186 protein-coding genes, 1 tRNA gene and 4 pseudogenes (1 of these 191 running past the window's edge) are annotated in these 230,686 nt (G+C 71.4%); 74 read left to right on the top strand and 117 right to left on the bottom strand.

Annotation, left to right across the window (positions count from 1 at the left end; genetic code table 11):
• Together FRAAL_RS20110 and FRAAL_RS20115 are read right to left on the bottom strand one after the other, a co-directional pair.
• Nucleotides 1-201 carry the beginning of an alpha/beta hydrolase family protein gene (locus tag FRAAL_RS20110; RefSeq protein ID WP_011605716.1) on the bottom strand. 453 nt of this gene lie to the left of the window's left edge, so 201 of the gene's 654 nt are visible here — the first part of the coding sequence; the start codon lies at nucleotides 199-201; the stop codon falls past the left edge of the window.
• 154 nt (nucleotides 202-355) lie between these two features.
• Nucleotides 356-1,402 (bottom strand): glycosyltransferase family 2 protein, encoded by a 1,047-nt coding sequence (locus tag FRAAL_RS20115; protein ID WP_041939540.1) that lies wholly within the window; start codon nucleotides 1,400-1,402, stop codon nucleotides 356-358.
• A gap of 626 nt (nucleotides 1,403-2,028) precedes the next feature.
• Between FRAAL_RS20115 and FRAAL_RS20120 the strand changes: the two genes are divergently transcribed.
• Nucleotides 2,029-2,766 (top strand): helix-turn-helix transcriptional regulator, encoded by a 738-nt coding sequence (locus FRAAL_RS20120; protein WP_041939541.1) that lies wholly within the window; start codon nucleotides 2,029-2,031, stop codon nucleotides 2,764-2,766.
• Between the two features lie 79 nt (nucleotides 2,767-2,845).
• Here FRAAL_RS20120 and FRAAL_RS20125 read toward each other — a convergent pair whose 3' ends face one another.
• Both FRAAL_RS20125 and FRAAL_RS20130 read right to left on the bottom strand, forming a co-directional pair.
• Complete coding sequence (locus FRAAL_RS20125; protein ID WP_011605720.1) at nucleotides 2,846-3,937, bottom strand: TerC family protein; 1,092 nt, start codon at nucleotides 3,935-3,937, stop codon at nucleotides 2,846-2,848.
• 290 nt (nucleotides 3,938-4,227) lie between these two features.
• A complete protein-coding gene (locus FRAAL_RS20130) occupies nucleotides 4,228-5,634 on the bottom strand; it encodes a hypothetical protein (RefSeq protein ID WP_011605721.1) in 1,407 nt (468 codons plus the stop codon).
• A 176-nt stretch (nucleotides 5,635-5,810) separates the two neighbouring features.
• Here FRAAL_RS20130 and FRAAL_RS20135 point away from each other — a divergent pair, with 176 nt between their 5' ends.
• Nucleotides 5,811-7,397, top strand: coding sequence for a PucR family transcriptional regulator (locus FRAAL_RS20135; RefSeq protein WP_011605723.1), 1,587 nt, complete (start codon nucleotides 5,811-5,813; stop codon nucleotides 7,395-7,397).
• A 52-nt stretch (nucleotides 7,398-7,449) separates the two neighbouring features.
• Entirely contained in the window at nucleotides 7,450-9,582 is a 2,133-nt protein-coding gene (gene uvrB, locus FRAAL_RS20140; protein WP_041939542.1) for an excinuclease ABC subunit UvrB, read from the top strand.
• Between the two features lie 29 nt (nucleotides 9,583-9,611).
• Here the strand turns inward: uvrB and coaE are convergent, their stop codons facing one another.
• Entirely contained in the window at nucleotides 9,612-10,244 is a 633-nt protein-coding gene (gene coaE, locus FRAAL_RS20145; protein ID WP_041939543.1) for a dephospho-CoA kinase, read from the bottom strand.
• Nucleotides 10,245-10,680: 436 nt separating this feature from the next.
• Here coaE and FRAAL_RS20150 point away from each other — a divergent pair, with 436 nt between their 5' ends.
• The 3 genes from FRAAL_RS20150 to FRAAL_RS20160 all read left to right on the top strand — a co-directional run bounded on the left by FRAAL_RS20150 (nucleotide 10,681) and on the right by FRAAL_RS20160 (nucleotide 13,255).
• Nucleotides 10,681-11,304 (top strand): hypothetical protein, encoded by a 624-nt coding sequence (locus FRAAL_RS20150; protein ID WP_011605726.1) that lies wholly within the window; start codon nucleotides 10,681-10,683, stop codon nucleotides 11,302-11,304.
• A gap of 147 nt (nucleotides 11,305-11,451) precedes the next feature.
• Nucleotides 11,452-12,558, top strand: coding sequence for a M4 family metallopeptidase (locus FRAAL_RS20155; RefSeq protein WP_011605727.1), 1,107 nt, complete (start codon nucleotides 11,452-11,454; stop codon nucleotides 12,556-12,558).
• A gap of 127 nt (nucleotides 12,559-12,685) precedes the next feature.
• Nucleotides 12,686-13,255 (top strand): hypothetical protein, encoded by a 570-nt coding sequence (locus FRAAL_RS20160; RefSeq protein WP_050997192.1) that lies wholly within the window; start codon nucleotides 12,686-12,688, stop codon nucleotides 13,253-13,255.
• A 56-nt stretch (nucleotides 13,256-13,311) separates the two neighbouring features.
• Here the strand turns inward: FRAAL_RS20160 and FRAAL_RS20165 are convergent, their stop codons facing one another.
• Together FRAAL_RS20165 and polA are read right to left on the bottom strand one after the other, a co-directional pair.
• Nucleotides 13,312-15,489: a putative bifunctional diguanylate cyclase/phosphodiesterase gene (locus FRAAL_RS20165; protein ID WP_041939544.1), complete on the bottom strand. Its 2,178-nt coding sequence runs from the start codon at nucleotides 15,487-15,489 to the stop codon at nucleotides 13,312-13,314.
• Nucleotides 15,490-15,839: 350 nt separating this feature from the next.
• Nucleotides 15,840-18,494: a DNA polymerase I gene (gene polA, locus FRAAL_RS20170; RefSeq protein WP_011605730.1), complete on the bottom strand. Its 2,655-nt coding sequence runs from the start codon at nucleotides 18,492-18,494 to the stop codon at nucleotides 15,840-15,842.
• A 682-nt stretch (nucleotides 18,495-19,176) separates the two neighbouring features.
• Here polA and FRAAL_RS30985 point away from each other — a divergent pair.
• A complete protein-coding gene (locus FRAAL_RS30985; RefSeq protein ID WP_095212876.1) occupies nucleotides 19,177-19,755 on the top strand; it encodes a PaaI family thioesterase in 579 nt (192 codons plus the stop codon).
• 492 nt (nucleotides 19,756-20,247) lie between these two features.
• Here FRAAL_RS30985 and FRAAL_RS20185 read toward each other — a convergent pair whose 3' ends face one another.
• From FRAAL_RS20185 to FRAAL_RS20195, 3 genes are all read right to left on the bottom strand, one after another.
• Nucleotides 20,248-21,420: a branched-chain amino acid ABC transporter substrate-binding protein gene (locus tag FRAAL_RS20185; RefSeq protein WP_011605732.1), complete on the bottom strand. Its 1,173-nt coding sequence runs from the start codon at nucleotides 21,418-21,420 to the stop codon at nucleotides 20,248-20,250.
• A 263-nt stretch (nucleotides 21,421-21,683) separates the two neighbouring features.
• Entirely contained in the window at nucleotides 21,684-23,390 is a 1,707-nt protein-coding gene (locus tag FRAAL_RS20190; RefSeq protein ID WP_011605734.1) for a branched-chain amino acid ABC transporter substrate-binding protein, read from the bottom strand.
• Nucleotides 23,391-23,670: 280 nt separating this feature from the next.
• Nucleotides 23,671-24,270, bottom strand: coding sequence for an ANTAR domain-containing response regulator (locus FRAAL_RS20195; protein ID WP_011605735.1), 600 nt, complete (start codon nucleotides 24,268-24,270; stop codon nucleotides 23,671-23,673).
• Nucleotides 24,271-24,494: 224 nt separating this feature from the next.
• Here FRAAL_RS20195 and FRAAL_RS20200 point away from each other — a divergent pair.
• Nucleotides 24,495-24,567: transfer RNA gene (locus tag FRAAL_RS20200), tRNA-Leu, on the top strand.
• 115 nt (nucleotides 24,568-24,682) lie between these two features.
• Here the strand turns inward: FRAAL_RS20200 and FRAAL_RS20205 are convergent.
• Nucleotides 24,683-26,593: a recombinase family protein gene (locus FRAAL_RS20205; protein ID WP_231861126.1), complete on the bottom strand. Its 1,911-nt coding sequence runs from the start codon at nucleotides 26,591-26,593 to the stop codon at nucleotides 24,683-24,685.
• Nucleotides 26,594-26,951: 358 nt separating this feature from the next.
• Here FRAAL_RS20205 and FRAAL_RS35125 point away from each other — a divergent pair.
• The 3 genes and pseudogenes from FRAAL_RS35125 to FRAAL_RS20210 all read left to right on the top strand — a co-directional run.
• A pseudogene (locus tag FRAAL_RS35125) lies at nucleotides 26,952-27,116 on the top strand (IS701 family transposase); the annotation flags it as partial.
• 856 nt (nucleotides 27,117-27,972) lie between these two features.
• Nucleotides 27,973-28,312, top strand: a pseudogene (locus tag FRAAL_RS36180) (DUF2000 family protein); the annotation flags it as partial.
• 1,330 nt (nucleotides 28,313-29,642) lie between these two features.
• Nucleotides 29,643-30,305, top strand: a complete 663-nt coding sequence (locus FRAAL_RS20210; protein WP_011605743.1) for an LmbU family transcriptional regulator — start codon at nucleotides 29,643-29,645, stop codon at nucleotides 30,303-30,305.
• 290 nt (nucleotides 30,306-30,595) lie between these two features.
• Here FRAAL_RS20210 and FRAAL_RS20215 read toward each other — a convergent pair whose 3' ends face one another.
• From FRAAL_RS20215 to FRAAL_RS34305, 4 genes are read right to left on the bottom strand one after another with little or no spacing between them, the layout of a single operon-like run.
• On the bottom strand, nucleotides 30,596-31,015 hold the full coding sequence (locus FRAAL_RS20215) for a DDE-type integrase/transposase/recombinase (RefSeq protein ID WP_083866858.1): 420 nt from the start codon (nucleotides 31,013-31,015) through the stop codon (nucleotides 30,596-30,598).
• 18 nt (nucleotides 31,016-31,033) lie between these two features.
• Nucleotides 31,034-32,023, bottom strand: a complete 990-nt coding sequence (locus tag FRAAL_RS34295) for a tyrosine-type recombinase/integrase (protein WP_011605745.1) — start codon at nucleotides 32,021-32,023, stop codon at nucleotides 31,034-31,036.
• Nucleotides 32,024-32,037: 14 nt separating this feature from the next.
• The gene (locus FRAAL_RS34300) at nucleotides 32,038-32,460 is read right to left on the bottom strand and encodes a hypothetical protein (protein ID WP_197537210.1); all 423 of its coding nucleotides are present in this window, start codon (nucleotides 32,458-32,460) and stop codon (nucleotides 32,038-32,040) included.
• Nucleotides 32,461-32,492: 32 nt separating this feature from the next.
• On the bottom strand, nucleotides 32,493-32,747 hold the full coding sequence (locus FRAAL_RS34305; protein WP_011605746.1) for a hypothetical protein: 255 nt from the start codon (nucleotides 32,745-32,747) through the stop codon (nucleotides 32,493-32,495).
• Between the two features lie 13 nt (nucleotides 32,748-32,760).
• Between FRAAL_RS34305 and FRAAL_RS20225 the strand changes: the two genes are divergently transcribed.
• Together FRAAL_RS20225 and FRAAL_RS20230 are read left to right on the top strand one after the other, a co-directional pair.
• Nucleotides 32,761-33,252, top strand: coding sequence for a transposase (locus tag FRAAL_RS20225; protein ID WP_162137482.1), 492 nt, complete (start codon nucleotides 32,761-32,763; stop codon nucleotides 33,250-33,252).
• A 405-nt stretch (nucleotides 33,253-33,657) separates the two neighbouring features.
• Entirely contained in the window at nucleotides 33,658-34,473 is an 816-nt protein-coding gene (locus FRAAL_RS20230; RefSeq protein WP_197537211.1) for an SDR family NAD(P)-dependent oxidoreductase, read from the top strand.
• Nucleotides 34,474-34,565: 92 nt separating this feature from the next.
• Here the strand turns inward: FRAAL_RS20230 and FRAAL_RS20235 are convergent, their stop codons facing one another.
• The 16 genes from FRAAL_RS20235 to FRAAL_RS20310 all read right to left on the bottom strand — a co-directional run bounded on the left by FRAAL_RS20235 (nucleotide 34,566) and on the right by FRAAL_RS20310 (nucleotide 50,775).
• On the bottom strand, nucleotides 34,566-36,071 hold the full coding sequence (locus FRAAL_RS20235; RefSeq protein ID WP_011605750.1) for an NAD(P)/FAD-dependent oxidoreductase: 1,506 nt from the start codon (nucleotides 36,069-36,071) through the stop codon (nucleotides 34,566-34,568).
• A 465-nt stretch (nucleotides 36,072-36,536) separates the two neighbouring features.
• The gene (locus tag FRAAL_RS20240; protein WP_197537212.1) at nucleotides 36,537-38,237 is read right to left on the bottom strand and encodes an FAD-binding oxidoreductase; all 1,701 of its coding nucleotides are present in this window, start codon (nucleotides 38,235-38,237) and stop codon (nucleotides 36,537-36,539) included.
• 474 nt (nucleotides 38,238-38,711) lie between these two features.
• On the bottom strand, nucleotides 38,712-39,215 hold the full coding sequence (locus FRAAL_RS20245; protein WP_011605753.1) for a cupin domain-containing protein: 504 nt from the start codon (nucleotides 39,213-39,215) through the stop codon (nucleotides 38,712-38,714).
• Nucleotides 39,208-39,813 (bottom strand): VOC family protein, encoded by a 606-nt coding sequence (locus FRAAL_RS20250; RefSeq protein ID WP_011605754.1) that lies wholly within the window; start codon nucleotides 39,811-39,813, stop codon nucleotides 39,208-39,210. Before FRAAL_RS20250 ends, FRAAL_RS20245 begins: the two co-directional genes overlap by 8 nt.
• The gene (locus FRAAL_RS20255) at nucleotides 39,810-41,249 is read right to left on the bottom strand and encodes a sedoheptulose 7-phosphate cyclase (protein ID WP_197537213.1); all 1,440 of its coding nucleotides are present in this window, start codon (nucleotides 41,247-41,249) and stop codon (nucleotides 39,810-39,812) included. Before FRAAL_RS20255 ends, FRAAL_RS20250 begins: the two co-directional genes overlap by 4 nt.
• Nucleotides 41,250-41,470: 221 nt before the next feature.
• Entirely contained in the window at nucleotides 41,471-42,733 is a 1,263-nt protein-coding gene (locus tag FRAAL_RS20260) for a DegT/DnrJ/EryC1/StrS family aminotransferase (RefSeq protein WP_011605756.1), read from the bottom strand.
• A gap of 26 nt (nucleotides 42,734-42,759) precedes the next feature.
• Nucleotides 42,760-43,971, bottom strand: a complete 1,212-nt coding sequence (locus FRAAL_RS20265) for a GMC oxidoreductase (protein ID WP_197537214.1) — start codon at nucleotides 43,969-43,971, stop codon at nucleotides 42,760-42,762.
• Between the two features lie 333 nt (nucleotides 43,972-44,304).
• The gene (locus FRAAL_RS20270) at nucleotides 44,305-44,685 is read right to left on the bottom strand and encodes a cupin domain-containing protein (RefSeq protein WP_231861128.1); all 381 of its coding nucleotides are present in this window, start codon (nucleotides 44,683-44,685) and stop codon (nucleotides 44,305-44,307) included.
• Between the two features lie 2 nt (nucleotides 44,686-44,687).
• Nucleotides 44,688-45,401: a cupin domain-containing protein gene (locus FRAAL_RS20275; protein WP_011605759.1), complete on the bottom strand. Its 714-nt coding sequence runs from the start codon at nucleotides 45,399-45,401 to the stop codon at nucleotides 44,688-44,690.
• A complete protein-coding gene (locus FRAAL_RS20280) occupies nucleotides 45,394-45,789 on the bottom strand; it encodes a cupin domain-containing protein (protein ID WP_157892161.1) in 396 nt (131 codons plus the stop codon). Before FRAAL_RS20280 ends, FRAAL_RS20275 begins: the two co-directional genes overlap by 8 nt.
• Nucleotides 45,790-45,805: 16 nt before the next feature.
• Nucleotides 45,806-46,111, bottom strand: a complete 306-nt coding sequence (locus FRAAL_RS34310; RefSeq protein WP_197537215.1) for a hypothetical protein — start codon at nucleotides 46,109-46,111, stop codon at nucleotides 45,806-45,808.
• Nucleotides 46,112-46,132: 21 nt separating this feature from the next.
• Nucleotides 46,133-46,525: a cupin domain-containing protein gene (locus FRAAL_RS34315; protein ID WP_197537216.1), complete on the bottom strand. Its 393-nt coding sequence runs from the start codon at nucleotides 46,523-46,525 to the stop codon at nucleotides 46,133-46,135.
• Between the two features lie 40 nt (nucleotides 46,526-46,565).
• Nucleotides 46,566-46,769 carry a phosphopantetheine-binding protein gene (locus FRAAL_RS20295; protein ID WP_231861129.1) on the bottom strand — a complete coding sequence of 68 codons (204 nt, stop codon included), beginning with the start codon at nucleotides 46,767-46,769 and terminating at the stop codon, nucleotides 46,566-46,568.
• Complete coding sequence (locus FRAAL_RS20300; RefSeq protein WP_011605764.1) at nucleotides 46,723-48,456, bottom strand: (2,3-dihydroxybenzoyl)adenylate synthase; 1,734 nt, start codon at nucleotides 48,454-48,456, stop codon at nucleotides 46,723-46,725. The genes FRAAL_RS20295 and FRAAL_RS20300 overlap by 47 nt, the downstream gene beginning before the upstream one ends.
• A gap of 1 nt (nucleotide 48,457) precedes the next feature.
• Entirely contained in the window at nucleotides 48,458-49,501 is a 1,044-nt protein-coding gene (locus FRAAL_RS20305) for a ketoacyl-ACP synthase III family protein (protein WP_011605765.1), read from the bottom strand.
• Nucleotides 49,498-50,775 (bottom strand): salicylate synthase, encoded by a 1,278-nt coding sequence (locus FRAAL_RS20310; RefSeq protein WP_197537217.1) that lies wholly within the window; start codon nucleotides 50,773-50,775, stop codon nucleotides 49,498-49,500. Before FRAAL_RS20310 ends, FRAAL_RS20305 begins: the two co-directional genes overlap by 4 nt.
• 675 nt (nucleotides 50,776-51,450) lie before the next feature.
• On the opposite strand from FRAAL_RS20310, the gene FRAAL_RS36420 reads away from it, so the two are divergent.
• Together FRAAL_RS36420 and FRAAL_RS36425 are read left to right on the top strand one after the other, a co-directional pair.
• The gene (locus tag FRAAL_RS36420) at nucleotides 51,451-51,831 is read left to right on the top strand and encodes a helix-turn-helix domain-containing protein (RefSeq protein WP_231861130.1); all 381 of its coding nucleotides are present in this window, start codon (nucleotides 51,451-51,453) and stop codon (nucleotides 51,829-51,831) included.
• A 62-nt stretch (nucleotides 51,832-51,893) separates the two neighbouring features.
• Nucleotides 51,894-52,499, top strand: a complete 606-nt coding sequence (locus FRAAL_RS36425; RefSeq protein WP_083866860.1) for a transposase — start codon at nucleotides 51,894-51,896, stop codon at nucleotides 52,497-52,499.
• Nucleotides 52,500-52,687: 188 nt separating this feature from the next.
• On the opposite strand, the pseudogene FRAAL_RS35135 reads toward FRAAL_RS36425, so the two are convergent.
• From FRAAL_RS35135 to FRAAL_RS20395, 16 genes and pseudogenes are all read right to left on the bottom strand, one after another.
• A pseudogene (locus FRAAL_RS35135) lies at nucleotides 52,688-52,783 on the bottom strand (HhH-GPD-type base excision DNA repair protein); the annotation flags it as partial.
• Nucleotides 52,784-53,231: 448 nt separating this feature from the next.
• A complete protein-coding gene (locus FRAAL_RS20330) occupies nucleotides 53,232-54,479 on the bottom strand; it encodes an ATP-grasp domain-containing protein (protein ID WP_041939548.1) in 1,248 nt (415 codons plus the stop codon).
• 37 nt (nucleotides 54,480-54,516) lie between these two features.
• The gene (locus FRAAL_RS20335) at nucleotides 54,517-55,935 is read right to left on the bottom strand and encodes a hypothetical protein (RefSeq protein WP_011605772.1); all 1,419 of its coding nucleotides are present in this window, start codon (nucleotides 55,933-55,935) and stop codon (nucleotides 54,517-54,519) included.
• Nucleotides 55,932-57,116: a succinyl-diaminopimelate desuccinylase gene (gene dapE, locus FRAAL_RS20340; RefSeq protein WP_011605773.1), complete on the bottom strand. Its 1,185-nt coding sequence runs from the start codon at nucleotides 57,114-57,116 to the stop codon at nucleotides 55,932-55,934. The genes FRAAL_RS20335 and dapE overlap by 4 nt, the downstream gene beginning before the upstream one ends.
• Before the next feature lie 70 nt (nucleotides 57,117-57,186).
• A complete protein-coding gene (locus FRAAL_RS20345; RefSeq protein ID WP_011605774.1) occupies nucleotides 57,187-58,533 on the bottom strand; it encodes an MFS transporter in 1,347 nt (448 codons plus the stop codon).
• Between the two features lie 125 nt (nucleotides 58,534-58,658).
• Nucleotides 58,659-59,372, bottom strand: coding sequence for an RraA family protein (locus FRAAL_RS20350; RefSeq protein ID WP_083866862.1), 714 nt, complete (start codon nucleotides 59,370-59,372; stop codon nucleotides 58,659-58,661).
• Complete coding sequence (locus FRAAL_RS33200; RefSeq protein ID WP_041939549.1) at nucleotides 59,369-60,769, bottom strand: hypothetical protein; 1,401 nt, start codon at nucleotides 60,767-60,769, stop codon at nucleotides 59,369-59,371. The genes FRAAL_RS20350 and FRAAL_RS33200 overlap by 4 nt, the downstream gene beginning before the upstream one ends.
• Nucleotides 60,763-61,791, bottom strand: a complete 1,029-nt coding sequence (locus FRAAL_RS20360) for an aminotransferase class IV (RefSeq protein ID WP_011605777.1) — start codon at nucleotides 61,789-61,791, stop codon at nucleotides 60,763-60,765. The genes FRAAL_RS33200 and FRAAL_RS20360 overlap by 7 nt, the downstream gene beginning before the upstream one ends.
• Entirely contained in the window at nucleotides 61,781-62,536 is a 756-nt protein-coding gene (locus FRAAL_RS20365) for an iron-containing redox enzyme family protein (protein WP_011605778.1), read from the bottom strand. Before FRAAL_RS20365 ends, FRAAL_RS20360 begins: the two co-directional genes overlap by 11 nt.
• A 60-nt stretch (nucleotides 62,537-62,596) precedes the next feature.
• A complete protein-coding gene (locus tag FRAAL_RS20370; protein WP_011605779.1) occupies nucleotides 62,597-63,319 on the bottom strand; it encodes a hydroxymethylglutaryl-CoA lyase-like TIM-barrel protein in 723 nt (240 codons plus the stop codon).
• Between the two features lie 802 nt (nucleotides 63,320-64,121).
• A complete protein-coding gene (tnpC, locus tag FRAAL_RS20375) occupies nucleotides 64,122-65,099 on the bottom strand; it encodes an IS66 family transposase (protein WP_011605782.1) in 978 nt (325 codons plus the stop codon).
• A gap of 283 nt (nucleotides 65,100-65,382) precedes the next feature.
• Nucleotides 65,383-65,547 (bottom strand): annotated as a pseudogene (locus FRAAL_RS35140) (DUF6444 domain-containing protein); the annotation flags it as partial.
• A 618-nt stretch (nucleotides 65,548-66,165) separates the two neighbouring features.
• Entirely contained in the window at nucleotides 66,166-66,609 is a 444-nt protein-coding gene (locus tag FRAAL_RS20380; protein ID WP_157892163.1) for a hypothetical protein, read from the bottom strand.
• A gap of 22 nt (nucleotides 66,610-66,631) precedes the next feature.
• Complete coding sequence (locus FRAAL_RS20385; protein WP_011605785.1) at nucleotides 66,632-67,165, bottom strand: hypothetical protein; 534 nt, start codon at nucleotides 67,163-67,165, stop codon at nucleotides 66,632-66,634.
• 691 nt (nucleotides 67,166-67,856) lie between these two features.
• Nucleotides 67,857-69,974: a serine/threonine-protein kinase gene (locus tag FRAAL_RS20390; RefSeq protein WP_050997196.1), complete on the bottom strand. Its 2,118-nt coding sequence runs from the start codon at nucleotides 69,972-69,974 to the stop codon at nucleotides 67,857-67,859.
• A gap of 261 nt (nucleotides 69,975-70,235) precedes the next feature.
• The gene (locus FRAAL_RS20395) at nucleotides 70,236-70,607 is read right to left on the bottom strand and encodes a hypothetical protein (protein ID WP_011605788.1); all 372 of its coding nucleotides are present in this window, start codon (nucleotides 70,605-70,607) and stop codon (nucleotides 70,236-70,238) included.
• A gap of 1,147 nt (nucleotides 70,608-71,754) precedes the next feature.
• Here FRAAL_RS20395 and FRAAL_RS20400 point away from each other — a divergent pair.
• Nucleotides 71,755-73,011, top strand: coding sequence for a baeRF2 domain-containing protein (locus FRAAL_RS20400; protein WP_041939552.1), 1,257 nt, complete (start codon nucleotides 71,755-71,757; stop codon nucleotides 73,009-73,011).
• An 89-nt stretch (nucleotides 73,012-73,100) separates the two neighbouring features.
• Here FRAAL_RS20400 and FRAAL_RS20405 read toward each other — a convergent pair whose 3' ends face one another.
• From FRAAL_RS20405 to FRAAL_RS20415, 3 genes are all read right to left on the bottom strand, one after another.
• Nucleotides 73,101-75,428, bottom strand: coding sequence for a CoA transferase (locus FRAAL_RS20405; RefSeq protein WP_041939553.1), 2,328 nt, complete (start codon nucleotides 75,426-75,428; stop codon nucleotides 73,101-73,103).
• Nucleotides 75,429-76,099: 671 nt separating this feature from the next.
• Complete coding sequence (locus tag FRAAL_RS35145) at nucleotides 76,100-76,267, bottom strand: hypothetical protein (protein ID WP_011605794.1); 168 nt, start codon at nucleotides 76,265-76,267, stop codon at nucleotides 76,100-76,102.
• Nucleotides 76,268-77,096: 829 nt separating this feature from the next.
• Nucleotides 77,097-77,849: a GntR family transcriptional regulator gene (locus FRAAL_RS20415; protein ID WP_011605796.1), complete on the bottom strand. Its 753-nt coding sequence runs from the start codon at nucleotides 77,847-77,849 to the stop codon at nucleotides 77,097-77,099.
• Nucleotides 77,850-78,271: 422 nt separating this feature from the next.
• Between FRAAL_RS20415 and trpB the strand changes: the two genes are divergently transcribed.
• Complete coding sequence (gene trpB, locus FRAAL_RS20420) at nucleotides 78,272-79,543, top strand: tryptophan synthase subunit beta (protein WP_157892164.1); 1,272 nt, start codon at nucleotides 78,272-78,274, stop codon at nucleotides 79,541-79,543.
• The gene (gene trpA, locus FRAAL_RS20425; protein ID WP_197537218.1) at nucleotides 79,540-80,397 is read left to right on the top strand and encodes a tryptophan synthase subunit alpha; all 858 of its coding nucleotides are present in this window, start codon (nucleotides 79,540-79,542) and stop codon (nucleotides 80,395-80,397) included. Before trpB ends, trpA begins: the two co-directional genes overlap by 4 nt.
• A gap of 106 nt (nucleotides 80,398-80,503) precedes the next feature.
• On the opposite strand, the gene carB is transcribed toward trpA, so the two are convergent.
• The 10 genes from carB to FRAAL_RS20475 form a co-directional block, all read right to left on the bottom strand.
• Nucleotides 80,504-83,809, bottom strand: a complete 3,306-nt coding sequence (gene carB, locus FRAAL_RS20430) for a carbamoyl-phosphate synthase large subunit (RefSeq protein WP_011605799.1) — start codon at nucleotides 83,807-83,809, stop codon at nucleotides 80,504-80,506.
• On the bottom strand, nucleotides 83,802-84,953 hold the full coding sequence (locus tag FRAAL_RS20435) for a carbamoyl phosphate synthase small subunit (RefSeq protein WP_011605800.1): 1,152 nt from the start codon (nucleotides 84,951-84,953) through the stop codon (nucleotides 83,802-83,804). The genes carB and FRAAL_RS20435 overlap by 8 nt, the downstream gene beginning before the upstream one ends.
• Nucleotides 84,950-86,215, bottom strand: a complete 1,266-nt coding sequence (locus tag FRAAL_RS20440; RefSeq protein WP_011605801.1) for an ATP-grasp domain-containing protein — start codon at nucleotides 86,213-86,215, stop codon at nucleotides 84,950-84,952. Before FRAAL_RS20440 ends, FRAAL_RS20435 begins: the two co-directional genes overlap by 4 nt.
• Nucleotides 86,212-86,502, bottom strand: a complete 291-nt coding sequence (locus tag FRAAL_RS20445) for a hypothetical protein (protein WP_041939555.1) — start codon at nucleotides 86,500-86,502, stop codon at nucleotides 86,212-86,214. Before FRAAL_RS20445 ends, FRAAL_RS20440 begins: the two co-directional genes overlap by 4 nt.
• Nucleotides 86,503-86,662: 160 nt before the next feature.
• Nucleotides 86,663-87,916, bottom strand: a complete 1,254-nt coding sequence (locus FRAAL_RS20450; protein ID WP_011605803.1) for an ATP-grasp domain-containing protein — start codon at nucleotides 87,914-87,916, stop codon at nucleotides 86,663-86,665.
• Nucleotides 87,917-88,033: 117 nt separating this feature from the next.
• Nucleotides 88,034-88,987 (bottom strand): TauD/TfdA family dioxygenase, encoded by a 954-nt coding sequence (locus tag FRAAL_RS20455; protein ID WP_011605804.1) that lies wholly within the window; start codon nucleotides 88,985-88,987, stop codon nucleotides 88,034-88,036.
• Nucleotides 88,988-89,275: 288 nt separating this feature from the next.
• Entirely contained in the window at nucleotides 89,276-91,123 is a 1,848-nt protein-coding gene (locus FRAAL_RS20460) for a carbamoyltransferase family protein (RefSeq protein ID WP_011605806.1), read from the bottom strand.
• 82 nt (nucleotides 91,124-91,205) lie between these two features.
• The gene (locus FRAAL_RS20465; protein WP_011605807.1) at nucleotides 91,206-93,491 is read right to left on the bottom strand and encodes an iron-containing redox enzyme family protein; all 2,286 of its coding nucleotides are present in this window, start codon (nucleotides 93,489-93,491) and stop codon (nucleotides 91,206-91,208) included.
• A 214-nt stretch (nucleotides 93,492-93,705) separates the two neighbouring features.
• Nucleotides 93,706-94,740, bottom strand: coding sequence for an SGNH/GDSL hydrolase family protein (locus tag FRAAL_RS20470; protein WP_041939556.1), 1,035 nt, complete (start codon nucleotides 94,738-94,740; stop codon nucleotides 93,706-93,708).
• 48 nt (nucleotides 94,741-94,788) lie between these two features.
• Nucleotides 94,789-95,523 carry an SDR family oxidoreductase gene (locus FRAAL_RS20475; protein WP_231861131.1) on the bottom strand — a complete coding sequence of 245 codons (735 nt, stop codon included), beginning with the start codon at nucleotides 95,521-95,523 and terminating at the stop codon, nucleotides 94,789-94,791.
• 719 nt (nucleotides 95,524-96,242) lie between these two features.
• On the opposite strand from FRAAL_RS20475, the gene FRAAL_RS33210 reads away from it, so the two are divergent.
• Nucleotides 96,243-96,497 carry a hypothetical protein gene (locus tag FRAAL_RS33210; protein ID WP_157734360.1) on the top strand — a complete coding sequence of 85 codons (255 nt, stop codon included), beginning with the start codon at nucleotides 96,243-96,245 and terminating at the stop codon, nucleotides 96,495-96,497.
• A gap of 237 nt (nucleotides 96,498-96,734) precedes the next feature.
• Here FRAAL_RS33210 and FRAAL_RS20480 read toward each other — a convergent pair whose 3' ends face one another.
• The 3 genes from FRAAL_RS20480 to FRAAL_RS20490 form a co-directional block, all read right to left on the bottom strand.
• Nucleotides 96,735-97,148 carry a hypothetical protein gene (locus FRAAL_RS20480; protein WP_011605815.1) on the bottom strand — a complete coding sequence of 138 codons (414 nt, stop codon included), beginning with the start codon at nucleotides 97,146-97,148 and terminating at the stop codon, nucleotides 96,735-96,737.
• A 216-nt stretch (nucleotides 97,149-97,364) separates the two neighbouring features.
• Nucleotides 97,365-98,012: a LysE family translocator gene (locus FRAAL_RS20485; RefSeq protein ID WP_011605817.1), complete on the bottom strand. Its 648-nt coding sequence runs from the start codon at nucleotides 98,010-98,012 to the stop codon at nucleotides 97,365-97,367.
• Nucleotides 98,013-98,021: 9 nt separating this feature from the next.
• Nucleotides 98,022-98,240, bottom strand: a complete 219-nt coding sequence (locus FRAAL_RS20490) for a hypothetical protein (RefSeq protein ID WP_011605818.1) — start codon at nucleotides 98,238-98,240, stop codon at nucleotides 98,022-98,024.
• 596 nt (nucleotides 98,241-98,836) lie between these two features.
• On the opposite strand from FRAAL_RS20490, the gene FRAAL_RS20495 reads away from it, so the two are divergent.
• From FRAAL_RS20495 to FRAAL_RS20520, 5 genes are all read left to right on the top strand, one after another.
• On the top strand, nucleotides 98,837-100,174 hold the full coding sequence (locus FRAAL_RS20495) for an aminotransferase-like domain-containing protein (RefSeq protein WP_011605819.1): 1,338 nt from the start codon (nucleotides 98,837-98,839) through the stop codon (nucleotides 100,172-100,174).
• 192 nt (nucleotides 100,175-100,366) lie between these two features.
• Nucleotides 100,367-100,627, top strand: coding sequence for a hypothetical protein (locus FRAAL_RS20500; protein ID WP_011605820.1), 261 nt, complete (start codon nucleotides 100,367-100,369; stop codon nucleotides 100,625-100,627).
• A 55-nt stretch (nucleotides 100,628-100,682) separates the two neighbouring features.
• Nucleotides 100,683-101,531, top strand: coding sequence for an SAM-dependent methyltransferase (locus FRAAL_RS20505; protein WP_011605821.1), 849 nt, complete (start codon nucleotides 100,683-100,685; stop codon nucleotides 101,529-101,531).
• Between the two features lie 110 nt (nucleotides 101,532-101,641).
• A complete protein-coding gene (locus FRAAL_RS20510) occupies nucleotides 101,642-103,330 on the top strand; it encodes a condensation domain-containing protein (protein ID WP_231861136.1) in 1,689 nt (562 codons plus the stop codon).
• Nucleotides 103,324-104,319 carry an acyl-CoA thioesterase gene (locus FRAAL_RS20520; RefSeq protein ID WP_011605823.1) on the top strand — a complete coding sequence of 332 codons (996 nt, stop codon included), beginning with the start codon at nucleotides 103,324-103,326 and terminating at the stop codon, nucleotides 104,317-104,319. Before FRAAL_RS20510 ends, FRAAL_RS20520 begins: the two co-directional genes overlap by 7 nt.
• Here FRAAL_RS20520 and FRAAL_RS20525 read toward each other — a convergent pair.
• Complete coding sequence (locus tag FRAAL_RS20525; RefSeq protein WP_011605824.1) at nucleotides 104,313-105,173, bottom strand: mycofactocin-coupled SDR family oxidoreductase; 861 nt, start codon at nucleotides 105,171-105,173, stop codon at nucleotides 104,313-104,315. The two genes, FRAAL_RS20520 and FRAAL_RS20525, sit on opposite strands and share 7 nt — an antisense overlap.
• Before the next feature lie 176 nt (nucleotides 105,174-105,349).
• On the opposite strand from FRAAL_RS20525, the gene FRAAL_RS20530 reads away from it, so the two are divergent.
• Nucleotides 105,350-106,153 carry an enoyl-CoA hydratase-related protein gene (locus FRAAL_RS20530; RefSeq protein ID WP_011605825.1) on the top strand — a complete coding sequence of 268 codons (804 nt, stop codon included), beginning with the start codon at nucleotides 105,350-105,352 and terminating at the stop codon, nucleotides 106,151-106,153.
• Nucleotides 106,154-106,247: 94 nt separating this feature from the next.
• On the opposite strand, the gene FRAAL_RS20535 is transcribed toward FRAAL_RS20530, so the two are convergent.
• Complete coding sequence (locus FRAAL_RS20535) at nucleotides 106,248-107,024, bottom strand: SDR family NAD(P)-dependent oxidoreductase (RefSeq protein WP_011605826.1); 777 nt, start codon at nucleotides 107,022-107,024, stop codon at nucleotides 106,248-106,250.
• 23 nt (nucleotides 107,025-107,047) lie between these two features.
• Complete coding sequence (locus FRAAL_RS20540) at nucleotides 107,048-108,007, bottom strand: enoyl-CoA hydratase-related protein (protein WP_011605827.1); 960 nt, start codon at nucleotides 108,005-108,007, stop codon at nucleotides 107,048-107,050.
• Between the two features lie 208 nt (nucleotides 108,008-108,215).
• On the opposite strand from FRAAL_RS20540, the gene FRAAL_RS20545 reads away from it, so the two are divergent.
• Nucleotides 108,216-108,773 carry a DinB family protein gene (locus tag FRAAL_RS20545; protein WP_011605828.1) on the top strand — a complete coding sequence of 186 codons (558 nt, stop codon included), beginning with the start codon at nucleotides 108,216-108,218 and terminating at the stop codon, nucleotides 108,771-108,773.
• Here FRAAL_RS20545 and FRAAL_RS20550 read toward each other — a convergent pair.
• Nucleotides 108,759-109,352, bottom strand: a complete 594-nt coding sequence (locus FRAAL_RS20550; protein WP_011605829.1) for a TetR/AcrR family transcriptional regulator — start codon at nucleotides 109,350-109,352, stop codon at nucleotides 108,759-108,761. The two genes, FRAAL_RS20545 and FRAAL_RS20550, sit on opposite strands and share 15 nt — an antisense overlap.
• 148 nt (nucleotides 109,353-109,500) lie before the next feature.
• Between FRAAL_RS20550 and FRAAL_RS20555 the strand changes: the two genes are divergently transcribed.
• Nucleotides 109,501-110,262, top strand: coding sequence for an SDR family NAD(P)-dependent oxidoreductase (locus FRAAL_RS20555; RefSeq protein ID WP_011605830.1), 762 nt, complete (start codon nucleotides 109,501-109,503; stop codon nucleotides 110,260-110,262).
• Nucleotides 110,263-110,505: 243 nt separating this feature from the next.
• On the opposite strand, the gene FRAAL_RS20560 is transcribed toward FRAAL_RS20555, so the two are convergent.
• Nucleotides 110,506-110,754: a hypothetical protein gene (locus FRAAL_RS20560; protein WP_041939558.1), complete on the bottom strand. Its 249-nt coding sequence runs from the start codon at nucleotides 110,752-110,754 to the stop codon at nucleotides 110,506-110,508.
• A gap of 1,449 nt (nucleotides 110,755-112,203) precedes the next feature.
• Here FRAAL_RS20560 and FRAAL_RS20565 point away from each other — a divergent pair.
• Nucleotides 112,204-112,785 carry a CGNR zinc finger domain-containing protein gene (locus FRAAL_RS20565; RefSeq protein WP_041939559.1) on the top strand — a complete coding sequence of 194 codons (582 nt, stop codon included), beginning with the start codon at nucleotides 112,204-112,206 and terminating at the stop codon, nucleotides 112,783-112,785.
• Between the two features lie 120 nt (nucleotides 112,786-112,905).
• Nucleotides 112,906-113,385 carry a cupin domain-containing protein gene (locus tag FRAAL_RS20570; protein WP_041939560.1) on the top strand — a complete coding sequence of 160 codons (480 nt, stop codon included), beginning with the start codon at nucleotides 112,906-112,908 and terminating at the stop codon, nucleotides 113,383-113,385.
• A gap of 45 nt (nucleotides 113,386-113,430) precedes the next feature.
• Here FRAAL_RS20570 and FRAAL_RS20575 read toward each other — a convergent pair whose 3' ends face one another.
• Complete coding sequence (locus FRAAL_RS20575) at nucleotides 113,431-113,916, bottom strand: toll/interleukin-1 receptor domain-containing protein (RefSeq protein ID WP_011605835.1); 486 nt, start codon at nucleotides 113,914-113,916, stop codon at nucleotides 113,431-113,433.
• Nucleotides 113,917-114,209: 293 nt separating this feature from the next.
• Between FRAAL_RS20575 and FRAAL_RS20580 the strand changes: the two genes are divergently transcribed.
• Entirely contained in the window at nucleotides 114,210-115,160 is a 951-nt protein-coding gene (locus tag FRAAL_RS20580) for a hypothetical protein (protein WP_011605836.1), read from the top strand.
• Nucleotides 115,161-115,329: 169 nt separating this feature from the next.
• Here FRAAL_RS20580 and FRAAL_RS35870 read toward each other — a convergent pair whose 3' ends face one another.
• Nucleotides 115,330-117,348, bottom strand: a complete 2,019-nt coding sequence (locus FRAAL_RS35870; protein WP_011605837.1) for an ABC transporter ATP-binding protein — start codon at nucleotides 117,346-117,348, stop codon at nucleotides 115,330-115,332.
• Between the two features lie 289 nt (nucleotides 117,349-117,637).
• Here FRAAL_RS35870 and FRAAL_RS20590 point away from each other — a divergent pair, with 289 nt between their 5' ends.
• A complete protein-coding gene (locus tag FRAAL_RS20590; RefSeq protein WP_011605838.1) occupies nucleotides 117,638-120,271 on the top strand; it encodes a HelD family protein in 2,634 nt (877 codons plus the stop codon).
• A gap of 15 nt (nucleotides 120,272-120,286) precedes the next feature.
• On the opposite strand, the gene FRAAL_RS20595 is transcribed toward FRAAL_RS20590, so the two are convergent.
• Nucleotides 120,287-123,001, bottom strand: coding sequence for a SulP family inorganic anion transporter (locus FRAAL_RS20595; RefSeq protein ID WP_041939561.1), 2,715 nt, complete (start codon nucleotides 122,999-123,001; stop codon nucleotides 120,287-120,289).
• Nucleotides 123,002-123,505: 504 nt separating this feature from the next.
• Between FRAAL_RS20595 and FRAAL_RS20600 the strand changes: the two genes are divergently transcribed.
• Together FRAAL_RS20600 and FRAAL_RS20605 are read left to right on the top strand one after the other, a co-directional pair.
• Entirely contained in the window at nucleotides 123,506-125,236 is a 1,731-nt protein-coding gene (locus tag FRAAL_RS20600) for a DUF2142 domain-containing protein (RefSeq protein ID WP_011605840.1), read from the top strand.
• Nucleotides 125,237-125,250: 14 nt separating this feature from the next.
• Nucleotides 125,251-126,261 (top strand): aldo/keto reductase, encoded by a 1,011-nt coding sequence (locus tag FRAAL_RS20605; RefSeq protein ID WP_011605841.1) that lies wholly within the window; start codon nucleotides 125,251-125,253, stop codon nucleotides 126,259-126,261.
• A 100-nt stretch (nucleotides 126,262-126,361) separates the two neighbouring features.
• Here FRAAL_RS20605 and FRAAL_RS20610 read toward each other — a convergent pair whose 3' ends face one another.
• Nucleotides 126,362-126,889, bottom strand: coding sequence for a DUF1003 domain-containing protein (locus FRAAL_RS20610; RefSeq protein WP_041939562.1), 528 nt, complete (start codon nucleotides 126,887-126,889; stop codon nucleotides 126,362-126,364).
• 305 nt (nucleotides 126,890-127,194) lie between these two features.
• Here FRAAL_RS20610 and FRAAL_RS20615 point away from each other — a divergent pair, with 305 nt between their 5' ends.
• The 3 genes from FRAAL_RS20615 to FRAAL_RS20625 all read left to right on the top strand — a co-directional run bounded on the left by FRAAL_RS20615 (nucleotide 127,195) and on the right by FRAAL_RS20625 (nucleotide 129,616).
• Nucleotides 127,195-127,446 carry a hypothetical protein gene (locus FRAAL_RS20615; protein WP_231861138.1) on the top strand — a complete coding sequence of 84 codons (252 nt, stop codon included), beginning with the start codon at nucleotides 127,195-127,197 and terminating at the stop codon, nucleotides 127,444-127,446.
• A 256-nt stretch (nucleotides 127,447-127,702) separates the two neighbouring features.
• A complete protein-coding gene (locus FRAAL_RS20620) occupies nucleotides 127,703-127,972 on the top strand; it encodes a hypothetical protein (RefSeq protein WP_011605844.1) in 270 nt (89 codons plus the stop codon).
• Nucleotides 127,973-127,996: 24 nt separating this feature from the next.
• The gene (locus FRAAL_RS20625; RefSeq protein ID WP_011605845.1) at nucleotides 127,997-129,616 is read left to right on the top strand and encodes a Na+/H+ antiporter NhaC family protein; all 1,620 of its coding nucleotides are present in this window, start codon (nucleotides 127,997-127,999) and stop codon (nucleotides 129,614-129,616) included.
• Nucleotides 129,617-130,267: 651 nt separating this feature from the next.
• Here the strand turns inward: FRAAL_RS20625 and FRAAL_RS20635 are convergent.
• From FRAAL_RS20635 to FRAAL_RS20655, 5 genes are all read right to left on the bottom strand, one after another.
• Nucleotides 130,268-131,332 (bottom strand): ABC transporter ATP-binding protein, encoded by a 1,065-nt coding sequence (locus FRAAL_RS20635; RefSeq protein ID WP_011605847.1) that lies wholly within the window; start codon nucleotides 131,330-131,332, stop codon nucleotides 130,268-130,270.
• Nucleotides 131,329-131,829, bottom strand: a complete 501-nt coding sequence (locus FRAAL_RS20640) for a hypothetical protein (RefSeq protein WP_041939563.1) — start codon at nucleotides 131,827-131,829, stop codon at nucleotides 131,329-131,331. The genes FRAAL_RS20635 and FRAAL_RS20640 overlap by 4 nt, the downstream gene beginning before the upstream one ends.
• Nucleotides 131,830-131,993: 164 nt before the next feature.
• A complete protein-coding gene (locus tag FRAAL_RS20645; RefSeq protein ID WP_011605850.1) occupies nucleotides 131,994-132,806 on the bottom strand; it encodes a response regulator in 813 nt (270 codons plus the stop codon).
• Nucleotides 132,803-134,023 carry a sensor histidine kinase gene (locus tag FRAAL_RS20650; RefSeq protein ID WP_011605851.1) on the bottom strand — a complete coding sequence of 407 codons (1,221 nt, stop codon included), beginning with the start codon at nucleotides 134,021-134,023 and terminating at the stop codon, nucleotides 132,803-132,805. The genes FRAAL_RS20645 and FRAAL_RS20650 overlap by 4 nt, the downstream gene beginning before the upstream one ends.
• A 112-nt stretch (nucleotides 134,024-134,135) precedes the next feature.
• A complete protein-coding gene (locus tag FRAAL_RS20655; protein ID WP_011605852.1) occupies nucleotides 134,136-134,546 on the bottom strand; it encodes a hypothetical protein in 411 nt (136 codons plus the stop codon).
• A 306-nt stretch (nucleotides 134,547-134,852) separates the two neighbouring features.
• Between FRAAL_RS20655 and FRAAL_RS30625 the strand changes: the two genes are divergently transcribed.
• Nucleotides 134,853-138,428, top strand: a complete 3,576-nt coding sequence (locus FRAAL_RS30625) for an AAA family ATPase (RefSeq protein ID WP_157892168.1) — start codon at nucleotides 134,853-134,855, stop codon at nucleotides 138,426-138,428.
• Nucleotides 138,429-138,497: 69 nt separating this feature from the next.
• Here FRAAL_RS30625 and FRAAL_RS20665 read toward each other — a convergent pair whose 3' ends face one another.
• From FRAAL_RS20665 to FRAAL_RS20675, 3 genes are all read right to left on the bottom strand, one after another.
• Nucleotides 138,498-139,265 (bottom strand): SDR family oxidoreductase, encoded by a 768-nt coding sequence (locus FRAAL_RS20665; protein WP_231861140.1) that lies wholly within the window; start codon nucleotides 139,263-139,265, stop codon nucleotides 138,498-138,500.
• A 402-nt stretch (nucleotides 139,266-139,667) separates the two neighbouring features.
• Nucleotides 139,668-140,429, bottom strand: coding sequence for a class I SAM-dependent methyltransferase (locus tag FRAAL_RS20670; RefSeq protein WP_011605856.1), 762 nt, complete (start codon nucleotides 140,427-140,429; stop codon nucleotides 139,668-139,670).
• A gap of 206 nt (nucleotides 140,430-140,635) precedes the next feature.
• Entirely contained in the window at nucleotides 140,636-141,514 is an 879-nt protein-coding gene (locus tag FRAAL_RS20675; RefSeq protein ID WP_197537219.1) for a TIGR03621 family F420-dependent LLM class oxidoreductase, read from the bottom strand.
• A gap of 209 nt (nucleotides 141,515-141,723) precedes the next feature.
• Here FRAAL_RS20675 and FRAAL_RS20680 point away from each other — a divergent pair, with 209 nt between their 5' ends.
• Both FRAAL_RS20680 and FRAAL_RS20685 read left to right on the top strand, forming a co-directional pair.
• Nucleotides 141,724-142,389: a YdcF family protein gene (locus tag FRAAL_RS20680; RefSeq protein ID WP_157734472.1), complete on the top strand. Its 666-nt coding sequence runs from the start codon at nucleotides 141,724-141,726 to the stop codon at nucleotides 142,387-142,389.
• A gap of 27 nt (nucleotides 142,390-142,416) precedes the next feature.
• Nucleotides 142,417-142,809 (top strand): RNA-binding S4 domain-containing protein, encoded by a 393-nt coding sequence (locus FRAAL_RS20685; protein WP_011605859.1) that lies wholly within the window; start codon nucleotides 142,417-142,419, stop codon nucleotides 142,807-142,809.
• Between the two features lie 86 nt (nucleotides 142,810-142,895).
• Here the strand turns inward: FRAAL_RS20685 and FRAAL_RS20690 are convergent, their stop codons facing one another.
• Nucleotides 142,896-144,014 carry an MBL fold metallo-hydrolase gene (locus FRAAL_RS20690; RefSeq protein ID WP_162137483.1) on the bottom strand — a complete coding sequence of 373 codons (1,119 nt, stop codon included), beginning with the start codon at nucleotides 144,012-144,014 and terminating at the stop codon, nucleotides 142,896-142,898.
• A 548-nt stretch (nucleotides 144,015-144,562) separates the two neighbouring features.
• Here FRAAL_RS20690 and FRAAL_RS20695 point away from each other — a divergent pair.
• Nucleotides 144,563-146,185, top strand: a complete 1,623-nt coding sequence (locus FRAAL_RS20695; protein WP_041939564.1) for an MFS transporter — start codon at nucleotides 144,563-144,565, stop codon at nucleotides 146,183-146,185.
• A gap of 43 nt (nucleotides 146,186-146,228) precedes the next feature.
• Here the strand turns inward: FRAAL_RS20695 and FRAAL_RS20700 are convergent, their stop codons facing one another.
• Complete coding sequence (locus FRAAL_RS20700) at nucleotides 146,229-147,158, bottom strand: universal stress protein (protein ID WP_231861142.1); 930 nt, start codon at nucleotides 147,156-147,158, stop codon at nucleotides 146,229-146,231.
• Between the two features lie 725 nt (nucleotides 147,159-147,883).
• Here FRAAL_RS20700 and FRAAL_RS20705 point away from each other — a divergent pair.
• Nucleotides 147,884-149,653, top strand: coding sequence for a GAF domain-containing sensor histidine kinase (locus FRAAL_RS20705; protein WP_011605863.1), 1,770 nt, complete (start codon nucleotides 147,884-147,886; stop codon nucleotides 149,651-149,653).
• Between the two features lie 57 nt (nucleotides 149,654-149,710).
• Here FRAAL_RS20705 and FRAAL_RS20710 read toward each other — a convergent pair whose 3' ends face one another.
• Nucleotides 149,711-151,024: an ABC transporter permease gene (locus tag FRAAL_RS20710; protein ID WP_011605864.1), complete on the bottom strand. Its 1,314-nt coding sequence runs from the start codon at nucleotides 151,022-151,024 to the stop codon at nucleotides 149,711-149,713.
• A gap of 190 nt (nucleotides 151,025-151,214) precedes the next feature.
• Between FRAAL_RS20710 and FRAAL_RS20715 the strand changes: the two genes are divergently transcribed.
• Complete coding sequence (locus tag FRAAL_RS20715; RefSeq protein WP_231861143.1) at nucleotides 151,215-151,847, top strand: TetR/AcrR family transcriptional regulator; 633 nt, start codon at nucleotides 151,215-151,217, stop codon at nucleotides 151,845-151,847.
• A gap of 24 nt (nucleotides 151,848-151,871) precedes the next feature.
• On the opposite strand, the gene FRAAL_RS20720 is transcribed toward FRAAL_RS20715, so the two are convergent.
• Entirely contained in the window at nucleotides 151,872-152,993 is a 1,122-nt protein-coding gene (locus FRAAL_RS20720; protein WP_041939566.1) for an FAD-dependent oxidoreductase, read from the bottom strand.
• Nucleotides 152,994-153,094: 101 nt separating this feature from the next.
• Between FRAAL_RS20720 and FRAAL_RS20725 the strand changes: the two genes are divergently transcribed.
• Nucleotides 153,095-153,721, top strand: coding sequence for a TetR/AcrR family transcriptional regulator (locus FRAAL_RS20725; protein ID WP_011605868.1), 627 nt, complete (start codon nucleotides 153,095-153,097; stop codon nucleotides 153,719-153,721).
• 111 nt (nucleotides 153,722-153,832) lie between these two features.
• Here FRAAL_RS20725 and FRAAL_RS20730 read toward each other — a convergent pair whose 3' ends face one another.
• Complete coding sequence (locus FRAAL_RS20730; RefSeq protein ID WP_011605869.1) at nucleotides 153,833-154,570, bottom strand: DUF427 domain-containing protein; 738 nt, start codon at nucleotides 154,568-154,570, stop codon at nucleotides 153,833-153,835.
• Nucleotides 154,567-155,874 (bottom strand): PP2C family protein-serine/threonine phosphatase, encoded by a 1,308-nt coding sequence (locus tag FRAAL_RS20735; protein WP_231861144.1) that lies wholly within the window; start codon nucleotides 155,872-155,874, stop codon nucleotides 154,567-154,569. The genes FRAAL_RS20730 and FRAAL_RS20735 overlap by 4 nt, the downstream gene beginning before the upstream one ends.
• Nucleotides 155,875-156,127: 253 nt before the next feature.
• On the opposite strand from FRAAL_RS20735, the gene FRAAL_RS20740 reads away from it, so the two are divergent.
• The 5 genes from FRAAL_RS20740 (at nucleotide 156,128) to FRAAL_RS20760 (ending at nucleotide 162,698) form a co-directional block, all read left to right on the top strand.
• Nucleotides 156,128-157,231, top strand: coding sequence for an NAD(P)-dependent alcohol dehydrogenase (locus FRAAL_RS20740; RefSeq protein ID WP_011605871.1), 1,104 nt, complete (start codon nucleotides 156,128-156,130; stop codon nucleotides 157,229-157,231).
• 49 nt (nucleotides 157,232-157,280) lie between these two features.
• Nucleotides 157,281-158,693 carry an aldehyde dehydrogenase family protein gene (locus tag FRAAL_RS20745; protein WP_063822653.1) on the top strand — a complete coding sequence of 471 codons (1,413 nt, stop codon included), beginning with the start codon at nucleotides 157,281-157,283 and terminating at the stop codon, nucleotides 158,691-158,693.
• A gap of 83 nt (nucleotides 158,694-158,776) precedes the next feature.
• The gene (locus FRAAL_RS20750; protein WP_011605873.1) at nucleotides 158,777-159,646 is read left to right on the top strand and encodes an NAD-dependent epimerase/dehydratase family protein; all 870 of its coding nucleotides are present in this window, start codon (nucleotides 158,777-158,779) and stop codon (nucleotides 159,644-159,646) included.
• A 123-nt stretch (nucleotides 159,647-159,769) separates the two neighbouring features.
• Nucleotides 159,770-160,729, top strand: coding sequence for a LysR family transcriptional regulator (locus FRAAL_RS20755; RefSeq protein WP_041939567.1), 960 nt, complete (start codon nucleotides 159,770-159,772; stop codon nucleotides 160,727-160,729).
• 289 nt (nucleotides 160,730-161,018) lie between these two features.
• On the top strand, nucleotides 161,019-162,698 hold the full coding sequence (locus tag FRAAL_RS20760) for an LCP family protein (RefSeq protein ID WP_157892170.1): 1,680 nt from the start codon (nucleotides 161,019-161,021) through the stop codon (nucleotides 162,696-162,698).
• A 381-nt stretch (nucleotides 162,699-163,079) separates the two neighbouring features.
• On the opposite strand, the gene FRAAL_RS33995 is transcribed toward FRAAL_RS20760, so the two are convergent.
• Nucleotides 163,080-163,994, bottom strand: a complete 915-nt coding sequence (locus tag FRAAL_RS33995) for a hypothetical protein (RefSeq protein ID WP_011605876.1) — start codon at nucleotides 163,992-163,994, stop codon at nucleotides 163,080-163,082.
• A gap of 700 nt (nucleotides 163,995-164,694) precedes the next feature.
• On the opposite strand from FRAAL_RS33995, the gene FRAAL_RS20775 reads away from it, so the two are divergent.
• A complete protein-coding gene (locus tag FRAAL_RS20775) occupies nucleotides 164,695-167,163 on the top strand; it encodes a CaiB/BaiF CoA-transferase family protein (RefSeq protein ID WP_157892171.1) in 2,469 nt (822 codons plus the stop codon).
• A gap of 88 nt (nucleotides 167,164-167,251) precedes the next feature.
• Nucleotides 167,252-169,630 carry an acetyl-CoA acetyltransferase gene (locus tag FRAAL_RS20780; protein WP_041939569.1) on the top strand — a complete coding sequence of 793 codons (2,379 nt, stop codon included), beginning with the start codon at nucleotides 167,252-167,254 and terminating at the stop codon, nucleotides 169,628-169,630.
• A gap of 6 nt (nucleotides 169,631-169,636) precedes the next feature.
• On the opposite strand, the gene FRAAL_RS20785 is transcribed toward FRAAL_RS20780, so the two are convergent.
• The 9 genes from FRAAL_RS20785 to FRAAL_RS20825 all read right to left on the bottom strand — a co-directional run bounded on the left by FRAAL_RS20785 (nucleotide 169,637) and on the right by FRAAL_RS20825 (nucleotide 179,030).
• Complete coding sequence (locus FRAAL_RS20785; RefSeq protein ID WP_011605881.1) at nucleotides 169,637-170,485, bottom strand: enoyl-CoA hydratase/isomerase family protein; 849 nt, start codon at nucleotides 170,483-170,485, stop codon at nucleotides 169,637-169,639.
• 118 nt (nucleotides 170,486-170,603) lie between these two features.
• Nucleotides 170,604-171,443 (bottom strand): acyl-CoA thioesterase, encoded by an 840-nt coding sequence (locus FRAAL_RS20790; RefSeq protein ID WP_011605882.1) that lies wholly within the window; start codon nucleotides 171,441-171,443, stop codon nucleotides 170,604-170,606.
• Nucleotides 171,444-171,458: 15 nt separating this feature from the next.
• Nucleotides 171,459-172,586 (bottom strand): CaiB/BaiF CoA transferase family protein, encoded by a 1,128-nt coding sequence (locus tag FRAAL_RS20795; RefSeq protein ID WP_050997420.1) that lies wholly within the window; start codon nucleotides 172,584-172,586, stop codon nucleotides 171,459-171,461.
• Between the two features lie 122 nt (nucleotides 172,587-172,708).
• Entirely contained in the window at nucleotides 172,709-173,938 is a 1,230-nt protein-coding gene (locus FRAAL_RS20800; protein WP_011605884.1) for an acyl-CoA dehydrogenase family protein, read from the bottom strand.
• A gap of 30 nt (nucleotides 173,939-173,968) precedes the next feature.
• The gene (locus FRAAL_RS20805; protein WP_011605885.1) at nucleotides 173,969-175,054 is read right to left on the bottom strand and encodes a phosphotransferase family protein; all 1,086 of its coding nucleotides are present in this window, start codon (nucleotides 175,052-175,054) and stop codon (nucleotides 173,969-173,971) included.
• Entirely contained in the window at nucleotides 175,051-175,914 is an 864-nt protein-coding gene (locus tag FRAAL_RS20810; protein ID WP_011605886.1) for an enoyl-CoA hydratase, read from the bottom strand. The genes FRAAL_RS20805 and FRAAL_RS20810 overlap by 4 nt, the downstream gene beginning before the upstream one ends.
• A gap of 90 nt (nucleotides 175,915-176,004) precedes the next feature.
• Nucleotides 176,005-176,835: an enoyl-CoA hydratase-related protein gene (locus FRAAL_RS20815; RefSeq protein ID WP_011605887.1), complete on the bottom strand. Its 831-nt coding sequence runs from the start codon at nucleotides 176,833-176,835 to the stop codon at nucleotides 176,005-176,007.
• A gap of 324 nt (nucleotides 176,836-177,159) precedes the next feature.
• On the bottom strand, nucleotides 177,160-178,026 hold the full coding sequence (locus FRAAL_RS20820) for an SDR family NAD(P)-dependent oxidoreductase (protein WP_011605888.1): 867 nt from the start codon (nucleotides 178,024-178,026) through the stop codon (nucleotides 177,160-177,162).
• Entirely contained in the window at nucleotides 178,023-179,030 is a 1,008-nt protein-coding gene (locus FRAAL_RS20825) for an LLM class F420-dependent oxidoreductase (RefSeq protein ID WP_011605889.1), read from the bottom strand. Before FRAAL_RS20825 ends, FRAAL_RS20820 begins: the two co-directional genes overlap by 4 nt.
• 1,000 nt (nucleotides 179,031-180,030) lie before the next feature.
• On the opposite strand from FRAAL_RS20825, the gene FRAAL_RS20830 reads away from it, so the two are divergent.
• Nucleotides 180,031-180,705, top strand: coding sequence for a hypothetical protein (locus FRAAL_RS20830; RefSeq protein ID WP_041939570.1), 675 nt, complete (start codon nucleotides 180,031-180,033; stop codon nucleotides 180,703-180,705).
• A gap of 72 nt (nucleotides 180,706-180,777) precedes the next feature.
• Here FRAAL_RS20830 and FRAAL_RS20835 read toward each other — a convergent pair whose 3' ends face one another.
• Entirely contained in the window at nucleotides 180,778-181,626 is an 849-nt protein-coding gene (locus FRAAL_RS20835) for an enoyl-CoA hydratase (protein ID WP_011605891.1), read from the bottom strand.
• Nucleotides 181,623-182,549: an aldo/keto reductase gene (locus FRAAL_RS20840; protein WP_011605892.1), complete on the bottom strand. Its 927-nt coding sequence runs from the start codon at nucleotides 182,547-182,549 to the stop codon at nucleotides 181,623-181,625. The genes FRAAL_RS20835 and FRAAL_RS20840 overlap by 4 nt, the downstream gene beginning before the upstream one ends.
• 455 nt (nucleotides 182,550-183,004) lie before the next feature.
• Here FRAAL_RS20840 and FRAAL_RS20845 point away from each other — a divergent pair, with 455 nt between their 5' ends.
• Nucleotides 183,005-183,766 carry a 3-hydroxyacyl-CoA dehydrogenase gene (locus FRAAL_RS20845; RefSeq protein WP_011605894.1) on the top strand — a complete coding sequence of 254 codons (762 nt, stop codon included), beginning with the start codon at nucleotides 183,005-183,007 and terminating at the stop codon, nucleotides 183,764-183,766.
• A gap of 29 nt (nucleotides 183,767-183,795) precedes the next feature.
• Here FRAAL_RS20845 and FRAAL_RS20850 read toward each other — a convergent pair whose 3' ends face one another.
• Nucleotides 183,796-185,037 carry an acyltransferase family protein gene (locus FRAAL_RS20850; RefSeq protein ID WP_157892172.1) on the bottom strand — a complete coding sequence of 414 codons (1,242 nt, stop codon included), beginning with the start codon at nucleotides 185,035-185,037 and terminating at the stop codon, nucleotides 183,796-183,798.
• Between the two features lie 308 nt (nucleotides 185,038-185,345).
• On the opposite strand from FRAAL_RS20850, the gene FRAAL_RS20855 reads away from it, so the two are divergent.
• The 3 genes from FRAAL_RS20855 to FRAAL_RS20865 all read left to right on the top strand — a co-directional run bounded on the left by FRAAL_RS20855 (nucleotide 185,346) and on the right by FRAAL_RS20865 (nucleotide 187,940).
• Nucleotides 185,346-185,951 carry a PaaI family thioesterase gene (locus FRAAL_RS20855; protein ID WP_157892405.1) on the top strand — a complete coding sequence of 202 codons (606 nt, stop codon included), beginning with the start codon at nucleotides 185,346-185,348 and terminating at the stop codon, nucleotides 185,949-185,951.
• 87 nt (nucleotides 185,952-186,038) lie between these two features.
• Nucleotides 186,039-186,644 carry a PaaI family thioesterase gene (locus FRAAL_RS20860; protein ID WP_231861147.1) on the top strand — a complete coding sequence of 202 codons (606 nt, stop codon included), beginning with the start codon at nucleotides 186,039-186,041 and terminating at the stop codon, nucleotides 186,642-186,644.
• A 165-nt stretch (nucleotides 186,645-186,809) separates the two neighbouring features.
• The gene (locus FRAAL_RS20865) at nucleotides 186,810-187,940 is read left to right on the top strand and encodes a PP2C family protein-serine/threonine phosphatase (protein ID WP_011605898.1); all 1,131 of its coding nucleotides are present in this window, start codon (nucleotides 186,810-186,812) and stop codon (nucleotides 187,938-187,940) included.
• 95 nt (nucleotides 187,941-188,035) lie between these two features.
• Here FRAAL_RS20865 and FRAAL_RS20870 read toward each other — a convergent pair whose 3' ends face one another.
• Together FRAAL_RS20870 and FRAAL_RS20875 are read right to left on the bottom strand one after the other, a co-directional pair.
• A complete protein-coding gene (locus FRAAL_RS20870) occupies nucleotides 188,036-188,572 on the bottom strand; it encodes a MerR family transcriptional regulator (RefSeq protein ID WP_011605899.1) in 537 nt (178 codons plus the stop codon).
• Between the two features lie 62 nt (nucleotides 188,573-188,634).
• Complete coding sequence (locus FRAAL_RS20875; protein ID WP_011605900.1) at nucleotides 188,635-190,473, bottom strand: MFS transporter; 1,839 nt, start codon at nucleotides 190,471-190,473, stop codon at nucleotides 188,635-188,637.
• Between the two features lie 172 nt (nucleotides 190,474-190,645).
• Here FRAAL_RS20875 and FRAAL_RS20880 point away from each other — a divergent pair, with 172 nt between their 5' ends.
• On the top strand, nucleotides 190,646-191,278 hold the full coding sequence (locus FRAAL_RS20880; protein ID WP_041939571.1) for a TetR/AcrR family transcriptional regulator: 633 nt from the start codon (nucleotides 190,646-190,648) through the stop codon (nucleotides 191,276-191,278).
• 149 nt (nucleotides 191,279-191,427) lie between these two features.
• Nucleotides 191,428-192,816, top strand: a complete 1,389-nt coding sequence (locus FRAAL_RS20885; protein ID WP_011605902.1) for a nucleotide disphospho-sugar-binding domain-containing protein — start codon at nucleotides 191,428-191,430, stop codon at nucleotides 192,814-192,816.
• Nucleotides 192,817-193,689: 873 nt separating this feature from the next.
• Here the strand turns inward: FRAAL_RS20885 and FRAAL_RS34005 are convergent.
• The gene (locus tag FRAAL_RS34005) at nucleotides 193,690-193,935 is read right to left on the bottom strand and encodes a hypothetical protein (protein WP_193790317.1); all 246 of its coding nucleotides are present in this window, start codon (nucleotides 193,933-193,935) and stop codon (nucleotides 193,690-193,692) included.
• 72 nt (nucleotides 193,936-194,007) lie between these two features.
• On the opposite strand from FRAAL_RS34005, the gene FRAAL_RS35155 reads away from it, so the two are divergent.
• Nucleotides 194,008-195,333: a hypothetical protein gene (locus FRAAL_RS35155; protein ID WP_231861149.1), complete on the top strand. Its 1,326-nt coding sequence runs from the start codon at nucleotides 194,008-194,010 to the stop codon at nucleotides 195,331-195,333.
• A gap of 272 nt (nucleotides 195,334-195,605) precedes the next feature.
• Nucleotides 195,606-195,827: a hypothetical protein gene (locus tag FRAAL_RS35160; RefSeq protein ID WP_011605905.1), complete on the top strand. Its 222-nt coding sequence runs from the start codon at nucleotides 195,606-195,608 to the stop codon at nucleotides 195,825-195,827.
• 321 nt (nucleotides 195,828-196,148) lie between these two features.
• On the opposite strand, the gene FRAAL_RS20905 is transcribed toward FRAAL_RS35160, so the two are convergent.
• The 9 genes from FRAAL_RS20905 to FRAAL_RS20945 form a co-directional block, all read right to left on the bottom strand.
• Entirely contained in the window at nucleotides 196,149-197,231 is a 1,083-nt protein-coding gene (locus FRAAL_RS20905) for an LLM class flavin-dependent oxidoreductase (protein WP_041939572.1), read from the bottom strand.
• A 13-nt stretch (nucleotides 197,232-197,244) separates the two neighbouring features.
• Nucleotides 197,245-199,203 (bottom strand): FAD-dependent oxidoreductase, encoded by a 1,959-nt coding sequence (locus tag FRAAL_RS20910; RefSeq protein ID WP_050997199.1) that lies wholly within the window; start codon nucleotides 199,201-199,203, stop codon nucleotides 197,245-197,247.
• Nucleotides 199,204-199,214: 11 nt separating this feature from the next.
• The gene (locus FRAAL_RS20915; protein WP_011605908.1) at nucleotides 199,215-200,561 is read right to left on the bottom strand and encodes an NtaA/DmoA family FMN-dependent monooxygenase; all 1,347 of its coding nucleotides are present in this window, start codon (nucleotides 200,559-200,561) and stop codon (nucleotides 199,215-199,217) included.
• A gap of 67 nt (nucleotides 200,562-200,628) precedes the next feature.
• Entirely contained in the window at nucleotides 200,629-201,462 is an 834-nt protein-coding gene (locus FRAAL_RS20920; protein ID WP_011605909.1) for an ABC transporter ATP-binding protein, read from the bottom strand.
• Nucleotides 201,452-202,390: an ABC transporter ATP-binding protein gene (locus FRAAL_RS20925; protein WP_011605910.1), complete on the bottom strand. Its 939-nt coding sequence runs from the start codon at nucleotides 202,388-202,390 to the stop codon at nucleotides 201,452-201,454. The genes FRAAL_RS20920 and FRAAL_RS20925 overlap by 11 nt, the downstream gene beginning before the upstream one ends.
• Nucleotides 202,387-203,280, bottom strand: coding sequence for an ABC transporter permease (locus FRAAL_RS20930; protein WP_011605911.1), 894 nt, complete (start codon nucleotides 203,278-203,280; stop codon nucleotides 202,387-202,389). Before FRAAL_RS20930 ends, FRAAL_RS20925 begins: the two co-directional genes overlap by 4 nt.
• A gap of 1 nt (nucleotide 203,281) precedes the next feature.
• Nucleotides 203,282-204,316: an ABC transporter permease gene (locus tag FRAAL_RS20935; RefSeq protein WP_011605912.1), complete on the bottom strand. Its 1,035-nt coding sequence runs from the start codon at nucleotides 204,314-204,316 to the stop codon at nucleotides 203,282-203,284.
• A gap of 142 nt (nucleotides 204,317-204,458) precedes the next feature.
• Complete coding sequence (locus tag FRAAL_RS20940; protein ID WP_011605913.1) at nucleotides 204,459-206,027, bottom strand: ABC transporter substrate-binding protein; 1,569 nt, start codon at nucleotides 206,025-206,027, stop codon at nucleotides 204,459-204,461.
• A 63-nt stretch (nucleotides 206,028-206,090) separates the two neighbouring features.
• Nucleotides 206,091-207,551 carry an NtaA/DmoA family FMN-dependent monooxygenase gene (locus FRAAL_RS20945; RefSeq protein ID WP_050997200.1) on the bottom strand — a complete coding sequence of 487 codons (1,461 nt, stop codon included), beginning with the start codon at nucleotides 207,549-207,551 and terminating at the stop codon, nucleotides 206,091-206,093.
• A gap of 500 nt (nucleotides 207,552-208,051) precedes the next feature.
• On the opposite strand from FRAAL_RS20945, the gene FRAAL_RS20950 reads away from it, so the two are divergent.
• Nucleotides 208,052-208,951, top strand: a complete 900-nt coding sequence (locus FRAAL_RS20950) for a LysR family transcriptional regulator (RefSeq protein WP_041940817.1) — start codon at nucleotides 208,052-208,054, stop codon at nucleotides 208,949-208,951.
• A gap of 69 nt (nucleotides 208,952-209,020) precedes the next feature.
• Here FRAAL_RS20950 and FRAAL_RS20955 read toward each other — a convergent pair whose 3' ends face one another.
• Complete coding sequence (locus FRAAL_RS20955; protein WP_011605917.1) at nucleotides 209,021-209,956, bottom strand: LLM class F420-dependent oxidoreductase; 936 nt, start codon at nucleotides 209,954-209,956, stop codon at nucleotides 209,021-209,023.
• A gap of 198 nt (nucleotides 209,957-210,154) precedes the next feature.
• On the opposite strand from FRAAL_RS20955, the gene FRAAL_RS20960 reads away from it, so the two are divergent.
• The 3 genes from FRAAL_RS20960 to FRAAL_RS20970 all read left to right on the top strand — a co-directional run bounded on the left by FRAAL_RS20960 (nucleotide 210,155) and on the right by FRAAL_RS20970 (nucleotide 212,379).
• Nucleotides 210,155-210,778 carry a TetR/AcrR family transcriptional regulator gene (locus tag FRAAL_RS20960; protein ID WP_011605918.1) on the top strand — a complete coding sequence of 208 codons (624 nt, stop codon included), beginning with the start codon at nucleotides 210,155-210,157 and terminating at the stop codon, nucleotides 210,776-210,778.
• A gap of 222 nt (nucleotides 210,779-211,000) precedes the next feature.
• Nucleotides 211,001-212,137, top strand: a complete 1,137-nt coding sequence (locus FRAAL_RS20965) for a DUF2889 domain-containing protein (protein ID WP_041939573.1) — start codon at nucleotides 211,001-211,003, stop codon at nucleotides 212,135-212,137.
• A 35-nt stretch (nucleotides 212,138-212,172) separates the two neighbouring features.
• Nucleotides 212,173-212,379, top strand: coding sequence for a hypothetical protein (locus FRAAL_RS20970; protein WP_011605920.1), 207 nt, complete (start codon nucleotides 212,173-212,175; stop codon nucleotides 212,377-212,379).
• Between the two features lie 108 nt (nucleotides 212,380-212,487).
• Here FRAAL_RS20970 and FRAAL_RS20975 read toward each other — a convergent pair whose 3' ends face one another.
• Nucleotides 212,488-215,115, bottom strand: a complete 2,628-nt coding sequence (locus FRAAL_RS20975) for a CaiB/BaiF CoA transferase family protein (protein ID WP_011605921.1) — start codon at nucleotides 215,113-215,115, stop codon at nucleotides 212,488-212,490.
• A 186-nt stretch (nucleotides 215,116-215,301) separates the two neighbouring features.
• Here FRAAL_RS20975 and FRAAL_RS20980 point away from each other — a divergent pair, with 186 nt between their 5' ends.
• The 8 genes from FRAAL_RS20980 (at nucleotide 215,302) to mctP (ending at nucleotide 224,814) form a co-directional block, all read left to right on the top strand.
• A complete protein-coding gene (locus FRAAL_RS20980; RefSeq protein ID WP_011605922.1) occupies nucleotides 215,302-216,261 on the top strand; it encodes an ABC transporter ATP-binding protein in 960 nt (319 codons plus the stop codon).
• The gene (locus FRAAL_RS20985) at nucleotides 216,258-217,166 is read left to right on the top strand and encodes an ABC transporter permease (RefSeq protein ID WP_011605923.1); all 909 of its coding nucleotides are present in this window, start codon (nucleotides 216,258-216,260) and stop codon (nucleotides 217,164-217,166) included. The genes FRAAL_RS20980 and FRAAL_RS20985 overlap by 4 nt, the downstream gene beginning before the upstream one ends.
• 205 nt (nucleotides 217,167-217,371) lie before the next feature.
• Nucleotides 217,372-219,627, top strand: a complete 2,256-nt coding sequence (helR, locus tag FRAAL_RS20990) for an RNA polymerase recycling motor ATPase HelR (RefSeq protein WP_011605925.1) — start codon at nucleotides 217,372-217,374, stop codon at nucleotides 219,625-219,627.
• A 5-nt stretch (nucleotides 219,628-219,632) separates the two neighbouring features.
• Entirely contained in the window at nucleotides 219,633-221,036 is a 1,404-nt protein-coding gene (locus tag FRAAL_RS20995) for a sensor histidine kinase (protein ID WP_050997202.1), read from the top strand.
• A complete protein-coding gene (locus FRAAL_RS21000) occupies nucleotides 221,033-221,638 on the top strand; it encodes a response regulator transcription factor (RefSeq protein ID WP_011605927.1) in 606 nt (201 codons plus the stop codon). Before FRAAL_RS20995 ends, FRAAL_RS21000 begins: the two co-directional genes overlap by 4 nt.
• Nucleotides 221,639-221,940: 302 nt before the next feature.
• Nucleotides 221,941-222,603 carry a GOLPH3/VPS74 family protein gene (locus FRAAL_RS21005; protein WP_011605928.1) on the top strand — a complete coding sequence of 221 codons (663 nt, stop codon included), beginning with the start codon at nucleotides 221,941-221,943 and terminating at the stop codon, nucleotides 222,601-222,603.
• A 118-nt stretch (nucleotides 222,604-222,721) separates the two neighbouring features.
• Nucleotides 222,722-223,042: a DUF3311 domain-containing protein gene (locus FRAAL_RS31965; RefSeq protein WP_011605929.1), complete on the top strand. Its 321-nt coding sequence runs from the start codon at nucleotides 222,722-222,724 to the stop codon at nucleotides 223,040-223,042.
• Nucleotides 223,039-224,814: a monocarboxylate uptake permease MctP gene (gene mctP / locus FRAAL_RS21015; RefSeq protein ID WP_011605930.1), complete on the top strand. Its 1,776-nt coding sequence runs from the start codon at nucleotides 223,039-223,041 to the stop codon at nucleotides 224,812-224,814. The genes FRAAL_RS31965 and mctP overlap by 4 nt, the downstream gene beginning before the upstream one ends.
• 102 nt (nucleotides 224,815-224,916) lie before the next feature.
• Here mctP and FRAAL_RS21020 read toward each other — a convergent pair whose 3' ends face one another.
• Together FRAAL_RS21020 and FRAAL_RS21025 are read right to left on the bottom strand one after the other, a co-directional pair.
• Complete coding sequence (locus FRAAL_RS21020) at nucleotides 224,917-225,327, bottom strand: type II toxin-antitoxin system VapC family toxin (RefSeq protein ID WP_041939574.1); 411 nt, start codon at nucleotides 225,325-225,327, stop codon at nucleotides 224,917-224,919.
• Nucleotides 225,324-225,554: a FitA-like ribbon-helix-helix domain-containing protein gene (locus tag FRAAL_RS21025; protein WP_011605932.1), complete on the bottom strand. Its 231-nt coding sequence runs from the start codon at nucleotides 225,552-225,554 to the stop codon at nucleotides 225,324-225,326. The genes FRAAL_RS21020 and FRAAL_RS21025 overlap by 4 nt, the downstream gene beginning before the upstream one ends.
• A gap of 415 nt (nucleotides 225,555-225,969) precedes the next feature.
• Between FRAAL_RS21025 and FRAAL_RS21035 the strand changes: the two genes are divergently transcribed.
• From FRAAL_RS21035 to FRAAL_RS21045, 3 genes are all read left to right on the top strand, one after another.
• Nucleotides 225,970-227,217, top strand: a complete 1,248-nt coding sequence (locus tag FRAAL_RS21035) for a M20 metallopeptidase family protein (protein WP_041939575.1) — start codon at nucleotides 225,970-225,972, stop codon at nucleotides 227,215-227,217.
• 73 nt (nucleotides 227,218-227,290) lie between these two features.
• On the top strand, nucleotides 227,291-227,908 hold the full coding sequence (locus tag FRAAL_RS21040) for a helix-turn-helix domain-containing protein (protein WP_041940820.1): 618 nt from the start codon (nucleotides 227,291-227,293) through the stop codon (nucleotides 227,906-227,908).
• A gap of 280 nt (nucleotides 227,909-228,188) precedes the next feature.
• Nucleotides 228,189-228,734 (top strand): NUDIX hydrolase, encoded by a 546-nt coding sequence (locus FRAAL_RS21045; RefSeq protein ID WP_231861151.1) that lies wholly within the window; start codon nucleotides 228,189-228,191, stop codon nucleotides 228,732-228,734.
• Here the strand turns inward: FRAAL_RS21045 and FRAAL_RS21050 are convergent.
• Nucleotides 228,662-229,513, bottom strand: a complete 852-nt coding sequence (locus tag FRAAL_RS21050; RefSeq protein ID WP_231861153.1) for a DedA family protein — start codon at nucleotides 229,511-229,513, stop codon at nucleotides 228,662-228,664. The two genes, FRAAL_RS21045 and FRAAL_RS21050, sit on opposite strands and share 73 nt — an antisense overlap.
• Nucleotides 229,514-229,564: 51 nt before the next feature.
• Entirely contained in the window at nucleotides 229,565-230,419 is an 855-nt protein-coding gene (locus tag FRAAL_RS21055) for an NAD(P)H-binding protein (protein ID WP_041939576.1), read from the bottom strand.
• Nucleotides 230,420-230,686: the final 267 nt, after the last annotated feature.

Consider the following 230,686-nt stretch of genomic DNA (forward strand, 5'->3'; position numbering starts at 1 on the left):
CAGCCCGGCCGGACGGGCGACCAGCTCGGCCGTCGTCGCCTCTCGGCCGGCCATGCGCTCGAAGTGGGGCGCGACGACCCGGCAGCCATGGGCGGCGAGATGCTCCAGGAGCGGCTGGTATCGCTGCGGGTCGCCGCCTGCGCCGGTGGCGAAGAGCACGATCCGCTCGGGCTCGGCCGGGCCCAGCGTCAGGATGTCCATGTGTCACTCCTCCACCACGCACGGTTCTCCGGCGGGACCTGACACCCCGTCCCACCCGGCAGGCCCCCGTGCCGCATCAGGCTACTGAGCCGGTGCCGATCCCGGTCCGCCCCATCGGCCCGGACGTCGCTGTCCGCCGGGGTCGTGGCGAGGCCTACCCGGTGGCGAGAGGGTCGGCGACCGCCGGGTCGGGTCCCGGCCCGAGCTCGCCGGATCGGGACGCCCGCGCCGGGACAGCGGGCGTCGTGGGGCGGGCGGCGTCGGCCGGGGGGAGGCGGCCGAGGCGACGGCGGGTCGCGGCGGGGGCGGCGCGCCAACGGGAGTGCACGGCGGGTTCCCAGCTCGGCCGGGTCAGGCCGGCCGTGAGGCCGGCGAGGATCCCGGCGGCGCGGCGCGCGTCGTGGACGTGACCGGTGGCGAGTTTGCGGGCGGTGAGGACGACGAGCTGGCCGGCGTGCACCGCGGGCCAGCTCCAGCCCAGGGTGGCGCGGTGGCGACGGGCGTAGATGGCGGCCGAGCGGCCGAGCTCGGCATGCAGCAGGTCGGAGCGGCCGACGGTCTCACCGCCGACATGCACCACCGGCCATTCGTCGTCGGCCCAGGCAAGCCGGCCGCCGGCCGCGTACAGCCGGGTGAACAGGTCGGTCTCCTCGTAGTACATCCAGTAGGCGGGGTCGAAGCCGCCGAGGCGCAGGAAGGTCGGGACGCGGATGGCGAAGAAGGCGCCGACGGGGTGGCGCAGCTCCGGCCACCGGGCGACGGCCGCCGCTTCGCCGCGCAGCGTGATGAAGGCGTTCGTGCGCGAGGTCGGCAGCACGCCGCGGGACCGTCCGGGGCCGCCCTCGCTGGCGAGGAACGGGAATCCGACGACGTCGACGGACGGCGGGTACCAGGCGAGGAGCTTCGGAAGGACCTCCGCGGTGTCGTGGGGGATCGTCACATCACTGTTGATCACCAGTAGCCAGTCCGGCGCCGGGCCGTCCGCGAGGGCGCCTCGGACGGCGAGGTTGACGGCCGTGCCGTAGCCCACGTTGCCGTGGCCCTCGACGATCCGCACCCCGGCGGGCACCGGGCGCCCGGCGAGGGTGCCGTTCTCTACCAGCACCGTCTCGCAGCCGTTCATGGCGACCAGGACCGAGAGCAACTGGTGCAGATGGGTCGAGCCTCCGTGGGACACGACGACCGCCAACAAACTGTGCATCATCCGCCTTCACTAAAACATAAAGCGATTACGAGAGGATCGATGATCGCCTCGCCGTACGTCCACGGAGTACACCGGCGAACATATCGGGCCAGGTTGATCGATCAGGATTTCGCCGATGCCGCCGCACTCATGGCCACACCCCCGTCCACGACGACAGTCGTGACCCACCCCACCCCGGCCGACCAGCCCGGACAGCTGTCGCGACCAGGGTAACTAGCGCATCGAAGTGCTCCACGTTTCCCTTCCCGGCGAGTCGCGCATCGCGACCGGTCCAGCCGTCAACCGAATCTTCCGAATCATGCACCGGAAACACTTCGGATGCGGATCACGGCATCACCCGAGCGAAATTCCGACCCCCGATCACGCTCACCTCCGTCGCCCCACGAGGCACCGAATCCGGCGCCGAACCCACGCCTGTCGCGCCGCCCGCCGCCGCCGGTCACCGGGCCGCGCCGCCCGCGTCCGCCGCCGCCCGCGTCCGCCGCCGCCCGCGTCCGCCGCCGCCCGGGTCCTGCGCGGTTCGGCGCCGCGGCCATCGCACATCACGGGCATGGGGCAGCGAGATTGCCCAAGTCGCGCTGTTTCGCCACCAGTCGTGACAGGGCCCTGTCAACGTGGAACGCATGCCGCACCCAGATCGACTGACCGCGATCGTCGAGGAGCTGCGCCGGGCCGGACCCGCCGGGCGAACAGCCGCAAGCCTGGCGGCCCGGCTGGACGTCAGCGTGCGAACAATCCGCCGGGACCTGCTCGCCCTCCAGGACGCCGGGGTTCCCGTCGGCGGGATCTCCGGACCCGGGGGCGGGTACGTGCTCGCCCAGCACGCGATGCTGCCGCCCGTCGCGTTCACCCAGGGCCAGGCGAGCTCGGCCGCCGTGGCACTGGCCGCCGCCGCGACCGGCCCACTGACCCGCGACGGCGCGGCGGCGCTCGAGAAGCTGCTCGACATCATGCCTGCGCCGCAGCAGCGACAGGTCGCCGAGCTGGCCTCGCGCGGCTGGGCAGGACCACCCGTCGTCGCCCGCACGGCGCTGGCCACCACGATCGAGGACGCGCTGCGGGGCGGCCGGGTGCTCGCGATCGACTATCAGGACGCCGCCGGCAGCCGAACCGTCGGCCGCCGGGTGGAGCCCCAGCTGCTCGCCTTCACCGGCGGCCACTGGTACCTGCTGGCCTGGTGCCTGGATCGGGGCGGCCCACGCTGGTTCCGCTGGGACCGGATCTCCCGCGCCGTCGACACCGGCCAGTCGGTGGACGACCGCGACCCGTTCGCAATCTTCACCGCGCCCCCGCCCGGCCTTCGGCGTATCCGCCGGGCCCCGGCGCCCGGCCCGCGCGGCGAGCCGGCGAGGCCGAGCTGACCGGTCCCGCGGGCCGTACCCGGCGGGCGGTCCGCCGGGGACGGGCCGACGGGCCGCCCGCGCCGGGCGGAATGCTGGCCTAGCGAGGGTGCCCACCGGGGAACCCGCCGCCCGCCCCGGCGACCTGGCGTGGTTCGGCCTGGTCGGCCGCCGGGGCCGGTGCGGAACTCGTCTCCGCCGCCGGCGAGCCTTCCACATCCGCCTCCACTTCGGCCTGCGCATCCGCCTCCGCTTCCGGCGCCGGCTTGTCGGCGGCCCTCTCCGCGGGCGGCTCGGTCAGCAGCGACCAGACCACCGAGACGGCCAGCGCGACGGCGATGACGCCGAGCGACAGCGCGATCGGCATGTGCCACACGTCGGTGAGCAGCATCTTCACGCCGATGAAGGCAAGGATGAACGCCAGCCCCGTCGCCAGGTGGTGGAACCGTTCCATCAGGCCCGCGAGCAGGAAGAACAGCGACCGCAGACCCAGGATGGCGAGCGCGTTGCTGGTGTAGATGAGGAACGTCCGGTCGGTGACGCCCAGGGCTGCGGGCACCGAGTCGAAGGCGAACAGCACGTCGGCGGTCTCGATCGCGACGAGGACGGCGAGCAGCGGCGTGGCGACGAGCCTGCCCGCGCGGCGCAGGACGAAGTGCTGCCCCTCGTACTGATCGGTGACCGGCATGACCCGCCGCAGCAGTCTCACCGCTCGGCTCTGCCCCGGGTCCATCTCGACCCCGCTGTCGCGCAGCATCTTCACGGCCGTGTAGATGAGGAAGGCGCCGAAGATATAGATGATGAAGCTGAACTGCTCGAGCAGGGCGACCCCGGCGGCGATGAAGACGAACCGCAGCACCAGAGCGCCGAGAACGCCGTAGAACAGCACCCGGTGCTGGTACTCCCGGGGGACCTTGAAATACGAGAAGATCAGCGCGAAGACGAACAGGTTGTCGACGGACAGGCTCTTCTCGAGCAGCCAGGCCGCCGTGTATTCGCCGGCGGCGCCGGGGCCCTGCCAGGCCCAGATCACCCCGGCGAAGCCGAGGCCCAGCGATACCCACAGCACGCTCCACCAGGCGGCCTCGCGGAAGCCGATGACGTGCGCCTTGCGGTGGGCCAGCAGATCGATGGTGAGGAGCCCGAGCAAGGCGCCGACGAAGGCGGCCCAGGCCCAGAGGGGAACGTGCACGGAGATCTCCAGAGGTGTCGCCGGTCGCGGCCCGGATGCGCCACCCCGGTTCCTCCGGGGCGGAAGGTGTCGCCCTGACCGGCCGGGCGCCGTTGCCAGCGGCCGGTCAGAGCACGTTCACGTACGCCACACCATCAGCAGATGAGCGTGCAGCGACGAATTAATTACTATTAGTAGCTATTGGGAGGCGCGATCGTCCCGGCGTCCCCGGACCGGATCCCTCGAGGGGGTCCGGTCCGGGGCGTGGCCGAGGTGGACCGGCCGGGCGGGCGAACTGCCCGCCGGCGGGATCAGCGCCAGAGGTTGCCGGGCCGCACCGGTCGGGTGCTCCGCCCGCGCAGCGGCGCCGTCTCGATCGCCTGGCTGAGCTCGACCGGGCCGACGGTGCCGACCATCCGGGGGCTGCCGTCCGCCACCGGCTCGACCACGACGACGCAGCCGGCGGCCGGCCGTTCGAGCAGCCTCGCGGGCAGGTCGGCCACCGCGTCGTCCGGGGCGGCGGTCGCGACCATGGACAGCGGGATGCAGACCCGGTTGACCCGGGCGAGGTCGCGGTCGTCCATCGGGACGGCGGCGAGGTCGCGCAGCAGCGCCACCCCGGCGAGCGAACCATCGAAGTCCTCGACCCCGAAGACGGCGCGGTGGGCGGGCAGGACCACGTCGTCGAGGGCGTCGTCGACGGTCGACCAGGACGACAGCGCCGGCGGCGCCGGGCTCATGACGTCCCGCGCCACCAGCCCCGCCAGGGCGGCGTGGGTGCGCTGCTGGGACTGGGCCAACCGGGAGGCCCCCAGCGCCAGCCAGCCGAGCAGCACCGCCCACAGCCCGACGAAACCGACGAGGAACACGCCCGCGACACCCACGGCGATCATTGACCAGCCGCTGATGACGCCGGCCCGGGCGACGGCCTGCTCGGCGCGCTCCCGGCTGCCGGTGCGGCGCAGCACCCGGGCGGCGATCAGCCGCCCACCGGAGCTGCGCGGGCTGGGCAGCACGTCGATGAAGGCCACCAGCAGCGCGAACGTACCCACCCAGACGGCCACCTGGCCGGCCAGTTCGAGCGTCCCCGCCGGCGCCAGCGCGCCGAGGGTGACAAGCAGCGCACCGGCCAGGGCGGTCACGCTGAGACCCGCGCGGGCGACCTGCGCCTCGGCGCGGACCTCGGCACCCGACTCGACGAACCTCGGGCCGGTGGCCGGGCTCCCCGGGCCGGTCGCGGAGTTCCCTGAGGCGGTGTTCGGCGGCACGACGACGTCGACTCCGCCGCCCGCGCCGAACGTGCCCGCAGATCCGGCCGCTCCCGAACGCCCGGTGGGCGAGGCCGACCCGCCCGGCGCAGGTGCGGGCCCGGCGCGGCCCGCGAGGGTCACGCCCGCCCCGCCGCCGCCCCCGTCACGGCCACCGAGGGCGACCGTCAGGCGGCTGCCGAAGGCGCCGAGGGTGATGCCGACGACGGTCAGCCCGGCCCGGCGGGCGGCCCGGGCCCGCCGCAGATCCGCGCCCAGCATGATGCCGACAAGCAGGCCCGCGCCGATCAGCCCGCCGCAGAGGTAGGCGAAACCGGGCCGGTCCGGCACGGTGGCCGGCAGCGTGATCGCGGCGAGCAGGACGGTGACGACCGCCACCGAGACGGCGAGCCCCGGACGCACCGTGATCGGCGGAAACCCTCCCCGCCTGGTGGCGTCGTGGGTGGTCATGTCCGCTCAGACTCCTCTCCGTTTCCCCGTTCCCCGGCCGGGGTCGCCGACCGGGTGCTACACATGCTCAACGTCTAGCGTGCCCTTCAACGTCCCGGCAGACACCGCACGGACTCCGCGACTTCGCCTATGATTTTGCTGCCGAGGCTCGGCAATCAGGAGCGGGAGGCGAGGAAGTGGACGAGGCGGACGAACCGGCCGGGACGGCCGCGGTCGACGACGACGCGCCGGCCGGTCTGCCCGAGACGAGCCTGACCCGGCTACCCCGCGCCGCCGTGCTCGCGGCTGCCGACTCCCGGCTGCATGCCGGCCTGCTCGGCGACTATCTCGACGTCCTCGCCTCGGCGGCGGACAGCGGCCGGCGGCTGACCCGGGCGGAACTGGAGGCGTTTCGCGACCTCGGCCAGGCGGCGGCGGAGTCCGGGGCGTCGCTGCGTGCCCTGGTCGACCTCTACCTTTCGGCGACCTGGCGGGTGTGGCCGTCGCTGCCGGCGGTGCGGGCCGCCGACCGCGCCGCCCGCGAGCTGACCAGGGCGTCGAGCGAGCCGGTGGCGCCGCGGCAGCTCGCCGACGCGCTGCGCTCGGCCGGGGAATCGGTCGGGGCGGTCTCGCGCACCCGCGCCGCCGCCTCCGCGGTGCTGCGGGCCAGCGACGACGCCGTCGCCGCCGTGTGCGAGGGCTACGAGGCGGCCCGCACCGCCCGGGCGCGCTCCGAGGAGGCGCTGCGCCGCGAACTCGTCGACGACCTGCTCACCGGCACGTCGGCGGTGAGCCAGTTGCTGGAGCGGGCCGGGGCATTCGGCCTGCGGCTGGAGGCACCGCACACCGTTCTGGTCGTCGCCGGCAACCGGCGCTTCCTCGACGGGCGGGCGCTGACCCGCGCGGCCGAGACCATCCTGCGCGAGCACAGCCTCACCGATCCGCTGGTCGCGACCCGCGACGGCCTGCTCGTCTGCGTGGTGCCCGAGCAGGGCGACCTGGCCCGCGGCCCGCAGCCGCCCGTTCGCGGCCGCGCCCCGGCCGGCCGGTCGGCGGCCGGGGTGGACGCCGCCGGCGGCGTCGCGGCGGCCGGGCAGGCGCGCGGCGCCGCGCCGGGGCCGCCGGGATCACCGGGATCACCGGGCCCGTCGGGATCACCGGGGGCGCGGGCCCGGCCCGCGGCGGCCGCGGGCAGCCGTCCGCCCGGCCGGCGCCGGGCGGACGAGTCGGGGGCCGCGGACGCGGGTTTCTCCCCGCTGCCCGCGTTCGCGCCCACGCCGGAGGCCCCGGCCGCGATGGCCGCGCTGACCCGCCGGCTGCGGGCCGAGCCCGGCCTGCTGTGGCGGGTGGGGGTCGGCCGCGCGCGCAGCGGCGTCGCCGGGGTCCGGATCGGTTTCGAGGAGGCCCGCGGCGCCGCGGAGCTCGCCGGCCGCCTCGGGCTGGAGGGAGCCGTCGTCCACACCGACGACCTGCTCATCTACAAGGTCCTGCTGCGCGACCGGGAGGCGCTGGCGGAGCTGGTCGAGGCGGTGCTCTCGCCGCTGCGGGCCGCCCGGGGCGGCGCCGGCCCGCTGATCGACACCCTCGACGCCTACTTCACCACCGGCGCAGTGGCGCTCGCCGCGGCACGTCGGCTGCACCTGTCCGTGCGGGCGTTGACCTACCGGCTCGACCGCATCCACGCGCTGACCCGCCACGACCCGACCTCCCCGACGGATCGGTACGTCCTGCAGACGGCGGTGCTCGGCGCACGGCTGATCGGCTGGAACCCGGCTGGCGGGTGAGCCGCCGGTGGCCGGTCGGAAACTGTCGGAGGGCTGTGGTGTTCTGGTAGACGTGAGCACAACGTTCGAACGGCCCAGCCTCGACATCGAGCGGACGCGCGCCCCGTTCGAGGTCGTGTCCGACTTCTCCCCGTCGGGCGACCAGCCCGCCGCGATCGACGAGCTGGCCCGGCGCGTGCGGGCCGGCGACACCAACGTGGTCCTGCTCGGCGCGACCGGCACCGGCAAGTCGGCGACGACGGCGTGGCTCGTGGAGCGCCTACAGCGGCCGACGCTGGTGATGGCGCCGAACAAGACGCTCGCGGCGCAGCTCGCCAACGAGTTCCGCGAGCTGCTGCCGCACAACGCGGTCGAGTACTTCGTCTCGTACTACGACTACTACCAGCCCGAGGCGTACATCGCGCAGACCGACACCTACATCGAGAAGGACTCCTCGATCAACGAGGAGGTCGAGCGGCTGCGGCACTCGGCGACGATGAGCCTGCTCACGCGGCGGGACGTCATCGTGGTGGCGAGCGTGAGCTGCATCTACGGCCTGGGCACGCCGCAGGAGTACATCGACCGGATGGTGCGGCTGCGCGTCGGTGACGAGATCGAGCGGGACCTGCTGCTGCGCCGCTTCGTCGACGTCCAGTACACCCGCAACGACCTGGCTTTCACCCGGGGGACCTTCCGGGTCCGCGGCGACACGGTGGAGGTGTTCCCGGTCTACGAGGAGCTCGCCGTGCGGGTCGAGATGTTCGGCGACGAGATCGAGCGGCTGACCTACCTGCACCCGCTGACCGGGGAGATCGTCCGCGAGGTGGAGGAGATCTTCGTCTTCCCGGCGACGCACTACGTCGCCGGCCCGGAGCGGATGGAGCGGGCCATCGCGGGGATCGAGGCGGAGCTCGCCGAGCGCCTCGCGACGATGGAGCGCCAGGGCAAGCTGCTGGAGGCGCAGCGGCTGCGGATGCGCACCACCTACGACATCGAGATGATGCGCCAGGTCGGCTTCTGCTCCGGGATCGAGAACTACTCCCGGCACATCGACGGCCGCGAGGCCGGCACCGCGCCGCACACCCTGCTGGACTACTTCCCCGACGACTTCCTGCTGGTGATCGACGAGTCGCACGTGACGGTCCCCCAGATCGGCGGGATGTACGAGGGCGACATGTCCCGCAAGCGCAACCTCGTCGAGCACGGCTTCCGGCTGCCCAGCGCGATGGACAACCGCCCGCTGCGATGGGAGGAGTTCCTGGAGCGCATCGGCCAGACCGTCTACCTCTCGGCGACGCCGGGCCCCTACGAGCTGGGCCGGGCCGACGGCGTGGTCGAGCAGATCATCCGGCCGACCGGGCTGCTCGACCCGGAGGTCGTGCTCAAGCCGACGAAGGGGCAGATCGACGATCTCGTCCACGAGATCCGCCTGCGCGCGGAGCGCGACGAGCGCGTCCTCGTCACCACGCTGACCAAGAAGATGTCCGAGGACCTCACCGACTACCTGCTCGAACTCGGCATCCGGGTGCGCTACCTGCACAGCGAGGTGGACACCCTGCGCCGGGTGGAGCTGCTCACCGAGTTGCGCCGCGGCGACTTCGACGTCCTCGTCGGGATCAACCTGCTGCGCGAGGGCCTCGACCTGCCCGAGGTGTCGCTGGTGAGCATCCTCGACGCCGACAAGGAGGGCTTCCTGCGCTCCGACAAGTCGCTGATCCAGACCATCGGCCGCGCCGCCCGCAACGTGTCCGGCCAGGTGCACATGTACGCGGACAAGATCACCCCGTCGATGCGCCACGCCATCGACGAGACGAACCGGCGCCGCGAGAAGCAGATGGCCTACAACGCCGAACGCGGCCTCGATCCGCAGCCGCTACGCAAGAAGGTCGTCGACATCCTCGACGACATGGTCCGCGAGTCGGCCGAGGGCGAGCTGATCGGCGGGGGCGGGCGGTCACAGTCACGCGGCAAGGCGCCGGTGCCGGGGATGAAGTCCCGGGGCGGGGCGCAGGGCACGGTCGGCCGGTACGCCGCCGAGCTCGCCGGGATGCCCTCGCACGAGCTGGCGCAGCTCATCCGCCAGCTCGACGACCAGATGCACGAGGCGGCCAAGGAACTTCAGTTCGAGCTGGCGGCCCGGTTGCGCGACGAGATCGCCGAGTTGAAGAAGGAGCTGCGCGGCATGGGTGCCGCCGGGGTGCAGTAGCCCACGCACCCGGCCGCGACGTGCGTTGGTTACGGGGTGGCGGCCGGGGGGTGTTCGGTGGCGGCCCGGGCGTCGCGGCGGGCGAGCAGCTCCCGCCAGACCTCGTCGAGGCGGGCGTCGAGCTCGTCGAGGCTGCCCCCGTTGTCGATGACGATGTCGGCGGCGGCGCGGCGCTGTTCGTCGCTGGCCTGCGTGGCCATCCGGGCGAGTGCCTGGTCGCGGGGCAGGCCGCGGCCCTCCAGCCGCACCAGCCGCAGCTCGCGCGGCGCCTCGACGACCAGCACCAGGTCGTAGTTGCCCTCCGCGTGCACCTCGACGAGCAGCGGCACATCGTGCAGGACGATCCCGTCCGAAGAGAGCTGCGCGATCCGCCGGCCGGTCTCGGCCCGGATGAGTGGATGGATGATCGCCTCCAGGCGCCCACGGGCCGCGGCATCGGCGAAGACGATCCGGCCGAGTGCCGGGCGGTCGAGGCTGCCGTCGGGCGCGGCCAGCTCGGCTCCGAACTCCGCCAGCACGGCGGCGAGGCCCGGGGTGCCCTGAGCGACCACGTCCCGGGCGATCTGGTCGGCGTCGATCAGCAGCGCCCCGCGAGCCGCGAGGCGCGCCGACACCGCGCTCTTGCCCGAGCCGATACCACCCGTCAGACCCACTGTGAGCACGATGCCGAGTCTGCCAGCCCGTGCCGGTAGATGTTCCGCCGGGCCGTCGGGCGCGGCAGCTGCACTGATCGGGCACTTTACTGCTCGGCCACCTCGGCCTACCGCCTTCGCCGCGCGGGCGGCGGTTGGCAGACTGGTCCGTGTGGGGGTAGCCGAGACGGGGCGGGCGCAGTCCGTTCCCACGCCCGCCGTCCCCAGGCCTGCCGTTCCTGAGCTGCCCGGTGGCGCCGACGCGGCACGGGCCGGTGGCGCGGGAGGAGCAGGACGGGCCGACGGCCCCGCACGGGCGGAGCCGGTCGAGGACCCGGCAGGAGTGAGCCCAGCCGAGCACGCCACAGAGGCGGGGCCAGCCGAGCACGCCGCAGAGGCGGGGCCAGCGGAGCACTCGTCCCGGGCGGTACCGGCCGGGCGACGGCTTGCTCACCGATTGTGGCCGGTGCTGCTCACCGGCTCGCTGCTCGGGCTCGGCGCCCTGGGGCTGGCCCTGGTGCCGGCGCTCGCCGGCCGGGCGCCGCTGCTGCTCATCGCGCTGCGGCCCACCTGGGCGATCCTGCTGCTGGTGGGCGGGTCGGTGCCGTTCGTGCCGGCTCTGCTGGTCGCCGCGTTCTTTCGGGCCCTGGTCGACGTCGGCTACTTCGGGCTCGCGCGCAACAACATCCGCTCGGTCCTGTTGCGGCGTCTCGGCGACAGCCGCCTGGTCACGGCCCTGGGCCGACCGGGGACGCAGACTCCCCTGCTGTGGTTCTGCCTGGTCAACACCAACGCGGCGGTCGACGCCGCGCTCGGTGCGGGTGGTGTGCCGATGCGTCGATTCCTGCGGTTCCTGATTCCCGGTTCCCTGCTGTCCGCCGCGCTCTACCTGACCGCGGCGCGGGCGGTGGCCCCCGGGATGCGCGGCGCCGTGAACTGGCTGGACGCGCACATGACCTACCTCGTGCTCGGCGGTCTGGCGCTGGCCCTCGCGCAGGCGGCCGCGCGGGCCGGGCTCCGGCAGTGGCACGGCCGGCGGGGCAAAGTACCGGAGGACCAGCTTCGCCGCCATGGCGATGACACGCCATAGCGCAACAACCACACAACACAGACACGCCAGCACACTCTGGACATCCTGCGCCGCAGGTAGCAGGGTCGGTGGCCAGGAGTCACACCACCCGTCGGAGGCACGCCGGGCCTCGGTCCCGGCCGCCGCCGCCACCCTCCGGAGTCGATCATGCCCTGCCCCCGCCCCACCGCGACGAGCCCCGTCTCCCCGGGCGCCACCGTCCCCGGCCCCACCGTGCCCTGCGCCGTCCCGCCGCACGTCCTCGAACGCATCGTCCGCAACGGCAGCGACGACCAGCGTTCCTGGGCGCTGTCCACCCTGCTGCAGGACAGCTCGCACCGCACGATCCGCCTCCACAACGCCCAGCTTCGCTCGGCGCAACGCGGAGTCGTACCGCCGCGGCTGGACCCGGACGCCGGTCCACGGCGCACGGTCGCAGACGCCGCCGGCACCGAGTCGCTGCCGGGCAGAACGGTCCGCACCGAGAACGAGCCTGCCGTCGACGACGTGGCGGTCAACGAGGCCTACGACGGCCTCGGTGCCACCTTCAGGTTCTACTCGGAGGTGTTCGGCCGCGACTCGATCGACGACGAGGGAGTGGGACTGCTCGCCAGCGTCCACTACGGCGACCACTACGACAACGCCTTCTGGAACGGCCGGCAGATGGTGTTCGGCGACGGCGACGGCGAGCTGTTCCAGCGGTTCACGGTGTCGCTGGACATCATCGGGCACGAGCTGACCCACGGCGTCACCGAGGACGAGGCGGCGCTGATGTACGTCAACCAGTCCGGGGCGCTGAACGAGTCGGTCAGCGACGTCTTCGGTTCTCTGGTGAAGCAGTACGCGCTCGGGCAGACGGCAGAGCAGGCCGACTGGCTGATCGGCGACGAGCTGCTCACCGACGCGGTGCAGGGCGTCGCGCTGCGGTCGTTGAAGGATCCCGGCACCGCCTACGACGATCCCGTGCTCGGCGACGACATCCAGCCCGCGCACATGACCGGCTACGTCCAGATGACCGGTGACAACGGTGGCGTGCACATCAATTCCGGCATCCCGAACAAGGCGTTCTACCTCGCCGCGATCGCGCTCGGCGGCTACGCGTGGGAGCGGGCCGGCCGCATCTGGTACGAGAGCCTGCGCGCCCCGCAGGTGCGGCCGAACGCGACCTTCCGCTCGTTCGCGGCGGCGACGCGCCGCCAGGCCGGCGTGCTGTTCGGCGCGGACGAGCGCAAGGCCGTCACCGAGGCGTGGCGCGAGGTCGGCATCGCGGTCTGACGCCGCCGGGCCCAGAGCCCCACGAACCGCATGAAACACCCAGCCTCGGCACAGGCTCCCCACAGCGGGGCCCGGCAGCGTGTCCTCCAGTCGCCACACCGGCGGTCCCGCTGTCCCGAGGAGGAGCATGAACCACGTCAGGATGTCCCGGTTCGCGGGCCGCAAGGGCGCCGCGACGCGACGACACCGGCTCATCCTGCCACTGCTCACGGTCACCCTGACGGCGGTGCTGGCCGGATGCGGGGGCGCCGGGAGCAACGCGGCGGCCGGCGCGGCCTCGTCGGGGACCGCCCCGTCGGCGACCCCGTCCACGGGGGCGACTCCGTCCACGGGGGCGACTCCCGCCACGGGGGCGACTCCCGCCGCCGGCGCGTGGGAGGCGATGGTCGCCTACCGGACCTGCCTCGCGAACAACGGGGTGACGCTGCCGACTCCGGGCACCGGCACCCCGAGAGACGCCCCGGCGCAGGGCGCCCGTCCGACCGGCGCCCCGCCGTCGGGCGCCCCGAACGGCGGCGGACCCGGTGCCGGCGGCGGGACGGGGGCCGGCGGCGGATCTGGCGGTGGTGCGGGGCCGGGCTCTACCGCGGCCCCGCCTGGCGTGGATGCCGACACCTGGCGTACCGCGCGAACTGCCTGCGCGTCGCTGGCGCCCACCCCCCCGGCGACCGCCCCGGGGACAGCGGCCGCACGCTGACCCGCGCGCGATGGTGGGTCCGGGCGGTCAGCCGTGCGAGGTGGTGGTCCGTGTGGTCAGCTGCGCGACGGGGGTCGACCCTCGATGCGCCGGCCCGACCGGGCGGGCACTCCCTGCTGCTGGCCGCGTCCCCCCGGCCCGGCTCCCGCCTCGTCCCCGGTCGGGAGCGAGTCCGGCCGCCCGGCCTCCGCCGACCCCACGCCCCCGGCCACACCACCCCCGGCCGTCTCACCCCCGGCGCGCCCCTCCCCCGGCACCTTGCCACCGTCCGTCAGTCCGCCACGGGGCAGTCCCCCGGCCCACTCCGCGGGGGCGCGTTCCGAGGCCGGCAGGGTCGTGGGCGGCAGGGTCGTGGGCGGCAGGGTCGTGGGCGGGGCCGACGGTCGTGCCGCGGCCCGGGAGCGGAGCAGCTCGGACATCTTCGCCGCCGGCAACGGCACCGAGATCGCCTCGCCCTGAAGCAGGTCGCAGCCAAGGTCGATCATCATCGCCAGCGTGCGCTCGTCCTCGATCCCCTCGCCGACCACCCGCAGCCCGAGCCGGTGGCCCAGGTCGAGCACCGATCGGACGATCGCGGCGTCGGGCAGGCTGCCGCGGGCATCCGTGACGAAACCCCGGTCGATCTTGACCTCGTCGAAGGGGAGCGTCTTGAGGATCTCCATCGAGCTGTAGCCGGTACCGAAGTCGTCCAGGGACAGCGAGACTCCCTGCGTCCGCAGTTCACTCAGCATCGTCGCCGCCCGGGTCGGCTGGGTGACCAGTGCGCTCTCGGTGATCTCCAGGGTGAGGACGTCGCTGGCCAGGCCGTGGGCCGCCAGTGAGCCGGCAACGACCTGGGGCAGGTCGTCGAGCACCAGCATCCGGGCGGAGAGGTTCACCGAGACGGGCAGGCGCAGGCCCTCGTCCGCCCAGGCGGCGCACTGGCGCAGCGCCTCGTCGAGGACCCAGCGGGTCAGATCGGCGATCAACGGGGAGCGTTCGGCGACGGGCAGGAACACGCCGGGCGCCAGCAGCCCCCGCGTGGGGTGGTGCCAGCGCAGCAGCGCCTCCGCGCCGACGATCCCACCCGAGCATGCCGACTGCAGCGGCTGGTAGTACAGCACCAGCTCGCCGCGAGTGATCGCGGTGCGCAGCTGCGCGTACAGCGCGATCTCCTCGGGCCGCACGCCGGTGATGCCGGGATCCCACAGCCCGACGCTCTCCCCCACGCGCTTGGCCCGCAGCAGCGCCGAGTCGGCGCAGGTCAGCAGCCCGCTCATGGTGGTGCTGTCGCGGGGGGCGACGGCGATCCCCACGGAGGCGTCCACCTCGACGTCGACGCCGCAGACCTGGAAGGGGCCCTGGATCTGGCGCAGGACCCGCCGGCCGAGCACCCGGCGCCGCTTCGTCTCCGCCGCGGTGGGCACCGGCAGGGGCGCTCCCGGGCGGCTGGCGGCCATCGCGACCGTGGAGGGGACCGGCATCCCGCGGAAGACGAGGGCGAACTCGTCCCCGCCGGCCCGGCCGACGAAGGCCGGGATCGGCCGCAGCCCGGACAGCGTCCTCGCGATGATCTGCAGCAGCCGGTCCCCGCCGACGTGCCCGAGCGCATCGTTGATCTCATGGAAGCGGTTGATGTCGACCAGGATCAGGATCGCCTCCCGACCCTCCGCCTGGATCTCCGCCACGGCGGTCTCGCCACCTTCGAGGGTGCCGGCCCGGTTGGCCAGGTGCGTGAGGGGATCGGCGTGGCTTTGCAGCAGGCCCGCCCGGAACAGGCCCTTCACCACCGCTCCGGCCACGACCGTGCTGAGCGCCGCCGACATCGGACCCGCCGTCTGACCCAGGTCGCCGCCGGCCGCCACGCCCGCCACAAGCGCGCCGGTGATCATGGCGATCACCAGGACCGCCATGGGAGCCGTCACCAGAGCGACATACGCACACAGCGGGGGGAACCAGACCAGGTACATGTCGGCGTCGCTGCCGGCGCTGGCTCCGGCGAGCGCGAGGGCGAGGGCGGCTGCCAGCGAGGCGGCGGCGAACGGCGGCACCCAGCTCCAGCGCGGCCTCGCCACCAGTCCCAGCACGACGTTGGCCGCCGCGACCAGCAGGCCGACCCAGCTCTCCCAGCGCAGCTGGCCCGGTGAGCCGGGCAGGACGGCGGCGAGCAGGAACAGGGCGGCGGCGCCCGTCGGCGCGGCGACGAGGAACCGCCGACGGTCGGCGAACGTACGACCGCTGTGCACGAACCGCATCCCTCCCCGCCGCTCCGGCCGGTCCACAGGACGTGGCCCGGACCGCCCATTCCGCCACGGTCCCACGGCGGGCTATTCGGCTGGGTCGACATATCCGGCGGAGAATTGCGGGCCGCACCAGGGCCACGGTGACCCGGTGCCGAGGTCACCACCCGCGACGCTGACGAGATCCAGGTCAGGCTTTCTTCAACATAGCCGGTGCGGCGCAGCGGCTAACATCCGCGTCCGATACCTGCACCGCCACCACGCGACCATGTCCGGACATAGCCCGCCGCGCGTCCACGGAAATCCCGGCCGGAACGTATACAGACCATCGGCACAACCTCCCCGGGAATGGGCGTTTCCGGCATTCAGTGGGCGGCGTCGTCCCAGGTCCGGCCGGCTCCGACGCTGACGTCGAGGGGCACCGACATGGTGTATGCCGACGTCATCTCGGCGCGGACGAGCGCCTCGACCGCGTCGTACTCGCCGGGAGCGATCTCCAGCACGAGTTCGTCGTGGACCTGGAGCAGCAGCCGGGAGGCATGCCCGCCGGCCCGCAGCGCCCGGTCCACCCCCAACATGGCAATCTTGATGATGTCGGCGGCCGAGCCCTGAATCGGGGCGTTGAGGGCCATCCGCTCGGCCATCTGCCGGCGCTGGGCGTTGTCGCTGGTCAGGTCGGGCAGGTAGCGCCGGCGGCCGAGCATCGTCTCGGTGTAGCCGTCCCGGCGGGCTCGTTCGACCACGCCGCGCAGGAAGTCGCGCACCCCGCCGAATCGGCCGAAGTAGGCGTCCATGTGCTCGCGCGCCTCGTCGGGGGCGATCCCGAGCTGGCTGGCGAGTCCGAACGCCGACAGCCCGTACGCCAGCCCGTAGGACATCGCCTTGATGCGCCGCCGCAGTTCGGGGTCGACCTCGCTGACGGGCAGGCCGAACGCCTCCGCGGCGACGAAGGTGTGCAGGTCTTCGCCGGACCCGAACGCCTCGATGAGGCCCTCGTCGCCGGACAGGTGCGCCATGATCCGCATCTCGATCTGCGAGTAGTCGGCGGTGAGCAGGGTCTCGTAGCCGGGGCCGACGACGAAGGCGCGCCGGATCTGGCGCCCCTCGGCGGTGCGGATCGGGATGTTCTGCAGGTTCGGGTCCGTGGACGACAGCCGGCCCGTGGCGGCGATCATCTGGTTGAACGTGGTGTGGATGCGGCCGGCATCGTCGATCATGGGCAGTAGCGAGTCGACGACGGTCTTGAGCCTGGCCACGTCCCGGTGGCGCAGCAGCACCGGCAGCAGCGGATGGTCGGACTGCACCGCGAGCCACGCGAGGGCGTCGGCGTCGGTGGTGTAGCCGGTCTTGATCTTCTTGGTCTTGGGCAGACCGAGGTCGTCGAACAGGATCTGCTGAAGCTGCTTGGGGGAACCGAGGTTGAACGTCCGGCCGACGATCTCGTGGGCCTGCGCGGCGACGGCCGTGACCTCGCCGCCGTAGTGCTTCTGCAGCTCGGTCAGATGATCCTGGTCGGCGGCGATGCCGGCCCGCTCCATCCCGGCGAGGACCGTGACCAGCGGAAGCTCCATGTCCCGCAGCAGGACCGCGGCGGAGCGGCGCTCCAGGTCCGCGTCGAGCTCGTCGGCGAGCTCCAGGCACGCGCGGGCCCGCACCGCGTCGGCGTGGGACTCCTCCGCCTCCCCGGAGCCGTCGAGGGTGAGCTGGCCGTTGCCGGCCGGCTCGACGGCCAGATCCCGGTGCAGGTAGCGGGCGACCAGATCGGCCAGGTCGAACGAGCGCTGGCCGGGCAGGGCCAGGTAGGCGGCCAGCGCGGTGTCACTGGTGACGCCGGCCAGTGTCAGGCCCAGCTCCGCGAGAGCCAGCATCGGACCCTTGACGTCGTGCGCCGCCTTCGGCTGGTGGGCGTCGGCGAGCCAGCCGCCGAGCGCCGCCAGGTCCGCCGGGGTGAGCTGGGTCGGGTCCAGCCAGGCCGCGGCGCCGTCGGCCGAGGCCAGCGCGAGGCCGGACAGCACGCCCGTGCCCCGCCCCCAGGTTCCGCGGGGATGCAGGCCGGTACGGCCGACGCCGCGGGCGTGCTCGTCGAGCCACTGGGCCACCTCGTCGGGGCCGAGGGTGGTCAGCTCGACCTCGAAGCCCTCCTCCACGGGCGGCGGGGCGGTGGCCAGGGCGGCGTAGAGGCGCTCACGCAGGACGCGGAACTGCAGCGTGTCGAACAACTGGTGGACGGCCTCGCGGTCCCAGGGACGCAGGCGCAGCTCGTCCGGGCCGACGGGGAGCGGGACATCGCGCGACAGCTCGGTCAGCGAACGGTTGCGGATGACCGACGCCAGATGGGCGCGCAGCGACGCCCCGGTCTTCCCGCCGATCTCGTCGGCCCGGTCCACCAGCTCGGCGAGGGACCCGAACTGCTGGATCCACTTGGTCGCGGTCTTCTCCCCCACCCCCGGCACGGAGGGCAGGTTGTCGGACGGGTCGCCGCGCAGCGCCGCAAAATCCGGGTACTGCACCGGCGAGAGACCGTACTTCGCCTGCACCTCGTCCGGGGTGAAGCGGGTCATGTCGGAGATGCCCTTGCGGGTCATCAGGACCGTGACCCGCTCGTCGACGAGCTGCAACGCGTCCCGGTCGCCGGTCACGACCAGCACGTCCATCCCCACCGCGGCGCCCGCGGTCGCGAGCGTGGCGATCACGTCGTCGGCCTCGTAGCCGGCGGCGCTGACCCCCGGCACGGCGAGCGCGTCGCACACCTGATGAATGAGGCTGACCTGCCCGACGAAGTCGGCCGGGGTCTCCGAGCGGCCCGCCTTGTACTCGGCGTACTGGGTGTGGCGGAAGGTCGGCGTCGGCAGGTCCCAGGCGACCGCCACGTGGGTCGGCTTCTCGTCGCGCAGGACGTTGATGAGCATCGAGGTGAATCCGTACACGGCATTGGTCGGCTGACCGGTGGTGGTGGAGAAGTTCTCCACCGGCAACGCGTAGAAAGCGCGGTAGGCCAGCGAATGCCCGTCAAGCAGCAACAGCCGCGGGACCGTGGCTGCGGCTGCGGCTGCGGCCTTCTTCGCCGCGGGCGCCGCCTTCTTCGCCGCGGGCGCCCTCGCCGGCCGAGCCGCCGCCGTGGGCTTCGCCGCCGCGGCCGACCCACCTGCCGCGGGCGCGCTCGTCTCGACGGCATCGCCGGCTCCGGCAGCGAGAGCCGCGTCGGTCGACAACTCGGCCCCGGCGGACCCCGCCTCGTCGGCGGATCGTGCTTGGCCAGCGGATCGTGCCTGGCCGGCGGACCCTGCCTGGGCGACCGACCCCGCGTCGGCGGCGGACCCCGCCGGCGGAACCTCGGCGGCGGACGGAGCCGACTGGTCGGCGGGCGAGTTCGACGTGGTGACGGACACGCGGCGAGTTTAGGCCGTGCGTCCGACAGTTTCGTCGCCTGTGGGCGGTCCGCCGCGGCGCGGGGCCACTGCACGCCCGGCACCACGCGGTGGTGACCGCGACCTCCGCACTGTTCGGGCGGCCTGCCCTGCCCTCCCTCCGCAGCCTCCGGGTCGCCTCGGCGCTTCGACGCCCGTGGGTGCGTTCCCCTGCACAGCGGTCGCGGGGCGGTTCCGGTGGCCGTCCGGCGGCGAGGCGAGCGCCGCGCTGCCACCACAGACCGTCACCGGACACCGCAAGGAACAGGTGAGCGGCTGCACTAGGCTGATGGTCATGACCGCTGCCGATGCCGCGCCCGCGGCTGACGACATCGCCGCGATCCAGAGCAGCGGCGCAGGCGCCGGCACAGACGTCGGCGGGAACGGCGGTACAGACGCCGGCGGTACAGACGCCGGCGGCGACCGGCGCGCCGAAGCCGACGCGGTGCGGCTCGCCGCGCAGATCAACGCCGCGCGCGGGGAGATCGAGCAGCGGATGGGCATCGTCCTCACCGAGGCGAGCCCCGACCGGCTGGTCGCCACGATGCCCGTCGAGGGCAATCGGCAGCCCTACGGTCTCCTGCACGGCGGCGCCTCCGTGGTGCTCGCGGAGACGCTGGGCTCGGTCGGGGCGAACCTGGACGCGCCGCCCGGCTCGATGGCCGTCGGCATCGAAATCAGTGCCTCGCATCACCGGTCGGCGACCTCGGGCACCGTCACCGCCGTCGCCACCCGGATCCGTGGGGGGCGCACCCTTGTCACCTACGACATCCGGATCACCGACGACGCCGGCCGCGTGACCTGCACCTGTCGCCTCACCTGCATGATCCGCGGCGGCCTGTCGGCCGGTCGGAACGAATCCGACCCACGCTGACCGGAGTGGACCGCCGCCACCCGGGACACAAAATCCGGGCAAGGATCGCCCTGATCGCAGTATTTCCCGTTTCTCCTGCCCACCAAAGAGGATGCCCGAACGGACACACCGGACCACTCCGGTGCATTGACCAGATGCATGGACCGGCCTAATCTCATCGCCGGTGGCACCCGGGAGGGGCGAGTAGACAACGCCCGGACGCGGGGAAGGTCCGGACGGCACCAAAGTCGATCCCGGGTGCCTCAACCTTGAATCCCCGGTCGTGCGAACCCCGACCGGGGCATCGACCCTGGATCCCCGTCTGCGGCCTACAGCCACCCGAACGTCACAGCGACCCGAACGTCACAGCGACCCGAACGTCACAGCGACCCGAACGGCACAGCGACCCGAAGGTCACAGCAGCCCGGACGGCAGACCGCCGGGTCCGCCCCGCGTGACGCGGACGGACCCGGCGCAGGCGCGGCGGTGCGGGACCGGGGACCAGCCGTGGCGTTACGGCTTGATGAGTGACTCGACCGGGCCGAGCACCGTCCGCTTCCCGTCCCGCACCTCGTAGAGGTAGACCGTCGCCCCCTCCACCTCGCCGTTCTTGCGGAACCGGATCTGCTTGGTGACGCCGGGGACGTTCACGGAGCCGAACGCGGCCGCGACCGACTCCCGGGTGGCCCCCGGGCCGATCTTGCGCAGCACCTCGATGATCGCGTTGGTGGCGTCGTACGCCTCGCCGGAGTACGTGCCCGGCCGCGCCCCGCTGTTGACCGTCCGGTACTCGGCGACGAATTCGGCCGCGGCGGGATCGCTGTTCGGATCTCCGCAGGCGCAGGTGAGCAGCGTGCCCTCGGCGTTGCCGACGCCGGCCTCCCGGATGAGCTGGTCGTCGTTGGACCCGTCCCCGCTGACGATCTTCCCGGTGAAGCCCTTGCTGCGCAGCGTCTTCGTCAGCGCCGCGAGCTCCGAGTAGTAGCCGGAGTAGTAGAGCACGTCCGGATGCGCATCGATGATCTTCGTAGCCTGAGAGGTGTAGTCCTTCGTCGGGTTGATGCCGTCGTGGACGACCGTGACGTCGTGGGCGGTCAGCGCCTGCTCGAGCGCCCCGGACAGGCCGATGCCGTACTCACTGCGGTCGTCCAGCGAGTAGACCTTCGTCGCCTTCAGCACCTTCGTCAGGTATTCGGCCGCAGCCGCGCCCTGGACCGTGTCGGGGGCGATCACCCGGTAGAAGGTGAGGAAGCCGAGGTCGGTGAGCGCCGGGTTCGTCGCCGACGGACTCACCGACAGCAGGCCGGCCTGGGAGTAGAGCGGCTCGCTCGACTTCGTCGGCCCGGAGAAGACCGGACCGACGACGGCGACGACGCCCGGGTTGTCGAGGAGCTTCTGCGCGGCGGTCGGGCCCTGGTCGGGGTTGCCCTGGTCGTCCGAGGAGACCAGCCGCAGCCGGAACGGCAGATCCTCGCGCCGATTGGCCAGGTCGACGGCGGTCACTACGCCGTCGAAGGCGTTGATGCCAAGTTGCTGGTTGTCGCCGGACAGCGGCCCCTGGAAGCCGATGACGAACTCCTTCTTGCCGACCTCGGCGGTGGAGCCGCCGCACCCGCCGAGCGCGGCCACGGCCGCCAGCACCCCCGCGGCCCCCAGCACTGCCCATCGCCGTCCAGGACCGCTCATGACACGTCCTTCCGCAGCACTTCGCCGCTGGTGTCGGCACCCCGGGCACCGGAGTCCGCCGGAACCGTCGTCGCGAAATCAAGTAACCGATCGACGACTTGTCGCGACGAAACCTAGCCTGCGATACCGACCAAGGAAAGCCCGTAGTGAGCGTGTCGTAGCCTTGAGTAGTTCCTTGGAGTGGAGGCGGAACGTAGGGCCGCGCGACCACACCCGCTCGGCGGGTACGACGACCGGCGGCGCCGCGGGAACCGACTCGCGGGTCAGGCCCGGGTTGTCAGGGCGACGAACCGGCCCCCCAGCACGGTGTAGAGGACGACGCTCGGCGTGCGCGTGTCCCCCCACCGATCGAATCCAACGGAGCCCGTGACGCCGGCGAACGAGCCGCGGCCGATCGCGGCCACGATGTCGTGCCGGGCGGCCGCGTCGACGGCCGGACGGCCGGGCAGCACCGTCGCCGCCGCCCGGATGATCGTCCGTGCCGCGTCGTAGGCGTAGGCGGCCACCGCGGGAACGGCCTCGGCGCGACGCTGGGCAAGCTCGACGGCGGCGTCGTGGGCCGCCTGCCGGCGCTGCGCCGCGGCCGCGTCGCCATCGGCGGCGTCGCTTCCGGCGGCGTCGCTTCCGGCGGCGTCGCTTCCGGCGGCGTCGCTTCCGGCCGGGTGCCGTGCCGCCGGATGGCGGCTCTCCCGCGGCGGCGCTGCCGGCTGGCCGCCCGTCGCCGTAACCGCGGCCGCTTCGGAAGGGCGGGCGGCGGACGAGGTGCGGGTGGCCGGCGAGGTGCCGTTGGCGGACGTGGTGCGGGTGGCCGGCGGAGTGTGGGTGGCGGCCGACGGGGTGGCGTGCTCGCGGTTCCGCTGGCCGGAGTCGGACCCGTGGGTGCCGTCGGCGCCGCTCGGGGTGGTGCTGCCGTCGTCGTCCGCCGGACCGCCGAACCGCTCGGAGTAGTCCGCGACGAAGGCACCGGCGGCCGGAAGCCTCGTCGGCGGGACCAGCAGGCTGGTGATCAGGTCGCCGTCCGCGGCCGACTTCGCGTCGTCGGTGTAGCGGCGTTGCAGCAGTGCGTCCGAGCCCATGACCTGGATCGACGCGCCCGCCTCGGCGAGCCGGGTCCGCAGCTTCCCGGCGAAGGCCGCGCCGGTGGCGACGTAGACCAGGTCGGGGGCCTCCTGCTCGATCGCCTCGACGGTCGATTCCAGCTCAGACCCGTCGGGATCGTCCCCCTGGACCTGGTAGACCGACGTGACCGTCGCCCCCAACGCGGCGGAGCGCACCGCGAACCGGCCACCGAGCGTCGTGCCGTAGCGGGGTTCCCCGTCGACGACGGCGATGCGGCGGCGGCCGAGTGTTCGCACCGCGTACTCGGCGGCCACCCGCGCCTGCAGCTCGTCGGTGCCAGCGAGCCGGAAGTAGGTCGGGTAGGGGCGGGTGCGCGGGTCGGTGCCGACGCCGGTCAGGGCGGGGTCGGCGTTGGACGGGGAGACGACCGGGATGCCCCCGGCGCTCAGCGTGGGCAACGCGACCCTGGCCACGAGTGAACTCAACGGTCCGACGACGCCGATGAGGCGGTCGTTGGCGGTGAAGGCGTCGGCGGCCTGGGCTCCCCCGTCCGGGCGGGACAGGTCGTCGCGGGTGGACAGCTCCAGGCGCCAGCCCGGGATCGCCCCCGAGTCGTTGGCCTCGTCGACGGCGAGCGCGACCGCGTTGCGCACGCTCGTTCCGTCGGCGGACAGATCACCCGAGAGCGGTGCCATGACACCGAGGGTTGCCACCCTGGTCACGGCGACGTCGGCGCCGCGGTCGCCGTGCAGGACGGTGACCAGGACGAGCCCCAGCGCCGACGGCACGGCCAGGATCAGGGCGACGGTCGCGGCGAGGATCGCCCGACCGCGCCCGGTGCGCCACCGGGCCCGGGCCCACCGGCCGATTCGGCCGGTAACCGCCAGGAGTGCGATCCGCGCATGACCCACGCGGGCCCGCCACGACCGAGCGGACCCCGGCGTCGCTCGCCGGTCGGCCTCGGTCGGCTCGGGCAGGGGGGCGGATGAGCCCGTCGCCTCCGACAGGGGGGCGGATGAGCCCGTCGGCTCGGGCAGGGGGGCGCAGGCGCCCGGCGGGGCGGGCTCCGGTGCCTGGGGGGACGGCTGCGGCGCGTCCTCGGGGCCGGGGATCGGCGCTGATCCCGGCGTGGAGGGGTCGCTCACCCGGTCCCCGGCCGGCGCGTGGCCGGGGAGGGCCCGAACGGGGACGTCACGAGCCTGGCAGCGCCTCGCCCGACAGCACAGCCTCGGCGACGGCGCGCATCGTCCTGCGCTGGTTCATCGACGTCCGCTGGATCCAGCGGAAGGCGTCCGGCTCGGTCATGCTGTGCTCGGTCTGGAGCACACCCTTCGCCCGCTCGATGATCTTCCTGGCCTCGAGCCGGCCCTGCAGGTCCTCGACCTCGGCCTCCAGGCTCACGATCTCCGTGAACCGGCTCATCGCCATCTCGATCGTGGGCAGCAGGTCCTTCTTCTGGAACGGCTTGACGACGTAGGCCATGGCGCCGGCCTCACGGGCCCGCTCGACCAGCTCCCGCTGACTGAACGCGGTGAGGATGACCACGGGGGCGATGCGGTCCTTGGCGATCTTCGCGCCGGCCTCGATCCCGTCCATCCTGGGCATCTTCACGTCGAGGATGCACAGGTCGGGCCGGAGCTTGCCGGCGAGGTTGACGGCCATCTCGCCGTCGCCGGCCTCCCCGACAACCTCGTAACCCTCCTCTTGCAGCATCTCCCTGAGGTCGAGCCGGATCAGCGCTTCGTCCTCGGCGATCAGAACCCGGCGCGGGTTCGAGGAGGGTTGGCTCATCGAGTCGTACTCCTGGTCTCGGAGGTGTGACCCTAGTGTGACAGGGCAGGGGAGTCAGATTGACATCCTGCCCGAGCAGAGGAGGGCGGGAGGTCGAAACGCACCCTACCCGGATAGAGTCGTGGACGAGACGTTCCGGACCGGATCGATCACGATCCCTTCGTCCAGCTCCGCCCGGTCGTCTCCGCAGCGGCCCCGCCCGCTCGACCACGCTCCACCCGCCGGCCCCGGTACTCCAACGGCAGAGAGACGGTGCTCAAACCACCGACAGTGTGGGTTCGAATCCCACCCGGGGTACGTACAGCTTCCACGCGCCGTGGATGCCCAGTGGCTGCCGGGTGCGGTCCGGGGGCGGCGGTCACTTCCGCCAGATGGGCAACCTTGTCGAGGTCTGCCACCGGAATCTTGATCATCATGTGCACCTCCTGCCTTTCGTGATCGAGGTGGACGGTGAGCTGAGTTCGGCGACCGACCACTGGCCGGGTCCCCGGTCGGTCAGCGCGGTGCAGGTGCCGCGGGGGTGGTGGGCTCGGACGCCGAGCCGGCGGGTCAGGGTCAGGATTTGGCCGGGGCCGAACCGGTTGGTGCGTTTGGGTGGGCGAAGGCCGTCGGTGTTGAGCTGGTCGGCGATCTGCCGGCTCGACAGGCCGCGGTCGGCGAGCTCGGTGACGCGCCGGACCAGCTGCGGGTAGTAGGACAGCTGGTCGAGGCGGGCGACCGGGCGGACGGCCTGCCCGGTGGTGTGGTGGCCGCCGGCCCAGGTGATGGTGACGTCGACCCGTTCACTGTCGCCGACGACCGCCACGGTGATCGTGTCGATGACCGTACGCAGCAGTTCCTTGCGTTCGGTCGCGGTGGTGGTCGGGGCGCGCCAGACCGCCGGGAGATCATTGGCGAGGGTGCGGATCGCGTCGCGTTCCCGGGCGGTCAGGGTGAGCGGCTGGGTCTCGGTGAACCGCCGATACTCGACGTCCAGGTGGTCGACCTGCGCCAGCGTGGCCTCCCAGTCGGTTTCCAGCTGTCGGGTGACCAGCCGGTTCTCCGGCTCGGCCAGCTGATATTGGCGCCGGGCACGGTCGGCGGCGTACCGGGCGCGCTCCAGCCGCTGACGCCACAGCGTGTCCAGGGTGGCCCGTTCGGCTTCGGCCTGCCCGGCGGCCTGGACGGAGACCTCCAGCGCGGCCGGGGCGACCGCGTCCAACAGCTGGGTGGTCACGTACCGGTCCAGGGCGGGTCCGGCGATGTGCTGACACACCTCGCCGGTGCCGTAGTTGGCGTTGTCGTAGCCGCAGACGTAGCTGTGGGCGGGGCTGCCGCCGGTCGGCGTGTGGTAGCGGACCGTCATCCGATGGCCGCCGCACAACCCGCACCGCAGCAGGCCGGCCAGCAGCGCCGGTCCCGCCCGCGGGGCATCCGGAGACTCGGCGATCTGCCGGTTCGCAGCCATCCGGGCAAGGTTCGCCTCGTACCGTTCGGCCGTGATGTAGGCGGGCATCCGATCCGGGAGAGCCACCAGCCACTCGTCCATCGCGCGCACCACCCGTCCGGTACTCGGTCGGCCGGGCATCTTCCGCCGCGGATCGACCCGGCGCCGCCCGTAGGCGTAGTACCCGGCGTAGATCGGATTGTGCAGCATGATCTGCAGGGTTTCCCGCGACGGGCGACGCCACTGCAACTCGCCTTTCTCCAGTCCGCTGTGGGCCCGCACCGGAAGCCGCACCCCATGGTCGACGAAGTAGCGCAGCACGGCGTTGAGCGTCCCCAACCGGTCGAAGGTGTCGAAGGCCAGCCGTACCACCGTCCGGGCCTGGGAGTCCGGGTCGACCACGACCTCGCCCGACGAGCGGCGCACGTAGCCGATCGGCACCGGGATCGCCAGCTCCCCCCGTTCGGCCTTCGCCAGCCGCCCGGAAGCCATCCGCTGCCTGATCAGGTAAAGCTCCGCCTCGCCCATCGTCCCTTTCAACCCCAACAGCAGCCTGTCGTTGTAGAAACCAGGGTCATAGACCCCGTCGGCATCCGCGAGCAGGGCACCCGACAACGAACACAGTTCCAGCAGCTGATGCCAGTCCCGGCCGGTCCGGGCCAGCCGGGACATCTCGATGCCCAGCACGATCCCGACCCGTCCCATCGTCACCTCGGTGACGAGCTTGGCGAAACCGGGCCGACAGTCCGCGATCGCCGCCGAACGCCCCAGATCGTCATCGATCACCACGACCTTCGAGCGTGCCCAGCCCAACGCCACCGCCCGCTCCACCAGGGCGTACTGCAACCGCGTCGACTCCCCGTGGTCGAGGACCTGCTGCTTCGAGGACTGCCGCACGTACACAACCGCCGCGAGATCACAATGTTCGGGTCGGATCTTCCCCTCGGATTGTCCCCACGGCCGGCACGTCGTCACGTTCACCACGACCGCCCCCGCCCGCTGCCACCGCAGCTCGGGCTGCCAGCACACCCAGCAGACGTACCGTCGCCATCCGCCGATCGACCGGGATCCTCATCCACACCCGGGGCTGGGGGGCTCGACTCCGTCACCGGACATCCAGACCCACCCCCCGCCTCATCCGCCGGGGACCGCAGCCGCTCGACCAGATCGACCAGATCGACCAACCGCAGCAACGCCTCCCCATCGATTATCGCCCCATCCTGCGAGGAGGTACCCGCTTCAGGGGCGTCATGGGTGGCGCACTGAACACGACTACCGCGAACTGAAAGACGGCCTCGGCCTCGACCACTTCGAAGGCCGCACCTTCACCGGCTGGCACCACCACGTCACCCTCGTCTCCCTCGCCCAGGCGATCTGCACCCAGCTCCGCCGCGACCCAAAAGCCCCTGCGCCGGCCTGACCCTCTACGGAGTCCTCCACACCCTCCAGGCCCTGCTCGCCATCTGGACCGGCGCCTGACCCACCTGCCAACGATCCTTCAACCACACACCCAACGTCACCCCGCAACTATCAGGAGCCACCTAACGAAGTCCTACTAGAGGAGCGCCGGGTCCGGAAGTCTTCTGTCGCCTCCCTGACACCAGTGCAACCCTCAGTGACGCGTTACCGCGGACATCAACGGATACGGAGGATGAATCCCAACACAACGAGCTACCAGTCGATCATGGAACCTCACCATGCGATGCGATTTACCTGCGGAGATATAAAGTGGCAACACAAAGGAGGTGCGGCGGGATGCCACTTCCGAACACGCACGGTGATTGCACAAAGTTGCATACTCAAGAAATCTGACCCGAGCCCATCGCCACAACGACCACTCTCTGTAATCTTGCGATTTGACAATCTCTGCCCCTCTCGATTCCTGCCGGTTGACAGACACTTGCACCGCCTCGTAGAGTTTATTCATGTTTCGCCCGATGCTGTTTGCGCCGAAGCACCATCTCAAAACGAGCGGCCCTTTCCCTGGAGGGTCGACACCCCTCGATCAGCAGCCATCGTGAGACGCCACCAACCCCGTATCAAGGAAAAATCTTCCCGGTTTCCGTGTCGGCCGTAGCGGGATTTCACGAGATCCCGACGATACTCTCGCCCATATTTCGCCGAGAGCAGGAGACGACCGCGGCGGGATCATTCGAGTCAACATACCGTAATCATGCCGATCGACGGACCTTGATCGACAGTCAATGTTGATCGATCAAGATGGAAACCAAATTACTGCGGGTGACCACATGACAGGGAATGGCGACGTACTAGCGATGTCGACAGCCTGGAGAATTGTCGCCGTCCTGAACAAGAAGGTTGAGTTCGGCCCGCTTCTGAACGTACTTGGGCACCTGATGACAGGGCTGGCGGGCGGCATTCCTGACAGGACCGGCCTCGACCTGCAACAATATTTCGATGGAGATGGCGATATCCATCCCGACATCAGCTGTCATCCGGTTATCGTGCTGCGGGCCGACCGCTCGAACCAACTGCGGGCCCTACGCGCGCGGCTACGCGACGTCAAATATTCGGGTAGTCGATTTCGTCCATACCATGACCGAGGGCGGCACAGCGACGCAGCTCGCCCGTACGCAGGAAACTCCGGCCGCGGAGCTGGAGTATCTGGGCATCGCCTTCATGGGCGATCGCGCCACTCTGGACTCGTTTACCAGGACGCGAGGCACGGACCGACGAAATGATCAGGGACGTGCTGGAACGGCTCCTGCCGCGGCGGAGCAGTGTGCAGGTCGCGCTCGACTATCTCGCGGGGCTGGCGGATCCGCCGCCCGATCGGCCGTGACCACAACAACCTGACCTTCTACCTGGCCTGGGCGCCGTCCGACCGGCCCGCGACCAGGACCTGCGTCATCACCATCACCATCACCATCACCATCGCCGACGCCGGAATCAGGCCGTCGCACGCTGGCACCACTACAGCGCCCGGCTCGCTCTCGTCGCCGGCCCGGACTGACCGCCCGACGACCGGAAGTAGGTAATGCAGTGTGACTCTCATTCACCCGCGCCACATCACGCTACGCGGTAGTGGCATCCCGAAGCGGAGAACCGAGACTGCAACAGGACGTCCGCCGTTATCCGCCGTGAGGAGTCCGACCTCGACGGCAACCGCCTCACCAAAGGATGCACCTTCATCATCACCAGCCCACGCGGGAACCGCACCGCTCCGGCCGCCATCCACATCTATATTCGCCTGCACCGACGAATCGAAAACCGCGTGCACTGCGTCCGCGACACCGCCTGGCAGGAGGATGCCTATCACGCACATCGAGGAAATGGCCCACGAAACCTCGCTGTCTCCGCAACCTAGCCCTCAGCCTCCTTCGCCTCCATGGCGCCACAAAGATCAAGGAGACCCTGGAATACATTGCCGGGGACGGTAACCGGGCATTCCAGCTTCTCGCTACCAAGAGTAGCCGATTCCTATGCTGAGCAACCTTCATACATCCCTGCGACAGCGCTGTCCGGGTGCCGCCGTGCCGCGTAGTAATTCACCAGTCAAATAGCCGCAGATGTATCGCATCCTGGATGAAGATGATACTCTTGGGACATCTGCACGACCGGACTGCCGCAGGCCGTGGTCAGGTTGTCCTTTGCGCTCAGGCCTGCGACTGGTTCGGTTGGTCGAGAGGCAAGGGAAAGGGGTTGTCGGCCGGTACGGATGATGCGGTCCCGGAGATAATGGCCGGTGGTCCGGTCGGATTCGCCGGAGTGAACTCGACCTTTATCGATGTGCGTGTTGCGGTAGCTGTCGCGAACTGCCATGCGGACCGGGGACATCGATATGCCGCGAAAGTCTGGTCCCGCGAATCACTTCTTGGCTGCTCCGCGCTCCGCGCACAACCTGAACCTTCGTGGCAGCATGCCCGGGCAGTGGACCTCCCTCGGTATAGAGACTGTAGCTCTCGATACCAGAAATGAGATTCCAATGCAGCGATTCGCCAATGATGACACGCAGCGCGGAGGTGCGCGCTCCGGCGCGAACTATCGGAGGAGCGGTCTGTCGAATCGCGCAGATGGGGCCCAGATCCTCACCACGCGAGTCGGTCTGCGGATACCAGGCGCGCTCACCTTCGAACGATGGCAGGATACCGGTTCCCAGATCTCCCGTCTAGTCGATTCCTCGGCTTGGTGTCTTGGCGACTGGCTGGTCTACGGCCAGAAAGAGTTTTCGGACCGCTACCTGCGGGCCATCGAGGTCTGCGGCCTCGATTACCAGACCCTTCGTAACTATGCCTGGGTTGCGCGGAAGTTCGATCTTGACCGCCGCCGTGAGACGCTGAGCTTTCAGCATCACGTCGAGGTGAGCTCCCTGCCGCCACACGAGCAGGACAGATGGCTCGATTTGGCCGACGAGTTCAACTGGTCGCGCAACGAGCTTCGTCGAAACATCCGTGCCCACCGCCAGCCCGACGAGAAGGGGGCGGCACGCCCGAGCGGCTCCCTGCCCAAACTCACGGTTCCCGCCGAACGCCTTCTTCAGTGGCGCAGAGCGGCCGATCTCAGCGGAGAGAAGTTCGAGCAGTGGGTACTCCGGGCACTCGATGAGGCGGCCACGGCCAGTCTTCACGAATCGGGCCCGGCCTCCTGACCTCTCCGGTGCGCTCGGCGGGTATCCACCGGCCCTGTTCAAGGCGGTTCAGGGGTCGAGTGCGGCGCCTGGCCAATGGCCATGCTTTAGCTGATCGTCGTGCGGGTAGGGTTGTGATGTGCCGCATGACGCGAGTGAGGGGCTGTCGCCGGAGGGCTGGTTGCCGGACCGAGTGACGGTGGGGGCGTTGACGGGGGTGTTCCCGCCGGAGCTGGTGGATGGGGTGCTTGATCGGCCCTGCGTTTTCCGGACACATTCTATCAGTCGGTTTTAGGCCGCATCATTGCGGTTCAGGAATTCGTTGTGGACTTCTTGCGGTGTTCTGTAGCCGAGTCCAGAGTGGAGTCGGCGGGTGTTGTAGTGAACTCGATGTACCGGGTGATGTCTCGGCGTGCGTGTTCGCGGGTGGGGTAGGAGGTGCGGTGGACCCGCTCGTTCTTCAGGGCGGCGAAGAACGACTCCGCCAATGCGTTATCGTAGCATATTCCGGTTCGTCCGACCGAGTGTCGGAGGCCGAGTGTGACAAGGGTCCTCGCGAACTCCTCCGAGGTGTAGTTACTCCCTCGATCGGTGTGGAAGATCGCGCCTGGGGCGAGCGGGATGGTGCGGACCGCATTGATGATCGCTGCGGAAATCAGCGGGGTTCTGTAGTGGTCATCCATGGCATAACCGATGATCGCTTTGGTGTGGCAGTCGATGACGGTGGCGATTCTGCGGAATCCGGCTTGTCAGGTGTGTCCTGGTTTGGCGTTTCGGACGTCGACGATGGGGAGGAGGTTCGCCGCTGGGCGGGCCGCGAGTTCGCGTGGTGTGGCGCCGGCTGGGGTCGGGACGTCGGCGAGGCGGTCGAGTAGCGCGTCGAGGGCGGTCTGGCCGTCGTCGACGGCGGCGCGTTCGTCGTCGGTGAGGGGGATCGTGGCGAGCATGCGTTGCAGGTTTTCCATGGCTTCGAGGAGCTGGGCCTTGCTGGAGCCCTTCGGGGTGTAGAAGTCGCAGCGGGCGCAGGCCATCCGGTGAGGGCACTGCTCGAAGAACGTGTAGGTGCACCAGCCGTGGCCGAGGTCGTAGTGCTGCCAGGGCTCGCCTGACGCGGCGGTGCCGGCGGTGACGGCGTCGCGGTCGAGGAGGACCTCGATGGTCCGGACGTTGCGGGCGAAGTAGCCGGCCTCGGTGTATGCCTTGGTGAGAGCGTTCGGGGTGATCTTCGCGTAGTGCTGGGTGGTGTTCGGGGTGCGGTGCCCGAGCCAGGCCTGCAGCTCGAACAGGGTCATCGGCTCCTTGGCGTTGTAGAGCTGGCTGGCGATCGTCGACCGGGCGCGGTGGCTGGTGATGTTGCCTCGGATGTCGGCGGTGGGGACGCCGGCCTTGCGGCAGAGTGCCGGGATGATCGTGCGGTTGATGTAGTACTTGGCGACGGGGTGGGCGCGGACGCTGAAGAGCAGGTCGACGTACTCGTTGGTCTTGCGATCCAGGCGTTGGGGCTGGGCCGGCCGGAGGGCCTGCCGGGCCTCGATGGCGTGGCCGACGATCGGGTCGACCGGTTTGGTGAACGCGGTGCCGGTCTTGTGGACGGGCACGTCGAGCAGGCAGACGGCGTCCTGGGCGAGGACGTCGCGGGAGTCGCCGGGCACCGGAGAGCCGTTGTGCTGCCAGCGGATGCAGCCGAGGCGCAGCCGGGAGATCTCGTCGCTGCGCAGGCCGCTGAACAGCCAGGTCAACGTGACAGCGCGGATCAGTTCCAGGGGTAGTAGCTGCCGGCGGAGGTGCCGGGCAGGTCGGTGGCCGCCAGGTTCAGGCCGGCCCAGAGCAGCTTGGCCCACACGTCGTCGGCGATCACGCGGGGGTCGGTGCCGGTCAGCGCCGCGACGCTGCGCGGGACGGCGAGCGCGCGGGCGGGGTCGAACCGGCGGGGGATCCACTCCCATTCCTGGCAGTCCCGGAAGAACGTGCGGGTGTCCATCAGGATGTGGGCCTTGGTGCGCGGGGCGATCGGTGTCCCGGCGCGGCCGACGAGGGCGTCACGGCGTTGGACGTAGTCGCCGACGGCCATCCGGTCGACGGCGGCGACCCAGGCAGCGCAGGTGACCCGGGTCCACTGGCCGGGTTCGGTGATGCCCGGGTGGTCGGCGGCCAGCCACCGTCCGGCCTTGGCCATCAGGGTGCGGATGACGGCGCGGACCTTCGGGGTCAGCGTCGAGGTGGCGTGCCAGCGTTCGACCGACGCGGTCCAGGCCGGGTCGGCGCAATGACCGGGGCATGGTTGCGGCCTGGGCGCACGGGTGCCTGGCAGTGGCCGAGATCGGCGACCACGCGCTGCAGCGCATAGAGCGCCGAGTGGTGGTGGGCGCCGGTGGCCGGGTGGGCGTGCAGCCGGTCGAACGCCTCGGTGGTCAGGTCCGCCAGCGCGGGGCTGCGGTTGAGCAGGAGCGCCTGGCCAGGCACGCCCGGGCAGCCGGTGACGGTGCTCGTCGCGGACCTGGCTGCGGTAGCCCCACCGGTCCAGGACCAGGCTCCCTACCTGGCCCGGCTGAACCCGGCCCGTAAGACCGACGGCCCGGCGCTGACCGTCCGGGTGATCGAGTACACCGTGCACACCACCGGCCCCGGTGGCACGGCCAGCTCGGAGCTGTTCTGCCTGGTCACCGACCTCCTCGACATCGAGAAGTGGCCGGCGTTGGACCTGGCCTGCGCCTACCGCGACCGGTGGGGCGTGGAGACCGTGATCGGCCACCACAAGACCGACCTCGGCGAGGGCCAGGCGGTCCTGCGTAGCCGCGACCCTGAGGGCGTCGCCCAGGAGATGTGGGCCCTTTTCGCCGTCTACCAGGCGTTGCACCGGCTCATGGGCACCTCCGCCGACGCCACCGGCCTACCCCCCTCAACGATCAGTTTCCGGCACACCCTGACCGCCGCGACCGACTCGATCGGCGCGGCCTTTCCCCCCTGACCAGGCACTCCTCAGCTTCCTACTCCAACTCGTCGAACCAGCCTTCACCCTCCGCGACCGGCCCCCACGCACCACACCCCGCACAAGCAAAAGACCCGGCGCCTACCCCACCCGCCAACCCGGCGACCCAGGCACCAGCCCAGTCGAACACCGCCTCGAGCTCCACTGCCTCCACCCCAGACGGTCACCCTGAACACAAATCTCCAAGCAATCCCTTAAAGCATGTCCATTGGGCGGGCGCCTCGCGCGGCGAACGCGTCCGCACGGCGACGGCCGCCCTCGACCACGTTGCAGATCACCCATCCCACGCATCGCCTCATCAGTGAATTGACAAAAACGGCCGATACGCGTGGCGATGCTCTGCCTGCTCTCGGGTGAGTGGCGCCGTCGCTAGTATGTGAATGCATGTCCGGAGTTGCCGCCGCAGAGTGGAGGACCTGTCAGATGACAAACAAGGAAACACGCGTCGCCGTGGTGACCGGCGCAGGCCGCGGAATCGGCCTTGCAATCGTGCAGGCCCTGGTCAGGGAGGGCTATGCCGTCGTCGCGGCGAGCCGCACGATCACCGGCGCGCTGAAGGAGTTGGCGCCAGACGCCCTCGAAATGGACCTTGGTACTCCCGAGGCGCCGGAACAGCTGGTTCGTCACGCTCTGGACCGACACGGCAGAATTGATCTGCTTGTCAACAACGTCGCGGGTACCTCGACGCCTCCGGGCGGTTTCCTGCAACTCGACGACGACGCGTGGCAGCACACGTTCACCATGACGCTCATGCCGACGGTCCGGACCACACGCGCGGCGCTCCCGAGCCTGCTGGAGCACCGCGGCGCGGTGGTGAACATCAGCTCGGTCAACGCCAGGCTGCCGCAGCCGCGGCTCGTGGCACAGTCAGCGCTCAAGGCGGCGGTGTCGAACCTGGGCAAGGCGCTGGCGGAGGAGTTCGGCGGCCGCGGGCTGCGGGTGAACACGATCTCTCCCGGTCCGGTGCTGACGGACCTGTGGACGGCGCCGGGCGGCCCGGGCGACATGTTCGCCCGCCGGGCCGGCGTCCCGCTTGAGGACTACATCGACCAGATCCCGTCGTCCATCGGTGTATCGACAGGCCAGTTCACCCGCCCGGAGGAGATCGCCGACCTGGTGGTCTTTCTGGCCTCAGGACGGGTCGCCAACATGAGCGGCACGGAACTTGTGATCGACGGTGGCATGCTGAAGTCCGTCTGACACAGAACCGTCCGACCATGGAACCGCCGGCTCCGAGAGAACTCGCACCCGGGGCCGGCGGCCTTTTGCGTCGATATCCCTCTCGCCGCTTCCTACTGGAGGTTGGCGAGCCCCAGCCGGGGCCTCGTCACCACGTACAACCCCTGCCCGCCCTGCGGAACAGGCCCCAGCACCCGTTGCATGGCGGTGTCGAAGAACCGGGCTCGGGCCGCCGCCAGCTCGCGTTCCCCCGGCGCGAGGGAATCAATGTCCTGGGAGCCGTCCAGCGCCTTTTTCCACTCTGATTCGGTCAGCTCGGAGTGGTTGAGTGCCGATGGGTTCCAGTGCCAGCCGTCCCACTGAGCCATCGCCATACCTGTGGCCTCGACGGCGGTGTCGAGTGTCGCCTGGGCGTCGCGCAGATCCTCGATCCCGGACACGACGTCCACGAACGCCTGCTTGATCTCGTCCGGGTTGGCGTCGCGGAGAGTGAGGCGTTGCGCCTCCCAGAAGTACGAGTCCTTCCCCTGGTTCTGCTGGTACAGGTTCGACACGACCACGAGCAGGCGAAGGTACGCCTGGCGGTACGACCGGTCATACAGGTCCCGTGCCGCCTCCTCACCGAATTCGCCACGTAGGACGCTTGCCAGGCTCGCCGCCGCGAGCAGCGCGCTGTACATGGCGAGGTGCACGCCCGTGGACAACAGCGGGTCCAGAAAGCAGGCAGCATCACCGACGAGAAAATATCCCGGCCCGGAGAATCGCTCAGAGGTATAGGAGTAGTCCTGCTCGGCGCGCAGGGAGGACACCAGCTCGGCGGAGGGTAGCAGATTCTCGATCACGGGGCTCTCCCGGATCGCCGCGTGATAGATCGACTCAAGGCTCTCGCCGTTCTGGCGCCTGGAGTTGAAGACGTCCCGGTGCGTCACCAGGCCGACGCTGAGCTGCCCGTCACCGAGAGGAATTCCCCACAGCCAGCCGTCGGGTACATAGCAGATCGCAATCGCGCCCTCCGGCCCGGCGGGGAGCGGCGTCGCATTTTTCCAGTAACCCCAGACCGCGATGTTCCGGAACACCTCGTGGTAACGGCGGGTGCGGAGATGGCGTGTCGTCATGAGGCCGGAGCGACCCGAGGCGTCAATGACGTGATCGAAGGTGATCTCGGCGTTGGTGATTCCCGCGCCGGGCTGGGACCAGACCGCTGACCGCGGCCGATCACCGTCGAACGTGAGGCGCTGTACCTCCGCTCCCTCGAAAGCAGTCACTCCGAGCTCCCTGGCGTGCTCCAGCAGCACCTGGTCGAAGTCCGAACGCAGGACCTGATACGAGGAGGCACGGTCGTCCGTCGGATCCCCGAACGTGACGTCCCATTTCTCTCCCGCCCAGTCGAAATACGCTCCACGCTTGCGCTGGTAGCCTCGGCTCTCCACCTTCTCCCGGACGCCGAGCAGCTCCAGGATGGGCTGGCAGGAGGGTAGCAGGGACTCGCCGATGTGGTAGCGCGGGAACGTCTCCTTCTCCATCAGGGTGACGGAAATCCCTTCGCGGGCGAGGAGGCCGGCGGTGGTGGCGCCCCCTGGACCTCCACCGATCACAAGAACCTGCGTGGAATTCTCCATGTTGCTCCCTTCGACAGCCTGTCCGAGAGGAACTGGGGTGATCTGCGCTGGGCGACAGAGCGCTGCCGGCAGGGCGGAGATCGCCCGGGAACCTCATCACGACGCATATCGCGATTTCGGTTTGTTCAGGCTATGAGTCCCGATCGCATTTCTCAACCTGCGGCTGTGCGAGACCGTGCAGGCGGCGCGGCCGGAACGGGGCGCTCCGGGTGTGACGACGGCACCAGGACGCGACGGGGCGGCGCTACCGACTCCGGGAGCACAGCTCGACAGAACGGGATGGGCGGTGACGGGAACGAGCACAGGGCCTCTGTGGGGGAGCCGTGTCCCGCCGGCGAGACACGAACCGGTACCGGCGCTCTCCACCCGGCCCGGGCCGAACGAGCAGGCCGGGCCGGCTGGGAGCGAAGGCCGTGAGGCGGCCGGCGCCCCGATCGGTGCAACCGGGGCGCGACGGTGGCGCCGTTATCCGGGAAGCTCGATCGACTGGGAGTGACGGAAGACGTTCTTCGGATCCCACCGCGCCTTGACCTGCTGCAGCTTGGGATAGTTTTCCTTGTAGTACAGGTCGTGCCAGGGGACCTTTGAGGAGTTGTAGGCCGGATCGGACAGGTCGGTGTCCGCGTAGTTGATGTAGCACCCGTCGGTCCGGTCATTGGGAACGGGCACGCCACCGGTCGCGGCGTAGACGTCGGAGTAGAAACCACGAACCCAGGCAAGGTTCTTGGCGTCGTCGGCGGGGTCCGACCAGAAGCTCTGGTACAGCGCCTGCATCACGGAGCTACGATGCGGAAAAGCGGTTGCCGATGGCTGTGTCGCGTTGATGTTCCCGCCGAACGGCAGGAGCAGCAGCATCGAGTTCGGGTTGGTGCTGTCGCTCGTGAGGTACTTGTAGATGGTTGCAGTCTCGGCAGCGGTGAACGATTTCCGCAGGTAGGCCGACTTGTGGTCGGCGCGAAGTGTGGGATTGGTCAGCACCGGGGAGTTGGTCGCGAGATAGCGAACAGACTGCAGCCAGGGCAGGTGCTGGGCCTTGACGATCTCCGGCATGGGGCCGAGCTCGCCGGTCGGCCTGATCATCGGTCCCGTCTCGGCGGCAACCCCGTTCCGAATCTCGTTGATGAAATCGGTCAGCACCTTCTCCGGGCTCGGTATGCTCCCCTCCACCAGGGTGAAGATACTCACGCTTCCGTTGGATTTGTGGTTCAGGGCGAGCGAGCTGACGACCGCGACGCCGGGCGAGTCCGGGGCGCTGTTCCGCTCGTGCCATCCGCCGAAGTTCTGCAGGAGCCTGCTCAGCTTGTTCTGGTCGAGGTCGGACCAGGAGAAGGAGAGACCGTTCATGAGCATCGTGGCCGGCGGCTTCGGCAGCAGGGAGCCTGGATCGTCGGATTTTGCCGCGGGCGAGCGCATCCAGTAGCGGGTGACGATACCGTAGTTCCCGCCGCCGCAGCCGGTGTGCGCCCACCACAGGTCACGATTGGGGTCGTTGTCCTCCCTGGTGGCGACGACGCTTCGCGCCGTACCCGACTTGTCGACCACCACGATCTCGATGGCGTACAGGTGGTCGACGACTATGCCGAACCGGCGAGAAAGCGGGCCGTCGCCGCCACCACAGATGTGCCCGCCAGCGCCCACGGAGTAACAGCGCCCACCCGGTATGGTGACACCCCAGCCTCGGTACAGTGCCTCATACACGTTGAGAAGCCTGGCTCCGGCCTCCACGGCGAAAGCCTTCATTGCACTGTCGTAGTAGACCGCGTTCATCGCGGACATGTCGATCACTACCCGTACCGCGGAGTTGGCGACGAAGTCCTCGTAGCAGTGGCCGCCGCTTCGTACCGAGAGCTGCAGCCCGTTCCGGACGGCGGTCTGGACGGCGTCCACCACCTGTTGGGTCGAGCCGACCAGCTGGATGTAGTCGGGAGAGCCGACCCAACGCTGGTTGTCTCCGGTGATGAGAGCGCCGTAGCGTTGATCATCGGACTTGATCGTGACCGGTCCGAATCCGTGGCTCGTCGAGGTCGGTGCCGCGGGGGCCGTGCTGGCGGCCCGCGCCGTCCCGGCATCGACGAGCGACAGCGCACCAGATCCCATGGCAAGCCCCGCGGAGTTGCGCAGGAACGCGCGTCGATCCCGTATTTCGCCGGCGGACTTCTCGTTCATTATGGTGGCAGCTCCATTGTTGGCGAAGAAAGCTCGTGAGGGCATGAGAGCTGCCAGGGTCTCGCTGCCCGGCGCTCCGCCACGTTCGCGGACGTCAGACGCACCGCAAGGCTTTGTGAGACTCGCGACCACAGCCCCATGCGACTCCAGCCAATCGCAGTCTCAGGCGGTTCGGCAAGAAGCGGGTGAACGCTGCGCGCCGCCGCGCGAGTGGGGCAGCACGGACGAGCTCGCCGCCATCAGCGCCCGTGTGCCCGGTTGCCGAGAATGCGTTCGGTCAGATCAGGGCGCACTGAAGGAGACCGGCCCCCGGGGTCATCGACCTACCCCGAACCCGGGCTACCCAGAACCCGGGAGATGATGATCGAAAGTTGTGTTGGATCTCGTTGACACCCGGCTTTCCGGGTGCATGTTCGCCCGATGGGCGGCGCCGGCCCGGGCCGTTCAGGGCCGGGCGGGCCAGCTTGGACCCAGCTACCCCTCGTCCTCCTCCAGCGACGGCTGCCACCCGTAGCGAGTGGCGATCTCTACTGCCCGGGGATAGTCCTCGGGTCCCCAGCGCGGAATGGGCCTGCCGGGCTCGGCCGGCTCGCCGGCCTCCACGAAGAAGTTTTCGAAGCCGCCGGGCGTGTAGAGGAAAACCATACGAACGGCGTGCACACCGTTATTCCGGAACGAATGACCGACTCCGCGTGGCACATGGATGAAGTCGCCCGTGCCCACCTGCCGGCTCTGCCCGCCGCTGCGGAACTCCAGACTGCCGGAGAGGATGTAGAACGCCTCGTCCTCAAGGGTGTGGATGTGCGGCGGCGGCCCGCTCCCGGGCGGGATCGAAGCTTCCAGAAAGGACAGCGAACCGCCGGTGCTATCCCGGCTCGCCTTGATGGTGTAGGCGTCGCCGTCGAACCAGGTTGTCGGCCCCTTTCCGGCGGGTACATGGTTGATCCGCAGTTTCTGTTCCGACGCCTGGTCATCCATTGTGCGCCACCGGTCCCTCGTTGTTCCATGGCTGATCCGGGCGGTAGAGGCGGGCCCGTACCTGCTGTTCGTAGGGGATTCCCACGGGCAGGTTGATCAGTTCCATCTGCATTCCCCACGGCGTGAGAAAGTACACCCAGCGGTCGCCCGCGATGGGACCGTCGGTGATGGTTTCCGGCTCACCGAGTACGTGCACTCCAGGCCAGGAGCGCAGGTAGGCAGCGGCGAGGTCCACGTCCTCCACGTGTATCGCCAGATGATGTCCGCCCCAGTCACTGTTGCGGGGAATCTGCCTGCGCTGGTCCGGGGCGGTGTACTCGAAGAGCTCCAGGTTCGTCACGGCGCCGAGACGCAGCATGGCGACATGCGCACGGGCGTCCGCAGCCACGCCGAGCTTGCGGGTCATCCAGTCACCCGTGGGGTCCTCCACCGGTCCCTGGACGTAGAGAAGCTCCGCGCCCAGGGCCTCGGTGAAGAATCGGACCGCCTGGTCGAGATCGGGGACGGTGTAGGCGACATGGTGAACCGCGTTCGCGCCCGGGATGCCACGGGGCCGACCGGATGGTGCGACGGCGCTCCGCCGCGGGCTGATGTTCACGCGACGCCTCCCCCGGCCGATGCCTCGTCCGGCCAGATGGTGGAATTGAGCAGGCCGTGGAACTCGAGCAGTAGCCAGTTCAGATCGTCAGCGCCGTGATTTCGCACGTGGTGCACTGCCGAGGGCCCGGCGACCACCAGATGGCCCGGACGGAGCGGATGCGACTCCTCGCCGAGGAGCAACTCGCCCTCGCCGGCGAGGATGAAGTAGAGCTTCGGCGCAAAGCCCGGCGCCTTCTCCACGCAGGCGGCGCCGGGAGGCAGCGACGACCACCGGATGCTCTCCCAGACGACGCTCGACGCGTCGCAGGCGATCACATGGTCGCGGTGCGCTGCTTCGGCGCCGTCAGGCACGTCGCCGAGTTCGCCGATGTCATACACGTCGGTGACGATGGGGTGGCCGTGCCCGCCTACGTCCGACAGCCGCGGGGCCGCGCGGGTGGGCAGGTCGAGGTCGCGGAGAACCTCGGCCGCTCGTGTGACCTCCTCGTGGGTCAGGTCACTGACGAAGCGGGCGTCGCCGATCCCGACCGGTAGCGGGATGCGCTGCAGCCCGTCGCGGTGCCGGGTGGTCTCGCGCAGCGCGTGTGCCAGCAGGTCCGTCCCGCACAGCGGATGCCAGACCGGCAGGCGGAGACGTTTCATCAGGTTGAACACCCGCGCGCGATCCGGCGCGGAGATCAGACCACGTCGTTCGGCGACAATCGTGGTGAGCGCCATGTCGACGCTGACGGCCTCGCCGTGCAGCAGCGCCGGCAGGGCGCGCATCTCCAGTGTGGGGCTGAAGGAATGCCCGTAGTCGACCCGGCGCTCGAGGTTCCTCTCCCACAGGTTCGGCTGAAGCTCCCTCAGCATGCCGTCGACAGCCCGTCTGATCACCTCGCGGCCGACGGCGTCGCCGACAGCCGTCCGTCCCGTGAGACGCTCGGCCAGCAACGTCTCGGCATGCTCCTCGAGAAGGTCGAACAGATGCGCGTCCAGGACAAGGGAGATCTTGAGGATCTCCGCCAGCCCGTTGCTCACGTAACGATCGCCAAGGGTTGCCAGGAAACCGCGGTCCAGCAGAGCGACGGACGGCGCGAAGTAGCTGCCCAGCCGATTTTTGTGGCCGTTGAAGTTCACGCCCGTCTTGATCCCAACGCCGGCATCGACGAGTCCGAGCAGTGACGTGGGGACGCGGATGTAGGGAGTGCTGCGGCGGTAGAGGCTGCTGGCGAGGCCGACGACGTCCAGGATGATTCCGCCACCGATGCCGATGATCGGCTCGTTCCGCCGGGAGATGCCGAAGGAGTCCAGCCCCTGCACCAATGTGAGGACGGACTGCATGTTCTTGGCCTCTTCGGAGGCGGGCAGGACACACAGTTCGTAGTCGCAGTCGTTGCTGTCAAGATATCGATGAATATCACGCCCGTAGAGCGCGTGGATGTTGGCATCCACGACCACGAAGCGGCGGACGCGGTGTACGGACCCCGGGGATCCCGCTTCGATCAGTGCCCTGTTCTCCGGATCGAGAACACCGTCGGTGATGCGTACGTCGTAGCTCACGGTCAGTTCGTTCCGAACCGTCCAGCGGGGGAACGGATCGGCTGGCCCGGGCCCGTCCGGCTGTCGTCCCGTAGACCCAGGGAGCGCCGGAAACCGGCTGTCCGGGGACCCGGTCATGTCCTCCTCTTATCCGCGACCGGCTTCTCAGTCACTTCGTTGACGGCCGTATGCAGGGCATCGGCGACGGAGGCGATGTCGTCGGCTGACGAGAAGGGATCTATGCCGAATCCGGAGCCGAGGTAGGAGTCGACCACTCCGACCGACAGGGCGACCGAACGGGCCAGGATATCGTCCGTACGCGGCAGCATGTGGGCACGGTAGCGGTGGGCCGTGGGATGTGCGGCGCACCCGAACGGGCATTCCGTTTTCGTCGGCATCCGCCGACCGAGCAACTGGGGCATGTTCCCGTAGTAGTGCCGCCCCGAGTTGATCAGGGTGGTGGAGCCGATCCGGGAACTCACGGCCTCGGCCACTGTGATCGACTCGAATCGGAGCACCAGGAGGGAGCAGCAGTCGCCGGCAGGGTCGTTGAGCCGCCGGCGGGCCACACCCGGTATCTCGCCGATCGCGTCGGTAAGTCGCTCCTTCTGTCGCCGGAGCGTGGCGAGGATGGTGTCGATCTTGCGGAGTTGGGCCAGGGCGACCGCTCCGCTCAGCTCGTGCATCCGCAGGTTCATTCCGAACAGCGAGTCAGCGTCGACCACGCCCTGGCGAAGAGGACGGAACCCGTGGTCGTGGAAGGCGAAGGCCCGCTCGTACACCTCGTCGTCCGCGCAGGTCAGCAGACCGCCGTCGCCGCCTGTGATGACCTTGAAGGGGTTGAGCGAGAAGGCGCCCGCCGCGCCGATCGTGCCGAGGCTGCGCCCCCGGTAGGAGCCGCCGCAGGCCTGGGCCACGTCCTCGACCAGGGCCAACCCGTGGGCGTCGGTGATTGCCCGCAGCTCGTCCATGGCGCAGGGCGCGCCCAGCATGTGCACGGCGATCACAGCCTTCGTCCTCGGAGTGATCCGACGGGCCACGTCCTCGGGGTCGAGGGTGAGGGACTCGTCGATCTCGGCGAGAACGGGAACGGCCCCGCGGTGGACGACGGCGGCGATGGTGGCGACGAAGGTGTAACCGGGCACGATCACCTCGTCGCCCGGGCCAACACCGAGGGCGGCAAGCGATGCGAGGATCGCGGACGTTCCACTGTTGACGGCGATGCAGTGGCGGGCACCGAAGCGGTGTTCAATCTCGCGTTCGAGCGTGAACACCATCGACTCGTCGCCCGGATCCGCGACGTCGGAACGGTACCGGCTGAGGCGGCGACTGGTTAGCACGCGCTGCACCAACGCGGCCTCCTCCTCGCCGAGGAAAAACTGCCCTGGACCCGACATGTGCTCTCCTTTCTCCGCGCCCGGGGTTATCCGGTCGACAGGAGTCGATGACCGTTGTCGATGCTCCGATGGGTGTGGGAGAGAATGCCCCGGGCCGCCCGCAGCGCCATGGCCACGCTGGTCAGCGTCGGATTGCTTGCGCTGCCGGTCGGGATCAGGCCGTTGCCGCCGAGATACAGGTTGTCAATGCCCCAGACCCTCGCGTCGGGGTCGACCACGCTCGTGTCCGCGTCTGTTCCCATCCGAACGGTCCCCGTGACGTGCAGCGGCGGTGCGGGCACCACGAAGCGGGGCGGAGAAGCCGGCAGATGACCCCCGAGAGCGCGGGTCGCCCGGCGGAGATCGACCATCATCGACCACTGGCGCGCCAGATCATTGCTGCTGAGAGAGAACTCGAACTCCGGCTGCGGCATCCCGAAGATGTCCCGGGTGGTATCCGAGAAGAGCAGCCGGTTCTCGGGCCGTGGATCGACGAGCCCGAACCACCGTAGATCGACGACCGAACTGCTGTCGATCCCCCGGTGCGGTTCCACGTCGTCGTAGGGCAGGTCTCGATGGATCTGGCAGTGCCAGGGACGTCCCTCGGAGACGGGGATCCACACATTGGGGTCGGGGTCCTGCTCCGGAGCCGTTCCCGGATCACTCGGGAGTACTGTCTGGGCGAAGGCGACTGGCTGCTCGGTCAAATAACGCCCGAGCGCGTCAGGGCGGACACCGGAGGCGTACAGCAGCTGCGGCGTGAGCACGGCGCCACAGGCGATGATGTACGTTTCTGCCTCGACCCGGATGTTCCGCCAGCGCGTGTGGTCCTCGATCTCGGCGTACTCGATCCGCGTGCCGCCGGCAGCCGGCTGGAGGCGGCGGCACAGATGCTGCTCACGTAGTGAGAACTCGCCCCGTTCATGGGAGCCGTCGGCGAGCGGGCCCAGAATCGTGTCGGCTCCGCTCCACCGCACCAGCCGGGGATTGTCGGTGCGGCGCTGCGCCGCCAGGGGGAGATGCTGGACCCCGTAGGGTTCGGGCAGGTCGCTGTACTCCCTGCTGAGTGCGTCGAGCACAGTCTGGTGGCCAACTGAATCCGCCGACAGATCAGTGCGCGTGCCCAGCAGCATTTCCGCCTGTCCGTAGAACTCCTCCCAGTCGGCAGCCGGGATGCAACCGGCACGTTCCACGGTCGGGTGGTGCCGCGGAGTCACCCCGGTCCAGTGCGTGGCCATCCCGCCGACCGCGTAGGTCACGAGGGCGGAGTCGATCCTGGCCGGGAGGTCTCCCGGCTGGTCGATGCGATCCGGTGGGGAGGGCGACAGTCGCTGCAGATGGCCGCTGACCAGGTTGCCGTATCGCTCGACGTCCCGCTGGTAGAGGAAGGTGTTCCGCAGATGCTCTCCCGGCCGGCCGGACAGCTGCGGTCCGGCGTCGACCATGAGCACGCTCTGACCGCCCTCGACGAGGATCCGGGCGAACGTACAGCCCACCGGTCCGGATCCCACGATCAGTGCATCGACCCTGAGGCGGTCGTCGCGCTGTTGTGCCATCGGACGTCTCCTTTCCTCTCGTCGGTCGGGACTGGTTCACGAGACGGGGGCGCGAGGCGGCAGGCTTCGGCTTATCGAGGCGGGCATCATCGCGAGAAGCAGCAGCTCCAGCGGAGTATCAAAAGGCGCGCGCCAGTGGCCGCGGGCCGTCTGCGGACAGATGAGCAGGTCGCCCGTGTGCACCGGCCGGGCACCTGATCCAGCGTCAAGGTACGTCCCCTCACCGGCAAGCACGAACCAGACCTCCTCGATCTCATCCCGACCGCGACCATCGAGGGAGGCACCCGGTGCGAGCCGGGCGTAGTCGAACGACTCGCACTCGCTGTACAGCATTCCTCGCCGACCAAGGCAACGCCAGGCGGTCTCGCCGATACCGTCGTCCACGGACAGGGTGAGGCCGCCGGAAATGCTGGACACGATCATCTTTTCCTGCCCGGTGTCAACTCGACGGCAAGACTGACGACAAAGAACTCCAGGCCCTCGCGGCCGGCCTCCACCCTGATGCTGCCGTGGAAGGGCACGCTCACCGAGACGCCCTGCCGCAGGCGAACGGAAGTCGAGGCGTTTGCCGCTACTCCAGCGCCGCTCAACGTGTACAGAACATGTTCCTCGGCGTCGGCCAGGAGTGATTCGCTCGCGCCCGGATCCAGCCGGACCAGTCTGGCCCGGCGCAGCGGGCCGGAAAGCACTTCCGTAGGGTCGATCTCGCCGGCCTCGCGCATCCTGATCACAGCCGCTCCAGCGCCGGGTGGTCCGGGTCGTGCGGTGCCCAGCACCGGACCCGGCACTTCCGTTACAAGCCAGACGAGCTCGTCCGAACCCGCATTGCGCAGACCATGCCGGGTTCCGAGCGCGGTCAACACCACGTCACCCGCGGTGACGAACCGATCTCGGCCGTCGATCGTCATCACGCCCGCGCCAGAGACGATGTAGTCGAGTTGCTCGGTGCGGCTGTGCAGATGTTCTCCGCTGGCTCCCCCGGGGGGCAGCCAGGCCCATTCCACCGCCTCCCAGGGCCCGAACATGTTGTTGCGGCGGGCCAGACACTTCCACTGCGCGCGCTTTTCGCCGCCGTGCATTCCGTAGACGAACGAGGGGTCGTCCACGGTGGTTGTCACGACCCGGTCAACCATGAGGGCCTCCAGTACGCGGGGTTCGAGGACTGCGCACGGGCAGTTGTCGGGAGACGGCGGCAGGCAGGACCGCGAGGCCCAGAAGCTCGAGCGAGCTCTCGGTGTCGCTGCGCAGCCAGCCGCCCGGGCCGCCGGCCCACAGGACGAGATCGCCCGGACGCACCGGTATCCAGCGGTCAGCGTCATCACGGAAATGACCATGACCATCGAGCACGAACCACGCCTCCTCGACGCCGCTGCGGCCGCGGCCGTCACGGACGGCGCCGAGTCCCAGCCGCATGTAGTCGATGGCCTCGCATTCGCAGTGCAGCATTCCGCGGCGGGCAAGACAGCGCCAGCCGATGTCGCCCGCGGTCGTGCTGAGACCGAGCACGGTCGAAACAATCACGTCGACCTCCGGTGTCTCAGGGCACGCTGAGGCTGGCGATGAACAGCTCCAGCCCCTCCGCGCCCGCCTCGGCGGTGACACTGCTGCCGAGCGGCAGAGTCAGGGCCACGCCACGCTTCAACGGCACGGTCGTGGAGCCGGTCACGGCACTTCCGCTTCCGTCGACCGTGAACAGGGTGTGCTCCTCGGTGTCCGCGACCAACGTCGTGCGTTCACCCGGCGCAAGCCGGGGCAGACGGATCCGGCCCAGCGGCCCGCTGAGGAATTCACCCGCGTCGATCTCACGCACCTCGCGAAGATTGATCACAATGGAGTTTGCCACCGTTCACCCCTCAGATCGGTACTACTGCCGGAAACCAGACAGGGCCGCGGTCGCCGCCGGCCCCAGCACCTCGATGACGAGCCAGCCCAGTTCGTGTCGGCCCGTGTTCCGCAGGCCATGGACCGTGCCGAGACCGGTGAGAACAAGGTCGCCAGCACCGACGGGATGATTTTTCCCGTCGATGGTCATCACACCAGTGCCAAACACGATGAAGTACAGCTCCTCGGTGCGGCTGTGAAGATGCTCGCCGCTGACCCCGGCGGGGGGTAGCCACGCAAACTCCACCGCCTCCCAGGGCCCGAAGAGACTGCTTCTGCGGACAAGACACTTCCACCGCGAAAGCCCGGCGGCACCGTGGACACCATGGACGTATGACGGTTCGTCGAGGTCCGCAACGACTGCTGCCTCGGTCAATTCCTTTTCCCTCCTTCGGACGCTCGCGGAAGGATGGTGACTAGCGCGCCCGCAGGCTGTCGAGATACGCAAGCCAATCACTGAGAGTGGGCGCGGAGGCCAGTTCCTCGAAGGCCACGGGAAAGCCCGCGCGACGCCAGCGACCTACCATGCGCATGATCTCGATCGAGGTCAGCCCGAGCAGGATGAGATTGACATCAGGCGGGACGTCCTCGGGCGGGCTCCCGATCAACTTCGCGATCATCTCTCGTAGCTCCGGCTCGCCCGGCAGGTCCGTGGTTGCCTTGGAATTGGTCGCCATGTTCGCCCTCCTCGTGGGCTGTCGATGGCCGGTCCCGGCTGGTCATAGACGCCAACGCCTTCTTGTCGATCTTTCCCAGCGGTGTGACGGGGAGTTCGTCGACGAACTCGACCTGGTCGGGAAACTTGTACTCGGCCAGTCCGCGCTGCTGAAGACCCTGGTTGAGCTCGTGCCGTGACGGGCGCGTGCCGGCCGTGACGAGAAAGGCGCCGATTCGTTCGCCAAGCAGCTCGTCGGGAAGGCCGACGACGGCAGCACGCAGTATCCCCGGAAGGGTGAGCAGGTGTTCCTCCAGCTCCGCCGCCGAGGTCTTGTTGCCGCCGCGGATCACGACGTCCTTGATCCTTCCTTCGATGACCAGATCGCCGTTCGCGGTCAGGCGGGCAAGGTCACCGGTGCGGTAGAAGCCGTCGGCCGTGAATGCACGGGTGTTGTGCTCGGCGGCGCGGTAGTAGCCCCGCAGGGTGTACGGCCCGCGGACAAGGAGTTCACCCACCTCTCCGCCGGGCAGATCCCGCTCGTCCTCGCCGACGATCCGAATCTCGTCCTCCTCGGACAGCGGCGTGCCAGTCGTACCAAGGACCGTCTCCGGAGGATCGCCCTGCCTGGTGAGGGTAAGCAGACCCTCGGCCATGCCGAAGACCTGCTGCAGCTCGCAGCCGAAGGCGGGGCCGATCCGTTCGACAAGAGATCGCGCAGGCCGCGCGCCGCCGAGCTGCACCAGGCGCAGGCTCGACAGGTCACGGGTGTTCCACTCCGTCGCCTCCAGCCACAGCTGGGCGAGGGTGGGGACCAGAGAGGTCACGGTGACCCGGCATCGCTCGATCGTGGCGAAGCAGTCGTCGGTGGTGGGATCGTCTGCCAGCACGACGGTGCCCCCGGACAGCAACGTTCCGATGACGCCGGGACAACCCCAGGTGAAGTTGAACTCCAGCGGCAGCACCGCCAGGTAGACGTCCGCCGCGGTGAAGCCGATAAGGTCCGCCGTCGCGCGGCACTGGTAGGCGTAGTCGTCGTGCGTGCGCGGGATGATCTTCGGGATGGCCGTCGTTCCGCCGGAAAGCAGGAAGAACGCAACATCCGATGCGTCCTGCTCCGGAAGCCTCCCGGCTTCGCCGTCCACAGTGGACAGATCGATGAGGTCGTCACCCGCGTCGCCGAGGGCGAACAGCAACCTCAGGCCGTGTGTACCCGCCCGAATCTCCCGGGCCAGCGCTGGGTGATCAAATCCTCGGTGGCGCCCGGGAAACACGTAGGCGGCGGCGCCGGTGATGTCGCACAGGTACGCGATCTCCCGCGACCGGTGCGCCGTCAGCGCGAACACGGGCTTGGCCCCGAGCCGAAACAACGCGAAGCAGGTGGCCACGAACTCCGGCACGTTGGGGAGTTGCACCACGACCCGCTCGCCGGCGCGCAGGCCGTGGCCCGCGAAACCGCCGGCCAGCCGGTCGACCCAACGGTCGAGCTGGGCATAGGAGATTCGGCGCCCGCCGTGCACCAGGGCGGGAGCCGGCCCGTGCCGCTCCGCCGCGGTGCGCAGCAGCCCGCCCAGCGACTCCCCACGCCATAGGCCCCGTGACCGGTAGCGCTCGGCCGCCTCATCCGGCCACGGAATGCATCCGGCCAGCACGTCAGCCCTCCACGATCGGTTCACAGGGCGTGAGGATCTCCACCACCGCGCAGCCGGCACACGCACCGGCGCCCGCGCTGACCAACAGCACACGGTCGCCAGGGACCACCTGGCCGGTCGTCCACAGGTGTTCCAGGCCGAGGAGGACCTCCGTGACGCTGGCGTGTCCGACCTGGCGGATGTACTCCCAGACCCCGCGATCGAGATCGACGCCGAGCGGTTCGAGGAACAACGTCTCGAGCCCGTCCCGGTTGAACCCGGGATGCGCGACTCTGGTGATCTCGTCGAGAGTGAGACCTGCCTCCTTCAGTGTGAGCTCGGTGACCGCGGCCACCGCGTCGCCGAAATGACCGATTGGCGGTGCGATTCCCTGTGCCCACTGCTGACGCATGAAATCGCGGCGGCTCTCGAAGTCGAGTGGCCGCCCAGTGGTTATGCCGGGCGGGAACAACGGCTCGTCCCCTCGATCCAGAGCCTCCATCCGCGACTCGGACATCGACCTGATGGCGAGAAGCCTGGCGAAGCCGTCGATCCGGGACAGCACGACGGACGATGCGGAATCGGCCAGCACGAAGGCCGATGACGACCGCCAGCGGTCGACGAGCGGCGTGGAGAAGTTGTCCGCCGCCGTGACCAGCGCGGCGGGGTGGGAGGAGTTCGCGACCAGTCGGTTCGCACCAGCCTCGATCGCGGCCAGCATGCCCAGGCAGGCCTGCCGGATCTCCACGGCCGGCACCGGGCGGTCCAGGGTCTTCCGCAGGATGTAGTGCGACGGTGACCATCCTTCCGGACCCTGATGGTGGGTGTAGCTGTGCAGGAGGATCCCGAAGTCGTCCTCGTCGAGTCCCGAGCGGCGGACTGCGGTACGGGCGGCAGCAACGGCCATGTCGGGGGCAGGCACCGACCCGCCGACCGCAACCGAGACGATGCCCGACCTTCGCCGGGTGGCCTCCTCGTACCAGCCCTGTGCCACCGCGTGATCGGTACTGACCCGCTCCGGCACGATGCTGCCGATTCCGGCGAGGTAAAGGCCCTCGGTCCTCATGCATCGACCTCTTCCCTGATCTCGTTGGCAACCAGGAAGCGCGCCACGCTGTCGAGCTTCTCGCAGGTCTCCTCGAATTCCCTGGCTGGCTGTGACTGACCGACTATCCCGGCACCCGCACGCAGCCAGGTGCGACCGTTCTCGCGGAAGACCGTGCGCAGGACCAGTGCGGCGTCCAGCGCGCCGGAACTGTCGACGGTCAGGACTGCGCCGCCGTAGAGGCCGCGACGGTCCCCCTCGTGGCGTCGAATCGCGGCGAAGGCCGCTTCCTTTGGTACTCCCGACACGGTGACCGCGGGAAAGACAGCCGTGAAGGCGTCCCAGGCGTCCGCCCCGGCCGCCAGCTTTCCGGTCACCTGGGAGGCGAGATGCTGGACGCTACCCCTTTCCTCGACCGACATGAGGTCGCGAACTCCCACCGAGTTCGGTTCGCAGACCGTGAGCAATTCGTCATGGCCGATCTTGACGGAGATGGCGTGCTCATAGATCTCCTTCGCGGACGACAGGAGTTCCAGGCGCCGGCGGGTGTTCTCCGCGGCGCTCTCCGTGAATGCCCTCGTGCCGGCAAGCGGGTGGCTGACGACCGTGCCGTCCACGTCGACGCTGACCACGATCTCCGGGCTGAAACCGGCTGCTTCCAGCCCGTCCAACCGCAGCAGGAAGGACCGGGCGGGATTGTTCCTACGCCTGCCAAGAACATAGGAGGCGGCCAGGTCGATGTCGCTGTCAATCTCGATCTTCCGCGACAGGATGACCTTCTGCAACACATCTGCAGTGATCTCCTGGACGGCGCTCGCGACTGACGCGCAGTACTCGTCTCGGCCGATGTTCCGCACGTTGATCGGCGCCGCCCGGCGGTGGGCACTGTCCGCCCGCGTGGAAAGCAGGTCGACGAGCGTCGCAAGGGTGCCGGGGTCGCTGGAACGCACGTGAGCCACGCCGGCGTGCAGACGCACCTCGCTTCGCGGCACGATGAGGTGTAGAAGCCGCTCGTTGTCTAGACGCTCCCGGCTGCCGTCCCTCGCGTAGGAAAGTTCGAACGCGGCCCAGCCATACACTCGCCACTGCGGCAGCGGCAGCATGGCGAGCAGCTCACTGACCCGCCGCAGCGGCCGGCCGTCCCAGGCAAACTCCGCCTCCCGCACACCTCGCAGCGTCGCGCCGTCGCGGTCGAGGCGAATATCGGCGAGAATGCCGCCCGCATAGCACCAGATGCTCTCGTTCTCATAGACGACGAACTCGTGGTGGGGACCGGACTCGGCCAGTCGGGCCATGACGGCCAGGGGATCTTCCGATGTCTTGACTCTGGCTTCGACGTAACACGGCGAGCCCATGTTGTCCATCCCGGCTGACCTCGATTCCGTGAGCGGCGGCGGCAGAAAGGGGAGATGGCCGATGCGGTGGCGGGCAATGCCCGGCGCGGGGGAACTGCTTCTGCGAGCTGGCGAGTAGGGCCCTGAATGTCTCGCCGGCGAGACAGACCGTCCGCCGCAGCCAAGGATAGTGCAACGGTGTCGGGTGGCGTCAAACGACGCGGACATGCAGAAAAGGCGAGACGGGCGGCCCGCAGCACCGGATGACAGAAGACGGGGCATCGGTGGACGTCTCAATGAGCAGTGCAGTCGTCCTGGCGTCGGCGGCGAATTACTCTCGTCCACCACACAGCCGGCGTGATTGTTGTGGCCGGTGTGGTCGTGTGGTAATTCAGGCGGCACACGAGCAGGCGGACGGAGTCCGACCTGGTATAGCCGACCTGCTCGCTCGGCGCAGTCTCGTTGATTTCCGTGCTGGCCCGGCAGATTTTCCCACCGCGGGGTGCCATGGGTTGCCGTGACCGATCCACGGGCGGCGCTTCGGGGGTCTTCGAAGTTACTGATCTTGAGTTCGTGGGGTGACGTCCGGATCTTGTGGGGTACCCCAGGCATGTGAGGTATCCGGATGGCGGTGGATTGACCGCCGCCGGTCGTGCACGACGGGAACAGATCCGGCTGCGGGCCGCGGACCTGTTCGCCCGGGGGATGTCACCACCGGAGGTGGTCAGGCGGCTGTGGGTGTCCCGCACGTCGGCGTATGCCTGGCATCAGCGGTGGGAGGCCGGCGGTCCGGACGCACTGCGTTCGGTGGGGCCGGGGTCACGGTGCCGGCTGGACGACGAGCAGCGGGTCCGGCTGGCGGCGGAGTTGGATCGCGGGCCGGTGGCGCACGGCTGGACCGTCGACCAGCGGTGGACCCTGGGCCGGTTTGCCACGCTGATCGCCCGGCTGTTCGGGGTGTCCTACACCCTGACCGGGGTGGACAAGCTGCTGTACCGCATGGGGTATTCCGCGTAGCGGCCGGTACACCGGGCGGTGGAACGCGACGAGACCGCGATCGTGACCTGGCGGCGGGAGGTGTGGCCGGAGGTAGAACAACGGCCGCGGCCCGCGGCGCCTGGATCTGCTTGCTCGACGAGACAGGCCAGGGGCTGAGGCCCCCGAAGGGACGGACCAGGTCCCGGCGCGGACATACCCCGATCGTGACCGTGGCCGGGCGGCGTTCCCCGCGGATCTCGATCGCCGGGATGGTCTGCGTCCGCCCGGGTCGCCGGCCCCGGCTGATCTATCGGCTGCTGGTCCACCGGGGCCGCCGCGGTGAGCGGAAGGGCTTCGTCGCCCGGGACTTCATCCGGTTGTTGACCGCCGCGTACCACCAGCTCGACGGGAAGATCATGGTGGTGTGGGACAACCTGCCCGGCCATCATGCCCACGTGGTCGGTGAGTTCATCGACAGCCACGCGGACTGGTTGAGCGTGTACTGGCTGCCCTCCTACGCCCCGGAGATCAATCCGGTGGAGGGCCTGTGGGCGCACCTGAAGACCGGTGTCCTGGCCAACCTCGCCGCACGCGGCCTGGACCACCTGATCCGCGTCATCAAGACCGCGCTGAAACGCGCCCAGTACCGCCCCGACCTGCTGTGGGGTTTCCTGGCCGAGACCGGACTCAGCCTGGAACCCCCGTAGCCTGTCACCCTACGAATTCAAGATCAGTAACCTCCGCCACTTGGCCTGACGATGCGACCCCGATACAGCACGAAGCCTGACAACTCCCTCGCGGGCTCCCCGTGGCCTCAGGCTCGACCATGAACCTGCACGGTTACTCACCGCGTTCGAAGGGTAGCTCAACGTCTGATTTCGTACCTTGTTTGTCCGATTTGCTGGTCGAGAACCATGGCGATGAGGAGCGCCAACGGGTCCTTGGTCAGCAGCTCGTCCGCCTCGTCGATCTGGCTCAGGTGAAGTCCCACGTCACAACGGTAGCTTCCTGGACTGCGGATGATCTCGTCCGGGTCCCGCCCGATCTCGGCGCAGTGGGACTTGAGGAGATCGTCGCGCTGCCGAAAGTGCTCCAACGGCGGGCCGGGGTAGTTCCCACGCAGACCGCACCCCTCAGACGGATGACCGGGCCGTCGTGGTCGAACGGATCGGCTTCGGCCCACACCCGGCGATGATCACGCGCGATTCGGCGAGGCCGCGGACAGCCTGACCGGCCGAGACCAGGGGCACGCCGTAGACCTCGAACGACTATTCAACGGCCCTGTGGGAACTCGTACGCGTTGTCACACACGGCGAGGTTCGGGTGTATCCCGTTGCAGCCCGCAGCGCGAGGACGCGGCTGCTTCTTCTCGGGAAGCCTGGCGTCCGCGACACGTCGGCGCCAGAAACTCGCCGACGCCAACACCATGCTCTTCAGGGTCAGGTCAGATAGAGGTCAGTCTCCTCCAGAGCTCGAAGCTGTCGGTAGTCCCGGTCGACCGCCTGCGGGTCCGACGCGGCCAGATAGACGAAACCGGGGGAGCTGGGAAGATCAATGGTGGCGCCGAGATGCTCCCCTGGCCGGAGGTGATGGCTGAGGGCGACGAAGGTGGGCAGCTCCTCCAGCCGAGCCGCCCACTCCAGCGAGCGCACGGTCCCGGCGGTGCGGCTGATCAGGGCGATGTTGCGCAGCGCCCCCAGCGAGCGGACTGTCCTGTCGTCGAACGCCGCGACCCGGTCGGGGTCGAGCAGGGACTCGGCCAACAGACTGGTCTGGGAGACGCCGCAGTATTTCTCCACCACCCACGGCAGGGTGCCGCCGCCCAGCCGGGCGCCGGACTCCACCAGGACGGGCCCCCGGTTGGTGATCATTACCTCGGTGTGCGCGGCGCCGTGCCTGACGCCGAGCGCGTCGAGCACTGCCGGAACGAAATCCCGCAGCGGCGCGGATTCCTCCGATCCGGCGGGGACGAGATCTTCGTGATCGTAAACAGGTCGACGGTCTGGACCGAGGCGCTTGGAATAGCGCCAGACCTCGACGATGCGGTGCCGCCCGGCATGCGACACGGTGTTCGCGTAGTATTCGACCCCTCGCAGGCGCTCTTGGACCAGCACTGTCGGGTTCGGCTCGCGATAGAGGTTGCGCGCGGCAAGCACCCGGGTGCAGGCCGTCCGCACCTCGTCTGGCGTCCGGCAGAACCACACGTTGTCGCTACCGGCGCTGCTCGGCGGTTTCACGACGACGTCTGTCAGCCGACGCCGCGCGTACCAGGTGCGTGCCTCGTCCGCGTCCGTGAAGCTCCAGGTGCGCGGAACCGTCAGACCCGCCTCAGCCGCCGCCCGACCCATCGTCGCCTTGTCCCGCCTGGCCGCCGACGTGGCCGGGTGATTGCCGTCGAGGCCCAGGTGGTGGGCCAGGATGTCGGCGAGCACGACCCCCGACTCGGTACCTGCCACCACGCTGGTCACCCCGAGTGCCGCCAGCTCCCCGGCCAGCCGGGCGGGGTCGCCGGCGCCGGTCAGGCAGGCCTCGTAGTGCGTCGGATCGAACCCGTCGGTGAAGAACGCGGGCATGTCCTCGGAGCTCTGCACGTGCACACAGGACGCCCCGCGTCGGGTGAGCGCCGCGACGAGCGCCCGACCCGTCGAGTGGCCGTCGACCACTGCCACCCGCGCCTGCCCGCTCACTGGTATGCCATCCTCGGATCGGACATCACCAGGCAGCTCACGGGCGCTCCTCGTGAAAGCAGCAGCCGACCCGGGCGCCGCCCGACATGCTGACGACACCGACTGCGGGGTCGGTGCTGCCGCGCACAATGCAGCCGCCGTAACCATCGCTGGCCCCGGTCACGTCAGGGTCGGACAGGAACACACCCCAGTTGAGGTACAGGTTTTCCGTACCGCGTCCGTCACCGTCCGCCGCGGCGAAGGGCTCCGGGCGGGGGCGTACCCGGCGCTGGAGCACGTAGGGCTGGCCCATCGCCTCGGTGACCCGTGCTCGCCACTGCTCGGGCGACACGGTCCAGCCGGGGACGATACCGTTTCCGCCATGTAGCAGGGTCGGCTTGAGCACCAGATCGTCCTGGTCCGCGGCTGCGAACGTCATCAGCTCGTGCTCGGAGCCGTCGGTATCCGTCACCGTCGGTTGGACGGGGCGGGTCCACGGAAGAAAACGATCAAGACAGTCGCGTTCGGCTGGAGTGCAGGTCGCTCGGAACCGGTCGCCCGACAGCAGGGCCAGGGCGCCCTTGTTGCCGTACAGCTCGGCATCGAGCCGGCTGAACAGGCCGAGCGCGCCCCGGGTCGCGGCGTCCAGGATCGGCTCCACCGCGGCGAGATCGTCCTCGGTGACGATCTCCTCGACCAGGAAGAAGCGGAACACGACGTCGATGACCTGGTCTTCGAGCACCAGCCGGTCGCCTCGGGACCGCAGCTGTCCCACATGGCACGGAAGGGCGTCCAGGCCCATCTCGCCGAGCAGGGCCGCCATCACCCGCAGCCGCGGCTCGTAGGTCACGAAACTCGCCGGCCAGTCGGTGAGTGCGACAACCGGCCGCCGGCCGTCCGGGAGATTCGCCGCGCATTCTGCGCGCAGTGAGTCGACGATGTGCTGGAGCGTGTCGATGTAGCCGAGCCCGTGTTCGTCGGTGAACTCCCGCAGGGCGGGATGCTTGAGCATGGCGCGGTTGATATCGGCGTTCTCAAATCCGCCCAGGGCGCTTGTGATGTTGAGTTCGAGGAGCTTGAAGCCGTCGTTGTCCCGGTAGAGGTCGGACCGCGCCAGCGGGACCAGGGGCGCGCCGGTGTTCGCGCCCCGCAGCACTGCCGAGACCTGCTGGGGGTTCATGCCGACGGCCTGCGCGAACTGGCGCAGGTCGCCGTCGTGGAGCCGGTCCGGGATGTCCATCAGCATCGTGTAAAGGCAGCGCAGGTCAGCCGCTAGGCAGTCTCGTTCCGCCGCCGACAGGAAGACCGGCGAGGGCAGGAAGCGCCCGCGGTAGGCCACGGCCAGCAGTTCCGAGGCGTCCGCGTCCGAGGTGAGCGCCGCTGGATCGACGGTGAGCCGCACGAGATGGTCGAGGTACTTCCTGCCCAGATCGGCTGCGGGCAGGAAGTCCGTCGGTGATCGAACGGGCCTGTTCAAGGTCGAACCTCCGACGCTGGGTGCGGACCGATGTTCCGGAGCCTGTCGGGCGGAATCCCCGCGGCGTCCGCGAACAGGAAGCGGGCGAGCGCCGCGTGGCAGGCCGCCAGCTCAGCACCGCTGACGGTCTCGCGGCCGGTGTGGGCGAGCTCGGAATCCCCCGGACCGAAGTTGACGGCGGGAACGCCGTGGGCCGCGAACCGTCCGACGTCAGTCCAGCCGAGTTTCGGTCGCACGTCCACCCCGGCGCTCGCTCGCAGCGCCGCGAGCAGGGGATGCTCCAGATTGGGTGGCGCGGGCGGCGAGGACAGGACCACCTGGGTGCCGTCGGCGTCCCCGGCGAGGCCGACCACTGTGCCCAGCGCCTCCTCGCTGCTCAGGTTCGGCGCGTGCCGGAAGTTCACCCGTACCTGACAGGCATCCGGCACGACATTGCCCTGCACGCCGCTGCTCACCCCCACGACGGAAAGGGACTGCCGGTAGGTGAGTCCGTCGACGACCGCGGGGCCCGGTTCAAAACTCCCGAACCGGGCCAGGGCGGGAGTCGCACGATGAATGGCGTTGACGCCCCGCCATGGTCGCGCGGTGTGGGCGCGTGAGCCGTCATAGCGCAGCTCGACAACCAGATTGCCCTGGCAGCCCGCCTCGAGGAGGCCGCCGGTCGGCTCGAGCAGAATCGCCAGGTCGGCCTGGAGGAAATCCTGGTACCGGTCGAACAGCAGGGTCATCCCGCTGCGACGGGAGCCAACCTCCTCGTTGTCGTAGAAAACGAACGTGAGGTGATGGTCGGAGTCCTGCGCCCGTTCGGCCAGGACCAGCATCACGGCGAGACCGCCCTTCATGTCCACCGCGCCAAGCCCGGATACCGTTCCCGGTATTGCCGTGGGGTAATTTTTCGCTGCTGGCACCGTGTCGAGATGGCCGGCCAGCACCACGTGCCGATCCCGCGCGGGTTTCCCCGCCTGTGCACCCCGCGTCGTCGCGATGATGTTGTTGCCGTCCCGGATCATCCGCAGACCGGGTGCGCGGGCCCGCAGGCGGTGCTCCACCAGCCCGGCCAGCAGGTGCTCGTCGCCGCTGACCGACGGCACCTCCACCAGCGCCGCGGCCAACCGCAGCAGGTCCGTGCGCTCGAGCACCTCGACGCCGGCGGTCGGGTACCGCCCTGACTGCGAGTACATCCAGTTCCTCTCTGTGTCCGAGTCTGTGTGCGAGCTCTGCGTCTCTGTGTGCGAACTCGGCGTCCGAGAGCTACCGCGGATCGGAGATCCACCGGCGGCGGGCTCCCTCGGCGAGGCAGGCCGCGATCATCGTCATCAGCACCGCGCCGGCCGCGAACACGCTCGGCGTTCCGAACGCGGTGGACAGCAGCCCGCCGAGGGCCGCCCCCACGGGCATGGCCCCCCAGGCGACGAGTCGATAGACACTGTTGACCCGGCCCTGCAACGGCCGGGGGATGCGGGTCTGGCGCAGCGCGACCACGACCACGTCCCAGGTCACCCCCGCGCAGGCGGCCGCCGCCAGCGCCAGGCCCACCCCTGTGCCCACCGGTACCAGCCAGACGGCCACATTCGCGGCGGCCATCGTGGCAGCCACGCAGACGAGCGCCTGCTCGTCGCCGAGCCGGCGCACCAGCCGCGGGGCCAACCGGGCGGCGAACACCGCCCCGACTGCCTGGCAGGCCAGCAACAGGCCGTAACCGATGCTGCCGAGCCCAAGCACGGTATGCGCGTGCACGACCATCACCGCCAGCCCGGCGGTGAGCACCAGGTTGATTCCGCCGGCGGCCAGCGCCAGGCCTCGCAGCAACCGGTCCCGCAGCAACCACCGGGCGCCTGTTGTCATGTCGGCCAGCAGACCCGGCCGGGTGGCGCTGACCGGACCCGCACTGTCGACACCTGACCCGGGGGCTGCCGGTAGGTCGGCCGGCCGCTCGCTGGTCGATGGTCCGCCGGTCCGTCGGGTGCTCGGCTTCGCCGAGCGGACGCCGAGCAGGCTGGACAACAGCAGTGCCGACAGCAGGAAGCTGGCGGCGTCAATACCGAACGGCACCGCTGCGGCAATCGCGAACAACACCGAGCCGAGCAACGGGCCGACGAACTCGTTACCAGCCGTCTGCGCCGCGAGGAGCCGGCCGTTGGCATCGACGAGCAGCTTCCGGGGCACGACCGAGGGCACGATCACCTGCGACGCGTTACGGAAGAACGTCTCGCAGGTGCCGATCAGGAAGAAGCAGATGTACAGGACCAGTAGATTGCCCCGGTCCAGGGCGACAGCCACCGCCAATGTCAGCAGCAGTAGCCCGCGGAACAGGTCGATGCCACGCATGGCGCGCAACAGGTCGACCCGGTCCACCAGTACGCCCGCTGGTAACCCGAACAGGACGTAGGGGAGGGTGAGCGCGGTGGTGACTCCGGCCACCAGCCGCGGGTCGTCGGTCAAGGTGTAGGCGAGCAGTGGCGCCGCCGTCAGCGACATCCCGTCGCCGACCGCTGAGAGCGTGCTGGCGGTCCACAGCCGCGCGTACCGCCCGCCGAGCCCAGCACGCGCCGACGCCGGCTCTGTCTCGACGGCACCCGCGGTCCCGGGGCCGCTCACGGCTTCGGACCGGGCCACGGGCTCGGCGACCTCCGCCCCCGTGCACTGATCCGCCGGTGTCGGCGGTGTCCTGTCGGCGGGTGCCCGCGCTGGGCCAGGCGGCGTCGAGCCACTCGCCGTCCGGGTCACGCGTGGTTTCCCGTTGGCTGTCGAGCCGCCAGGTTGTAGCCATGCCGCTTCCGCGCGTCCCGCAGGCGGCCACCTGCTCGGACCTCCTCGAGCACCTGTTGTTCCATGGCGGCGATCCGGTCAACCGATGCCGCGACCTCAGCCAGGGACGCCGCCGGTACGACCGTGACGCCGCTGCCGTCGGCACAGATGATGTCGCCGGGACGTACCGTGCGAGATTCCTCGCCCCGCCCAAGTTCCACTGCCTGCTGTACGGCGGCCATGCGCAGCCGGTTCTTTCCACTGCGCATGAAGGCACCGTGCGCCCACAGAGAGTAATCAAACTCGCGGATCCCGTCGATGTCCCGGCAAAGGCCGTCGATGACGGTGCCCGCCACCCCTCTGGCCAGTGCCACCTCGGCGAGGATGTCTCCCCATACGGTGCAGGTGGCGCTGCCAGCGGCGAGAACGACCACGGCGCCGGATGGCACATCGTCGAGAAAGTCCGCAGCCGCGGCCGGCGTTCCGGGTTCGACCCGCTCGAACCGCACGGTGAAGGCCGGGCCGACAACCGGACCGTGCCCGGAGAGGCGTCGGGGGCCCCAGAGCTGCCCGTCGATGCCGGCCAGGTCAAGCGCGTCGCTCACCACCGCCGTACCGTGCGCCGCCAGCACCCGGAGGTATGCGGCGTCGTGCAGGGTAGCCGATGGGACCGATATTTCATCGCTCAAGGTGAACCTCCCGCAAACACGTGAACGGCCAGTTTCCGACCCCCCTGGAAGATGTTGACTTTTGCGTTGTGACTGGCCTTGGACCCGAATCCGGCCAACTGACCGCCGAACAGGAAGGAATCGAGGCTGATGGTCATCGACTCCGCCCGCGGCGATCCCGCGGTGAGCACGGGATACCGCAAGGGTGTGACGCGCTTCTGCGCGACAGCGCCATCGGCGGCGGCCCGAGACAGGGCCGCACACCAGGTGCTGCGACTTACGTCGGCGCCGATGGTGACTCCGTCGCCACGGATGTCGTACGGCTCCTTCAGCACGTAGCGCGTCTGCTGCTCCTGCAGTTCATCGAGCAGCGACGTCTTCCCGTCGGCTGCCGTGGCGACGGGGGTGATCCGCCGGGTCCATGGCAACAGGGCCGCCGCCAACCGCCGCTGGCTGTCCGTGAACAGGTCGGCGAACTGTGGATCCTGCACGAAGGCCAGGCAGAGTTTGCTCTCCGCGACATACCTGGCCGCGAACGGGTTGACATGAACCAGGGGCGTGTCGCGTAGCGCCCGCTCCCAGGTACGCACGAACCCCGGGTCGGTCGCCATGTCGTTCCAGCGCACCGTATTGACCTTGTTCCAGCACAGGTCCGCGGCCCGGTCACCGAATCTGGCCTCCCCCCGGTCCACCCGCAGATCACGTGGATCGGCCAGGTACGCGTCGAGTCCGCGCGACCGGAACTCCGCCACGATTTCGCGGCTCTCCCGGCTGGCGGCATCGCTGGGTTGCAGCACCGCCACCCCGTCGAGCCGCGTCGACTTGCCGGTGACCCGGCTCGCCGCGGCGAGCGCCGCGGCCCGCAGCGCCGCCAGGAACCGGTCCTCACCCCGCGTCGGCAGGTAGGTCAGGTCGGACAGCTCGGGTGGCGCGGCGCCCGGGGTCTCGATCGCAAGCAGTTCGGTGACCTGCCGAACCGTGGCGTTGACCCGCGAGGTGAACAGGGTGCCGGCCGGTGCGTCGGCATTGTTTTCGAGCAGGACGAGTCGCTCCGTGTCCTGATCGAGATATCCGTCCAGTCGGCACACCCACGGCGCGTCGGATGGGCCGAGATCGGCGGCGATGAGCCGTTCAGCGCTTGCTGGCAGCCCGAACCAGGCCCGAACCTCGGCATGTTCTCGGAAGTGGCGGACCACGTCACCGAGCAGGGCCACGTAGTCGGCGAGTGGCTCACGCAGCGACTCCGCGAAGGCGCTGTCCAACAGGACGGGCAGCGGAGCGAACGGGAAATCACGGTTGCGGAAGCAGGGCGCCTGCGCGAGCACAGCGGCGGTGACCTCTCGCAACCGCTCCGGTCGGCCGGCCAGCTGGCTGGCCGTCACGAGCGCGCGTGGCCAGTCGATGGACGTCGTCAGCATCGCCCGTATCCGGGCTGCCCGACGGGGTCGGCCTGTTCGTCCGGCCCCGTGACCAGCCCATCCGGCCCGTCCTTCACCGACCAGGTGACCAGGTTCGAGGCCGCCGTCCCCCGGACCTGGTCGAAGTAGGCCGCGACGAGCTGGGCCGTGGCGGGCCGCTGCGGCCACCGCGCGGGTGTGTACCCTTCGACCTCACGGACCGGGCCGAACTCGATCCCGGTGCCGCACAGGAAGACCTCGTCCGCTTGGCGAATTCGGTCCGGAGTGACCGCCTCCTCGGCCACGCTCAGTCCGAGCCTGGGTGCCGTCGCCAGCACCCAGGCCCGGCTGATACCAGGCAGCACGGCGTCACCAAGTCTCGGGGTCACCAGCCGGGTGCCCTCCGCCAGAAACACCGTGGCGGTCGGAGCTTCGCTGACCAGCCCCTCCGCCGTGCACAGCAGGCAGGAGTCGAACCCGGCGGCGACGGCCTGCGCGAGCGCGAGCCGCGGTCCGGCATAGGCGGAGATGTTCTTGGCCGCACTGGGGAAGACCGCCGACGAGGGACGCTGCCACGAACTGACGGTGAGCCTCAGGCCTTCGCCGTCACGTAGCCAACGCTTGCGGCCCGATGGCGTGACGGAGACTGTCAGCGCCGCCTCCGAGCCGTCCCCGATGCCGCCGGCATCGACCGCACTCACCGCGATGCGGGCGTAACTGTCCACCTGCGTATCGTTCACCGCGACCAGTTCGTCGATGATTCGCGGAACATCGTCGCAGCAGGTGTCGTCGAGCAGCATCAGCCGACAGGAGTTCCGCAGCCGGTCGAGGTGCTGGTCGAGCAGCCACGGCCGTAGTCCCAGCCCGGGCGCCTCTTGGCGGTACAGACGGACACCCTCGAAGACCGAGATGCCGTAGCGCAGCGCGATGCTTCCCACCGGCAGCGTTGCCGCCTGCGCCGGAACGAGCTGCTCGCGGTGGTAAACGAGCGGGCCGGCGGGGGCGGGGCCTCCCGCCCCCGCCGGCCCAGCCTCACTCCCCATGACGAAAGACAGGTTCGGTGGGGTCGTAACCGGTGGCGAGAATCATGTCGAAGTGCCGGTGCCGCAACTCCAGGGACGTCGCGAGGGCGTCGACGGCCTGCGCCCGCAGGATGTCCGTGGTGCAGTAACGATGGAGCAGGTCGCGGACCGCGTCCGCGTGCTCCTCCTCCAGCTCGCTCACCGCGTCCCGGCCGACATCCGTCGAGGCGTGGTGCACGAAGAACTCATACCCCTCCGGCGGAAGGCCGTACACGTCCCGCATCACCGCGAGCATGCTCGAACCGTCGGGGTTGACGATGGGGGGCTGGCCCTCCATCAGAAGCAGGACCGCGGCCGCACCACTGGTGAAGTGTGCCTCGCGGCCGTTACAGACGCGGATGTTGTGCGCGACGAGAGCGGCGGTCTCCGCCGCCAGCGGAGCGGCCTGAAGTTCCTCGGCGCTTACTCCGACAGTCCGACCGAAGGCGGCAAAGGTTTCCAGATGGCGGCCGGAGCCGGAAAGCGCGCCGGTCTCCTCCTCGTACACGTTCTCGACCAGATGCCGGCGGATCTGATAGTCGTCGACATCCGACGCGACACCGAGAACATTCCGGGTCCACATACTCTTGATGGGCCAGCGGTGCACCACGAATTCACGCAGAAGCCGCCGGGTCGCCTTACCACTGAGGATAAGCTGGTAGAGGGGACTCGTCATCTTCTTGCGCTCGACGATCATTCGGTCCAGGGTGGTGACGATGTCGGACATCGGGATCCTCCTTGGATCTTGTTGCCGGCTCCTGCGATCGTTCGCCGGGCGGTCTGCGGCCTAGACCTGGCCTGCCACCTGCGATGTCTCCAGGACGGACTGGCCACGCAGCAGAGCGTCATAGCCATGCCGGGCCGTCTGCTCCCGAAGCAGGCGGGACTGGTCAAGGCTGACGTCGAGCAGGCCGGAGAGCACATTCTCCGCACTGAACTCCGCGAGCATCCGAATTCGGGTCGAGACGGTGCTCTGGTCTTTCACCAGTGGGTCGAGCGAGAAGTCCGCCCCAAGGTGGAGCGTGAGATGTGCGGCGATCAGCTCGAGTCTGAGGTTGCCGCCGCCCTTGCCGATACCTCCGATTGAGGCATCCAGGGCGGTCGCCCCGGCGTCCAGCGCCGCGCACGAGTTCGCGAAGGCGAGACCCAGGTTGTCGTGCGCGTGAAAGCCGATCACCGGACCGGGACCCTGCTCCGTAGCGGCGTGCACCGCGGCGGAGACTCTCCGGGTCACGTCCTCCGGGTAGAGGCTTCCATTCGAGTCAGCGAGGTACACCAGCCCCGCCCCAGCCTGGGCCGCCCGGCTCACGGCGAGCGCAAGCCGGGCGGGATCCGCTCTGCTGGTGTGGGTGAGGTTCACCGCGGTGAGCAGCCCGGCGTCGCGGGCCGCCGCGAGGTACGGCAGCGCGGGCACGAGGTCGAGGCCCGGCGCCAGCACCCGGACCAGACCGACCCCGAGATCGCCGAGGGGCGCCAGCGCGGCGGGATCGACCTCGCCGGGCCGTACCATGACGGCGAGCCGCGTTCGGTGTACCTCCGCGGCGAGCGTCCGCAAGTAGTCCGGCTCGCATCGGGCGGCGGGACATAACGCGTTGCCCGTCGGGGTTCGGAGATATCCGACCTCCACGAACGGAATCCTGGCTTCTTCGACAGCGCGCACGACGGACGACGCTTCGTCAACTGACCATCGATGATCGTTTACGTATCCACCATCTCGGAGAGTCACGTCGAGAAGGATGGGTCGTCGGCTGGCCTCATTGCCACGTTCTTCGTTTGGAGTGCTTTTCGGGGTCACATCGGCACCCTTGCTTCGAAGATTCCCGAAGTTTCATTGCATCATCGCGGTCAGAACGGAAACGGATTGTCTGCGGCATGCAGCCACTTTTAGCGGACGCAGTCATTCGTGCCACATCAAGCCGCACAGATTGGTGCAACGGCCGGCTCCGATATGTACCACCTTGAGGATATATCACCGCGCGAAAAGGTGTCAACCGCAGCCGACGGGACGCCGCGACCATGGGACCCCGAGCAACGGAGAGTGACCAAAATAACCGGAGTCGGGGCGATCGTTCACCCCGACTCGCACACGCGGCCTATCACGCTGTGTATACAATTTTATTCGACGGCGGCGGCAGGTCCTCCGCGGAGAATCAAGTCCTTCCTGGTCTACGGCGTCGATCCGTATGACCCGAGAAAGTTCGGGAAGCTCTCAGTATTCGCTTCCTGTGCTCTTGTTGTAGAATCAACTAAATGATCGTTGTATACAGTGGTTGTAACTGGTCAGGTGTCTTTTGATCGACAGTGACGGTTAGTTACGCGGTAGCAGTGAGGGTCGGGCTGGTTTCGGGCAGCCAGGGACGGCCCGCGGTGAGGCGGGCGAGGGCGTCGAGCATGCCGAGGTCGTTCTTGCGGGCTGTCGACAGGTAGCTGCGCAGCGCGCAGAAGTGCCGGGCCCCGGCGAGCGAGCGCAGGCAGCCGGAGATCTTCTGCCTCAGCTTGACCATCCGAATGTCGCGCTCCGACCCGTTGTTATCGGCCGGTACGGCCAGGTCAGTGAGGAACCGCAGGTAGTCGGCCTCGCGGGAGGCGAGGCGGTCGGCGAGGTTGTTCTCGGTGCGCATCGCCTTCGTGGCGCGGGCCGCGGTCTGGCTGATCCCGGCCTGCACGGCGCTGCGCAGCCGGTGACGGCCATCGGCGCTGGTCGCGAGGTGGATGGCACCAAGGCCGGCGGCGCGGGCGTCGGCGGCGAGTCGCTGCAGGTCGACGAGGGCCTCGATGGCCTGGGTCGCCCAGCACCAGGCCGCGGGGTCCTCCCGCTCGGCGACCGCGACCAGTTCACGGACCACGTGTGCGCAGCAGAGCTGGTGGTCGGCGCTGAGGAAGACGTCGTAGGCCGCCCAGCAGTCGTGCACGGGCGTGCCGGTGAACGCGGGCAGGACGTCGGCGGCGGTGATACCCAGCCGGCCGCGGCGCGGGTGGATCGTGACCAGGGTCAGCCTGTCCGTACGGGCGCAGTGCACCCAGTGCAGCTTCCCCTCGACCCGCAGGCCGGTCTCGTCGGCGCCGAGCACGTCGGCGCGGGTGAGCAGGTCACGCAGCAGCGGCAGGAACGCCTTTTCGAGCGTGGCGATCGCCCGCGCCTGGATCGCGACGATCGTGCCGGCCGACAACCGGATCCCGAACAGCTCGGACATCGCCTGCGCGGTGCGGTCCTTCGAGAGGAACTGTCCGCCGTACAGATAGAGGGCCAGGGCGCGGACCTGTTCGCCGTACTGGACCGGCGCGTCCACCCCGTGCGGCGCCGCCGCCCTCGTCCGGGCACCGCAGCCGGCGCACTCCCGCTCGAGCAGGGCGGTGTTCGGTGACCGTCCGGCCCGCCGGGAGCACCACGTCGACGACCTGGCGGCGCTCGAGACCGGTCACCGGCGCGAGCAGCAACGCGTCCCCGCACCGCCGGCAGCACTCCGGCTCGTGCAGCACCGTCCGATCCGGATCCGCGACCAGCACGAGCGTCGAGCCAGGATGACCGGGCTGGCCACCCGGCGACCGGGCGCTCTTCTCCCGGCGCGACTTCGGCGCCGGCTTGGCCAGCCCCTCGCTGCTCGGAGGCTTCGAAGAGTTCCTCGAGTTCTTCCCGAGCCGCGCCTTCAGCTCCGAGATCTCCGCCGTCGCCTGCGCGAGGGCCTCCACCGCGTCCGCCGCCTGCCGGCGTGCCTCGGCCACTTCCTGACGCAGCATGCCGATCAACGCCACGAGCTCGTCATACGACGGCGCAGGCTGATCGGCGGATGACACGCGATCAACCTACAGGGCGGTCACTCACCGCGAACATCCCGCCCGCCACAGCGGATGCCGCCCACACGACCCGACCTGCGACAACGCTAAACGAATGAGATACCTGACCAGTAATCGGTTCCTATTGTGGTGCGTTAGGTCCACAAGCTGGCCCGCCGTGGTCGCTGGACCTTGTCCAGCTTCCCGGTGGGCCGCGATGTTTTCGGGGGGGGCGACCCTCCGGTCCCCCCGTCCGGCCGGCGTAGGTCTGGCTTGGTGATGGTCGGTGCGGTGGTGTCAGGCGAGCCAGGGGTTGGAGTCCCCTCAGCTATCTCGGCGTGTCGCTGCTTTCTGGGCTCGAACCGAGATCCTCACTTGTCAGCGGCTCACGTCTCGGCGTGGGTGGCGGGGCTGGAGCGGGCGTGACCTGCGCCGTGAGGCACAGGGCAGCGTGATCGCTGAGGCCGCGCGGTGGCGGGGGACATGGACGTAGTCGCAGCCTGTCAGCTGGAGCCGGCCGAAGGTGAAGAAGGTGACGCTGCTGGCCGACAGCGCCTGAGGCGCATCCCATGTCTTCCGACCTCAGGGCCATCGTCCGACCGCGGCGAGCACACCCGATCCGACCGGCTGCATCGGACCGAGGCCGACCACGTCGACACCGTCCGGATCGCTATCCGACGAACCGACCGCGGGTGGATCGGCTACAGGCGGATCGCCTTCGGGCGGATCAGCCGTCGGAGCTTGCTCTTCCAGTATCCGGTGGGCCTCGGCGCGGAGCTGCACGACCAGACTCCGGGCCCTCTTCGACCCGACCCGCAGCCGCTTCCGTAGCTCGTCCGCCGAGATCGGCCGGCGATGCTCCTCCCAGTAACAGGCATCCTCGCGGCGCGCCCGGTCAAGAAGCGCACCGTCCACCACGGCCGCTGCGCGTCGGCCGGACTTACGCTGCGCTGGCACAGCCGACGACGCCACACCGGCGCCATGAACGCCGTCCTGCTGCTCCGCCAGGACCTGAACGGGTGCCACCCGCCCACCAGCCACTTCCGGCTCAGACCGCGAAACCGGGACGACCGCGAAACCGGGACGACCGCGAAACCGGGACGTGGACGTTCGCGCGGACGCCATCGGACTCGTTCGTCTGACCCGCGCCACCCGCCGAGATCGACTGCTTGACCGATGGCGTGGAGCCTGCCTGGCCGGCCTCGTGCATGGCCTGAAGCAGACCGGGGCCGACATGGGCCCAGCCGATCAGCAGCCAGCACCCCACACTGTCGAAAGCGGCCTTGCCGCACTCCCCCGCGATCATCGGCTCGGACACGTTCAACGCCAACGTCACCACGCTCGCGAACACCAGCAACCTCCCTGCCGGCCGCAGTTGCCCAGGATCGGCATCGTGCGCGGCCAGGAACCGGATACCCAGAAGCAGCCCGGCCACGGACAGATCGACCGCCGGAGCAACCAACGGCGCCACATAGACGGGCACGCCGAGCCGTAGCGCGAGCAGCCACACATTGCCGAACGCGAACAGGAAACTCAAAGCGACAACCACAACCATGATCGCCGTGACCAGCCGGACGGTCACCGCCCGCGCCTCCGCCGGCCCTCCCCCGCCGGCCGTCAGAGCTTCCCGCCTGCACCACCGACACCAGCAGGATCACCGCCGAGATCCTCACGGCGACGGCGACCCATCTGGATCTCCGCCCGAGCAGTCACAATCGGTTCAGATCGCTTACCGGACCATGAGGATGTCGAACGAACCTCACCCGGGGTACACAGAGTGTAGCCACCGAGTCACACCAGCATCCGAATCGGAGATGATCGCCCACGCCGCCCACCGCAGGGAGTCGACCCGTAACCCTCGGCCGAGCTTAAGGTTCAGCTCTACCAGCTCTCGAATATAAGATCTTCGTTCGGTTGTGCGGGTTCAGACGGCTGCGCTCAGACTCGATCCGACTGCTAGCCCGGGGGCGCGTCGACATGGTGGGCGGGAAGCTGTCTGTCGAGGACCCGCGGATAGACCGGAGCGCCCGACGGGTCGTCACGTCAAGCCGGTCGGCCGATACAGGCAGACCCCGGCCGACGACTTTCACCGACGTCTCCTCTTTGAACCACCTGCCCCGGCGAGTGCCTACACGGCCGGGCAGCGTCGTCGAGCAGCAGGGTGAGCCACCGCGCCCTTGAGTGAGCAGCGTCGCCGACGTCCAGACCACGTGCGCAAAAAGCTCCCCAAGGTCGCAGTAGGAACCGCACCAATCGGTTCGTGCATCGTGTAATCAGCGGGCAATTGTGTTGATCCGGCCCGCGGGGTCGATTTTCCGAATTCGCTTGTTTCCCTCGTCCGCTATATAGACGCTACCGTCACTGCCGACCGCTATTGCGGAGGGTTGATTCATTTGAGCGCGGGTGGCTGGACCGCCGTCGCCGGAGAACCCGCCAGTACCATTGCCCGCGAAAAGGGTAATCCGCCCGGAAGGGTCGACCTTCCGGACATCATTGGCGTCGTCAAGAATGTAGACACTGCTATCCGGACCGACCGCCACCTGAAGCGGATACATCATCTGGGCTTGGATGGCGAGGCCGCCATCGCCAGCGAATCCGAGGCTCCCGTTACCTGCGATAGTGCTGATCCGTCCCGCCTGGTCGACCTTCCGGATTCGGTTGTTGCCCTCGTCGGCGATGTAAACGCTGCCATCCGCGCCGACTGCCACCCCGCAGGCGTTCCCACAGTCCAGCTGGGCACGGGTGGCTGGACCGCCGTCACCGAAGAACCGACTGGGCGAGGGGCTGGTGCCGGCACCGGCGAAGGTGCTGATCAGCCCGGCCCGGTCGACCCGTCGGATCCGGTTGCTAGCTTCGTCGGCTAGATAGACAACACCGTCAGCACCGACCGCCAGCGCACCCACTCCAGACAGTGGAGAGTCGAGGGCTGGGCCGCCGTCGCCGGAGGACCCGGACTCGCCGAGGTCAACCGCCCTGCCGTTGCCAGCGATAGTGCTGATTCGTCCTGCCCCGTCGATTTTACGAATCCGGCTCTCATCGAGGTCCAGGTTGCTGTCGACCATGTAGACGCTGCTGTCAGCACCGACCGCAAGTGCCGCCACCCAGTTCACCTGAGCTCGATTCGCTGGGCCGCCGTCGCCGGAGAACCCGGCGGTGCCGGTACCAGCGAGGGTGCTCATGCGCCCGGCCCGGTCGACCTTCCAGACCCGATGTTCCTCGATGTCGGCGATGTACACACTTCCATCACCACCAACAGCCACTCCTGCCGGCCTGCTCAGCGGGCCCACCGCAACCGCCGCAGGTCCGGGTGCGGGTGTGGGTGTGGGTGTGTTGAACGTTCCACTACTGGTAGGGCTGGACCCGTTGTTCGATCGCAGGGCGACAAGCGTGCTGGTCGCCGCCAGTGCTGCAAGGGCAACCGCCACAACCCATCGGGGGCGGAAGCGAGTCCGGCCAACGGCCGGACTGCTGCGATGGCGAGACGCCATGCCAGATGGCGGCCTGATCGGTGCGGGCATGAGGTTCGCGGTAGAGCGGATGTCCGCGTCAAGACGCAACGGGATCCCGGCCCAGCCGGGTCCGTAGACGGTGGCGGCCGCGGCGGCCAGTTCCAGCGCGAAGGTACGAGCGTCGGGCTGGCGGTCGGCTGACTTCTTCGCCAGGGCTCGCAGGACCACGGCGGCGAGCGGAGCAGGAACATCGATCATCGGAGGAGGCGGGTCAGTAAGGTGCTGGCGCCACAGCCGGCTCACGGATTGCCTTGGATCGAAAGGCGGGGCGCCGGTAAGCAGCTGGTACATGACGACTCCAAGCGCATAGAGATCGGTAGCGGGGCCGAGCCGGCCGCCGTCGATCTGCTCGGGTGCCATGTACATAGGAGTGCCGGATCGGCTGCTGGCCGTGGCCCCGGAGCCTTCGAGCAATTTCGCGATGCCGAAGTCGGTGACCTTCGCGATGCCATCGGCGGTGAACAGGATGTTGTCGCCCTTGATGTCGCGATGCAGCACTCCAAAGCTGTGAGCATGCTCGAGTGCGGCGGCGACGGCCAGTCCCACCGCGCAGCCAGCCTGCGGCGTCATACCCGCACGTCTGCGGCTGAGAGTGCCACCGGCGAGCAGTTCCATCACGACCAGACACAGGCCCTCTGCTTCGACATAGTCGTACGCCTTGACCACATGGGGATGGTCGAAGCCGGCGAGCACCCGGGCCTCGGCGGCGAAGTCCAACGACCTCCCCTCAGGCCCTTCGGCCTGCATCACCTTGATCGCGACCGGACGACCCAGCCGTCGATGCTTCCCAGCCAGGACCAGGCCGAACGCCCCCGAGCCCAGCTCGGCGCCGAGGGCGTAGCCCGGCAACGCCTTCTGTACCCGCCTCCGGTCAATGATCATGTCCGGTGGGAGCGGACCCGCCGCCCCGCTCCTGAAGTCCGTGTCACAAGCGAGCAAGCCTAACCAAGCTGCCACGAACGGTTACAGAACCGTCGCATGCGGGACAGGTGGACCGGCCGTTACGCAGTATCGGTTGATCCATTTTCGTCCAGCCGCAGGACCTCCAGGGAGCTCGACGTGGCGAGCCGCTTCACGACCGCGGGGCGGTCTCCGGTAACGGTCTGGCCTGAAGGAGACCGGGGCCGACGTGGGCCCAGCCGATCAGCAGCCAGCACCGCACACCGTCAAAGGCGGCCTTGCCAACTCCCCCGCGATCATCGGATTGGACACGTCCAACGCCAAGGTCACCACGCTCGCGAACACCAGCAACCTCCGGGCCGGCCGCAACTGCCCAGGATCGGCACCGCGCATGGCCAGGAACCGGATACCCAGAAGCAGCCCGGCCACGGACAGGTCGACCGCCGGAGCGACCAACGGCGCCACATAGACAGGGACGCCAAGCCGTAGCGCGAGCAGCCACACGTCGCCGAACGCGAACAGGAAACTCGAGGCGACGACCACCACCATGATCGCCGTAACCAGGCGGACGGTCAGCGCCCGCGCCTCCGCCGACGGCCCTCCGCCGCCGGTCATCTGACCTTCCCGCCTGCACTACCGACACCGGCAGGATCACCGTCGAGATCCCCACGGCGACGGCGACCCATCTGGATCTCCGCCCGAGCAGTCACAATCAGTTCAGATCGCTTACCGGACCATGAGGATGTCGAACGAACCTCACCCGGGGTACACGCGATGTAGTCTCATGATCACAATTCGCTTCGGCTGAACGCAGACTTGCGCCCCCCTCTTCGCGAAGGTGGCCTCCACTCTCCGTTGAACTCAAGGCGCCGGCTCAGATACTCGATCGGATGAACCGCCATTCGGCCCTGTGGCTTCGCGCCCGATCCCCCCTCGACGCACCAAGCGCCCGGGGCCGGCTTGATCCGACGGCACCCGGCGGCCGACAGTGACCGCTGTGGTTAGCTTCGCTGGGGCCGCCGCGCTGATGCTGGTCGTCGACACCGGCACCACTGGCAGGGATCGCGGCTGCCTGACGTTCCGCCCGTAGAGACGACCGTCCGGGCGCCGCGGACCGGGGTCCGCGGCATCGGTCCTCCGTGATCCAGAGGCAAGGTGGTCGGCGAATTTCGGCAAGTCGCTCGATTCGTGTCGCCGAACCACGCCTTGGCGCCGACACCCGGCACCACGCCACCAGGTCCTCGGACGTGAAGGTCACCTGTGCGATCTTCGGGACGGGCATCCACTGCGCGGCCAGCAGGATCATCTGCGCCCGCCGCCACGGCACCACCGACCGGCTGCCGCGGCGCACGACGCTTGACAGGCGCGGGCCCTCCTCGTCGTCGATCGCCCGCACCTGCACCCGTTCGCCACCGGCCAGCCTCAACCACCCCGCCGGCCCACCAGCGAAACCCCCGGCGTGTCCTCACGACAGGTCCACGGTAGGGCCAACCTCCCCAATGGGGTACTAGCTTGTCGGCGGCTCCCAGGGCGGCGGGCCAGGGGTGGCCCGCGCGATCCGCGGGGCCGGCTGGGGCGACCGCGAGGCCAGCCGGACGGCCTAGCCGACCGGTCAGCGTGGCGGGCAGGTTTGGGCCCGCGCCCAAGGCGCACCACTTCAGGTAGGTGTCCGATGGGCCGCCCACGCGGGTGTCCTCGTCGAGGGGCTTGCCTGCGGCGTCGAATCGGTTCACCGCTGCTGTCACCTGCTGAGGAGCGCCTCATGGACACGAGCGAGCTGCGCAGCCTGTATGACTTCGATGGTCCGGTCGTGACCGTGTACGCCAGTACAGATCATGCCCGTGAGAACGCCGCCCGGCTCTACGACCTGCGGTGGACCGACATCCTCGCCGATCTCGAAGGCCAGGGAGTCGGTCCCGCCACCCGCGACGCGCTGCTCGCCGAGCGGGGCGACTCCCATTACCGTGACAGTGGGACGCGCGTGGTCGTGGCCGTCGGCGAGGGTGGATCCGCCCACGTCCCGTTTGCGCGATGGCTTCCTGGGCGGTCGGATGTCGACGTCGTCGCGGTCGGACCGCTGCCACACCTGCTGCCGCTGCTCGACTGGGCCGACGGTCGGATCCCACACGTGATCGCCCTGGTCGATCGGCGCGGGGTCGATGTGCTCGCCTACACCGACGGTCCCCTGCCGGCCGGCGGCGTCTCCCAGGACACGACCAGGCCGCCATGGCACAAGGCACACACCGGAGGCTGGGCCCAGCGACGCTATGAGAGCCGCGTCGAGGAGCATTGGAAGCACGGTGCGAAGGACGACGCCGATCGCATCGTCCGGGCCGCGCACGACATCGCCGCCGAGGTGGTGATCCTGGCCGGCGAGCCGAAGGAGCTCTCGCTGGTCCGCGAGAAGCTGCCGGTCGAGGTCGCGACCAGGGTCGTGGTCGTCGAGGGTAGCCGCGCCCGGGACGGGTCCGACGACCATCTGGCCGGTCGCGTCATGGACGTGCTCGCCGAGCAGCGGACCCGGCGGACGGCGAGCCTGCTGGCCGAGTTCGAGCAGTATCGCCGCCGCGCGACCTCGCTGGTCGGGGCGGCGAGTGGGACGGTTCCGAGATCCCTCGGATCAGTGTCCGCGGCGGGCGTCGGCCACCTGGAAGGGTCGGGTGTTACGGACAGGAGCGGTGGACCGCGATCCGGAGACCGGATCGCGTTGGATGCCGCTGACGGGCCGCGGGCCACGGTCGCTGCCCTGCGTCTGGCCCAGGTGAGCGACCTGCTGCTGGCCGAAGGGATCCCCGCCGGCGCGCCGGCCTGGATCGGGCCGGACCTCAGCGAGGTCGCGCTGGATCCCGCGGACCTGCCGGCGGTCGCCCACCCGATCCGGGCTGGGCGGGTGGATGCGCTCATCCGGGCCGCGTTGGGCACCGGAGCCGCCGTCCACAGCGTCCCGGCCGACGTGCCGGAATCACCGACCGAACGGGTCGGCGCGCTGCTGCGTTACACCCTTTCGACGCCCGGCTGAGGAACGACGCCCGGCTCTCGTCGACATCCGACCGTAAAGGGCATGCGGTCGCAGGCCGGACAGGGGCCGCTGTTCTGATCAGCGAGAGCTCAAGCACGCAAGCCGGGCGGTGGCACGGCCGTGGCGGCGCCGGCGGCGATCAGCTCGTCGATCGTTTCGCGGGCGATCCCGACTTCGGTGAGCACCTCGATCGTGTGCTCGCCGAGTACCGGCGGGGCCAGATGCAGCTGGGTCGTCAGGTCGCCCAGGTCCCACAGTGCGCCCGGCTGCTCGAAGCCGCCCCAGTCGTGGTGGCGGTAGCGGGCGATCAGTCCCGCGGCGTCGTTGTCGGCCGAGTCGAAGAACGCGTCGCGCTGGTCGAGCCGGACCTCCTCGGCCGCCACACCCGCCCCGGCGAGCAGATCGAGCACCTCACCGGCCGGGCGGACGGCGGCCGCCGCCGCGAGCTGCGCCGCACTCCCGCAACCGAGCGCCCGGCAGGCCGCCGCGACGTCGCTGTCAGCGGTCGCGGCCATCGCGACCCACCCCTGCGCGCAGGCCAGCAGGCGCCGGCCCGGTGTCGTGGTCAGCTGCGCCTGGTCGAGCATCGGCACCGGGGCGAGGGCGCCGTCTGGTTGCAGGTAGGTCTCGCTCGTGGTGAGCACCCCGGCACCCAGCAGGGACGCGGCGACCGAACTCGCCCGACCGGTCCGGTCCCGGGCCAGGACCGCCCACAGCGTCGCGGCCGCGGACGACAATGCGCACTGGTGGTCCATGAACCCGAAGCGGTGCCACATCGGCGGGTTGCCCTCGCCGCCGCCCATCTGCTCCCATCCCAGCGACGACTGGAACAACTGGTCGTAGCCGGGCCAGTTGGCGCGTGCGCCGTCCGGACCGTACGAGCTCGTGTGACAGAACACCACGTCCGGATTCACCGCACGGACGGCCTGCTCGTCCAGGCCGAGCCGGCGGGCGGCCGGGACGCGCAGGTTGTGGTGCACGACGTCGGCCCAGCGCAGCAGGGCTTCGACGGCCGGCCGGGCGGCCTCGGACTTGAGGTCGAGGGCCACGGCGCGCTTGCCGCGCTGGCAGCCGACAAACGGCCAGTCGCCCCAGCGGCCGGGTTCGCCGGCCACCGGTTCGACCTTCACGACGTCGGCGCCCAGGTCGGCGAACAGCATCGGCGCGAACGGCCCGGCCAGGAACGCGCCGAAGTCCAGCACCCGTAAACCCTGGAGCGGGAAACGCAGCGACTCGACCGGCCCGCCTGCCGCGGAGTCTGCGTCGCCGTGGCCGCGGTCGCGGTCGGTGGCCGTGCTGCGGGGCGTCCAGTGCCTGGCGGCCACGTCCTGGTGCTCACCGAGCCGGGGGGCCGGATTGCGGACGGTCGCAGGCGGGTCCAGGGTGACGGGATGGCCGGGCACGGTGATGCGGCCGGCCTCGGGGTCGTCGAGCTGGGTGACGTACCGGTTGACCTTCGCCTGCTCGTCGTCGAGGACCGCGCCGAGCGGCAGCACGGGCTGCGCCGGCCGGTCGTTGGACCACAGCTCGGCCAGCCACTCGGCCGCGGGCCGGCGGCGGAACGCCTCGACGTTGGCTCCCCAGTTCGGGAACGCTCTGGCCATGATCCCCCCGGCGTGGCGCCGGTTGGCCTCGGCGACCGCGTCGGCACCCATCTCGTCGAACACCCGCTTCGTCAACGGCAGGTCGTCGGGGCACGGCGGCATGACGTGGATCCATTCGCCGTCGGCGCACTCGAACAGTGGTGTCACCGCCCCGTCCTTGGGCATGCCCGCCGCGAGCAGGGCCGACGGCGCCTCAGCCCGGTGCCAGTGCATCATCATCGGAGCGAGCGCGCCCTGGACGAGGCTGGTATGCACCGGCCCGCCCCGGCCGGTCCGCCCCCGTGCCACCAGCCGGGCCGCGATCCCGGTCGCGCACAGCCACATGGCCCCCCAGCTGCCGAGCGGGAACCGGACGTGGACCGGCCCCGGCCGGTGCCCCTGCTGCTCGTCGAGGATGCCCAGTCGCGCCAGCGCCAGCAGGTCGTCAACCGGACGGTCCGCGTCGACGTGGTTGGCCGGCCACGCGAGCACCGACGAGACGACCAGCGCGGGGTAGCGGCTCCCGACGGTGGCGTCGTCGAGGCCGAGCCGGGCCGCCGTCGTGGGACCGTATGAGTGGACGAGCACGTCGGCGCCGCGCAGCAGCTCGTCGAGCCGTAATCGCCCCTCGGGGGAGTCGACGTCCAGCACCAGCGACTGCTTGGAACGGGCCCAGGTACGGAAGCCGGGCAGGGCCCGGTCGGGGTGGCCGCCGGGCGGCTCGACCAGGACGACCTCCGCGCCCGCCTCGGCCATCAGCATCGTCACCGTCGGCCCGGCGACACCGGTCGACAGGTCGACGACCCGGATTCCGTCAAGCAGTGCTTCGGGCATGCGGGCTCCCCTTTTCCTCGGGCTCTTCTCGGACGCGGGTGTCACAGCCAGCTGGTCAGACAGTCGAGCGCGTGGTCCCAGGACTGGTCGCGGATCGTCTCGTCGAACCAGTCGTTTCCCTCCTCGTCCACATCATGCGACCAGAACGCGTGGGTGACGCCAGGGTAGAGCTCGACCTGCCAGTCGACCTACCAGTCCTCGATCCGCCTGCGGAGCTCGGCCAGCAATCGTGGCGGCATGATCGGGTCCTGGTCTCCGTGGACGACCAGGGCGGGTGCGTGACTGTTCCAGATCAGGTCCATCGGGATCCGACGAACCGACCGCGGGTGGATCGGCGGCAAGCGGGTCGCTCTCGGGCGGATCAGTCGTCGGCACCACCACCTCGACGGTGCCCTGATCGAACCTGCGCTGCGGAGACACGGTCAACGACGGCGCGCCCTCGTCGCCGGCTCGCTGTTCCGCCGGGACTTCGGCGGGCGCGACGGGCACACCAGCCGACTCTGGCTCAGCATGCGAGACCGGGACGTGGACGGTCGTGCAGATGTCATCGGCCGCCTTCAACTGACCCGTGCCACCCGCCGAGATCGACTGCTCGACCGATGACGTGGAGCCTGCCTGGCCGGCCTCGTGCATGGCCTGAAGCAGGCCGGGGCCGACGTGGGCCCAGCCGATCAGCAGCCAGCACCGCACACTGTCAAAGGCGGCCCCGCCGACTCCCCCGCGATCATCGACTCGGACACGCCGAGCCGTAGCGCGAGCAGCCACACATTGCCGAACGCAAAAAGGAAACTCAAGCCGACGACCACGACCATGATCGCCGTGACCAGCCGGACAGTCACCGCCCGCGCCTCCGCCGGCCCTCCCCCGCCGGCCATCAGAGCTTCCCGCCTTCACCACCGGCACCACCGGCACCACCGGCAGGATCACCGTCGAAATCCCCACGGCGACCGCGACCCATCTGGATCGCCACCCGAGCGGTCACAACCAGTTCCGATCGCTTACCGGACCATGAGGATGTCGAACGAACCTCCCCCGGGTACGTACATGGTCCTCGCGCTGAAGTAGCTGCGTGGATGCTTCCTGTGATGTTGCAGCGCCGCCGCCGCCCGGGGCCCGTCGGTTCCAGGCCAACAGCGGCACCCCAGCCCGTTCCAGCGCCCGCTCGACGGAGAGGTTCCCGTACATCCGCCGGGCGATACGGGACATCGACTTGTAGATCACCACGTCGAACCGGGCGACGTCCGCACCGCGGCCCCGGACAGCCGGTTCCCCACGATCGGACTCGACATCGCGGCAATGCGCGGCGATCACCCAAGGACTCCGGCGACGCCGACGTGGCGTGGCGTGGTCTAGTTGCCGCATCAGCGACTGACGCGGATCCTGGTGCTCCTCCGTCGGGGTTCGGCCCGCGAAGGCCACCCTCACCTCACCACGGAGCAGGCTCAACGGCATCCCGAGCGACGAATCCGCAAGATCCGAAAGGCCACTCAGCCCAGGCTCCACCGGGTCGATGCCGGAACGCCGCGCCCGGCTCACGCCGCCCGCCCCGCCGTTCTCCCCGCCGTCGGGCCGGAGCCTCAGGCGACGTTCGCCTGTGCGACGACTGACCACGTCGCTTCCGCGAAGGAGGTAAGCACCTCACGCCTCATGCGGGCCGCCGAATCCGGGTCACGGGTTGGCCGCCCACAACAGTCGAATGTCGTGCTGCGTCCGACGCGCCATCACACGCAGCGCGTCGTTCAGAATCACGGCCCGATCGTAGACAATCGGCGTGCCGGCCGAGTCGAAGGTCGTGCGCTGGGCCACCATCGCCACTCCGCCGCCCGGAACTCCCGCCGCCCGTGCCGTGTTCCTGGGCATCGGCTTGGCCTGGAAGTCCTCCTCGGCCGTCGCGAGCAGCAGCGAGCACCGGCCGCGGAGGGACTGGTAGAGCGAGTGTTGACTGAAGTCGACGTCCCTGAGCTGTTCGGCCCAGGGCAGCGGCACCCACGACACCTGGTGGACGACGGGTCGCCGACCAATCTTACGAAGGCGCTCGAGGCGCAGGGCGCGTTCCCCGTACTCCCGGGACAGTGCCAGCGCCGCTGGCCTGGTCATCGGCCGGAATCCGTCGGTCAGCACCTGCGTGGTCAGGTCGACGCCCTGCACCCGCATGTCGGCGGCGAGGCTGTTCAGGGAGCGCAGATCGAGAACGGCCGGCCCGGGCGTGACGAAGGTGCCCCTTCCCCGCGCCTGGACGATCAGACCGTCCTTCTCCAGGCTGTGCAGCGCCTGGCGAAGGGTCATGAGGGTGACGCTGTAGTGGCGGCTCAGTGATGCCTGGGAGGGGAGTGCCTGGCCCGCGGTGAACTCCTTCCGCTGGATGCGGTCGAGCAGGTCGCTCTTGATCTCCAGGTATCTCGGTACTCGCGAGCCGGGCAAGTCGGGGCCCCTTCCGTCTGATGGCAATGCTGCAGCCTGCCAGCTTCCACGAGACCGTTGCGGGCGCACCATCGTGCATAGGGCAAACACCAGTGGCTTCGGGTGGATACGTGTGGTTCGAGGAGGATCGCGGTCCACTGTCCCCGGGCCCGCAGGCACGAATACGCCTGCCGTCGCCGTCGGACACCTGCGCTTCCGGCGGACGGACCACCGAGCAGATCACAGACGAGATGCTTCGGCGGGAGTCGAGCTCTCGACCCCGCAAGAGTTCTAGATGTGTTGACGCGCAGGCTGCTACGATCGCGATCAGCAGTCGAAGAGTTCTAGAAGACTTTGGATCATTGGCCTGCGGCAACCCCGGCCGGCGAGGCCTGGTCCTGTGGCGGCGCGGCGCCTGGCCGCGCCAGACGGGCGGAGGTGCCATGACGCCGGCGCTAGGAACCGGACGCACGATTCACGAGTCCGCCGCACGAGTCGGCGGTCTGAGCAGGCTCGCGGACCGTGAAGCCACGATCATTCTCGGCGCCGAGTCGGCGATGTCCGACCCGGGAGTCTCCGGACGCTTCGGCGAGTTCGGCGGGCGATACGTGCCGGAGGCACTCGTCTCGGCATGCGAGGACCTCGAAGCCGCCTACCGTGACGCTCGCTCGGACCCGAGTTTCACGCAGCAGTTGGATCATCTGCTGTCCGTGTACGCGGGCCGCCCGACGCCCGTCACGCCCGCGAACCGGCTGTCCGAGGAGCTCGGCGTGCACCTGCTGCTGAAGCGCGAGGATCTGGCCCACACCGGGTCCCACAAGATCAACAACGTCCTGGGGCAGGGACTCCTCGCCCAACGGATGGGGAAGAAGCGACTGCTCGCCGAGACCGGCGCGGGGCAGCACGGCGTCGCGACGGCCACCATCGGCGCCCTTCTCGGCTTGGACGTGGTCGTCTACATGGGCGAGGCGGACATCCAGCGCCAGGCATTGAACGTCTTTCGCATGGAGCTGCTCGGCGCCACGGTGGTGCCGGTGACAAGCGGCACGCGGACGCTCAAGGACGCCTGTAGCGAGGCGCTGCGGCAGTGGGTCACGCAGGTCGACGAGGCCCACTACTGCATCGGATCCACCATGGGCCCTCATCCCTACCCGTGGATGGTGCGCGAGTTCCAGCGAGTGATCGGAACCGAGGCGCGGGCGCAGTGCGCCGGACTCCTCCGCCAGGGCGTGCCCGACGTCGTGACCGCCTGTGTCGGCGGTGGGTCGAACGCCGCGGGGACGTTCGCCGGGTTCGTCGACACGCCGGCCAGGCTGGTCGGCGTGGAGGCAGCCGGAGGCGCCGCGATGACCGACGGCCTGCCCGGTATTCTCCACGGCTTCTACTCGAACATCCTCCAGGACGAGGACGGCCAGGTCCGGGAGGCTCACTCCATCTCGGCGGGGCTGGACTATCCGGGAATCGGACCCGAACATGCCGGGCTCGGCACCTCGGGCCGCGCCGAATATGTGACGGCGAACGATGAGGAGGTCGTCTCCGCGGTGGTCCGGCTGGCCAGGGCCGAGGGCATCCTGCCCGCACTCGAGTCCGCCCATGCTCTCGCGTGGATCATTCGGGCCGCCGAGTCCGGCGAGATCCCGTATGGATCGACGGTCCTGATGACCCTGTCCGGACGGGGCGACAAGGACGCCGAACAACTGAGGAGGCTCGTGTGACCACCCCCCACCCTGCCGGGTTCGGCACCGTCGAGCGCGCCATGCAAGCGCGGCGGGACGTGGGCGGCAAGTGCCTCGTACCGTACGTCACCGCGGGGATCACGGAAAGTTGGCTCGACTACGTGGCCGCCGCTCAGGACGGTGGCGCGGACGCGGTCGAGATCGGGTTGCCGTTCTCGGACCCCATGCTGGACGGCCCCATCATCCAGGCAGCCTCGTCACGGGCACTGGTTCGAGGCAGCACCGTCGGGGGGCTGCTCGACGAGCTGGCCGGCTTCCGCGCCGAGGTCCCGCTGATCGTCATGACCTACAGCAACATTGCCCGGCGGCACGGATACGACGATTTCTGCCACCGGCTGGCGGAGGCGGGCCTGGCCGGACTGATCGTCGCGGACACCCCGGTCGACGAGGTCCGCCCTCTTGTCGACTCCGCCACGAGCGCCGGGCTCGAGCTGACGATGCTGGTCGCACCGTCGACCAGCCCGGACCGCGTTCGGCAGATCGGGGCGACCAGCCGGGGCTTCGTGTATGTGGTCAGCATCATGGGAGTCACCGGCGTGCGCGACACCGTATCGGACTCGATCGTCGGGACGGTGCAGGGTGTCCGAGACGCCACCATGATGCCCGTACTGGTGGGTTTCGGCGTCTCGACCCCCGAACAGGCGGCCACGGTCGCAAGCGTGGCAGACGGTGTTGTCGTGGCGTCGGCCCTCATGCGTTCGATTCTCGACGGCGCCCCCGCGGGCGGGATTCGACGCGAGGTCGACGCCCTGCGCGTCGCCGTCGACTCCGCAGCCGCAGTCCGACCGACCGACATCGCGCCGGGGAGGAGGGCCCCGACGGGGAACCGATGATCCCCGCCGTGGGTTCGGCATGCCGGCCCGCCTGCGCACAGGCCGGATCCCGGCGGTCAGGCACTTCTCGCGACGACCCTTCCTCCGCCGCCCGTGGCGGAACCCCTCACCGTGCCGCGTCCAGCTGCTGTCCGTATTCCTGAAGCGAACGCACATCAATGTCACCGTGAGCGATGGCACCAATGCCCTGGACGGCCGCGGTCAGCGCCTGCATGGTAGTCAGGCACGGCACCCCCCGGGCAGCGGCGACGGCGCGAATACCGTGGCCGTCGCGCCGCCCTTCGGCGCCGGACGGCGTGTTGATGATGAGGTCGACCTCGCCCTTCTGTATCAGCGTCAGAATGGTGGGTTCGCCGTCCGGCCCCGGGCCTTCGCTCTGTTTGCGGACCACCCGCGCCTCGATCCCGTGACGCCGCAGGATCTCCGCGGTGCCGGAGGTGGCCAGCAGCTCGAAACCGTGGGCGATCAGTTCACGTGCGGGAAAGATCAACGCTCGTTTGTCGCGGGCGGAGACCGAGACGAAGGCGCGCCCCTTGACGGGCAGCGCCCCGTAGGCACCGGCCTGCGACTTGGCGTAGGCGGTGCCGAAGGCCGTGTCGATGCCCATGACTTCGCCGGTGGAGCGCATCTCGGGGCCGAGGACGGTGTCGACGCCGCGGCCTTGCGGATCACGGAACCGATGCCAGGGCAGCACCGCCTCCTTCACCGAGATCGGCGTGTCCAGCGGCAGCGTGCCGCCGTCGCCGGAGGGCGGCAACAGGCCCTCCACGCGCAGTGCGGCGATGGTCGTGCCCAGCGAGATCCTGGCAGCGGCCTTGGCCAGCGGAACCGCGGTCGCCTTGGATGTGAACGGTACGGTTCGCGACGCGCGCGGGTTGGCCTCCAGCACATAAAGGATGTCCCCAGCCAGCGCGAACTGGATGTTGATCAGGCCGCGTACGCCGACTCCGAGCGCGATGGCCTCGGTGAAGGCCCGCAGCCGCTTGATGTCATGCTCACCCAAAGTGATCGGCGGCAGCACACACGCCGAGTCGCCGGAGTGGATGCCGGCCTCCTCGATATGTTCCATCACACCGCCGAGATACAGCTCACGGCCGTCATAGAGCGCGTCCACGTCGATCTCGATCGCGTCGTCCAGGAACCGGTCGACCAGCACTGGACGGTTCAGGCCGATCTCGGTGGACTCGGCGATGTACGAGGCCATGCGTGTCTCGTCGTCTATGACCTCCATGCCGCGTCCACCGAGCACGTAGGAGGGGCGGACGAGAACGGGGTAGCCGATCTCGTCGGCGATGGCCTTGGCACCGGGAAACGATGTGGCGGTGCCGTGCTTGGGCGCGGGCAGGCCCGCTTCGGCGAGCACTTGGCCGAAGGCACCGCGGTCCTCGGCGAGGTGGATGGCCTCGGGTTGGGTACCGACGATGGGCACGCCGTTGTCCTTGAGTGCCTGGGCGAGGCCCAGCGGGGTCTGGCCACCGAGCTGCACGATGACGCCGGCGACCGGGCCGGCCTGCGTCTCGGCGTGCACGATCTCCAGAACGTCCTCCAGAGTCAGCGGCTCGAAGTAGAGCCGGTCGGAGGTGTCGTAGTCGGTGGACACGGTTTCCGGGTTGCAGTTCACCATCACGGTCTCGTAGCCGGCGTCGTGCAGCGCGAAGGAAGCGTGCACGCAGGAGTAGTCGAACTCGATGCCCTGACCGATGCGGTTGGGGCCGGAACCCAGGATGATCACAGCGGGATTCTCGCGCGCCGCTACCTCGGACTCCTCGTCATAGCAGGAGTAGAAGTACGGGGTACTGGCGGCGAATTCGGCGGCGCAGGTGTCGACGGTCTTGTAAACGGGGCGGAGGTCGAGCGCGTGCCTGGCCTCGCGGACGATCTCCTCGCGCAGACCCCGGATGCCGGCGATCTGGACGTCGGAGAAGCCGTGCCGCTTGACACCGGCGAGCAGGTCCGGGTCGAGCCGGTCGGCCTCGGCCAGCTCGTCCGCGTATTCCTTGATCAGGAAAAGCTGATCCACGAACCAGGGGTCGATCTTCGTGACATCGAAGATCTCCTGAGAGTCGGCCCCCGCGCGGATGGCCGCCATGACAGTGTTGATCCGGCCATCGGTGGGCACCGCGGCCCTGGCGAGCAGGTCGTCCTTGTCGCCGGGCGCGGTGACGAAGTCGAACTGCGAGCCTTCCTTCTCCAGCGACCGCAGCGCCTTGTTCAACGCCTCGGCGAAGTTGCGGCCGATGGCCATGGCTTCGCCGACCGACTTCATGGCAGTGGTGAGAGTGGCGTCAGCGGCCGGGAACTTCTCGAAGGCGAAACGCGGCACCTTCACCACGACGTAGTCGAGGGTGGGTTCGAAGGATGCCAGGGTCTGCTTGGTGATGTCGTTGGGGATCTCGTCCAGAGTGTAACCGACGGCGAGCCTCGCAGCGATCTTGGCGATCGGGAAGCCGGTGGCCTTGGATGCGAGCGCGGAGGATCGCGATCCCCGGGGGTTCATCTCGATTACGATAACTCGGCCGTCATCCGGGTTGACAGCGAACTGGATGTTGCAGCCGCCGGTATCCACCCCGACCTCGCGCATCACAGCAATGCCGATGTCGCGAAGGATCTGGTATTCGCGGTCGGTCAGCGTCATCGCGGGCGCCACCGTGATGGAGTCACCAGTGTGCACGCCCAGCGGATCGACGTTCTCGATGGAGCAGACCACCACGACGTTGTCGTTCCTGTCACGCATCAGCTCCAGCTCGTACTCCTTCCAGCCCAGGATGGACTCCTCCAGCAGTACCTCGCTGGTCGGCGACAGAGTGAGACCCTGCCCGGCGATACGACGCAGTTCCTCCTCGTCGTGGGCAAAACCGGAGCCGGCACCACCCATGGTGAAGGAGGGGCGGACCACGACCGGGTAACCGCCGAGCGTGTCGACGCCGACGAGCACGTCGTCCATGGAGTGGCAGAGAACCGAGCAGGCCGATTCACCGTGCCCGATCTTCCGCCGGACGGCCTCGACAACGGCCTTGAACCGCTCGCGATTCTCGCCCTTGTGAATGGCCTCGACGTTGGCGCCGATCAGTTCGACGCCGTACTTCACGAGTATGCCGCTCTCGTGCAGGGCGATCGCGGTGTTGAGCGCGGTCTGGCCACCGAGGGTGGGCAGCAGCGCGTCGGGCCGCTCCCGGGCAATGATCCTGCCGACGAACTCCGGGGTGATCGGCTCGACGTAGGTGGCATCGGCGATCTCCGGATCGGTCATGATCGTGGCCGGGTTGGAGTTGACCAGGATGACCCGCAGACCCTCGGACTTCAGCACGCGGCACGCCTGGGTGCCGGAGTAGTCGAACTCGGCTGCCTGGCCGATGACGATCGGGCCGGAGCCGATGACCAGAACGGACTGGATATCGGTGCGTCTAGGCACGCTGGCTCTCCATGAGGGAGACGAAGCGGTCGAAAAGATGCACGGCGTCGTGCGGACCCGCGGCCGCCTCGGGGTGGTACTGGACGCTGAACGCCGGCCGGTCGAGCAGCCGCAGGCCCTCGACCACATCGTCGTTGAGGCAGACGTGGCTGACCTCGACGCGACCGTACGGTGTGCCGCTCACCGCGTCGAGAGGGGCTTCGACGGCGAAGCCGTGGTTGTGCGCGGTGATCTCGATCTTGCCGGTGGAACGGTCCTGGACCGGCTGATTGATGCCACGATGGCCGTATTTGAGCTTGTACGTACTGAAGCCAAGCGCTCTGCCGAGGAGTTGGTTACCGAGGCAGATGCCGAACAGCGGGGTGCCACGTTCGAGGACGGCCCGGATGACGGTGAGATCGGCCGTGCCGGGATCTCCTGGACCGTTGGGCAGAAACACCCCGTCGGGGACGACCGTGTAGACGTCCTCGACCGTGGCATCGGCCGGCAGCACATGCACCTCGATGCCGCGCTCGGCCATGCGGTGCGAGGTCGTTCCCTTGATACCGAGGTCGATCGCGGCGACCGTGAACCGCCTGGTGCCGACGGCGGGGACGACATACGGCTGCGTGGTGGTGACCTGACCGACCAGGTCGGCGCCGGTCATCTCGGGTGCCCGGCGGACCTCGGCGAGCAGGGTGCCCGCATCGATCGGGCTCTCGGTAGAGCCACCGGCGAGCGCGGAGCCGGAGAAGATGCCCACCCGCATCACGCCGCGTTCACGCAGGTGTCGGGTGAGCGCGCGGGTGTCAATGCCACTGATACCGACGACGCCCTGGGCGGCCAGTTCGTCGTCGAGGGAGCGCCGCGCGCGCCAGTTGGACGAGACGCGGGCAGGGTCACGTACGACGTAGCCCGCCACCCAGATGCGGGACGACTCGGCGTCGTCGTCGTTGACTCCGGTGTTTCCGACGTGCGGAGCAGTCATGACGACGACCTGGCGGTGGTACGAGGGGTCGGTCAGCGTCTCCTGATAGCCGGTCATGCCGGTGGAGAACACCGCCTCCCCGAAGGTCTTTCCCACCGCGCCGTAGGCTCGGCCGCGAAAGGTGCGGCCGTCCTCCAGTACGAGGAAGGCGGGCGTGGCGGCCGGCCGGGTGATCATCGGTTCGATCCGCGCACTGTGCGTCCTCCTCCGACCAGGAACGGCATGTCAGGCTCGCACTCCAGGCGGAACCGGGCGGCGGTGGCGGCGACGGCCTTCTCCACGTCGCTGCTGGAGTCGCCACGGAACCGGAACCGGGCGCCGACGTGCTCATATCCGCCCACGCGCGGGATCACCTGGCCGACCGTGGGGATCACGGACGCGTACGGACCTTCACCAGAGCCCAGCGGCCCGGGAAGATCCCAGGAGATCACGCGGCAGGGCGCCGGGACCGGGGACGGCACCAGCAGCCAGCCACCCGTACGCCAACGGGACGGCACGGGAAGTTCCGGGCGACGACCGAGCTGGATATCCGCGGCGGCGCGCATCAGGTCGACGCCGTGCACCTCTCGCCAGACGAAGGGGATCTCCGCCCCTCCGACTCGACAGCCCGCCTCCAGAAACCGGATCACCGGCGACCTCTCGGGGGACGTGCCGACGAACGCCTCCAGATGGAAGACCCAGGGCTGCGAGCTCAGCGCACCCGCGAGCCTGGCCGTGAACTCGCCCAGTGGCCCCAGAAGTTCGGGATCGTCGACCTCGACCGAGCCAAGCGTGTGGCCCTCGGCGAAGTCCACGCAGGTGCTGACATACCGGGAGGCCCGCCAGGGGCCGAGCCGGTCGCCGGTCCACAGGCCATCGATGTGGAAGATCTCGTCGGCGCAGAACTGCTGCACCAGGCGCGGCTCCGGTGGCGCTCGGTGCAGCAGCGGCAGATCGGCTGCAGAGTCGAGGCGTACGACGCCCCGACTGGCTGTCCCCCGGCGGGGCTTGACGATGACGGGCCAGCCGTGGGTGTCGGCGAACTCCCGGACCGCCGTCTCGTCGGGCGCGTCCGCGAAGGCGGGGGCGGGTATTCCCGCGGCTTCGGCGACCTGGTTCATGACGAGCTTGTCGCGGAAACGAGCGAGCTGGCCAGGCGTCTGGCCCGCGCAGCCGAGCCATTCGCGGACGAGTGCGGCGGTGTCCAGATCACCTTCGTTGAGTGCCACCACGCGCCGAGGAGCCCCGAACCGGGCACTTAGTCCGGTCACCGCCTGCCGTACTGCGTCGAGGTCGTCGGTGGCCGGGACCACCCGGGTAGCCGCCGCACTGCTGGGGACGGAGGACATGCCCAGCTCTGTGGTCACGTAGCTGACCCGGTGCGTGCCGTGGTCGAGGTAGTCCTCGTAGTGGGCGTGCTGATCGCGCCAGCGGTGCAGGACGATGATGTGTCCGCTCATACCCGCTCCGTCCCGGGCATCGACATGTCATGGATCCGGCCAACCGCGAAGGTTGCCGACACCACCGCGGCGCGGGCTGAGCTGAGCGCGCCGCGGGCGGCGTCGAGATTTCCTCCCGGTAGCTGTGCCACGATGTCCGTCGCGCAGTCGATCAGGTGGAGCGCGGCCCGGGTGAGCGGCTGCTCGCAGGTGTACTGCTCCTCCACCAGCCGCCGGACGGAGTTCAGCCGGGTGACGGGGTCCTGCGCCAGATCGTCCGTCGGGGCAGCAGAAGCGATCGTATTCACGGGCGATTCCATCCCAGGGGTCGGAGTGGACTGAGGGCGCCCCGCCTAACCGGACGCCCGTGGGCAGGGAGAAACGGCGGCTGAGACCGGGGCCTCGGACTCAGCCGCCCGGCACGGCCAGAGCGAAACAGAGGAGTGGGAACCTCGAGAGGGCCGGCCGTCAGCTCGTCTCGATGCGGATCCTGGCGTTCGCGGCCTCGCACTTGGCCACGGCATCGTTCGCGTCGCGGCCGGAGGCGATGACATATCCGGAGACGCAGTCGGCTACCGTCAGCAACGGCGGTACCGTCTCGCCCACGTTCTTACCGATCACTACCGCCACCTCGGCGTTCGTGAACTCGTCCAGGTAGGGCAGGAAGACGTACGGCACCTCGCCCTGAGGGACCCGGCGAATCTCGTCGGCCACGTCGTCGGGCACCTGGATGGCAGTGATCGTGCCCGGCTCCGGGGTGAGAAACCGGACCGCGGCGCCACCCAGCGGCTCGGGCGAAATCGCCGGCAACTCGTCGATGCCCAGCGGTACGGTGAGGAACATCCGGTTCAGGTTCAGTCCGAATGCGCGACGTACCAGCTCGGGCGCACCGCTGCCAGCCAGCCGCGCGTGCGATTCGAGTACGCGCGGCCCCTTGCTCGTGAGCACGAACTCGCTGTGCGAGGGACCTTCGGTTAGGCCCACGGCGTCAAGCAGTTTCGGGGTAAGCGCGCGGAGTTCGGCGAGCTGGGGAACGGCGTAGCGGCTGGGGGTGCTTACCTCCCACTCGACGTACTTGTCGTTCATGCGGTATTCGGAGTACCCGATGACGAGGTGCCGTCCCGCGTGCGAGAAGGAGTCCACGCTGACGACGGGACCGTGCAGATATTCCTCGGCGATGGCCGCGGAGATGCCCGCATCCTGTAGCGCCTGCCAGGCATGCTCCGCGTCCCGCGAACCGCTCACCGGATGAATGTGCAGGCTCGCCACACCGTCCACCGGCTTGACGATGATCTGGTCACCAAGCTCGGCCTGGAACTCGGCGACCTCGGCAGCGCTGTGCACGATGCGATACCGCACCGGGCTCAGCCCGTGCTTGTCCAGCAGTTCCCGGGTCAACGCCTTGTCCTTGAGCGCGCGGGCTGTGGCCTCAGTGACGCCGGGCAGACCAAGCGAGTCCACGACGAACCCGGTGGACTCGGCGGCCGGCTCGGTGGTGGTCAGAACGCGGTCGAAGGGGCGCTCCTCATGCAGCGCCCTCAGTACGTCGAGGATGGCTTGGCCATCGGCGATGGGTGCGTGCACGATCCGCTCGCAGTGTTCTGCGATGCTCACGTCGTAGGCGCCCTCCTCGTGGACGAGGACCACGTCGACTCCAAGCTCCACGGCACCCGCGATCGGCGCCGGCCGGCCGCCGATGACTGCCACCCGGTACTTGCCCATAAGAATCCCTTCGATGGTTTTCGCGATGTGGTGTGACGGCGGTCCTACTCCGGTCCTTGACCGGATCCTGACCGCGGAGATGTCCCGCCGGACAGATGCGGCGCAGGCTGTGCCATGTCAGGCCGCGTAGCAGCGGCGCAGCCAGCGGGCAGTCGCATCCGGCGCCGGCGTGAAGGACTTGCGACGGTGAAGCACCCGATGATTGTCGAAGATCATGAAGTCACCGGTACCGAGGACGAATGCAACCGACGGCATCGCGCCCAGAGCCGCGGACCACCGCGTCAGCGTCTCGCGTGCGGCATCCGTGCGGCCGACCGTCGTCCCGCGGTCGTAGCGAACACGGTAGCGGCCGTCCGGGCCGACCTCCAGGACAGGGGTGTTCATCAGCGGCCCGGTGGCGTCCCTGTCGTTGGAATAGGGCACGCCGACCTCGAACTCCGCGGCCATCAGGCCGAGTCGGGTCTTCTCGTCGAGACCTGCCACGACGTCATCGAGCGCCGCGACCTCGGTGGGGACTTGCTCCTGGTTACGTATGGCAAAGAAGGTCAGATAGGGCGGAGTGTACAGGCGCGGGTCGGAGCCGATCGGGCCGAACTGCTGCTGAGGATTATCCGAATGCCAGAAAAACTCCGAGTCGGAACCCCAGGAGCTGGTTGTCCCAACAGCCGCCGGATTGGGTACCACATTGCGGATGAGATGCCCGCTGTTCTCATAGCCGACGGCAAATGGAATGCGACCGAGGATGCGTATGAGTCCCAGGTGGATCGCATTGGTCATGGCGAGCCCAACCTCGTCCCCGAATCCGCTTACCGGAGTCAAGGGAAAATCCTGGGCAGGGAGATTGGACAGGACAAGCGCGTGCCCGCCTTCCGTGGTAAACGTCTGGATCCCACGGAGGACGTCATCGGGAAGGTGGCGCCGCAATGGATACGAGCCGATGTCGGCGAGAATTGTGGCATCGAAGTCCGAGTCCAGTCTGGTCTCCGAGACGCGTTCCGAAATCTCTTTTTTCAGCAGGTCCCGGACGCTGTCCTCCAGAGAGTACCGGGCGAACTGGAGCCGGCTGGCCATAGACGTCTCCCATCATTCGGCTACATGTCGCCGTGTGCCACTCGGCGAGCCCGCGGTGGAACCACACGGATCCAGTAGGTGTCCGCATTCCGTTTCCAGCGACGTGACAGGGGGTCCGCTGCGACCCGACTCAACAAGCCGATGGGTGTCACAAAGAGGTAATAGAAGGGCAGCAGCAGAAAGGAAAGCATGAAAATTCCGTTCTCGAACAGATAAGGACGGATTTAACGCACTCGGGACGAGCGTGCGCAGCGCACGGGCGAGGCAAGGTCGCCGAGCCGGCAGAACTCAGTCCAGCGGGATTTCCTCGCGCCAGTCGGACTCCTCCGACCAGGCCGGCTGAGCACTCTTCATCAGCAAGAAGTTTCCCAGTGCCAGCACATCGATGTCCGTGCGCATGAAGCAGGTGTAGGCCTCGTGCGGGGTGTTCACGATGGGCTCTCCACGTACATTGAAGGACGTGTTGATCAGGACCGGACAGCCCGTACGGTCCTTGAAGGCTGTCAGCAACCTGTGAAAGGCCGGATTGTTGTGCTGCGCGACCGTCTGCACGCGCGCCGAACTGTCGACGTGCGTGACAGCGGGGATAGTGGATCGCTGCACTTTCAGTAGTTCCAGTCCGAATGTGTCTTCGTCCTGGACCTCCAGCCTCTGCGAAGCCGCGATCCGAGAGACCACAAGCATGTACGGGCTTTCCTGCGGCAGGTCGAAGTAGTCCTTGGCGTCGGCTGCCAGCACGGCCGGCGCGAACGGGCGAAACGACTCCCTGAACTTAATCTTTAGGTTCATTGCGGACTGCATGGCCGGGTTGCGCGGGTCGCCGACGATGGACCTGGCGCCCAGCGCCCGCGGCCCGAACTCCATGCGCCCCTGGAACCAGCCGACAATCTTCCCATCCGCCAACTCGTCCGCTACCGCCCTGGCCAGCGTGTCGCTGCCCAACCGTTGGTGCGGGATGCCGTTGGCCTCCAGGTACGCGAAAATCTGCTCGTCCTCGTACGCGGGGCCCAGCAGGGAGCCGTTCATCACGTCGCGCCCCGTGCGCGGGTGGTCGCGCCGCACCCCACGCTCCATGGCGACAGCCTGGGCCGCACCGAGAGCGCCCCCGGCGTCACCCGCGGCCGGCTGGATCCACACTTCATCGAAGATCCCGGCGTCAACGATCCTGCCGTTGGCCACACAGTTGAGCGCGACGCCGCCGGCCATGCACAGGTGGGCCTCGCCGGTACGCTCACGCGCTGTCCTGGCCAGGCGGAGCACTACCTCCTCGGTGACCGCTTGAATGGAAGCCGCCAGATCGAACTCTCGTTCGGTGAGCTGACCTTCGGGAGTGCGTCGCGGTCCACCGAAGAGCTTCTCGAAGCCCCGCCCGGTCATCACCTGACCGCGCAGATATTCGAAGTGGCGCATGTCAAGGCGGAAGGAGCCATCGGGCTTGACGTCAATGAGCCGCTCACGGATGACGTCCGCGTAGCGCGGCTTGCCGTACGGCGCAAGGCCCATCAGCTTGTACTCGCCCGAGTCGACCTTGAAACCGCAGAAGTAGGTGAACGCCGAGTACAAAAGCCCCAGAGAATGCGGGAAGCGCAGCTCCGCAACGGGTCGCAACTCGGTGTCGCGACCGTGCCACAGCGTCGTCGTAGCCCATTCACCGACGCCGTCGATGCACAACACTGCCGCGGATTCATAGGGACTGGGAAAGAAGGCCGAAACGGCATGTGACTCATGGTGGCGGCGCACGGAAAGCTCCGGCACCTTGCCCCGTCCCAGTGCCGCGAGCTCGCCGCGCACTGTGTCCGCGGTGTGCAGCCTGCCCCCGCGCATGATCCATGCAGGCAGGGTCTCCCGAAAGGAAGCGAAGCCCATGGGCGCGGCGCCCGCGAAGGTGGACAGTACCCGGCGGAACTTCAGCCGTGGGTCCTCGTAATAGGCGACCACGGAGATGTCGTCCAAGCTCACGCCCTGCTCGTCCAGGCAGTACTCGACGGCGCGCGAGGGGAACGACGAGTCGTGACGATTTCTACTGAAGCGTTCCTCCTGAGCCGCCGCGACCGCCACACCGTCGGCTACCAGCGCGGCCGCGCTGTCGTGGTAAAAGGCCGAGATTCCGAGAACCAGGTCAGACACCGCTGTCATTCCTCCGCCCGAACAGGGCCACGCCCGCGCGCGACCGGGTGGATGTTTACGGCTATCTCTCCAAACAGACGTCCACTTGCTGTCAAAGGTCCGCGCGCATGTCCTGCTGTGCCCCGCGTCGCCAACGTCTCCCCGCGAGCCGGCCGCTCCGGGCAGCCATCCGCGCGCCCAGCCCGCTGGGCGGATTCAGTGACCGGTAGCCCACACGCACCCGCTCCCAGATCCCTGCCCGACCCCCGGGGCCAGGCGCGTCGGGGAGCGCAGCCAACAGCGTGTCCACCGCGTCCGCCGCCCACGCAGAATGTCCGGTCGCGACGTTGTCGATGGTGTTGTGGATGTCCACGAAGCGGGTACTGAAGCCGTACTCCTTCAAGGCCATCCGCGCCCTGCGGTACGACCCACCTACCCCGGACAACTCCATCGCCAGGTTCAATCCCAACAGCTCCGGCATGAGCGTCCTTGGGAAGCGTCCGATGCAGAGCCAATACACCGGCAGTTCGAACGACTCGTCCCGGAGTCCGGGCCACCGGGCGAACTCCCGCGAGGCCGTCGGCGGCAGCTCGACGCCCATCTCCCGAAGAACGTCGCGGTAGATCAGCATATGGTTCAACCGCGGCTCGCCGTTACCGAGTTCGTCCCAGTACGTTTCGAAGAGCGAGTGTCCGATCCCGGAAGAGGCCTGCTCGTGATCGGTGAACCCCTGCAGCCAACTGCCGTCGATCAGAGTCAGCGGCGCCGTCTGTACGGTGTCGTCGACGACGGCCTCCCGGGAGGGCAGCGGGATCGCCGCGTTCCGCTCGAACTCGGCCCCGTGACGGTCGTGCTGGATCTGTAGCCAGGGCCGCAGACCCTCACGGTCCCAGTGCTTCGGCAGCTGCAGCACTCCGCGATCCATGCGGTAGCGAGAACGCGCCAGCCAGCCCGCCACGTACTGCCTGGCCCAGGAGCGCAGCGCCGGAGTGTCGTTACGACGCATCAGCAGGTGGTACGCCTCGCGCACGCCAGCCGGCGCGCGGCCCGGCAATCGCGCTCCAGCCGCAAGCGCACCGGCCACACCAGCCAGAGCACCGTCGGTACTCGTGCCCTGGGCGGCCGGAGAACCCCCACCGGCAGCGCCGGCAGCGGGCGGGGCCGTACCCGGGGCCACCGAGTCCGCGGGCGGGCTGACTGGCAGCGAGTCGATCCACCGCCGGATGACGGTCAGGTCTTCCGGCGAGAAGACCCGGAACATCGGCCCCCGCTGGCCCACCAGCCCCCGCACAAGCGGGCTGCCCTCCGAACGCCCGGGCCTGACCAGCGTGCTGCGGGCCAGGACGTCGAGCAGCGGCCCCGGGTCCGTCCGACACTCCGCCAGCCAGACGGCGAGCGGCCTGTCTTCCAGGGTGAACTGATGGTGATAGACCGCGCCTTCGCGTGCCCGCAGCCGCAGCAGCTCCGACATTTCGAAAGCCGGGTCCCCGGCTGCCACCAGCCCGGCATGGAGCGCGCCCGACCAGTCACGCAGCGCAGCCATCGTCCAGCCGAGACCCCGGCGCACGGCGTCGGCTACCTGGACACCCTCCTCCGTTGTCAGCTCGTCCACCACCGTGCGGCACTGCTCGGTCGGCGCCGGGTCTCCGACTCCGCGTTCCTTGCCCGGATCGACCGCGTCCCAGTCCGCCGCCGTCGGTAGGACATCCCTGACCATCGTCAGCGCCGGCAACAGGCCGACCGTGCGCAAGCACAGGTCGGCCCCGAGGATTTCCCCCCGGAAGTCGTCCGGCCGCCTGCTCATCGCCAGCAACAGCGCCGGAAGGCGGAATGCCGCCTCGGTGATGCGCCGGTCACCGGCTAACCGCACCGTCGGCACGGCGTTCTCGGCGAGCCGTAACCGGCGCAAAAGATCAAGGTAGGCACTTCCTCGGGATGCGCCTGGGTGACCGACGCCCACATCGGAGGCATACAGTGCGAGAATACGCAGCACAACGGGAACGTCAGCATTCCCTGGGGCACTGAGCCATTGCAGCCATGCACCGTAGACGCAGGCCAGCGGAGCGCAGCTGAGGACGGCCCGGCGAACGAGTATCCGGCGGTTTCCGTCCGGGTCGCCACTCCCGGCGCCGAGAAGAGCGCGGAACCGTTTGCCCTCGCAGGCTGCCCAGTCAGCGGCCCCTCGGACCAGGGCATCAAGCGAGTCGTCCCCGTCCTGCGTGTGTCGGCGCAGCTCGGCCTGCATTTCCTCGACGAATCTGTCCCCGGGAAACAGCGCCTCCGGGTCGGAGACGTACGCATACAACGCCCGCGCAGAGCCGTTTTGCGGCTCGTACGGGACGTACCCGCCGTGTTGCGTAGCCGGCGCCTTTCTGGCAACTGCCTCACGACCTCGCATGCTTCTCCTTCATCCCGTTTCGTGGTGCGCTCGGAATGCGGAACGCGGCCGCGGTCCGGTCAGAACATGGGATATATGGATGCGTCGTTCTTACGGTTGGCGCGCTTCTTGCGCCGGGTCACCCTGTCTACGATCCTTCGCAGGAGAGACATGGCAGTGATACCTGCCTTCAAATAAGAGGGAAATTGATCGCCGGGCAGCTTGGGAGGATCATTTAGGAGAGCCCGAGAGTTTCGGCCATGATCCTTGCGACGAGGTCGTAGCCATGGTCTGTGTAGTGCGCACGATCCACGTAGATCCAGTCTTTTTCGGTGACCGCATCAGCGACAATAGGGTTCAGGTCGACATAGCGTACGGCGAGCTTCTCGCAGCCGGCTCGCAACTTCTCGGAGAAGGCCTGGGCGACCTCCTTCGTGGAGATGTCGCCGTAGAGCTCCTCCCAGGTTCCGAGCTTGGAGATCCGGTCGATCTCGTCGAAGAGCAGCTGCTCCTGCGGGGCGTGCCTGTCCCGCATCCACAAGGCCATCGGCTGCAGTACGTATGACAGCCGAGCCCGCGGACCCGCCAGCCGTCGCCAACTGTCGAGATGACGCAGCGTCAGATCAGCGGCGGCATCGATGACCTTGGGGATGTCGCGGCGCACGTCGGCATGCGTAGAGATTGTCTGACGACGCTCATGCCGTCGGCCGAGAATCTTGGCCGTCGCCTTCCGGTTACTTTCCCTGAGCTCCTGCATCTTGTCGAAGTACTCACCGCAGAACCAGAATGCGCCGTGGTCGCCCTGCTGCCACTCGGGAAGCCGGCCAACGGTCAGATCATTGAGCCCGGAGAAGATGACGATCTCGTCGATCTCCGGCAGCAGATGGCGGTGGAGCGTGAAAAGAAGAAGCTCCTGGGTCGAATTGTAGCACCTCCCGCCGAAATTGAGCCAGGGACCGGACGGAGCATGCGTGCGCCACAGCTGCGAAGCAAGTGTGGTAGCGTCACTGGTCGCCCCGATACCGAGCACTGTGGAGCTTCCGGAAATTAACCGAACAGGCCCTCCCGGTATTTTTCCGGCCGCGGAGGCCGTCTCTCCGTTCGGGCCATGAGATATCCGGAATCCGGCTCGATCCGTGTTGATCACGGAGGACCTGTAGTCAGTCCGGTGGAAATACATGAGGTAAGGCTGGTAATTAGCCTCACCGCGATCATCGAAATTTCCATACTCCTGGAGCTGGGGAGTCATATCGTCACGGTGAAGTTTCACGGATACATACTCCTCGGTTTCGAAGGAGGATGAGGGGAGTCCGGAATATTAGACGCGGAACAGCGGCCCGCGGTGGAGTTTGTGCTGCGCCGCCTGCGCCAGGGGCCGGACCACGAGACGATCGATGTTCACATGCTGGGGCAAGCCGACAGCGAACGCCACGCACTCGGCGACGTCAGCGGCGGTGAGCGGATGGTCGACACCCTCGTAGAGGGCTGCAGCCTTCCCCGCGTCACCTCGCAGGCGGTTGAGGGAGAATTCCTCGGTCCTGACCATCCCGGGAACCACCTCGATGACCCGGACGGACTCTCCACACAGTTCCAGTCTCAGGGTTTCGCTGAGTGCGTGCTCGGCGTGCTTCGCGGCGCTGTACCCGCCGCCGCCCTCATAGTTGGTGAAGGCCGCGGTGGACGTGACGGTGACGATGGTGCCACCGCGTCCGGAACGTAGCAGCGGCAGCAGAGCCTGTGTTATCTGCAGCGTGCCGAGCACGTTGACGGAAAACATTCGCTCCCAGTCCTGCGGCGAACCGGTCGCGACACTGTCCGCGCCTATGGCGCCGCCAGCGTTGTTAACGAGCACATCGCAGGAGTCCAGCTCGGCGGCGAGCTGCTGGACCGCCGCTGCGTCCGTGATATCCGCAACGCGGGCCTGGGCGCCGGTCTCCTCCGCCACTTGGCGAAGCCGCTCCCCGCGTCGGGCGACGGCAACGACGCTGAAACCGTCCTTCGACAGGCGACGCACGGTCGCCGCACCGATTCCGCTACTTGCCCCGGTCACCACTGCTCTGAGGGTCACGAAGTACCACAACCTTTCACTCTAATTGCCGCGGCAATAAAAGCCAACCGCGTCCTAAAGCGCCCCGGGACACCGCCTACTCAGGCGGAGAAATCGGTCCCAGGAAAGCGCGGACGACTATTCTCTCGAACGTCCGGAATCCACTGACACATGGGCCACTGCCCACCGACTCCATAAGGAGTCGAACTATCAACAAGGGGTAACGCTATGATTCTGCATGGCCACCCCTTCATTGTGAAAGGTTTTTTCTCGCAGAGTGACATGAGTCACTTTCCATGACTTCTTCGCGGATGTTTACATCCTTCTCGGAGATCTGCCGCTTCCGCTGCTTCGCCGCAAAGAAACGGTGCCTGCTTACCGGATAGCCCCGAGGATCCACGGTGGGATCTTGAGCTGGATTTGCATTGACGCAGGCATGACGAGCGGGTACATTAGCACGTTTCCCCACGATCGATAAGCCCGTGGTTCGCGAGCCCTTAGCCCGAGGAGCACTCGTAGTCCGGTGATCGGTCGAGGGACCGGTGCACCCTCGATGGACACAACCTCGCCCGACGTCTTCCACCACCATCGGATGCGGCTGTTGGTGCGTCGAGTGGTATGGCACATCAGTGGTAGCGGGGCCCGTGACAAGGACATGATCATGGCAACCCGCAGACGTACCTCCGCAGGAGGACGGCCAACACTCAGCTCACGACGACCATCCGATGTCGAGAAGCATGCCGCCACTGGCCGCGAAGCCATCGAACATGAATGCACGCAGGGCGGGTACGGCGGTGTTGCCGCTCGCATCCTCACCCGTGACTCCGGGCCAGGCCGACACCAAGCTTCCCTGGCAGGCGGGGGCCAGCCCCGCCACCACAAATCTCAAGGGAGCGCGCGAGACGATCCTTCTGATCGAGCAACTGATCCGAGCGGCCTCCCACGGGCAGGACCCCGTGGTCGTCGGCAAGCCAGCATGATCTGCCAGGATTGCACTCCCGGAACTGCCTGCTCGGCCTTGGAATGTAGACGCGGATCACCGCCCTCCATGGAAGATCATACGGCGGCGTCACCCAGAAGATCCTCGGTGACCTGTTGCGGGCTTCCCGTCGCGAAAATGATGATTTCCTCTTCTAGCAAGAAGTCGGGCCATGCAACGTGGAAAGTTTTTGCACGAGGCATCCCTCTCATGTCGGCGCTACGGGAGATTCCTGCCTTCAGACCGGAATTCCCAGGTCCTTGAACCATCTGGTGACCGCGTCGACGACGTCAGCACCGGGCCCACTTCCGACGGGGCCTTCCATGGATTTCAGCTCGTGGTAGAGGCGCTTGATGGCGCCACCCTCGAAGCTCATAGAGTTTACTGCGCAACCCGCAATCACGGGTTCGATGGGAGTGAGGGTACCGATATCCACGAGTTCATCGCCGACGAAGACCCGAACGGTGGTGATGTTCGAATCGATCTCGACTCGGAGCGGGTCAGAGGTGAGGAATGACCGAACAAGATAATAGATCTTGTCGGTGAGCTCGGCGCCGTCCTCGACGACGCTCGACTCGATGTATCTGTACGGCCTGCGCCGGTTGAAGACCAGCCGATAGGTGCGCGCGGTCTTCTGCTCACTACTGGGCATGGGGCCTCCTGGGTTTCGGGAGATGCCGCGCGGATTCCCGCCCCGCCCGGTGCGGCGGAGGGGACGGTACTGACCGACGGCTCGGACAGAGCGGCGCCCACACGGATGCCGCCGAGGCGGCATCCGGCGCTTCGGTCCGGCCGACCAGCACCAGGGCGGCTACCGAGCCGGTCCACTCGTCGTTCATGCATGCTCTTGACACGTTGGCTTGCGCGGTCAACTCGTCGTGGTCGGCCCCGAGGTGTCGATGGCCAGCGAGATGGCCAGCATGCCGAGCACCGTCCCCATCACGTAGCGCTGGACCCTCAGCCAGGATGGGCGGCGGGCAAGGAAAACGGCGATGGCACCGGCCGCCAGCACGATGATCAAGTTAACTGTGACGCTCACCACAATCTGAATGGTACCCAGCAAAAACCCCTGGAGCAGGACGTGTCCCGCCTTCAGATTGACGAACTGCGGGATAAGCGAGAGATACATAATGGCAATCTTCGGATTGAGCAGGTTCGTCATCAAACCCATTGTGAAAAGCTTTCGCGGAGGATCAGGGGGGATGTCCTGAGGAGTGAACACGGAGACGCCGCCGGGTTTCAGCGCCTTCCAGGCAAGATAGGCGAGATAGGCCGCACCGGCGAGTTTGACGGCAACATAAAGTTCGGGCACGGCGGTGAAGACTACAGACAGCCCCAGGTTCGTGGCCAGCAGGTAGATTATGAAGCCGAGGGCGACTCCACCGAGTGAAATTATTCCGGCGCTCCTCCCCTGTACGATACTGCGGGATACGAGATAGATCATGTTTGGCCCCGGAGTAAGCACCATCCCGAGCGCCACCGCCATGACACCAATAATTCCGCTGACTTCAATCATGGCAATCTTTCACTTCCTCTCGACCTTGTAGTCCGCCATCGCGCAGCCATCGTCTCGAACGTCGATGCGTAACATCTCGGAAAGGTCGCGAAGAAAACAGCAGGTGATGAATCCGGCGGTGAGCGGCATTTCCGGAGCGCTGGAATCGCGTCGGTTCCAGTCCCCAGTCGTCGGCATCGCCAAACGGGCGAGCAGGGCCCCGGGGACACTGTCCGACTCCTCGAACACCCGCCACGGGGCCTCGCCTCGACAGCGTTCGTGGCACTCCAGTCCGTTCAGCGACTGCGCACGAGCCGGCCCGGCGTCACACGTCGGTTCCTGCACACCCGTTTCAAGCGCCCCGTCGCGGCGCTCACGGAAAAGGGGGCCCATGTTCCACACACGGTGGCCGTGCCCCGGCGGCGACCAGCTGACCGGACCGACACGTGACCGTGTGCCGAGGGCATTCACCAACGGCCGCTGCCCCCCGGCAGCGTACCGACGGGGCAGGCCCGCGACCTCGTACCGGCCGAAGGGCCGGGACACGAAGCCACAGCGATTGCACCGAGCTTGAGGGGACCGAGATTGAGGAGACCGGGCTTGCGTGAACCGAGCGAGGAGAGCCCGACGTCGTGGCGATCGCGTGGTCACATGCACGAGCCTCCTTGCAAGCGTACGTCCCCATCTGGTGTGCTTCGGTGCCCCTCTCGCGAGCTGCAGGATCCAGGATCGAGTTCGACAGCGAGTGTAGGTTACCTTTCCGTCTCGGCGCAATATTTGGCATTGCACTCGGTGCAATCGAGATGCTTAGATAATGACAAACAGAGAGGTAGGGGGAGTGGGACGTGAGGGACTATCGGCGTGTCGCCGACGACGTGGCCGCGGAGATCAGGGCAGGCCGGCTCAGACCTGGAGACCGGCTTCCACCCCAACGGATCTTCGCCCGTGAACACGGCATCGCCAATTCCACCGCTATCCGCGTCTACCAGGAACTCGCCCTGCGTGGCCTCACGGTCGGCGAGGTGGGGCGCGGCACCTTCGTGTGCGCCGCCCCTCGCCTGGCGATCCCCATGCACAGCGAAACTGCTGGCAACCGGGTCGATCTGGAGCTCAACTACCCGACGGTGCCAGAGCAGACCAGACTGCTCGCATCGGGACTCGGCGGACTGTTGCGTGCGGACGTCCTGGAGAGCGTGCTTCAGCCGGTCGGCGCAACCGGTACCTCCGCCACACGCAGTGTGGCGGCCGATCTTCTCTCGCGCGGTGGCTGGCGTCCCGACCCAAGCAGGGTGCTTTTCTCCGGGAACGGTCGGCAGGCAATCTCGGCCGTCATCGCTGCTGTGGTGCCGCGGGGCGCCCGGCTGGGCGTCGAAGAGCTGACCTACCCCGCCGTCAAAGCCATCGCCACCCGGCTCGGCATCACCCTGGTGCCGCTGGCCATGGACCAGGCGGGGCTGATTCCCGAGGCCATCGAAGAAGCCCATTCCGGCAGCCCGCTGCATGCCATCTACGTACAGCCGACCATGCATAATCCGCTATCGCTGTCCATGCCCCAGGAGCGTCTGGTCCACCTGGCCCAGGTGCTGTTGCGATTGGGAATTTACGCGATCGAGGACGCCATCTGGGCCTTCCTGCGCGACGATCTGCCGCCGCTTGCTTCGCTCGCTCCGGAGCGGACGGTCTTCGTCGACAGCCTGTCCAAACGAGTCTCCCCCGGTCTGACACTCGGATTCGCGGTAGCACCCGGCGGCATCGCTGGTGGCATTGCCGCATCGCTACGCTCAGGCGGATGGACGCCCATGCGTTTCGCGTTGGAGGCGGCATCCCGCTGGCAGGCGGACGGCACGATAGAGATGCTGGTACGGGCCAAGCAGCGGGAGACCGCGATACGACAGGAGATCGCCTCGCAGCATCTCGGCGGATTCAGTACGAAGAGTGACCCGCGTTCGTACTACTGCTGGTGGGAGCTGCCCAGCCCGTGGCGTGCGGATACGTTCGTCACCGCTGCCTCGCGACACGGCATCGGGGTAACTCCAGCCGCAGCTTTCTCCGTGGGTCGTCACCGCGTTCCCAGGGCTGTCAGAGTCGGCCTGGCCCCACCCCAGCGCGACGTACTGTCCCGGGCGCTGGCTGTGCTTGCCGACATCGCACAGTCGTCACCGGACGATGTGGTCACCGACTGAACGGAACTCGCGCCGAGCGTGTCCGACGCGGATGGGACAGGACACCAGCGACACGCCTTCTGCCGAGGTCTCCATGGCTGCGACGGCCCCTCTGGACTGCCACCCGGATGATCATTGTGAGTTCACTCCGAGGAGTTGACCTGTAACCTTTGGTCGTCTTCGCCGGTTCCGCCGCTCTGGTTCAGGACGCGGGTGTGGAACCGCGACGAGGTCCGGGGACTGTTCGACCGCATCGACGTGCCGTTTCGGACCGTGGGCGGGGTGCACCACGCACGGGAGCTGCCGACGATGTTCCCCCGGCTGCACCTGCCCTTCGCCGAACGGCGTCCGGTGGTGTTCCAGGTCGTGTTCGGCTCCTGCCTCTGCCTGGCCGTCGGACTGTTCCTCCTGGTCGCGGTGGTGCTCCTCGGACCACCGCCGGCCGGCGGCGGGCGCGAATATAATCACCGGTAGGTGCATAATTCGCCACTTTCGGCAGCCGGCCGCCGCGGACGAGTATCGGAGACCCATGACGCAAGGCGACGCCCTCCCGCATCCGTTGTCGCAGGCGAGCAGCGAGCCGCCGGCCGGCTGGGCCCCCACCGACATCGACGTCTCCACCCCCAGCATCGCCCGGGTCTACGACGCGATTCTCGGCGGGAAGGACAACTTCCCCGCGGACCGGGTCGTCGCCGACCAGTTCATGCAGTTCGTTCCCGGTGGGCGGGAGGCGGCGCAGTACAACCGGGCGCTGCTCAACCGAGGGGTGCGATACCTGGCGGAGCAGGGCGTCCGCCAGTTCATCGATCTCGGTTCGGGCCTGCCGACCGTCAGCAACACCCACCAGGCGGCGCAGAGCGTCGCGCCCGACGCGCGCGTGGTGTACGTCGACAACGACCCCATCGTGCTCGCGCACGGCCGGGCCCTGCTCGCCGAGAACCGCAACACCACTGTGATCACGGCCGACTTCCGGCACTCGCAGAAGGTCCTCGCCCACCCGGACCTACGCGCGTTGATCGATCTCGACCAGCCGGTCGGCCTGATCCTGTTCGGAGTCGTCCACCACATCAACGACGACGAGGACCCCGCCGGTGTCATCCGGCACTACCGGGATGCCCTGGCCGCCGGCAGCTACCTCTTTCTGACGCACTTCGTCGCGCATGGCGAGCAGACGACCGAGCTGGAGAAGATGCTGCTGGCCGACCTCGGTACCGGACGGTTCCGGACGCTCGCGGAGATCGGCGAGTACTTCGACGGCCTCGACCTCGTCGAGCCCGGTCTCGTCTACAACCCGCTGTGGCGCCCGCAGGAGCCGGTCCCCGAGCCGCTGACCCTCACCGAAAAGCTGGTCGCCGGGGGTCTGGCCCGCAAGGCCTGACCGCGTGGTCGCGCCGGCCGCCACGGCCGCGGACCGGAAGGTCGTCCCGCCCGGACCACGTATATCGTGTGCTGACTAATTCGGGGGGCTAGGGGCCCGTGCACGTAGAGGTGAAGAACCAGGGGGGTTCACCGGCACCCGCGCCCGATCGGGTGCTCACGTCCAGCGAGCAGATCCTGGCCGCCTCCAATCGGGCCAGCGCACCGCTGACCTGCGGACTGTTCGTGCAGACCATGGGCACGTTGGACGTGACCCGGCTCCGGCTCGCGGTACGTAGGGCGATCGGGCGGCATCCCATGATGCGGGCGAGCCTCTACGGGGCACGCCAGTATGCGTGGCGGTTCGCCACGATGCCGTCCTCGGATCCGGTCGGGCAGATCGGCGACGGCAGCGACGGCTGGCGCGTCCACGAGACCATGATGTCGTCCCCCTTCGACCTGCGGGCCTACCCGCCACTGCGGATCGCGTTGGTGCACCGGCCGGACGGCGACCAGCTCTCCGTGGTCGCGCATCACCTCGCGGTCGACGGCATGAGTCTCGCCGCCGTCGTGTCCGAGATCTTCGCCGAGTACCGGGTCGCCGACGCCGACGCCGACGCCTCCGCGGCCGCGGGCCGGTCCGGCGGCGGTCATGTCGGGCTGCCCGCCGGTGTGCCGTCGGTTCCGAGGTCGGCCGGCCATGGCTGGACCGCCTTCACGCATCGCTCCGGGCGACACATCACTCCGATGGACGCCGGCCGGACCGCCGGCTACGGCTACCACCCGCTGACCCTGCCGGTGCCGGGACGGCGCGTGCTACTGCCCGGCGGACGTCGGATGACCGCCAACGACCTGCTGGTCGCAGCGGCCCATCTCACCATCGACCGGTGGAACCGGCAGCGCGGCGGGGAGGCCGCGACACTGCGCGTCAGGATGCCGATCGGGCTGGGGACGATGCCCGGCGCGGGTGGCAACAACACCGGCCAGGTGCTGGTCGGCACCGAGCCGGCGGACCGGGCGGACCTGATCAGACTGGCCGTCCGCATCGTCGACCAGACCGAGCACGCGAAGCAGGCGGCGGCCGCGCCCGTCATCGCGGGAGTCGCCGGCAGGGTCGGCGCGGCCGCCACCGGGCGGATTCCCGGGCCCTGGCGGGGCTCGCTGCTGCGGTTGGGTGTGCGGACGGCGCGACCGCTCATCACCCCCGCCGCCGCCGTCAGCAACCTCGGCCCGCTCGCCGACATCACCTCCGACACCCGGCGATCTCCGCGGTCTTCTTCACCGGCACCGCCGGCATGCCCCAGGGCCTCTTCATCGGCGCGACGAGGTACGGCGCCGGTATCCGCCTCGCGTTCGGGTACCACCGGCATCTGTTCGGCCGCACCGCCGCCGCGGCCTTCGCCCAGGTCTTCCGGGCAGCGTTCGACGAGCTGGCCGCTATCGGGCGTGAAACGCCGCCAGCAAGATGACCGCCAACCGACGCCGCGACGTACCCGGTCCCGAGAAATGCGAGCGACCGGAGAAAGCGGATTGCCGGCGCGGGGATTCGAAGTTCGTCGAGCCGCACATCTCCCCGAGCTCTTTGGGGATCGAGGTAACAAGGAGTGGACGTTGCGGCATAGCGAGAGCGGAGCGGGGCTCGTCGAGCCCGACGAGCAGCTTCGCCTGGAGATGGCGAGCGGTAGGAGCGCCCTCGCTCAGCTCCTACGAGAAGAGGTGCGCACCGCGCGGGGGACCGCGCGGGTCCGTGCCGGCTTCGAACTGGCGCTCTTCAGGCTTCTTGGCAGGCCGCGGTTCATGCAGCGGACTGTGCAGTGGTAGAACGCCCCACCAGGCGCGACCGAATCCCCGTACCGGTTCTGGCGGCCCTGGCCGGCGGGCATGATTCGGCCGCTGCGAACGCGGACGCGGACGCACCGCGCTACGAGCCGGACTGGGTGCGGACCCTGTTCACCCTCCCCGAGCTGCTGCGGGTGCTCGACCTGACGCCGACGCTGCCCACGACGTCGGCGCGGTGCGTGCCGAGCGGGCACGGGGGCGTCCTCGGCGCCCAGCAGCTCGGTCAGCAGGTCGTCCTTGCCGAGCGGCTGGCGCCCGGCAAGCGGCTGCACTCCCTGCAGACGGTGTTCATGCGCGGCGGCCGCACCGATCTGCCGCTGGAGATCGACGTGGAGCGGCTCGCCGGCGGCCGGTCGGTGGAGTCGTTCGCGCTGTCCCTGCGCCAGGGTGCCGAGCAGCTCAGCCGGGCACAGGTGATGCTCGCCGCGGACGAGCCCGACTACCACCGGTTCGACTCCCCCGCCGCGGACGTCGGCCGGCCGGCCGACGCCGAACCCGTCCGCCGCGCGCTGCTGCCCTGGGAAGCGGCGATCATGCCGCGCAAGGCGTCGCGCCAGCTCGACCTCTGGACCCGCATCCCGGACGCCCCTGACGATCCGACCGGGTGGCGGGCCCTGGTTGCCCACACCATCGAGACACTCGCGATCGCCGACGGCATGCTCAACGGCGGCATCACGCTGCCGCCCCGCGCCGAGCTACAGGCGGTCGTCCTCACCGCGACCGTCACCTACCTGGACGATCTCGACGTCCGCGACTGGCACCTCTACCGGGTCCACACGCCGCAGGCGGCCCGCGGGCGGATTCTCGGCCGCGGTGAGCTGCGCGGCGCCGACGGCGGCCTGCGGGCGGTCTTCGACACCGTCAACCTCGTGCGGCCGCTCCGAACCCGGCCCGGCCAGGCGGTCCAGGCAGGCCAGGCGGTCCAGCCGGGCCGAGCGGGCCAGGGCTCGGCCGGGCAGGCGGGTCAGTAGCGGCGGTTGGTGTTGCCCTGGTCGACGGGCAGGACGACGCCGCTGATCCAGCGGGCCTCGTCGCTGGACAGGAACACCACGGCCGAGGAGATGTCCTCGGGTTCGAGCCACGGCCGGCCCATCGGCATCGACGCGGCGAAGCCGTCCCGGCAGTCGTCCACCGTGGGGTTCGGCAGGTCCGGGCGGAACAGGTGGAACTGCTGGGTGTTCTCGGTGACCATCGGGGTGTTCACGGTGCCGGGCGCGATGACGTTCACCCGGATCTGGCGGTGCGCCACCTCGTTGGCCAGCGACATCGCCATCCCGATCACGCCGTTCTTCGTGGTGACGTAGTCGGACAGGTTCGGGACGCGGTTGAGCGCCGCGCCCGAGCTGATGACGATGATCGACCCGCCCCGGCGCCCGGCCAGCAGGTGCGGGACGGATGCGGCGAGGGTGTGGAAGACGCCGGTGAGGTTGATCCCGATCACGTCGTCCCACTGCTCCGGCGGGATCTCCCACAGCCGGCGCGCGGGCGGGGAGATCCCGGCGCTCGCCACGACGATGTCCAGGCCGCCGAGTTCGCGCACGCCGGTGGCGAGCAGATCGACGATCGCCGCCCGGTCGCGCACGTCGCCCACCCGGGCGATGATCCGCCGGCCGGTCCTCTCGACCAGGGCGACGGTCTCGGCGAGCTCGTCGGCGGTGCCCAGCGGGTAGCCCATCGTCGCGACGTCGGCGGCCCGGTCGATGCCGATGATGTCCGCGCCCTCGCGGGCGAGCGCGACCGCGTGGGAGCGGCCCTGCCCGCGGGCGATCCCGGTGATGAAGGCGACCTTGCCGGCGAGGCGTCCCTCGGCCGCGGGGGCCGTCACCGCGGCACTCCCGGCCAGGTCGTCGCCACGCGTCCCATCGTCATGGTGTCCTCCCGCTTGCGTCGTCACCAGGCCGTCCACACCAGGCCGTCCACACCAGGCCGTTCGCGTCGCACCCGACCCTCCGATAGTCATATCGTTTAAATATTCGCCCGTCACCCGAAGGAGCCCCGGCGGTGGAAGAACCCAAGTTCGTCCGGGTCGAGATCGCTGACCGCATCGCCACGGTCACGCTCGCCCGCCCCCCGCGCAACGCGCTGAGCGCGCCGATGATGCGCGAGATCGGGCAGGTGTTCACCGAGCTCGGCCGGGGGAACGAGGCCGCCGTCGCGATCCTCGCCTCGGACTTCGAGCGCGTCTTCTGCGCCGGCGCCGACATCACCGAGTCGGATCGCCGCTACAACCGCCGTGAGCTCCTGCCCGAGGAGAGCCTGACCGACCTGATCGATCCCGGCTCCGTCGTGCGCGGCTGCCTCGCCGGCATCCGCGACGGCGGCCTGCCCGTCGTCGCGGCGGTCGGCGGCGCGTGCGTCGGGGCCGGAGCCGCCCTGGTCGGCTGCTGTGACCTGGTCGTCCTCGCCGAGGAGGCGTTCTTCTCGCTGCCGGAGATCGACGTGGGCGTCCTCGGCGGCACCCGGCACGTGCAGCGCCTCGTCGGGCCGATGAAGACCCGCGAGATGGCGCTGACGGGCCGGCGCGTGCCCGCGGCCGAGTTCTACCGGCTCGGTGCCGCCGCCGCACTGGTGCCCCGCGCCGAGCTCGCCGACACGGCGCGCGCCCTGGCCGCGGAGGTCGCGGCGAAGAGCCCGCTGGCGCTGCGGCTGTCCAAGGAGTCGATGAACCGGGTCGAGGACCTCCCCCTCGACGAGGGCTACCGGCTGGAGCAGGACTACACCGCGCGGGTCAGCCGCCTCGACGACGCCGGCGAGGCGCGCCGCGCCTACCTGGAGAAGCGCGAGCCGCACTGGACCTGGCGCTGACGCTGTTCACCGGGCGCCGCCGCAGTGACTCGGCGGCGCCGCCGCAACTCGGTGGCGCCGCAGCAACAACGCGGCGGCGCCGCCCGACGTTCGGTCAGGCGACGTGCCAGCCGGTGTCGGCGGCGATCTTGGCGGCGTTGACGAGCACGGCGGCGTCCGAGCACAGCCAGACGACGACCTCGGCGATCTCCTCGGGGCGGCTGAGCCGGCGGATCGGCTGGGCCTGCTCCATCGACCGCAGCTGCTCCGGCGTCAGGTACTGGCGGGCCCGCTCGACGATCCCGGTGTCCACGTTGCCGGGCGCCACGGCGTTGACCCGGATGTTGCGCCGGGCGTACTGCAGGGCGGCGGCCGTGGTCAGGCCCACCACGCCGTGCTTGCTGGCCGTGTACCCGATGTCGGCGACGTTGCCCTTGTAGGTGGACTCCGACGCCACGTTGACGATGGCCCCGCCGCCGCGCTCCAGCATCCGCGGGATCTCGTACTTCAGGCACAGGAACACGCTGGTCAGGTTGGTGCGCAGGATCCGCTCCCAGAGCTGTTCCGGGTAGCTGACGACCGGATCCTGGGACTCGACGATGCCGGCGTTGTTGTGGGCGTAGTCCAGACCCCCGTAGGTGGCGACCGTGCGGTCGACCATGTCCCGCACGGCCTCCGGCTCACCGACGTCGGCGTGGACGAACGTCGCCTGCCCGCCCGCGGCGCGGATCAGCTCGACCGTCTCCGCCCCCGTGTCCGGGTTGATGTCGGCGACGACCACCGCCGCGCCGCACTCGGCGAACCGCCGGGCCGAGGCCCGTCCCATCCCGTAGCCGCCGCCGGTGACCAGTGCGACCTTCCCGGACATGTCGATGTGCACCGTGGCCGTCATGCAGGGGTCTCCTTCATCGCTGGTCAGGACCGTCCCACGGCGCTGGACGGGTCGAAGTCCAGCTCGGGCAGGCAGGCACCGGTGATCGCGGCCGGGTCGAGATCGTCGGCGAGCGGGGGGAACGACGCGGGACGCTTCGCCAGGAAGCTGTCGATGCCCTCGCGGAAGTCCGGGCCGACCGCGGCGGCGGCCATCGCCCGGTAGGTGCGGCCGAGCGACGCGTCGAGCTCGCCGGTGCTGTCGGTGCGCAACTGGTGGCGGATCAGCGCCAGCGACACCGGCGAGCAGTTCGCCGCGATGTCCGCGGCATAGGCGCGCGCGGCGGGCAGGAGCTCCGCGGGGTCGACGACCCGGCTGACGACGCCGAGCTCGCGGGCCTCGTCGGCGTCGAACACCCGCGACGACAGCAGCAGGTCTGCCGCCCGCTCCTGCCCGATGAGGCGGGGCAGCAGCCAGGTGATGCCGAACTCGCCCGCCAGCCCCCGGCGGGCGAAGGCGGTGGTGAAGCGGGCACCGCGGGCGGCGAACCGCACGTCACACAGCAGGGCCTGGACCAGGCCCATGCCGGCGCAGGCCCCGTTGACGGCGGCGATCATCGGCTTGCGCACCGACCAGGCCCGCACCGGCGAGCGGCGGCCGGTGGTGTCCATCGGCTTGCCCGCGATCTGGCCGAGCCGGCCGGTGTCGACCCCGGGGCAGAACGTGGTGCCCGCGCCGGTGACGATCAGTACGCGGATCGCCGGGTCACGATCGGCCTGCGCGAGGACGTCGAAGTACCGGTTCTCCATCTCGGGGTTCCAGCCGTTGCGCCGCTCCGGTCGGTTCAGCGTCACCACGCCGACGCCGTCGCCGCCCACGTCGAGCAGCACCGGCCCCTCGCCCACCACCGACCGGTCCGCCCCCGCCTCGCCCGCGGGCGCCCCGCCCGCAGCCGTTCTGTCCGCGGCCGCGTTGTCCGCGGGCGTCGTCGATTCCGTCGTCACCGCCGCCTCCCACCTGTAGCTCTCGCGCGAGGGCCAGCATTTCCCCTCGACGGGCACAGTGTCGAGCGATGCGGCAAATTCACTAGATGCTTTAGCGATCGAGCCGTTGGCTGGGCTCTCCCAGGCCACCCCCGCGGGCTCCGCGACGCCGGTCGGCGGCGATTCCTCGCCGGCCGGTGGGCCCCGAGACGCCGCCTACGATTGCCCGATGACCAGCTATCCGTCGCAGGGGCATCCGACCGGGCCGCCCGCGCTGGTGGGCGAGGCGCACGCGTGCGCCGAGTGCGGTCTCGTCTTCTCGACGCTCACCGTGGAGGAGGTCCTGGCGCAGCTCGCGACGCTGCCGGCGCAGGTGACGCAGGCCGTCACCGCCGCCGGGCCCGACCTGCTGCGGGAGCGTCCGGCGCCCGGCACGTGGTCCGTGCTGGAGTACGCCTGCCACCTTCGGGACGTCCTCGCGACCTCCACCATCCGGCTGTACCGGGCCCGCACCGAGACCCGGCCCGTCGTCGAGCCGATGCTCAACGACCTGCGGGCCCGCCGGTTCCGCTACAACGAGCTCGACCCGGCCGCGATCCTGGCCGAGCTCGCCGCCAACGCACACGGGCTGCGCGACGAGGCCGACCAGGTCGGGCCGCGGGACTGGGAACGGACGGTGGCACGCCTACCCGGCGAGGAGCGCACCGCCCGCTGGCTGCTCCGCAACGCGCTGCACGAGGGCGTCCACCACCTGGCCGACATCCGGCGAGGGTCAGGAGCGGCGTAGCGCGTCGATGGCGACGTCGAGGGCCGCTTCCAGATGGGTGGTGCCGCCGGTGGACAGCAGCATGAGAACGCCGCCCTGGATGCCGGCGATCAGCGCCGCGGCGTGGGGCTCGGCGTCCAGCAGCGGGGAGATCTCGCCGGCTCGCTGCATCGCACGGATGCCGGTGACGATCTCCGCCTGCCACCGGTTCATCAGCTCCCTGACGACCGCCTGCGCGCCGGGGGTGCTGCGGCCGAGCTGCGAGACCAGGACACTCAGCGGGCAGTGCCGCCCCTGCTCCCGGTAACGGGCGACGACCTTGTCCCGCCACGCGAGCCACGCCGACCAGGAGGTGAGGTCGCCGAGCTGGGGTTGCTGGTCGGCGAGGACCCGGTCGGCCTCGAAGCGGGCCACGGCCAGCAGCAGCTCCTCCTTGCCGGTCGGGAAGTAGTGGAACAGCTGGCTCTTGCTGGTACCGGTGCGGGCGCGGACGTCGTCCAGCGTGGTGACGCTGACCCCACGCTCGCGGATCTCGGCTGCGGCCCCCTCGATGATCCGTTGCCGGGTCGCACTGCCCTTCGACGTCAGCCTGCTCGGCACGTCCGCCCCTCCCGCCGCACAATCTGGACTTGCGGGTCCAATTTATCCCGGGCAGATTGGGCCGCGCACCAGCAGATTGGGCGCGCACCAGCGGACGCCCCACGACCCCCCAGCGGTCATGCAGACCATCGCCGGAAGGAACCCCCGAATGTCGACGACCACCTCACTGGCCGGACGCAGCGCGCTCGTCACCGGTTCGACCGACGGCATCGGCGCGGCGATCGCGGCCGAGCTCGCCGCGGCCGGTGCCCACGTCGTGGTCAGCGGTCGTGACGCCGGGCGCGGCGCCGAGGTCACCCGGGTGATCGGCGCGGCGGGCGGGCGGGCCACGTTCGTCCCCGCCGACCTCGCCGCCGGTGCGCCCGCCGTGCAGGCGCTCGCCGACGCCGCCCGCGCCGCCGTCGGTGGCGTGCCGGACATCCTCGTCAACAACGCGGCGATGCTCATCACGCCGAAGCCCACCGCGGAGGTGGGCGAGGCGGTCATCACCGCCGCGCTCGCCGTCAACGTCACGGCGACGTTCCTGCTCACCGGCGCCATCGCACCCGCCATGGCGGCCCGCAGCAGCGGAGCCGTCATCAACATCGGCTCCATCAACGGCCTGGTCGGGATGGACGGGTCGGCCCTCTACAGCGCGACGAAGGCGGCCGTGCACTCGCTGACGAAGTCGTGGGCGGCCGAGTACGGCCCGGCGGGCGTGCGGGTGAACACCGTCGCCCCCGGCCCCACGCTGACCCGCCGCATCGAGCAGTACGCCGACCGCGTCGCGCCCCTGGTCGCGCGGGCCCCCTCGCGGCGGCCCAGCAGGCCGGCGGAGATCGGTCGCGTGGTGGTGTTCCTCGCCGGCGACGACGCCGCCAACATCCACGGGGCGACGCTGAGCGTCGACGGCGGCTGGTCAGCCGTCTGACGATGCGCACCGCCGGGGCCCCCGGCCGGCTGTGCCCCGGGAGCAGAAGGAGGAAGCCTCCGCGGCGAAGAGGAGCCACGGAGGCTTCGTGATGCCGCGCCTCCCGGGCGGAAGCACGCCGCGGGCCGCGGCGGACTGTCGGGAAGGACGGAGAACGCAAAGGCGGCGTCGGGCCCGCCGGGGGCCTTCTCGGACGGAGCGGACCGCGCAGGCCGCACGGAACGCTCAGGCCACGCGGACCACTCAGGCGGAGCGGAACGATCCTGCGTCGGCGTGCTCGCGCGACGAACCTCCGCGCCGCTGCGACGGGACGGCGACGGAAGTCCGAACGTCCTCGTCGCGGGTGAGGATCGCCACCATCTCCTGCCGGGTGGACGGCGAGAGCTGGGGGTCGGAAAGCAGCATCGCCACTTCGCGACGCTGGGCCCGCGCAGCGCGGTGCGAGGTGAGCGACGTACGCAGGGAGGAAACAACGGAATTCTGGGTGCGCATGGAAACTCCTTGACGTTATTACCCCGGGAGAGTGGGCCACTGTCACCCTCCGGCTTCCATTGTGCGCCCGCAGCGCGACTTTCGACAGGGCTGTCGACGTGATCTGGACTGCAGTCGGCACTTCCGGCCGGCCAATATGACCCGGCCCACAGTAATGGCGCTCACAATCGCCCGCGAGCCGTAACACCGGTCACACCCATTAAGGCAGGGACAATGTGTCCCCGTCGCGCGGGTCACAATTCCCGCCTCAGCCGGGCCGGTCGGCACGGCACCGACTGGCTATTCACCTCGTAGCCCAGGTCACATTCGCCCACACCGGAACAACCTTGCGGACGGCAATCGCGTCGGGCCTTCCTGACCACCAGCCGCCGGCCGGACGCCCGGCAGCCGCCGACGCGCCAGGACCAGCGCCAGGACCAGCGCTGTGGCACCAGGTCGGCGCCGCGAGGATCCGGCGCGGTCGTGGTGCCCCCGGCCACGCCGAAGGCCCGTCAGCGGTGAGCCGGACAATGCACCAGCTCGCGAGAACCCAGGTCGTGCACCCGGCCCGGAAGGCGCCCCCACCGATATGTCTCCGTGACCCGGGCGCGCGTCCACCTGTGATCTGTGGCGTGTGGAGCACCAGGTCGGCCGGCGCCCGCCCTGGTTGCGTCGGCAATGACAGGAGGTGGCGACGCTCGACCTGAGGCCAACCTGCTCAGCCCGTCAACAACCTCCTGTAGCTGCTGGCCGCATTGTGGCCGGGACCGCCGCGGATCGCTTTTCGGATCCGTGTGCGTTCGGTGGGGCACGGGAAGGTTCCAGCCCGACCTCCGACCCTGATGATCATCGTGTTCGGTGGGGCTGCGCTGCGCCGTTGCACGCGAACCCGGAGTGGTGACCGATCCTGACAGCCGTGATCAGGACGCGTCCCCATGTGCACGCCTCGACGGGCGGGATCAGATCGCCCACAAGCCGTCTGTTCACAATCGGATACACGACCTGATTCCGGGACGGTGAAAGGCGACCGCACCAGGGATGTCCGGGATGGACGAGGGCGAGCACGTCGACAGGCCGACGCCAGGTCCCGCGCGGGCCGGCCGCATCGACGGCACCGGTTCGTCCGCCTCCCCCGCACCGGTCCAGCGCCGCGGGCGATGCGGGCGCGACGCGCCACCGAGGAGGATCGCCAGGAGATCAACCGGTGACGCCCGCCGTGACGATCAGCCCGCCCCTCCATAGACTCTCGTGCTAACGTGCCTCTGCATGAGTCTTCGTCAACCCATCATGGGGTGACGGAAGGGTGGGTAACACTGCGGCGATCTCCGCTCAGAGCGTTACTCAACAAGATCATCAATGCTCACGAGAAGTGTCGTCAACCAGGAAGATCGTCGTCACCCGAGAAGATCGTCGTGGCCGCGAAGATCGTCGTCACCCACGGAGATCGTCGATACCCGAGGAGGTCGTCCGATGCGCGCGTCCGGCACGATGACCGAGTTCGACCGGGGGGCGGGCAGTCTCTGTCTCGACTTCGTCGCGACCGTGCGCGACTGGCCGGGGCGCCGCATCGAGCTGCTCGCCACTCCGGCGGAGCTGACCGGCTGGTTCGAGGAGCAGGGCCTGCCGGCCGCCGCCGGCGGCCTCACCGAGCCGGACCTGCTCGCCGCCCGTGACCTGCGGGGGGCGGTGAACGAGACCACCCGCGGTCTGATCGCCAGCCGGCCGCCCACCCCCGAGGACATCCGGCTGATCAACAAGGCGGCCCGGCGTCCGACGCCGATGTTCCTGCTCGGCCCGGGCGGCCGGACGCGGACCCCGGTCCCGGAACCCGACGCGGGCGCCGCCCTCTCCGTCATCGCCCGCGACGCGATCAACCTGCTGGCCGGCCCGGATCTCGGTCGCGTTCGGGCCTGCGACAGCGACGGCTGCGCGACGCTGTTCCTCGATCGTTCCCCCTCCGGGCGACGGCGCTGGTGTTCGATGCGCCGCTGCGGGGGCAGGGTCGCCGCGGCGAACTACCGACGCCGGCGCGCCACGCGCTCCCAGGCCTGACCGTCGCCCCCGGACCCTCGGCCCCGATCCATCGACCCCGATCCATCGACCCCGAACCGTCGACCCCGAATCGTCGACCCGAACCGTCGACCCCGATCCGACTCCCTCTCGGAGGTTCTCATGTCCACGCCGCCCGCGGACGCCTTCCACCAGCGGCTCCATCAGGTCACACCCGCCGGCCTGTCGACCAGTACCTCGCAGACCGCCGGGATGAGCCGGGTCGAGGCGTTGTCCGGGAAGACCGTCGGATCCGTCGACCTGTGGATGGGGCAGACCCACGTCGCCGCGGCGACCGCATCCGCGAACCATCATCACGGCCGCTCCGAGACGGGCATCTACGTCGTCTCGGGCCACCCGAGCTTCGTCTTCCTGGAGCACGAGGAGGAGATCCGGCTCGACACGAACCCGGGCGACTACATCTACGTGCCGCCGTGGGTGCCGCACCGGGAGGAGAATCCGGATCCCGACGAGGAGGCCGTCGTCGTCATCGCCCGGACCACCCAGGAGGCGATCGTCGTGAACCTCCCGGACCTGCGGTGGGTCGGGCCCGTCGCCACCGGCAACGTCGGCCCCGCCCGCCGGAAGTGGCACACCTACTGACCGCATGACCGCATAACCGCCTAACCGCCTAACCGCGGCTCAGCGTCAGGTGTCCGACGCTCGCGGCGGACCGGCGGGGGGCGTGGTGCCGGGGAAGGGCGGCTCGACCCCGGGCTTGTCCCGGCCGCGGTGGATCGCCGCGATCTGCGCGAGCAGGCGCGTGCGCGCCTCGTCGGCGGACAGGCCGAACAGGTCGAACGACACCACGCCGCCGAGCAGGCCGGGCCGGGGGCAGTCCTCCACCCGGACCGGGACCAGCCTGCGGGCGAAACCGGTGGGGTCCGCCTGGTACGCCCCCTCCCACTCGGCCTGCCCGTAGACCGAGCGCAGGTAGGCGCGCGACAGCACCGCCAGGGTGCGGGCGCCGGCGCGAATGCCCTCGTCCATCCGGCTCATCCAGTGGCTGCCGGGAACGAAGTCCCAGGCCTGCACCAGCACCGTGTACCCCGCGACCTCGAGGTGCCAGGCGATCCACTCCGCCCAGCCCCGGTCGGCGGCGGTGTAGGAGACGAAGAAGTCCCATCGCGCCACGGACCCGGTCGACTCCGCATCCATACCGGACGGCCGCTCGCCGCCGCGTCCAGGCGCATTCACCGCGCAATCTTGCCACGATTTGTCACCAGACCCCAGGGCGCGCCGGTCGCCGTCGTCGCCCACCACGCCGCGCCGGGTCGACGGGCGCTGCGGTTGCGGTTTTCCGGCCAGTATGACGTGTCGACGACGATTGGGGGTCAGTTGGGCCAATAGCCTGCGCCGAGACGGTCCACGTCGCTGTGCTGTGACAATGGCGGCCCGCCCGGGCCGTCCGGACGGGGGCGGGCGACATGACGGTGACACGGTTGCGAGATGCGGTCCGGACCGCGACGGCCGGGGGGTGGCGGCGGGTCTGCCTGCTCCTGGCGGGACTGCTCGCGCTCGTGGTCACGCAGCCGGGTACGGCGCGGGCCGCGGACACCGCCGGGTTCGCCGGCGTCGCCGGTCGGGGCAACGGTGTCGCCGTGCCGTTCGAGGGGTTCACCGACCGGCGCGGCGGCCCCGCCCCGATCGGCGGAGCGGTCGGCGTCGACCTGGTGCTCGGCTCGACGGCCCGGCCGTACCTGCCCTGCCAGCACTACGACCCGCGGACCCGGACCGGGGACACGTTCGTCAACGCCTGCCAGGAGCGGGGCAGCTACGCCACCTACACCCGGTTCCCGGCCGGGCGCGGGCTGGTCTTCCCGACCGGCTACTTCGTGGGCAACGCCCAGCCCGACCTGGTCCGCGGGGGCAGCCTGCCGACCGGCTGGGGGGCGCGCACGGCGGGGCTGTCGTTCGAGTTCTACCCGGAGCAGCGCCGCGACGGCGACTACGTCCACTCCCGGTTCTACCTCGACCGTTTCACCCACCGAGCCAACGGCTGGGCCTACTCCGCGGACGTCGGGCGGATCGCGCTGACCACGCTCGCCGACCCGGGCACCGCCCGCCTCGGCGGCCGGATGACCGTCGGCGGTCGCGCGCCCGCCCCCGGCCGGGCGAAGGTCGTCATCTTCGGCGGGGCGGCCCGCTCGTCGACGGGCTACCCGATCTCCTCGTTCGCCGTCCACACCGGCAGCGGGGCGCCCACGTGGAGCTCCAGCCCGCTCTACGCGGGAGACCAGCGGATCACCGTCACCGACACCGCGACCCGGCGCAGTTGCGTCCTGGACCGCCACGGCGTCCGCGGGCCGAACAACGTGGTCGACTTCGACCTGGCCGCCCCGGGGTTCGGCCACCCGGACAGCATCTGCACGTCCTGACCGCCGCCGCGTCGGCACCTCCTGACCGCCGCCGCCTGCCAGGGGCGGGTCACCAGGTGACCGGCAGCGATCGCATCGGTCATGCTGATCGCCCCCCACCGAGCCTCACCACCAGCAGAACTACCCTTCGCGCTGGGGGTGGAACCGTCCGCGCCCGTCGGGGTGGGGCTCACCGGGGGGCGTCGAGGACGTCTCCGCGGTCGGTTCCGGCCGGCTCGGCGTCAGCGGGGTCGGTGTCGACGTACTGGCTGGCCTGGAGGGTGAACAGTTCGCGGTAGATGCCGGGGCGGGACATCAGCTCGGCGTGGTTGCCCTGGTCCGCGACGAGGCCGCCGTCGAGGACGTAGATGCGGTCGGCGGTGCGGACGCTGGCGAGTCGGTGGGTGATGAGCAGGACGGTGCGGTCCCGGCCCAGCTCGCGGATAAGGGTGAACAGGGTCTGTTCGGCGCGGGCGTCGAGGGCGGCGGACGGCTCGTCGGCGATGAGGACCGGGGCGTCCCGGTAGACCGCCCGGGCGCAGGCGATCCGCTGCCACTGGCCACCGGAGAGGTCGTGGCCGGAGTTGTACTGGCGGGCCAGCGACGTGTCGTAGCCGTGGGGCAGCTTCTCGATGACCTCGGCGGCCTCGGTCGCGCGGGCCGCGGGGATGACGCTGTCCGGGCCGTCGGCGAGGAGCCGGCTGATCCGGCCGACGGCGATGTTGAGCCGGGCCGACATCGGCCACTGGGTGTAGTCCTGCGGGATCACGGAGATGTTCTCGCGGACGCTGTCCGGGTCGACGCCGGCGAGGTCGACGCCGTCCCAGCTGACGGTGCCGGTGTCCGGTTCGTACAGGCCGGCGAGGATCTTCGCCAGCGTCGACTTGCCGCTGCCGTTCACCCCGACGAAGGCGACGACCTCGCCCCGGCGCAGCTCCACGGTGACGCCACGCAGGGCGGGGGTGTCGGTGCGCGGGTAGGTGTAGACGACGTTCTCGGCCCGCACGACCACGGGCCGCGCCGGCGCCACCTGCTCCCGGGGCGCGGGCACCAGCCCACCGGCCTGCGCGATCCAGGCGCGGTACTCCCCGAAATAGAGGAAGTTCTCGTACGCGGTGTTGAGGGTGGTCAACGCCTGGGCGAGAGCGCTGCGGCCGGTGCGGATCGCGAGCACCGCGGTGCCGCCGGCGGCCAGCGGCATCACCCCCGCGTTGAGCAACAGGATCAGGGTCCCGTAGACGACGCCGAGGGCGAGCCCGGACACCGCCTCCCCGGTCAGCCGGTACCGCGCCTGGCCCCGGCCGACGCGGACCTGCTCGGCCTCCTGCTCGCGGGCGAGGATCGTGTACTCGTCGAGCAGGAAACGGCCGAGGCCGAACGAGCGGATCTCCGCGGCGCACTCCCGGGCGGTCATGTGGTAGCGGAGCATGTACTGGCGGCGGACCTGGCGCAGCCGGCCCAGCCAGGAGGCGTGGGCGAGCCGGGCCGAGCGCAGCGACGCCCAGCCGTCGGGCAGGATCGACAGGACCAGCAGGGGCAGCAGCACCGGATGCAGCACGCCGAGCACACCCCCCGCGGCGGCGATGCGCACGGCGGAGGTCAGCATCTCGATGGCGTTGTCGACGAGTTGGCGTCCGCTGGCGGCACCGCGCTCGGCCGCGTCGAGGTCGTCGACGAAGCGCGGGTCGTCGAAGGCCATGATCGACGTGCGGGTGGCGAGGTCGAGCAGCCGCACCAGGCAGACCCGGTCCACCCGGGGGCCCAGGCGCACCCGCACCAGGTTGGTCGCCGCCGCCAGGCCGCTGCGCAGCACCTCGGCGGCGACGACGAGGACGAGGGCGGGCAGTGCCTCGCGCAGCCGCTGCGGGGTGGGGCCGTCGCGCAGCACCGCGGTCAGCGCGCCGGCGACGGCGAGCAGGCCCGCCGCCTCGACGACTCCGGCGAACACCCGCAGCACGACCATGACGACGAGGCCGGCCCGGTCGGCCTCCCAGGCCAGGGACCAGGCAAGCCGCAGCAGCCCGGGAAGCCGACGGGCCAACGTGCGCACGCCGGTCTCCGCCATCGTCCGGTCGTGGCGCGACCATGGCCGGACGCGGTCGTCGTCCTCCTTGCCGTAGGTGAGCACCGGATCGTGTTCGGCGGCGGGCGGTGCCGACGGTGCCTTCCGCTGGGCGGGAACCGGGCCGTTCTCGGAAGTGCGTTCCACACCCGCGAGGGTCGCCCTTCCCGCCCCCGCTCACCCCCGCTTTGGAGGGGATCTGCGTGTCTCCGAGTGGATCGGCGTGTCCTCGCGTGGATCGGCGACAGGTACGCCGGGCCGCCGTCGGCAGGCGAGGCCGATACCCCGAACGGGCGACAACGCCGGACATTTCGCCGGAGCCGGGATAATGCAACGATGAGCGGACCGGACGAGTGGGTGTTGAATGCCTACGAGCAACGTTCGGCGCCGTCTCGGCAGCGCACGGCCACCGTGCCGGTGAAGGGATGGGGCCGGTTTGTCAACAGATGACATTACCTCCGAGCAGGCGTACGTCTCCGCTCTCTACGATCGGCTCGACGGGCTTCGCCGGCGCACCACGTCCCGGCTGCGGACGGTTCTCCGGCACTCCGAGAGCCTGCCCCGGGCCCGGTTCGAGCGGGACGCGGCCAGCGCCGACTGCGCGGCCACGCTGGCCCGGATCACCGCCGCGGAGAACGGCCTGTGCTTCGGCCGGCTGGACTTCGACGGCGGCGAGCGGCGCTACGTCGGCCGGATGGGCATCTTCGACGAGGACGCGGACTACGAGCCCCTGCTGATCGACTGGCGCACCCCGGCCGCGCGGCCGTTCTACGTGGCGACCGGAGCCGCGCGGCTCGGCGTCCGGCGCCGCCGGCACATCACGACGCGCCGCCGCGAGGTGACCGGCCTCGACGACGACGTCTTCGAGCTGGCCGTCCGGGAGCCGAGTGCCACCGAACTGGTCGGCGAGCCGGCGCTGTTCGCCACCCTCAACGCCGCGCGCACCGGCCGGATGAGTGACATCGTCGAGACGATCCAGGCCGAGCAGGACCGGATCATCCGCTCGGACCACCGCGGGATCCTCGTCGTCCAGGGCGGGCCGGGCACCGGCAAGACCGCGGTCGCGCTGCACCGCGCCGCCTACCTGCTCTACACCCACCGCGACCGGCTCGCCCGCAGCGGCGTGCTGGTCGTCGGGCCGCACCCGACGTTCCTGCGCTACATCGAGAACGTGCTGCCGTCGCTGGGTGAGACCAGCGTGGTCAGCGCGACGGTGGAGGCGCTCTACCCGGGGGCGCGGGCGCAGCGGCCGGAGGAGCCGGCGCTGGCCGAGCTCAAGGGCCGGGCGGTGCTGGCCGACGTCCTCGCCGCGGCCGTGCGCGACCGGCAGCGGCTGCCCGGCGGGCAGACGCTGGAGATCCACACCGAGGAGCGCCTGCTGCTGCTCGAACGCAGCACCTGTGTGCGGGCCCGCGCGCTCGCCCGGGAGTCCGGCGAACTGCACAACCAGGCCCGGACCCTCTTCGTACGCGCCGTGATCGAGGCGCTGGCCCGCCAGGTCGCCGACGGGTACGCCGCCGAGACGATCACCGCCCAGGTGCTGGAGGCGGACCCCGAGGCGCTCGACCTGCTGGCCCCCGCCGGCTTCGGCGGCACCAGCCTGCTCGACGACGACGACCTGGCCCAGCTGCGCCGGGAGCTGCGCGCCGATCCGGCCGTGCGGGCGGCGCTGGACGAGCTGTGGCCGGTGCTCAGCCCCGAGCAGCTCGTCGCCGAGCTGTACGCGGACCCCGGCACGCTGGCGTCCGCGGCGCCGGAGCTGACCGCCGCCGAGCGCCGCCTGCTGCACCGGCCGCTCGCCGAGGACGGCACCGACCCGGACGACGCCTGGCTGCGCGCCCTGCGCGACGCCACCGCCGGCGCCGCGGCGTCACCCGGCCCCGGCGACGACGGCGGGGTCGGGACCAGCGAGGGCAGTGACCAGGACGGGTCGGCCGACGGAGACGGTGACGGCGACGGCGACGGCGATGCAGCCCGCACCGGTGGGGGGCCGCGACCGGCCGGCGGCTGGACCGCGGCGGACATCCCGCTGCTCGACGAGGCGGCGGAGCTGCTCGGTGAGGACGACCGCGCGGCCCGCGCCGCGGCGCTGCGCGACCGGCTCGCCCGGGTGGCCTACGCCCAGGGCGTCCTCGACATCATCTCCCGCGACGTCGAGGACGACCCGGAGATCATGATGGCGACCGACCTGATCGACGCGGCCCGTCTCGCCGACCGGCACGAGGACGCCGACCTGCGGACCATCGCCGAGCGCGCGCTGGCCGACCGGACGTGGACCTTCGGCCACGTCGTCGTCGACGAGGCGCAGGAGCTCTCGGAGATGGCCTGGCGGATGGTGATGCGCCGCTGCCCGACCCGGTCGATGACGATCGTCGGCGACATCGCCCAGACAGGCGACCCCGCCGGCACGACGTCGTGGGAAAGGGTCCTCGCCCCCTACACGGCGTCGGGCCCACGGCCGCGGCAGGAGTCCCTCACGGTGAACTACCGGACTCCCGCGGAGATCATGGCGGTGGCCGCCGACGTGCTCGCGACGCTGCGGCCGCCGCAGCAGCCGCCGCGGTCGGTGCGCGCGCTCGGCCTCGACCCCTGGCGACTGCGGGTGACCGAGGACGAGCTCGGCCCGGTGCTCGCCCGGACGGTCCTGGCCGAGCTGGAGCGGCTGAGCGCCGGTCAGCTTGCCGTGCTGGTGCCGGCGGGGCGGCTCGCCGAGCTGACCGCCGCGGTGCGGGCGGCCGTGCCGGCCACCGAGACCGGCGGCGGCGCCCGGCTGTCCGCGCCGGTCGTCGTGCTCGGGATCCGGGAGGCCAAGGGGCTGGAGTTCGACACGGTGCTCGTCGTCGACCCGGACCGGGTCCTCGCCGAATCCCCGCGCGGCGCGCACGACCTGTACGTCGCGCTGAGCCGGGCGACGCGGTCCCTCGGCGTCCTGCACACCGGCGAGGTGCCGGCGATGCTCGACCGCCTGTCGCCGGCGGGGCCGCCGGCGGACGTGCCGCCGGCGGCCCCGCGGTCGACGGAAGGGCGCGCGTCCACGTCCCCGACGGCGTCCCGGGCCGCGGGGACGTAGGCGCTCGGGCGCCGGCTAGCCCGCCGGAGGCAGCCGACGACCGCGGCGGCCTCCCGACGTGGGCGGTGCCGCCGACCGGGCCGAGCCCGCGTCGGTGCCCGCGAGCGCCGGCGTCCCGCGCGCCGGCGTGTCCCAGCGCCGGCCCGGCCCCTGCTCGCTGGGGGCCTTCGTCAGCGCGTCCGCCGGGTCGACGAACCGACCGGTCTCCTCGTCGAGGATCGAGATCTGCGCGCGCCCGATGTCGAAGTACATGCCGACGAGCTCCAGCGCGCCGTCCTCGAGAGCACGGCGCACGGTCGGATGCTCCCGCAGGTTGTCGAGCTGCTGGGCGACGTTGGCCCGGCCGAGACGCTCCACCGGCGGGAGGTCCTCCGTCCCCGGCGGGGGCGTGCGGGTCAGCGACGCGTCGGCGTGGGACAGCCAGCCGGCGAGCGCCGACTCCGGCTGGCCGGGCGGCGTGCCCTTGAGCAGCGCGTTCATCGCTCCGCAGCCGGAGTGGCCACAGACGACGATCGCGGGCACCCGCAGCACCTCGACGGCGTAGTCGAGCGCGGCGGTGACCGACAGGTCGCTCGGCGGCACGACGATGCCGGGCAGCGGGCCGGTACCGGGGGCGATCCCGACCCCGGCGGCCATCCCGACGCCCGAGGCCATGCCGAGGCCGATCCCGCCGGAGCTCGACGAACCGGAGCTCGACGAACCGGGGGCCGTCCCGCGTGAGCCCGTCCCGGCGGGACCGCCGTCCGACGCGTGGAGCCGGTCGAGATCGGCGGTGGCGCGCGCCGGGTGGCGCGGGCTCTGCCGCGGAACGATGTTGCCGATGTTGCGGACGGTGAACAGGTCGCCCGGCCCGCTGCTGGTGATGATGTTCGGGACGATCCGCGAGTCGGCGCAGGTCAGGAACAGCGCGGAGGGCTGCTGTCCGGCGGCGAGGCCGTCGAACGTGCCCCGCAGCAGCGGCGCCGCCCGGCGGTGGAACTCGTTGACGCCGACGAGCATGGTGCCGACGTAGTCGGCCTGGCCGACCGCCGGCGGCGCGCCGTCGGCCGTCCCGGCCTGCCGATCGTCGTCCTGATCGAACTCCTGCCACTGCGACCAGGGCGCGAACCAGCGTGGCAGGTGCGGCGTCACCGATCGGCGCCGTTCGGTGTGGTCGGACCGGCGGAACCAGACCTGGCCGATCTCGTCGACGCTGACCACCCCGCCGGAGGCCTCGTGGTTGGCGCACCAGCCGCGCAGATGCTCGTAGGCGGCGTGGTCGAGGTAGTCGACGATGAGCTCGATCGAGACGGGCGCACCGACCGGGATCCGGCCGAGGACTCGGGCCAGGCGCGGCAGCGACAGGAAGCTCAGCGTCCCCTCGACCTCCACCTGCCAGAGTCCGTCGCTGTGCACCAGGCGGACGCTGGACCACAGGACCCGACGCAGGACCAGGCCGAGCGCGGTGACCAGCCCGAGTGCCACACCCTGCAGCAGGTCCAGGGAGACGACACCGACCAGCGTCACGACGTAGACGGGCAGCTCGCCGTGGCGGCGGACGTGGCGCAGGTGGGCCACGTCGACCAGCCGCACCCCGACGACGACGAGCAGGCCGGCCAGGGCCGCCAGCGGGATCCACTCCACGGCGAACCCGAGGAAGAGGGCGAACGCCAGCACCCAGACGCCGTGCAGGATCGCCGAGGCGCGGGTGCGCGCACCGGAGACGACGTTGGTCGAGCTGCGGACGATGACGCCGGTGATCGGCAGACCGCCGATGAGGCCGGACAGGAGGTTCGCCGAGCCCTGGCCCAGCAGCTCCCGGTCGAGGTCGGCCCGCGGGCCCCGCCAGCCCTTCGAGGTCGCGAGCTGGTCGACGGCGACGGCGGACAGCAGCGACTCCACGCTGGCGACGATCGCCACGGTGAAGATCCCCAGCGCGATGCCGGACCAGTCGCCGTGGGGCAGCTCGGGCAGGGCAATCGAGTCGAACAGGGAGGCGGGCAGGTCGACGCGCGGCACGTCGAAACCGACGGCCGCGGCGAACGCGGTGCCCGCGACGACGGCGACGAGGTAGGCCGGAATCCGGCGAACGGCGCCCGGGACGGCCTGCGGCAGCCGCGGCCAGAGCAGGATCGTCGCGATCGTGACCAGGCCGACGACGGTCGCCGGACCGTGCGGGCTCGTGATCGCCTCGGGTATCGCCCGGATGTTGTCCAGGGCGTGGCTGTCGGCCTTCCCGCCGAGCACGACGTGGATCTGACCGAGGACGATGGTCAGGCCGATGCCGCCGAGCATGCCGTGGACGATGGCGGGCGAGACGGCGAGGGAGGCGCGGGCGACGCGGCACAGTCCGAGCAGGATCTGCAGCAGGCCGGCGCCCACCGTGATCATGCAGGTGACCCGCCACCCGTAGGTGTTGACGAGATCGGCGACGATCACGGTCAGGCCCGCGGCGGGGCCACTGACCTGCAACGGGGCGCCGCCGAGGGCTCCCGCGACGATGCCGCCGACCACCGCGGCGAGCAGGCCGGCCGCGACCGGAGCTCCGGAGGCGACGGCGATGCCCAGCGACAGCGGCAGGGCGACGACGAAGACGACGAGGGAGGCCTGCAGGTCGGGACGCCATCCCTCACGGCGGGCGGCGGCCCGCCGTGACCGGCGCGAGCCGCGCGGCCGGCTGGTCGGGCTCGCCGCGACGGGCGGCGAGTGGCTGTGCCGCGACGGCGACGGTGGGGTGACCGGTGGGGTCATGTCCAACTCCTCGAGAATCGGCGCGATGGCTGGGGGTCACCCGGACGGGCGGCCCGAGGGCGGCGTCGTAGACGATGGTTCTCGACATGGTCACTACCAGCAGTCGGCGGCACACGACGCCCACCTGGGCTACCGCGCATGGTGACGGGGATTGCACTGAACCCAACGATCCGGACCGCTGACGAGTTTCTTTCTGTGATGGTCCACCCAGTCGCGCGTAACCATTGGACAGCAACGTCCGTCGGTGTCCCAGGGATCGGGCGGACCGCCGAAGCGGGACATCAGGTACATATCTCGCGAGGACCCATGCAGGAGACATATAGGACGAAAGGCTATAGAAGTCGCCATCCGTCGCGGGTTTGCGATGCCCGTAATGGGCGGGTGCGGACGCCACCCGACGACCGATCCGTCGCCGTCGCCCATACTTGGCGTGACATGGGGTGAGAAAGCCGCCCCGGACGGCAGTCTGCGCGCCCGCCGGGGCGCGGGCGGGGGACGTCGCGCATGCATCGTCGTGGCAGGCTGGCCCGGCTCCTGCTCGTGGCGGGGTTCGGCCTGTTGCTCGCGGCGTGGGTCGGCAGCAACGCGCCGGGCTTCGGGCCGGACGAGCCGGCGAACTTCGTCAAGGAGGTCGGCGCCGGTACCGGCCAGTGGTCGGGCACGCCGGGGCGGCTCGCGCATCCGGCGTTCGGCGCGCAGCCCGGGGCTCCGGAACGCATCGACTGGATCAACCGCAACAGCCGGGTCTTCCGGCTGCCGGCCGGGCTCGACCCGGGTCGGGCCGGCTTCCCCTGCAACCTGTTCCGCAACTGGCTGTCGGTGAGCTGCCTGGACCGGCCGCACTCCCGCCCGCCGGCGACGCGGGCGCTGAGCTATGTCGGGACCTACGAGCCGTACGTCTACGCCGTCCCGGGCGCGGCGATGGCGCGCACAGACACGGCGCTCGGCGCGCTCTACACCGGGCGGGCGGTGACCGCCGCCCTCGTCGCCGGGCTGCTCGCCGTCGCGGTCGCCGCGGCGTGGAGCGGCCCGGCCGGCCCGCTCTCGGTCGCCGGGGTGCTGCTGGCCGCGTCGCCCATGGTGCTGTTCATGGGCTCCGTGCTCGGCACCAACGGCATCGAGATCGCGGCCGCCACCGCGCTGTTCGCGCTGGTGCTGCGGATGGGCCGCGCGACGGGTCCGCCCCGGTGGGCCTGGCCGGCGGTGGGCGTCGTCGGCGCGCTGCTGGCGCTGTCGCGGCCCACCGGACCCGCCTGGGTGCTGCTCGCCCCCCTCGTCGGCCTGGTGCTCGCCGAGCGGCGGGGTGCGGGCCGGTGCCGGGGCGCGGACCGGTGGCGGCGGGCGTGGCCGGTGCCCTGGCTGGGGCTGGCCGCCGGCGGCGTCGTGGCGACGACGCTGTGGGAACGGGCCGTGCAGCCGCATCCGGGGATCCGCCGGGCGCTGGTCGTCGAGGGGCTGCATCGCCTGCCCCACGACGCCGACGCCTGGGTGCGGCAGTGGGTCGGCGTGTTCGGCTGGGCGAGCCTGCCGATGCCCACGTACGCGTACCGGATCTGGTGGGTCGCCGTCGTCGCCCTCGCCCTGGTGGCGCTCGCCGCCGGCCCGTGGCGGGCCCGGCTGGGGTTCGTGGCCGTGCTCGTCGGCGCCGCGGTGGTGGCCGTCGGCCTTGACGTCGTGGTGCTGCGCCAGACCCGTTTCCCGGTGTACGGGCGCTACCTGCTGCCCCTCGCGGTGCTGCTGCCGCTCGCCGCCGGGGAGATCATCACCCGGCAGGCAGCCCGCCTGCCGGGGGCGGTCCGCCGGCCGATCCAGGTCGCGGTGCCGCTGGCGGTCGCCGCGGTCCACCTCGTCGGGCTGTGGGCGAACGCCCGCCGCTACGCGGTCGGCACGGGCGGCCCCGTCTGGTTCCTCGGCCGGTCGCAGTGGAACCCCCCGGGCGGCTGGCCGCCGTGGTTCGCGCTCGCCGCGGCCGGGACCCTCTGTCTGGTCGCATTCGCCCTGACCGGCCTGCGCGCGGCGCCGGCCACGCCCGGGGCGCGGATCGCCGGTGGCCACGACCCCGGCGGCCTCCCCGCCTACCCGACCGAGACCGACGACGCCCACCGACCCTCCCTGCACGAGGCTGTGCCCCGGGAGACGTCCGGTGCGGAGGCTGCGGGCACCACCAACCAACACCTCCCTGCGAAAATGATCGACCCCGGCAGACGCAGGACCTCGCCGACGGGCGACGACTGAAGGCAGGAGTCAACGTGGACTACCGGACGATGGGCCGTTCCGGCCTCAAGGTCTCCCAGGCGTGCCTCGGCGCGATGAACTTCGGCTCGGTCGGCCTCGGGTCCTGCGACGAGACCGAGGCCACCCGGATCATCAACGCCTTTCTGGATGCCGGGCACAACGTCATCGACACCGCCGACATCTACAGCGGTGGGCAGTCGGAGCAGATCGTCGGGCGTGCCATCTCCGCCCGCCGTGACGAGGTCGTCCTCGCCACCAAGGGGCACATGCCCGCCGGCCCCGGCCCGAACGGCCGCGGCTCGTCCCGGGTGCATCTGACCCGCGCCCTGGACGCGAGCCTGAGCCGGCTCGGCACCGACTACGTCGATCTCTACCAGGTGCACCAGCCGGACGACGAGACGCCCATCGAGGAGACGATGGCGACCCTGGACGGATTCGTCCGCGCCGGCAAGGTGCGCTACCTCGGCTGCTCGAACTACAACGCCAGCCGGATCGTCGAGGCGCAGTGGGCGGCCGAGCGCATCCACGGCACGCCGTTCGTGAGCCTGCAGCCGCAGTACTCCCTCGTCGCGCGCGGCATCGAGGCCGAGGTGCTGCCGGTGTGCGCCCGCCACGGCATGGGGACCCTGATCTACAGTCCCCTGGCCGGCGGGATCCTCGCCGGGCGCTACCGCCGCGACGGAGACCCGGACGCCGACACCCGCGTCGCCCGCCTGCGCGCGTGGGGCGCCCCGGCCGCCCGGCGCTTCGCCGACGGGATCGTCACCGACCGCGGGCTGGACATCGCCGAGGCGGTGGCCGGGGTCGCCGCCGAGCTGGACACGACGTCCGCGGCGGTGGCGCTCGCCTGGGCCGCCGCCCGTCCCGGCGTCACGTCGGTCATCATCGGACCGCGCACCTTCGACCAGTACGAACAGACTCTCGCCGGGTTCGAGATCACCCTGCCCGCGCAGCATGTCGCCCGCCTCGACGAGATCTCCGGTCCCGCGCCGGGCCCGCTGGACGGTCGGATCGTCGACCACTGACGCGCCCTACCGGCAAGCCGGGCCGCCGGCCGACTGCGGCCCGGCGGCCCGGCGGGTCGGCGACGGTGAGCGGCGGCCGGGCGTCGGGGTAGACCTCCCCTCAGAGATGGCCGGCGTCCGTCGGCTGAGGGTGGCCGGTGCTGAGCTCGGTGCGAGCGTGCGCGAGGGTCTCCTGGACGTGCCGTTCGATCTCGTCGGGGTCCAGGCCCAGGGCGCGGCCGATGTGCACGGACCAGACCTCGGAGCGCAGGTTGGTCTCGAAGTCCAGATCGGCGCGCAGATTCTGCCGGGTGGCCTCCCGGTTCTGACTGACCATGACGAAGGTCGACAGGAAGATCGCCTCCAGGCTGACGATCATCGTGAGGAGTCCGAACGGGTAGCGGTCGAACACCGCGGCGTCGCCGAACACGCCCTCGTTGAGCAGGATCCAGCCGGCGAACCAGACGGCGTGGAGGTACACGAAGGGCAGTGACCCGGCGAACGCCGTGATCAGGTCCGCCGCGCGGTCCTGGGGGGAGCTCATCCGGGTGAAGACGACCCGCTCGTTGCGGATTCGGGCGCGCGGATGCGGACGGCCCTCCGTACTCGAACGTCGATGCTGCTCGTGGGCGTCTTCGGGAGAACTCATGCGCTCCATGCTGATGTCCGAAGGTCCGGGCGCCGGCGCCGCCCCCGCGGCCGCGCGTGATCTCACCATCCCGGTTCCCTGGGAGCCCGAGCCCGAGCCCGCTCCAGGCTGCGGGGGGGGGCGCCGTCGTGTTGCGGAGGGTCACGGGCACTCCTACAGTCCAGAGGTGCCTACCGGCCGCCGCGCGGGCTGTACCCGTTCCCGGCCGACCTTCTCATCCGGCGGGCCCGGAGCCGGCCGATGCGCCGCATTCGCGCCACGGTCGCGCGACCGCCGCGCGATCGAGTGATCCGAAACGGAGCCAGATGATGAGCACCGTCAGTGGGCTGGACGCCGCGGACCTGGCCCGGGAACAGGCGGAGCTGCTACCCGACCGCCTCACCCTCGCCGCCGTCGAGATCAACCGCCACGAGTTCGACCCGGACAACTTCCTGGTCGACTCCCCCGGGAGCAACGCCTCGGACATCGAGAACCACGGCGAACCGCAGATCGCCTACAGCTCCGGTTCTTTCGTCGATTCCATCGTCAACGGCTGGACCCAGGTGAACCAGTGGTGACGTCCATGATCGGTCGAATGGCCGCTCCTAGGGCATCCGACCACCGGGTTTCAGGCCCCCGAAGATGAGGCCGACGGACGGTGAACCGACGGCGCACCAGTCTTATCGCACCTGCGGTGTAGCTCCGAGGAATATTCGGCCGTACACAGAGCAGGACGTGACACGCCCGATGAGGATCCTCGCCACAACGTTTCAACGCCGCTAGCGTGCCACCCGTCAGAGCAGTCCCGCGGACTGGATAACGACGGGGGATAGAATGCACGATGAAATTCAGGAAGGACCCGACGGAAAACGTCAGGAATTTCCGCTGGAGCAGGCGGAACTGCTGCCCGAGCGACTGACCCTGGCAGCCCTGGAGATCGGTCGGAAGGAATTTGATCCCACCTTCTTTCCGGTCAATTCACCCTGGTCGAACATGGCCCACATCGACGCGCATGGCGAACCGCAGATCCTCGGCGGGATTTTGCCGATCCTCATCTCGCTGGTACCCAGCATCAACTTCATATTCGAGATCAACAACTCCTGATCGACCTGCGACGGACGGCCGAGAATGACCGATATCCGCCCGGGGCCCACGCCCGGCACGGTGCCCGCCCGACCGTGCCGGGCCGACGGCCTGGCCCTGCTCGGCGAGTTCGCCGACTCCGGCCTGGACCGGCCGGTCCAGCTTGCCCGCCGAAGCGACGGCCAGGTCGTCGCGCTCACCGAGCTGCTCGCGCACATCCTGGCGGCGGCCGACGGCACCCGCGACATCGAGGCGATCGCCGGCCAGGTGGCCGTACGCAACGGGCGAGCGGTCAGCGGGGCCGACGTCGGCTACCTGATCGCCGACCGGCTGATGCCGCTGGGCCTCATCGCCGCCGCGGAAGGCGCCACCCCGACGCCCCGGGCGGCGGCGATGTTCACCCTCGCCGCCCGCCGGACCCTGCTGCCCGCGCCGGTGGTGGCCCGGTTGGGCGGGGTCCTCGCCGTGCTGTTCCGGCCGGCGGTCATCGCCGGGCTGCTCGCCCTGCTGGTGGTGGCGGACATCTGGGTGTTTCGCCGGCACAGCGTCGCCGACAGCGCGGCCGCGGTGCTGGCCACCCCGACGCTGATGCTGGCGGTCGTCGGGCTGGCCCTGGCCGGAGCCCTGGTCCACGAGTCTGGGCACGCCGCCGCCTGCCGCTACGGCGGCGCCGGGCCCGGAGTGATCGGCTTCGGCATGTACCTGGTGTGGCCGGCGTTCTTCACCGACGTCACGGACTCCTACCGGCTCTCCCGGCGTGGCCGGCTGCGCACGGATCTCGGCGGCATCTACTTCAACGGCCTGTACGCGCTGGCGCTGTGCGGCGCACTCGCGGTCAGCCACGCCGAGGTCCTGGTGACCGCGATCGTGCTCGCCCACCTCGACGCCGCCCGCCAGCTCGCACCGTTCGTCCGCCTGGACGGCTACTACATCATGGGCGACCTCGCGGGAGTACCGGACCTGTTCAGCCGGATGGTTCCGGCGCTGCGCTCGGCCCTGCCCGGCCGGCGCCGGCCGCCGTCCCCCGGGGAGCCGGCCGGCGGCAGCGCCACCCCGGCCGCCGGTGCCGGAGATGCCGGGTGGGTCGGCGGGGCGGGGCCTGCCGGACCGGGCGGCGGCGCACGGTTGACCGGCCTGACCCGGCGGGCTCGGCTGGTGGTGACCGCCTGGGCGCTGCTGGCCGCGCCCGCGATTCTGGTCAACCTGGTGCTGCTGCTCGTGTCGGTGCCGTTCGTCGTGCCCCGAACCGCGCGGGCCGTCTGGGCACAGCTCGCCCCGGCGGGTTCGGCACTCGGTGGCGGGCAGGTGCTGACCGCCGTCGCCGACGCCGCGGCCGCCGTCGTCCTGGCGCTGCCGGCCGCCGGGATGCTGTTCGTGCTGTTCCTGCTCGGCCGGGCGGTGACCCGCGGCCTCGCCGCGCACCACCACCGCAAACGCAGTCACCGCGAATGCCATCACCCCGAACGCCATCACCGCGGACGCGACCGCCGGGCCCGCAGCGTCAGGCATCACGGCGTTGGAGGCAGTGGTGGGCGGCGCCGAGGAACAGAGCCAGCCACGCCGCCACCACAAGCACGGCGACACCAGCGGACAGAACGCCGGTGGCGGCGTCGTCCGATCCGGTCAGGGAGAGGCTGTCGGTCGCCGGACCCGGCAGATAGATGAGCACGTGCGCCGCCCACCAGGGCGGCAGCAGCCCGCCCGCGATCGCGGGGGCGAACAGCACGGCGAGCACCGAGGTCAGGGCCCCGGCCGCGCTGCGGGTCAGGACTGCCAGGGCCAGCCCGATCAGCGGGAACACCGGGGCCAGCCCGATGGCCGCCGCGAGCGGGCGCACCTCGCTGCCGGCGGAGAGGCCGGCACCGGTCACGTCCGGCAGGCCGTAGGCGTGGAACACCGGCTGCGCCGCGAGCACCGCCAGCGCGGTGACGGCCGTGAAGCCCACCCAGCTCGCCACCGCGACCACGACGATCTTGGCCAGCAGCACCCGACCGCGGCGCGGCGTCACCGTGAGGGTCAGCCGCACCAGGCCCGCCCGGTACTCGCAGGCGCCGGCCCGCACCCCGAAGACGACGAGCAGGACGCCGCTGACGATCCCCGAGACCAGCGGGAACAGCACGGGGTCGAAGGCGGCGCGGTCCTGCTCGGACCAGCCGTCCGCCTCGAGGCCGACCGCGACGGCGAGCAGCACGCACAGCGCGGTCCCGAGGATCGGGCCGAGACAGGCGATCACCAGGGTCCCGCGCAGGGCGCGCAGCTTGAGCCATTCCCCGGCAACCGTCGCCGTCCAGCGGGGTGGCGCGGTGGGTGGCCGGCTCACGGCTGCTCCCCCGGGCGGCCAACCTCCCGATGACCTGTCCCCCGATGGCTGCCAGCCCGGTGGTTGTCGGCCCGGCGGTTGTCGGCCCGGCGGTTGTCGGCCCGGCGGTTGTCGGCCCGGCGGTTGTCGGCCCCGTGGTTGTCGGCCCCGTGGTTGTCGGCCCGGTATTCGACAGTGTCGCCGGTGAGCTCGATGAAGGTGTCCTCCAGCGTTGCCCGTCGCTCGGTCAGCTCGTGCAGGGCGAGCCCACGGCCGGCGGCGAGATCGCCGATGGCCGGCGCCGTCATGCCGGTGACCAGCAACGTGCCGCCGGCGTCCGGGGCCTGGGTCACCGAGGCACCGGCCGCCCGCAGCGCCGCCGCGAGCTCGCAGGCACGCGGCGACGCCACCCGGATGTGGGTGCCGGCACCCGCCCGGGTGATCTCGGTGACGCTGCCGTGGGCGAGCAGGCGACCGCGGCCGAGGACCAGGACCTCGTCGGCGGTCTGGTCCATCTCGCTCAGCAGATGGCTGGAGACGACCACCGTGCGTCCTTCGGCGGCGCAGCGCCGCAGCAGCCCGCGGACCCAGCGCACGCCATCGAGGTCGAGGCCGTTCACCGGCTCGTCCAGGATCAGCACCGCCGGGTCGCCGAGCAGAGCGGCGGCGATGCCGAGCCGTTGGAGCATGCCGAGCGAGAACCCGCCGACGCGGCGCCCGGCGAGGTCGGCGAGGCCGACCTCGGCGAGCACCTCGTCGACCCGCCGGGCGGGCACGCCGCCGGCCCGGGCGAGCCAGGCCAGGTGCTGGCGGGCCCGCAGGCCGCCCGGCGCGGCCCTCGCGTCGAGGAGCACCCCGACCTCGCGCATCGGCGCGTCGACATCGCGCAACACGCGGCCCCCGATCGTCGCCCGGCCGCTGCTGGGCCGGTCGAGGCCGACCATCAGGCGCAGGGTGGTCGACTTGCCGGAGCCGTTCGGGCCGAGGAAGCCGGTCACGACCCCGGGCGTCACGTCGAAGGTCAGCCGGTCCACCGCGACCGATCCGCCGTACACCTTCGTCAGCTCGCGCACCTGGATCATCGGTTGGCGTTCCCGTCCCCCGGGTCGTCGCCGTCCGGGGCGCGGGGCGCGGGCGCGGGCTGGCCGGCGGAGCGGTCCGCCGACCGGCGGTGCCGGCCGTGTTCGCCGAACGCGGCGGCGAGCACGAACAGCCCGAGCAGGGCAATCCGCACCGGCCGCAGCGCATCGAAGGTTGCGCGAACCCAGCCGGGCAGCTCGACCTGCGGCAGGTCGAGCGCGGGCAGCCCGACGTGCGGCAGATCGCCAGCCAGCCGCGGCAGGAGGTTGACGGCGACGACAAGCAGCCCGACCACGACCACCGAGCCGACCGCGGCGAGCCGTGAAGGCGCCCGACCGGCCGGGGGGCCGGGCCGGTCGGGGGGGCCCGGCCGCGGACCGCCCGCGGTGGCTGGCGGGTCGCCCGACCCAGGGCCGGTCGGCACGGGCGGGACGGCCGGCACCGGCTCGTGGGCGGCGGGCACCGGCGCATGGGGGGCGGGGTCGTCGGGTTCGTCCATGCTCGGGAAGCTAGATCCACGGCGGTCCGGGCACATCCACCGCAGGTATGGACCTGCCTCCTCCTGTGGTCGCAGTCCGCCGGTCGGAGACCCGGGGTGACGGGGACCCGGGGTGACGGGCCGCGCAAGGGCGCAGGCGCCGACGGTGGACAGTCGACGGCGGGTCAGTTCGGGCGGGGGCGCACCAGCCCGTGGTCGTAGGCGAAGACGACGGCCTGTACGCGGTCACGCAGGCCGAGCTTGCGCAGTACGGCCGACACGTGCGTCTTGACGGTCGCCTCGGTGAGCACGAGCTCGGTGGCGATCTCGGCGTTCGACAGGGCGAGCGCGACGAGCCGGAGCACCACGGCCTCCCGCTCGGTCAGCTCCGCCAGCCCGCTGCGCGGCCGGGCGCCCCACTCCCCTTCCCCTCCGACCCCTGCGGCGTCGGGCGGGGAGATCCCACGGACCGGGCGGCCGAGGGGGCCTGGGCCGGCGCGGCGACGCCCGGCCGGACCGTCGGATGCCGGGGCCGAGGCATCGGCGACGGAGGGCAGCGTCCGCGCGAAGCGGTCGAGCAGCCGCCGCGTCACCGTGGGGGCGAGCAGCGCGTCACCGCGGAAGACGACGCGGACCGCGTCGACGAGCTCCGCGGGCCGGACGTCCTTCAGCATGAAGCCGCTGGCGCCCGCCCGCAGCGCCGCGAAGACGTACTCGTCGAGGTCGTACGTGGTCAGGATGATGACCCGCGCCGCGCTGCCCGAGGCGGCGATGCGCCGGGTCGCCTCGATCCCGTCCATCGTCGGCATCCGCACGTCCATGAGCACGACGTCGGGTTCGCGCCGGCCGACGAGCTCGACCGCCTCGGCCCCGTCGCCGGCCTCGCCGACCACCTCGATTCCGGGCCGCGCATCGAGGATCAGGCGAAACCCGCCTCGCACCAGCGCCTGGTCGTCGGCCAGCAGCACCCGAACCGCCTGGGTCGCCTCGGTCGTCATGCCGACCTCCCGCCGGGTTGGGTCGGCAGCGGAAGGCTCGCCCGGACCCGGAATCCGCCGCCGTCACGCGGGCCGACCTCCAGGCTTCCGCCGAGCACGGCCGCGCGTTCCCGCATGCCGATGATGCCGTGCCCGCCGCCCATGGCCGTCGGTGCCGGCACCGGCACCGACGCGGTGGTGGTGGTGGCCGCGCCGGTGGGGGCACCTGTGGTGGGCCAGGGGGTCGGCGCGTCGCCGCCGAGGAACCCCACGCCCGGCGTGCCGACGCCGTCGTCGACGATCTCAAGGTCGAGGGTGGTCGCGGTGTAGGCGAGGGTGACCTCGACGCGGGACGCGCGGGCGTGGCGCAGGGTGTTGGTCAGCGCCTCGCCGACGATGCGGTAGGACGAGACGTCCACCCCGGCGGGCAGCGGACGGGCCTCGCCGACCACGCGGACCGCGACGTGCAGCCCGGCGGCGCGCAGCGGCTCCCCCAGCTCATCCACCCGGGCCAGGCCGGGCTGCGGGCGCACCGGGCCCGCCTCCTCGCCGCCGGGACGGACGACGGCGAGCAGGCGGCGCAGCTCCGCCAGGGCATCCCGACCGGTGGTCTCGATCGAGCGCAGGGCGCGGCGGGCCTGGTCGGGACGGATGTCGAAGACGTCATCGGCGGCCGCCGCCTGCACGATGATCACCGACACGCTGTGCGCGACTATGTCGTGGATCTCCCGGGCGATGCGGGCCCGTTCCTCGGCGACCGCCCGCCGGGCCTCCCCCTCGATGGCGGTGCGCCGGTTACGGGCGATCTCTCCGATGGCCCAGGCCGCGATGGCCAGGACCATCGTGAAGAAGGTGTCCTCACGGCTGGCGGTGGCGAAGTCGACCGTGCACACGCCGAGCAGCGCGCCCAGCGCGGGCAGGGACTGCAGCGGCGGTCGGGCGGCGGCGAACGAGCTGATGGCGATCAGGGCCGCGATCGGGATCACGACCGAGGGGACGAGGATCTGGATGACGAGGCCGCCGACCAGCGCGACGCCGAGCGCGGCTCCGGGCCGGGTACGGCGCCAGTACAGCGCGAGCGACTGGCCGACCCCGAACGGCAGCCCGAGGACGATCAACACCGATTCCCGGGTGCGGTCGTGCTCGTCGAGCACCACCGCGACCAGGAACAGGCCGAGCAGGAGCACGATCCCGAAGTCGGTGGCGCGCCGCAGCCGCCCGCGCCATCGCCCGCCCATCGTCCGATCATGCCGGACGCCCCCGCCGGCGGACACGGCGTCGCCGCCGCGGCCTGGTACCCGCCGACGAGGCGACGAACCTCGGCGCGTTGCCGTCCCGCCTGTACGCGGCCTAGTAGCTGTGCTGGGACAGCACGGCGGCGACCTTCTGCGCGCCCCCGAGATGGACGCGGGGCACCTCGAAACGCCACGCCGTCCCGTCATGGAGATGAATCTCGAACACGCCGGCCACTTTTGCCCTGTTGAGCTGGGCGAGTCGCACGGCGGGCCGCGGCGCCGCCGCGATCACCGTTTCGGTGGGCTTCGGCCGGAAGGCGCCCCGCCTGGCGGCGAACAGGATCAACTCGCCGGGGAACACACCGAGATAGCCGATCTGGCCCCGGGCCAGCACCGCGCCGTCCGCGGAGGCGCTCGCGGCCACGGCCGCGCCCACGGCGCCCCCGATCGCACCGCCCACCGCCGATCGGATCATGCCCATCGGCTCGACGAACGTGCCCACGATCGCCACGCGGTGATTCGCCATGTCAGCCCTCCTGTTACTCGTCCTGGTGCGCTCGTCCTGGTGCTCGTGCGGCCGGGATGCGCCTGACGGCCGTCGCCGACCGGTTCCGGCCCCGGCTGTCGGCCGTCAGGCGTGCCGCAGATGTGCCACCGGCGTGCCACGGGCACGCAACGAGGGCGCCACCGTCGGTACGTCGCGCTGGCGACAGGGCGATCCGCGGGCGCCTGGCCGTTCCTAGGATCGGCGGGAGTGGCCACGTTCGGCCGCATCGGCATGCCGCGCGGGGGCTTGGCGTGCCGCGCGGGGCATGGTGGGGAGAGGGCGACGTTGGCACTGGACCGCGTGGGTTCCGCCGCAGTGCTGCCCCACCCCGTACCCGCGCTGCCCTACCCTGTACCCGCACTGCCCCAGCCCGCACTGCCCCAGCCCGTGCTGCCTCGCCCGGTCGCGCGTCCCACCGGCGAGGACCCGGCCCGGGAGCCGGGCGCCGCGGAGGTATTCGTCGGGCGCCGGGAGGAGCTGGCGCTGCTGGCCCGGCTCGCGGCGCGGGCGGCGGCGGGGCGGCGCCAGGTCGCCGTCGTCTCCGGCGAGGCGGGGATCGGCAAGACGTACCTGTGCGAACGGGCGGCCGAGCAGGCCGAGCAGGCCGGTATGGCGGTCGAGTGGGGACGCTGCTGGCCCTACGGCGGCGCGCCGCCCCTGTGGCCCTGGCCCGCGCTGCTGGCCGCGGTGAGCGGCGCGCCGGGCGGCCATCCGCTGGCCGAGGGGCTTGGTGGCGCGTCGGCCGCACCCGAGCGGTTCACCCGCTTCCAGGCGGTCGCCGACCTGGTGACGCGGCGGCTGGCCGGCCGGCCCACCATGATCGTTTTGGACGATGTGCACGCCGCCGACGCCGACGCCCTGTTGCTGACCCGCTTCCTCGCCCGGGTGCTGGACCGGGTTCCGCTGCTGCTGGTCCTCACCCGCCGTCCCGACGGTCAGGGCGATCCGGCGCTGGCCCAGCTCGCCGCCGACGTGGAGCGGGAGGCGACGGTGCTCGCCCTGCGCCGGTTCACCCTCCCCGACGCGCAGGACTATCTCGCCGCGCACGGCCTGCACGACCCGCCGGACGCCGACGCCCCTCCGCTCGGCGACGGCGACCCGATCGGTGCTGGGCATCGTCCGGGACAGGACCTGGCCCGGACGGTGCTCGCCATCACCGGCGGCAATCCGCTGTTCGTCAGCCGGGTCGTCGCGCACGGCTCCCCGCAGGCGGGTCTCGCCGGCGTGGAGCAGGCGGTGGCCGACAGCATCGGCCGGCTCGACGCGGACAGCCGCCGAACACTGGCCCTGGCCGCCGTGCTCGGCCGGACCGTGGCCGTCCACGACGTCGCCGCGCTGGCCGGTCGGCCCGTCCTCGTCGTCCTCGACGACCTCGCCGACGCGCGGCGGATCGGGCTCGTCGAGCCAGCGGGCACCGACCGCTTCCGGTTCGGGCACGACGTCATCCTCGGCGCCGCCGCCGCGACGCTGCGGCCACGGGAACGCCTGGACGCCCATGCCGCCGCCGCCGCTCTGCTCGGCGGATCGAACCGGGCGGACCGGCTGGCGCTACGCGCCCATCACGCGTTGCAGGCGGCCGCCCGCTCCAGGCAGGACGCTCAGCGCGCCGTCGGAGCCTGCCGGGCGGCGGCCCGCTCCATGCGCCGCGGCTTCGACTACCAGCAGGCTGCGGCGCTGCTCGACGCCGCCGTCGCCGTGTCCGATCCGTGGCCGGCCATGACGGGACGGGCCGCGCTGCTGGTCGAGCGGGCCGAGGCGATCCTCGCCTGCGGCCGGCTGTCCGCCGCCCGCGACGCCTTCGCCCGCGCGGCCGAGGCCCTCGACGGAGCCGACGACCCGATCCTGCTGGCCCGCGCGGCGCTGGGCCTGGGTGGCGTCTGGCTCAACGAGCACCGCGATCCCGTCGACCGTCGACGCGTGCTGGCCCTGCAACGCAGCGCCCTCGACGCCCTGGCCGCAGCCGCGACGGCGGACGGCGGGGTGGCGGCGGACGGCAGACCATCGGCGGACGGCGAGGCGACGGGGGCGGGGGCGGGGGCGGCGAGTGTCCCGGCCCTGCGGCAGGTGGTGTCGCTGCGGGGGCGCCTGGCGGTCCGGCTCGCCGCCGAGTCGGTCTACGACGGCGCGACGCCCGCGCGGGCGCTGGCGGAACTCGCGGCGATCCGGGCGACGGGCGACGCCGCGGCCCTGGCGGAGGCGCTGTCGCTGACCCATCATGCGATGCTCGGACCCGAGCACAACCCGGTGAAGCTGGCCCTCGCGCAGGAGCTGCTCACGGTCGCCGCGAGCAGCGGGGACGGCATGCTGGCGCTGCTGGGACTGCTGTGGCGGACGGTGGACCTGTTCCACCTCGGCGACGCGCGGGCCGAGCGGTCGCTCGCCGAGCTGCGGGCGCGGGCCGACGCCCTGGCCTGCCAGAGCGTCCTCTACATCGTCGCGGCGATGGACGTCATGCGGCTGGTGCGCGCGGGCCGGCTGGCGCAGGCGGAGGCCGCGGCCGGCACCTGCCTGGAGCTCGGCCTGGCCGTCGGGGACGCGGACGCCGAGGCGTTCTACGGCGCCCAGCTCGCCAGCATTCGCTGGATGCAGGGCCGCGACGGGGAGCTGCTCGACCTCGCGGCCGAGGCGGCCGCCTCCCCGACGCTCGCCGCGGGCGACTTCGCCTTCGCCGCGGGCGCCGCGATGATGGCGGCCCGCGCCGGCCGGCTCGACGAGGCCCGCAGCGCGCTGCACCGGCTCGTCGCCGCCGGCGGCGGGCTGGCCGCCCTGCCCACGTCCAGCAGTTGGCTGACCGGAATGGTCGCCGTCGCCGAGGCCGCCTGCCTGCTCGACGAGCGGGCGATCGCGGAGCAGGTCCGTGGGCTCGTGGAACCGTTCGCCGACCTGCCCGTCATGCCGTCGCTCGCCGTCACCTGCTTCGGCTCCACCGAGCGAGCGCTCGGCCTGGTCGCCCTGGCGCTCGGCGACGCCGACGGGGCCGTGCGCCACCACGAACGCGCCGTGGCCGCGAGCCGGCGGTTCGGCAACCGGCCGGGCACCGCCCTGTCCCGCGTCGACCTCGCCGCCGCCCTGACCGCCCGGGCCGGCTCCGGGGACCGCGCGCGGGCGCGGACGCTCCTGGCCGCCGCGCACGCCGAGGCGGTGACGATGGACCTGTCGGTCCGCGCCGCCCAGTGGGCCGCCCTGCTGCACGCGGCCGACGCCTCCTCCTCCCCCGATGAGCCCGCGGCCGCCGATGCCGAGCCCGCCGGCGCCGAGCCCGCCGGCGCCGAGACGACCGCCGGGTCGTCGATCCCCACGACCGAGGCGGGGGGCGCCGGCCGCACGGGAACGTTGACACGTCAGGGCGACGGGTGGCTGCTGGCCGCAGACGGCCGGCAGCTGTTCCTGGGGGACCTGCAGGGGCTGCGCTATCTCGCGGTGCTGGTGGAACGCCCCGGCGAGGGGGTGACGGCGCTGGCCCTCTGCGGCGCGGTGCCGTTCGACGCCGGCCACCATGAGGTGGTTGACCGGCAGGCCCTGGACGCCTACCGGCGGCGGCTGCGCGAGCTCGACGAGGAGCGCCAGGACGCCGAGGCCGACGGCGACACCGACCGGGCCCGCGCACTCCAGGCCGACTGGGACGCCCTGACCGACCACCTGCGCACCGTCGCCGGCCTCGGCGGGCGCAGCCGGGCGTTCCACACCTCGGCCGAACGCGCCCGCACCGCCGTGCGCAAATCGGTCAGGCGCGCCCTGGACGCGATCACCGCCGCCGATCCCGACCTCGGCGCCGAGCTGCAGGCCACCATCATCACCGGCCTGACCTGCCGCCACATCCCCGCGACAACCAGCCCACGCCACTGGACCGTCCGCCGCTGACCGGTCGGCGAAGCCTGCGTGACCGCCAGGTGAGCAAGCCCACCTGTGACCAGATGGAACAGACTCTTTCTAGCGCACCTGCTCGGTGGGGCGGATGAGCATCTCGTTGACGGCGACGCGGCGGGGGCGGGTCACGATGTAGGCGATCGCGTCGGCGATGTCGTCCGCCTGGAGTTTCTCGACGTCAGCGAAGACGCGCATCGCCGTCTCGCGGATCTCCTCGCGCAGGTGGTCGGCCAGCTCGGTCACGACCGCGCCGGGCTCGACCACGGACACCCGCACGCGTCGTTCCGTGACCTCCTGACGCAGCGACTCGGTGAAGGCGTTCACGCCGAACTTGGTCAGGTTGTAGACGCCGGAGTTCGGCGTCGCCCGCCGGCCCGCCACGGAGCTGATGTTGACCAGGTCCGCCACGTTGCGGGGGCCGGAGTCGGCTGCGGTGAGCAGGTGGGGCAGCGCGGCGTGCGCGACGTACAACAGGCCCTGCAGGTTGAGCGCGACCATTCGGTCCCACTCGGCGGTGGGTGCGTCGACGATCGGGCCGAGCAGCATGACCCCGGCGTTGTTCACGACGGTGTCAAGGCGGCCGAGTTCGGCGACGGTCCGCTCGACCGCGTCGATCGCCTGCCGCTGGTCGGTGATATCGGTACCGACGACGAGAGCCCGCCCGCCCTCGCCCTGAATCTCGGCGGCGAGCTGCTCCAGCCGGTCCTTGCGGCGCGCGACGAGCGCGACCGCCGCACCCCGGCGGGCCAGCTCCCGACCGGTCGCGGCCCCGATGCCGCTGCTCGCCCCGGTCACGAACGCGACGGTGCCGGTCAAATCCTCAGCCATCATGTCCTCCTGCGCCTGCTCGCTGGCACGCATTCGTGCTCGACGAGGACGCTATTGCTTCGAGTGCGCACCAGGTCAAACGCCGGCGGCGCCGGTAGGCGTGTCGGGGGATTCGCGCCCTGGTCCGCCGCCGTGCCGCGGGTCCTCGACTCGCGTTCCTCTGACCCGCCAGGTCGGGCCCGCCGCGAAGTCCCCCGACGCGCTGAAGAACGTCCTGAACCACGGGCCGTCGCAATGGGCGTCGAACGCGGGCACGTCGTTACACGCCTCGTGGAATGGGAAGCCTTCCTCCTGCGCCTGCCGGACGTTACGCATGCGTGCCGGTGAGGAAGTTGGTTCTTCGGGCGCGCGTCGGGTCAACGCCGGGGATGCTGTCCCCCGAAAGGAGCCGCGGCGCACGTCAGGTCATTGCGGGCGGCGGGCCTCGATGAGGAAGCGGGTGGTGCGGGCGGTGAACGGACCGGTCGTGCGGATCCGCTCGTGCAGCTCGGCGAGGCGCCCGCGGTACCGCTCGACGGTGAACCCGGGAACGATCCAGATCACCTTCCGCAGGAAATAGACGACGGCGCCGACGTCGCGGAACTCGGTGTGCAGCGTTTCCATCCGCAGGTCGACGACCTCCAGTCCGGCGGCCCGGGCGGCGTCGCGCGCGCCGTCGGGATGGCGCCGGCCACGCACCGCGGCCGGCTGGGGCCCGAGGAAGTACTCGGTCAGCTCGCCGACGCTGGCCGGGCCGACCTGCTGGGACAGGTAGCCGCCGCCGGGGCGCAACACCCGGGCGATCTCCGGCCAGCAGGTCGCCAGCGGGTGCCGGCTGACGACGAGGTCGAACGTCGCGTCGGCGAACGGCAGGGTGTGATCACTGTCCGCGGCGACGACAGGGACGCCACGGGGGCGCAGCAGCGCCGTCGCCCTCGCGATGTTCGGCGGCCAGGACTCGACGGCGACCGTGCGCCGCGCCAGGTGCGCGACCCCGGCGAGCACCTCACCGCCGCCGGTCTGCACGTCGAGGGCCGCGTCGGCGCGGGCCATCCGCTCGCCCAGCAGGCGGGCATACCCCCACGACGGCCGCTGCTCGCTGGCCCGGCCGTCCAACCAGGAGAAGTCCCAGCCGTCGACGGGCACCGCCGCTGCCTCGTCGACCAGCTCCTCGAATCCCCGTGGCATCGCCCGATCGTGGCAGACAGCTCGACCGCTGACGACCGAGTTTCCGCCGTCACCGATCTCACCCGCAGCGGCCCACAACCACGGCCACGGCCACGGGCACGGGCACGGCCCGACCATGCGGCCACGGCCACGGGCACGGCCCGACCATGCGGCCACGGCCGGACCCACGAACCGGCGGTGCCGCGCAACCGCCGGACGGTGGCCGGTCAGTCGCGGCGCAGTGCGGCGATCACCGGGGCGAACGCCTCCAGCGCGGGCTGCAGGACGGTGACGTAGGTGATGCCGAACCGTTCACGCAGGCCGCGCACCTGGTCGGCGATCTCGTCGACGGTGCCGACCAGCAGCGCCGGGACCGTGGGGATCTCCTCGGCACTCAGGTACGGCAGCCGGGACGCCCAGGCGGCCAGTGCCGCCTCCCGGTCGTCGGTGACGGCGACATCCTGGACGAGCAGGTTGCGCTCCACCTCGCCGGCCCGGTCGCCGGCGACCTTCTCGAAGAACGCGATCCGCTCGGCGAACGCGGGGCCGGACAGCAGCCGCAGGTTCGCCGGGTTCGCCGGGTCGGCGGCGCCGCCGGTGAACGCGGCGACGTTCGCCCGACGCGCCGCCAGGGTGAGCATCCGGTCCCCGTTGCAGCCGACGACCAGCGGCACCGGCCGCTGCACCGGCTGCGGCGCATGGGCGGGGTCGCCCAGCGCGCCGTACACCGCGTCGATGACCCGCTCGAGGGTGTCGACGCGGTCCCGCGCGGTGCCGAACGGGATGCCGGCGGCGGCGAACTCCTCGGCGACGTAACCCGTGCCGACGCCGAGCTCCAGGCGCCCCGCCGTCAACACGTCGGTGGTCGCCACCTCGCGGGCCAGCAGCACCGGACTGTAGAAGGCCGCGTTGAGGACGAAGGTGCCCAGCCGCAGGCCGGTGGCGGCCCCGGCCGCAACCAGCGCGGGGAACGGTGCGGGCAACCCGAGGTGGTCGGGGATGAGCAGCACGTCGTAGCCCAGCTCCTCGGCCCGGCGGGCAGCCGTCGACCACTCCCCCGGCGCCGAGACCGCGAGCATGTTCACCCCGAACCGGAACGGCCGCACGGTCGACTCCCCCTCTGGCGAGCCTGCCGTCGTCGCGCCGGTTCCCGGGGCTCCCCGCCTGCGCATCCACACCGATCGGCAGCGTCACGATCATCCTACTGCGCCGACGACCGCAGCATGATCGTCTCCTGTCGTGGCCCGACAGGAGCGCTCACCGCATCACGTCCGAAAAAGACCGAGAGCGGCCAGGCGCGGTGTTCTATGGAGTCGTGACAGCGACCCGGCCCGCCCGCACGCGGCCGTGGGTACGGCGGCTTCGCGCCGTCGCCGCCGTCGCCGGTGTGGCGGCCGCCCCGGTCGCCGTCGCCGAGGCGCTGCACTGGCGGGCGTCGCGCCAGCTCCGCGGCCGTGGGCGCGGTCTGCCCGCGAGACGGGGCGCTCAGGCGGTCGTCGTCCTCGGTTTCCCGTCGACCCGTGCGGGCACTCTGCATCCGCTCCAACGCTGGCGCACCGAGATCGGGGTGCGTTCGCTCGCTCCGGACGCGGGCAGCCGGCTGATCTTCACCGGCGGCGGGCCGCCCGGCGCGGTGACCGAGGCGGAGGCCATGGCCGGGTACGCCCGCGATGCGCTCGGCGTGCCCGCGGAGAAGATCCGGCTGGAGACCTCGGCCCGCAACACCTGGGAGAACATCACGTTCGCACTGCCGTTCGTCGAGTCCGCGGACACGGTCGCGATCGCCTCGGATCCGCTGCACGCGGCGCGCGGACGCCGGTATCTGCGCCGGCTGCGGCCCGAGCTCGCCGCCCGGGTCGTCGCCACCGACGACTACCGGTTCCTCGACCACTGGTGGCTCAAACTGCCCATCGCCGGCTACGAGATCGCCCGGGCCGCGGTGCGCGTGGCCCAGCGCCTCGCACCGGCGCGGGCGGCCTGACGTCACCCGGGTTCGTAGAGTCGCGCCATGACACCGCCGGAGGACTCGGTCCGGGCCGATACGTGGATCTGGTGCGTGCGGCTTGTCAAGACGCGCTCGCAGGCGACGGAGGCCTGCCGGGCCGGGCACGTCCGGCTCAACGGCGAGCGGATCAAACCCGCGCACCTGGTCCGTGCGGGCGATGAGATCCGGTTCCGGCTGGCCGGTCGGGAGCGGATCGTCATCATCACGAAGGTGCTGCGCAAGCGGGTCGGGGCGCCGGTCGCGGCCGAGTGCTTCGTCGACCACAGCCCCCCGGTGCCGCGCGACCCGACTCCAGCGGTGGCCGTGCGCGACCGGGGCGCCGGCCGACCGACCAAGCGCGACCGCCGGGTGCTCGAACGGCTGCGCGACCAGCCCCGCCCGCCGGGGCCGCTCTGACCGTCCGGCGGCCCCGACCGTCCGGACGATCGGCGGCCCCGGACGATCGGCGGCCCTGGCAGGTAGGCGGGCCCGGCAGGTCGAGGTCAGGCGTCCCGGCAGGCGGCGGGCTCGGCCGCGGGGTTCGTCGTGGCGAGCTCGCCGGCCACCGCCTTGATGTTCGCCCGCTGGAGATCCGGCAGCGTGGCGACGGGCGGGTAGCCGGGATGGTTCCGTTCGATCACGGCGATGATCGAGTCCTGTTCGGCCGGGGTGACGGTCGCGCCGCCGGGTGAGGCCGGGGCGATCGCCGCCCGGACCAGCTCACGGAACTGGTGCAGGTAGGACCGCTGCCGGGCGATGAGGTCGGCCGGGCGCCCGGGCCCACCGTGACCGGGGTGAAGGGTCACCGCCTGCGGGAATCGGGCCTGCACCTGGTCGAGTTCGCCGAGCCAGCCGCAGGTGTGGCCCTCGATGAGGGCCGGGGTGGCGCCGTTGGAGACGAGGTCACCGACGAACAGGTCGCCGGTGGCCGGGACGTAGTAGACGGTCGCGTCGCTCGACTCGCCGGCGCCGAACTCGGCGGTGCGCACCTGGGTGCCGCCCACGTCGACCGTCGCACCCGGCGCGACGACGTGGTCGGGCAGGGTCAGCCGAGCCGCATAGTCCGAGTGGGGCAGGGCCCGGGTCTGGTCGTAGTAGCCGAGGGGATCGGTGCGCATGACGGCCACGGTGGCCTGGGAGGCGTAGACCGGCGCCGTCGGGAAGGCCTGGTGCAGCACGCCGATCCCGCCCACGTGGTCGGGGTGCGGATGGGTGATCAGGATCGCGGCCACCGGCTGGCCCGTGCGGCGGATGGCGGCCACGGCCTGCCGCGCGTCGGTGAGGGATCGCCCGGTGTCCACGACGAGCAGGCCGGCCGAGGTCCGCAGCCAGAGCGTGTTGACGGACCCCGGGTTCGGCGAGGCGTACCGCCCGACCTGACCCGCTCCTGCCGCCGAACCCGCTACCACCGCACCTGCTCCCGCCGATCTGGCCGGGGCCGCCGGCGTCGCCCGGGCCGGACCGTCCGCGCTCGCGCAGCCCGCGGCCAGCGCGACGGCGCAGCCCAGCGCCACCGCACCGGCGGACCAGCGGGACCGGCCGCGGCCGGCACGACGGCGTCCGCGCAGACCGGGCACCCGCCGCCACCAGGAGTGCTCCACCGGCTGCGCGGTAAGCCCCACCAGCCATGCGGTAAGCCCCACCGGCCGCGCGGCGTGCCCCGCGGGGCGCCGGGTGTGTCCCGCGGGGCACTGGGTGTGTCCCGCGGGGCACCGCCCGGTGTCACCAGGGGGCGGCCCGGTGTGCTCCGTCCGCGTCCGCGGCCGGCGCCCTCGTCGTCCTGTGTCGATCGCCATCGTCGTCCCGTCGAGGTCGGGCGGCCGCTCCGACCAGGCCGGAGGGACCGCAGGCGGCTCCGATGCGATAGGGAACGATCCCTAACATCGACGCGATACCCAGATACCGCGGGACGAATCACCTCTCGGCGGGCAGGCCGGCCCGTCCCACCGATGGGATCAGAACGACCGCGGTCATCTATGACTTTTCCGTGACCGGGCATACGGGAAGTGCCAACCTCACCTACGCCGGCCCACCTCCGCCGACCCACCTCCGCCGACCCACCTCCGCGGCCCTGCCACCGCCGCACCCGGTCCAGTCACCTCGGGCCGTCGCGAAACGTCGGAGCAATGCCGCCCGCGGCACAAGGATGTTCCAGGCCTCAAGGAGAACCATGGATCGGAAGTGGTGGACGCTGCTGGTCGTCTGCGGCGCCACGTTCATGCTGCTGCTCGACGTGACGATCGTGATCGTCGCGCTGCCCGAGATCCAGAGCGGTCTGGACGCCGGCTTCGCCGACGTCCAGTGGGTCATCGACGCCTACGCCCTGACCCTGGCGGCGCTGCTGCTGACGGCCGGCTCGCTCGCCGACCTCTACGGGCGGCGCCTGCTGTTCGGCATCGGCTTCACGATCTTCACGGCGGGGTCGCTGCTGTGCGGGCTCTCGCAGTCGGCGCTCATGCTGATCATCTCTCGGGGCGTGCAGGGCGTGGGCGGCGCCGTGCTGTTCGCGACGTCGCTGGCGCTGCTCGCCCACAGCTTCCGCGGCCGCGACCGGGGGATCGCCTTCGGGGTGTGGGGCGCGGTCACCGGCATCGCCACGTCGCTGGGGCCCATCCTCGGCGGCCTGATCACCAGCGGGATCAGTTGGCGGGGCATCTTCCTGGTCAACGTGCCGATCGGGATCGTCGCGGTCGCGCTGACGGTGTGGAAGGTCGAGGAGTCGCGGCCGCCGGCGGCGCACCGGCCCGACTGGCCCGGCTTCGCGGTGCTCACCGCGGGGCTGGTCGGCGTGGTCTACGGCCTGATCCGAGCGGGCGAGACGGCCTGGTCGGACACGGGCGTGGTGGTCAGTCTGGCCCTGGGCATCGCGTTCCTCGTCGCGTTCGTCGCCGTGGAGACCAGGGTCGCAAACCCGATGTTCGACCTGTCGCTGCTGCGCACCCCGACGTTCCTCGGCGGGTCGCTGGCCGCGGTCGCGATGAACGGCTCGCTGTTCGCGATGTTCGTCTATCTGGTCCTCTATCTGCAGAACGACCTGGGCTACTCCGCGCTCGGGTCGGGCGTGCGGCTGCTGATCGTGAGTGCGGGCAGCTTCGTCGCCGCGACGGCGGCCGGACGGCTGAGCAGCGTGGTGCCGGCGCGTTGGCTCATCGGCCCCGGCCTGGCGCTGGTCGGCGTCGGCCTGCTGCTCATGGCGGGCCTGGACGCGGGCAGCTCCTGGACGCATCTGATCCCGGGCTTCGTCCTGGCGGGCATCGGCAGCGGGATGGTGAACCCGCCGCTGGCCTCGACGGCCGTCGGGGTGGTGCCGCCGGCGCGCTCCGGCATGGCCTCGGGCGCGAACACCACGTTCCGCCAGATCGGCATGGCGATCAGCATCGCGGCCCTTGGCTCGATCTTCGCGGCTCGGTTGGAAAGCGGCATCAACGGTGCGCTGCGGGGGGTCCCGGCGCTGCGCGGGCAGGGTGGGCAGATCGCCGACACGCTGCGCCGCGGCGACGCCGACCAGCTCTTCGCCGCCACCCCACCGAGCGCCCGCGGCCCGCTGGCCGGCGCGGTCAAGGCCGGCTTCGCGGGTGCGATCAACGACCTGCTCATCGTCACCGGGGTCGTCGCGCTCGTGGGCGCGGTCTGCGCGCTCCTCCTCATCCGCCGCAAGGACTTCGTCGCCCAGGGCCCCGTCGATCCCACTCCGGCCGGCGGCAGCTCGGCCGGCAGCAGCTCGGCCGGCGGTGCCAGCACGGACTCCCGGGCTCCCTCGGCCGTCGGCTCGCAGCCGCGACCGGGCGACTGACCGCTGCGGCGTTGCCCGTCGTCCGGCCGGATGACGGGCCCGATCAGCGGATGGGGTCGGGGATGACCGCGACCGGGCAGCGCGCATGGTGCACGCACTGGTGGGCGACCGAGCCCAGCAGCAGGCCGGCGAAGCCGCCGTGACCACGGCTGCCGAGCACGAGCAGCCGGGCGTCGACGGCCTCGGCGAGCAGGCTCTGCGCCGGCCCGCCAAGCGCCAGCCGGGTGTCGAGGGTGACGGCCGCCGGCCCCTCGTCCGCCGGTGCCCTGGCGGCCAGAGCCCGGGCCGGCATGGCCCGGGCGGGCAGCCCCCGGTCGGGCAGTCCGCTGGTGACACAGTCGTCGAGGACGGCGTGCGCGGCCTGTTCGAGCGCCGCCCGGTCGCGGGCGGCGCGGTGACCGGGTGGCAGCAGCGGGGTGGGCTGCCAGGCGTGGACGACCCGCAGCGGTGCCGCGTGCAGCGCCGCCTGCCCGGCGGCCCAGCGCAACGCGGCCAGCGACGCCGCCGACCCGTCCACGCCGACGAGCACGGGCCGGTCGTCGTCGTCCTCGGCGGCCCGGCCGTCCGCCCGGACGACGACGACCGGCCTGGTCGCCTGGTGCAGGCAGGCCGCGGCGACCGACCCGACGAGGTAGCGGCGCAGCCGACTGGTCCCCCGGTAGCCGACGACGATCATGTCCGCGCCGGCGCCGGCCGACAGCAACGCCTCGACCGGGTCGGCGTAGACGGCCCGCTCGGTGACGGGCACCGGGCGACGCGGATCCCGAGTCCGCTGGACGCATTCCCGCAGCAGCGCCAGGGCGGTCCCCTCGACCGTGTGGGGACCCGGCGCGTAGGCGCGGTCGAGCACCTCGCGCGGGCAGTCGTCCGCCGTCCAGGCGAGGATCGCCTCGAGACGGTCCCCACGCAGCCACGCCTCCCCGGCGGCCCAGCGCAGAGCCGCGTCGGCGTCCCTGGATCCGTCCACTCCCACCACGACGCACCCTGACACGGAAACTCCAGATCCCCGGTAGCCGGCTCCGGTGTTCTCTCCTCCAGGGTGCCCGCCGCGGCCCGGGTCGGCGAGTGCGCCCCGGCCCCCGCGGGGGATCCGAACGGCCCGCCGTCGTCGGTGCGTTCGGCCGCCGAGTCCTCCCCGTCCGGGGGATACCGCGCCGCCGGCGGACAGCCGCGGCTGGCCCGATCGGGGCAGGCCGTCCACCACCCGCCCCGATCGAGTGGGGCAGCGGTCCGCTCGGGGGCGTGGTTCGGCGACGCGGCCGGTGACGCCGGTGTTCACGACGGACGCCCTGGCAGCAGGGGGTGGCGCGCCGCCGGGGACCGATCCGCGGCCGGCACGGTGCGGATCGCACGGGAGGAAGTGCTCCACGATGCGCGCCCAAGGTCCCTGTGCGCCGGGGCGCGGCGAGGCCGACCATGGCAGGTGACGTGACGACCCAGGAGGCTGCCCGATGAGGGTGCGCGAAGTGAGGACGACGCGGGTGCACGTCGTCGAGGCTGTGGGTCGAACCGGGCAGGCCGGGCGGGCGCGAGCCGCCGCGGAACCGTCCGCGCCGACTCCGCAATCCCGATGACGTGGCGCCCACCACGGACGGATGGCCCCCGCCGGGACCCGCGACCCGTCCTCACCGGGAACGCCTCGGCCGCGATCCGGATGTTGACCGCCGCCCGTCGCGGATCGGTTATCGTCCTGGAAGCATGGAGTCCGAACGGGACCTCGCGCCGGCCGGCGCAGGGACCTCCGGGGCGGCCTGCGGGCAGAGCTCCCCGCCCGGGTCGTCGGGAGACCTGATCTTCCCCGCTGTCGCTCGGCTCGAACTGGACGAGCTTCTCTCCCAGCTGGTGGAGCGGGCCCAGGATGTGCTGGCCACCCAGGGCCGGCTGCGCGGTCTGCTGCGGGCCAACCGCATGGTCACCGCCGACCTCAGCCTCGACGTGGTGCTGCGCCGCATCGTCGAGTCCGCCTGCGAGCTGGTCGACGCCCGCTACGGCGCGCTCGGCGTCATCGCCCGCGACGGTCACCTCGAACAGTTCATCCATGTCGGGATGGATCCGGGCCGCGTCGAGGCGATCGGCCGGACCCCTCGCGGCGACGGGGTGCTCGGCCTGCTCGTCGCCGAGCCGGGGCCGGTGCGCCTCGACGACATCGCCGATCATCCTCGCGCCGTCGGCTTCCCCGCCGGGCACCCGCCGATGCGGGCCTTCCTCGGCGTGCCGATCAGGGTCCGCAACGAGGTCTTCGGCAACCTCTACCTGACCGAGAAGCGCGGCGGGCGGATCTTCACGGCCGAGGACGAGGAGCTCGTGCTGGCGCTGGCCGCCAACGCCGGCGTGGCGATCGACAACGCCCGCCTGTTCGGCGAGGCCCAGCACCGTCAGCAGTGGTCGCAGGCCTCGGCGGACATCACCCGCCACCTGCTGGCCGACGGCGACGACCCGTTGGAGCTGATCGTCCAGCGAGCCCGCGACGTCGCCCGGGCGGACACGACGGCGCTGGCCCTGTGCGACCCGACGGCGCGGGAGCTGTCCTTCGACGTCGCCGAGGGCAACGACGCCGAGCTGCTGCGCGGCCTGCGGGTGCCGCTGGAGACGTCGCTGGCCGGCCGGGCGGTGCACGACCGGGCCCCGCTCGTCGTCGCCGATGTGCGCACGCTGGGCGGCTCCGAGATCGACAAGCTCGACGTCGGCCCCATCATGATCGTGCCGCTGATCGCCTCGCAGGTCACCTCCGGGGCGTTGATCCTCGGCCGGCGCCGCGGCGGCGTCCTGTTCAGCGACGAGGACCTCGAACTCGCCGCCGCGTTCGCCGCCCACGTCGCCCTTGCCCTGGAACTGGCCCGCTCACGGGCGGCCCGGGGCCGGCTGTCCCTGTTGGAGGACCGCGACCGGATCGCCCGCGACCTGCACGACCACGTGATGCAGCGCCTGTTCGCGGTGGCGATGGGCCTGCAGGGGCTGGCCGCCAGCGAGGAGCGGGCGGCGCGCGCGGAGCGGATGAGCACCTACGTCGAGGACCTCGACGAGACGGTGCGGGAGATCCGCCAGACGATCTTCGAGCTGCGCGGGCGGGCCACCCCGGCCACGGGCAGCGGGCTGCGGGCGCAGATCCTGGGGATCATCGACGACATGGCCGGGGCCTTCGGCTTCACCCCGCGGCTGCACCTCGACGGCCCCGTCGACACGGCGATCGACGCCGCCGTCGGCGACCATCTCATCGCCGTGGTGCGCGAGACCCTGTCGAACGCCGCCCGCCACGCCCACGCCCGCGCCGTCGAGGTGACGGTGGCCGTCGCGGACGGCCGGGTGAGCGTGGACGTGGTGGACGACGGGGTCGGCATGGGACCGACGACGCGGCGCAGCGGACTGGCGAACCTGCGCGGGCGGGCCGAGACCCTCGGCGGAACCTTCGCCGTGGAGCCCGGCCCGGCCGGCGGCACCCGGGTGCGCTGGTCGGCGCCCCTCGGCTGAACCGGCGCCACTCGGCTGAACCGGCGCCACTCGGCTGAACCGGCGCGCCGCGTCCGGTCAGGCGCTGCCGCTGCCCGCCGCCGCGCCGGAGACGGCGGCCGCGTCGGACTCGACCTCCTCGTCGGCGAACTCGTTGTCACGGAACTCGCCGTCCCGCCGCAGGCCCGCGTCCGTGGTGGCGCCGCGGGCGGGGGCGTCGCTCGTGGTGGTGTGGTGCGGGCGGGTGCCGGCGGCGGCCTCGGCCTGCTCGGCCTGGCGGGCCGCCATCGCCGCGCCCTGCGCGGCCAGCATCATCGACACCGGCTTGCCGCGCTCGGCCCGCAGCCGGTTGCGGCGGTTGAAGAACGGCCGACCGACCGCGGTGAGCACGATGCCGACCGCCGCGTAGACGCCGATCACCGTCGCGCCGCGGCCGATCCCCGGCCCGGCGTCGTAGACGACACCGCGCAGCACGTCGAGCACACCGGTGCCGAACACGTACGGGTGCAGCCACTTGAAGGGCTCCGGCACGAACGCGGCCGGGAACGCCCCGCCCGACGACGGGATGTTGAGGAACACGAACAGGATGAGCGCCGCGCCGGTGACGAACCGGCCGATGAAGTAGGACAGGCCGTTGACGACCAGGCCGACCGCGATCGCCGTCGTCCAGCCGAGCAGCCACAGCGACAGGAAGTGGCCGTGCACGGCGCCCACCACCGGACCGGCGAACAGCGTGCCGAGCAGCGAGAACACGAACCCGGAGCCGACGATCAGGCCGAGGCGGACGTGGTGCTTGAGCGTCTGGCCCATCATCCCGATGAACATGCCGACCATGTAGCCGGCGATGGTCCAGACCAGCGCGAGGTAGAAGCCCGAGGTGCCGTAGGAGTCGTGCTTGGGCAGCGGGGCGAGGTCGTCGACGGCGAGGGTGGTGCCTTCGGCCGCCGCCACCGGGGCGAACGTCTGCTGGACGACCTCGGCGAGCTGGAACTGGGCGCCGCTGGCGATGAGCAGCCGGGCCGGCTGGTTCGCCGCGCCGGGGGTGAAGGCCGCCGCCAGGTCGCCGTCGCGCACGTCACCGCGGGCGGCGTCGACCGAGCCCACCGTCGACACCGACAGCATGCCGTCGCTGGTGCCCGCCAGCCGCTCGGCGAGGGTCGCCGCCGCCGGGCCGGTCCCAACCACCGCGACCTTGACGTCCTTCGGCGCCGGCTGGTGGAAGGCGTTGATGTAGCACAGGCAGAAGGCGATGACGAAGACCAGCGGCAGCCACAGCTGCAGGCCGATCATCTGCACCGGCGGCGAGAGCCGGGAGTACTGGCGCCGGAAGCGCATCCACGGGCCGAGCCCGGTCGAGGGCGCCCCGCTGGACGCCGATGTCTCCGCTGTCATTGGTCACTTTCCCGCGCGTGAAAGTCCGATGGGGGTGCAGGACCAGCAGGCCGGCCGCTGTGCCCGGGAGGACGCCGGGGGTCGGTTCGCTGGGGGGAGGTTCGACGGGTGGTCGCGGTGAAACTTTAGCCCAAATATGAGACTGAGTCCAACATCTGAGTCGAGATGCCAGATCTGGTATCCTCGACCCGTGGTGAAGAACCCCGCGGCAGTCCCCGCCGACGCCGCAACCCCCTCGCGGGGCACCGATCTGCGCAGCAGGACGAGGCGGGCGTTGCAGGCGGAGATCACGGCCGTCGCCTTCGACCTGTTCGACCGGCAGGGCTTCGAAGCGACGACGATCAACCAGATCGCCGCCGAGGCAGGCCTGTCGCGCAGCAGCTTCTTCCGCTACTTCGCCACCAAGGAGGACGTCGTCCTGCTCGGGGTGGAGGAACGCGGCCTGGTCCTGCGCGACGCGCTCGCCGGCCGCCCCGCGGACGAGACGCCGTGGCAGGCGCTGCGCCAGGCGCTCAACGCGATCATCGGCGTCAACGCCGAGAACCCCGAACGGGCCCTGCGGCTGTCCCGGATGATGGTCGACACGCCGTCGCTCCAGGGCCGCCAGCTGCAGCGGCAGAACAGCTGGCAGCGGCTGCTGGCCCCCGAGCTCGCCCGGCGCCTCGCCATCGCGCCGACGGACACGGCCGACCCGCGCCCCCGCGCGCTGGCCTCGGCCGCGCTCGGCTGCTACGACGCCGCCCTGACGGTCTGGCGCGACTCCGACGGGACGGCCGATCTCGCCGCCCTGCTCGACCGGGCGATGTCCGTCCTGACCGGCTGACCCCGCCCGCCGAGCCGACGGGGCTCAGGCAGGAAGCGCGCCGGGGTCGTAGTCGTGGAGCCAGGACGTCGCACTCTCGTAGACGCGGGGAAAGACGACGGGCATGATCACGTTACGCATCCGTCGGGCGATCGGTCCGGCGGTCTTGACGTCTCGGTTGCGGGTCGCCTCCTTCGCCATCCTGTCGACCCTGGCCCGCCGCTGACGCTCGTAGCCGTCGAGCGCCCGTCCGCCGGCGCCCTCGGCGTGCAGGTGCTGGGCCAGGGCGACGGCGTCCTCGAGCGCCATCGACGCCCCCTGCCCGGCGCCGACCGGGTGAGCGGCGTCACCGACGAGCACGAGTCGGTCGCCATGGTGGCGCGGCACCCGCGCGAGCACGTGGTGCAGCGTGGCGCCGTGGATCTGCCGGGTGGCGCGCAGGATCTCCACCGCCCGCGGCTCGGTGCGGTAGGTGTCGAGGAGGTCGCCGAGGCCGATGGCGTGCACGTCCGCCGGGCGCGGGCCGCTGACCTGCGCCGACCACCAGACCGACCCGTCCGGAGCGCCCAGATGGAGGAAGACGCCACGGCGAGCGAAGATCATGTTGAAGGTGCCGGTGTCGACACGCAGGTCGTCCGCGCGGGAGACGCCGCTGACGCTGAACATCGCACCGTAGACCGGCCGCGGGGCGTGCGGGTCGAGCACTTCCCGCACGCCGGACCAGATCCCGTCCGCGCCGACGACCAGGTCGACGCCGCCGTCGAGGCAGGCCCGCACGCGGGCGGCGTCGAACGGGCTGCCGGTCACGATCCGGGCGCCGAGCCGCGCCGCCTCGGCCCGCAGCGCGGCGACCAGGTCGGCCCGCATCAGCGTGACGCTGACCAGGTCGTCCCCGCGGGCCCGGCCCCGCGCCACCTCGCCGAGCGACCTGCCGGCCGACGACCACATCCGCTGCCACGGCACCGCGAACCCGGCCGCGCGCACCTGGGGCAGGCAGCCCAGCACGGCCACGGCGCGCAGGCCGTTCGCCGCCAGGCTCACGAACGACCCGACCGGCCCGGCCGGCTCCTCGTGGGCCTCGTGGACCGTCACCTCAGCGCCGATCCGCCGCAGCGCGATCGCGCTCGCCGCCCCGGCCACTCCCCCGCCGACCACCACGACCCTCATGCCGCCCCTCCCACTGAATCGAGTTTCACCGAATAGAAATTCGGTGAACTGGCGCTCAGTATGATCAGGCGCGAACGGGAACGTCAAACGAGGAGGTCGCGGTGGGCGTGCGCAGGGCGAGGGCGGCCGAGACCGAGCTCGCGCTCAAGGAGGCGGCGCGTCGGCTGTTCGTGGAGCGCGGCTACCTCAACACGAAGATCAGCGACATCACGGCCGCGGCCGGGCGCGCCACCGGCTCGTTCTACGACCACTTCGCCGGCAAGGAAGAGCTGCTCGCGGCGCTGCTGGCGGACCTGCGCGGAGCGGCGTCCGCGGAGATGCGGCGCTCGGAACACCCCCGCGACCATGACCTGACCGACCGGGACCAGCTCCACGACCATCTCGCCGTGGCCTGGCGGGTCATGCGGGAGAACCTGCCGGTCGTCGTCGCGCTGCACGAGGCGTCGTTGACCGGCGGGCACGCCCCGGACCAGGCCTGGCGCAGCCTCGTCACCGAGACGGACATGCTGCGCGACCATCTGGAGTACCTGCGCGAGAGCGGGCACGAGCTACCCGGCGATCCCATCCTGCTCGCCGCGGCGATGGGCGGCCTGCTGTCCACGCTGGCGCTCGCCCTGCTGCGCTCGCCGACCCCGGCTTACTCCGACGCCGAGGTGCTGGACACCCTGACGACCCTGCTGCTCAACGGCCTACGCGGCGCGCCGACCGATCCGCCGTCGGACGCCTGACCGACGCCGGCCCGCCTGCGCGGGAGGCGGTTGCGGTGCGTTGTGCACCGTCCGCAGGCTCAGACCGCGCACAACGCACCGCACGGCGCGGTCCGCCCCGCGCGGAGCTGGTCAGGGGTGCGTGGGCACGCCGTCGACGGACACCGTCACGCGCTCGTCGTAGAAGCAGACCAGGCCGGTGATCCGGGCGCTCTCCGGCAGCGGGGTGCGGTAGGTCCACACGACGTCGTCATGGCGCCGGCCGTCGACCTCCACCGAGAAGTACTCGGCGCTGCCCTTGTACGGGCAGTGCGTGCGGGTGTCCGAGGGACGCAGCAGCTCCTGGCGGACGTCGACCAGGGGCAGGTAGTAGCGCGGCACCAGGCCGGTCTCGAACAGGACGACCGGACGGTGGGACTCGGCGACGACCACCCCGTCGATCTCGACCCGGACGTGCCGGGAGCTGGGCAGCGCGTCGATGCGGGTGTAGGGGCTGCGCGGATGGACGTAGACGGGCTCGTCCTCCTCCAACCAGCGGTCCATCGCCTCCCAGTCGAGGCGGACCAGGTCCCGCAGTCCCTCCAGTGGGGACTGCGGGTACGCCCAGGCCGCCGCCGGCGCGGTCCGCCCCTCGACGACCACGTCGTAGTAGACGGCCTCGCCGCGGCTCGGGGAGTGCTCCGTGCGGGCGGTGGGGACCAGCTCGGCGACGACGTCGGCCCGCGGCAGGTAGTAGGCGGGATAGTGCGGGTTCTCCCAGACCAGCGCCGGGCTGGTGGTGTCGACGACCAGCCGCCCGGCGAGGTAGGCCCGGACCCGCTTGCGCCCCTGCTCCAGCCGGACCCGGCCCCGCGCCTGCTGCGTCGTCATCGGACAGCCTCCCGTCTGTTCGGCGCTCCCGCGCCGGCCCCCGGCGAGCCCGTCGCCGCCGCGGCTCCGGGCGTCATCGGCGCCGTTGAGGAGCAACCGGCGACGGGTCGGGAGCCTTCCCGCGCCCCGGTCGGCGCCCGCCAGGGCGCGCCGGCGCCGTGAACGGCGGCCTCCCGGGCGGGCTGGTCCGCGGCCGGGGTCGTGGCCCGTGTGGGCGGGGCGAACTCGGCGGCCAGCAGGGCGACGTCGTCGCTCAGCGTCGCCTCGGTCCAGCGCCCCAGGGCCGCGACGAGGTCGGCCAGTCCCGCGTCGAGCCGGCGCGCCGGCCCGAGGGCGGCCTGGGCGGCGGGCAGCACCGGGAAGAACTCCCGGGTGTGGGGACGGCGGGCCTCGGCCAGGCCGTCGGTGTAGAACAGGATCCGGTCGCCCGCGACGAGGTGGCTGCGCACGACGGTGGTGCCGGTCGCGCCGAGGCCGAGCGGGGTGCGTCGGCCGGTGGCGGCGAGCAGCCGGGGCGCGCCCCGGCGCAGCAGCACCGGGTCGGGATGGCCCGCGTTGACCAGCTCCAGGCGGACGCCGTCGATCTGCGCGAACACGGCGGTGACGAAGTCCTCCGGCCCGCCCGAGCGGACCACCTCGGCGTCGAGGGCGGCCACGATCTCCTCCGGGTCGGCCAGGTGACGGGCGAGGACCCGGAAGGTGGCCGTCACCCGGCTGGCGAGCCGGACGGCGTCGAGGCCCTTGCCCCGGGCGTCACCGACGAGGATCCGCACCCCCCAGCGGGTCTGCGTCACCTCGTAGAGGTCCCCGCCCACTCGGGCCTGCGCGGCGGCGCTGTCGTAGTTCACGGCCAGGCGCAGATCGCCCAGGCGGGCGGGGACGACGCCGAGGATGGCCCGCTGCGCCACGTCGGCGACCCGGGTGACGTCGCGCAGCCGCACCTCGCGCCGCTGCCGGTCCCGGCTGGCGGCGACCGCGATGGCGCCGCCCGTCGCGATCACCGCCAGCCGGATGATCTGGGCGACGAGGCTGTCGTGGCCGACCCCGGTGTAGTAGCCCAGCGGAATGGCCTGCAGCGCGCCGAACACCAGCGCCGCGCCGGCGTAGGCGGCGGTCACCCGCGGCCCGGTCAGCGCCGCGGCGAGCAGCGGGCTGATCACCAGACTGGTGATGATCACATAGCGCCGGTCGCCGGTGAGGTCCATGACGACCACGGCGAGCAGGACGACCAGGGGGATGAGCGACCGCCCCCAGCTCGCCTCGGACGCGGGCAGCGGCCGCCGCACGGCGCCACGACGGTTCACTGACTTTCGGTCACGAATCACTACGACGAGTATGCGCGCCTGCGCCGCGGCGAGCACGCCCGAACAAGGGCGAGGTTGCGCCAAGTGACACGTCGACGGACGAAAATCCGCAATGGTCATCGGCCCCCGGATGCGCGAGTCTGGCGGGACGGTAGCCGGCGTGGCGCCGGGCTGTCGGCGTCACCGCACGTCGGGGCCCAGCGACTTCCGCCCGAGCGATCAGCGCCTCGACCGTCCCCTGGAGGGCACCACCATGCAGATCACCGCCGCCGTCGCGCACGCCAGTGGTGGCCCGCTGGGGATCGAGACGCTGGAGCTGGACGACCCCCGCCCGGACGAGATCCTGGTCCGGCTGGACGCGACCGGGTTGTGCCACACCGACCTCGCGATCCTGGACCAGGTGCCGCTGCGCTGGCCGGCCGTGCTGGGCCATGAGGGGGCCGGCGTCGTGGTGCGGGTAGGCGCGTCCGTGCGGGCTCTGGCGCCCGGCGACCACGTCGTTCTGGTCGCCGCCTCCTGCGGGGACTGCGCGAGCTGCCGAGGCGGCCAGCCGTCCTACTGCCTGTGCTACCAGAGCCTCAACCTGGGCGGCGGGCGTCGACCGGACGGATCCTGGACCCATCGCCAGCACGGCAGGCCCGCCTTCGGCAGCTTCTTCGGCCAGTCCTCGTTCGCGACGTACGCGCTGGCCACCGAGCGCAACGCGGTCCGCGTCGACGCCGACCTTCCCCTTCAGCTGATGGCCACGCTCGGCTGCGGGGTCCTCACCGGAGCGGGCGCGGTCCTGAACACGCTGCGGGTCCGGCCGGCGTCGAGCGTGGCGGTGTTCGGGGCCGGGGCCGTGGGGCTGGCGGCCGTCATGGCGGCGCGCATCGCGGGCTGCGCGTCGATCACGGCCGTCGACACCCGGCCGCAGCGGCTGCGCCTGGCCGCCGAGCTCGGCGCGGACCGGACCATCGACGCCGGCGACACCGACGCCGTCGCCGTCCTCGAGAAGTCCGGCGGTGTGGACTACGCCGTCGAGGCCGCCGGCCACGTCGCCGTCATGCAGCAGGCCGTCGCCGCACTGGCCCCGGGCGGTGAGGCGGCGCTCGTCGGCGTGACCCTCGGCCAGTCGGTCCGCCTCGATCCGACCCTGCTGCAAAGCCGCGGGCTGACGGTCCGTGGCACGCTGGCGGCCGGTCGGGGGTCGCCCGCGGACCTCGTCGGGCGGCTCGCCGGCCACTGGCGCGAGGGCCGGCTGCCGATCGAACGGCTCGTGACGGTCTTCGACTTCGCCGATATCGGCACCGTCGTCGAGCGGGCGCGGGCGGGCAGCGTCCTCAAGGCGGTGCTGCGCATGCCGCACCTCGAGTGACGGTCCCTCGTACCGGTTCCGGAGCAGAGAGCCCCCGATGAGGAGAGCCATGACCACTGAGACCGAGAAGACGCCTGACATCACCGACCGCACCGACCGCACCGACCTCAGCGACCTCAGCGACCTCAGCGGGATTTTCGAGGCGCAGCGCCGGCATCGCTGGGTCACGAAGACGTCGACCGTCGAGGAACGCACCGGGCATCTCACCCGCCTGCGGGCGGCGATCACCGAACATCTCGACGAGATCCGGGCCGCGCTGCACGCCGACCTGCTGCGCCCCCCGCGCCCCCGGGTCCCGACCGAGGTGGCGGCGGTGCTCGCCGACATCGACGACGCCGTCGCCCACCTCGCCTCGTGGACGGCACCGACCCCGCTGACCCCACCGCCGTACCTCGGCGAAGGGGCCGCGGAGTTCGTGCAGTACGAGGCCCGCGGGGTCTGCCTGCTGTTCGCGCCGTGGAACTTTCCGTTCGGCCTGCTGTTCCAGCCCCTGGTGCCGATCATCGCCGCCGGCAACACCGCCATCGTCAAGCCGAACGAGCTCGCCCCGGCCACCTCCGCCATCAGCGCGCGGATCATCCGGGAGGTCTTCTCCCCCGAGCACGTCGCCGTGTTCACCGGCGGGGTCGAGCTGGCGAACGCACTGCTGGAGCTGCCCGTCGACCACATCTTCTTCACCGGCAGCCCCGCGGTCGGGCGGGTGGTGATGGCCGGCGCCGCCCGCCATCTCGCCTCGGTCACCCTCGAACTTGGCGGGAAGTGCCCGGCGATCGTCGACGGAACCACCGACGTCGCGACGGCCGCCGTCCAGATCGCCCAGGCCAAGCACAGCAACGCCGGGCAGATCTGCCTGTCGCCGGACCACCTGTGGGTGCGCCCGGAGGTCCGCGACGAGTTCCTGGAGCATTACCAGCGGTGGGTCGAGAAGAACCTCTACCGCGAGGGCGGCCTCGTGCCCGAGGCCCTGGGTCGGATCGTGAACCAGCGCAACGTGGACCGGCTGACCGGCTACCTCGACGACGCGGTCACCCGGGGCGCAACGCTGGTCGGCGGCGGGACGCCCGATCCCGCCGGGACCGTCCTGCCGCCCGCGGTCCTGCTCGACGTGACCCCCGACATGAAGATCATGGGCGAGGAGATCTTCGGGCCGATCCTGCCCGTGCTGACCTTCACCGACCCGGCCCAGGTCGTCGAGCACGTCCGCGCCGGCGGCAAGCCGCTGGCGATGTACGTCTACAGCAATGACCGAGCCCTGGTCGACGCGGTGCTCGCCGGCACGTCCTCCGGCGGGGTCACCGTCAACGGCTGGGCGCTGCACTTCGTCGACAGCCAGCTCCCCTTCGGCGGCGTCGGCACCAGCGGGATGGGCCGCTACCACGGCGTACACGGCTTCCGGGAGCTGTCCCATGCCCGCTCGGTCTTCGTCGCCGTCGGCGAGCCCGCGCCGCCGCCGACGGCATGAGGGCATGGCGCGACCATTCGCCATCCCGTTCCGAATCGACGCGAAGTGACACTTACTGTGCAAGCAGGACGTCAGGAGCGGCCGTGCGAGTCCTGGTCACCGGATCCCGAGGCAAGATCGGCTCCCGCGTGGTGGCGCGGCTGGGGGCCGACGGCCACCAGGTCACCGGGACGGACATCGTCGCCGCCCACTACGGCCCGCCGTTCGACCCCTACCTGCGCGCCGACCTCACCGACTACGGGCAGGCCGTCGCCGTCGTCCTGCGCACCCGCCCCGACGTCGTCATCCACACCGCCGGCATCCCCGAACCCTCGCACGACCCCGGGCACGTCATCTTCGCCACCAACACGCAGTCGACGTACCACGTCGCCGAGGCGGTCGCCCGGACCCGCGTGCCCCGCCTGATCTACACCTCCAGCGAGACCGCGCCCGGTTTCGTCACCGCCGAACGGCCGTTCCTGCCCGACTACCTGCCCGTCGACGAGGACCACCCGCTGCGCCCCCAGGACGCCTACGGCCTGTCCAAGGCCCTCGGGGAGAACATCTGCGACGCGCTCGTGCGCCGCAGCGACGCCACCGCCGTCTCCGTGCGTCCCAGCCTCGTGCTCATCCCCGACGCCTACGAGACCGTCCACGCCGGCGTGGCCGCCGATCCGCGCCGGGGCGCGTTCAACCAGTGGTCCTACGTCGACGCCGACGACCTCGCCGACCTGATCGCCCTCGCCGCGACCGCCGACACCCCCGGCCACGAGGTCGTCTACGCCGCCCAGCCCGACAACATCGCCGGCCGCCCACTCGCCGAGCTCACCGCCGAGGTCTTCGGCGCGGACGCCCCACCGCTGCGGGAGCTCGACCGCCCCGACGCCGGCGGGATCTGCATCGCCAGGGCCCGCGCCCTGTTCGGCTGGAAGCCCGAGCGTTCCTGGCGCGACCACGTCAGCGGCAACGGCTGAGCCACCAGTCCTACCGCCGCGGCGACGCCGGCATCTGACCGCCGCCGCCCGACGCACCGGCGACGATCGCGGTGGGTGGTGGGCTTTGACAGTGGACGCCCGTCATGGTCAGTTGGACCTGACATGGAGATCGGACAGCTCAGGGCCTTCGTCGCCGTCGCCGAGGAGGGCCACGTCGGCCGCGCGGCGACGCGGCTGCACCTGACGCCGTCGCCGGTCAGCCGCAGCATCCGCGCGCTGGAGCACGAACTGGGCGTGGAGCTGTTCGCCCGCGGCCATCACTCGCTGGAACTCACCGAGGCCGGCCGGGCCGCCCTGCCACCGATCGAGGCGGCGCTGCGCAGTCTGGAGGAGGCGCGCTTCGCCGCCCGCCAGGCCGCCGGCCAGCTCCCGCCCCTGCGCCTGGGATCCACCCACTTCGCGCCGCCGCACATCGTCGACCGCGTCGCCGCGACCCTCACCTCGTTCCTGACCGGCGCGCCGGGCCAGACCCCCACCCCGGGCTCGGACGTCCCGGACGGGGCGCGCAGCGGTCTGGCGGAGCTGGTCCACAGCCCGTCCAGCGAGCTGCTGGCGACCCTGGCCCTCGGCGAGCTGGACCTCGCCCTGGTGCACCTGCCCGTCGACGATCCGTCGCTGGCGGTGCTACCGCTGGTCACCTACCGGTTCCGGGTCGCGATGCGCGCCGACGACGAGCTGGCGACCCGCACCTGCCTGTACCTGGCCGACCTGCGCGACCGGGAGATCCTGCTGACCCCCACCCGGCTACAGCCGACCGCCATGCGCCGGCTTCGGGACCGGTTGGAGCAGGACGGTCATGCCCACGTCGTCACGATGCGCGAGCAGGACCTGCTCGCGCTCGCGAACACCATCCGCCGCTCCCGCCAGCTCACCCTCACCGGCTCGGCGAACTCCGGGCCCGCCGGACGGGTGTTCACCGACCCGGCGTTCGCCCTGGTGCCGCTGGCCCCCGGCGAGATCGACTTCCAGCTCGGCCTCGCCTGGTCGCGCGCCACGGCCTCCCGCGATTCTCGGATCTCCGCCGCGGTCGACCACCTGCGCGCCACGATCCCGCCTCGGTGAGGTCGCGCACCGCGACGGTCCGCAGGGCGTGCGGTCCGACCCGCCGGGCGCATCGTGCGGGCGGGCCCCCGGGCGCGTGGTCGGACGTCACGGAACGCCGTCGTCCTCGACGGTGATCGACGGAGACGACGTCGATCGAGGGACGAATCCCGACAGGGTGCCGCCCCCATCGCGCCACGTATACGGGGAATCCCGTCGACACCCCTCACGGTAAGCCAATAACCCATACGTGTTACTTTCCGCACTACGTCGGACCCTGCCCGCAGGGCCCCTCGAGGAAAGGCGGGATGTGACCGCACCGCACCTGCAGTACGACGCCGTGGACAGCATGCGAGTCCTCCCCTCTCGGCTGGATCCGCGGGGTTCGGGACCCGGCCGGTCGGGACGCGGCTCGGGGCCCGGCGGCCCTCCCCCGCGGCGTCGGCGCGGGATGCTGGCCTTCCTCTCCTTCGTGTCCTGCTGCGTGCTGCTGGTCACGGTCGGCGGCTGGGCCGCCTACTCGTTCATCAACGGCAAGGTCAACCGCATCGACCTCGGGCTCTCCGACGGCAGCTCCAGCGGAGTGGGCGTGGCGAACTACCTGCTGGTCGGCACGGACAGCCGGGCCGGCACCGGCGGGGAGTACGGCGACGTCGAGGGGCAGCGTTCCGACACGACGATCCTCGCCCACCTGAGCAAGGACGGGACCACGACGATGATCTCGTTCCCCCGGGACATGTACGTGACGATCCCCGAGTACACCGACACGAACGGCAAGCGCCACGCGTCGACGAAGGACAAGTTCAACGCGGCCATCTCGTCGGGCGGCCCGTCACTGCTGGTCAAGACCATCGAGAGCCTCACCGGCATGCAGGTGGACCACTACATCTCGATGGACCTGCAGGGCTTCAAGAAGATCACCGACGCCATCGGGGGCGTCGAGGTGTGCATCAAGCCCTCGAACGCGCCGCCCCAGCGCTTCCAGGACGACAACGGCCGGTGGCGGGTCAGCACGAACACCAACGACCCGATGAGCGGCTTCCACGGCGGCCCGGGCACCATCCAGGTCGACGGGGACCAGGCGCTGGCCTTCGTCCGCCAACGCCACGGCCTGCCCGCCGGCGACACCGACCGGATCAGCCGCCAGCAGCAGTTCATCGGCGCCATGTTCCACAAGATCATGAATGGTGACACGCTGACGAACCCGATCAAGGCCGAGCGGCTGGTGTCCACCGCGGCGGGGGCGCTCACCCTCGACGAGCACACGACCATCGCCGACCTGCGCGGCCTGGCGACCCGCATCAAGGGCCTGACCAGCGGCGGGATCCGGATGCAGACCGTGCCCACCCACGCCCCGACCCGCGCCGAGGGCGCCGTCGACGACATGGGCGACATCCGCCTGCACGGCACCCGCGCGTCGGTGCAGTTCTACCGGCCCGACGACCTGCTGCGGATCGTCAATCCGCTCGGTGGCCGCGTCGAGGGCGCCACCACGTCGGGCGACGCGGGCGCGGGCGCTGGCCCGTCGCTCGCCCCGGGCGCCACCGCGGCCCCGTCGCAGGTCCGCGTCACCGTCTACAACGGCTCCTCCCGCTCCGGCCTCGCCTCCCAGGTCACCGCCGCGCTGACCCGCAAGGGCTTCCACGCACGCAACGCCGGCAACGCCTCGGCACTCACCCATGTGACCTCCCGGGTCATCTACGGGCCGGGGCAGGAGGCCGAGGCGCGCACCGTCGCCGCGGCCGTGCCGGGATCGAGCGTGCTGGCCGACTCCAGCGTCACCGGCGTCCAGCTCGTCCTCGGTTCCGGATTCACCGAGGTCGTCACGCCGGCAGTCTCCTCGGGCACCGGGACGTCCAGCGCCAACCCGGCCCCGGCGGCCGGCGGCACGACGGCCGGCGACGCGACGGCCGGCGACGCGACGGCCGGAGCCACCCCCGCCGTCCAGGGCCCGACCGCCCCTCCCGAGGCCCCCACCTGCACCTACTGACCGATCCCTCCCCGGCAAGCCGATCGCCGGCTCGACACCGAGCCCCCGGTCGGCGGGATCATCGACCGAAGGAATTGCTGAACCGCTCCGGAACCTCAGGCGGGAAAGCCTCTCCCACACCCGCGGCAACTTAGCCGGGCCGGCCCGCCGACGGCGCATCGTCGTCGGCGGGTCGGCGCGCCGGGCATTCCTCGAACAATGGGAATGCCGCGTCCAGGCCACCTTGACGATCGACCAAAAACAAACCAGGCACCACCCGACAAGGTAATGACGACCGCCTTACCGGTAGTTCTTCCGCGCCGGGAATCGCACGCTGCACGGAGCCCGGTAGCGGGAGTGCCCCGGCGGCGGGGGCACCCGGCGCGTCCCGCAGTGCCGGCGTCAGCAGCCGCCCACCGGGGACGGGTGGGGCACCTCGGAGGGCGTGAACACCCGGCCGCGCTCGGCGGCGGCGACGAGGGTGAGCACGCCGTCGCGCCAGACGGGCCGCACGTGGTTGCGGGTGCGCAGGAGGTCGGACCGGCGGGGCTCCGCCTGCCCGGTGGGCACGACGACCCGGCCCACCGCGGTCTGCCCGAGCACGGTCTCCACCAGCACGGTGCCGCGCAGCCGGCCGACCCCCGGGTAGACGACGGCTCGCCCGCCCTGCCGGCCGGCGTGGTCCGCGACGGCCTGCGCGGCGCCGTCCGCGAGCTCGGGCGGGCCGATCCGTTCAGCCCCGCAGGCCAGCCCCACCGGCCCCGTGACCAGCGCCCCGACAGCGAGAAACTCGACCATCGATCCGGTCGACGCACCGGGCGCTGCCGCGCCGTCAAGCCCTCCGGCCCGGTATCCCCCGACCAGGTATCCCCCGAGCAGGTGTCCCCCGACCGGGCTCGCCCCGACCAGGCCTGTCTCGGCCGGTCCCGCCCCGGCCGGTCCCGCCCCGACCGGTCCTGGCCCGACCGGTCCTGGCCCGACCGGTCCTGGCCCGGCCAGGCCTGCCCCGACCAGCTCTGCCCCGACTGGGCCTGCCCCGACCAACGTGGCCGCGGCGGCGCGCCGGGCCGCCGCCAGCTCCACGATCGCCAGCTCGCCGGCGAGATGCGCCACGCGCCGCCAGCTACCCGGATCGCGCCAGGTCGGCGGCAGCGCGAACGACAGGGCCACGTGTGCGTTGTCCGCGCCGACGAGGTGGGTGCAGGCGACGGTGTCCCCCGGCAGGTCCAGCGCCTCGACCAGCCGGTGGATCAGCAGGTCGGCGTCGCGCAGCGAGGTGCAGCCGGCGTCGACCCCGACGATGAGCGACCCGGTCATCGCACGGGCGCCAGCACGGCGGGCCCCAGCACGGCGGACGCCAGCACGGCCGGCACCGCGGTGTCGGGTCGCGTCAGCCCGTCGACCGCGACCGCCGAGCAGGACGGGCCGGCCGGGCAGACCGGGCCCGGACGCCGACGCCCACCGCGACGATCCGCACGGTGCTCGTGATCCCCCATGTCGATCCCTTCGATGACCGCCGCGCCGCACGTGAGCATCCGGCGCGCCGAGCAGAGGGTGGCAGCGCCGGATGAACGTCCGGCCAACAGGAGAGGGCCACATCGTTGTGACCACATCCTTTCTAGTCAGAAAACGGCAGTCCGACTCGCTCCGTAGCCCATCTCGGCTATGACAATGAGGCCGTTTCTAGTCACCTGACCTTTTGGTCAGTAGTTCCACCGGATTTCGCGGGCCGATGGGGGACCACGTTCGTGGGGTCCGGACCGGACACGCGCCACCGTGCGTCCGTTGGCACGTCCGATTGGCACGCAACGCAATGGCGTCGCCGCGACACCGGGTGTTCGCTGGAGCCGGTGGCGACGATCGAGCGGCGGCTCAGCCCGCACGGCAGGGCGCGATCCCGCCCAGCTCCCCTGCCCGGCCGGGCAGCCGCGCCGCGGCTCTCGCCGTCGCCGCGCGGGCAGACCCGTGGACGTCCTCCCGCACCTGCATCCATCCGATCGACGAGAGGGAAGAGCCGATGACCGGCCGAGCTGGGCCCCCCGGTGTGGACCTACCGCTGGCGGGGGTGCGGGTGCTGGACCTGGCGGACGGCCGCTGCGAGTCGACCGGCCGCTACCTGGCCGACCTCGGCGCCGAGGTGCTGCGGATCGAACCGCCGGGCGGCGCGGCGTCGCGGCGGGTGGGCCCCTTCACCGAGGACGGGACGAGCCTGTCGTTCGCGGTCCATGCGATCAACAAGCGTGCCGCGGTGGTGGACCTGACCACGGCGGCGGGCCGGGAGCTCCTGGGCGCGCTGGCGGCGACCGCGGACATCCTGCTGCACACCGCCCGTCCGGACCAGCAGGCGGCGCTCGGCCTCGACCCCGAGGGCCTGCTGGCCGCCCACCCGGGCCTCGTCGTCGTCTCCATCACCGACTTCGGACTGACGGGTCCGTACCGGGACTGGACGGGCAGCAGTGACGTGCACGTGGCGATCGGCGGCCTGCTGTCCCGCTCGGGCCTGCCCGGCCTGCCGCCCCTGCTTCCGCCGGCGTTCCTGGCCGACGAGTGCGCCGCCGCGCAGGCCGCCTGGGCCACACTGGTCGCGTACGCCAACCGGCTGGACACGGGACGCGGCGACGCCGTCGACTTCTCGCTGCTCGAGGCCGTGGCCCAGGTCCTCGACCCGGGCTACGGCATCTCGGGCAGCGCCCGCGCGGGGGCGACGGTGCGCGACCTCCCGCGGGGGCGGCCCGACGCCCGCCACCTGTACCCGATCTTCCCCGCGGCCGACGGCTGGGTGCGGATCTGCCTGCTCGCGGCGCGGCAGTGGCGAGGGATGTTCCGCTGGCTCGGCGAACCGGCCCAGTTCGCCGAGCCGAAATACGACAACATCGGCGTCCGCTTCGCCGCCGCCGGCGAGCTCTACCCGCTGATCGGGAAGCTGTTCGCCGAGCGCACCATGGAGACGATCGTCGCCGAGTCGATCGGGTTCGGCGTGCCCGCCGCCGCCCTGCTCGACGCCGCCGCGACGGTGGCCGGCGAGCATGTCCGCGCGCGGGGGACGTTCGTGCCCGTCGAGGTCGCCCCGGGCGTGACGGTGCCGGTGGCCGACGGGCTGGTGGAGATCGACGGTGTCCGGGCCGGCCGGCGGTTCGGCCCGCCGCCTCTCGGCGAGTGCGACCCCGCGGTCCTCGTGACCACCGCAGCCGCCTCGCGACCCGGTCCGGAGCGGGCAGGCGACCTGATCGGTGCGGCGGGGGCGCCGCGCCATCCGTTCGCCGGGCTGCGGGTACTCGACCTCGGGGTGATCGTCGTCGGGGCGGAGCTGGGCCGGCTGTTCGCCGATCACGGCGCCGAGGTCATCAAGGTCGAGAACAGGGCTTTCCCGGACGGCTCGCGGCAGAACCGCAGCGGCGGGCAGATGAGCGAGAGCTTCGCCTGGGGCCACCGCAACAAGTCCAGTCTCGGGCTGAACCTGCGCGACCCGCGCGGCCAGGCGATCTTCCTGCGGCTGGCCGCGTCCGCCGACGTCGTGCTGTCGAACTTCAAGCCGGGCGCCATGGAGTCGCTCGGACTCGGTTATGACGAGCTCGCCCGGGTGAACCCGGGGATCATCGTCGCCGACAGCAGCGCGTTCGGCTCGACCGGGCCGTGGAGCCGCCGCCTCGGCTACGGGCCGCTGGTGCGGGCCACCGCCGGCCTCAGCGAGCTGTGGCGCTACCCGGACCTGCCGGACGGGTTCTGCGACGCGATCACGATCTACCCCGATCACGTCGCCGCCCGGGTGAGCGCGGTGGCGGTGCTGGCGCTGCTGCTGCGCCGGCGGCGCACCGGCCGCGGCGGCACGGTGAGCGCCGCCCAGATCGAGACGATCTTCTACCAGATGGGGGCGGGTCTCGCCGAGGAGTACCTGCGCCCCGGGTCGGTCCGCGCCGAGGGCAACGACCGGCGCGGCGACGCCCCACGCGGGCTGTTCGCCTGCGCCGGGGACGACGAGTGGTGCGTCGTCGACGTGAACGCCGGCGGCGACGGCGACACGACGTTCGGCCGGCTCGCCGACGTCGTGGGCGAGCCGCGCTGGCGGGACGACCCCCGGTTCGCCACCGCGGCCGGCCGCGACGCCCACCGGGCGGAGATCAACGCCGCGGTGGGCCGCTGGACCGCGACCCACACCCCGGCGCAGGCCGCCCGCCACCTGCAGGAACACGGCGTGCCCGCCGGGCAGATGCTGCGGGTGCACGAGCTGCCGGCCGATCCGCAGCTCGCCGCCCGGCGCCTGCTCGTCGAGCAGGACCAGCCCCAGCTGCCGCCGCCGCTGCTGACGCTGGGTGGTGAGGCCCACTACCGGGGCGTCGCCGACCCGCTCACCGGCCCGGCGCCGCTGGTCGCCGAGCACACCCGCGAGCTGGCCGAACGCCTGCTCGGCCTGACCCCCGCCGAGGTGGACGCACTGGTCGCCGCGGGCGTGCTCGAAGCACCGTCCCCTGCCCTGCCCGTGCCGTGACCGGGACCGGTCCGCAGCCGTCCGTCTCCGCCGGCGGCCGTCGACCCAGGCAGAGTGACCAGTACGTTCGGCACGATCAGGAGATGTGATGAGCACCCGCGACGACCTCGACCTGGACCTCGACCCCGCGACGCCGGTGCTGGTCGGGGTCGGCCAGCACGCCGAGCAGCCCGGCCGGCCCGGGTACGCGCGGCTGTCCGCGGTGGAGCTGGCGGCGGCGGCGGCCCGACGGGCGGTCGAGGACGCCGGCATCGATCCGGCCGCGATCGACACGGTGGCGGGGGTCCGCCAGTTCGAGATCTCCGGCGCCCGGGCGAAGGCCCCGCTGGGCCGGTCGGACAACTACCCACGCTCGGTCGCCGCCCGCCTCGGCGCCAACCCCGCGCGCGCCGTACTCGAAGTCGTCGGCGGCCAGTCGCCGCAGCACCTCGTCAACGAGTTCGCCGCGGCGATCGCGACCGGCGCAGGGCCCGAGGTCGTGCTGCTGTTCGGCTCGGAGGCGATCTCCACCACGCGGGCGCTCGCCGACGCCCCCGACCGGCCCGACTTCACCGAACACGTCGGCGGCCAACTCGACGACCGCGGCTACGGCCTGACCGGACTGTCGTCGCGCTATCACGCCACCCACGGCCTGCTCGGCGCACCCAGCCAGTACGCCCTGTTCGAAAACGCCCGCCGGGCGAGGCTGAAACTGTCCCGCGCCGAGTACGCCCAGGCCATGGGCGAACTGTTCGCCCCCTTCACCACGGTCGCCGCCGCCAACCCCTACGCCGCAGCTCCCGTCGAACGCGACGCGACCGAGATCGCCACCGTCACCGAACGCAACCGGATGATCGCCGACCCCTACCCGCGGTTCGTCGTCGCCCGCGACCAGGTCAACCAGGGCGCCGCCGTCCTGCTCACCTCGGTCGCCGCCGCCCGCCGCCTCGGCGTGCCACCCGAAAAGTGGATCTTCCTGGCCGGCCACGCCGACCTACGCGAACGCGACCTGCTCGCCCGCGCCGACCTCTCGACCAGCCCCGCCGCGATCATGGCCGTCCGCCACGCCCTCGACGTCGCCGGCCGCACCCTCGACGAGATCAGCACCTTCGACCTGTACAGCTGCTTCCCCATCGCCGTGTTCAACGTCTGCGACGGCCTCGGCCTCGCCCCCGACGACCCCCGCGGGCTGACCCTCACCGGCGGCCTGCCGTTCTTCGGCGGCGCCGGCAACAACTACTCCATGCACGCCATCGCCGAAACCGTCGCCCGGCTGCGCGCCACCCCCGGCTCCCACGGCCTCGTCGGCGCCAACGGCGGCTCCCTGTCCAAATACTCCGTCGGCATCTACACCACCACCCCCACACCGTGGCGGCCCGACCACAGCGCCACCCTCCAGGCCGAGATCGACTCCTGGGAACCCGTCGCGGTCGCGACCCGCGCCGACGGCCCGGCGACGATCGAGACGTTCACCATCACCCACGGCCGTGACGGCCAGCGCACCGGCATCATCGTCGGCCGCCTCGACCGCGACGGCCGGCGCTTCCTCGCCACCACCACCCGCGGCGACACCGACCTGCTCGACCTGCTGGCCGGCGAATCCCCGTTCGGCGAACAGATCTTCGTGCGCGCCACCGCGGACGGCAACCGGGCCGCCGTCAGCCGCGCCGCCCTGACCGCCCTGCTCCCCACCCGCAGCCCTGGTTTCCGCGACGGCTACGAGCACATCCTCGTCCGCCGAGACGGCCACCTCCTCGAGGTCACCATCAACCGGCCCCAGGTCCGCAACGCGCTGCATCCGCCGGCGAACACCGAGCTGGCCGAGGTCTTCGACGCCTACTTCGCCGACCCCGACCTGTGGGTCGCGATCATCACCGGTGCCGGGGACACCGCGTTCAGCGCCGGCAACGACCTGACCTGGACAGCCAGCGGCAAACGCGGCTCGGTGCCGCTGACCGGCTTCGCCGGGCTCACCAGCCGCCGGGACCTGACCAAACCCGTCATCGCCGCCGTCAACGGCCACGCCCTCGGCGGCGGCTGCGAAATCGCCCTCGCCTGCCACCTCGTCGTCGCCGACACCACCGCCCGGTTCGCCCTCACCGAAGTCCGCGTCGGCCTCGCCGCCGGCGCCGGCGGCCTGGTCCGCCTCCCCCGCGCCCTGCCGCCGAAGCTCGCCACCGAGATGATCCTCACCGGCCGCCGCCTCGACGCCACCGAAGCCCACGCGCACGGCCTTGTCAACCGGATCGTCCCCGCCGGCACCGCCCTCGACGGCGCCCGCGCGCTCGCCGCCGACATCCTCGCCGGCTCACCCACCTCGGTACGCGTCTCCCTGCAGATCATGAACGAGACCGCCGGGATCACCGACCCCCACGACGCCGTCACCCACGACTCCCCTGCCCTCGACGACCTCCTCCTCAGCGAGGACATGCTCGAAGGCCTCACCGCCTTCGCCGAGAAACGCACCCCCCACTGGCGCAACCGCTGACCGCACTCAGCCGTTGGTGTAGGTCGGCGGGCGCTTCTCGCGAAACGCCGAGATCTGCTCGGTGTGGTCGCGGGTGAAGGCGGTCATGATCTGGGTGCGGTTCTCCAGGTCGATGCCCGCCTGCAGGCTGCCGACCTCGAGCTGGCTCCAGGCCACCTCCTTGGTCATCCACACGCCCATCGGGCTGTTCGCCGTGATCTGCGCGGCGATCTCCAGGGCGGCGTCGAGCGTCTCGCCGTCGGGGACGACCCGGCTGACCAGGCCGAGCCGCTCCGCCTCGGCGGCGTCGACGAGCCGGCCGGTGAGCAGCAGCTCGTGCGACCGCCCGGCGCCGATCAGCCGGGGCAGCAGCCAGCTCACCCCGATGTCGCAGCCGGACAGGCCGATGCGGACGAACGCGGCGTTGAACCGGGCGGAGGTGGCGGCGACCCGGATGTCGGCGGCCAGCGCCAGGCCGAATCCGCCGCCCGCCGCCGGCCCGTTCACCGCGGCGATCACCGGCTGTGCGAGGTTGCGCAGCCGGGGGACGAGGGCCGCGATCGCCTGTTGGGTGTGCAGGCGGGCCTGCGGGGAGGCATCGGCCTCGCCCGCCCGCTTGCCCGGCATGCTGAACAGGTCCAGCCCGGCGCAGAATCCGCGACCGGCGCCGGTCAGCACCACGACCCGGCACGCCTCGTCGGCGGTCACCTCGTCGAGGGCGTGGTGCAGGTCGCGGATCATTTCCGCGGACAGTGCGTTGAGCCGCTCCGGCCGGTTCATCGTCAGCACGCGCACGCCCGGCGCGGGCTGCGTCACCAGCACCGTGCGGCCCTCGGCCGCAGTGTCCCGCAGATACAGATCGCCGTTGAGGTACACGGGCCCGCCCTTCGCTCGGATCGGCCGTCTCGGACAGGCCGTCTCGGATCGGCCCTCTCGGATCGCCGGCGCTGGCGTCGCGCCTTCGGGGGCCGTGGGCGACGCCGGCCCGGTCGGGTCAGCTCGTCGTCGGGGGCATCGGCCTCGGCCGGCTGGTATCACGGTGGACCCGGAAGAGCGCCTCCTGGCTCAGGCTCGCGCCGAGGATGCCGTCGGCGGTGTGGATCGTGCCGGAGTACAGCCCGCGTCCCCCCGCCGCCGAGTGCGGGACCAGGTCGAGCAGCACCCAGTCGTCCATCCGGATCGGCCGGTGGAACCAGACGGCGTGGTCGAGGCTCGCGCCCGAGAGGGCCGCGCCGCCGGGAAACGCCGCGAGGCCGGTGAAGGTGTCCGACAGGTAGGTCAGGACGCAGGCGTGCAGCAGCCGGTCGTCGGGCAGCGCGACGGTGCTGCGCGCCCACACGCGGGTGGGCCACCCGGAGTTCTCGTAGGGCTGTTTCGGCAGCCGGCCCTCGATCGAGAACAGCCGACCGAAGCGCAGCTGGTCGGCCGTGTCCGGGTCGCCGGCGTCGGGCATCGGGTCGACCTGGTGGTCGGCGCCGTCCTCCGGGACCTGGAACGACACCGACATGTTGAAGATGACCTTGCCGCCCTGGACGGCGACGACCCGGCGGGCGGAGAACGACCGGCCGTCCCGGTCCCGCTCCACCCGGAAGATCGTCGGCCGGGAGGCGTCCCCGCTGCGCAGGTAGTAGCCGTGTAACGAGTGCGGGACGCGCCCGGTGGGCACCGTGCGTCCGGCGGCGAGCAACGCCTGGGCGGCGACCTGCCCGCCGTAGAGGGAGTACCGGTCCTCGAACACCGTCAGGGCCCGGTAGAGGTCCTGGTCCAGCTCCTCCAGCTCCAGCAGATCGAGAATCGAGGCCCCCGGCTCGGCCGGCGGCGGCACGCTGCTCACATTCGCCCCCTTGCGTCAGCTGGCGGTGGTCAGGCCCCAGGCCTGTCTCACCTGGGCGAGGGTGGAGCTGCCCACGGCCGGTCCCATCTCGGCGACCCGCCCCGGGGTGCGCGAGAAGCGCGGCGCCGGGGCCGGAGCCACCTCGTCGCCCAGGTCGACGAACACCTCCCGGGCGGCCAGATGCGGGTGCGCGCGCGCCTCCGACCAGCTCAGCACCGGCGCCGCACAAGCGTCGGTGCCGTTGAACACCTGCTCCCACTCCGCCCGGGTGCGGCTGGCGAACACGGTGGCGAACGCCGCGCGCATCTGCGGCCAGCGGCTGGCGTCGTTCTGGGCGTCCGCCCACTCCGGCAGGCCCAGCAGCTCGACGAGCCTGGCGTAGAACTGCGCCTCGATGGCGCCGACGGAGAACCAGCCGCCGTCGGCGGTCTCGTAGACGTCGTACCAGGGTCGGCCGGTGTCCAGCATGTTCGTGCCCCGCGGCTCGCCCCACTCCTTGCGGGAGATCATCGACCACATCATCGCCGACAGCGACGCCACCCCGTCGACGATGGCGCAGTCGACGACCTGCCCCCGGCCGGAGCCGCGGGCCTCGTGCAGCGCGGCGAGGATGCCGACGACGAGGTACAGCGCGCCGCCGCCGAAGTCGCCGACCAGGTTCAGCGGCACCTGCGGCGGCCCGCCCGCCCGGCCGATCGCGCCCAGCGCCCCGGTGATCGCGACGTAGTTGATGTCGTGGCCGGCGGAGCGCGACCAGGGACCCTCCTGGCCCCACCCGGTCATCCGGCCGTAGACCAGTGCGGGGTTGCGGGCGAGCAGCGCGTCGGGCCCGAGGCCGAGCCGCTCGGTGACCCCCGGCCGGTAGCCCTCGATGAACACGTGGGCGGCGTCGATCAGGTCCAGCAGACCGGCGTGCTCGTCGGGGTTCTTCAGGTCGAGCGCGACGGACGGTCGACCACGGGTCAGCCAGTCGGGCTGCGTGCCCACGGTGGCCGGCTTGTCCACCCGGATGACGTCCGCGCCGAGCTCGGTGAGCAGCGTGGCCGCGAACGGCGCCGGCCCGATGCCGGCCAACTCGATGACCCGCACGCCGTGCAACGGGCCGTACGCGGCCGCGGGAGAGGGGGTCGAGGGGTCGGGCATCATCGCTCCTTCGGGGTGGATCACGGCTTCCGGGCGGGTCAGTACTTCCGGGTGGATCGCGGCTTCGGGGTAAAACAGGTCCCTGGCTCGGATCATGCCGTTCCCGGCCGCGTGGTGCCTGGTCAGCCGGGGGTGGGGATGCCGGAGGCCGCCGGCGCCGGGACGGCCGGGGTGGTGGTCCGCGCCCGCAGCAGGCGCCGGGCGACGGCGTGCTTGTGCACCTCGGTCGGGCCGTCGTAGAGGCGGAACGCCCGAATGTCCCGGAAGATCATCTCGACGACGGTCTCGTCGGTCACCCCGATGCCGCCGAGGACCTGCACGCAGCGGTCGGCGACGCGGAACAGCTCCTCGGACACGTAGCACTTGACCTTCGACGCCTCGTGCCTGCCCTGTTCCCCCCGGTCGAGCAGCCAGCAGGCGTGCCAGATCGCCAGCCGGCAGTTGTCCAGTGCGATCTCGTTGTCGGCGAGCTGGAAGCCGACGCCCTGGTGCTCCCCGATCGGGCGACCGAACGCCGTGCGGGTGCGGGCGTGCTCGACGGCGATGCTGTGCGCCCGGTCGGCCGCGCCCAGCCAGCGCATGCAGTGGGTCAGCCGGGCCGGGGTGAGCCGCAGCTGGGCGTAGCGGAAGGCGTCGCCGGGCGTGCCGAGCACCGCCGAGGCGGGCAGGCGCAGGTCGCGGAAGGTCACCACGCCGTGACCCTCGACGTAGTTGCGGTCCATGGTGTTCATGACCCGCTCCACCTCGATGCCGGGTGTGTCGCCCCGGGTGAGGAACAGCGTCGGGCCGCCCAGCCCGTCGGCGCCGGGGGCCAGCCGGGCCATGATGATCCAGGTCAGCGCGCCGTTCGCCCCGGTGATCAGCCACTTGCGCCCGTTGACCACGAAGTCGTCGCCGTCGCGGACGGCCTCGGTGAGCAGCTGGTTCGGGTCGGAGCCGGCGCCGCCCGGCTCGGTCATCGCGAACACCGAGCGCGCCCCGCCCTCAATGACCGGCCGCAGGAACTCCTCCTGCTGCTCCGGGTCGGCGATCTTCGCCAGCAGCCCCATGTTCGCCTCGTCCGGCGCGGCGCAGTTCATCGCCACCGGCCCGAGCGTCGACCAGCCGGCCGCCTCGTAGACCACCGCCTGCTCGATGTGGGTGAGCTCCCGGCCGCCGAACCTCCTCGGCGCCTGGATGGTCAGCAGGCCGGCCTTACGCGCCAGGCCGACGAGGTCCTGGCGCAGCTCGTCGGTGGGGCCGTGCGCGGTCAGCCGCGGGTCGCGCTCGAACGGGACGATCTCGTTCTCGACGAACGACCGCACCCGCTCCCGAAGATCCACCAGCTCCTGCGGAAGACTGAAATCGATCATGATTTTCCCTGCAGTCTCGTCGGAATGCGGTCAGGGGCGGGCGGCGGTGAGGTCCGCCGTCCAGCCGAGCACGGCGTCGGCGATCCGCGCGAACCCGGCGTAGCGGGGGCCGGCCACCGGATCGCCGGCGAAGCGCCGGTACAGCTGCATCCAGGCGATCGCCAGCCGTAACCGGGCCAGCGCCAGATGGAAGCCCAGCTCGGCCGGCGGGCGGCCCGCCGCGGCGAAGTAGCCCGCGGCGACCTGCTCGCGCCGCGGGAAGCCGGGTTCGAGCGAGGGCACCTGGCGCAGCTCGTGCAGCGCCGGCGGGTCGTCCGGCTCGATCCAGTAGGACAGCAGCACCGCCAGGTCGAACAGGGGGTCGCCGCGGGTCGTCATGTCCCAGTCGAGGACGGCGACCGGGGCGAGGGTCCCCGGGGCGACGAGCATGTTGTCGAACTTGAGGTCGCCGTGGATCAGGCGCGCCTCGCCCGCCGGCACGTCGACGACGGCGGCGCGCAGCCAGCCGATCACCGCCCTGGCGGCGGCCGGCGGCCCGTCGGGGTACACCGCGGCGGCCCGGCGAGCCCAGCCCTCCACCTGCCGGCCGAGGAACCCCTCGGGCCGGCCGAGATCCCCGAGCCCGACCGACGCCGGGTCCAGGGCGTGCAGGGCTGCCATCGCCGCCAGCAGGGTCGCGGTCAGCCGCCCGGGAACCGAGTCGGCACCGGCGGGCTCGGCCGCGGCGAGCGCGGGCGGCACGGTGGCGCCGACGGTGACGCCGTCGCGGTACTCCAGCACCTGGAACTGGGCGCCGAGAACGTCGGTGTCGGTGCAGAAGTGCACCCCGCGCGGGGCGAGCGGGTAGCCCGCGCCGAGCTGGCGCAGCACCCGCCACTCGCGCGCCATGTCGTTGGCGCCCTCCGCCGACGGCCCGGGCGGCGGGCGGCGCAGCACGGCGGGGCTGCCGTTCACGGACACCAGATAGTTGAGGTTCGCCAGGCCACCGGCGAACTGGCGGGGAGCGACGTCGGTGTCCAGGTGCAGCCCGTGACGGGCCAGCTCGGCGGCGACCCGGTCCCAGGGCTGGGCGATCGTCGTCTCGGGCGGTCGGAACCGCGGGTCGACGCCGGTCACCCCGCGTCCCCCGAGCCGGAGGCGGCGGGCGCGGCGGGCGCGGCGGGCGCGGCGGTGAGCTGGCCTCGGTTCCCGGCGACGATGCCCGCGCGGCGGCCGGCGACGCCGCCGGCGTCGAAGCCGCGTTCCAGCCAGGCGGCGGCGGCGCGCGACTCGGCGGCCAGCGCGTCGGCGGTGCCCTGCGCCGCGATCGCCCGCGCGGAGGCGAGGAACGCCACCCGCGTCGCCGGGTCCGACGCGCGGATGCGCTGGGCGAGGCGGTGGGCGGCGGGCAGCAGGTCGTCGTGCGGGACGACCTCGCTGACCAGACCCGCGTCCCGGGCGGCCACCGGGTCGAGGAACTCACCGGACAGGCTCATCCGCAGCGCCCGGCGCTCGCCGACCGCCCGCGGAAGCAGGACACTCATTCCCCAGCTCGGCAGGACGCCGACCCGGGTGTGGGTGTCGGCGAACGCCGCCCGCTGCGAGGCGATGAGGATGTCGCAGTGCAGCGCCAGCTCGAAGCCGCCGGTGATCGCCGGACCGTTGATCGCGCCGATCAGCGGCTTGCCGGTCGGCTCCCAGGGCAGACCGGGCGGCGGGCCGGCGTCGCCCGGACGGGTCTGGGCCAGGCGCAGGTTCTCGCCGCTGCCGGCCACCTCGCCGAGGTCGAGGCCGGCGCAGAACGCCGGGTCGGCGCCGGTGAGGACGACGACGTCGACGGCGTCGTCGGCGTCCGCCGCGGCGAGCGCCGCCCGCAGGGTCCGGATCAGCCGGGCGGTCAGGGCGTTGCGTGCCTTCGGCCGGTGCAGGGTGAGGACGGCGACCCCGTCCACCCGCTCGACCAGGAGTTCACCGGTGCCGGGATCGGCGTCGACCATGACGGCTCCTCGTTCGGAAGGGTTCGGCTGTCGGGCGGCGGGCGCCGGTCAGAGCGGTGGGCGCCGGTCGTCAGAGCGGTGGGGCGCCGGTCAGAGCGGTGGGACCGCCGGCAGGTCCGGGTAGTCGGGGGCGTGCCCGCCCGCGCGCCCGCGCATCGCCTCGGCGACCTCCTCGGCCTGGAAGGCTCCCGTCTGCCAGGTCGCGATCTGGTCGAGCCCGGCGGCGACGTCGTGGTCGCGGGCGTAGAGCAGGCTCTCCTTGCTGCCCCAGACCGCCAGCGGGCTGCGCGCGGCGATCTCGGCGGCGATCTCGCGGACCCCCGCGAGCAGCGCGTCGTGGTCGTCGAACACCTCGTTGACGAGGCCGAGCTCGCGGGCCCGCGCGGCCGGCAGGCGCCGTCCGGTGTAGGCCAGCTCCCGGGCCACCCCGGCCGGGATGAGCGTCGGCAGGCGCTGCAGGGTGCCCAGGTCCGCGGTGATCCCGATGTTGGTCTCCTGGACGACGAAGAAGGCGTCGGCGGTGGCGTACCGCAGGTCGCAGGCGGTGATCAGATCGAGGCCGCCGCCGAGGCAGCCGCCCTGCACGGCCGCGAGCACCGGCATCCGGGCCCGCTCCAGCGCGGTGAAGGCGTCCTGCATGCGGGCGATGAGCCGCTTGCGGCCGGCGTTGGCACGCGCCGGGTCGCCGCCGGACAGCAGGTCGCTGTGCTCGAACGCGGACAGGTCCATCCCGGCGCAGAAGTGTCGGCCGGTCGAGGAGATGATCAGCGCCCGCACGTCACCGGCGTCGCTGAGCCGGCCGACGGCGTCGGGAAACTCCCGCCAGAACTCCGGCAGCAGCGTGTTGAGCGCGGCCGGCCGGTTGAGCACCAGCTGCGCGACCCGGCCGATGACGTCGACCTCGAAGCAGCGGTGGCCCACGGCGGACTCCTCATCTGTGCGGCACAGCTCTTCGGCGCTCCGACGACGGCCTGCCCTCGGGTCCCCGAACCCTGATCTCGATAAGAGTAAACTAAGTATACTAACTTCGCGAGCAACACCGAGGGCCGCACGGCCCCATCGACCGTGGTGGCCGGCCCGAACGGGGCCACGGTCGACCGACTCCGGGGGCGCGGCGCGCGGGCACCACGACCGCCTGCCGTGAGGTGGCCGACGCCGGCGGCCGCGTCCCCGGGCCACCCGCCCCCGCGGCGCAGAGGTGCCGTGGGGGCGGATGGGGTCGAGGCCCGGTGGGGCCCCGGCGGGTCAGGACAGGACGTAGCCGCCGTCGACGACGATCTGCTCGCCGGTCTGGTACCGGGACGCCGCCGAGGCCAGGTAGACGGCGATGCCGCCCAGGTCCGCGGGGGTGCCCCAGCGCCGGCCCAGCAGCCGCGGCAGCGAGCGGGCGGCGAACTTCTCGTCGTCGAGCAGGTCGTCGGCCAGCGCGGTGCGGATGTAGCCGGGCAGGATCGCGTTGACCCGGATGCCGTCGCGGCTCAGCTCCACCGCGCAGCTGCGGACCAGGCCGGACAGCGCCGCCTTCGCGGTGCCGTACGCCTGGGTCCGGGCGAAGCCACGGTTGGTCCCGATGATGCTCGACACCGCGACGAGGCTGCCTCCCGCGCCGGCGGCGACCATGTGCCGGGCCGCGGTGCGGAAGGTGAGGAACACCCCGTCCAGGTTGATCCGCAGCACCTGGTGCCACTGGTCGAGAGTCAGGTCGGTGAAGCGCATCGGCTCCCCGCCGATGCCGGCGTTCGCGAAGCAGGAGTCGATCCGCCCGAACACACCGACCGCCTGCTCGAACGCGTCGATGACCTGCGCCTCGTTCCCGACGTCGCAGCGCAGCGCGAGCACCTTGCCGCCGTGCGCGGCGAGGGTCTGCTCCGCGGCGGCGTTCTTACGCTCGTTCGTGCCGAGGATGACGACGTCCGCCCCGGCGGCGGCCAGCGCCTCGGCGATGCCCAGGCCGATCCCGCCGTTGCCCCCGGTGACGAGCGAGACCTGGCCCCGCAGGTCGAACGAGGCGACGTCCGCCGGCTCGGGGCTCGGGCCCGCCGCCGCGGGACGGTCCGTCGGAACGGGACCGGCGGTCGCGGTGGGACGAGCGGTCGCGGTGGGACGGGTCATCGCGTCGCGTCGAGCAGCAGGGGCCACACCGCCGGGTCGGCCTTCCAGGTGTCGTAGAAGGCCGTCCGGGTGTAGATGCCGCTGATCTTCGCGATGAGGCCCTTGCCGACCTCCTCCGGCGTCCCGACGACCGAGAACGTGTGCAGGATTTCGTCGCTGATGAGGTCGGCCATGCCGTCCCACTCGCCGCGCTTGGACAGGTTGGTGAGCTCCGGCTGCAGGTCGCCCCAGCCGTGCACGTCGAGGACGGCCTTGTAGGCCGGGGTGGAGGCGTAGAAGGCGATCTGCTTCTTGGTCCCGAAGACCGCCGCCGCCAACTCCTCCTCGGTGCGCCCGACCGTCACGAACGACGGCCCGGCGATCGCGAAGCCGTCCAGATCGGCCCTGCCGGCCTTCGCCCGCCCGCGCAGCAGCGCCGGGAGGGTGACCTCCTCGAGGTACTTCTTCGTGCTGAACGGGTGGACGAAGAAGCCGTCGGCCACCTCGCCGGCCACCTCGGTCATCCCCTCGCCGACGCCGGCGAGGTACACCGGCGGTGGGCCGTAGGAGTGCGGCGACGGCGCGAAGAACGGCGTCATGAGGGTGTGGGTGTAGAAGTCGCCGCGGAAGGCGAGCTTGGTGCCGTTCTGCCAGGAGTCCCAGATCGCCCGGGTGGCCAGGACCAGCTCGCGCATCCGGGCGGCCGGGTGCGACCAGGTCATCGAGAACCGCTTCTCGATGTGCGGCTTGATCTGCGAGCCCAGGCCCAGGATGAACCGGCCCTCGCTGTACTGGGCCAGGTCGTAGCCGAGGTAGGCCAGCGTCATCGGGGTCCGCGCGAAGGCGATCGCGATCGACGTGCCGACGCTCGCGGTCGAGGTCGCGTTGGTCGCCTGCAGCGTCTGCAGGAACGGGTCGTGGCGGGTCTCCCCCACCCAGATGCCCGCGTAGCCCTCCTTCTCGATACGCGCCGCGCCCGCCGGCGTCGCCGCGAGGTCGTCCGACAGGTTTGCGTCGATCTTCATCCGCTCTCCTCCTGATGGCGGGGCCTGTCGACGACCGCCGCGCCCGTCTCATCATGCCGCCAGGGGCCGCCAGATGACCTGCCGACGTAGTTCACCAAGTGCTCTTTGACGACGCCGATCCGCCGTGCGACGCGCGCACCCACGGCCAACCACGCCGATCGATACCGACAGCACCCGGACGATTCCAGGCGGTGCCTCCAACCGGGAGCCGCGCGGCGCCACCGGTGGACCGGCCACAGCCGCCACACCCGGAGAACTCACACCCCTACCCCGCCGACATAGTTTACTAGGTATTCGATGACGGCTGCCACCGCCTGGAGGCGGGTCGTCATCCCCGCCCGACGGCACGACTCCACCGAACGTCATGATCGCCAGAGTTGGAGCTCGGGCCGGGGCAGTCCGCACGCCCCCCTGGTCGGAGGTGGATACGCCCTCCGGCCAGGACGGACCACCCGACCGGGGCAGGCCGGACCACCCGACCGGGGCAGGCCATACCGCTCAGCCAGGGCAGGCCGGGCCGCCTCCCGGCGGGGGGCCGGCTGGCCCTCCGCGACGCCCGCGACCACACCGCTTTACCTGATTCGCGGGTAGGACGAAGGTGCCGTCGCGGGCGACCTTCGACACGCGCGGTGTCCATCTGGTTCTGTGTCGGCACGGCCGCGCGCCGCCCGCCGAACGCCGGCGCGCCGTCCGCGGATGGCGACATAACCGCCTGAGCAGGGTATATGCCAGGCTTGAAGAGCGGCCCTCGGTGAATCGACCGGCGAAGCGCGCCGATGCTAGCTCGCACCTGGATTACCGCGGGTAGCTGCCCCCGGTCGGACTTTCGCCCCTATTACTGGCCGGCCCGCCACAAATGTAGGATGTTCATGTCGATCAGTCATCGACACTCGGGCCGGGGTGATTACCGGCCGCAATCCCCTCCGCAAAGTGGCCGCGAGACGTCTGCGCGGCCGCAGATCCCATGATTCCGCGTTTCCGACAATCGGAGGACGACGGCGTGACCGACAACGCCGCGGCAGCTCAGCCGCTGCACGTGCAGGGTCGAGATGCGGTGATCGCCGCATCACAGGGCGTGACCTGGCGTGACGGAGAGCCCCCGGATTACCACCTGTCCCACCAGACCATGCCGGCGGAACGCTCCGTGCACCACGAGCCCGGTTCACTCGCCGACATCGTGGAGCGGGTCGTCCAGGTCTTCGAGATGGAGCTGTCCCACAAGAAGAACCCGTCCGAGTGGGTCAGCATGGTCGCCGACAAGGTCAGGGTCAGCGTCAACGGCGGACCCGGGGTGGGCAGCGCCGAGCTGGCCGAGCGGGGCAGCTACAACGTCCTGATCGGGGAGAACCCGTACTACTCGGCCACCGAGGAATCCTTCGAGTCGTCGCACGACGTGTTCCACGAGGCATTCCCCGGGGGCTTCTTCTGGGAGGTCCTGGAGGTCTACTCGCCGCCGCCCGTGATCACTTTCAAGTGGCGGCACTGGGGCACCTTCAGCGGTCCCTACAAGGGAGTCGAGCCCACCGGCGAGCGCATCGAGATGTACGGCGTGACGGTCGCCCACGTGACCGACGACCTGCGCCTCACCGATACCCAGCACTTCTACGACAACACTGAATTCCTGGGCCGGCTCGCCCGCGGTCAGCTCGCACCCAACCCGCACGCCCACCAGTAGGAACCGCACCGCGGCGCCCGGCCGGGGGCGCCGCGGTCCACCCTCGACGGTCCACGCTCAGACGGTCCGCCCTCAAGCGGGCGGGCGGGCGGTACCGGCAGGCCTGGCGGTGTCGATCACGGCGGTGAACCGGTCCTGGGCCTCCTGCGGATCGACCCGCCAGTGCCGGGCCGTGCCCGCCTCGCGGGCCAGCGCGTCGGCCAGCGACCTGCCCTCGCCCTCGGCGTACAGCTCCCAGGCGGCGGCCAGCGCGCGCCGGCTCGTCCGCGCGGTTGCCGCCGCGAGCTCCACCGCCCGCGTCACCACCGCCTTGTGCGCCACCACCTCGGTAACCAGGCCGATGCGCAGCGCCGTGGCGGCGTCGATCTGCTCGCCGGTCGCGGTGAGCCGGCGCGCCCAGCGCGTTCCGACCGCCCGCGGCAGCAGGGCGCTGAGCCCCCAGCCGGGCACCAGGCCGACCCGGGCATGCGTGTCGGCGAAACGGGCCCGCTCGGAGGCCACCGCGAACGAGCAGCTCAGCAGCACCTCCAAGCCGCCGGTAACGCACGTGCCGTTCACCGCGGCGACCACCGGCTTCGTCATCGCCCGCAGGGTCGCCGCCGGGTTGAGCGAACGCACCCCGCGCGGCTTCGGGCCGGGGCCGAGCGCCTCGGTCAGGTCGACCCCCCCGGTGAACGCGGGATCGGTGCCGGTCAGCACCACCGCGACCACCGCGTCGTCCCCCTCGGCCTCGGTCAGTGCCGCCATCAACGCCTGCCGGGTCGCGACGTTCAGCGCGTTGCGCACGGCCGGGCGGTGCAGCGTCAGCAGCAGCACCGGACCACGCCGCTCCACCAGCAGCGGCCCGGACCGGTCCACCAGCAAAGGCTCGGGCCGGTCCACCAGCGGCGGCTCGGGCCGGTCCGCGGCCGGGCCACTCACCGGCTCCCACCTACCACCGGGCCGCCGCCCCCGGCCCTGGCCTGGGCGGGGGCGGAGCTCGCGGCGCCGATCGCGGCCACCTCGTCGTCGGTGAGCGCGACCCAGGCGGCGTCGACGTTGGCGTCGAGATGACGGACCTTCGACGTGCCGGGAATGGGCAGCAGCACCGGGGAGCGCCGCAGCAGCCAGGCGAGCGCGACCTGCGCGGCGTCCGCCTCACGGGCGGCGGCGATGGCGTCGAGTACCGCGCCGAGGCGCTCGCCGACCAGCACCGGTGCCCACGGCAGGAAGGCGAGCCCGTCGCGCTCGCAGACGGCCAGCACCGCCTCCGCCGTCCGGTCTCCGGCGTTGTACCGGTTCTGCACGCTGACCACCTCGCCGAGCGAGCGGGCGAGCGCGAGCTGCTCGGGTGTCACGTTCGACACGCCGATGTGGCGGACCTTGCCCTCCCGCTGAAGGTCGAGGAAGGCACCGACGGTGTCCTCGTAGGGCACCTGGGGGTCGGGCACGTGCACCTGATAAAGATCGATGGCCTCGACCCGCAGCCGGCGCAGGCTCTTCTCGCACTCGGCCCGGATGTGCTCGGGGCGGCCCAGCGGCGGCAGGCTCGTCGCTCCCGGGGCGATCTTTCCCGGCCGGAAGCCCGCCTTCGTGGTGATGAGCAGGTCGTCGGGGTACGGGTACAGCGCCTCGGCGATGATCTCCTCGGACTCGCCGTACCCGTAGATGTTCGCGGTGTCGATCAGGTTGACGCCGCGCTCGTACACCCGGCGGGTGAGCGCGACGGCCTGCGCGCGGTCGCGGACCCCCTCGGCGTTGCGGGCGCCGGAGATCCGCATGGCGCCGAAGCCGAGGCGGCGCACGGTGTGGCCGGCCAGGCGGAACGTGCCGGTCGTGGTGTCGTCGAGGGTGCGGTGGGCCATGTCTCGATCACGAGCCTCTCGCTGGCGGGATGGCTGCGGGTCCCGGGGCCGTTCGCCCGACAGCGGCACCAAACGGGGCGATGTGGGACCGTACGTCAGGTGGTCGACGGTTCGTTCGCCAGCCCGCGCGGCCCGTCCGGGACGGCGTGCCGGCGGGTGCCGCCGCGGCCGGGGGACGATCCGTCGCGGCGCGCCGCGACGGATCGGCAACCAGGTGCACACCCCGCCATTAGAGCACTAAGTTAACTATCAGAACGCGGATTCCGGCCTGTCAACCCGCACGACCCCGCACCGCTCCGCCCCGCCGTCCCGGGGCGACGACAGGCACGGCAATACATTTTACTGTTTACACTATTAATCGGTCCCTTCGTCGCGGGCCCCGCCTGCCGACGGCCGGGCCGACGCACCCGTGGCCCGGCCGGCGCCGAGCCACCGTCCTTCCGAGAGGAACTCACGTGCAGATCGCGGATTCAGTCGCAGTGGTGACCGGCGGGGCGTCCGGCCTCGGCCTCGCCACCGCCACCCGGCTCGTCGACGCCGGCGCGAGCGTCGTCCTGCTCGATCTCCCGAGCTCCAACGGTGCCGCGGTCGCGGAGAAGCTCGGCAGCGCCGTGCGCTTCAGCCCCGGTGACGTCACCTCGCCCGAGGACGTCACCGCCGCGTTGGACGCGGCCGCCGAGCTCGGCCCGCTGCGGATCGCCGTCAACTGCGCGGGCATCGGCAACGCCGCGAAGACGCTGGGCAAGCAGGGGCCGTTCCCGCTCGACCTCTTCGAGCGGGTGGTGCGGGTCAACCTGATCGGCTCGTTCAACGTCATCCGGCTCGCGGCGGAGCGGATCAGCCAGGTCGAGGAGATCGAGGGCGAGCGCGGCGTCATCATCAACACCGCGTCGGTGGCGGCGTTCGAGGGTCAGATCGGCCAGGCGGCCTACTCCGCCTCCAAGGGCGGCATCGTCGGCATGACCCTGCCGATCGCCCGCGACCTGGCCAACCTGAAGATCCGCGTGGTCACGATCGCCCCCGGCCTGTTCGACACCCCGCTGCTCGCCTCCCTGCCGGAGCCGGCCCGCATCTCCCTCGGCCAGCAGGTGCCGCACCCCTCCCGGCTGGGCTCCCCCGACGAGTACGGCCTGCTCGCCACCCAGATCATCGCCAACCCGATGCTCAACGGCGAGACGATCCGCCTCGACGGCGCGATCCGGATGGCGCCGAAGTAGATCGCCCTACCGCCCGCCGGGGCGGGTGGCTAGGCCACCGGCCCGGCGGCGGGGACGGCCTGGTCGGGGCGACGCTGGGCGGGGACCACGGGGCTCGCCGCCCAGCGCGGCCGCCGCCGCTGCGCCGGCCGTTCGACCAGATAGTGGGAGCCGGCGGCGAGCGCGGTGCTCAGCGCGATGGCGATCAGCACCTGGGCCGGCGTGTCGACGCGGTCGCCGAGGCGGTCGCGGACGGTGCCGGCGACCGGGAAGTGCCAGAGGTAGAACCCGTAGGAGATGCGGCCGAACCAGGCCATCGGCGCACTGCCGAGCACGACCGCGAGCGGGGCCTGCCGGCACCGGTCGAGGGACACCACGACCACCCCGGCGAGCAGCGCGACACCGGTGAAGCCGCCCAGGTCCAACGCGGTGATCCCGTGCCCCGGCTCGGGAGCGACGAAGGCGAGCCCCACCAGCGCCGCCAGCGCCACCGGCCCGGCGACCGGCAGAATCACCCCGGAGGCGCCGCGCAGGCGCGCCGCGAGATCGGCCAGCCGCACCGCGCCGGCGAAACCGTGCAGCCGGGCCCCGCCCGGGTCCGCCGGCCCCGGCAACCGCGGCCCGACCCACCCCCAGGCGGCGAGGGCGGCCCCGACGAGCAACGCGTCGGCGCGGGTGTCCAGGCCGAAGTAGATCCGGGCGTCGCTCACCCCGGCGGCGATGAGGATCTCCCGCCAGACGAACACGGCGACCGCCGCGGCGGTGAGGATCGCCGGCAGCCGCCGCCGGGCCGCCGGGCGCCGGCACAGCAGGACCAGCACCGCCGGCCAGATCAGGTAGAACTGCTCCTCCAGCGACAGCGACCAGGTGTGGCCGAACCAGGCGCCGCCGGAGTCCGGCCGGAACACCCGGTAGTAGTTGTTGACGTAGAGCAGCGAGCTGACCGCGTTGTCCAGGAAGTCCCACTGGTCGGCCCGGCTCTTCACCGCGACGACGAGCACCGCGCCGACCGCGACGAAGACGCCGAACGCCGGCAGCAGCCGGAAGGCACGCCGCACGTAGAACCGGGCCAGGGAGACGCTGCCCGTGCGGTCCCGCTCGGCCAGCAGCAGCCCCGTGATCAGGAAGCCGCTGAGCACGAGGAACACGTCGACGCCGAGAAACCCGCCGGACAGGACGCTCATGTGGAAGCCGAGCACCGCGAGGACGGCGAGCGCCCGCAGGCCGTCGAGGGCCGGGTTGTACCCCGCGGCCCGCGGAACTCCCGGTGAACCACCGGATTCAGGCATCATTCCAGCCACCCCCAGGACAGAACGATCTGACGTGCGCGGATCCCGCCGACGCGGGCCGCGGCGCCCGCACCCCGCGGCCCGACGGCACCGCCGGTCGTGTGCGACGCGACACAAGCGGCACTCTAACGTTCGTTCGCCCGAAACGGGCTCGACCCAGGCGGAATGCGCCCGAAGGGCCCGGCCGGTCTTCCGTGGCCGTGCTGTGCCGGACATCTCGCCCCGAGTGCGCGCATCGGGCGTCCTGGCAGGCAAAGGTGGAACAGACGGTCGTGCTGCGGGGTGCGCGGCCCGACGACGGGAGGAACACGGTGGCGGACGGGAGAGATGCCGGCAGCGCGGTGAAGTCGGCCGCGGAGCACCGCGAGTTCGTCGACCTCGTCGAGGCGCTGCGCGCGGCCCAGGACACGATCACCGGCGCCAGCCCGCCCGAGGACGTCGCCCGCAAGGCCCGGGAGGGGCTGGAGGAGGTGACCCGGTTGCTCGCGCCGTTCACGGTGAGCGAGGCCGAGCAGCTCGCCGGCTACCTGATCACCGAGCCCGGCCACGCCCAGGCGCTCGCGCCGGTTCTCCACGTCGACGAGAGCAGCACCGAGCACGTGCGGGGCCGGCTGGTACTCGGGCGTTACTACCTGGGCGGCAACGGCGCCGCGCACGGCGGCAGCATCCCGCTGTTCTTCGACGACGTGCTGGGCCGGCTGGCGAACGACGGCGGGCGAGGCACCTCCCGCACCGCCTACCTGCACGTCAACTACCGCAAGATCACCCCGGTCGGGCAGGAGCTGCGTGTCGAGGCCCACGTCGACCGGGTGGAGGGCCGCAAGCGCTTCGTGGTCGGGACGATCCACGACCCCGAGGGCGACCTCACCGTCGATGCCGAGGGACTGTTCGTCGCGTTGCGCCCCGGCCAGCCCTGATCGCCCTCGCGGCCGGGCAGGCCGGACGGGACACCGACACCGACAGTGAGCGAGCCTTCGCGGGCGGCTCGAGGAGTGGAGGAAACGGTGGCAAGGGCGAGACACGCGTGGGGCCATGACGTGCCGCCCGCGGAGCACCCCGAGTTCGTCGGCCTGATCGAGGCACTGCGCGCGGCGCAGGAGACGATCACCGGCGCCCGGCCGCCGGAGGACGTCGCCCGCAAGGCCCGGGAGAACCTCGAGGAGATCACCCGGTTGCTCAGCCCGTTCACCGTGGGCGAGTCCGAGCAGCTCACCGGCCAGATGAGAGGCCTTCCGGGCCGGGCGCAGGCGCTGGCACCGGCCTTCCACGTCGACGTCGAGGGCAACGACCGGGTTTCGGGCCGGGTCGTGTTCGGACGCTTCTACCTGGGCGGCAACGGCGCAGCGCACGGCGGCAGCCTTCCGCTGCTGTTCGACGAGGTGCTGGGCCGGCTGGCGAACACCGGCGGCCGTAGCCCCTCCCGGACGGCCTACCTGCACGTGAACTACCGCAAGATCACCCCCGTCGGCCCGGAGTTGCGGGTGGAGGCCCACTTCGACCGGGAGGAAGGCCGCAAGCGCTACCTCGTCGGGACGATCCGCGATCCCGAGGGCGAGATCACCGCGGACGCCGAGGGGCTGTTCGTGGCGCTGCGCCCCGGCCAGCCCTGACCGCCCCCGCTCGCCGCGTTCACCCCGGCTGAGCTGGGATTCTGCTTCAGCCCCACGGCGAGGGGGTAGTTGAGGCAGCATGAGGCTCGACCGCGGCACGTGGCCCCCTCACCGGCTCGGCCCAGGTTGGCTGCGGCCCGTCCCCCGGTCCGGCGGTGCCCCCCGTTGACGGCGCTGTCCTCCAGGGCGGGGCGCTGGTTCGCCGCGCTGCTGCCACTGCTCATGCTGGCCGGGGTCGCCGCGTTGGAACTGAGCAACCGGGAGTGGACAGTCCTGGAGCTGGCGGTGCTGAGCCCGATGCTTGCCGCCACGTTCGGTGGCCCTCGGCTGACCGCGCTGTACGGGGTGCTGGCCATCGGCGTGGGAGTCATGCTCGGCATTTACGATCATCTGTTCGGTCAGAACGATGGCGGCCCGACCGCCCAGATGGTGCGCCTCGGCGGGGTCGCCGTGGGCGGCGTGCTGGCGGTGCTGGTCAGCCGGTACAACACCCGACGGGAGACGAAGCTGCAGAACGTCACCCGGGTGGCGGAGGTGGCCCAGCAGTCGATCCTCGCCGCGGTGCCGCGCTCGTCGGGGGACCTGCGCTTCGCGGTGCGCTACGAGAGCGCCGCGGCCGAGGCGCGCATCGGCGGGGATCTGTACGAGGTCGTCGACACCGCGTGGGGCACCCGGCTGCTCGTCGGCGACGTGCGCGGCAAGGGCCTCGACGCGGTGCGCATCGCCAGCCGGGTGCTGGGCTGCTTCCGGATCGTCAGCCGATCCGCGGACGACCTGCCCGCGGTGCTGGCCGGTCTGAACGACGAGGTCGCCGAGGTCTGCGGGCTCGACGACTTCGTCACCGCGGTGGTCGGGCAGATCGACGGCCAGCGGCTGTGGCTGGCCAACGCGGGCCATCCCGACCCGGTGCTGGTGCGTGCCGGGCGGGCGAGCCTGCTCTGCGTCCCGATCCGGCTGCCGCCGTTGGGCCTGCTCAGCGGCCCTACGGGCGCCGACGGGGGCGGCGGGGGCATCGCCGAGAACACGATCGAGGTCATGCTGCTGCCCGGGGATCGCCTGCTGCTCTACACCGACGGCGTCACCGAGGCCCGCGACCCCACGACCGGCCGGTTCTTCCCGCTGCTGCCCGCGGTACAGGCCGCGCTGTCCCGCGGCACACTGGAGGAGTCCGTCGCCGACCTGGTCGACCATGTGCGGGCGTGGACCCGCTCGACCCTGAACGACGACGTGGCCCTGCTGGCCGCCGAGCTGCCCCGCCCGGCGGGCCGGCTGCGCCGAGGCCCACCGGGCGGCTGATCCCCCGTCGACGGCTGATCCCCCGTCGACGGCCGCCTCCCCGTCGACGGCCGCCTCCCCGTCGGGTGGCCCGTGACGGCGCGGCCAGGGCGCGGTCAGGACGAGCGGGCGACGGCGCCGTCGCGGAACCGGTTCATCCGTTCGAGCCGCTCGTCGATCTCGTCACGGAAGGCCGCCAGCCGGCTGATCTTCTCGTCGATCTCCGCGCGGAGCTTGACATACGCGGTCTCACCCTCGGACAACAGCCGCAGCCGGTCGCCGTCGTCGGAGGCGGCGTGGAACTCCACCCGTACCTGGGCGAGCCGGTCCTCGTAGGCGAGGATGGTCCCGATCTCGTCCAGGTTGAAACCAAGCAGGGTCTGCAGCTCCCGGATCCGGCGGACGCGGGCCAGGTCGGAGTCGGCGTAGAGCCGGTTGCCGCCGGAGGTCCGCCCCGACGGGGTGAGCAGCCCCACCTCCTGGTAGTACCGCAGCGCCCGCACCGAGACTCCGAGCTCCTGCGCGGCCTGCCCGATGCCGCACAGCTCGCGCGCCGCCTTCTTCATCTGGTCCTTGTCACGCACCCCACGATTGTTTCTCACGTCCGCGCCGCGGCCGGGTGGCGCCTCCTCGCCGTCGACGGTGTCGCCCATCGCCTGTCAGGACCTCTCTGGGCTGGGATGTGCCGAGTCAGGGCCGTCCTTGTTCCGCGGCCCTACCGTTCGGCGGCCAGCGTGCCGCCGTCCGCAGGCAGTGCGCTGCCCGCGCCGTCCTCCATCGCCGCGACGTCGCCGACGCCGGCCAGGCCCTCGCCGGCGTCCTCGATCAGCGAGTGGCGCACGTGCGGGGCGCCCTTGCCGCGCAGCCAGGACAGCACCGCGCCGAGCGCGCAGGCGATGGCGGCGAAGTAGAAGGCGAGGTGCAGGCCGTCGCCGAACGGACCGGCGATGAGGTTCGGGAAGAACGTGTGCCCGGTGAGGAAGTGGGCCTTGCTCGGGTCGAGGGAGTTCAACGTGTCCGGGCCGAGGAGCTGCTCGGTCGGGTTGATGCCGAGGAAGGCGGAGAACAGGCTGCCGATCGGTGGCAGGTTCGCCAGCTCGTGGGCCTTCGACGGGTCGACGCCCTGGGCGGTGAGGCCGGAGAACATCGCGTCCGGCAGGCTGGAGGCCAGGCCCAGGACGATGACGGTGAAGAACACGCCGATGGACAGCACGCTCGCCGAGTTCTGGAACGTGTTGAGCATTCCGGCACCGGCGCCGCGCTGGTTCGGTGGCAACGTGTTCATCACGGCCGTGGTGTTCGGCGCGGCGAACAGGCCCATGGACAGGCCCATCAGCAACAGGATGGCCGCGAACGCCACGTAGTTGAAGTCGATCGGGATCACGTTGAACAGCAGGAACGCGACGGCCGTGGTCACCAGGCCGATGGTGGCGAACGGGCGCGCGCCGTAGCGGTCGGCGAGCCGACCGGCCACCGGCCCGGAGAGCAGGAAGCCGACGGTGAGCGGGATCATGTAGATGCCGGCCCACAGCGGCGTCCGCTCGAAGCTGTAGCCGTGCAGCGGCAGCCAGATCCCCTGCAGCCAGATGATGATCATGAACTGCAGGCCGCCGCGGGCGAGCGCGGCGAGCAGCGCGGCCAGGCTGCCCATGGTGAACGCCCGGTTGCTGAACAGCTCCAGCTTGAACATCGGGTCCGGCGAGCGCAGCTCGATCACGACGAACCCGATCAGCACGGCGAGCCCGCCGAACATGCAGATCAGCACGAACGGCTTGGTCCAGCCCATCGTGTGGCCGCCGTAGGGCTGCAGGCCGTAGATGATGCCGGTCAGGATCGCGATGAGTCCGATGGCGAAGGTGATGTTGCCGGCCCAGTCGATCCGGGCCCGGGTCCGCACGCCGTTGTCGCGCAGCTTCAGGTAGGCCCAGACCGTCCCGAAGATCCCGAACGGCACCGACACCAGGAACACCAGGTGCCACTCGACCGGGGCGAGCAGGCCGCCCACCAGTAGGCCGAGGAACGACCCGGCGATGGCGGCGACACCGTTGATGCCCAGCGCCAGTCCACGCTCGTTCTCCGGGAACGCGTCGGCGATGATCGCGCTGGAGTTGGCGAACAGGAACGCGCCGCCGATGCCCTGCCCGACCCGCATGATGATGATCCACAATGCGGCGGTCGTGCCGTGCATCCAGGTGACGGCCAGCAGGATCGAGAACACGGTGAAGACCGCGAAGCCGAGGTTGTACATCCGCACCCGGCCGAACATGTCGCCGACCCGGCCGAGGCTCACCACGAGCACCGACGTGACCAGCATGAACCCCATCAGGGTCCACAGGAAGTACGACGTGTTCCCCGGGGCGAGCGGGTCGACCTTGATCCCCCGGAAGATGTCCGGGAGCGCGATGATCAGGATCGAGCTGTTGATCGTCGCCATCAGGACACCGATGGTCGTGTTCGACAGGGCGATCCACTTGTAGTTGTCCGAACCGGACACGGTCGGGACGTCATCGGCCCCGGGCGGCGAGGTGCCGGCGGTGGTGTCGGAAGTCGTCACGGCAGGAAGGCTAGTGCCTCCATCTCACGTCAGCGGTAGATGTGATGCGGCTCATAGTGGCTGCACGCACAAACGGGAACCTTCCGCGCACCGCCACCTCCGTTCCACCACCTCTGACGTGCACACGACACTCATGGGCGGCAAATTTCGCGGTACGGTTCATACCGTGAACATGGAGCCGAGCCGGGCGTACCGGCAGCGCAGCCGGGCCGAGACCACCGAGGCGAACACCGGTCGGATCCTGCGCGCGGCCACCGAACTCTTCGTCGAACGCCCGTTCGAGCACGTCACCCTGCCGGCGGTCGCCGAGCGGGCCGGCGTCGGCCTGCAGACCGTCATCCGCCGCGTCGGGACCAAGGACGGTCTCGTACGGGCCGTCAACCGCTGGATCGTGCCGCAGATCGCCGCCACCCGCGGCGACCCAAACGACGCCCGCCCGGTCGGCGACGACCTGGCCGGGGTGAGCGACCGGCTGGCCCGGCACTACGAGCAGTGGGGGCGGATCACCGAACGCACCCTGCACCAGCAGGACGCCTCCCCGGCGCTGAAGGAGAGCGCCGACGCCGGCCGGCGGGCCCACCGGGAGTGGATCGAGGCGGTCTTCGCCGCCGACCTCGATCCCCTTCCCCCGGCTGCCCGGGACGACCTCGCCGGCCGCCTCGCCGCCGTCTGCGGCGTCGAGTTCTGGCTCGTCCTGCGCCGCGACCAGGACCTGTCGGTGGCCGCCGCGCGTGCGGCCGTCGCCGACCTCGCCGCAGCCTGCCGCCACCTCGCCCGCCGCCCTCCCGCCTATCCAGAGGGATAAATCGGGCAACGAAGGCCTCCGGATAACCGGGGGCCCGCCCGCGGCCACGGCGCAGGCCGGAGTCGGCGGCGCAGGCCGCGCGCCCTCATCCGCTCCCCACCCCGCCAGATCGCCGCCCCGCCACATCCTCGCCCCGTCAGGAGATCGCCATGACGCGTTACCTCGTCCACTGTTCGACCGCCGCCGGACATCTGTTCCCGCTCATCCCCGGCCTGCTCGCCCTGCAGGAACGCGGCCACGACGTCCGGCTGCGCGTCGGCGCCGCGCTCGTCGACACCGCCCGGCGCGCCGGCCTGCGCGCCGAACCCTTCGATCCGCGCATCGACGAGATCGTCGTGCGTGACGACGCCGCCGGGAGTGGCGCCGACCAGCTCCGGCTGGCGCTGGCCGGGCTGATGGCCCGCGGGCCGTTCGAACGGGCCGACCTGACCGCGGCGATCGACGCCGTCGACCCCGACGTCGTCCTCGTCGACACCAACGCCTACGGCGCCGCGGTGGCCGCGCAGGCGTCCGGCCGGCCGTGGGCGATCACGCTGCCGTCCCTGGTCGCACTGCCCGGACGCGGCATCCCGCCCTACGGGCTGGGCCTCGCCCCGGCCCGCGGGCCCCTTGGGTGGGCGCGGGACCGGGCGCTGTGGCCGCTGGTGATCCGCCAGTACGGCAGGGCGATGCTGCCGCCGCTCAACGCGCTGCGCGCCGGGGCTGGCCTGCCCGCGCTGACGAACCCGCTGGAGCACTTCCTCAGCGCCGACCGGCTGCTGGTCCTCGCCGGCGACCCGCTGGAGTACCCGCGGGTGGATGCGCCGGCGAACGTCAGCTTCGTCGGCGCGCAGATCTGGGACCCGCCGGCCGCGGTGCCCGACTGGCTGACCGAGCCGGGCGACCCCTGGGTGCTCGTCACGATGTCCACCGATTACCAGGGCGACGAGCGGCTCGCCGAGGTGGCCGTCGAGGCGCTGCGCGACGAACCGATGCGAGTGCTCGTCACCCTCGCCGACGCCCACGGCCGCGTCGATCTGCCGGCGGCGGCCAACGTTCGGACCGAGCGGTTCGTCCCGCACGGCCCGGTGCTCGCGCGGGCCGCGGCGGTCGTCTGCCACGGGGGGATGGGCATCGTCCACAAGGCGCTGGCGGCGGGCGTGCCGATCGTCGCGGTGCCCTTCGGCCGCGACCAGCCGGAGGTCGCCCGCCGGGTGGTCCAGGCCGGCGCCGGGATCAGCCTGTCGGCGAAGCGGCTGACCCCCGACGGGCTGCGCACCGCCCTGCACGCGGCGATGGCCGGCCGGGCGGCCAGCGCCGAGGCGTCCCGGCGGCTGCGGGCCTTCGTCGAGGATCAGTCCGCCCCGACCGGCGGACTCGACGGCGCCCACGCCGTCCCGACCGGCGCGTTCGCCGGCGACACCGAGGGTGCCGGTGAGTTCGATCCGGCCCGTGGACCGGCCGGGCTCGGCGGGGCGCGCTTCGCCGACGCCGCGCAGGAACTCGCCCCACCCACCGCGGCGGCCGACAACTCCCCGGTAATGATCACGTCGAGATAGTTGGTCGACGCCCGGGGACCGACAGGCGGGCTCTCCCGCTGCTGGCCTCCAGCACGATCATCCGCCTGCGGAAGAGGCGGTCTGGAGAAAATCCACCCACTTTTCGTCGAGGTATCCCCGCGCCGGCTCGTCACGAGTGCGACGGGAGGTCCCAGGTGCAGAGTTGCCGACAGATGCCCAGTTTGTCGGGGAGGCCGAGAATCTCCGCGAGGTTCTGAACTGCTTCGACCTACCAGCTGGCACTTGCCAGGAAAACCATGCGCTCCGACACAGGTGGCACCGTTTCCCCGCCCCCGACCGAGATAGCAGGCGTTTCCGCTAACGTCGCCTTCCAATTTGCTATTCACGGGACCGGAAAGGCGTGTCGCCACGGTGATTTTGATCGCATGTGCGAGGCTGAGTTCTCCTATGGAGCACCTTCTGCGCCATGGATAACCTTCATCGAAAGGTAGGAGGGTATGGCCTCAAAAAAACGCCTCGTGCTATTGCCGGCACTCGGCGCTTTTGGAACGCTAATGCTCTGCGGAACCGCCAACGCCGAACCGCCGAATCTCATCAACGGGTGCGTCAACCAATTCACGCAGATCGCACGGATCGTAACCGATCCGACCGTATGCCACGCGTACGAATACCGCGTGGTGTGGAACCGAGAAGGCGTCCCAGGCCCGGCAGGCACTGCCGGCGCCCCAGGACCAGCAGGACCAACAGGACCGGCAGGACCCGCTGGCACCAATGGCGCACCAGGACCGACGGGACCAGCAGGACCAGCAGGCGCTAACGGAGCCAACGGCGCACAAGGACCGACGGGACCCGCAGGACCGGCAGGCGCAAACGGAGCCAACGGCGCACAAGGGCCGGCAGGACCACAAGGCGCTAACGGCGTCGCGGGCCCGGCAGGTCCGGCAGGTCCGGCAGGCACTGACGGCGCCCCAGGACCAGCAGGCCCAACAGGACCGGCAGGACCGGCAGGACCCGCTGGCACCAACGGCGCACCAGGGCCAGCGGGACCAGCAGGCGCCAACGGAGCCAACGGAGCCAACGGAGCCAACGGCGCACCAGGGCCAGCAGGACCGGCAGGACCAGCAGGCGCCAACGGTGCGAACGGAGCCAACGGCGCACCAGGGCCGGCAGGACCAGCAGGACCAGCAGGCGCTAACGGAGCCAATGGCGCCAACGGCGCCAATGGCGCCAATGGCGCACCAGGGCCGGCAGGACCCGCAGGCGCTAGCGGCGCAGCAGGACCAGCAGGACCAGCAGGACCTAGCGGCGAGACTGGACCGACAGGACCGGCCGGCGCTGACGGCATCGCAGGCCCCGCAGGACCCGCAGGCCCCGAAGGTCCGGCAGGACCAGCCGGCACCGACGGCGCCACCGGCCCAGCAGGACCAGCCGGCGCTGACGGCATCGCAGGCCCCGCAGGACCCGCAGGCCCCGAAGGTCCGGCAGGACCAGCCGGCACCGACGGCGCCACCGGCCCAGCAGGACCAGCCGGCGCTGACGGCATCGCAGGCCCACCAGGACCAGCCGGCACTGACGGCGCCACCGGCCCCGCAGGCCCCGAAGGCCCCGAAGGCCCGGCAGGACCGGCAGGACCAGCAGGCGCTGACGGCATCACAGGACCGGCAGGACCAGCCGGCACCGACGGCGCCCCCGGCCCCGCAGGCCCAGCAGGACCAGCCGGCACCGACGGCGCCACCGGCCCAGCAGGACCAGCCGGCGCTGACGGCATCGCAGGACCGGCAGGACCAGCCGGCACCGACGGCGCCCCCGGCCCCGCAGGCCCAGCAGGACCAGCCGGCACCGACGGCGCCCCCGGCCCCGCAGGACCAGCCGGCGCTGACGGCATCGCAGGCCCACCAGGACCAGCCGGCACTGACGGCGCCACCGGCCCCGCAGGCCCCGAAGGCCCAGCAGGACCAGCCGGCGCTGACGGCATCGCAGGACCGGCAGGACCAGCCGGCACCGACGGCGCCCCCGGCCCCGCAGGCCCAGCAGGACCAGCCGGCACCGACGGCGCCCCCGGCCCCGCAGGCCCAGCCGGCGCTGACGGCATCGCAGGCCCACCAGGACCAGCCGGCACTGACGGCGCCACCGGCCCAGCAGGCCCCGAAGGCCCAGCAGGACCGGCAGGACCGGCAGGACCAGCCGGCACTGACGGCGCCCCCGGCCCCGCAGGCCCCGAAGGCCCGGCAGGACCAGCCGGCACTGACGGCGCCCCCGGCCCCGCAGGCCCCGAAGGCCCAGCAGGACCGGCAGGACCAGCAGGCGCTGACGGCATCACAGGACCGGCAGGACCAGCCGGCACTGACGGCGCCCCCGGCCCCGCAGGCCCCGAAGGCCCGGCAGGACCAGCCGGCACTGACGGCGCCCCCGGCCCCGCAGGCCCCGAAGGCCCAGCAGGACCGGCAGGACCAGCAGGCGCTGACGGCATCACAGGACCGGCAGGACCAGCCGGCACTGACGGCGCCCCCGGCCCCGCAGGCCCCGAAGGCCCGGCAGGACCAGCAGGACCGGTAGGCCCGGCAGGCGCTGACGGCATCACAGGACCGGCAGGACCAGCCGGCACTGACGGCGCCACCGGCCCCGCAGGCCCCGAAGGCCCGGCAGGACCAGCAGGACCGGTAGGCCCGGCAGGACCAGCAGGACCGGTAGGCCCGGCAGGCGCTGACGGCATCGCAGGACCGGCAGGACCAGCCGGCACTGACGGCATCGCAGGACCGGCAGGACCCGCAGGACCGCAAGGCCCGGCAGGACCGGTAGGACCGAGTGGCGTCACTGGGTATGAGCAGGTGAACGGGCCGGTAACGCCCATTGTTGCCGGAACCAACATCGTCTCGGTCGCGATCCCAGCGGGTAAGGTTCCGGTCGGCGGTGCAGAAATCACCGCGGGCAACGATTCGGCGCTCATCAACAGCTTCGGCCCCGATGGCGCGGGAAACTGGTCGGACCGCATTCTGGCGAGCTCCGGAGGCGGCACAGCTCAGGCGATCGTGTTTGTGATCGACGCTTAGAAGATCTTCCTGAGAGTCTGTTGTACCGAAGAGGTTCCCTGACGGTTCGACTGGGATCCAGCGCAACCCCGACCAGACGGTCCTTCGGTGGTCGATACAAGGCAGGGCCTCCCGCCCAGCTCGTCAGGTCAACTATGGACGAGCGGCAGGAGGCCCTGCTGTCGTACAGGCACCCATGCGATGCCAAGGCAAGCCGATCTACCAGAAATCCGATCCCCGGGTCTTCACCCCGATCCGGTCACGAACGACACCTCATGTGCGGCGCAGCTCGACAAGCGCTGGAGGCACTGGTCGGCCGGACCGTGGATCAACGGCCTTGGTTCAGAGTCCGGCCAGTGCGGGCTGGGCGGGGGATGCGGGTTTCCAGCCCAGGGCGGGCGCGACCTCGGTGGCGATGAGCTCGAGCGCCCGGATCGCCACGTCGTGATCGACGACCGCCGGGTTGAACTGGGCGATCAGATCCGTGGCGACCGGCAGCACCTGCTCCTGGCGCAGCTGCGCGACGATCTCCTCCGGGTGACCGTAGAAGGAGTGGAACCGGCGGAGCGCCTCATCGGTGTCGATCCCCTTCGGGAAGGCACCGTGCCCGGAGAACCGTTGCGCGGCCGCGAGCACGTGCGGTCCGATCTGGGCCAGCGCGGTCCGCCGGTCGGCCGAGGGAAAGACGAACCGCGACAGTCCGATGCGCGGCGGGCGCGGCAGGTTCCACGCGGCGAGGTACGCATCGGCCCAGGGCCGCTGCACGGCGTCGGTGGGCTCGTCGTAGCCGTAGGCGGCACGGTTGAGCAGCAGGTTCGAACCCGAGGCGGCGGCGTACTCGGCCCCCGGCGCGCTGAAGACGCCCTGCCAGATCCGGTCGGTGAAGTCGCGGGCCGGTGGCTGGATGGTGAAGCCCGGCGCGCCGACCTCCTCGTTCGCGAGCGCCTTGCGCAGCACCGCCAGCCCCTCGCTGGTCAGCTCACGACGGCGGCCCACGTCCCGGCCGAAGGCGGCGTACTCCAGCTCGCTGCCACCGCTGCCGACGCCGATCTCGACCCGGCCGCCGCTGAGCGTGTCGACGACCGACACGTCCTCGGCCAACCGGACCGGATCCTCCAGCGGCAGGATCGTGATCGCCGTGGCGAGCCGGATGCGCCGGGTGCGCGCGGCGGCGTAGGCCAGGAACGTCCAGGGTGAGGGCAGGCCACCGCCGCCGAGGGACACGTGGTGCTGGGCCACCCAGCCGACGTCGAAGCCGAGCTCGTCGGCGACGACGAACAGCTCCTGCGCGTGGTCGTAGGTGGATGCCAGCTCGCCCGGGCCCTGGACGTGGGTGAGGAAGCCGAGCCGGAAGCGCGGCGAAGCGGAACCGTCGGTGGCGGGGCCGTCGGTGGCGGGGCCGCCGAGGGCTGGGACGTCGGTCATGGTCAAACGCCTCTCAGGAACGGACGGACGCGCTCGTGCCGGCCAGGTCGACGCCGGTCGCCACGGCGACCTCCGGTGCCGCGCGACCCTGATTCACCGCGCGACCCTGGTCCACGGCGCGACCCTGGTCCACCGCGAGGTTCCCGTCCGCCGGGGGGACCTGATCCGGGATGGTGCCGAGAACCTGGCCGGCACCGAGGACGAGGTCGAGGACGGCACCGGCGCCGGCGGCGGGAAGCTCGGCGCCGCGCCAGGCCACGTGCTGGTCGGGGCGGACGAGCACGTTGTCGGCGCCGTACAGCGCACGCACCGCCGGCTCGGCCAGGTGGACGACCGTGAACGGCAGCGATCGGGCGAGCGCCTCGGCGACGAGGGCCCGCTCCACCTCCCGGTCCGCGGACAGCACGAGCAGCGCGAAGCCGAGGCCGATGCGGTCGTAGAGGGTGTCGCCGTAGGGGTCGACCAGGCCGTTCGGTGCCCGGTGTCCCGGCCGCGGGTCGTCCTGGTAGACGTCGGCGCGCCACGGGGGTTCCGTGTCGAGCTGTCCGTCCTCGTACCAGATCGCCGACGACGCGTCGTAGCGCTCGTCGAAGGTCACGCCGGGCGCGCCGAGAGCGCCCTGGCTGATCCGGGCACGGATCTCGGCGCGGCGCGCCTCGGCCTGCGGGCTGTCGTCGGCGTCGTCGGGGATGCCGAGCCGGCGCAGTTCCGCCAGCAGCGCGTGCGAGCGCCGCGAACGCTCCAGCGCGTGGTCGGCGATCCGCCAGTTGTGCCGGCGGCGCTCCTGGTCGTAGGAGTCCAGCAGCTCCTCGGGGGCCTGGCCGGCGAGCACGGCGGCGAGCTTCCAGCCGAGGTTCGCCACGTCGCCGAAGCCCTCCCCGAGGTTGCCGCCGGGGGTGCGCACATGCGCGGCGTCGCCGGCCAGCAGCACACGTCCGCGCCGGAACGTCCGCGCGATCCGGGTGGCGTCGTAGAAGGTCGTCGACGAGACCAGTTCCAGGTCCAGCTCGAACCCGAAGGCCGCCTGGGCGGTGGCGAGCAGCTCCGCCTCGGTGGGGGTGTGGTCCAGCGGGTACGGCCCGGCGTACACGCGCCACTCGCGGGTGCTCACCGCGGCGAGGAAGCCGGCGGCCCGCTGGTTGAACACGATGTTGGTGCCGCTGGGCGCGGGGCCGACCCGGTCGGAGATGTCCTGGGTGCGCACGATGAGCCGCAGCCGCTTCTCGGTGGCGTGGGCGCCGTCGCGTTCGATGCCGGCGAGCCGGCGGACGGTGCTGCTGCCGCCGTCCGCGCCGAGCAGGTAGCGGGCCCGGATGGTGCGAGGCGCGCCAGAGGCATCGGAGACGGCGGAGGCAACAGAGACGGCGGAGACGTCGGAGGCGTCGGGCTCGTGGAGCACGTCGGCCTCGATCCAGTCGACGCTCTCCCGCAGCGCCACCAGCCGCCAGCCACCGGCCACCCCGACGCCTCGCCGGTCGAGATGGTCGAGGAAGACCCGCTGCAGTGCGCTCTGCGGACGGCGCAGCGCCTCCTCGGCGGAGGGGCCACCGCCAGACGAGCCCGCGAAGGACGGGCGGCGGGGTGCCAGCAGCTCATGACCGACCAGCGAGGTGACCAGCCGGATGCCCTGGTTCCACTCCGGCGGGAACGTCCACTCGTCGCGGATGTGCTGCAGCAGCCCCCAGCGGCGGAAGTGTTCCACCGTGCGCGGGCTGTGGCCCATCGCGCCGGCCCGGACCAGCGTCGCAGCGCGGGCGCGGTCGACGACGGCGACCCGCACCCCCCGGGCGGTGAGCTCCACGGCCGCCGACAGGCCCACCGGGCCGGCGCCGACGATCAGCACGTCGACCTCGGTCGGCGGCGTGGCGGTGGGGAAGCGCACGGTGTGGACGTCGCGCCCGCCCGTGGGCGAATAGGCCTGGCCCGCGTCCTCCAGGCTCACCGCGGCCTGGTTCGCCGAATGGTCCGTCATGGTGGTCCTCCTCAGGCCTGGGCGGCCGCGGGCTCGCGCTCGCGCGTGTAGCGGTTGACCGGGATCGGCAGGCCGAGGTTGGCCCGCAGCGTGTCGCCGGTGTACTCGGTGCGGAACAGCCCACGCTTCTGCAGCGACGGGACGACGTCGGCGACGAAGCGCTCGAGGTCGTCGTGGGTGCGGAAGCGGAGGTTCAGCCCGTCGGCCGCGCCGGTGGTGAACCACTGCTCGATCGCGTCGACGACGGTGTCCGGCGCGCCGGTGAACGGCGACGGCTCGTACTCGGTCACCGTCTCGACGACCTGCCGCAGGGTGAGTCCCTCCTCGCGGGCATGGCGGACGATCTCCAGGCCGCGGGTGCGCCCGCCCTTCTCGGCCAGGTGCGCGAGATCGGGGAACGGCGCGTCGAGGTCGTGCCCGCTGAAGTCGTAGGCGCCGAAGCTGCGGCCGAGGAAGCCGAGCTTGCGGTCGAAGTCGTTGTCGGCCTCGAAGATGTCGCGCGAGAGCCGGTGCGCGTCGGCGTCGGTGGCGGCGAGGACGGGGCTGGCGCCGACGAGGATGACGACGTGGTCGGGATCGCGCCCGAGCGCCGCGGCCCGCCGCTTGATGTCGGCGTAGTAGTCCTGCGACTGCGCCAACGACCCCCCGGGGGCGTAGATGCCCTCCGCGACGTGGGCGGCCAGGGTGCGCCCCTCCTCGGACACGCCGGCCTGGAAGATCACCGGCTGGCCCTGCGGCGACCGGTCGAGGTTGAGCGGCCCGGCGACCCTGAAGTGCTCGCCGACGTGGTCGAGGGCGTGCAGCTTGGTCGGGTCGAGGAAGAGGTTGCGTTCGACGTCGGCGGGGAAGGCGCCTTCCTCGTAGGAGTCCCACAGCCCGCGCACGACCTCGACCGCCTCGAGCGCCCGGCCGTAGCGGGTGGCGTAGTCGAGGTGCTCGTCGAGCCCGTAGTTGCGTGAGGTGCCGGTGTCGAAGCTGGTGACGACGTTCCAGCCGGCGCGCCCGCCGCTGATGTGATCCAGCGAGGCGAACCGGCGGGCGAGGTTGAACGGCGAGTTGTACGTCGAGCTCGCCGTGCCGATCAGGCCGATGTGGCGGGTGTGGGTCGCGACCGCCGACAGCAGCGTCAGCGGTTCGAGCCGGCTGAGGTAGTGCGCCGGGTAGCCGGCGTTGATGAACTGGCTGTCGACGATGAAGTACGCGTCGAACAGTGCCTGCTCGGCGGTCTGCGCCTGGCGGATGTAGTAGTTGATGTCGACGCTGGCGTTGCTCGGGACGCGCGGATCCTTCCACAGGCCGTGCTGGCCGGGACCGCCGACGCCGTAGGCGCTCAGGGCGAGGTGGAGCGTGCGGGACATGTCGGGTTCCCTTCCAACGGATGACGTCCGGCCTGGTCAGGGGTCGGGCCGGACCGGGTTCAGGCGTTCAGGCGTTCAGCAGGGCGCGCAGCGCGTCGCGTTCGGCCCGGCTGGCGGCGACCGAGCGCAGCGTCGGCGCCGAACCGACGAGCAGCCGGGCGTAGGGATGGCGGGGGGCGCTGATGACCGCGCGGGCGTCCCCCACCTCGACGAACTCGCCCTGGTAGAGCACGGCGACGCGGTCGGCGACGCCGGCGACGGAGCCGAGGTCGTGCGAGATGAAGATCAGTGCGACGCCGGCGCCGCGTAGCTCCTTGAGGATCTCCAGGATTCCGACCCGGTTGGCGGAGTCCAGGGCGCTCACCGGCTCGTCCAGGATGATCAGCGCGGGCTCGGTGACCAGGGCGCGCGCCACCGCGACGCGCTGGCGCTGGCCGCCGGAGAGCTCGCCGGGCAGGCGGCCGAACAGCTCGCTGTCCAGGCGGACGCGGGCGAGGTAGGCGCGTCCGCGCTCGATCGCCTCCTTGCGGCCCACGCCCTGGACGAGCAGCGGCTCGATGAGGGACTCCTCGATGGGCAGGTCGGGGTCGAGGCTGCGCAGCGGGTCCTGGAAGACGTACTGGACGACGCCGCGGCGACGCAGCGCGCGCCACTGTCGGGGGGAGTACCGGGACACGTCCTCGCCGTCGATGAGGATCCGCCCACCGGAGGCGCGCACCAGGCCGAGCACCGCCCGGGCGAAGGTCGACTTGCCCGAGCCGGTCTCGCCGATCACGCCCACGGTCTCGCCGCGGGTCACCGACAGCGAGACGCCGTGCAGCACCCGGCGCCGACGCCGCCGCGGCCCGTAGTGAACCTCGAGATCGGCGACCTCCAGGACCGGCCGGCCGTCAGTGGACACCGTCCAGCTCCTTCCGCTGCGCGCCGGCGCCGACCTTGACGCTGGACTCGGGGTCGGTGGTCGAGTCCGCGTCCGAGTCGGTGTCGGCGTCCGAGTCGGTGTACGAGTCGGCGTCGGTGTCGGCCAGGTAGCGGTCCAGGCCGTACTGCTCGTGTTCGGCGATCAGCAGGCGGGTGTACTCGTGGCGCGGGTGGTAGAGCACGTCCGCGGTCGGCCCGTGCTCGACGACCTCGCCCTCGCGCATGACCAGCACCTCGTCGCAGACCTGCGCGACGACGGCGAGGTCGTGGGACACGACGACGAGCGCGAGGCCGCGGCGCTCCCGCAGGTCGGCGAGCAGGTCGAGGATCTCGGCCTGCACCGTCACGTCCAGGGCGGTGGTCGCCTCGTCGGCGATGAGCACCTGCGGGTCGGCGGCGATCGCGGTGGCGATGAGGACGCGCTGGAGCATCCCGCCGGACAGCTCGAAGGTGTACTGGTCGTAGACGAGCTCCGGGTCGCGCAGGTGCACGGCGGTCAGCAGTTCGAGCGCGCGCCGGCGCGCGGCCCGCCGCCGCAGCCCGGACTTGACCTGGATGACCTCGGCGATCTGCGACCCCACCTTGATGGACGGGTTGAGGTAGGAGGCGGGGTCCTGGAACACCGCGCTGATCGTCGACCCGCGCAGGTCGGTCCACTGCGGGGTCGTCAGCCCGGCGATGTCCCGGCCGGCGATCTCGATCGAGCCGGCGGACACGGCGAAGTGCGCCGGCAGGATGCCGAGGATCGCGCGGCAGGTCAGCGTCTTGCCGCTGCCCGACTCCCCCACGATGCCGACGGCCCGGCCGGGTCTGAGCTCGAACGAGACGCCGTGCACGATCTCGCGGTCGTTGACGTCGTCGCGGATCCGCACGTCGCGGACCGCCAGCGTGGGACTGGTTGTCGTCATCGGGCGGCGCCTCCGGCGGGGATCGGTTCGGCTGGGTCGAGGCGGCGGGCGCGGGCCCGGCGGCTGTTCAGCAGCGCGCGCCCCGCCTCCCCGGACACGTCACGGATGGCGTCGGCCAGCAGGTTGCTGCCCCACACCGTCGCCATGATCAGCAGGGCGGGGACGGCCGGGGCCCACGGCTGGTAGGACAGGTAGCCGAGGTCGGAGGCGAGCAGGCCGCCCCAGGTCGGTGCCGGCGGCTGCACCCCGATGCCGAGGAAGCTCAGGCTGGAGACGACGACGAAGCCGACGCCGATGGTCTGGGCCAGCGCCACCGCGACGGGCGGCAGCACCTTCCCCCACACGTGCCGGCGCGCGATCCAGCCGATCGACGCGCCGGAGATCAGCGCCGCCTCGACGTACTGCGAGCGGGCGACCGCCAGCGTCGCCGCCCGCGCGACCCGGTAGAACAGCGGCGAGACGAGCACGCCGACGGTGAACATCGCCTGCGGGATCCCGTTGCCGAGCAGCGCGGTGACGGCCACGGCGTAGATGAGGAACGGCAGGGCGATGAGCGTGTCGGCGATCCGCAGCGTGAACCACTCGAACACGCGGCCGAAGTACACCGACAGGATGCCCGGGACGACGCCGACGGCCAGCGCGATCAGTGCCACCTCGACCGAGCCGAGCACGCTGGTGCGCGAGCCGGCGAGCAGCCGGCTGAACACGTCCCGGCCGAGGTAGTCCGTCCCGAGCCAGTGCTCCCAGGAGGGGCCGGCCAGGGTCAGCGCACTCGTCCCCAGCGGGTTGTGCGGGGCCAGGGTCGGGCCGAGGATCGCCAGCAGGGCGATCAGGGACAGGACGCCGACGGCGAGCCGGCCGGTCGGCAGCGCCAGGACGCGACGGACCATGTCACACCCCCCGCTGCGAGGCCGGGGTGACCCGGCCCAGGACGACGTTGACGATCAGGTTGAAGGTGACGACCAGCACGATCGAGACGACGAGCACGCCCTGGACCGCCGGCACATCGCCGGCCTGCGCGGAGTCGTTGGCGAACCGGCCGAAACCCTGCAACCCGAAGATCCACTCGGTGACCACGGAGCCGCCGATGAGCGTGGGGAACCGCCAGCCCAGCACGCTCAGGGCGGGTCCCACGCCGTTGCGCAGCACGTGCCGGAAGAAGATCCGCCGCGGGCTGAGCCCGCGCACGATCGCGCCGGTCACGTAGTTCTCCTGGTAGGAGGCGATGAGGCCGGAGCGAAGCTGGCGGGCGACGTCGGCCATCGGATCGAGGCTGAGTGCCAGCGCGGGCAGCAGGATGTGGGTGAACCACGGCCACGTCCCCACGCTCGCCGGCACGTAGCCCGCGGCCGGCAGCCAGCCGAGCCCGACGGCGAAGACGGTCACCAGGACGATGCCGACCACGAAGGGCGGCATCACCGAGAAGACCGTCAGGAAGCCCGTGATCGCCCGGTCGATCCAGGTGGTGCGGCGCACCGCCGCCAGGGTGCCGAGCCCGAAGCCGAAGACCACGCCGATGATCAGCGCCAGCGTCACCACCGACAGGCTGATGGCCAGGCCGTTGCTGATCAGCTCGGCGATGTTCGCGCCGTTGGACCAGCTCGCGCCGAGCTGGCCGTGCAGGATGTTGGTGAACCAGGTCCAGTACTGCGCGAGGAACGGGCGGTCCAGGCCCCACTGCTGCTCGATGCGGGCGACCGCGTCCGGGGTGGCGCTCTCCCCGAGCTGGATGTGGGCGGGGCTCAGGCCGCTGATCGCCCGAAGGGCGAAGGTCAGGAAGGTCGCCACCAGGAAGACCGGGACGAAGATCGCGACCGAGCGGGCCAGGGTGACCAGGACGCGGCCGGCGGCCCGCCGCGCCCTGGCGGCGGCGAGCACTGCGCCCGGGTCGGCAACGACCGCGTGGTCAGCCGTGCTCACCGCCATGGGTTGCCTCCTCTCTTCAGGCCGGAAGGGGCGTGGATGGACGTCGGGTGGGCGCTGATGGCCATGGGTGGGCGTGGATGGCCATGCGGTGGACGTCGGTGGGCGCCGCGGGTCGGCGCAGACGTGGCCGGGGTGAGCCGGATTAGTCGCCGATGGTCACGCCGGTCCAGTCGACGTGGGCCGGGTTGGCGGGCAGCGCGGAGATCGCCTTGTTCTTGGCGAACACGTTCGGGCTGGAGTAGGTGAAGACGAGCGCCTTGCTCTGCAGGCCCACGCGGGTGGCCGCCTGCAGGACCTGCGGGTAGGCCGGCGCGTCCAGCGGCGTCTGGCGGACCTTGGCGATCGCGGCCTCGAAGCCGTCCGGCTCGTACGGCGAGCTGAGGTTCAGCGGGCCGTTCGGGCCGAAGTGCGCCGTGAGCGTCTGGACGGCCGAGTCACGACCGGTCGTGCCGTACAGCGAGAGCGTCAGGTCCTTGGCGAAGAAGGGCGTCGCCCAGTTCTTGTTGATCTTGATGGTGACGGTGATCCCGATTGCCGCGAGCTGCGACTGCACGATCTCCGCCGCCGGGTCCTCCTTCGGGATGACCAGGTCCAGCTTGATCTGGCCCGGCTTGAAGCCGGCCTGCTCGAGCAGCTGCTTCGCCTTCGCCGGGTCGTACGGGTACAGGTTCGCCGACTTCTCGTCGTAGGCGATGTACCCGGGCGGGAAGGGCTGGTTGGTCGGCTTGCCGTACCCGAAGGTGAGCTTGTCGACGAACTCCTGCCGGTTGGTGGCATAGCGGACCGCGTCGACGACCTTGGGGTTGTCGAACGGCGCCTTGTTGATGTTCAGGCTGATGTTCGAGGCGTTGAAGCCCGGCTGCACGAAGACGTCGAGGCCGGCCGCCTTGGCGGCCTTCGCCTGGCTCGGCGCGAGGTCGGCGAAGTTGTAGACGCCCGTCTGCAGACCTGAGACGACCGTCGACGCGTCGGGCGCCGAGACCAGCTCCACGTTGTCGATGTGAATGTTCTTGGCGTCCCAGTAGTTCGGGTTCTTCTTCAGCAGGACCTTCGTGCCCGGAATCAGCTGCGTGACGACGAACGGTCCGGCGCCGACCGGGTTCTGGTCGAGCTTCGCCGGGTCCGCCGCGGCCTTGGGACTGGCGATCTGCAGCACGCGCTCACCGAGCAGCAGGGGGATCTGGTGGTCGACCTGGGTGAGGTGGACGACCACGTCGAGGTCGCCGCTGGTGGTGACCGACTTGATCGAGGTGAGATCGCCGAACAGCGCCGAGTTCTTCTGCGACTTGGCCCGGTCGATGGCGTTCTTGACCGCCGCGGCGTCGACCGGGGTGCCGTCGCTGAACGTCAGCTTCGGGCGCAGGTGGAACGTGATCTCGTCGCCGGCGCCGTTGTAGGCCCAGCTCTCGGCCAGATCCGGGACCGCGTTGCCCTTCGCGTCCGTCTTCGTCAGCGCGGCATACGGCAGGGCGAGGATGCGGAACTGGGCCCCGCTGCCCCCGACCACCGGGTCCCAGTGCGTCGGGAAGAAGGACGACGCCCACTTCAGGGTGGCGGTCCTGCCGCTTCCGCCCCCGCCGCCGGCGGCGGCACCGGCGCCGGAACCGGAACCGCAGGCACTGAGAACGAGGGCCGCGAGGGCCAGCAGGGCCCCGAGGACGGCGCCGCGTCTCGTGCGGCGGGCGGATGGCAGGTGTCGCTCGGAGGTCATCTTCTTCTTTCCCTGTTCGGACGTCGATGAATGTGCGGCGGTTCAGGAATGACGTGCGATGGTTCAGGAGACGAGCGCCGAGGCCGCGCTGTCGGCGGACACCGCCTCCTCGGCGGACACCGCCTCACCGGCGGCGGCTGTCTCGTCGGCGGCGGCTGTCTCGTCGGCGGCGGCTGTCTCGTCGGCGGAACGCTCCTGGCGGCGGGCCGCCGTGTACCTGTTCTCCGGGATCGGCAGGCCGAGGTTGCCGCGCAGGGTGGTCGACTCGTATTCGCTGCGCACGACGCCCCGCTCGCGCAGGATCGGCAGCACCTGATCGGTGAAGCGTGCGAACTCGCTCGGCGCGTTCACGGTGATGTTCACACCGTCGAAGCCGCCGGCCTCGAACCAACGCTGAATTTCGTTCGCGACGGTCAGGGGCGAGCCCACGAACGGGGAGCGGCGGGCCCGCAGCTGGTGCTCGACCACCTGGCGCAGCGTCAGGTTGTTGTCCCGCGCCAGCTTCGTGATCCCCTCCGCGTGGGTGCGGAAGCTGCGCTCGGCGACCTCTCCGACCTCGGGGAACGGCGCATCCAGGTCGTACTGCGAGAAGTCGTGCCAGCCGAAGGGCCGGCCGAGCTCGGCGAGGGCCCGCTCGAAGCTTCCCTCGCCGAGGATCGCGTCCTCCTTGGCGCGGGCCTGCTCGTCGGTGTCGGCGATGATCGGGGAGATCCCCGGAACGATGAGCAGGTTCTCCGGGTCGCGGCCCTTGGCGGCCGCCCGCGACCGCAGCTCGGTGCGGAACGCCTGCGCCTGCTCGAGCGTCTGCGAGTGCGTGAAGATGGCGTCGGCGATGCTCGCGCCGAGATCGCGACCCTCCTCCGAGTCGCCCGCCTGGAAGATGACCGGCTGACCCTGGGGAGTGCGCTCCAGATTCAACGGTCCGACCACGGAGAAGTATTCGCCGACGTGATTGAGTGCATGCTGACGGCTGCGATCGAAGAACACGCCACGCTCTTTGTCGCGAGGGAAGGCGTCCGCCTCGTAGGAATCCCACAGACCCTGCGCGACTCGCACGTGTTCGATCGCCCGTCCGTACCGGGTCGGATAGTCGAAGTGCTCGTCGCGGCTGTAGTTGCCCGCCGTTCCGGAGTCGCCGCTGGTGACGACGTTCCAGCCGGCCCGGCCGCCGCTGATGTGGTCGAGCGAGGCGAGCCGGCGGGCGACGTTGAAGGGCTCGTTGTAGGACGTCGTGATCGTTCCCACCAGACCGATGTGGCGGGTGTGGACGGCGATCGCGGACAGCAGCGTCAACGGTTCGAGCCGGCTGAGGTAGTGGTTCGGGGAGTCCGCGGTGATGAACTGGCTGTCGACGATGAAGACGTGATCGAACCGCGCGGCCTCCGCCTCCTGGGCACGGGCGATGTACCAGTGGACGTCCACGCTGGCGTCGCCCGGGATCTCGGGGTCCAGCCACGTGTTGTGCTGCCCCGGACCGCCGACGCCGATGAGGACGGCGCCCAGTTTGAGCGTGCGAACAGGCATGGTGGAACCTTCCCGGTCTGGGGGCGAAACGCGCACGACGACGACGTCGTCCGTCGGCCGAATCCGGTTGCGGACACGGCACAATGACGCGCTGGGCTACAGAGCGCCCCGGGTTACGGAGCGCGGTGAACTACGGGGGCGCGGTGAACTACGGGGGCGCGGTGAACTACGGGGGCGCGGTGAACTACGGGGGCGCGGTGAACTACAGCGCGCGCCCACGTACGCGGAAAAGGACGGCGACAGCTAAGGGAGCGGAGACAGCTACATCGCGTCGCCGGAGCGGGCGACGGCTTTGGCTGCGGCGGCGCAGCGACCGATCAGGTCAGCGACAGAGCGCTGCCTGGCCACGGGCGAGATCCAGCCAACGACAACACGTGAGCATCACGGCGGTCGACTGGGTCATGGGGATGAGCATGCTGGTCCGGGGCCCGGATGTCCAACGACGCTTCGTTATGGCGATCAATCGCGTTCGGTTATGAATGTCCAGTACCCTGACCGACATGCGACGGATACTGGACATCGCCCCGCTGCGCAGCTACGTCGCTGTCGCGGAGTGTGGCGGTTTCCAGCGGGCCGCGACGTCGCTGCATCTGAGCCAGGCGGCGGTGAGCCAGCACGTGCGCCGGCTCGAGTCCGCCACCGGGCGCGTGCTCGTCGAACGCCAGGGACGCGGCTCCCGGCTGACTCCCGACGGCGAGCACCTGCTCCGCCAGGCCCGCCGGATCCTCGCCATCCACGACGAGACGCTGCACGGCTTCGGCATGGAGACCGAGGAGACCGTCGTGATCGGCTCGACGGAGCATGCCGCGGCCCAGCTGCTGCCCTTCCTCGCCGCGGCGCTGGAGCAGTCGCTGCCCCGCTACCGCATCCGCTTCCGCATCGACCGCGGCACCAACCTGCGCGAGGGGCTCGAGGCGGGGCGGATCGACCTGGCGTTGCTGCTCGGCCCGGCCACGGACCCGCGCGCGACGTCGGTCGGCGACCTGGAGCTGACCTGGTACTCCTCTCCCCTGTGGCGGCGGCCCGCGGCGACGCAGCCGATGCCCGTCGTCGCCTTCGACCATCCCTGCGCGCTGCGCACCTGCGCGTTGGAGGCCCTGTCGTCGCAGGCGATCCCCGCGGTGATCGGCGCCGAGGCGATCCAGCTCGCCGGCGTCCAGGCGGCCGTGGGGGCCGGCCTGGGCGTCGCCCTGATGGCCACCCTGGGGCAGACGCCCGAGGGGCTCGTCGCCCGCGACGACCTGCCGAAGCCCGCGCCCCTGCCGCTCGCCGTCTGGTCCCGGCACGGCCTGGCCGCGATCATCTCGGAGCGGGTCGCGGCGGCGTTGGGGGGGCTGCTCGCCGAGCCGGCGACGGCCGAGGCGGCCATCGAGAGCCGCCAGCTCGCCAGGAGAGGCTGAGGCTCGCCAGGAGAGGCTGAGGCTCGCTGTTCCAGGCCGGGATCCGGCCGCCGCGGCCCGCCCGCCTACTCAGACGTGCGGGAGCACCTCGGCGGCGATCAGGTCGAGGTGGTCGAGGTCCGCCAGATCGAGCACCTGCAGGTAGATGCGGCTCGCCCCGGCACCGTCAGGACCGAAGGTCGCGAGCTTGGCCAGGATCTCCTCGGGGGTGCCGACGAAACCGTTGGTGCGCAGCTCGTCGACCTCTCGGCCGATGCGCTCGGCCCGCCGGGCGAGCTCCGCGTCCGACTTCGCGCAGACGACGACGTTGGAGGTGGAGTAGACGAGGTCCGCCGGATCGCGTCCGGCCGCCGCGGCCACCTCCCGGACCCGGGCGAACCGCTGCCCGACCACCTCGGCGGGGGCGAAGGCGGCGTTGAACTCGGCCGCGTAGGCGGCGGCGAGCTGCGGGGTGCGCCGCGGCCCGGCCCCGCCGATGATGATCGGCGGTCGGGGCCGCTGCACCGGCTTCGGCAGCGCCGGGCTGTCGGCGAGCTGGTAGTACCGGCCGTCGTGGGAGAACGACTCGCCGGGCGGGGTTCCCCACAGCCCGGTGATGATCGCAAGCTGCTCCGTCAGCCGGTCGAACCGCTCCTCGACCGACGGGAACGGGATGCCGTAGGCGGTGTGTTCCGCCTCGAACCAGCCGGCGCCGAGGCCGAGCTCCACGCGGCCGCCGCTCATCGCGTCCACCTGCGCGACGGCGATGGCCAGCGGCCCGGGCAGCCGGAAGGTCGCGGAGGTGACGAGGGTGCCCAGCCGGATCCGCGAGGTCTCGCGGGCCAGGGCCGCCAGCGTCACCCAGGAGTCCGAGGGCCCCGGCGACGGATCACCCGGCCCCATCCGCAGGTAGTGGTCGGAACGGAAGAATCCGTCGAAGCCGGCGTCCTCGGCCGCCCTCGCCACGGCGAGCTGTCGCTCGTAGGAGGCGCCCTGCTGAGGCTCGATGAAGATGCGCAGATCCATCCGTCCACCCTGGCAAACGGCCGCCGGATCCGCGCGGCGGCCCCCGGCCGGGAGGTGGGGTCGGACCCGGGCGGGCGGCCCGCAGGTCGGTAGGGTGATCGTCCAGGTCTGCCGGGAGGCGAGGGGGCCGGGCTGGGCCTGGCCCACGGCTGGGTGACCAGGGCGAGGGCGGCGCGAGGGCGGGGTGGAGGTGGCGCGGTGACGGTCCCGGACGACCAGGACGACGAGCGGGAACTGATCATGGACGCCGCGTACCGGTGCCTGCTCGCGAGCGCGGGCGTCTCCGTGTCGATCACCGACATCCTGCACGCCGCAGGCCTGTCGACGCGCGCCTTCTATCGCCACTTCGCGTCCAAGGACAGCCTGCTGCTGGCACTGTTCCGCCGCGACTGCGAGCGCGTCACCGCCGAGCTGACCGCCTCGATCGCCGCGGCCCCGACCGCCCGCGAGGCACTGCGCCGCTGGATCGACGGCGTGCTGCACCTGATGTCGGCCGAGCCCCGCCGGCGCCGCGCGCTGATCCTGAGTTCCGAGGAGACCCGCCGGGCCCGCGGTTTCGCCGCCGAACGGGAACGGTTCCAGACCGACCAGGAGGCGGCCCTCGCGGCGATCCTGCGCCGGGGTGTCGACGATGGCTCCTTTCCCCGGGCGGATGCGCGGGCCGACGCCGAGCAGATCCAGGCGGTGCTCGGCCGGGCCCTGGATCGCCAGCTCCTGTGCCCGCCGGCCGAGCGCCCCGCCGAGACGGCGGACCGGATCGCCGACTTCGTCTTCCGCGCCCTCGGCGCGTCCCCCGGCCGGCCCGCCCCCGGCGTGGGCTGAACCCGCCAGCACTGCGCGGCTCCCGTGCGACGACCGCCGTCTCGGGCGCGGCGCCGGCGTTGACAGCCGGGCCCACGGGAACAATTCTCTGAAAAAGACGTTTTCATTTACGTAGCCCCGAGCATGGCCACCAGCCGAGACGCGGCGGGCCCACCGGATCATCCGACGGGTGGGTCTCGTCGAGGTTCGGGAACGCACACCGAAAGGGAGGTGCATGCGCCGATGACGACGGTTCCCCTGCGGACCCTGCATCCGCGGCACGGCATCCACGAACCGACCAGCGGCACGCTCGCCCGCGCGGCCGGCTCGGTCCGCCGCACCACCACGATCGACATGCTGCGCCCCGAGGGGTTCGGCGGCCCGCTGCACCTCGTCGGCCGGGGCCGCGACCTGCGTACCGCCGACGACCGGCCGGGCGGCGCCGGGAGGACCGGCGAGTGGCCGGGCGAACGGCCGGACGGCGACAGGGTGGACGGCGACAGGGTGGACGGCGCTGCAGCGGGCGCCGAGGTGCTGGGCGAGGCGGCGGTGCACGCCGTGGTGGACTTCACCGCCGGGCGGGAGCTGCGCCAGATCACCAGCGACCCGGCGCGGCCGGCGCTGACCGGGCTGGTCGGACGCTCGGTCGCCGCGGGCTTCCGATCGCGCCTCGACGAGGTCGACCCGGCGCTGGCCACCGAGGAGAACCTGCTCTACCTGCTGCTCGACGACCTGCCCGGCGCGGCGCTCGTCTCCGGCCACGCCTACGGCGCCGCCGCGCAGGAGGCGCGGGAGACCGGCAGTCCGGCGATCCCGCCCCTGCGCCAGGGCGACTACCGCCACGTCGCGGACCTGTGCGCGGGCTTCGCCACGGGTGGGACGATCATGAACGAGGTCGAGGCGTTCGGCCACTCCCCCGTGGTGACCGGTCCGATCGCCCCGTCGCTCGATCGCCCCGGCGACCCGCTGGCCTGGCACGACACCCCGCCGCTGCCTGCGCGCGGCATGCGCCGGGCGCGCCGGGTCGACGTCCGCCTCGACGGCTCCGCCGCCCGGGCCCACGTCGACGCCCTGTTCCGCGACTCCTACGTCCTGCCCGAGGGCGTGGCGACCGTCATCCACGAGTACACCGTGACCGCCGAGGTCGACACCGCCACGTCGACGTTCCTGCGCTGCGAGGCCACGCCCCGCGCGCTGCCGTTCGTCGAGTGCCCGGCCGCGGCCGCCAGCGCCACCCGGCTCGCCGGAATGCCGCTGGCCGGGCTGCGCCCGTTCGTGCGCCGGACCTTCCTCGGGACGTCGACCTGCACCCACCTCAACGACACGCTGCGCGTGCTGGAGGACGTCCAGGCGCTGCTCGGCGCGCTGCGGACCGGCTGAACGCGTTGGCTTCGACGAGAGACGGAGAAGGACTGATGAGCGACAACGTGATGTACGACTCGCCCACCGAGTTCCTGCACGAGGCCGCCAACTCCGGCGACCTGTGCGTGGCCCAGTCGGTGCGGCCGAACGACGACGGGACCTACGCCGTGTCCTGCTCGTGCGGGCGGTGGACGGCCAGCGCGCCCACGATGGAGGAAGGTCTGCGGCTGGCCCGGGTACACACCGGCTCGCAGCGCTGACCCTCGACTCGCGGAAAATCCGCACCGCCCCGACGCGAACAGCATCGTCGCCGCGGTCAGCGCCATCGTGACAGACGATCAGGGGGCACTGCGGGTCGACCACAGGGCTCAGCCGATGACGGCTCGGGCGCGCAGGTCCTTGATCTTCTCGTCGCCGTAGCCGAGCTCGTGCAGGATGGCCTCGGTGTGCTCGCCGGCCAGGCAGCCGCCCGGGCTGCGGGTGGCCGACCGGGAGAAGCGCACCGGTGGGCCCATGCGCAGGTGTTCGTCGAAGATGGGGCTCACGGCCGGCGAGGCGTATTCGGCGGCGAGCACCGGGTCGGTCTGGAGCTGCAGCTCCGCGTCCATCTCGGTGACCTGGACGCAGCCCACGTCGGCGGCGGTCAGCCGCTGTTCCCACTCGGCGGCGGGGCGGGTGGCGAAGATCCGGCCAAGCGCGACGGCCAGCTCGTCATCGTGCTCGGCACGGGCGGCGGCCGTGGCGAACCGGGGGTCGACGGCCAGGGCGTCGGCAAGGGGGGCGGCGGCCAGCTCGACGGCCGGATCCGCCGCGAGGGTGGCGACGAGCGTCGCCCACTCCCGCGGCGTGGGCGCGGCGAGGAACACCCAGCCCCGCGCGGCCGGGTACATCCGGTAGAGCGCGGTCAGGCCGTGCCCACCCTCGTCGACGGCGGGCCGCGCCGGTCGGCCCGCGTACTCGACGACGTGCTCCAGCAGCGCGTGCATGCCCGTCGCGATCATCGTGACGGTCATTGGGCCGAGGGGACGGCCGCGGGTGCGGGCCAGCAGGCCGAGCGAGATCGCCGAGGCCACGCCGAGCGCGGCGAGCCCGTCGGCCTGCAGACTTGTCACCGCCGAGGCCGACCTGATCCGCACGGAGGCGGACTTGATCTCCGCGAGTGAGGTGGCCTTCGCCGCGTTCGGCGCCTCGGTCAGCGCGATTCCGGTGGCCGCGCCGATCGACGGCGCATAGGCGGGCCTGTCCCCACAGGGGCCGTCGGTGCCGTAGCCGGGCGCGTTGACGTAGATCAGGTCCGGGTTGACCGCCCGCAGCGTGGCCGCGTCGACGCCGGCCCGCTCGGCGGCGCCGGCGCGGAACGCCTGCAGCACCACGTCGCTGCGCCGCGCCAGCTCGTGCACGATGCGCCGGCCCTCGTCGGTGCCGAGATCGAGGGCGATGCTCTCCTTGCCCTGCATGACCCGCACCGCGCCGAGCTCCGGGAAGGGCAGGATCCGGCGGATGGTGTCGCCCTCCAGCGTCTCGACCTTGATCACGCGGGCGCCGAGGTCGGCCAGCATGGTCGTGCCGAACGGGGCCGCGAACATCAACCCGAACTCCAGGATGGTGACACCGGCCAGCGGCGGACCAACCGGCGCCGACACGGCGGATTCGGCAGGCGGGTCGGCGGAGCGGCCGGCGGCGGAGCGGGTGGTGGCAGAGCAGGTGGTGGCGGAGCGGGTGGTGGCGGAGCAGGTGGTGGCGGAGTGTGGGGCGGCGGAGCGGGCGGCGGCGGCCTCGGCGCGCAGGTCGGCACCGTGCTCGTCCGGCCGGGGGGCGGGGCGCGGCGGCGTCAGCGGGGCGCCGTCGACGTGCACGAGGGTGGTGGGGCGGCGGACCGGGCCGTGCTCGGCGGTGTCGAGGACGACGACACGGCCGTCATGACGGATCTGCGGATGGTCCAGCACGCCCGAGCCGACGGTGAACACCTCGGCGTTGATGTCCGGGTTGGTCGCGAAGACCTGCTGCCAGTCCGCGAGGGTGCGCTCCCCCACCTTGCGGATCATGATTTCCCAGAGCTCGGTGCGTAACTCCTGGGTCTCCAGGACGGGTAGGCCCGCCCACTTCGGGTCGGCGAGCAGCGGTGTGAGGCCGAACTCCGCCAGCATCGCCGCGAACAGGCGGGGCTCGACCTGGGCGAACTGCAACCAGTGGCCGTCCCTGGTCGGCGCCACGAGCAGGGGGTAGACCAGCGCGCTGACCGGATCGCCCGTCGGGGTGGTGGCATCGACGGTCCGGTAGGCGTCGGGGAAGCGCACCGCGACGAGATGCTCGAACCAGCCCCAGGTGTCCATCATGCTGACGCCACGGACCAGGTCGGCCTCCACGTGCTGGCCGCGCCCGCTCGACTCCCGCTCGACCAGCGCGGCCACGATCCCCTGCACGGCGGTGTGGGCGGCGCCCCAGGTGGCGTAGGCGACCGAGCAGTACGCCGGGCCGGGCCGGGGAACCAGCCGCCGCTTGGCGTGGAACATGCCGAGCTTGGCCATGACCAGGGCCTCGTAGCCCTTCAGGTCCGCCCAGGGCCCGGCCGAACCCCAGCCCGTGATCGCCGCGCTGACCAGGCGCGGACGGTGCCGGGCGAGGTCGTCGGGGCCGAGGCCGAGGCGGCGGGCGGTCCTCGGGCGCAGCGTGGTCACCACGACGTCGGCCCCGGCGAGCAGCCCGTCGAGCACGTCCCGGTCGGCCGGGTGGCGCAGGTCCACGACGATGCTGCGCCGGCCGCCGCCGACAGCCGGCCAGGCCGGCGAGCGGCGCAGCGGGCTGCCCCCCGGCGGCTCGACCCCGACGACATCGGCGCCGGCGTCGGCCAGGAACTGGGTCGCCAGCGCTCCCGGCATCGTCGTCGACAGGTCGATCACCCGCAGTCCGGCGAGCGGCGGACTCGACACGGGCACCGGACTCGACACGGGCACCGGGCCGTCTGGTCCCGGCCCGAAAAGGGAGGCAGTGCTCATGTCGACTCCAGACGCAACCGCGGATCCGTGGAGGATTACCTAGAACACGTAGTGCTATATGTTAGGTAGATCACAGTAGCTGTCAAGGACCGAGATCGGCGCGCGGTCGGCACCATGACTGTTGTCATGCGGGACCGGTGACGCCCATGACTGGGACCGTCGGCGCGCGGCCGGGATTGTTGATCCATGACGAGGAACCCCCCGCCGCCGGGCGCATCGCCGCCCAGCGTGCAGCTCGCCGGCCTGCGCAAGCGGTACGGCGGCGTGCAGGCCGTCGACGGCGTCGATCTGGTCGTGGCCCCGGGCGAGGTGGTCGCCCTGCTGGGCCCGAACGGCGCCGGCAAGTCGACGACGATCGACATGCTGCTGGGCCTGACCCGCCCCGACTCCGGCGAGGTCCAGCTGTTCGGCCGCTCCCCCCGCCAGGCGTGCACCGCCGGGCTGGTCGGCGCGATGCTGCAGAACGGTGGGCTGCTGCCCGAGATCACCGTGGGAAAGATGCTGGCGGCCGTGCGCGCCCTGTACCCCCGCGCGCTGCCGACCCGGGAGGTGCTGGCCCGCGCCGGGGTCGCCGATCTCGCCGACACCCGCACCGATCGGCTCTCCGGCGGCCAGCGCCAGCGGGTCCGCTTCGCCCTGGCCCTGCTCCCCGACCCCGACCTGATCGTCCTCGACGAGCCGACGGCCGCGATGGACGTGACGAGCCGCCGGGCGTTCTGGGCGTCGATGCGGGCCTGGGCGGCCGGCGGGCGGACCGTGCTGTTCGCCACCCACTACCTGGAGGAGGCCGACGCCTTCGCCGACCGGATCGTCCTGCTGCGCCGCGGCCGGGTCATCGCCGACGGCCCGGCCACGGAGGTCAAGGCGCTCGTCGGCGGCCGGACGATCCGGGCCACGCTGCGCGGGCTGGACGCGGCCGGGCTCGCCGGGCTCGGCCGGCTGCCGGGGGTGGCCCGGGTCGAGGGCCGCGGTGACGCGGTCACGCTCACCTGCCCCGACAGCGACGCGGCCCTGCGTGCGCTGCTCGCCGCCCACCCGGCCGCCGAGGACATCGAGGTCGTCGGCGCCGGCCTGGAAGACGCCTTCGTCGCGCTGACCACCGACGACGCCACCGACCCCAGCGCCCGACAGGAGATCACCCGGTGACCGGCAACCCCGCAACCGCCTCCACCCCGGCGGCCAGCCCCAGGGCGGCAGACCCCACGACCACCTCCGCCACGGCCACCTCCGCCACGGCCACCTCCGCCACGGCCGTCAGGTCCGCCGGCATCCGGGCCGGCGGCACCCAGACCGGCAGCGGCACCGCGGACGCGGTGCTGACCTACGTCCGCTACGTCCGGTCCGAGATCACCCGGGTCTGGCGCAACACCCGACTGCTGATCTTCACCCTGCTCCTGCCGATCATCCTGTTCGGCGCGTTCACCGCCGGGAGCGCGGGCGACCGCCTCGGCGACCTCGCCGTCGCCCCCTACATCATGATCAGCATGGCGTCGTTCGGGGCGATGAACGCCGTCCTCGGCAGCGCCGGGCGGATCGCGACCGAGCGGTCGATCGGCTGGAACCGGCAGCTACGGCTGACCGCCCTGACCGGGCCGCAGTACGTGCTGGCCAAGGCGACCACCGGCTTCACCCTGGCGGTGCTGCCGATCGTCGCGGTGTTCGGGGCCGGCGACGCGATGCGGGGGATCCGGCTGTCGGCCGGGACGTACCTCGGCGCGGGCGCGTCGATCCTGCTCGGACTGGTGCCGCTCGCGGCCTTCGCGATCTGGCTCGGCTACCTCGTGCGTCCCGAGAACATGCAGGCGATCTCCGGTGGGGTGTTCAGCCTGCTGGCGCTGGCCGGCGGGATCTGGGTGCCGGTGGAGAACTTCCCGGGCTGGCTCGCCGACGTCGTGAAGCTGCTGCCCATGTACTGGTCGGCGCAGGCCGGGCGGGCGGTGCTCGCCGGCGGCTGGATCGGCGGGCGCGGCCTGGCGACCCTGGCGGTGTGGACCGTCGTGCTCGGCGCGGCCGCCGGCCGGGCCTATCTGCGGGACCAGCTCCGCACCTGACCGGCGCGCACGCGGGAGAGGTAGCACTCACTCTCTTCCACTTTCAAGCTATAGCACACTGGGGGGCTTGCGGCAAGACCCGGGGCGTGCCGCAGAATCGCTGGCCGAGGCCAGAAGCTGCGGAAGAGGAGAGTCACGGAATGCGGGTGTTGTCGTCGACGACGAGGTCGCGCGGGGTCACGAGCCCCAGATCGGACCTGATGCCGTGAACCCCCAGACCACCAGCGCGTTCGATCTGCCCGACCGCCTCGCTCCCAAGGCCGACCCGAAGCTGATCGCCGACGACGAACGGCACTTCACGGCCATCGCGGCGAGCCTCGAGCAGTCGATCGCCGACCTGGCCGGCCGCCTCGACGCCGAACGCAGGGCACCCGGCGGCACGGGCCAGCAGGCGTTGGACCGAGACCTGGAGATTCACCGGCTGACCGCTCGCCTGCGCGCCCTGCGTCGCTTCGGTCTGGACCTGTGCCTCGGGCACATCGTCCACGCCGACCATCCCGAGCCCGTGTACGTCGGACGCCTCGGCCTCGCGGACAGCGCGGGCCGCCGGCTGCTGCTCGACTGGCGCTCCCCCGCGGCCGAGCCGTTCTTCGGTGCGACCCACGCCAATCCGATGGGCCTGACAAGCCGCCGCCGGTATCGCTGGACCCGCGGCCGGATCAGCGACTACTGGGACGAGGTGTTCACCCCGGACGGGTTCGACGGGCACGCCGCGCTCGACGACCAGTCCGCCTTCATCGCCAGCCTGGGCGGCGCCAGGTCGGCCCGGATGCGCGACGTGCTCGGCACCATCCAGGCCGACCAGGACGCCATCATCCGCGCCGGATCGGCCGGCGCCCTCGTCGTCGACGGCGGTCCGGGTACGGGCAAGACCGTCGTCGCGCTGCACCGCTCCGCCTACCTGCTCTATTCCGACCCTCGCCTCGGTCACCGCCGCGGCGGTGTGCTGTTCGTCGGGCCGCACCAGCCCTACCTGACCTACGTCGCCGACGTCATCCCCAGCCTCGGCGAGGAGGGCGTGCAGACCTGCACGCTGCGGGACCTCGTCGCCGAGGGAGCCTCGGCGACGATCGAGGCCGATCCGGACGTGGCGCTGCTGAAGTCGTCCGCGAACCTGGTCAAGGCGATCGAGACGGCCGTCCGGTTCTACGAGGAGCCGCCCACCAAGGGGATGACGGTCACGACCCACTGGAACGACATCTGGCTGAGCGCGGGCGACTGGGCCGAGGCGTTCGACGCACCGGCGCCCGGCACCGCCCACAACGAGGCGCGCGGGGAGGTCTGGGCGGAACTGCTCACGATCCTGATCGACTCCCACGACGGTGACGCCCCGGCGGAGCTGCTGCGCAGGTCGCTGCTGCGCAACCGGGAGCTGCGTGCGGCGTTCAACCGGGCGTGGCCGCTGCTCGAGGCGGCCGACCTCGTCGCGGACCTGTGGTCGGTGCCCGCCTACCTGCGCACGTGCGCTCCCTGGCTCAGCGCCGACGAGGTCGCGCGGCTCCAGCGCCCGGACGCGCGGGCCTGGACGGTGTCCGACCTGCCGCTGCTCGACGCGGCCCGCCAACGGCTCGGTGACCCGGAGGCGGCCCGCCGTCAGCGTCGGCATGCCGCCCGGGTCGCCGCCGACCGCGAGCACATGGCCAGGGTCGTGGACTCCTTCAGCGCGGCCGCCGACGACGAATACGGTGCGGGCCTGGTGACGATGCTGCGCGGCGAGGACTTCCACGACATCCTGGTCGACGAGAACGCCCTGCCCAGCACCGACCCGGACCTGCTCGCCGGCCCCTTCGCACACGTCGTCGTCGACGAGGCGCAGGAACTGACCGACGCCGAGTGGCAGATGCTGCTGCTGCGCTGCCCGTCGCGAAGCTTCACCATCGTCGGCGACCGGGCCCAGGCCAGGCACGGGTTCACCGAGTCGTGGCAGGAGCGGCTCGGGCGGATCGGGCTCGACCGGATCACGCTGGCCCCCCTGAGCATCAACTACCGGACGCCGGCGGAGGTCATGGCGCAGGCCGAGCCGGTCATCCGGGCCGTGCTCCCCGACGCCAACGTGCCGACCTCCATCCGCAGCAGCGGCGTGCCCGTCGTGCACGGGTCCACCGCCGAGCTGGCTTCGATCCTGGACACCTGGCTCGCCGCGCAGCCCGACGGGATCGCCTGCGTCATCGGTACCGGCGACGGCAGGGACGCGGCGCTGCCGACGACGCCCCGCGTCCGGTCACTGACCCCGGAGCTGTCCAAGGGGCTCGAGTTCGACCTGGTCGTCCTCGTCGACCCCGAGGCGTTCGGCGACGGCATCGAAGGAGCGGTCGACCGCTATGTCGCGATGACCCGGGCGACCCAGCAACTCGTCATCCTCCGGCGGACCGAACAGGCTGAACAGCCAGGGCCGACCGAACAGCCAGGGCCGACCGAGCAGCCAGGGCCGACTGAGCAGGCTGAGCGAGTGGGCGGGTGAGGACGATGTCCGGGTCGGCCGGCTCGGGCGCGGTCGGGACATCCCCGCTGGGGGCACTGCGCCGCTGGCTGTTGCAGCCGGCGCTGCCGCAGCCGGTGCGGATGGATCAGCGGGGCGGCCTCCACCTGGACCCCTGGCGGTGGCGCCGGGTCGCCGGCATCTTCTTGATCTATCTCGGCTACGCCGTCTCGGACATGCTCGCCCTGCACGACGGCGCCGTCGTCGTCGTGTTCGGCTGCGCCGTGCTCGTCGGGTTCAGCCTGCTCTACCTGTGGGCGGTTCCGCTGGTCGCCTTCCGTGGCCGCCGGGAGCTGCGGAATCCGCTGCTGCTCGGCATGACCGCCTGCATCGCCGCCTACCTGCCGGTCGCCGGCGGCGGCGGCCTGGTGATGACGATCTACCTGGCCGTCGCCCTCGTCCTGCTGTTGCGTCCGGTCGTCGCCGTCCCGCTGATCCTCCTGATCGCCGCCGTCGACACCTGGCTGCCCGAGCACGTCACGTGGTGGCACTCCCACGGTGAGCAGTGGTCGCTGTCCGGGCCCGTGCTGTTGGCCGCGGTGACCATGCTCGTGCGGGCGGGCGCGCGTAACCAGGTCGAGCTGTCCCGCGCCCATCGGGAGATCGAACGGCTGGCCAAGGAGCAGGAGCGGCTGCGGATCGCCCGCGACCTGCACGACCTGCTCGGCCACGCGCTCACCACGATCACGGTGAAGGCGGAGCTCGCCTCGAAGCTGGCCGAGCGGGACCCGGCGCGCGCCGCCCGCGAGATGGCCGAGGTCGCCGCACTCGGCCGGCAGGGCCTGGCCGACGTGCGGGCCACCGTCGCCGGCTACCGGGAGGTCAGCCTGGTCACCGAGCTCGCCGCGGCCCGTGAGGTGCTCGCCGCGGCGGGCATCCGGGCCGAGCTGCCCGCATCCGTCGACGAGGTGCCCGGGGGCCTGCGGGAGCTGTTCGGCTGGGTGGTCCGCGAGGGCGTGACCAACGCGGTGCGCCACAGCGGCGCGCAGCACCTGCGCGTCACCGTCGACGACCGCAGCATCGAGGTGGTCGACGACGGCGCCGGCCCCGCCGACGCCGCGGGCCTCGACGCCCCGGGCTCCGGCGACGCCCCGGGCTCCGGCGGCGCCCCGGGCTCCGGCGGTGGCACAGGCGGTGGCGGTGGCTCTGGCGGGGCCGCGGGCCCTGGCGGTACCACGGGCCCTCGCGGGGGCACGGGCCTGGCGGGGCTCTCCGAGCGGGTCGCGGCGGCGAGGGGCCGGATCGAAACCGGGCCCGCGGCCGCGAGCGACCCCTCGCCCGGCTTCCGGCTGCGGGTCGTCGTCGCGCCACCGGCCCCCGCGGCTCCTGCGGACCCTCCGCTCGCGCAGGGGACCGGCGGCCCCGCGGAGCCGGCGGCGGCACGCTCGTGATCAGGGTTCTGCTGGCCGACGACCAGCATCTCGTCCGCGGCGCGCTCGCCGCGCTGCTCTCCCTGGAGGACGACATCGAGGTCGTCGGCCAGGTCGGGCGCGGCGACGAGGTGGTCGCCGCGGTCGGCGCGCTGCGCCCGGACGTCGTGCTGATGGACGTCGAGATGCCCGGCATCGACGGGCTGGCCGCCGCGGCGGCGGTGCGTGCCACCACGCCGACGACCCAGGTCCTGATCGTGACCACCTTCGGCCGCACCGGCTACCTGCGCCGGGCGATGGAGGCCGGCGCGCTCGGCTTCGTCGTCAAGGACGCGCCCGCCGAGGCCCTCGCCGCCGCGATCCGGCGGGTCGCCCGCGGGGAGCGGGTCGTCGACCCGACCCTCGCCGCCGCCACCCTCGCCGGCGGGGCGAGCCCGCTCACCGGGCGGGAACGGGACGTCCTCGTCGCGGCCCGCGACGGCGCGACCGTCGCCGACATCGCCGGGCGGCTGTTCCTCTCCGAGGGCACCGTGCGCAACTACCTGTCGTCCGTGATCGCGAAGACCGGCACCCGCAATCGGATGGAGGCCCTGCGCACCGCCGAGGAGTCCGGCTGGCTCTGAGTGCCCGCAGCAGCGGCGGCCCCGCCCCCGCGAGGAGGCGAGGGTGGAAGCACCATGAAGGCGCTCTCCCCTGCATCCTGGCTGTGCGGCCTGGGGGGTTGCGGGGTGGTTCGACTGTCGGCCGGGCGACGGAGGATTGCGCTCGCGGCGGCGAGGGCATGATCCTCGTCTGCAGAATGGGGCCGGTCCCGCTCCGTCCGATCTGGAGGAGTTCGATTCCGGAACGGTTCGGTTCCGGATCGGTTCGGGTTCGGGAGGGGGACGATCCCGAACGAGGACGATCCCGGAGGAGGACGACGGCCGTGCTGCTCGCCGAGGACCTGCTGCTGCTCGCGCTCGACCCGGACCGCGGGACTCCGGTGAACTCCTCCCGCCAGCCGCTGGGCGTGGCGCTGTGCGGCGCGCTCGTCGCCGAGCTGGGGCTCGCGGGGCTGGTCGAGGAGGACGGCCGGCGGCTCGCGCCGATCGGTGCCCGACCCGCGCACCCGTTGCTCGCCGACGTCCACGCGACGCTCGGCACGGTCCGCGGGCGGCGGGCGGCCGACCAGCTCCGCCGCCTGGACGGGGCGATCGGCGGGGTCTGGTCCCGCACCGTCGACGGGCTCGTCGACGCCGGGGTGCTCGGGCGCCGGCGCGACCGGGTCCTGGTCGTGCGGATCACGCATCATCCCGTCCTGCGCGCCGAGGCGCGTGACGAGGTCGTGAAGCGGCTGCGGGCAGCCGCGGCCGGCGACGGTCCGCTGGACCCGCGCACGGGCACCGTGCTCGCCCTGTCCGGGCCGTCTCGTCTGCTGGAGGTGGTCGCTCCGCAGCGCGCCGACCGTCGCCACGCCAAGGCTCGCATCGCGGCCGCAACGGAGCAGACACCGATCGCGCCGATCGTCCGGAAGGTCATCCAGGAGGCGCAGCAGGCGGCCGCCGCCGCCGCGACCACCGCGGTCGTCGCCAGCACGGCATCGAGCTGATCACGGTACCCCGCGAAGGCCACACGCCACGGGCCCGCTGCACCACAACCCACAAAGATCGCAACCTATAGTCATCATCCGACTCCCCTGTGCAATCTCTCCTCAGGAGTGACGCCGGATGACGCATGCCCGTGGCACCGCCGATCCCGGCGGTCGCCCCCGCCGATCCCACACCCCCCGCCGGTCGGGGCGGCCGCCCGCGTGGACGGGCGGGGTCGTCGGGCGGACCGTCGCCGCGGTCGTGCTCGCGGTGCAGGTCGTCGCCCTGCTGTTGGTCGGCACCTACGCGCGGCACGGGCCGCGGCTGTGGGGATTTCCGTTCTTCTACTGGTACACGCTGCTGTGGCTCCTGCTCGGTGCAGCCGGGATGGCCGGCTGCACCTGGCTGCTGGGCCGCACCAGCGGGCGGGAGACCGCCGGCGGCCGGGGGGACCGGTGACGGCGGTCGGCGCCGGCCTGGCGCCGACCGCCGGTGCTCCGCTCGCCGCCGAGTCGCCGCACACCCCCTTCCACGGGGTGGAGTTCGCGGTGTTCACCACCCTGTTCGCCGCGGTGGCGATCCTCGGATTCGGCGCTGTCCGCTGGCGGCGCACCGGGCCGGGACCGTTGGCGAGCCTCGACGAGTGGGGGCTCGGCGGGCGCGGATTCGGCTCGTTCGTCGCCTGGTTCCTCATCGGCGGCGACATCTTCACCGCGTACACGTTCGTCGCCGTGCCCGGCGCGATGTACGCGGCGGGGGCCGTGTCCGGCTGGTTCGCCGTCGCCTACACCACCATCGTCTGGCCGATCGTCTTCGTCCTGATGCCCCGGCTGTGGACCGTGGCGCACCGGCACGGCTACGTCACCCCGGCCGATCTCGTCCGCGGCCGGTACGGTTCGCGTGCCCTGGCCCTCGCGGTCGCCGTCACGGGCATCGTCGCGACCATGCCCTACATCGCCCTGCAGCTCGTCGGCATGCAGGCGGTGCTGGAGGTGATGGGCGTCGGGACGAACAGCGCCAACCCGGTCGTCCGCGACCTGCCGATCATCGTGGCGTTCGCTGTCCTCGCCGCCTGCACCTACACCGCCGGTCTGCGGGCGCCGGCGCTCATCGCGTTCGCCAAGGACCTGCTCATCTACGCCGTCGTGCTGGTCGCCGTCGCCGTCCTCCCGCACCGGCTCGGCGGCTTCGGCGCGATCTTCGACGCGGCCGAGCACAAGTTCGACGCGGCGAACGCCGCCGCGGCCGGGGCGGGGGCGGGCCACCCGGCGACGGCCGTGTTCATCCCCGGGCCGAAGGAGTTCCTCGCCTACGGCACCCTCGCCCTCGGCTCGGCGATGGCGCTGTTCCTGTATCCGCACGCGATCACCGGCGTGCTGGCGACCCGCAGCCGGGAGGTCATCCGCCGCAACACCGCCGTCCTGCCGCTGTACTCCCTGCTGCTGGCCTTCCTCGCGCTGCTCGGCTACGTGGCGATCGCCGCCGGGGTGCACACCACGAACCCGCGCCTGGCGGTGCCGCTGCTGTTCGAGCGGGAGTTCCCGGCGTGGTTCACCGGCGTCGCGTTCGCCGCGGTCGCGATCGGCGCGCTGGTTCCCGCCGCGATCATGTCGATCGCGGCGGCGAACCTGTTCACCCGCACGATCTACGTCGGGCACCTGCGGCCGGGCGCGACGGCGGCCGAGCAGACCGCCGTGTCCAAGGTCGCGTCGCTGCTGGTGAAGGCCGGGGCGCTGCTGTTCGTCCTCGGCCTGGACACCCAGAACTCGATCAATCTGCAGCTGCTCGGCGGGGTGTGGATCCTGCAGACGTTCCCGGCGGTCGTCCTCGCCCTGTGGCGGCCCCGGCTGCACCGGCGGGCGCTGCTCGCCGGCTGGCTGGTGGGCATGTGCTACGGCACCGCGCAGGCGTACGGGCAGCACAGCGCGGCCGCCCGCCATTTCGGCGGGTCGCTGGCGACCGTGCCGGGGCTCGGCCATGCCGGCTACATCGCCGTGACGGCGTTCGCGCTCAACCTGGCCGTCGCCCTGCTCGGCACCCTGGTGCTGCGCGCCGCCGGCATCCCGAACGGACCCGACGAGACCGCCCTCGACTCCGACTCCTGCTCCGACGAACCCGATACCAGTGAACGCGACGCGAACGAACCTGATGCGCACACATCTGACGAGACCGTGCCCGGGCAGGCCCGTCAGGCGGTGGAGCCTGACGGCTCGGCGCCGTCACAGCGATGACTCGATGACCGGACCGAACGAGGCCGCATCATGCCAGCGTCCCGGCCACCGGCTCGTCCTTCCGCCGCGATCCGGTGATCTGGCTGCGCCCCGCTGACGACGTCAGGCGTACACCTCGATCGTGCAGGTGGCGACACCGCCACGCGCGATCCGGGCGTCGCTGGTGATCAGAGGAAGCCCCAGCGTCTCGGCGAGCGCGACGTACTGCGCGTCGTAGGCGCTGAGGGTGTGATGCAGCTCGCGGACGCGCCGCCACAGAACCAGGGTTTCGTGTCGCACCAGCGGCAGAAGCTGATAGTCGGCGACCGCCTTCCCCATCTCCCGCTCGGTCAGCTTGCCTCCCCGGCGCATCCCGAACAGTGCTGAAATCATCTCGTAGTCGAGCAGGCCGGGTGCCAGAAGCGACTCGACACCGGTGAGCCGACGGCGCACGGCAACGCCGCCCGTGCCGTGATCTGTCAGCGTTCGCACCAACGCCGAACAGTCGATGACCGCCGTCTCGCCGCCCCTCAACGGCGCTCCCTGCCCTCGTCGATCGCGGCGAGGATGTCCGAGGTATCGACGTCGGACTGCGTCTCGCGGTCAAGGCGGGCCATCATGTCCGCCAGGCTCGGCGTCCGTGCCTCACGGGTGACCAGGTCGAGCAGGTAGGCCTGCAGGCTCCGCCCGCTCTGGGCGGCCTTGACCTTCAACGCCGCGAGAGTCGAATCTGACACGTCACGAATGGTGATCGCGGTCATGACTGCATTCTAGCTGCCGGACCTGCATTATGCAGGCGTGGCGACCTGTTCCGACTGCCGGCCTCGTGCAGGTCGAGCTTCAGCCGGCCGAAAGCCAACGGCCAACGGCCGCCGGCCGCCGACCGCCGGCCGCCGCTGAATGTCACCGGCGTCATCCTCAGGACCCGCGCGTACCGGTCAACGGTGCGTTCGACGTCGGCCACGGTCAGCACGAGGTGGTCGATGCGGTCGACGTGCATAGTGGTCTGCCGCCGCAGTCGGCTGATCCCACGGCTACCGTAGGTCCGCCACCGACCACGGCGGGATGATCATCCGACGCGGGTTCGCCACACTCTCGTGCAGGCTCAGTCCGGGCACCGTCGCACCTCACCGGTGGTCGAGCCCTTCCCCTCCCCGCCCACCGAGAGGACCAGCCATGTCCGTGCTCGACGACGCGCGATCCCTGTCGGACGACCTCGTGCACCTGCGGCGTCGCCTGCACCGCGAGCCGGAGATCGGCCTGGATCTGCCGCGGACGCAGGACAAGGTCCTCGCCGCCCTCGACGGGCTCCCGCTGGAGGTCACCACCGGCCGCGGCGCGAGCTCGGTGACCGCGGTCCTGCGCGGCACCGGCGAGGGCGCGGGTCCGGGGCCGGCGCCGGCGGTGCTGCTGCGCGGGGACATGGACGCGCTGCCGGTGCAGGAGAGCACCGGGTTCGACCACGCCTCGACCGTCGAGGGCGTGATGCACGCCTGCGGCCACGACCTGCACACCGCCATGCTGGTCGGCGCGGCGCACCTGCTCAGCGCGCGCCGCGACCGGCTGCCCGGCGACGTCGTGTTCATGTTCCAGCCCGGCGAGGAGGGCTGGGAGGGTGCCCAGCAGATGATCGACGAGGGGGTGCTCGACGCCTCCGGACGGCGGGTGTCGGCGGCCTACGGGCTGCACGTGTTCTCCGCGGCACTCCCCCGCGGGCAGTTCGGCGGCCGGACGGGCGCGATCACCTCGGCCTCGGCGATGCTGCGCGTCACCGTGCGCGGCGAGGGCGGCCACGGCTCCATGCCGCACCGCGCGCACGACCCGGTCGTCGCCACCGCCGAGATGGTCCTCGCCCTGCAGACGATGGTGACGCGCCGGTTCGACGTGTTCGACCCGGTGGTGCTGACCGTCGGCGTCCTGCGGGCCGGTACCCGACGCACCGTGATCCCCGACGAGGCGTACTTCGAGGCGACCGTGCGCACCTTCTCCCCGGCCACCGGCGAGCTGGTCGAGCAGGCCGCCCGCCGGCTGCTGCGGGGCATCGCCGACGCACACGGTGTCACCGCGGACGTCGAGTACGTGCCCGAACGCCCGGCGACCGTGAACCATCCGGCCGAGACGGCGCTCGCCGCCCGCGCCGTCGCCGAGACGTTCGGCGAACGCCGCTACACCGCCCTCGCGCACCCGCTGGCCTGCTCGGAGGACTTCTCCCGGGTGCTGGCGCAGGTGCCCGGCAGCTTCGTCGCCCTCGGCGCGACCGCCGCGGGCGCCGACCCGAACACCGCGCCGTTCAACCACAGCCCCCGCGCCCGCTTCGACGAGACCGTCCTGCCCGACGGCGCCGCGCTCTACGCCGAGCTCGCCACCCGCGCCCTCGCCGCCGCCGGCGACCCGGACCTGACGGCGACGACGACCCGGACCTGACGGCGACGACCCGGACTTGACGGCGACGACCCGGACTTGACAACGGGAGTTGCCGGCACGGCAAATGGGCCCCATGGCCGACACCGACCCGCAACCACCGGGACGCGAGGTTCTCGACCGGGTGGGCCCGCGGCTGCGGGCCCTGCGCCGCGCCCGCCGGACGACCCTCGCCGAGTTGTCCGCCGCGACCGGGATCTCGGTGAGCACGCTGTCGCGGCTGGAGTCCGGCGGGCGGCGAGCGACCCTGGAGCTGCTGCTCCCACTCGCCCGGGCACACCAGGTGACCCTCGACGAACTGGTCGACGCGCCGGCGACCGGAGATCCCCGGATCCACCCGCGGCCGACCGTCCGCGACGGAGTCGTCTTCCTGCCGATGACGCGACGCCCGGGCGGCCCGCGCGCCTACAAGATGGTCTACCCGGCGCATTCCCCGGCGGGCCCGCCCGACCAGCGGGTGCACGAGGGTTACGAATGGCTGTACGTGCTGTCCGGGCGGCTGCGGCTGGTGCTCGGCGAGCACGACCTGCTCCTCGGGCCGGGCGAGGCGGCGGAGTTCGACACCCGCACACCGCACTGGTTCGGCAATCCGGACCCCGCCCCGCTCGAGCTGCTCAGCCTGTTCGGTCCCCAGGGCGAGCGGATGCACGTCCGAGCCCGGCCCACGGCGACCGGCGCCGCGGGTGGCCGCTGAGGGCCACGGTCCGCGGCGGCGTGGTGACCACGCCGCCGCCCGGCACAGTGTCCGGGACCGACCGCCGACCCGTTACCCGGCCGTCAACACCCGGCCGTCAACGCGGCATGACCGGCGGTCGCGCCAGAGAAAGGCAGCGCCCGTGCCATCATGAGGCCGTGGGGTTCGGGGACCGGCCGAACGTCCGACCACCCCGGCCACGCACCGACGACGAGCACCCACGATGAGTACGGACAATGAGTACCGATAATGAGTACCGACGATGAATGAGGATTACAGATTGAACGATCGGGTGATCTCCGTGCTTCGGGACTATCTGGTCGCGTACCCGACGGAGGCCGAGGGGCTGATCCCGCTGCTCGACCTGGCGGCCACCGCGGCGCCGGTCACCGCCCGCACCACCCTGCCAGGCCACGTGACCTGCGGAGCGATCGCCGTGGACACGACCTTTCGCGTCCTTCAGGTCCGCCACCGCACCCTCGACCGCTGGCTTTTCCCGGGCGGTCACGTCGACGACACCGACGCCACCCTCGTGGCCGCCGCCCTGCGGGAACTCGCCGAGGAGACCGGCGTTCTTCCCTCGGCGGTCCGGCCCCTGCGCGGTCTTCCGGTCGACATTGACGTCCACGCGATTCCCGAGAATCCGGAGAAGGGCGAGCCGGAACACACCCACTACGATTTCCGGTTCATTTTCCAGATCCTGCGGTCCACCGGTCCGGGCACGGTGGACCTGCGCCTCGACGAGGTCACCGATCACCGGTGGATCCCGGTGTCGGATCTGGGCGGGCTCACCGGGGCGAGAATCTCCGCCGTGCTTGCGGGCTGACCTACCGCGTCACGGTCGCCCGCCCACGCACGCCCGCCCCGCGCCCGTTTTCCCCGCGCGCGCCCGGCCCGCGGGTCGTCGGCCCCGTGCTCGTTTCCCCCGTGCTCGTTTCCCCCGTGCTCGTCGGTCTCACGCTCGTCGGTCTCACGCTCGTCGGCCCCGCCGTCGCCCGCTGCTCGGTCATCGTGGGGATGCCGTCGCGACCACAGCCACCGGCCGCCCTCGATCGCCACGGTGACCGTCCCCGCGAGCCCGAACGCGAGGATGAAGCCCTTCCACGGCGCGTCGGTGAAGGTGGAACCGCCCACAAAGCCGAGCAACGCGTTGTAGCCGCTCCAGCCGATGGCGCCGACCGCGGCCGCCGGCACGAAACGTCGGTAGTCGAAGTGGGTGGTACCCGCCACCAAGGTGGTGGCGGTCCGGCCGCCCGGCACGAACCTGGCGGCGATGATCAGGGTGACACCGCGGCGGTCGAGGGTGCGCCGGGCCCAGTCGAGCGTTCGCTCCCCGCGCGGTCCCCGGACGACCAGGCGGGCGACGCGCTCACCGAACAGGCGCCCCAGGCCATAGGCGAGGTTGTCGCCCGCGAACGCCCCGACGGCCCCCACAACCATGATCAGGATGAGGTTGAGGTCGCCGGAGCTCGCGAGCACCCCGCCGGTGATGACCATCGTCTCGCTGGGGACGACCGGCAGGACCGCGTCAAGCAGGCAGATTCCCCAGACCAGCAGGTAGGTCCACCAGGCACCGGACATCGCGTCCACAAGTTGGTCGAACACACCCCAGGTCGTTTCCCACCGGAGCCCGCGCAATCCGGTTGCGCGGCACGGCTACCGCTCGGGACGGAAGGCCGACGCGTGATCCGCGACCCAGGTGGCAAAGGTGCGCGCCGGCCGACCCGTGACGGCGGCGACGGTGTCCGAGACCGCTACCGGCCTGCCGTCGCTGTCCGCCTGGTACCGCAGCAGCGTGTCGGCAATCCCGGGCCAGGCCGACGGGCCCATCTGCGCCAGCAGCTGCTCCCGGGCCTCGTCGAGCGGGACGGCCTCGAAGCGCAGGGGACGGCCGATCACCTCGCCGATCACCTCGACCTGCCCTCGTGCCGGCAACGACTCCGGGCCGGTGAGGGCGTAGCGCTGTCCCTCGTGGCCGGGTTCGAGCAGCGCGCGGGCGGCCACCTCGGCCATGTCCCGCTCGTGGATCGGCGCGGAGTGGGACTCGGGATACGCACCGCGCACCACGCCCTGGGCCCGGATCGACGGCGCCCAGGCCAGCGCGTTCGTGGCGAACGCCCCGGGCCGGACGAAGGTCCACGCCAGCCCGGACGCCGCGATCGCCTCCTCCACCACCACGTGGCGGTGGGCGATCGGGTTCGAGCGATCGGGCTCCTGCGCCGACTGCGAGGACAGCAGCACGATCCGTTCGACCTTCGCGGCCGCGGCGGCGTCGAGAAAACCGTCGATGCCCGCCGGCTCCGCGTAGAGGAACACTGCGCGGACGCCGTCGAGCACCGCCGGGATCGACTCCGGCCGAGCCAGGTCTGCCGCCGCGACCTGCACGCCCGCCGGCACGTCCGCCTGGGCCGGATCCCGGCTCACCACGCGCACCGGCGCGTCCACGGCCAGCAGTTCGTCGATCAGCGCGCGGGCCACCGAACCGCGCCCACCCGTCACCAGAATCGTCATGCGAATCCGTCCTCCTCGCGATACCCAGACTGATCCAGCCCGTCGGTCCCGACCGCTCCCGCATCCGGCAGCACGCTCGGCGGCCATCGCCACCTGACGCGCCGCCGGATCCGCCATGACCACCAGCCCGGCCAGTCCCCGTCGTCTCCAGCCTTCACGATGAAGTCCTGTTCATGTCCACCCGACGCGCCGGATAAGTTTGTCCGGTGGACACAGTCGAGTTCCGCATCGAATCCGCGGCGTTCCCGACCGGGCCGGACACTGCCG

The sequence above is a fragment of the Frankia alni ACN14a genome, from assembly GCF_000058485.1.
In the GTDB taxonomy this organism is placed as follows: Bacteria; Actinomycetota; Actinomycetes; order Frankiales; family Frankiaceae; genus Frankia; species Frankia alni.

Coding starts and splice junctions, on each gene's coding strand:
- FRAAL_RS20800 (WP_011605884.1), bottom strand. CDS start 173,938: ATGATCGATTTCAGTCTTCCGCAGGAGCTGGTGGATCTTCGGGAGCGG.
- FRAAL_RS20905 (WP_041939572.1), bottom strand. CDS start 197,231: ATGACCGACGTCCCAGCCCTCGGCGGCCCCGCCACCGACGGCCCCGCC.
- FRAAL_RS20615 (WP_231861138.1), top strand. CDS start 127,195: ATGATGAGCACCGTCAGTGGGCTGGACGCCGCGGACCTGGCCCGGGAA.
- FRAAL_RS20910 (WP_050997199.1), bottom strand. CDS start 199,203: ATGACGGACCATTCGGCGAACCAGGCCGCGGTGAGCCTGGAGGACGCG.
- FRAAL_RS20120 (WP_041939541.1), top strand. CDS start 2,029: ATGCCGCACCCAGATCGACTGACCGCGATCGTCGAGGAGCTGCGCCGG.
- FRAAL_RS20305 (WP_011605765.1), bottom strand. CDS start 49,501: ATGAGGACCGAGGGCCTTTACCTCGCCGGAATCGGCAGCATCGTGCCG.
- FRAAL_RS20720 (WP_041939566.1), bottom strand. CDS start 152,993: ATGAGGGTCGTGGTGGTCGGCGGGGGAGTGGCCGGGGCGGCGAGCGCG.
- FRAAL_RS20545 (WP_011605828.1), top strand. CDS start 108,216: ATGACCAGCTATCCGTCGCAGGGGCATCCGACCGGGCCGCCCGCGCTG.
- FRAAL_RS20945 (WP_050997200.1), bottom strand. CDS start 207,551: ATGCCTGTTCGCACGCTCAAACTGGGCGCCGTCCTCATCGGCGTCGGC.
- FRAAL_RS20595 (WP_041939561.1), bottom strand. CDS start 123,001: ATGACCCCACCGGTCACCCCACCGTCGCCGTCGCGGCACAGCCACTCG.
- FRAAL_RS20460 (WP_011605806.1), bottom strand. CDS start 91,123: ATGACAGCGGTGTCTGACCTGGTTCTCGGAATCTCGGCCTTTTACCAC.
- FRAAL_RS33200 (WP_041939549.1), bottom strand. CDS start 60,769: ATGCTGACGACGTCCATCGACTGGCCACGCGCGCTCGTGACGGCCAGC.
- FRAAL_RS20695 (WP_041939564.1), top strand. CDS start 144,563: ATGGATCGGAAGTGGTGGACGCTGCTGGTCGTCTGCGGCGCCACGTTC.
- FRAAL_RS20935 (WP_011605912.1), bottom strand. CDS start 204,316: ATGGCGGTGAGCACGGCTGACCACGCGGTCGTTGCCGACCCGGGCGCA.
- FRAAL_RS20655 (WP_011605852.1), bottom strand. CDS start 134,546: ATGGCGAATCACCGCGTGGCGATCGTGGGCACGTTCGTCGAGCCGATG.
- FRAAL_RS20925 (WP_011605910.1), bottom strand. CDS start 202,390: ATGACGACAACCAGTCCCACGCTGGCGGTCCGCGACGTGCGGATCCGC.
- FRAAL_RS20710 (WP_011605864.1), bottom strand. CDS start 151,024: ATGACAGCGGAGACATCGGCGTCCAGCGGGGCGCCCTCGACCGGGCTC.
- FRAAL_RS20405 (WP_041939553.1), bottom strand. CDS start 75,428: ATGCCCGAAGCACTGCTTGACGGAATCCGGGTCGTCGACCTGTCGACC.
- FRAAL_RS20580 (WP_011605836.1), top strand. CDS start 114,210: ATGACGGTGACACGGTTGCGAGATGCGGTCCGGACCGCGACGGCCGGG.
- FRAAL_RS20665 (WP_231861140.1), bottom strand. CDS start 139,265: ATGATGGCTGAGGATTTGACCGGCACCGTCGCGTTCGTGACCGGGGCG.
- FRAAL_RS20610 (WP_041939562.1), bottom strand. CDS start 126,889: ATGAGTTCTCCCGAAGACGCCCACGAGCAGCATCGACGTTCGAGTACG.
- FRAAL_RS33995 (WP_011605876.1), bottom strand. CDS start 163,994: ATGACCGGGTCGCTCATCGTCGGGGTCGACGCCGGCTGCACCTCGCTG.
- FRAAL_RS20870 (WP_011605899.1), bottom strand. CDS start 188,572: ATGGGCGACACCGTCGACGGCGAGGAGGCGCCACCCGGCCGCGGCGCG.
- FRAAL_RS20235 (WP_011605750.1), bottom strand. CDS start 36,071: ATGGAGAATTCCACGCAGGTTCTTGTGATCGGTGGAGGTCCAGGGGGC.
- FRAAL_RS20670 (WP_011605856.1), bottom strand. CDS start 140,429: ATGCCACGGGGATTCGAGGAGCTGGTCGACGAGGCAGCGGCGGTGCCC.
- FRAAL_RS21055 (WP_041939576.1), bottom strand. CDS start 230,419: ATGACGATTCTGGTGACGGGTGGGCGCGGTTCGGTGGCCCGCGCGCTG.
- FRAAL_RS20185 (WP_011605732.1), bottom strand. CDS start 21,420: ATGAGCGGTCCTGGACGGCGATGGGCAGTGCTGGGGGCCGCGGGGGTG.
- FRAAL_RS21035 (WP_041939575.1), top strand. CDS start 225,970: ATGTCCGTGCTCGACGACGCGCGATCCCTGTCGGACGACCTCGTGCAC.
- FRAAL_RS20275 (WP_011605759.1), bottom strand. CDS start 45,401: ATGGTTGACCGGGTCGTGACAACCACCGTGGACGACCCCTCGTTCGTC.
- FRAAL_RS20565 (WP_041939559.1), top strand. CDS start 112,204: ATGCGCGCGTCCGGCACGATGACCGAGTTCGACCGGGGGGCGGGCAGT.
- FRAAL_RS34300 (WP_197537210.1), bottom strand. CDS start 32,460: ATGGCCAAGGCCGGACGGTGGCTGGCCGCCGACCACCCGGGCATCACC.
- FRAAL_RS20465 (WP_011605807.1), bottom strand. CDS start 93,491: ATGCGAGGTCGTGAGGCAGTTGCCAGAAAGGCGCCGGCTACGCAACAC.
- FRAAL_RS20955 (WP_011605917.1), bottom strand. CDS start 209,956: ATGGATCTGCGCATCTTCATCGAGCCTCAGCAGGGCGCCTCCTACGAG.
- FRAAL_RS20400 (WP_041939552.1), top strand. CDS start 71,755: ATGGACACGAGCGAGCTGCGCAGCCTGTATGACTTCGATGGTCCGGTC.
- FRAAL_RS20775 (WP_157892171.1), top strand. CDS start 164,695: ATGACCGGCCGAGCTGGGCCCCCCGGTGTGGACCTACCGCTGGCGGGG.
- FRAAL_RS20480 (WP_011605815.1), bottom strand. CDS start 97,148: ATGCCCAGTAGTGAGCAGAAGACCGCGCGCACCTATCGGCTGGTCTTC.
- FRAAL_RS20795 (WP_050997420.1), bottom strand. CDS start 172,586: ATGCCCGACCCCTCGACCCCCTCTCCCGCGGCCGCGTACGGCCCGTTG.
- FRAAL_RS20505 (WP_011605821.1), top strand. CDS start 100,683: ATGACGCAAGGCGACGCCCTCCCGCATCCGTTGTCGCAGGCGAGCAGC.
- trpB (WP_157892164.1), top strand. CDS start 78,272: ATGACGCCGGCGCTAGGAACCGGACGCACGATTCACGAGTCCGCCGCA.
- FRAAL_RS20650 (WP_011605851.1), bottom strand. CDS start 134,023: ATGGGCGGGCGATGGCGCGGGCGGCTGCGGCGCGCCACCGACTTCGGG.
- FRAAL_RS20195 (WP_011605735.1), bottom strand. CDS start 24,270: ATGAGCCAACCCTCCTCGAACCCGCGCCGGGTTCTGATCGCCGAGGAC.
- FRAAL_RS20260 (WP_011605756.1), bottom strand. CDS start 42,733: ATGTCGGGTCCAGGGCAGTTTTTCCTCGGCGAGGAGGAGGCCGCGTTG.
- FRAAL_RS20210 (WP_011605743.1), top strand. CDS start 29,643: ATGCAGCGATTCGCCAATGATGACACGCAGCGCGGAGGTGCGCGCTCC.
- FRAAL_RS20980 (WP_011605922.1), top strand. CDS start 215,302: ATGACGAGGAACCCCCCGCCGCCGGGCGCATCGCCGCCCAGCGTGCAG.
- FRAAL_RS20730 (WP_011605869.1), bottom strand. CDS start 154,570: ATGACGACGCAGCAGGCGCGGGGCCGGGTCCGGCTGGAGCAGGGGCGC.
- FRAAL_RS20295 (WP_231861129.1), bottom strand. CDS start 46,769: ATGATCGCGAAGTTGATCGGGAGCCCGCCCGAGGACGTCCCGCCTGAT.
- FRAAL_RS20780 (WP_041939569.1), top strand. CDS start 167,252: ATGAGCACCCGCGACGACCTCGACCTGGACCTCGACCCCGCGACGCCG.
- FRAAL_RS20435 (WP_011605800.1), bottom strand. CDS start 84,953: ATGATCACCCGGCCGGCCGCCACGCCCGCCTTCCTCGTACTGGAGGAC.
- FRAAL_RS20810 (WP_011605886.1), bottom strand. CDS start 175,914: ATGGTCGACGCCGATCCCGGCACCGGTGAACTCCTGGTCGAGCGGGTG.
- FRAAL_RS33210 (WP_157734360.1), top strand. CDS start 96,243: ATGTCGAGAAGCATGCCGCCACTGGCCGCGAAGCCATCGAACATGAAT.
- FRAAL_RS20160 (WP_050997192.1), top strand. CDS start 12,686: ATGAACCACGTCAGGATGTCCCGGTTCGCGGGCCGCAAGGGCGCCGCG.
- FRAAL_RS20485 (WP_011605817.1), bottom strand. CDS start 98,012: ATGATTGAAGTCAGCGGAATTATTGGTGTCATGGCGGTGGCGCTCGGG.
- FRAAL_RS20635 (WP_011605847.1), bottom strand. CDS start 131,332: ATGATCCAGGTGCGCGAGCTGACGAAGGTGTACGGCGGATCGGTCGCG.
- FRAAL_RS20165 (WP_041939544.1), bottom strand. CDS start 15,489: ATGCGGTTCGTGCACAGCGGTCGTACGTTCGCCGACCGTCGGCGGTTC.
- FRAAL_RS20685 (WP_011605859.1), top strand. CDS start 142,417: ATGACACCGCCGGAGGACTCGGTCCGGGCCGATACGTGGATCTGGTGC.
- FRAAL_RS20245 (WP_011605753.1), bottom strand. CDS start 39,215: ATGGATGACCAGGCGTCGGAACAGAAACTGCGGATCAACCATGTACCC.
- FRAAL_RS21025 (WP_011605932.1), bottom strand. CDS start 225,554: ATGACCGCGATCACCATTCGTGACGTGTCAGATTCGACTCTCGCGGCG.
- FRAAL_RS20535 (WP_011605826.1), bottom strand. CDS start 107,024: ATGACGGCCACGGTGCACATCGACATGTCCGGGAAGGTCGCACTGGTC.
- FRAAL_RS30985 (WP_095212876.1), top strand. CDS start 19,177: ATGACCGCTGCCGATGCCGCGCCCGCGGCTGACGACATCGCCGCGATC.
- FRAAL_RS35155 (WP_231861149.1), top strand. CDS start 194,008: ATGGCGCACCAGGGCCGGCAGGACCCGCAGGCGCTAGCGGCGCAGCAG.
- FRAAL_RS20115 (WP_041939540.1), bottom strand. CDS start 1,402: ATGCACAGTTTGTTGGCGGTCGTCGTGTCCCACGGAGGCTCGACCCAT.
- FRAAL_RS20155 (WP_011605727.1), top strand. CDS start 11,452: ATGCCCTGCCCCCGCCCCACCGCGACGAGCCCCGTCTCCCCGGGCGCC.
- FRAAL_RS20850 (WP_157892172.1), bottom strand. CDS start 185,037: ATGATGCCTGAATCCGGTGGTTCACCGGGAGTTCCGCGGGCCGCGGGG.
- dapE (WP_011605773.1), bottom strand. CDS start 57,116: ATGTACTCGCAGTCAGGGCGGTACCCGACCGCCGGCGTCGAGGTGCTC.
- FRAAL_RS20820 (WP_011605888.1), bottom strand. CDS start 178,026: ATGACCCGTCCCACCGCGACCGCTCGTCCCACCGCGACCGCCGGTCCC.
- FRAAL_RS20570 (WP_041939560.1), top strand. CDS start 112,906: ATGTCCACGCCGCCCGCGGACGCCTTCCACCAGCGGCTCCATCAGGTC.
- FRAAL_RS20840 (WP_011605892.1), bottom strand. CDS start 182,549: ATGGCCCACCGCACCCTCGACGACACCACGACCGGCACGTTCCGCCTG.
- FRAAL_RS20560 (WP_041939558.1), bottom strand. CDS start 110,754: ATGCGCACCCAGAATTCCGTTGTTTCCTCCCTGCGTACGTCGCTCACC.
- FRAAL_RS20240 (WP_197537212.1), bottom strand. CDS start 38,237: ATGAACGAGAAGTCCGCCGGCGAAATACGGGATCGACGCGCGTTCCTG.
- FRAAL_RS20880 (WP_041939571.1), top strand. CDS start 190,646: ATGGAGCCGAGCCGGGCGTACCGGCAGCGCAGCCGGGCCGAGACCACC.
- FRAAL_RS20130 (WP_011605721.1), bottom strand. CDS start 5,634: ATGACCACCCACGACGCCACCAGGCGGGGAGGGTTTCCGCCGATCACG.
- FRAAL_RS20555 (WP_011605830.1), top strand. CDS start 109,501: ATGTCGACGACCACCTCACTGGCCGGACGCAGCGCGCTCGTCACCGGT.
- FRAAL_RS20360 (WP_011605777.1), bottom strand. CDS start 61,791: ATGGGGAGTGAGGCTGGGCCGGCGGGGGCGGGAGGCCCCGCCCCCGCC.
- FRAAL_RS21040 (WP_041940820.1), top strand. CDS start 227,291: ATGGCCGACACCGACCCGCAACCACCGGGACGCGAGGTTCTCGACCGG.
- FRAAL_RS20970 (WP_011605920.1), top strand. CDS start 212,173: ATGAGCGACAACGTGATGTACGACTCGCCCACCGAGTTCCTGCACGAG.
- FRAAL_RS20885 (WP_011605902.1), top strand. CDS start 191,428: ATGACGCGTTACCTCGTCCACTGTTCGACCGCCGCCGGACATCTGTTC.
- FRAAL_RS20620 (WP_011605844.1), top strand. CDS start 127,703: ATGCACGATGAAATTCAGGAAGGACCCGACGGAAAACGTCAGGAATTT.
- FRAAL_RS20745 (WP_063822653.1), top strand. CDS start 157,281: ATGACCACTGAGACCGAGAAGACGCCTGACATCACCGACCGCACCGAC.
- FRAAL_RS20640 (WP_041939563.1), bottom strand. CDS start 131,829: ATGGACGAACCCGACGACCCCGCCCCCCATGCGCCGGTGCCCGCCGCC.
- FRAAL_RS20600 (WP_011605840.1), top strand. CDS start 123,506: ATGCATCGTCGTGGCAGGCTGGCCCGGCTCCTGCTCGTGGCGGGGTTC.
- FRAAL_RS20930 (WP_011605911.1), bottom strand. CDS start 203,280: ATGGTCCGTCGCGTCCTGGCGCTGCCGACCGGCCGGCTCGCCGTCGGC.
- FRAAL_RS20950 (WP_041940817.1), top strand. CDS start 208,052: ATGCGACGGATACTGGACATCGCCCCGCTGCGCAGCTACGTCGCTGTC.
- FRAAL_RS20395 (WP_011605788.1), bottom strand. CDS start 70,607: ATGACCGGCGGCGGAGGGCCGTCGGCGGAGGCGCGGGCGCTGACCGTC.
- FRAAL_RS20825 (WP_011605889.1), bottom strand. CDS start 179,030: ATGAAGATCGACGCAAACCTGTCGGACGACCTCGCGGCGACGCCGGCG.
- FRAAL_RS20915 (WP_011605908.1), bottom strand. CDS start 200,561: ATGTCCCGCACGCTCCACCTCGCCCTGAGCGCCTACGGCGTCGGCGGT.
- FRAAL_RS20755 (WP_041939567.1), top strand. CDS start 159,770: ATGGAGATCGGACAGCTCAGGGCCTTCGTCGCCGTCGCCGAGGAGGGC.
- FRAAL_RS20965 (WP_041939573.1), top strand. CDS start 211,001: ATGACGACGGTTCCCCTGCGGACCCTGCATCCGCGGCACGGCATCCAC.
- FRAAL_RS20455 (WP_011605804.1), bottom strand. CDS start 88,987: ATGGCCAGCCGGCTCCAGTTCGCCCGGTACTCTCTGGAGGACAGCGTC.
- FRAAL_RS20310 (WP_197537217.1), bottom strand. CDS start 50,775: ATGGCCCGACTGGCCGAGTCCGGTCCCCACCACGAGTTCGTCGTCTAT.
- FRAAL_RS20625 (WP_011605845.1), top strand. CDS start 127,997: ATGACCGATATCCGCCCGGGGCCCACGCCCGGCACGGTGCCCGCCCGA.
- FRAAL_RS20370 (WP_011605779.1), bottom strand. CDS start 63,319: ATGGTACGGCCCGGCGAGGTCGATCCCGCCGCGCTGGCGCCCCTCGGC.
- FRAAL_RS20995 (WP_050997202.1), top strand. CDS start 219,633: ATGTCCGGGTCGGCCGGCTCGGGCGCGGTCGGGACATCCCCGCTGGGG.
- FRAAL_RS20390 (WP_050997196.1), bottom strand. CDS start 69,974: ATGATCATTGACCGGAGGCGGGTACAGAAGGCGTTGCCGGGCTACGCC.
- FRAAL_RS20975 (WP_011605921.1), bottom strand. CDS start 215,115: ATGAGCACTGCCTCCCTTTTCGGGCCGGGACCAGACGGCCCGGTGCCC.
- FRAAL_RS20440 (WP_011605801.1), bottom strand. CDS start 86,215: ATGAGCGGACACATCATCGTCCTGCACCGCTGGCGCGATCAGCACGCC.
- FRAAL_RS31965 (WP_011605929.1), top strand. CDS start 222,722: ATGACGCATGCCCGTGGCACCGCCGATCCCGGCGGTCGCCCCCGCCGA.
- FRAAL_RS20450 (WP_011605803.1), bottom strand. CDS start 87,916: ATGGGCAAGTACCGGGTGGCAGTCATCGGCGGCCGGCCGGCGCCGATC.
- FRAAL_RS20940 (WP_011605913.1), bottom strand. CDS start 206,027: ATGACCTCCGAGCGACACCTGCCATCCGCCCGCCGCACGAGACGCGGC.
- FRAAL_RS20740 (WP_011605871.1), top strand. CDS start 156,128: ATGCAGATCACCGCCGCCGTCGCGCACGCCAGTGGTGGCCCGCTGGGG.
- FRAAL_RS20230 (WP_197537211.1), top strand. CDS start 33,658: ATGTCCGGAGTTGCCGCCGCAGAGTGGAGGACCTGTCAGATGACAAAC.
- FRAAL_RS20705 (WP_011605863.1), top strand. CDS start 147,884: ATGGAGTCCGAACGGGACCTCGCGCCGGCCGGCGCAGGGACCTCCGGG.
- FRAAL_RS20365 (WP_011605778.1), bottom strand. CDS start 62,536: ATGTCCGACATCGTCACCACCCTGGACCGAATGATCGTCGAGCGCAAG.
- FRAAL_RS20645 (WP_011605850.1), bottom strand. CDS start 132,806: ATGACGACCGAGGCGACCCAGGCGGTTCGGGTGCTGCTGGCCGACGAC.